Consider the following 227,198-nt stretch of genomic DNA (forward strand, 5'->3'; position numbering starts at 1 on the left):
GACGAGGCCGTTCCCGCCGACCAGGTCTTCGTCAAGGTGGGCTCGGGCATCGGCTGCGGCATCGTCTCGCGCGGCGAGCTGTACACGGGCAGCAACGGCTGGGCAGGCGACATCAGCCACGTCACCGTGCCAGGCGCGACCGCCGTGCCCTGCTCGTGCGGCCGCACCGGCTGCCTCGACGCGCTCGCCTCGGGCAACGCGCTCGTCCGCGAGATGCAGCTGGCCGGGCACGACGTCTCGACCGTCGAGGCGATGATCGACCTCGCCCGGGACGCGCACCCCCTCGCCACCGGCCTGCTGCGCGGAGCCGGCGTGATGACGGGCGGCGTGCTCGCGACCATCGTCAACTTCTTCAACCCCGACCGGCTCGTGCTCGGCGGCGTGCTGGCCGACTCGGACGTCTTCGTCGCCGGCGTCCGCTCGACCCTCTGGGCCGACTGCCTGCCGATGGCCACCGACCAGCTGCTCGTCGAGGTGACGCGGCACCAGGGCACGGGCGGGCTGCGCGGGGCGGGACGGGTGTTCCTCGACCAGGTGTTCTCGGTGCGCGGCCTGGCCTGAGCGCTGCGGGCTCGAGCTACACCCCCTGAACGGCGCTACGCCCTCCGTTCACGGGGTGCAGCGCCGGTTCGGGGGCGTAGCTCAGCGCGCGGGCCGCTCTCACCCGCCTGATCCGCGCGCACCCCCGCTCGCGCACGAGGGCGTGCGCGGGTTCCAGGGGTGCGCGTGCGGTCGGCCGATGTCCGTCGCCACCGTGTCGCATCGTGCAGGAAACGTCGCGCGAGGGTTCCTGCATCGTGCACGAGTCAGGACGATCGGTCCCCCCGCCGCGCGACTCAGGACAGATGTTCCTGAATGGGGAGAGAAGAGCGGGGCAGACGGACGCCCGTCGCCTAACGCCGGGACGCGGGACGCCGATAGTCCCCCGTGCAGAGGACATCACCGCTCCGCTGCACCACCCGACGATCCCCTCCGAGGAGGCCCCATGGGCGCGAACGAGCTGTCCGCGCTGCTCTGGCGTGAGCGAGAGCTGCTGGAGCTGCTGACCTTCAAGCTGGAGGAGGAGCAGCTGCTGCTCACCGCCGGCCGCACCCGCTGGATCGAGCACGCGACCCGCGAGGTCGAGCAGGTGCTCGAGCGCCTCCGCGAGGCCGGCCTGGCCCGTGCCGTCGAGGTCTCGTCGGTCGCCCAGGAGTGGGGCACGGACGAGGAGGCGCCCCTCCGCGAGATCATCGCCGCGGCTCCCGCAGGCCCCTGGGGAGAGATCTTCACGGCGCACCTGAGGTCGATGACCGACCTCACCGCCCGCATCGCGCAGCTGCGCGACGAGAACGAGCGCTTCCTCCGCGCCGCCGCCAGGGCGACGCAGGAGACCCTCGCCACGGCCGCCGACGCGGCAGCCGGCAGCATCTACGACGCCAGCGGCTCGGTCGGGGGCGCCTCGGCGTCGCGCGCCGGACGTGCCGGCGCGGGCGCCGCCTCCGGCAGCCAGGTCTCCGGCGGTCAGCTGTTCGACGGGCGGCTGTGATGGTCAGCACCTTCGGCAGCCTGCACACCGCCTACACCGGCCTCGTCGCCGCCCGCACGGGCATCGACGTGACCGGCCAGAACATCGCCAACGTCAACACCGAGGGCTACACGCGCCAGCGCGTCACGCAGGGCTCGGTCGGGGCCCCCGCCCGCGTCGGCCTCTTCAGCGCGGGCGTCGTGCCGGGACAGGGCGTCACGGTCGACGCGATCGCCCGCCTCGGCAACGCCGTCGTCGACGGCCAGGTCCGCGGCGCCGCGGCCGCCGCCGGCTACCAGTCGGTCCGTGCCGACGCGCTCTCGACCCTCGAGCAGGGACTCGGCGAGCCGCGCAGCACGGGCATCGCCGCCCAGCTCGGCGCCTTCTGGAACTCGTGGAGCGACGTCGGGAGCCACCCCGCCGAGACCGGCCCCGCCTCGGTGCTGCTCGGCCAGGCCAAGACCCTCGCCGCGAGCATCGCCTCCGGCCACCAGGCCGTCGAGGACCAGTGGAGCGCCACCCGCGGCACCGCCCAGACCCTCGGCGTCCAGCTGAACGACGCCGCCCGCCAGGTCGCCGACCTCAACGGCCGCATCCGCTCGGCCGTGCAGGACGGCACCAGCGCCAACGAGCTGGTCGACGCCCGCGCCCGCCTCACCGAGCAGATCGCCTCGATCGCCGGCGGCACCGTCCGCGACGCCGGCGACGGCACGGTCGACGTCCTGATCGGCGGCAACGCCCTCGTCAGCGGCACGACCGCGCGGAGCGTCGTCGTCAAGGGCGAGTTCGCGATGAGCGCCTCGACCGGAGTCACGGTCGAGTGGGCACACCGCCCCGGCGACGCCGTCGTGATGGACGGCGGCAGCCTCGCCGGAGCCGTCTCGCTGCTCGGCCCCGCGGCCGGCGGCCAGGGCGGCGCCCTCGCCGAGGCCGCCGCGTCGTACGACGCCCTCGCCACGCAGCTCGCGACGCAGGTCAACGCCGTGCACGCCGGCGGCGTCCGCGCCGACGGCCAGCCCGCCGGGCAGTTCTTCGCCCTGGCGCCCGGCGTCTCGGCGGCACGCGGCCTCACGGTCGTGCCGACCGGCGCCTCCTCGATCGCGTCGGGCGGCGGCGCGGGTGCCCTCGACGGCTCCGTCGCGCAGCGCATCGCGCAGATCGGCGTCGGCTCCGGCTCGCCCGACCGCGCCTGGTCGTCGATCGTCGCCGGCATCGGCGCCTCCGCCAAGAGCGAGATGGCGCAGTCGTCGCTCGCCGACCTCGCCGCGTCGTCGGCGAAGAACCGGCAGCTCTCGGGCTCGGGCGTGAGCCTCGACGAGGAGAACGTCTCGCTGCTCAGCTACCAGCACGCCTACCAGGGCGCCGCGCGCGTGATGACGGCCATCGACGAGATGCTCGACACGCTGATCAACGGCATGGGCCGGGTCGGGAGGTAGGGACGATGCTGACACGGGTGACGAACCAGATGACGGCGCTGCAGTCGCAGCAGCACCTGCAGGCGGGCTCCGTGCGCCTCGCCCAGGCGCAGGAGCGGGCCACCAGCCTCGACAAGCTGACCCGTCCCTCCGACGACCCCACCGCCACGGCCGAGGCCCTGCGTGTCAAGAGCCTGCAGTCGGCCCTCGCCCAGCACACCCGCAACGTCGCCGACGGCGACGGCTGGCTGAGCACGACCGACTCCGCCCTGATCTCGGCCGACTCGCTGATGGCAAAGGTGCGCGAGCTGACGCTCCAGGGCGCCAACGGCTCGCTGTCCCCGAACGCGAAGGAGGCGGTGGCCGTCGAGCTGGAGGGCCTCAAGGCCGACCTGCTGGGCGTCGCCAACACGAGCATCAACGGCCGCAGCGTCTTCGCCGGCACCTCGGACGCCGGGGTCGCCTTCCGGCCCGACTACAGCTGGACCGGCACCGCCGGCTCCAGCGTCACCCGCCGCATCGGGCCGGAGACGACCGTCGCGGTCGACTCGGACGGCTCCGCCGCGTTCGGCACCGGCGCCTCCTCCGTCTTCGCCCTGATCGACGACATCGCGACCAGCCTCCGCACCGGAGGCGACGTCGCGTCCCACCTGACCACCGTCGACGCCCGCGTGTCCGGCCTGCGCAGCGTGCAGTCCGACATGGGCGCGCGACACGCCCAGCTGCTGAGAGCCGAGGACACCCTGATGGACACGAAGGTCACGCTGGAGGCACAGCGCGCCGGGCTCGAGGACCTCGACCTCGGCCAGGCCGTGCTCGACCTGCAGCTGCAGAACAACTCGTACCAGGCCGCCCTGCAGGTCACCGCGAAGGTGCTCCAGGTCTCGCTGATGGACTTCCTCCGATGAGCGCCGTGACCGCCCCCGTGGCGTTCGTCGCGCCTCCCTTCGGGCTCGAGCCGCTGGTCGACTTCGTGCTCGACGAGGTCGAGGGCGCGACCGGCCTGTTCGCGCTGCGGGCGACGGACACGTCGTCCGAGGTCCGGCTCTACGTGCTCGACGCCGCCGTCCACCTGCCCGACTACTCGCCGGTGCTGACCGACGAGCAGACGACCGGGCTCGACCTGCACGACGCCGCGGAGGCGCTGCTGCTCGTCGTCGCGACCCCCGCGGCCAGCGGCATGACGGTGAACCTGCTCGCGCCGGTCGTCGTCAACACGCGCACCGGGGCCGCCGCGCAGCTCATCCTCGAGGGCCAGGACTGGCCGCTCCGCGCGGAGCTCGCCGCCCGCGCCTGAGCGCTGCTCACACGTCACGGTCCGGTGACGGACTCGTCACGGTCGTGCAACGATGCGCCGCACCCGTCGCTCGACCCGCTCCTCCTCGTGTCTGATTGAGGCACGAGGAGGCGCACGACATGACACGAGACCGGCCCCGACACCGGCCCGCCCGGCGCACGCACGCCGTGGTCGCCGCCGCGAGCGCCGCCGCCCTCGCCCTGCTGCTGGCCGGCTGCACCGGCGGGGACTCCTCGTCCACGAGCACGTCGTCCTCCCGTGCCGCGAGCGACGCCGCCGCGCCCGTCGAGTCGACGCCGGGCCCCGGCCCCGTCGCGCCGACCACCGACACCGCGGCCGTCCGCGTCGCCGACGACGCCGAGCCGACCGACGTCGCCACCGGCCTCGAGGCTCCCTGGTCGGTCGTGCGGCTCGACACCGGATCGTCGTTCGTGAGCCTGCGGGACAGCGGCCGCATCGTCGAGCTCACCGGCGACGGGTCGCTCCGCGACGTCGCGACCCTCGACGGGGTCGTCCACCAAGGCGAGTCCGGGCTGCTCGGCCTCGCGGTGCTCGCGGGGTCGCCCTCGTACCTCTACGCCTACCTGACGACCGCCGACGACAACCGGATCGTGCGGGCGCCCATCACCGGCGACCCGGGCTCGTACGGGCTCGGCCCCGTGGAGGACGTCTTCACCGGCATCCCCGCCGCCTCGAACCACGACGGCGGCCGCATCGCCTTCGGCCCCGACGGCATGCTCTGGGCGACCACCGGCGACGCCTCGGACGACACCGCCTCGCAGGACGAGACCTCGCTCGGCGGCAAGGTGCTGCGGCTGTCGCCGACCGGCGCCGTGCCGAGCGACAACCCGATGCCCGGGTCTCCCGTCTGGAGCCTCGGCCATCGCAACCCGCAGGGCATCACCTGGGACGCGTGGGGCGGCGGCTGGGCCGCCGAGTTCGGCCAGGACACCTGGGACGAGCTGAACTCGCTGGCCCCCGGCGCGAACTACGGCTGGCCCGAGGTGGAGGGGCGCAGCTCGGCCGGGTCGTCGGGCTCGGCCGGGTCGTCGGGCTCGGCTGAGTCGTCGGGGTCGGCCGGGTCGTCGGGGTCGTCGGGTTCGTCGGGGCAGTTCCTCGATCCGGTGCTGCAGTGGCGCACCGACCAGGCGAGCCCGAGCGGGCTCACGGCGGTCGGCTCGACCCTGTTCATGGCGGGGCTCGGCGGCGAGGTGCTCTTCGAGATCCAGGTGCCAGAGTCCGGCGAGGCGACGTCGACCGAGCGGTTCTCGGGCGACGAGTCCCTCGGGCGGATCCGTGACGTGCTGCCGGGGCCCGACGGCACGCTCTGGCTGCTGACGAACAACACCGACGGACGCGGAGACGCCCGCCAGGGCGACGACCGCATCGTCAGCGTGCCGCTGCAGCCGCTCGGCTGATCGCCGCGGGCGTCCTGCTCACGGGCCTGAGGACCACGACCGAATCCGAGAGGACGGTCGCAGAGCGCGCGCCGGACGGTCCGATCGGGGGCACTGCGGTTACCCTCGTACTCGATGAGCCAGCACGACTCGAACCCCGGATCAGCCACCGGCAGCACCCGCCCCCGCAGCGTGCCGCCGGGCTCCGACGCGCCCTCGGGCCGCACCTCCCGTCCGGTCCCCGGCGTCGAGCCGATCAGCCTCCGTGCCGCGGTCGACGTGCGGACCGCCGAGGCCCGTCTCGCGGCCCTCGGCCAGAGCCGCAGCACCTCCGCCCTGGGAGAGCGAGCCGACCTGCTCCGCACCCTCGGCCGCCTCGACGAGGCCCTGGCCATCGCAGAGGAGGCGTTCCGCCTCGCCCACTTCACCGGCGACCGTGCCGACTCCACGGCGGCGCGCATCCGTCGCGCCCACGTCCTCCGCGAGCAGGGCAAGCTCGAGCGGGCGCTCGGCGACCTGCACACCAGCCGCATCACCGCCTCCACCGAGGAGTGGCGCGTGCTCGAGGCCACCGCCGCCGAGCTCGAGGGCTACACGCTCTTCGACCTGGGCCGCCACGACGAGAGCGACGAGGTGCTCGCCGTAGCGCTGACGGCCTACGAGCAGGCCGGCGCCGCCCGCGACCGGCTCGACGCGCTCCGCACCGTGATCGACGGGCTGATGCGCGCCGCCCACGACGCGCCCGCGCACGCTCGAGAGACCGGCTCGATCACGCCGATCGGCCTGGCCCCGACGGGTGCCCACGCGGCCGTGGCCTCGCCGCCGGAGGAGGGCGACACGAACCCGACCGGTCTGCCCCGCGTCGACGGCGGGTCGGGCGCGTCGTCCGCGTCAGCAGGTCACGGCGAGCAGGGCGAAGGAGGCGGGCAGCAGTCCCCGACGGCCGCCGACTCGTTCGCCGGCCGGGCCCCCGCAGCTGCGCCTGCCGCCTCCTCGGAGCGCCCGGCTCCTCACGCCCAGGCTGCTCCCGCGGCGCAGGCGCAGGCGCAGGCTCCTGCCCCGATCGAGCCGGCCCTCGCCGCGGCGATGCGGATCGATCCTGGTGACGCGCCCGCCGCCTCCTCGGCGCCTGCCGCCCCGTCTGAGCCGGTGCTCGACAAGCCGTCGACCCGTGCCGACACGAGCCTCTGGGGCAAGATCTCGAGCCTCGCCGCGAACGCCGCCGGTCACCGTGACCGCGACGGCGAGCGTGCCGTCGTCGTCGACGCACCCGCGGTCGACGACGAGGGCGACGAGCCCCGTCGCGGCACGACCGGCGTCACCGGGGTCACGGGCGCCGTCGACGGACTCCCGCGCGACGACGAGCCGACCACCTGGCCGTTCCCGGCTCGTTGACCTGCGCGTCCTTGCTGCACGGCGCCTCCTCGTGACGCCTCTGCTGTGCCTGCGGCCGCTGCCCTCCGCGGGGCCCGTCGGGCGGCGAACCTCCGTGGATGCGACAAGACGACGGGGAACATCACGTCGTTTCGTCGCTCTCGCGTCGCCTCCCGGCAGCACAGCGTCCGTGACGACGCGCGCCGCGACCACGGCCGGGGACCGCTGACCGTGGCCGACCTCGAGCGGGTCCGGCGCTGGGCCGACGCCCTGATCGCCCTGCACCTCGACCCTGCCGTCTGGAGCTTCGGCTTCGACGCGGCCAAGACCCGTGCCGGGCTCTGCGACTACGGCAAGAAGCGGATCACCGTCTCGCGGCACCTCGCGGGGAGGTACGACGACGACGAGATCCACCAGGTGCTGCTGCACGAGGTCGCGCACGCCGTCGCCGGGTCGCGGGCGGGCCACGGTCCGCGCTGGAAGAGCGTCGCCACCGAGCTCGGCTACGTCGGCGGGCGCCTGCACGACGGGGCGATCGCGTCCGAGCTGGCCCCGTGGGTCGGAGTCTGCGCCGCCGGGCACGAGCACTTCCGCTACCGGGAGCCGAAGCGGCCCCTCGCCTGCGGCCGCTGCTCGCGCCGGTACGACCCGGCGCACCTCATCACCTGGACCAAGCGCGCGGTCTGAGCGGGCCCGCTCCCGCTGACTGCCCGCGGGCGGATCTGTCTCAAATTTGAGAGGGATCAGCGCCGGGGCGACCCAGGATCAACGCCTCTGGGTCACTGCCAGACCCGATCTGTCTCGCTTTGCTGCCGTGCGCCCGCCAAGGCCGCAGATGCCGACCGCAGCGCCACGCCACGCCCGGGATGCGGGTCCGCACGCGGCATGTCGCGCCTTCTCGGTCGGCATTTGCCGACCAGCCGAGACGAGGAGGCGCGGGCTGAGCCTCGTAACTAGCTAAGGTGGTCAGATGATGACTGGGCAGTGGCTGCGCTCCGACACCGGCACGCGCTGGTTCTTCGACTCGGGGGCGCTCTCGCTCGACTTCGCGTACCTCGGCGGCTTCCGCGCCGGCTCGCGCCTCGGCCCCGAGTCGGGTCTCGCGCAGCCGGCCGACGGCTCGTCCCCCTGGGACGGCCTCCTGCTGCCCGCCGACCTCGACGACTGGCTGGCCGAGCGCTTCCCCGGGCTCACCGGCGGAGCCTCCGACCGCGAGCTCGCCGACGCCCGCGGCCTGCGCGACGCGACGGCCCGACTCGCCGTCGCCGCCGTGGACGGAGCCGCGCCCGACCCCGACGACGTCGACATGCTCAACCTCTTCGCCGCCACGCCCGACGTGCCTCCTGCACTCGCCGGGGGACGCCGCCAGGCCGGCGCGGGACGGCTGCGGCTGGGCCAGGCGCTGGCCTCCGTCGCCCGCGACGGGGTGCGACTCTTCGACGAGGTGGGGTTCGGCGGCGGGGACGAGTCGCGCCTCCGTCGCTGTGCCAACCCGCTGTGCGGCCTCGTCTACCGTGACGAATCCCGCGCCCGGAGCCGCCGCTGGTGCTCGATGCAGCGCTGCGGCAACCGCGCGAAGGTGCGTGCGCACCGCGCGCGTCTCGCCGGCGACACGAGCACCGGCGGGGGCTCCGGCGCGAGCTCCGGCTCCGGTGCCGGAGCCGGCTCCGGCGCCTGACTGCCACCCGACCGCCCGACCGCCCACTCCCCGACGCCCACCTCCGTCGAGGGCGGGTCAGAACGCGCGAGGGCGGGTCCGCACGGACCCGCCCTCGACCACTTCGACCCGCCCTCGACACAGAGAGCGCGCGCCGCAGTCGCTACTCGACGACCTGCACGTCCTTCCAGAACGCGACGTAGCCGGTGTAGTCCTTGCCGACGCGGTCGAACGACGCGGGGATCGGCGTCGGGTAGCTCCACGCACGGTCCTGCAGCAGGGTGTCGCCGTCCTTAACGCTGAAGTACTGCGTGTCGCCCTTCCACGGGCAGTGGTACTGCGTGGGGCTCTTCTCGAAGAGCTCGTCGTTGACGCTCGCGGGCGGGAAGTACCAGTTGCCCTCGATCGAGATCAGCTCGTCCTTCGGGGCCTCGGCCACCACGGTGCCGTCGCTCAGAACTGCCTTCATCGTCCACTCCTCTGATCGGGGGCTCGGTCGGCCCGCGTGCTCAGCAGAACGCTACGCTCGCTCGCTCTGTTCCCCGTGCGAGCTGTGCGAGCCGTGCGAGCCGTGGGAGCCGTCCGCGGCGTGCGAGCCGTGCGAGTCCCCGCGAGGGCGGAGGGGCGCACGGTGCACCGTCGCGACGGCGACCGGTGTGCGGGCGGCGGCCAGCGCCTCCTCGTGCCCAGTCGCCACGACCTCGGCAGCGGACGAGGAGGCGGTCAGCAGATGGGACTGCGCGCCCCGCAACGAGACGGCGGCGGCGCACGCCACGGCGGCCTCGGGCGACGAGAAGTCGATGCCGGAGGCGGCGAGCGCGTCGACCACGGCGCCGGCGGCGAGGAAGTCCTCGACGGCGGACCGGAACCCGTCGTCGTCGAGCGCTCCCGCGGCGACGACGGCCACCACGGCGCGGTCGCCCCGCTCGGCCTGGCGCGCGAGCACCCGGCGGGCGACGTCGGCCGAGGAGGCGGCGGTCGCGTGCAGCACGAGGGCCGCGTCGTCCGCGACGGCGGCGACCGCGTCGAGCACGTCGGCCGTCGAGAGCAGGCCGTGCCCGTCGAGGACGTCGGCCACGACCACCACGTGCGCGCCGGGCGCGATGCGGGCCGCACCGGCCACGCCCTGGTCGAGCCGGACCTGGTACTTCGACTGCTGGGGGGCGGTCGTCTGCTGCGATGTCGTCTGCGGGGCTGTCACCTCCTCAGGGTAGGTCGGGGCGCCTCCTCGGCTGAGCGGATTGCGCTGCGTTACGCACGGCGTCGCCACCTCTGGCCTCTCACGATCCAGGACATCGCGACCCGCGCCTCCTGAACCGTGCAGGACTCAGGACCGCGAGTCCCCCCGCTGCGCGACTCAGGACCGAAGTTCCTGAATGAGGAGAGCCGAGCAGCAACGGCATCCGGCACGCGGCGCCCCCCGCCCAGCCCACGGGAGCAGACTCGTCCGCATGCACGTGCAGCTCAAGATCCGACTCGCCTGTCCCGTCGACGCCGCCTCCGACGCCCTGCGCGACCCGGCCGTCATGGTCGCCGTGACGAAGCCGCTGGTGCGGTACCGCTCGCTCGCGCCCGACGGCTTCCCCGACCGCTGGACGGAGGAGGCGCACCCCGTGACCGCGCACATCCTCGGCCTGCTGCCCCTCGGCGACACGCACGTCGACCTCGACTGGCACGAGCGCGACGGCGCGTGGATCCAGCGCGACACCGGCAAGGGCACCGCCGGCCAGTTCTCGCGGATGCGCATCGACCACCGCATGGCCGTGTCGCCCCTCGGCCCCGACGAGACCCTGCTGCGCGACCGGCTCGTCTTCCACGCCGGCCCGATCGGCGTCGCGCTCTGGCCGGGCCTCTGGCTCGTCTGGCAGTGGCGGGCGCTGCGGATGCGCGCCCTCGCGCCGGGCTGGCGGGCACCCGAGGCGCACCCGCGCCACGCGGGCTGAGCGCGACGGGCTGTCTGCCAGGGGCTGAGTGCTCCGGGCTGACTGCCGAGCGCCGAGGAGGCGCCTCCCGGTCCCCGAGGAGGCGTCCCGACTACCGTCGCCCGCGTGACCGACCCGACCCCCACCTCCTCGTCCGCCCCTGCCGCAGCCGCCTCACCCGACGCCGACGCCGACGCGACCGCGCCCCTCGTGCCCGACACCGACTCGGGCCTGGCGCTGGCCGCGTGGCGCCGGACGATCCACGGGCTGTACCGGCAGGTGCGCGAGGCGACCGACCTCGAGGCGGCGCACGACCTGTGGCGACGCACACGCGACGAGCTCTTCACGACGAACCCGGTCACGCCGCTGCTCCCCGAGGACAGGCCGCACTTCACCGGCCTCCCGACGAAGCCGTACGACGCCGCGTGGCGCTTCGAGGTGCCGATCCTGCCCGCCGAGCCGCGCCGCATGGTGGTCGAGACGGGCACCGACGGCGACGTGCCCTTCGACCGGGTCGGCCGCGTCGAGGTGCCGGGCGTCGGCTCGCTCGACGTGTGGCGGCTGCGCTCGTACGGGGGCGGCCTCTTCGTCCCCGTCGGGGACGCGCTGGCCGGCAAGTCGGGCGGTACCTACGGAGGCGGTCGGTACCTGATCGACTCCGTCAAGGGAGCCGACCTCGGGCCCGGCTCCGAGCCCGGCACGATCGTGCTCGACTTCAACTTCGCCTACAACCCGAGCTGCGCCTACGACCCCGCCTGGGCCTGCCCGCTCGCGCAGCCGGGCAACCGCGTGGCCGTCGAGATCCCCGTCGGCGAGCGCTACTCGGGGGCGCACTGACACACAGCCGGACGCGCGGCCGGACGCGCAGACCGACCTGTCCGATAGCGTGGCCGCATGACCGCGACGACGCCTCCTGACGGGCCCTCGGCCGCTGGCCCGCAGCCGTCCCCCTCCTCGCCCGAGGCCGTGACGGAGGCGCTGCTCGCCTTGGGCCGCGACGGCTCGCACCCGTTCACGGTCGCCGTCGAGGACGGCCGCGTCGTCGCCACCTGGGTCTACCGCGACGCCCGGGGGGCGCTCGGCCACAGCCGGATGGACTACCGCCTCCGCATCACGTTGCTGCCCGAGACGCACGAGTACACGCGGTCCGAGATCAAGACCGAGCGGAGCGGCGGCTCGGTCAGCGGCACCTGGTCGTTCAACTCGGCGAAGGTCGTCGGCCCGGTGAAGCAGACGCTCGAGGCGCACGGCTGGCAGCGGCGCCGCTCGGCCCTCGGCAAGGCCCTCGGGCGGCTCTTCTCCTAGGCCGGCGGGGCTGCCCGGCCCGCGCCTCCTCGGGTGCGCAGCCCGCGCCTCCTCGGGTGCCCGGCCCGCACCTCCTCGCGTTCTGCGACGAGTGCCGCTAAGCTGGTGTCACTTGCGAGTCGGCCCGACCGGCTCCCTGCGTCGTAGCACGCCCCTCCTCGCCTCTCGCCCTGGCACACACCCAGGCACCAACAGGCGCGCGAAGCTCACTCTGCGGCGAAACGATCGTGCACACCTGCACCGTCGCCACACCTCGAGCCCGGCTACGACAGCCGCTCACCGGCTCTGCACCGCCGTTCCCCGGAGCGCCCACGACGACATCGTCCAGGCGACCGAGACGCGTGGCCCGCAGCCTCGGCCCGGCTCGACACCTGCCCCTGAAAGGCACGCATGTCACTCACCACCGACTCCCCCGTCGTCCCGGCCGCCGACGCGACCGACGCCCCCGCCGTCTCGTTCGCCTCCCTCGGGGTCCCCGCCCCGATCGTCTCCGCCCTCGCGAAGGACGGCAAGGAGAACGCGTTCCCGATCCAGGTCGACACGCTCCCCGACACCCTCGGCGGACGCGACGTCCTCGGCCGCGGCAAGACCGGCTCGGGCAAGACCCTCGCCTTCTCGATCCCGATGGCCGCGCGCCTCGGCGGCAAGCTCGCCGGCGGCAAGCGCCGCCCGGGCCGTCCCCTCGGCCTCGTGCTCGCCCCCACCCGCGAGCTCGCCACGCAGATCGACGCCGTCCTCGCGCCGATGGCCGCCGCGTACGGCATGAACACCACCACGATCTTCGGCGGCGTCTCCCAGAACCGCCAGGTCCAGGCCCTCAAGTCGGGCGTCGACATCGTCATCGCCTGCCCCGGTCGCCTCGAAGACCTCATGAAGCAGGGCTTCATCAAGCTCGACGCCGTCGAGATCACCGTGCTCGACGAGGCCGACCACATGGCCGACCTGGGCTTCCTGCCCGGCGTCACCCGCATCATGAAGGCCACCCCGAACGACGGCCAGCGCCTGCTCTTCAGCGCGACCCTCGACAACGGCGTGGACAAGCTGGTCAAGCAGTTCCTCCACAACGAGGTGCTGCACTCGGTCGACGAGGCCAACTCGCCCGTCGCCGCCATGACCCACCACGTCTTCGAGACGCCCGACCTCGACAGCAAGAACGCCCTCGTGCAGAAGCTGGCCTCGGGCAAGGGCCGCCGCATCCTCTTCATGCGCACCAAGCACCACGCCAAGAAGCTCGCCAAGAAGCTGACCGAGGCCGGCATCCCCTCGGTCGACCTGCACGGCAACCTGTCGCAGCCGCAGCGCGACCGCAACCTCGCTGCGTTCCAGGACGGAACCGCCCGCGTGCTCGTCGCCACCGACGTCGCCGCCCGCGGCGTGCACGTCGACGACATCGAGCTCGTGATCCACGTCGACCCGCCCACCGAGCACAAGGCGTACCTGCACCGCTCGGGCCGCACCGCCCGTGCCGGAGCCGAGGGCGACGTCGTCACCCTCGTCATCCCCAGCCAGAAGCGCGACGTCGCCCAGCTGATGAAGAAGGCCGACATCAAGCCGACCACCACGGCCGTCACCACCTCCTCCCCCGAGGTCGCGGCGCTCGTCGGCGAGGTCGCCGCGTACGTGAAGCCCCTGCCGAAGTCCGCTGTGCAGCAGCAGGGCGGCGGCAACGGCGGAGGCGGCGGCGGTCGCTCGCAGGGCGCCAACGCCCAGCGCAAGCGCGCCGCCCGCCAGGACAGCACCGGCGCCCCCATCGCCCGTGCCGACCGCTCGGGTCGTCCCGCAGCCGGCGGCGGCCGTGCAGGAGGCGCGGGTCGCGACGGCGGACCCGCCCGCTCTGGCGGCCGTGACGGAGCACCCCGTGGCGGACGCGACGGTCGCGACGGTCGCGACGGCGGTCGCTCGCGCGACGCTGCTCCCCGCGGCGGCGCGTCGACGTTCTACTCGACCGAGTCGGGCCGTGGCGCGGTGACGCCTGCTCGTGACGGCGGCGCTCGTGACGCGGGCGGCCGCGACGGCGGCGCTCGCGACTCCGAGGCTCGCGGCACCCGCCAGCCCGGACGCCGCGCCCAGAGCGACGGCGGCCAGAGCCGCACGAACGCCGTGCGCAACGACCAGGCCGACTTCGCGGCGTCGCAGGGCGAGCGTTCGCAGGGCGGTCGCTCCGGCGGCGGCTCGCGTCGCGCCTCCTCGGACGGCGGTCGCCCCGGCGGCCTCAAGGTCGGCGGACTCGTCGGCGGCAAGCCGCGCAGCGGCGGCGGCCAGCGCGGCGGCCGCTAGGCCCCGCAGCACCACCTGCACCACCCACGCCCCCGGGCGGCGCCCACCGCGCCGCCCGGGGGCGCCGTGCTGCGCCCGCGCGTCCGAACCCGCGCGCCCGCGCGCTGCGCCCCGCCGCACCCGCGCGCCCGCACCCACCGAACCCGCGCGCCCGCCGCCCCGCCTCCGCGCGCCAGCCACCGCACCCGCCGAACCCGCGCGCACCCCCGAGCGCGCCCAGGGGTGTGCGCGGGTTCGAGGGGTCCGCGCGCGATCTCTTCCCCACTGGCCCTGGCGGTGAGCGCGCAGGCGCGCTTTGCTGGGCCAGGGCGCCCGTCCGGGCACCCGTGACGCCCGCCCGACCGGAGGCCACCATGCCCACGAAGATCACGATCATCTACGACAACCCCGTCGACCCTGACGCGTTCGAGGCCGGTTGGCCCGAATCGCTCGAGCTCGCCAAGGCCCTCCCCGGGCTCGAGCGACTCGAGTCCGGCAAGGTCTGGCCCAAGGAGGACGGCACCGCGACCCCGAAGTACCGCACCCTCGACCTGTACTTCGCCGACTACGACGCGGCGAGCGCTGCCGTGGCCGGCCCCGAGGCGGGCGCCTTCTTCCCGACGGTGTTCGGCCTGGGCGAGGCGGGCGTGACAGCCCTCTTCACGGACGTCGAGCCCGCCTAGCCGCCCCGCCCGGCCCGCCGGCCCGAGCTACACCCCTATCCGGCGCTACACCCCCAGAACCGAGGGGGTAGCGCCGATCCGGGGGTGTAGCTCGGGTTCAGCACACGTGCGCGGCCGCGAGCTTGCGCAGCAGCGGGGCGCCGCGGAACGCGTCGGACCAGTTCCAGCGCACGAAGGCCCGCACGCCCGGCATCGCCCGCAGCGCGTCCTCGCGGAGCTTCTCGTCGATGACGACCTGCTCCGGGCTGCGTCCGCCGCGCATCGCCGCGTCGCGGTACTTCACTTCGCCGTCGAACTCGCCGATCACTCCGCAGCAGGGCCACCAGAAGTCGACGATGCCCACGAGCGGCCCGATCGCCGGGAAGCGCTTCTGGAGCTCTGGCGGTCTCAGGCCCGCCGAGTGGATGACGACGCGACTCAAGGACTCGCCGGGCGACTCCGCTCCCGCCTGCGAGAAGGCGATGGAGGCGGCGGCCCGGCGGCTGCCCTGCACGCGTCCGCCCTCGGCGAGGACCCGTTCGAGGTCGGGCCGGCTGAACGCGCCGGTCGCGAGCCCGTGGTCGAGGACCACGACGCCGCCTCGAAGGTCGAGCAAGCGCGCCACGTCGACCGCAGCCCGCCGGGGGACGGCCACCCGCAGGCCCTGCACGGTGCTCACCTCGTCATCGTGGAGCTCCCCGGCGTGCTGATGCAGGTGTGCGCTCACCCGGTCGCGCGGACGTCGGGACGTGACGACGTGGACACGCGTCGGCCAGGCGCCCAGCAGCGGGAAGCCCGACACCGCCAGGGCCGACTCGCGCGAGACGACGACCTCGGGATCGAGTCGGGGCACGACGGCGTGCACGCGGGCCGCGTGCTGCTCGGAGGGTCTCAGCTCAGCCCAGTCATCAGACCTGACGTACGACCCCGGAGCCAGACGAAGCACCCGGCCCCGTCGAGCGTCGCGCTCCAGGGCAGAGCTGTCGCCCCCGTCAGCCACCACGTCTCGACGACGGATCAGCACCTCGGACATGTCACGCACGGCCCGAGCATGACGGAGGTCGCCCCGGGGCGCGACCCGCGCCTCCTCGGCTGTGGACAAGCAGCGAGCTACACCCGCGAACCCGCACTACACCCGCTGTTCTGGGGGTGTAGCGCTGGATCAGGGGCGTAGCTCGCGGGTGCTGCGCGCAGCGCGCTAGTGCAGCGCTACTGCAGCGCGCCGACCGAGGCGAGCGCGCTCCGCAGCAGCGCCCCGCGCCCGCCCTCCATCTCGCCGGCGACGTCGTCCGACGCGGCCTGGTGCGGCGTCAGCCAGGTGAGCTCGAGCGCGTCCTGGCGGGGGTCGCAGGTGCCGGTCACGGGCACGACGTAGGCGAGCGACACGGCGTGCTGGCGGGCGTCCGTGTAGACCGACGAGCCCGGCAGCGGGAAGTACTCGGCCACCTGGAACGGCACCGGCGACGGCGGCAGCTGCGGGAAGGCCATCGGCCCGAGGTCCTTCTCCAGGTGGCGGAACAGCGCCGTGCGCAGGCTCTCGCCGTACATCACGCGGCCCGAGACGAGCATCCGCGAGATCGACCCCTCCTCGGAGGCGCGCAGCAGCACCCCGACCTCGGTCACGACGCCCATGCCGTCGGTCCGCACCGGCACGGCCTCGACGTAGAGGATCGGCATGCGCTGCCGGATCGTGTACAGCTCCTCCTCGGACAGCCAGCCCGGGTTGGGGTCGCCGGGCGTGGGGTCGGGGGTCTGGACGGAGCTCATTGCCCCTGTCTACTAGGCCTTCGTCACGGTCGGGTGACGAAACGCGCTCCGGGCCCCGAGGAGGCGCGCGCCCGGTCGGCCCGTCTGGCAGGGTCGAGGCATGGTCACGATCGATCCCGCCCTCGTCCGCTGGTCCGTCGAGGAGCCCGACCGGGCCGGGCGGCCGCTCGTCGTGCTGCTGCACGGCGTCGGCTCGCACGAGGGCGACCTGATCGGCCTCGCCCCCTACCTGCCGCAGAACGTCGTGCTCGCCTCGCTCCGCGCCCCGCTGCCGCACGGCGACGGCTTCTCCTGGTACCCGCTCAGCACACCCGGCGCCCCGTCGGCCGGTGCGGTGGACGACGCCGCGGAGGCGGTCCTCACCTGGCTGGACTCGCTCGGCGACGAGCACCCCACGGTCAGCCTGCTCGGCTTCTCGCAGGGCGGCTCGTTGTCGCTGCAGCTGCTGCGGCACGCTCCGCGACGCTTCGAGTTCGCCGCGGTGCTGGCGGGCTTCGTCGTGCCGACCGCTCCGGACGCCGACCCCGACACGGCCGCAGCGGCCGAGGCTCGCGACGAGGCCCTCGCCGAGGTGCGTCCGCCCGTGTTCTACGGTCGCGGCGACGTCGACTCGATCATCCCGGTCGACGCGGTCGAGCGCACCTCGGCCTGGCTCGAGGAGCACGCCGACGCCGAGCAGACCGTCTACCCGGGCCTCGCGCACGGCGTCTCGCAGGAGGAGCTCGCCGACCTCGTCGCGTTCATGTCGCGCGTGACCGCCCCCGCCGTGCTCGACGGCGCGGACGAGGCACCCGTAGCCTGAGGTCCTCGCGAGAGACCCTCGCCCGAGGAGGCACCATGACCACGCTCGCCGTCACCGGGTCCGTCGTCCACCGGCACCGCGCCGAGCGAGGGGTCGTGCACCTGTCGCTGGTCGCCGAGGGCACCGACCGCGAGGCCGTCGTCGCCGAGGCCGAGGCGCTGCACGCACAGGTCGCCGAGCAGGCCACGGGGCACCGACGGCAGGGCGCCGCGACCTGGTGGAGCGCGCAGGACGTGACCGTGGGCCCCGTCGTCGAGCCCGTGCGCTGGGAGGCGGACGGCACCTCCTCGGCTCCCGACCCCGACCGCCCGACCCGGTTCAGGGCACGGTCGGTCGTCGTCGTGCGGTTCAGCGACTTCGCGGCCCTCTCGACCTGGGTGTCGGAGCTGGCCCGGCTCGACGGCGTGTCGATCGACGCGCTCGAGTGGTCGCTCAGCCACGACTCTCGCGCCGAGGCCGAGCGCTCCGCCCGCGTGGCCGCCGTGGCCGACGCGGTGACCCGGGCGGGCGACTACGCCGAGGCGCTCGGACTGCCCGAGCCCGTGCTCGTCGCCGTCTTCGAGCCGGGCCTCCGCCCCGGGGCGTCCGGCGGCGCCGCGACGCTCGGCCTGGCCCGTGCCGCGATGTCGCCCGCAGGAGGCGGCGGCGGCTTCGACCTCGCCCCCGCCGACATCGAGGTGCACGCCGAGATCAGCGCCGACTTCACGGCGTAGGTCCGCGGTCTCCTCACCTCCCCTGCGCCTCCTCATTCAGGAACTCCGGTCCTGAGTCACGCAGCGGGGGGACCGATGGTCCTGAGTCGTGCACGGATCAGGACGCGCGACCGCGGGTTTCCTGAATGTTGCCAAGGCCAAGGCCAAGGCCGTTGCCGAGACCGAGACCGAGACCGAGGCGCCGCTACAGCTTCTTGCTCCACACGCCCTCGTGCTCGAACGGCACGAAGCCCACGGCCTCGTTGACGTCGAGCATGGGCCGGTTCTCCTCGGCGTTGAAGGTGAACACGGCGGGGTGGCCGGGGCGCTCGGCCTGCAGCAGGTCGGTGGTGGCGACCTTGAGCAGCCAGCCGAGCCGGTGCCCGCGGTGCTCGCGCAGCACGAGGGTGTCCTGCTGGAAAGCCGGTCGCGACCGGTCCGCCGGCGCCTCCACCTGGCTGAACCCGGCGAGACGGCCGGAGGCGACGTGCTCGACGACCGCCGTGAAGGGGGTCCGCGGCCCGGACAGCGAGCGCTCCTCGGCGTCACGCCACCGCTCGGCGGTCCAGACGTCCTCCGGCTCGTCGATGCCGCCGGCGGGCGCGTCCGTGCTCATCCGCGTCTCGAGCGCGGCGAGGTCGTCGACCCAGCGCTCGGGCGAGCGGCCGACCCAGGTGTGCAGGCGGTAGGCGTCGCCCGCGGCCGACCGGGCGCGCTCGCGGATCGTGCCCAGCGCCTCCTCGTCCGGGGGCAGCGGCAGCCTGCTGCAGCGCATCACCTGGCCGAGCGCCCAGCCGCGCGCGAGCAGGAACCGCACCTCTCCGTTGTCGCGCGGCACCGACCCGGCGCCGGTGGGGGGAAGGAGGCGCGGCTCGGCCTCGCCCCGGGAGCGCACGTAGGCGATGGCCTGCGTCCGCCCCTCGGCGCGGGCGAGCTGCTCGAGGTGCTCGACCAGCAGCGTGCCGTGGCCGCGGCGGCGCGCCTCGGGCAGCACCGACACGTCGAACCAGGCGGTCGTGGCCGCGTCGCCCTCGCGCCGCGTCTCGTACCAGCCGACCGCGACGAGGCGGCCCTGCTCGCGCACCCCGAAGAGGCGGTGGTCGCTGTGCACGTCGTCGAGGAGGTGCGGGAGCTGCTCGTCGGGCTCCCAGGCGAGCTCGTCGGAGCCGATCGCCGCGCGCCGGACGGCGTTCTCGAGGTCGACCGCGGCGACGTAGTCGGCGGCGTGGGGCGCGTCGGGCGACACGGACGCGGGGAAGGGGAGCTGCTCGACTGTGGAGGTCATGACGGTCTCTCGGGCCGCGGAGGCGTGCGGCGGGGACGCGCCGCCCGGTCAGGGCAGCCGACCAGACTAGCTCGTGCGGACTCGAGTGCACCACCCCTCGCCCCTGGCCCTGTCGACAGGCGTAGACCAGGACCATGACCGACGACGACCTGCTCTCCCGTCACGACCTCGACCGCTTCGTCGACGCCCAGGAGGCGGACGGCACGTACGACCACGCGCTGCGGGAGCTGCGCGCCGGCCGCAAGCGGGGCCACTGGATGTGGTTCGTGTTCCCGCAGGTGGCCGGGCTGGGCACGAGCGAGACCTCCCGGCGCTACGCGCTCGAGACGGTCGGGGCCGCACGGGCGTTCCTCGCGCACCCGGTTCTCGGCCCGCGCCTCCTCGACTGCGTCGACGCCCTGCTCGAGCTGCCCGACGGGACCGTGGACGGTGCCGGCGCACCCTCGGCCGCGGACGTGGTCGGCGACGTCGACGCGATGAAGCTGCACTCGTCGCTGACGCTGTTCGCCCAGGCGGACCCGTCCGAGCAGCGCTTCGCACGCGCGCTCGAGCGGTTCTTCGCCGGGACGCTCGACCCGGCGACGCTCGAGCGCCTCTGACCGGTCCGACGGGTCCGACGGTTCCGACGGGTCCGTCAGGTCCGCAGATGCAGGGATGGAGCTCGCGGTGCGAGCGGCCGGCAGGAGGTGCGGTGCAGCCTGCCCAGGTCGCGCCGCGCCTCCGTCGGTACGCTCGATCGATGAGCATCGTCATCGCCGGCTGCGGCGACCTCGGCACCGAGACCGGCCTGCGGTTCGCCGCCGAGGGGCACCGCGTGGTGGGCCTGCGTCGCCGCTCGGAGGTCCTGCCCGGGCAGCTCGAGGGCCGCGCCGTCGACCTCCGCGCCGAGGTGCCCGTGATCGATGACGACGCGACCGTCGTCGTGGTCGCCCTCGCCGCGGGCAGCCGCGACCCCGACGAGTACCGGGCGACGTACGTCGACGGGCTGGCCCACGTGCTCGACGGGATCGAGCGGTCGGCGGCCGACCCGCGCCTCCTCGTCGTCTCGTCGACGGCGGTGTACGACGTCGAGGACGGCGGCCTCGTCACCGAGGAGTCCCCTGCGACGGGCGGCACCCCCACCGCCGCGGTGCTGGTCGAGGCGGAGGAGCTGCTGCGTGAGCGCGCGCCGCACGCGACGCTGGTGCGGCTCTCCGGCATCTACGGGCCGGGGCGCGAACGCCTGATCGAGCAGGTGCGGAGCGGGTCCGCGACGCTCGCCGAGACCCCCGGCACGTCGCCGCACACCAACAGGATCCACCGGGACGACGCCGCCGCAGCCCTCGTGCACCTCGCCGGGCTCGCGATGGTCGGGCCGATCTACCTCGGCACCGACGACGAGCCGGCGCGGCTCGACGACGTCCTGGAGTTCCTGGCCGCGGAGCTGGGCGTGCCTGCTCCTCGGCCCGCGCCTCCTGCGGGGCGACAGGCGGGCGGGGACAAGCGGCTCTCGAACTCGCTGCTGCGCGGGACGGGGTTCACGTTCGCCTACCCGACCTTCCGCGAGGGGTACCGGGCCGTGCTCGCCGGCGAGGGCACGCGCTGGGCGTAGGGCCGCGCTGGGCGTAGGGCCGCGCTGGGCCTCGAACGCGAACGCGGATCACTCTCGAATTCGAGAGCGATCTGGGCGCCGGGGCTCGTAGGAGGCGGCAGAACGGCCCCCCCGGGGCGGGATCTGTCTCCGATTGCGACAGCGACGTGAACGACGACGTCGGCACCTCCGTCGCGGACGCTGGCGGTCACGCCCTGCAGCCCGCGCGCGACGAACGGCCCGCCCCGCAGCAGCGGGACGGGCCGGCGACGACCGCAGGAGGTGCGGATCAGTGGATCGGCGTGCCGCCGGTCACGGCGATGGTCTCGCCGCTGATGTAGCTCGACTCCTGGCTCGCCAGGAACACGAACGACGGGGCCAGCTCGACGGGCTGACCGGGGCGGCCGTAGGCGGCCTCCGACCCGAAGGTCTCGATCTTCTCGTTCGGCACGAACGCAGGCTGCAGCGGGGTCCAGACGGGGCCCGGGGCGACGCCGTTGACGCGGATGCCGCGCTCGGCGAGCTGCTGGGCCATGGCGCGCGTCCAGTTGGCGATGCCGGCCTTCGACACGGCGTACTCGGCGAGCGAGGGCGACGGCTGGAAGCCCTGGATCGACGAGCAGGTGAGGATCGACGCACCCGGCTTCAGGTGCGGCGATGCCGCCTTCGTCAGCCAGAACAGCGGGTAGATGTTCGCCTTCAGCACGTGGTCGAGCGTCTTCGTCTCGAAGTCGTCGATGCTGTCGACGGTCGGCATGACCCCGGCGATGATCGCGAGGATGTCGAGGCCGCCGAGCTCGGCGACGGTCTTCTCGACCACGTCGACGTTCGTCTGCTCGTCCTGCAGGTCGCCGGGCAGCAGCACGGCGGTGCGGCCGGCGTCGCGGACGAGCTGGGCGACCTCCTCGGCCTGGGCCTGCTCCTCGGGGAGGTAGCTGAGCGCGACGTCGGCCCCCTCACGGGCGTAGGCGATGGCGGTGGCGCGGCCGATGCCGCTGTCGGCACCGGTGACGAGGGCCTTGCGGCCGGCCAGGCGGCCGCTGCCGACGTAGCTGGTCTCGCCGTGGTCGGGCTCGGGCTTCATCGCGTGGACGTCGCCGGGCGCGGACTGCTGCTGCGGCTCGAAGGGAGGCTGGGGGTACTGCTCGATGGGGTTCTGGGGCGTGTACATGTTGTCGGCCATGTTCCCGGTCTACGCCAGCGCGGCTGCCCGGCTGGTCAGGTCGCTGTACCCCGGCGCGAGCACGACCGGGCCCGCACGAGCTCGACGGCGACCCGGCGGCGGTCCGGTGCGAGCGCGACCGCGGCCCGACCGGGCACACGAGAGGCCCGAGATCGACGTCGGCATGCGCGCCGGGGTCGATCTCCGGCCTCTCGCGAGGTCACCAGCGGGGGTGCACCGCCGCGCGGAAGTACTCGTCGTAGATGCGGACGACCTCGGAGTCGAGGCCCTCCTCGAGCTCGACGTCGCCGGCCGCCGCGTTGGCCTTCGCCTGCTCGACGTTGCGCGCCCCCGGGATGACGGTGCTGACGCCCGGCTGCTCGGCGATCCACGCGAGGGCCGCCTGCGGCACGGTCACGCCGTCGGGCACGGCCGCCGCGAACTCCTGGGCAGCGCGGACGCCCTGCTCGAAGTCGACGCCGCTGAACGTCTCGCCCTGGTCGAACGCCTCGCCCTGGCGGTTGTAGGTGCGGTGGTCGTTCTCGGCGAAGGTCGTGTCGGTCGTGTACTTGCCCGAGAGCAGCCCGCTGGCGAGGGGCACGCGGGCGATGATGCCGACCCCGGCACGCTGAGCCGCCGGGAGGACCTCGTCGAGCGGCTTGAGCCGGAACGCGTTGAGGATGATCTGGACCGTCGCGACGCCGGGACGGGCGATCGCGGTCAGCGCCTGCTGCGCCTCCTCGACGGACACCCCGTAGGAGGCGATGGCCCCGTTCTGCACGAGCTCGTCGAGCGCGTCGTACACGGCGTCGTCGTCGTACACGGCGGACGGCGGGCAATGCAGCTGGACGAGGTCGAGGGTGTCGACGCCGAGGTTGCGACGCGAGCGGTCGGTCCAGGCGATGAAGTTCTCGCGCACGTAGTTGGACGGCACCTGGTCGAGGCGGCGACCCATCTTGGTGGCGACGGTCAGCGGGACGTCGGGGTTCGCCGCACGGAAGGTGCTGATGATCTTCTCGCTGCGGCCGTCACCGTAGACGTCGGCGGTGTCGAAGAAGGTGACGCCCGACTCGACGGAGGCGCCGAGCACGTCGAGCGCGTCGCTCTCGCTGACGTCACCCCAGTCGGCGCCGAGCTGCCAGGTGCCGAGGCCGATGACGGAGACTGTGCGGCCGGTGCGGCCGAGAGTGCGACTGTGCATGCTGCGAGCCTAGGCGCTGCCCCCGACAACGGGGCCGGTCAACGGCGGGGCTGGTCAACGGCGGGGCTGGTCAGCGGTGCGGGCGGCTGGCGCGGCGGTTCACGCTGCGGACGAAGGCGTACGCGATCGCGACCAGCACGAAGGCGCCGAGCAGCAGCAGGCCGCCGACGCCGGGGCTGCCCTTGGCGAGCGTCACGACGCCGACGACGGCGAGCACGGCCGAGAGGTAGCCGAGCACCCGTGCCGCGACGATCTGCGCACGGCGACCGAGACGGCCGGCACGACCAGCGCGACCACCACGGCCCGCACGGCTGCTCACCCGAGTCGGCGCGCGGCGTCGGCGGCAGCCGACAGCGCCTCGGCCAGCTCGCGCTCGGCTCGCTCGCGTGCCCCGTCGGGCATCGGGATCTGCCCGCTCAGCGTGAGGTTCACGGCGATCACCTCGACGACCATGCCGAGCGTCGCGCCCAGGATCTGCTCGAGCACCGGCACCGCGTGGTCCCAGCCCTCGGTCGGCGATCCGACGTCGTACGACCCGCCCCGGCTGGTGGCGATCAGCAGCGGGCGGCCGAGCATCGGCTGCTGGTCGTCGCCGTCGAACGGGGCGGTGACGCCGGGCAGGTGCACGTTGTCGAGCCACGCCTTGAGCGTCGACGGCACCGTGTAGTTGTAGAGCGGGGCGCCGACGACCACGACGTCGGCGGCCGTCAGCTCGGCGATCAGCTCGGCCTGCAGCGCCTCGGCGGCAGGGTCGGGAGCGGCCCCCGGGAGGCGCAGCCGCGCGGGCCAGTGCAGCGCGGGGTCGCTGAGGTGCGGCAGCTGGTCGACGTGCAGGTCGCGGCGCGTGACCGTGTGGTCGTCGCCGAGCGACCGCCAGGCGTCGGCGAAGGAGGCGGTGATCGCGCGCGACCGGCTGGTCGCCGTGTCGGCGGACGAGTCGAGGTGCAGCAGGTTCGGCATGCGCCCACCGTAGCGGCGGCCCCCGACGCCCGGGGCTGCACCTGGCGCACGGCACGTCGGCGGGTCCGTCGCACCGGGCTCTCGGCGCAGTGTCGGTGGTCCGGAGCAGGATGGTGCTCACGATGACCGACATCCTCGAGCGCTTCTCCCCCGCCACCCGCGAGTGGTTCCGCGGTGCGTTCGCGGCGCCCACGCTCGCGCAGCTGGGGGCGTGGCAGGCGATCAGCGAGGGCGACGACGCCCTCGTCATCGCCCCGACCGGCTCCGGCAAGACCCTCGCCTCGTTCCTCTGGTCGATCGACACGCTCGCGAGCGGGCCGCCGCCCGAGGTGAAAGAGCACCGCACTCGGGTCCTCTACATCTCGCCGCTGAAGGCGCTCGGCGTCGACGTCGAGCGCAACCTGCGGTCGCCCCTCGTCGGCATCACCCAGACCGCCCGCCGCCTCGGCATCGACGCACCCGAACTGACCGTGGGGGTGCGGTCGGGCGACACCTCGTCGGGTGACCGCCGCCTCCTGCAGCGCACCCCGCCCGACATCCTCATCACGACGCCCGAGTCGCTCTACCTGATGCTCACGTCTGCGGCACGCGAGAACCTCAAGGGCGTGCACACCGTCATCGTCGACGAGGTGCACGCGGTCGCCGCCACCAAGCGCGGCGCCCACCTGGCCCTCTCGCTCGAGCGGCTCGACGCCCTGCTCGAGAAGCCCGCGCAGCGCATCGGCCTGTCCGCGACCGTGCGACCGCCGACCGAGGTCGCCCGGTTCCTCTCGGGCCGCAAGCCCGTCACGATCGTCAACCCGCGGTCGGAGAAGACCTTCGACCTGCGCGTCGTCGTGCCCGTCGACGACATGACCGAGCTGGGCACGGCCGCGCCGCTCGAGGGCTCCGCCGCAGGCAGCGCACCGCAGGGCTCGATCTGGCCACACGTCGAGGAGGGCATCGTCGACCTCATCCTCGACCACCGCTCGACGATCGTCTTCTCGAACTCACGCCGCCTCGCCGAGCGTCTCACCGCCCGCCTCAACGACATCTACCTCGAGCGCACCGGCGCCGACGTCGAGACCAGGGCCGCCGCGCTGCAGGCCGCCGAGGAGGCGCGGGGCGAGCTGGTGCCCGCCGGCGCCGTCCCCGAGGGCGCGGCCGACGCCGCCGGCAGCTCGGGCTCCGCCCACGATGCCGACACCTCGGCTGCCGTCGACCCCTTCGCGCCGTCCGCACCGACGTCGACGCCGCGCAACCCGATGGTGGGCGGCGGCGCACCGGCCCAGCTGATCGGCGGCAGCGGGCAGACCCAGGGCAGCGAGCCCCTGCTCGCCCGGGCGCACCACGGCTCGGTCTCGAAAGACCAGCGCGCCATCATCGAGGACGACCTGAAGAGCGGGCGCCTGCGCTGCGTCGTCGCCACGAGCTCGCTCGAGCTCGGCATCGACATGGGCGCGGTCGACCTCGTCGTCCAGGTCGAGTCGCCGCCGTCGGTCGCGAGCGGGCTGCAGCGGGTCGGACGGGCCGGGCACCAGGTCGGCGAGATCAGCCGGGGCGTGATGTTCCCCAAGCACCGGGCCGACCTGATCCACTCCGCGGTCGCCGCCGAGCGCATGGTCGCGGGCCTCATCGAAGAGCTGCGCGTGCCGACGAACCCGCTCGACGTGCTCGCCCAGCAGACCGTCGCGGCCGTCGCCCTAGACGAGATCGACGCCGACGAGTGGTTCGAGACCGTGCGTCGCAGCGCTCCGTTCGCGACCCTGCCGCGTTCGGCGTACGACGCGACGCTCGACCTGCTGAGCGGCAAGTACCCCTCCGACGAGTTCGCCGAGCTGCGCCCGCGCATCGTCTGGGACCGCGTGCACGGCACGCTCACTGGTCGCCCCGGTGCCCAGCGTCTCGCCGTCACCAGTGGCGGCACCATCCCCGACCGCGGCCTGTTCGGCGTCTTCATGGTCGGCGAGAAGGCCGCCCGCGTCGGCGAGCTCGACGAGGAGATGGTCTACGAGTCGCGGGTCGGCGACGTCTTCGCCCTCGGCGCGACGAGCTGGCGCATCGAGGACATCACGCACGATCGCGTGCTCGTCTCTCCTGCCTACGGGCAGCCGGGGCGCGTGCCGTTCTGGAAGGGCGACGGCATCGGCCGCCCGGCCGAGCTGGGCCGCGCCATCGGCGGCTACATCCGCGAGCTGGCCAGCTCGTCAGTCGACGACGCCACCGAACGGGTCACGCAGGGCGGGCTCGACGAGCGCGCAGCCCGCAACCTGCTGGCGTTCGTCACCGAGCAACGCGAGGCGACCGGGCACGTGCCCTCCGACACGACCCTCGTGGTCGAGCGCTTCCGTGACGAGCTCGGCGACTGGCGGCTCGTCCTGCACTCGCCCTACGGCATGCAGGTGCACGCGCCGTGGGCCCTCGCGATCTCGGCCCGCATCCGCGACCAGCTCGGCGTCGACGGCGGGGCGATGGCGGCCGACGACGGGATCGTCGTGCGCATCCCCGACACCGACGCCGAGCCTCCCGGGTCCGAGCTCTTCCGGTTCGAGAGCGACGACCTCGACGCGATCGTCACGGAGGAGGTGGGCGGCTCCGCCCTGTTCTCCTCCCGCTTCCGCGAGTGCGCGGCCCGCGCGTTGCTGCTGCCCCGGTACAACCCGGGGCGCCGCTCGCCGCTCTGGCAGCAGCGCCAGCGGGCGTCGCAGCTGCTCGACGTCGCCCGCAAGTACCCGCAGTTCCCGATCGTGCTCGAGGCCGTGCGCGAGGTCCTCCAGGACGTGTACGACCTGCCCGCGCTGATGAGCCTCACCCGCGAGCTCGAGACCCGAGCCGTCCGCGTCGTCGAGGTCGAGACCGAGGTGCCCTCGCCGTTCGCCCGGTCGCTGCTGTTCGGCTACGTGGCCGCGTTCATGTACGAGGGCGACTCGCCGCTGGCCGAGCGCCGGGCAGCCGCGCTCTCGCTCGACTCGACGCTGCTGCAAGAACTGCTCGGCCGCGCCGAGCTCCGTGAGCTGCTCGACGCCGACGTCATCGACCAGCACGAGCTCGAGCTGCAGCGCCTCGCCCCCGACCGGCGAGCCCGCGACATCGAGGGCGTCGTCGACCTGCTGCGCCTGCTCGGGCCGCTGACCACCTCCGAGATCGTCGACCGGAGCTGGCTCGCGACGACCGCGGGCAGTGCCGCGACGGCCGAGGTCGAGAGCGCGGCTGGCGATGATCCCGGCACGGCCGAGGCCGAAGCTGGCGGCGGTGCCGCTGCGGGCGCCTCGGACGAGGTCACAGAGGGCCGAACGAAGCTCGAGGCTGCGCTGGCCGACCTGGTCCGCTCGAACCGCGTGCTGCGGTTCACCCACGGCGGCACGGAGCGCTGGGCCGGAATAGAAGATGCCTCGCGGCTGCGCGACGCGCTCGGCGTCGCCCTGCCGATCGGCGTCCCGACCGCGTTCGTCGAGCCCGTCGACGACCCGCTCGGCGACCTCGTCGGCCGCTTCGCGCGCACCCACGCGCCGTTCACCCCTCAGATGGTCGCCGACCGGCTCGGGCTCGGCACGGCGGTCGTGCTCGACACGCTGCGCAAGCTCGGGGTGCAGCGACGCGTCGTCGAGGGCGAGTTCCGTCCGCAGCAGCAGGGCAGCGAGTGGTGTGACTCCGAGGTGCTCAAGCGGCTGCGCAGTCGCTCGCTGGCGGCGCTGCGGCACGAGGTGGAGCCGGTCGCGCCCGACACGCTCGGCCGGTTCCTGCCGGCCTGGCAGCACGTCGCCACCGGCACGAAGGGCTCCGGCCTGCGGGGCCTCGACGGCGTGGTGCAGGTCGTCGACCAGCTCAGCGGCGTCGCGCTGCCCGCCTCCGCGTGGGAGACGCTCATCCTCCCCGCCCGGGTCACCGACTACGGCCCCGGCATGCTCGACGAGCTGACGGCGACCGGCGAGGTGATCTGGTCGGGCTCGGGCAGCCTGGCGGGCAACGACGGCTGGGTCAGCCTGCACCTCGCCGACGGCGCCCAGGTGACGCTGCCCGAGCCGCTCGGCACCGACACCGACGAGCTGCAGCGCGAGGTGCTCGGCGCGCTGGCCGGCGGGGGCGCGTACTTCTTCCGGCAGCTCTCCGACGCCGTGGGCAGCACCGACGACACGGCCCTCGTCACCGCCATCTGGGACCTCGTCTGGGCTGGCCAGATCACCAACGACACGTTCGCCCCGCTGCGCACCCAGGTGAGCGGCAAGGCGTCCCGCCCCCGCACCCCGACCAGGTCGCGGTCGTCGTACCGCAGCCGGGGTCGTGTGACGATGCCGCGCCAGGCCGGGCCGCCGACGGTCGGCGGACGCTGGTCGCTGCTGCCCCTGGCCGAGCCCGACGCCACCGTTCGCGCGGCGGCACAGGCCGAGATCCTGCTCGAGCGCCACGGGGTCGTGACGCGCGGCGCCGTGATGAACGAGGGCGTGCGAGGCGGCTTCTCGACGGTCTACAAGGTCCTGAGCGGCTTCGAGGAGACAGGACGGGCCCGCCGTGGCTACTTCGTCGAGGGGCTGGGGGCGGCACAGTTCGCGACCGGGCCGACGGTCGACCGGCTGCGGTCGTTCGTCCGTGACGAGACCGACCGCCGCGACGACGACGCCCTCGCGTCGGCCGGACGCGGACGCGAGATCCCCGTCGTGACCCTGGCCGCGACCGACCCCGCGAACCCGTACGGTGCCGCGTTGCCCTGGCCGGGACAACCTGCTGCGGCCGAGGGCGGCACGGCAGATGTCTCCGTCGTGGCGACGGCTGCCGGACTGGCTCGTCCCGACGGAGCGGGCAGCACCCCAGACCGTCCCACCTCCGGCTCCGGCTCGGGCGCCGGCACAGGCACCAGCACCGGCACGTCGAAGAAGACCGGGCACCGGCCGGGGCGCAAGGCGGGCTCGCTGGTCGTGCTCGTCGACGGGCGACTCACCGTCTACGTCGAGCGGGGCGGCAAGACGCTGCTCACGTTCGGCGAGCCCGACGACCGCGAGCTCGCGCTGGCCGCCGGCTCGCTCGCGTCGGTGGTGCGCACCAGGCTCGGCAAGCTCGCGGTCGAGCGCGTCGACGGCGAGTTCGTCCTCGGCACACGACTCGGCGACGCCCTGCGCGACGCCGGCTTCGCCCCGACCCCGAGCGGGATCCGGCTGCGCTCGTAGACCGAGCCGCACCGCCGCGGCCCGCACCACACCGCACCGCACCGCACCACACCGCACCGCACCGCACCGCACCGCACCGCACCGCACCGACCAGGAGGAGCCCCCACCGTGCCCGAGGGAGACACCGTCTACCGCTCCGCCAAGAACCTCGACGCCGTGCTGCACGGTCAGGTGCTGACGGCGACCGACTTCCGCGTCCCCGCGTTCGCCACGGTCGACCTCAGCGGCGAGGTGGTCGACGACGTGATCGCCCGCGGCAAGCACCTCCTGCACCACATCGGCGACCACACGCTGCACACGCACCTCAAGATGGAGGGCTCGTGGCACGTCTACAAGCACGGCACGAAGTGGCGGAGGCCCGCGTACCAGGCCCGGGTCGTGCTCGAGACGGAGGAGTGGGTCACGGTCGGCTTCGACCTCGGCATCGTCGAGCTCGTCGCCCGCGACCCCGAGGACAGCGTCACGGCCTACCTCGGGCCCGACCTGCTCGGCTCCGACTGGGACGCGGCGCTCGCGCTGAGCAACCTCGAGGCCGACCCCGAGCGCGAGGTCGGACTCGCCCTGCTCGACCAGCGGGTGCTCGCCGGCCTGGGCAACGTCTACCGGGCCGAGGTCTGCTTCCTCCGCGGGGTGCTGCCGACCCGACCGGTCGGCGAGGTCGAGAACCGGCCGAAGATGATCGACCTCGCCCACCGGCTGATCGTCGCGAACAAGGACAGGATCGAGCGCACCACCACGGGCAACCTCCGCGGCACGACCGACTGGGTCTACGGGCGGGCCGGCAAGCCGTGCCTGCGCTGCGGCACGAAGATCGTCCGGGGCGAGCTCGGCGAGTCGGAGCTCGAGCTGCGCGACACGTACTGGTGCCCCCACTGCCAGGGCTGACGCGCCTCCTCCCCTCTCGCCTGCCCCGCTCCTCATTCAGGAACATCTGTCCTGAGCTGCGCGAGGGAGGGACCCGGAGTCCTGAACCGTGCACCGTTCAGGAGGGCCGGGCCGCCCGATCCTGAATCGTGCGCGCCTCCCGCGAGGCTGCCCTTCGTGACGAATCGTGACGCACCTGGGAACGACCCCGAGGAGGTGCCCCTACAGTCGCACGCACCCGGCCCGCACCCGACGCGCGGCCTCACCGAGGAGCACGCCATGACGACCGACATCGCCACGCAGGTCAGCACGTTCAACGAGGGCTTCACCGCTCAGATCGGTCCCGAGCTCAGCGCGGTGTTCGACGCCGAGCAGCGCGAGCTCCGCGAGGCGGGGGTCCCCGAGGACGCGATCGCCGTCGGCGACCAGGTCGTCGACGCGACCCTGCTCAGCCCGGCCGGCGACGAGGTCTCCCTCGCCGAGACGATCGGCGAGGCGGCGGCGGTGCTCGTCTTCTACCGCGGCGCCTGGTGCCCGTACTGCAACCTGACGCTCAAGACCTACCAGGAGGAGCTGCTCCCGACCCTGCGCGACCGCGGCGTCGCCCTGGTCGCCATCAGCCCACAGACCCCCGAGGGCAGCGACCTCGCCACGACGAACGGCTCGCTGGAGTTCCCCGTGCTGTCCGACCCGGGCAACGTCCTCAGCCGGGCGCTCGGCATCGTGACCGAGCCCACCGCCGACGCGCGTGCCGCCCACACTCAGCTCGGCTTCGACGTCGCGGACAGCAACGCGGACGCGACGGGCGACATCCCGTTCCCGACGGTGCTCGTGGTCGACCGCGACGGACGCGTGGTGTTCGCCGACGTCCACGTCGACTACACGACCCGCACGGAGGTCGCCGACATCGTCTCGGCCCTCGACGAGCTGAGCTGACCCGTCGGGCGCTCCGGCGCTCTCGGCCCGGCAGACCTCCGCGAAAGCGACGAACCGACGCGATCCATCGCGTCGGTTCGTCGCTTTCGCGTCGCTACGTGCTCACGCAGCCGCAGCCGCAAGCCGCAGCCGCGCACGCAGCCGCAGCAGCGGCCGCAGCCGGCCCCGGCTACGCGCGGGGCGCCTCCTGCAGCTCGGCCGCCTGCTCGCGCCCGACGCGCGAGTGCCGCCGCCCGTAAGCGAAGTACACGACCACGCCGATCACGAGCCACACGGCGAACCGCGCCCACGTCAGCGTCGTGAGGTTCAGCATCAGCCAGATGCAGAGCACCGCGGACAGGATCGGCAGGAACGGCACGAGCGGCACGCGGAACGCCCGAGGCAGGTCCGAGCGGGTGCGGCGCAGCACGATCACGCCGATGCTCACCAGGACGAAGGCCGACAGGGTGCCGATGTTGATCATCTCCTCGAGCACGCCGACGTCGGTGAGCCCGGCGATCAGCGCGACGACGACGCCCGCGAGCACCTGCACGCGCACGGGGGTGCCGCGCTTCGCGGAGGTCTTCGAGAGGCCGCGGGGCAGCAGCCCGTCGCGGCTCATCGAGAAGACGATGCGGGCGAGGCCGAGCAGCAGCACCATGATCACGGTGGTGAGGCCGATCAGGGCCCCGACGGCGATGACCTTCGCGGCCCAGTCGATCCCGACGAGCTCGAACGCCGTGGCGAGGTTCGGCGTCTCGCTGGCGGCGAGGTCGCGGTACGAGACCATCCCGGTGAGCACGACGGCGACGAGCACGTAGAGCAGGGTCACGATGCCGAGCCCGAGGAAGATGCCGCGCGGCATGGTCTTCTGCGGGTCCTTGACCTCTTCGGCGCTGGTGGCGACGATGTCGAACCCGATGAAGGCGAAGAAGACGAGGGAGGCGCCGGCCAGCAGGCCGAAGACGCCGTACTGGGCCGGGGCGGCCCCGCTGAGGAACGAGAACAGCGACTGGGTCCAGGCGTCGGTCGAGCCCTCGCCGGTGCGCGGCTGCGACTCGGGGATGAACGGAGTGTAGTTCGACGCCTTGACGAAGAAGAAGCCGACGACGATCACGAACAGCACGATGCCGACCTTGATCACGGTGAAGACGCTGCCGACGCGCGAGCTCAGCTGCGTGCCGAGCACGAGCAGCACCGTGAAGACGGCGACGATCAGGAACGGCCCCCAGCTCAGCTCGACCGGGCCGAGCGCGATCGTGTCGGGCAGCGGCACGCCGAACTGCTCGAACACGGTGCTGAGGTAGATGCCCCAGTACTTCGCGAGGACGGCCGCGCCCGTGAGGGTCTCGAGGATGAGGTCCCACCCGATGATCCAGGCGAGGAACTCGCCCATGGTCGCGTAGGTGAAGGTGTACGCGCTGCCGGCCACGGGGATCGTCGAGGCGAACTCGGCGTAGCACATGATCGCCAGGCCGCAGGTGACGGCCGCCAGGATGAACGAGATGATCACGCCGGGCCCGGCGAAGTTCGCGGCGGCGTTCGCGCCGACCGAGAAGATGCCCGCGCCGACGGCGACGGCGATGCCCATCAGCGTGAGGTCGGCGGTGCCGAGCGAGCGCTTGAGCTTGCTCTCGCCCTCGAGCGAGTCGGCGATCGACGACTCGACGGACTTGGTGCGCATCAGGCCGCGGCGGGCGCTCGGGGGCGGGGTGGTCGCCATGGGTGACTCCTCGGTGGGCGGACGCGGCCCCCGGCCGGGGGCGACGCGCCAGCATACTGCGGGCTGTGCACGCGCGGCGAGGCAGCCTCGAGGAGGCGCGGGCCGGGCCGGACGACCGGTCCCGACCTAGCATGGAGCGGTGCGGGACGACGACGATCAGCCCTGGCGCCCGGCGACTCCCGCCAGGGCGACGGCCGTGTGGGAGGGCACGTCGGCGCGGAGCCCGGGCGGCGACCGCCCCGGCACGCGCACCGGGAGCGACGCGCGCGACCCCGACCACGACCCCGGCGCCGCTGCCCACCCCGGCCCCGGCCCCGGCCCCGGCCCCGCTACAGCGGGCCCGACCGTCTCGACGGCCGGCCCGCGGCGCACGCCGACCCGCGCCTCCTCGGCCCTGCGCCGCGGCGCTCGTGCCGCAGCCGTCCGGTGGCGACGGCTGTCCCCGCCGCGTCGGGTGCTCGGCCTGCTCGGCGCGACCGCCCTCGTCGGCGCGCTGGTGGCGATCGGCGGCGTCGCGACGGGCCCCGTCTACGCCCCCGTGGCCCGCGCCTCCTTCGAGGTCGACGACCTGCGGACCGCGCCGACCACCACGGCGTGGAGCACCGACCTGCGGTCGGCCCTCTCCCCGGGCGCCCAGGCGGACTGCGTCGGCTTCGACGGCAGCACCCGGCTCGGTGACGACGACGTCCTCGTGACGACGTCCTCGCAGGGCTACGTGGCCGACTCCGGCTGCGAGGGCGCACCGGGGCGGCTGGCACGCCTCGACGCCCGCACCGGAGAGGTCCTCTGGGTCGCCGACCTGGCCGAGGCGGTCGGCGTCGACGCGATCGGGCTCCAGGTGAGCGTCGACCCGGCGACCGGGGACGCGCTCGTCGCGGTGCAGTCGATCGTCGGCTCGGGCCTCGCCCGCATCGACACGGCGACCGGGGAGGTACAGGAGGTGCTGCGCGGCCCGCCCGACGACGGTGCGACGGCACCGGTGGACGAGGCCGACGGGTCCGACGGGTCGGACGACAGCGACCCCGGCTACGACCCCGAGGGCTCGGGCCCGTCCCCGGAAGCCGACGCCGACACCGACACCGACACCGTCCTGCAGGTGGAGGGCCTCAGCGCCACGGCCGTGGTCGTCTCCGAGCAGCCCGCCGACCGCTTCTCGGAGGAGGGGGCCGTCTCCGCCCAGGGCGGACGCTCGCTCTACCGCCTCTACCGGGCCGACGACCTCTCCGCGCCGACCTGGACCGGCAACGCGGGAGCCGGCCTCAGCGTGCGGCTCGTCGGGGACCTGCTCGTGATCGACGTGGGCGACGAGCCGCTCCTCGTCGACGCGCGGAACGGGGCGGTCGAGCCGCTGCCGGGCGGCATCCGCAACGTCGAGTCGTGGGCAGAGTCGCTCGGCGGGGTCGTGCTCAGCGGGCGTGCCGACGGCGACCCGACGATGGTCTCGCTCGACGGCGACGGCGTCCTGCGCTGGTCGACGACGCTGCCGTCGACGAGCTACCCGTCGGTGACGGACGCGTGCATCTCGATCACCGTCCCCGGCGGCGAGGTCACCTGCCTCGACCCCCGCACCGGCGACGAGCTCTGGAGCCGCACGCTCAGGACCCCGGGCGGCGACGACGGCGGTCGCGACGGGGAGGGCGACGGCACCGGGCGGCGCGGCAGCGCGGAGGCCGAGCAGGTGCAGGCGTACTTCGGCACGGCGACCGACGACGTGCTGGCGGCCGTCGTCGACGCGGACGAGCAGGGCGACCCGAGCGGCCTGGACCGAGGCAAGGAGGTGCACGCCCTGGCCGCGCTCTCCGGCGACGAGAGGTGGGTGACGGAGCTGCCGGTCGCCTCCTACGTCATCGCCACCTCGCGGACGACCGGCTACGCGGCGACCTTCTTCCCGAGCGGCCGGGACACCCCCACGCTGATCGCGTTCGACCTGGCCGACGGCCGCACCCTGTGGACGATCGAGCTCTCGTCGGGCTCGTTCACGTCGGCGTTCTGGGGGCCGACGCTCGTCCGCGTCGACCCGGACGGGGTCGTGCACGGCCTCACGACGGGCGTCGAGCTCGCCGCCTGAGCCCGTGCCCGAGCCCTAGGCCCCGACGAGTTGCCCCGAACGGCTGCTCGGACCGGGTCCAGTCAGCACTTCGAGGCAACTCGACGGCCGCAGGAGGCGCGGGTCAGTTCCCGCGGACGAGCAAGGGGAAGACGAAGACCGCGAAGAGGAAGAAGGCCGCCGTCACGGCGAAGACCACGTAGGTGCCGCGCCCGACCGGGTCCTGGCCGGCGGCCTGACGGCGGCGCATCACCCGTCGTCGGTACATGACCTGCATCACGATGAGGACGACCGCCGCGAGGGCGAGGATCGAGATGACCAGGGCTTCGATGAGGGAGTCCTTCGGGCTGGGGCGGCGGTGATCCCGACGATGATCGGGCCGGGCCAGCCTAAGGGCGGGCACGTCCGGGCAAGCCGAGAGGGATCCGCGCGGGAGGGCAGCGGCCGTACCATCGGCGGAGGCGCGCGAGAGGGGACGAGCACCGTGACGGACCACGACGACCCGCGTCCCGACGGCGGCGCCCGGGCCGGCGCTCTGCGGCCGGGCAGTCGAGGAGGCGGCCTACGGGATCGCTGGCACCGCGCCTCCTCGGGTCGTCGAGCGGGCACGGCCGCCGCGGCGGGCGTCGTCGCGGCCGTCCTCGTCGTCGGTGCGGGGCTCGCCTCTCAGCCTGAGTACCCCGACGAGCTGCGGAGCTCCCCCGTGGCCGAGGGCTGGCGGATCGAGCCAGCCGACCTCGGGGTGCCCGACGTCCAGCCCGGCTGCCTCGACCTGCGCGTGCTGGCGCGGGCGGGCGACGACGTGCTCGTCGTGACGACCACGCAGCTCGGCACCTCGACGACGGGCTGCTTCGATCCTGCAGCCCGCGGCGACCGCATCGCCCTCGTCGACCCGCGCTCGGGCGCGGTGCGGTGGAGCACGCCGACCTCCGACGTGAGCGACGCCTCCGCCCCCGGCCAGCTCGGTGCCTGGGTCGACGCAGACGCGTCCACGGCCGTCGTCGGCACCACGGCGTCGGAGCTCGGCTCGGACAACGACCTCGTGGCGCTGCTCGACCTGGCGACGGGCCTCGTCCTCGACCGCCGGGTGTCGCCCGAGGGCTCGACGGCCGTGCTCGAGGCCGACGACGACTGGGTGCTCGTCACGACCCGCGCGGGCGGCGGGGGCGACCGCGGGACGGGCTTCGTCGACGGCCCGGCGCGGACCCGCGTCGCGGCCCTGCCCCGCGACGAGATCGGCAGGTCGACGTGGGAGGCGGACCTCGGCACCGTGGGACGCGCCCAGCTCGTCGACGGCCAGGTGCTCGTGACCAACGCCGGGGCGGCGTCCCTCGTCGACCCGGCCACCGGCTCCTCACGGGCCTGGGGCGAGGCGTGGCGGCGCGGCACGTCGAGCGTCGTCGACGGCGACCTCGTCCTCGTCGACCTGCAGGCCGACGACGACGAGCAGTTCCCGGTCGAGCGCATCGCCTACGCGGCCGGGGGACGTGAGCTGTGGAGGCAGGGGTTCGAGCCCGATCGCCCACCTGCGGTGGTGGGGAGCTGCATGGTCTTCTCGGACGAGGAGGCCGTGACCTGCGTCGAGCGCGACACCGGCGTGGAGCGCTGGTCGGTGCCGTCCGGGAGCGTCGACGGGTCTGCGCCTGTCGTGCTCGCGTCAGCCCCAGGGCAGCGCGACGGCGACGTGCTGCTGCGCACCAGCGTCTCCGTCGGACGGCCGGACGCCTCGGGCGGGTCAGGGCCGCGACGGGAGCTGCTCGTGCTCGACGCCTCGACCGGCGCCGTCAGGAGCCGCCTGGCCGCACCTCTGGAGTCCACCGCCGCCGCCGCGTCCCGCACCGTGCTCTACCTCACGACGCCCGACCGGTTCGGCCTCGTCGGCGAGTCGGTCGGCGGGGCCGTCGTGGCGTTCGACCTCGCGGACGGCCGCGAGCTGTGGCGGCTCACACCGGGCGAGGGCCCGGGCGACCGCGACGCCGCGAGCGACGCCACCCGCGACCTGCAGTTCTGGGGCGGCACCCTCGTCGCGGTCGGCGACGACGGAGTCGTCAGGCAGCTCGTCGACGACACCCGCGTCGTCGGCTGACGCCGCCTCGTACGCGAAGAACCGCGTTCCGAACCATGAACCGCGAAAGAACGCAGTTCATGGTTCGGAACGCGGTTCGAGCCGGGCGCAGTGGCCGTCGCCGCACCCGAACGCCCTACTGCCCGCGCGCCTGCGCCGCCAGGATCCACGCCATCGCGTACGACCGCGAGTTGCCGTCGTCGATCCCCGTGGCGGGCAGCGCGGCGAGCGTGGTGAGCGCCGACGCGGCCGCGTCCTTCCCGGCCAGCGCCGAGTACATCAGGACGTAGTCGGCGAGCGGCCCGTCGAAGCCGTCAGGCGCCGCCTCCGCGACGAACGCGTCGACCTGCTCCGCGCCTCCTGCGGCCTCGGACGTGAGGTAGTCGACCGAGGTCGGGCTGAGCGGGATCAGCTGGATGCCCGCGATGGCCGACGGCTCGGCCGAGAACCACGTGGCGTAGTCGCGCTTCCCGCCCCAGTTGAGCGACACGACCCGGTGGTCGAAGGTCGTCGTCCCGGCAGCGCCGGCGAAGACCGGGTCGCTGAGGTCGGGCGCGACGAAGTAGGCGAGTGCCGCCTGCGACTCGGCGCTCAGCATCCAGCTCGCCTCGCCGCCGAGAGCCTCGTCACCGGTGGCCGACGCCCAGAGCGAGAGGCCCGCGTAGGCGCCCACCGCCTCCGAGGACGACTCCTGGTTGTTGCCGTCGGCGAACGGCGAGTAGCCGCTGGCCCAGCTGTGCGACCAGAACGGGTCGAACGCGCGGCGGTCGGGGAACGAGCCGTTCTGCGAGCCCGACGCGATGTCGGCGGCGAGCAGGTCCATCACGGGCTGCCAGCCCCCGGCGAGCGAGGGGTCGTCGGCGGCCATGACGCCGGCCGCGTAGAGGAAGTAGCCGTAGTGGAAGTAGTGGTCGTTGAACTCGTCCGAGCCGAACGACGCCGCCTTGCCGACGACGCCCTTCACCGCGGGGTCGTAGACGAAGCACTCCTGGTCGCGCGAGTCGCAGCCGTCGGGCTCTGTCCAGAGGTCGAGCTGGTCGACGATGCGCTTCTTCAGGTCGGCGGCCACCTCCTGGTCGTCGAGCTGCACGGCGAGCTGGTAGAGCATCGACGCCCGGTAGAGCGCCTTGCCGCCGTAGTACGTGTCGGCCGCGAAGGTCGGCGTCAGGCTGACGTCGATCTCGAGCTGGTCACGCACTGAGGCGCGCTCGGCGTCGCTCAGCCCGGTGAGGTCGAGCGCCGCCGAGGCCGTCGTGGTGGGCGCCCCGAACGACAGGCCGGTGCCGATCGAGAGGGGCACGGTGCCGTAGACGGTCGGGTACGTGAGACCGGTGTCGGCGCCGCCGGCCGCGGGGCCGGAGTCGCCCTGGTGCGGCGCCGCGACGACGAGGGCGTCGCCGCCCGCCGCCGTGACGTAGCCGAGCTCGGTGGTCTGCTGCTGCTGGTCGCCGCTGCCGCTCGTGCCGTACGTGGTGGTCACGCCGGTCAGCGGCGAGGCTGCCGCGTCGAGCACCTGCGAGGTCTGGTCGGAGGAGGCGCCGGCCGGCACCGAGACGAGCACGACCGAGCCGCCCTCGTCCAGCGACACGGACGAGGCGTCGGCGTCGAGGGTGCCGCCGGTGACGACGACCCCCCACGTGGCGTCGCCGACCTCGACCGTCGCGCGGCCGTCGCCGGCTGCCCGGAAGGAGCCGTCTCCGAGCACCGAGAGGGCGTCGGTCTGTGCCGTCGCCGCGGTGTACGAGACCGTGGGCGAGCCCTCGGCGATCGTCGTGTGGCCGAGCACGGCGTCGCCGTCGCGGTGCTCGAGGGTCACCGACACGTCGTCGTAGCCGCTGACGACGAAGTCGGACGAGCCGAGGTCGACCGAGACGTCGGTCAGGGCGGGCCCGACGATCGCGGTGGCCGAGGGCACCGGGGCGGGCTGGCCGGCGGCGAAGCCGTCGTCGGTCAGCTGGAACGAGATCGGGAAGGGGAAGACGGGCATCGGCTCGTCACCGAAGACCAGGCCGGAGAACCAGCGGTTGGTCGGAGGCAGGACGCCGTCGGCGAGGCGCATCGTCGGGACCTCGGCCACCGACTCCTCGGGCAGCGCGGCCACGAGCGGGTCGATCTGCGAGGCCGGGAGCACATCGCCCGCGGCCGTCGTGCGGCCCTCGGTGCTGCCGCCGTCGGGGCCGGCCGAGCCGTCGTCGCTGGTGCAGCCGGCCAGCACGAGGCCGCCGGCGGTCGCGAGCGCGAGGGCCGCGACGAGGCGGCCGGCAGGGCCGCGACGGGCGAGGCGGCCCGAGGGGCCGTGCCCTGCGGGGCGGGGGGTGCCGAGGAGGCGCGGCGCGCGTCGGGTGTCGACCCGCGCCTCCTCGGCGTGACGGGTGGTCGCGGCGTCGGTCGAGGGTCCCGAACGACCCAGCCCACGACGACGACCCGCCGTCTTGTCTCCTGCGTCAACGATGATCAGACTCCGATCTGGCGCAGGAAGTCGGTGAGGGAGTCGACGGGGCCGGCGAGCACCCCGTCGTCCCGGAGGTGCAGCTTCGCCTCGATGGGCGTGCCGGGGGTCACGAGCCCGTTGTAGGCGCCCTCGACCAGCTGGTCGCTCGAGACCTGCAGCGTCGTCTCGGCGTCGCCGTCCTTGGTCTCGACGTTCACCACGCCGACCTTGCCCGTGATGGTGGTCTGGTTCGGCAGCATGAGGTCGACCTCGGCGCCGGACTCGATCCGCTCGTAGTCACGAGGCGTCAGCACGAAGTCGGCGGCGACGAACAGGGTGTCCGCCTTGTCGATCGTGCCGAGTGAGCCGCCGGCCTGGACGAAGCTGCCCTCCTTGAGCACCACGTCGGCCACGGTGCCGTCGACGGCTGCCTTCAGGGTGAGTGTGCCGTCGGGGGCCACCGAGTAGGTCGCGGTGTCGTAGGTGACGAGACCGCGGGAGATGTCCTGCAGCAGCGAGAGGCTCTGCACCTCGAAGAGCGTGTCGCCCTCCTTCACCTCGTCGCCGTTCTCGACGTACGAACGGGTGATGGTGCCGCTGTAGTCGGTGCCGACCGAGTACTCCTGGGCGGCGATCTCGGCGCTCGTGCTGTTCACCTGCTGCTGGCGCTGCGTGAAGATCATCGTGAAGGCGGCGACGAGCACGAGCACGACGAGCATGCCGGCGGTCATCTTGAGTCGGTTGATCCAGGTCATGACGTGACCCTCTCCTGCTGGTCGGCGCTGGCGCCGAGGTCGTCGGCGCTCGCGCCGTGGTCGGGGGTCGCGTCGGCGGCGCGACGGCCGCGCGGCCGCCCGCCCTGACGCGTGGCGCTCGCACTGGCACTGGCACTGGCACTGGAGTCGGGGGCGTGCTCGGCGTGCGCCAGCAGTTCCCTCTCGTGGGCGTGGGCGAAGGCACGCGACGCGGCGAGCTCGGCCTGACGGACCTGGTCGCGGGCCGTCTGCTCGGGGTCGTCGGACGGCGTGCGGTCGGCGAGCCGGTACGCGGTCGCGAGGTCCGCCTCCTTCGCTGCGGCCTGCTCGGCCTCGTCGGCCTGCTGCAGGGCGAGGATCTCCTCGCCGGTGCGCGGTGCGGGCCGCGAGATCTGCGTGCGGGGCGACGCGGGCACCGAGCCGGGAGGCGCCGTGAGCACCACGGGGGCGTCGGTCACCTCGCCGCGCTGCTCCGCCTTCGCGAAGCGCTTGAGCGTGCGGCCCTCGCGCCAGGCGGCGACGAGGAAAGCGGACAGGATGAAGGTGTTGAGCAGGTTCCAGACGGTGGCCAGCGTCAGCACGCCGTTGTCGGCGTCGCGGACGAGCGCCACGCACGAGGTCAACGTGAGGAACAGCCAGAACAGCACCTGCGGGATGATGAAGTTGAACGGCGACGACACCTTGCCCTTGCGGCCGGTGACGCTCCACGCCTCGTCCTTGCCGCTGATGACGTTCCACAGCGCCTTGACGTAGATCGGGAACGACACGGTGGCGAGCATCAGCACCTCCCAGCGGAACGAGCCGAGCGTGTAGAACGCCAGCACGATCTGCATCAGGTAGAAGCCGGCGTAGAAGAGGAACCACTGCAGCACGGAGATGTGCAGGTTCATCGGGCGCAGGTCGAAGAAGATCTCCATCGGCGGCACCATGAGCAGCAGCAGGGGCGCGATGCCGGTGAGGTAGTTCGTCGCGGTGACGAAGTACTGCAGGCGCTGGTCCATCGTCAGGGTGCGACGGGGGCTCAGCGGGTTGTGGCGGAACAGGATCTCGAAGCCGCCCGTCGCCCAGCGGAGCTGCTGCTTGCTGTACGCCTCGATCGTCTCGGGGGCGTCGCCGACCGCGAGCGTCATCGGGATGTAGATCGACTTCCAGCCGGCCTCGTGCAGGTGCAGGCTCGTCCAGACGTCCTCCGACTTCGAGTCGGTGTCGATGCCGCCGATCTCGTCGATCGCGCTGCGGCGGAAGATCACGTTGGTGCCGACGCAGAAGGCCGCGTTGAAGCGGTTCCGGCCCGGCTGGATGAACCTGTAGAACACGGTCTGCATGTAGCCCGCGCCGCGGCTGACGAGGCTCGTCAGGTTGCCGTACGTCTGAGGGGTCTGCACGAAGGCGACCTTCTCGTCGACGAAGAACGGCACGGTCTCGAACAGGAAGTCCGTCCCGGGCACGAAGTCGGCGTCGAAGATGGCGAAGTAGTCGCCCTTGGCGATGGCCAGCGCGTGGTTCACGTTGCCGGCCTTCGCGCCGTTGCTGCTCAGGCGGCGGATGTAGCGGGCGCCGAGCTGAGCGGCGAGGTCCTTGACCTCGTCGCTCCGGCCGTCGTCGAGCACCCAGGTGCGGTGCTCGCCCTTCAGCGCCAGAGCGGCCTGGACGGTCGTCGCGATCTTGGCGAGCTCCTCGCCGTAGACCGTGATGAAGACGTCGGCGACGATCTTCTCGCCGGCGACGCGCATCGGCCAGAGGTGCGGCGTGCCGCGCAGGCCGAGGCGGTCGATCTCGTCCTCGTCGTACAGGGTGTCCTGCGTCGCGTGGAAGTCGAAGTCGCGGGGGTCCTGGCCGCCCGAGAGGATCGTCCACATGGCGAAGAGCGTCTGCACGACGAGGATCGCCTCGGCGACGATGATCATCGCGTAGGGCAGGATGTCGCCCCGGTTGCTCGGGTTCAGCAGGAACTGCGCGTACAGCAGGATGCCGAGCGTGGCGATGAGCACGAGCAGCACCATGACGGGGCTGTGCGCCCGGCCGCCCTCGGGGCGGGCCGCCACGGTGACGTGGTCGGCCCGCGGCCGAGGAGCAGGCACCGGCTCGCGACGCTGGCCGACGGACCCGGAGGGTGCTAGGTGCCTCAGGTCGACGGGCGTCGCGGTGTCGGGCCGCTCGTCGTGGACGAGCGCGGCAGTGGTGCCGGTGCGGGGTGTGGTTGCGGTGGTGCCGGCCGCGAGGCGGTCGGCGGAGGACGACGTGGTGGCCGACCCCGTTTCCGGGGACAGCGGAGCGCCGCGCATGGTTCGGGACATGCGAGTACTTCTCTCCTGGTTCGGGACTACGGAGATCCCGGACGGCAGAGAGCAGCGGGTGTCGCCTGCAGACGTCCGGGGAGGGCGTCGGCAGCTGTGGCGACGGGTGCGTGCAGTCGACGGCCTGGGTGTGAGCCGGCGACGGCGGTGATCGGAGGAGGGTGCCTCCGCGGCTCGTCCTCGCGGACGGGCCTGTCGGGTGCGCCCGGTGGGTGGCCGGGCGGCGGGTGGTGCTGCTTGCGGGTGTTTCTGGTGGTGCTGATGGTGCTGGTGGGGCCGTCGCCGTGTGGGCCTTTCGGGGGACCTCGCGGCGACTGCTCAGAACAGTACAGGCTGGTCTGGAACCGGGTTGTCACCCTTTCGGGGGGTCGTACCCCTCCTGTGCGGCACACCCCCGTCGGGACCCGCGCCGTTGCTGGCCTCATACCCGACGGTATCGCCCGTCGTGTCACCCGGGCGAGGGACAGACTCACCCGGGGTGCCCAGGCTCAGGCCCCGACGTCGCGGACCCAGCGCGCCAGGAACTCCGCCCCGGCCTCGTCGTGGATGAGTCCCGACGCGCTGGTGAGCACCGGGTACTCGGTGGCGGGCACGCCGTCCGCCGGGCGGACGTCGACGTGCGCGACGTCGTGGCCGTTCGCGTGCAGCCAGTCGGCCATGGCGTAGTCGCTGCGCGAGTCGCCCACGGTGCGCCAGGCGACGGGCAGCTCGCCGTCCTCGGCGAGCAGCTCGAGGGCGCGCTCGGCGCCGAGGTCCTTGCCGAGGCGCACCGACTCGATGTCGGTCGAGATGATCGTCGGGTCGACGCGCCACTGCACCTCGCCGTGGGCGTCGCGACGGTCGTCGTCGAGGCGCCGGACGCCGAATCCTCGCCGGACCAGCGCCTCCATCGCCTTCTCGTCGAACTCGCGCTGCCGGGCCAGGTAGGTCGCCGACTCGACGGTCGTGAGCTGCTCGATCGAGACCATCGCGCGCTTGGTGTGGTCGAAGAAGACCAGGTCGGCGAACTCGTGCGTGACGAGCTCGTCCATCTCGGCGGCGAAGTCGGCGGGCATCGCCAGGTCGGAGTCGACCTGCACCTCGCTCATCCCGCCGGGGCCGTGCTCGGGGCCGATCGAGAACCAGGAGGCGCCCTTCTCGCAGATGCCGTGCACCCGGGCGCCGGCGGGCAGGCCCGCCGCGATCATGGGGCCGACGACCTCGTCGCGGATGAACGCGTCAGACCGCCCCGTGTTGAAGACGACCGGGATGCCCGCCGCCGCGAGCGCGACCAGGTCACGCGTGATCTGCGGCAGGGCGATGCTGCGGCTGACCGGGCTGGCGATCGGCCCGTCGACGTCGAGGAGCAGGCCGAGGGGCGGGGGCGTCCGGGGCGTCGAGGGGGCGGTGGTCGAGGAGGCGGTGGTCACCGGCCCATCCTCGCAGTCGCTGCGCTCGCGCGCGCTCCCGGGCGCCTCGACCGCACGGAGGAGCCGCCCGCCCGCCCCGGGTGGGAGGATGGGGGGTCCAGACCCCGAAGGAGATCCCCGTGCCGCAGCTGCCCGCACCCGTGATCGCGGCACTCGAGGCCTTCGCTGCGCCCGACGCACGCGACGCCGTCCAGAGCCTGACCGCCGACGGCGACGACGCCCCCCGCGAGCGCCTCGCCGCCCTGCTCGACTCGGTCGAGTGGGTCGACATGGGCGTCGTCCACCCGATGGCGCCCGAGCTGCGCGACCCGGAGGGCGTGCGCCGGCTGCTGACCGCGATGGGCGCGGAGGGGCGCTGCGCCGTGCTCTCGGGCAGCGGCTCAGAAGACGACCGCGACCTCGGCGGCGCGCTCGACCAGGTGCTGCAGCAGCAGTCCGGAGGTGCGCTCGTGGTCTGTCGGCCGGGGCCGCTCGCCTTCCTGGTGACCGCCTCCGGCGAGCGCTGGCTGCTCAGCGACCGTGAGCTGCCGCAGCTCACCGGCCCGCTGCCCGTCATCCGCGACTAGGCGCGGTCAGGCAGGCGTCGGCAGACTGGGGCGATGACCACCGACGCACCTCGCCCCACCGCCCTCGTCACCGGGGCCACCCGCGGCATCGGCCTCGCGATCGCCCGTGACCTGTCGCGCACCCACCACGTCGTCGTGCACGGCCGAGACGAGGAGGCGCTGGTCGCCCTCGCCGGCTCCCTCCCGTCGGCCTCGCCCTGGGTCGCCGACCTCGCGGGGCCGTCCTTCGAGGCGCCGTCGCTCGACCGTCTCGACGTCGTCGTGCACGCCGCGGGAGTGATCGGCGGCGACGCCGTCGAGGGCACGAGCCGCGACGACTGGCGCCGCGTCTTCGAGGTCAACGTCTTCGCCGTCGCCGAGCTGACCCGTCAGCTGCTGCCTGCCCTGCGTGCAGCGCAGGGCACCGTCGTGGCGATCAACAGCGGCTCGGGGTTCACGGCGGGCCCCGGGGGCGGCACCTACGCGGCGAGCAAGTTCGCGCTGCGCGCCCTCACCGACTCTCTGCGCGAGGAGGAGCGACCGCACGGCGTACGCGTCAGCTCGGTCCACCCGGGCCGCGTCGACACCGACATGCAGCACGAACTGGTCGAGAGCGAGGGCGGCGTCTACGACACCGCGCTGTACCTCGAGCCGCAGTCGGTGGCCGACGCGGTGCGCCTCGTCGTCGACCTGCCCCACGGCGCCACGGCCGAGGTCGTCTCGGTGCGGCCGACGCGACGCGCCTGACCGCCGAGCGCCGCATCGGCCCGCGGTCTAGCGTCGGTCGCATGACGACCGCGACGCGACAGACGGCCACCGACCCCGCCACGGAGGCGACCATCGGCGACGAGGGCGGGCCGAGCTCCGAGCCGGCGACGCTCCTGATCCTGGGCGCGTCCGGCGACCTGGCCGCCCGCCTCCTGATGCCCGGCCTCGGGGGGCTGCTCGCCCACGAGCCCGTGCGACGCGTGCAGCTGATCGGCGCAGGCGTCGAGGAGTACACGGACGAGCAGTGGCACCAGCGTGTCGAGGACTCGTTCGCCAGCGTCGAGGCGACCGGGCCCGCGGTCGACGCCCTCCTCAGCTCGACCCGCTACATCACCGCGGACGTGACCTCGGTCGACGCCCTGACCACGCTGCTCGACGCGTGCGAGGCGCCCCCGGCGATCTACTTCGCCCTGCCGCCCGCGATCACCGAGAAGGCCTGCGAGGCCCTGAAGCAGGTGCAGCTGCCCGAGGGCACCGCACTCGCGCTCGAGAAGCCGTTCGGCACCGACGTGGCGTCGGCCGAGCACCTCAACCGGCTCGTCCTGCAGCTCGTCCCCGAGGAGCGGGTGCACCGCGTCGACCACTTCCTCGGCCGCGCGACCGTGCTCAACCTGCTCGGCCTGCGCTTCGCGAACCGCCTGATCGAGCCGATGCTCAACAACCAGCACGTCGAGAGCATCGACATCGTCTACGACGAGACGCTCGGCCTCGAGGGCCGGGCCCGCTACTACGACCACGCCGGCGCCCTGGTCGACATGATCCAGAGCCACCTGCTGCAGGTGATGGCCGTCCTCACGATGAACGCCCCGTCGACGCTCAAGGCCGTCGACCTGCGCGACGAGAAGCAGCTCGTGCTGCGCGCCACGCGCCTCCTCGACGGCGATCCCGTCGCCAACAGCCGTCGCGCCCGCTACACGGCCGGCACGATCGAGGGCCGCGACCTGCCCGCCTACACCGCCGAGGAGGGGGTGGACGCGTCGATCGAGACCGAGACGCTCGCCGAGATGGTCGTCGAGGTGCAGAACTGGCGCTGGGCCGGCGTGCCGATCCGGCTGCGCTCGGGCAAGGCCCTGGCCTCGAGGAGGCGCGAGATCGTCATCACCTTCCGCCCGCCGACGCACGTGCCGCGCGAGTTCGTCGGCGGTGGCACCCCTGACCGCCTCCGCATCGCGATCGCCCCCGACGAGATGTCGCTCGAGCTCAACGTCAACGGCCCCGGCGACTCGTACGACCTGTCGCGGGCGACCCTGCACGCCGAGTTCGGCCTCGGCGACCTGACGGCCTACGGCGAGGTGCTCGCGGGGATCCTCGACGGCGACCCGACCCTGTCGGTGCGCGGCGACTCGGCGGTCGAGGGGTGGCGCATCGTCGCCCCCGTGCTCGAGGCGTGGCGGGCGGGCGACGTGCCGATCGACGAGTACCCGGCAGGCACGGCGGGGCCGTCGTCGTGGCCCGCGGTCGAGGACGACTGAGCGGGCTGCTCAGCCGAGGCTGACGAACTGCGTCACGTCGTCGCGCGGCAGCTCGTCGGCCACGGCCCTGACCTGCATCGAGGCGACCGTGACGGCCGCGCCGTGGCTGGTGAGGAACGCGGTGTCGCTCGCGTCACGGCCCGTCGCGATGCGCAGCAGGGTGCTGCGGGGGGCGAGCGTGGTGGCGTCGACGACGTGCCACTCGTCGTCGACGAAGGCCTCGGCGACGGCGTGGAAGTCCATCGGCGAGAGGCCGGGCGCGTAGACCGACACCAGCCGGGCGGGCACGTCGAGGGCGCGCAGCAGCGCGATCACGAGGTGCGCGTAGTCGCGGCACACGCCCTGCCGGTCGAGCAGCGTCTGCACGGCGCCGTCGGTGGGGGCGCTCGCCCCGGGGACGTAGGCGAGGTGCGAGCCCACCCACGAGCTGACGGCGGCGAGCAGGTCGCGGCCCGTCAGCCCGCCGAACTCCGCCCGCGCCGTCGGGGCGAGGGTGTCCGACTCGCAGTAGCGGCTCGGGCGACGGGACCGCACGAGGTCGAGCTCGTCGACAGGAGGCGCGGCGAGCCTCCCGTCCACGACCACTCGGTAGTCGACGAGCACCCTCCCCGCCCCCACGTCGCAGAGGTGCAGGCGGGTGCCGTGCTGGTCGACGAGCTCGCGGACGGCGACGGGAGCTCCGTCCTGGGTGACGACCAGCGCCTCCTCGGCTCGCTGCTCGTACAGGGCCGAGGCGGCCACGGACAGGACGAACTCGGCCGGGCCGGCGACGTCGAACTCGAGGCGGGCGGAGGCGGTGCGCTTCATGCCCCCGAGCCTGGCAGGTGCGCGGGTCGGCGCCGAGTCGGGCGTGGGTCGCGCGTGTGAACTCGCCGGCGTCGAGTGGTCAGCAGATGCTCTGCGCAGGCCTCTCGACGACGCCAGGTGACCACTCGAGGGTCATAACCTCCGAGCACAGGAGGCGCGGCCCGACACGGCAGGATGAGGGCATGCCCTCGTATCGCGTCCTGCTCGCCGTCGGCTCGCTGCGCCCCGGGGCGCGGCCCGACTCGCTGCTGCCGACGGCCGCCGCATCCGCCGCCGAGCACACCACCGTCGAGGCGAACGACATCATGATGGTGCGGGGCGAGCCTCAGCTCGTGGTGCGCTTCACCGGGGCCGACGACCCGTTCGCGCTCGGTGTCGGCGCCGCGGTCGAGTCGACGATCGCCCAGCTGGCCGACGTGCGGAGCGCCCGCGTCACCCGCCGTGATGGCGGCGCCTGGACCCTCGTCGGCGCGGTCTGACCCCGACTGCGCTAGAGATGACCCTGGGGCGCAGCCGAGTGGCCAACAACTGTTCACGCCCGAGCGGTCAGGAGCCGTTCCTGACCACTCGGCCGACGCACCGCGTGCGTAGGCTCGGCAGATGACGACGAGCGCGACCACGGGCCGGGCAGGCAGGGCGACCAGGGCCGCACGCGCTGTGACGACGGTGGCCGCGACCGCGCTCATGATCGGGGCACTGGCGGGCTGCGGCGAGCGCGACGACCCCGTGGTCACTCCGACCCCGTCGCCGGTGAGCCCGACCGCGACGCCCGAACCCGCCACCCCCGAGCCCTCGGTGGAGGTGCCGGTCACGACCGACAAGCCCACCGACCGCCAGACGATCCCGCCCCAGAACTAGCGCCCCTCGTCGGCCCCGGCCAGCTGGCCGACTGGCCGACCAGCTGGCTGAACCGACAGAGAAGGTCCTCCCCGAGTTCGGGAAGGACCTTCTCTGACGGTTCAGCGCGCCCGTCACCCCCGTGACGGACCGCGGACGAGACCGGTGGCCGGGCTCAGTACCAGTTGACCGACTGGCTGTGGCCCCACGCGCTGCACGGGGTGCCGTAGGCGCGCTTGATGTAGTCGAGGCCCCAGGAGACCTGCGTGGTGGCGTTCGTCGCCCAGTCGGAGCCGGCGGTCGCCATCTTGCTGCCGGGCAGCGCCTGCGGGATGCCGGTCGCGCCGCTCGGGTTGTAGGCCTCGTAGTTCCAGCCCGACTCCTTCTGCCACAGGTTCACGAGGCAGCCGTACTGGTCGCTTCCCCAGCCGTACTTCGACGAGGCGAGCTGCTGGGCGGCGGCCTTGGCGGCGGCCGGCGTGTTCGCGGCGGCCTGGGCGGCAGCGGCTGCGGCGGCGGCGGCCTCGGCCGCAGCCTGGGCCTCGGCGGCGGCCTGCGCCTCGGCGGCGGCCTGGGCGGCAGCTGCGGCGGCCGCGGCCTGACGGTCGGCCTCGGAAGCGGCGGCCTGGACCGTCTGTGCCGTCGACGCCGTCTCGGCCACGCGGGTGGCGAGCGTGTCGGAGTCGAGGTTCTCGTAGTCGGCGAGCGACGCGACAGAGGTCTCGAGCGCGCTGGCGTCGACCTTGTCCTTCGTCGAGGTCACGACCTGCGAGGCGATGTCGATCGTGGACTTCGCTTGGGCCTCGGCGAGCGAGTCGGCGATCGCCTCCTCGTTCTGCTTCACGCTCTGCGCGTGGGCGGCGGCGACGGCCTCGGCCGACGGGGCGCGGTTGACGAAGGCGAAACCGGTGCCCGCGACGATCGCGACGGCGGCGACCGCGGTCACGCCGACGAGGCGGCGGCGGGTCGCGCGGCGACGGCTTGCGGCGATGGCCCGGCGCGTCAGGGGCGCGGGGGTGATGCCGGTGGAGTCGTCGGTGGTGCTGGTGGTGCTGGTGCTGGTGCCCTCGGGGGCGGGGGTGTTCTCGGAGGTCATGTCGTCCCATTGCTCGGCCGGCCTGCTCGGCGCGCCTCGATCGGAGGCACGTCTGCCCACCTCTGCGCCTCGGGTGCGCAGCACCGCAGGAGGAGCGGTGCACGACGGCACGGCCGGGGAGTCGGTCCCGGAGGCGGCACGCCGCTCCGCCCACGGGCGGACCGGACGACCGGCAGGTGCTGTCGAGGTGACGGGTCGGTGTCGGTTCCAGCGGGGCCTGGGGGCCCGGCGCGTCCCCCCGGCGCTCCCGAGGGGTACGGGCGGGCGCGGGCGAAGCGACGAGCATGCACCACGAGCCTGAGTGTCCCCGCAGAATCGAGGGTCGCTGCTCGGTCTGGACCCCTCGCGAGTTGCCGGTTGGCAGGGTCTGGCACGACTCAGACGCCCGCCAGGCGGCAAGTCGAGGGTCATCGCCCCCCGCAGGAGGCGCCTCCTCAGTCCTCCGTCACGGTGCGGCGGCGACGGCTCGGGCGACGGGAGACGACCATGGCCGCGCCTCCGGCGACGAGCAGCGACAGCCCCATCAGCAGCACGCCGCCGAGGTCGGAGCCGGTGAAGGCGAGGCGCTGCACGGTCAGGCCGGTGAGCACCTGCTCGGAGCCGCCCGGCGCGAGCGTGAACGTCGTGCGCACACCCGTGCTCGGCCGCGTCCCCGCGGGTACGCCGTCCATCGACACCGTCACCGTGTAGTCGCCCGCGGGCAGCCCGCCGACCGACCAGCTGCCGTCGGGAGCCGTCGTCACCACGATCGTGACCAGGCCCTCGGGTCCGCTCCAGACGATCGTGACGCCGACGCCTCCGACGCCCTTCTCGCCCGGGTCGCGCATTCCGTCGCCGTCCGCGTCGTCGAACACGACGCCTCCGACGCTGGCCGTGCCGCGCACCACGAAGTCGACGTCGAGCTGCTGCTCGCCGGCCTCCAGCTGCACGGTGGTCGCCGTCGGGGTGCCGCCGTCGAGGTCGGAGGCCGGCGCGGTGCCCGCGGGCAGGGTCGACGGGTCATAGCTGACCCGCACCGACCCGGCCGGGAGGCCGTCGACGGTCCAGGCGCCCGACGCGTCGGTCGTCCGTGTCAGCACGAGGTCGTCCGCGGTGTCGAGGGCCCCGTCGGCACCGGCCAGGCGCACGGTGACGACCACGCCGCCCACACCGGGCTCGTGCGGGTCGCGCACGCCGTCGCCGTCGACGTCGAGCCAGACCGAGTCGCCGAGCGACGCGTCGGCACGGAACCCGAAGTCCTGGTCGAGGTCGACCTCGCCGGCCGCCAGCGTCGTCGTGCTCGTCGGCACGGAGCCGGAGCCGCTGCCTGCACCAGGGCCGGAGCCCGAGCCCGAGCCCGAGCCCGACCCCGCCCCGGCCCGCGTAGCCGTCAGCCCGGCGGGCACGCCGCCCGTCAGCTCGACCCGGAACTCGCCTGCGGCGAGGTGCTCGACCAGCCAGCGCCCCTGCTCATCGGTGACGGCCGTCTCGACCCGGTCGTCGGGCGAGCCGAGCACGCCGTCGACGCCGGCCCAGGTCAGGGTCACCGTGACGCCGGGGATCCCGACCTCGTCGGCCCCCTGACGACCGTCGCCGTCCTCGTCGAGCCAGACCGTGTCGCCGATCGAGCCGGCCCCGGCGAAGCCGAAGTCCTGGTCGATGTCGACCACGCCGCCGACCAGCTCGACCGCGCTGCGGCCGTCGGCCGAGGTGCCGTCAGCACCGGACGTGCCGTCCGCGTCGCTGCTCGGCGCGAGCCCGGCGGGCACGCCGCCGACCACCGCGACCGTCCAGCGGCCGTCCGGCAGCCCGTCGACCCGCCACGAGCCCGCGGAGTCGGTCGTCGTCGTCAGCACGACGTCGTCGCCGCCGCCGGCCACGCCGTCGGGGCCGAGCCAGGTCAGCTCGAGCTGCACACCGGGCAGGCGCGGGTCGCCGGTCGAGTCGGCGCCGTCGGCGTCGCGGTCCCAGAAGACCGTGTCGCCGAGGGCGTTCGTGCCTCGGTAGCCGAAGTCCTGCGCGAGGTTCGACGCACCTCCGGCGATGGCGATCTGCGAGACGCTCGGGGCGCCTCCGTCGGGGTCGCCGGTGTTGACGGCGGCCGAGGCGATCCCGCCGTCGACCGACACCCGGTAGGCGCCGTCGGGCAGCAGGGTGAACAGGTACGAGCCGTCGGCCGCGGTCACGGTGGAGAAGAGCTGGTCGTCCGCGGTGTCGAGCAGGCCGTCGGGGCCTGCCCAGCGCAGCGAGACGGGCTGGCCGGGCACGGGCTGCTCGGCGGCCGAGCGCACTCCGTCGCCGTCCGCGTCGAGCCAGACCGAGCTGCCGACGGAGGCGCCGCCCGCGTAGGCGAAGTCGGCCGTCTCGTGCGCCGTGGCGACGGGCAGCTCGAGGGTCGTGACGCCGTCGGGGCTCGGGTCCTCGTCGCGCACCAGGCCGAGCCCGGCGGGCACGGAGGCGCTGTCGACGCTCACGCGGTAGCTGCCCGCGGGCAGCCCGTCGACCAGGTAGCTGCCGTCCGTCGCGGTGACGGCGCTGAACACGGCGTCGTCGGCCGTGTCGAACCGGCCGTCGGGGCCGGCCCAGAGCACGTCGACCCGCACGCCGCCGAGGCCGCGCTCGTCGTCGTCGAGCACGCCGTCGCGGTCACGGTCGAGCCAGACGACCCGGCCGACGCTGCTGTCGCCGCGCAGGCCGAGGTCGGCGTCGTCGACGGTCGTCCCGGTCCGGGCGACGACGACGGTCGTGGCCAGGTCGAGCTCGGCGTCGCGTTCGTGCACCGACGACAGGCCGGGCAGCAGCGTCGCGCGGTCGACCACGACCGAGAACGAGCCGAGCGGCAGCGAGCCGACCGACCAGGCCCCGGAGGCGTCCGTCAGCACCGAGGGCAGCGTCACGTCGTCGGCGGTGCCGGTCGTGCCGTCGGGCCCGGCCCAGGTCACCGTGACGCGCACGCCGGGCAGGCCGGGCTCGTCGCTCGTCTGCACGCCGTCGCCGTCGCGGTCGAGCCAGACCCGGTCGCCGACGGTCGAGTCGCCGCGGTAGCCGAAGTCCTGGTCGAGGTCGGCGGAGCGCTCGCTCGAGAGGGAGGTGCGCGAGACACCGTCGGCCGGGCCGGCGGCGTCGTGCGTCGGCACGAGGCCGGGGGCGACTCCCGAGGTCACGGCGACCGTGTGGTCGCCGTTCGGCAAGTCGCGGACGAGCCAGTCGCCCTCGGAGTCGGTGCCGGCCGTGAAGACGAGGTCGTCGGCCGTGCCGAGCACGCCGTCCGTGCCGAGCCAGGTGACCGTCACGCCCACGCCGCGCAGGCCGGGCTCGCCGGGCTGCTGCACGCCGTCGCCGTCGACGTCCCACCAGACGCGGTCGCCGATGCTCGAGGTGACCTCGTAGCCGAAGTCGGCGGTCAGGTGCGGGGCGTCGCCGGCGGTGAGCACGACGCGCGTCGTGCTGTCGCCTCCTGCAGGGCCGGGGGCGGGGCCGTTGCCGGTGCCGTCCGCGGCGCCGTCCTCGTCGAAGCTCGAGGTCGCGCCCTCGGGCAGCGCGCCCGTGACGGTGACCCGGTGCTCGCCGGGCAGCAGGTGGTCGACGAGCCACGAGCCGTCGGCGCCGGTGACCGCGGGGACGACCGCGTCGTCGGCCGTGTCGAGCTCGCCGTCGGCGCCGGCCCAGGTGACCGTGAGCTGGACGCCCACGAGGCCCTGCTCGCCGTCGTCCTGCACGCCGTCGCCGTCGCGGTCGAGCCACACGCGGTCGCCGATGACGCCGGTGCCGCGCCAGCCGGTGTCCTGGTCGACGACATGCTGGCCCGCGCCGAGCACGAGCGTGCTGGTCGCGGTGCGGCCGCCGAGGCCCGAGACGCCGGCGGGTCCGGACGCGAGGAGGTAGCCGGCCGGCAGGCTGCCGACCTTCACCGAGTAGTTCCCGGCGGGCAGGGCGCCGACCGACCACGCGCCGGTCTCGGCGTCGCTGTCGCGCTCCCACTCGACGTTGTCGTCCTCGGTCGCGAGGTCTCCGTCCTGGCCCGCCCACGTCACGAGCACCTCGGCGCCGCCGATGCCGGGCTCGCCCGCGCCCTGGCGGCCGTCGCCGTCGCGGTCGGCCCAGACGAGGTCGCCGATCGAGCCGCTGCCGGCCCAGCCGAAGGAGGCGTCGGTGCGGTCGGCGCCCTCGGCCAGCGTCAGCACGGCCGAGTTCGCCGAGGCCACGCCGTCGAGGTCGGTGCTCGGCACGAGGCCGGCGGGCAGGGTCGCGGGGTCGACGTCGACCCGGTAGCTGCCGCCGGGCAGGTGGTCCACCCCCCACGAGCCGTCGGGGCCCGACGTCGTCGGGTGGCGCTCGTCGTCGGCCGTGCCGAGCACGCCGTCGACGCCCGCGAAGACGACGGTCACGCCGACGCCCGAGAGCCCGGGGTCGCCCGCCGTGCGGACGCCGTCGCCGTTCGCGTCGAACCAGGTCGAGCCCGCGAGCGAGGCCAGGTCGACCTCGATGCCGACCGTGTCCGCGTCGACGTCGTGGTAGGTCTCGTAGTCGCGGCCGTCGGTCGGCCGGCCGGCCACGCCCGCGTACGACGCGACGTCGGCCGTGTTCGAGAGCTCGGGGCCGGCGACCTCGTCGGCCGAGCCGAGGCCGGCGGGGACGGTCAGCCGGTAGACGATCGTCCGGGTCTCGCCCGGGGCGACGGGGCCGTCGATCGTCCAGCTGCGGACGGCTCCGGTGACGGTGCCCGCGCCTCCCTCGACCGGGGTGAAGCCCGTGAAGCGCGTGTCCGGCGCGTCCGTGACCTGCACGTCGTACGCGGGGCCCGTGCCGACGTTGGTCACGGCGACGCGGTACGTGAGGGTCTCACCGGGCACGGCGCGGCGGGTGTCGGCGTCGCCGACCTGGCCGTCGACGCGCTTGTCGAGAACGAGGCGCGGCTCGACGACGGTGACGGCGGCGGTCGACGCGAGGCTCGTGTAGTCGTACGAGGCCGCGAGCGGGCGTGAGGCCGGCTTGCCGTCGATCTTGTCGGTCTTGTCGAACGCGACCTGCGCGACGTTGGTGAGGACCTGGCCCGACGTCGTCGACTTCTGCGCGTAGGCGGTGTACTCGAGGTGCACGACGCGCTCGGCCGTGGCGGCCGTGACGTCGCCGAGCCAGAAGCCGATCGTGCCCGTGCTCGGGGTGCCGAGCATCGACGCGGTGAGCGACGGGTCGCAGGAGGCGCAGCTCACGGCCGTGAGGGAGCCGAAGGCCTGGCCGGCCGGCAGCGTGTCGTGCACGGTGACGTCGTAGGCGGAGACTCCGGCGGGCACGCGCACGTCGAGCGTGTAGGTCGTGAGCTCGCCGGTCGTGCGGCTCGTGGCCGCCGGGTCGCCGAGCGCCTTGACCACCGACAGGGAGGGGCCGGTCACGGTGTCCTCGGCGGTCGCCGAGTAGGTGCGCTCGCCCTCGACGGGGCCGTCGAGCGAGCTGCCGACCGCCGTGGCGACGTTGCGGATGCGGGTGTCGCCCACCGTCTCGTCCACGGTCGCGCGGAAGGTGGAGTCGGCCGGCGAGGCGCCGGGCGCGACGTCGATCTCGGGGAACGTGATCGTGCGGCTCGACGGGTCGTAGGTGCCGCCGTCGACCCAGGTGAGGCCCTGCGGCAGCACGTCCGAGACGACGACGTCGTGCGCCGTGGACACGTTCGCCCCGGCGGGGTTCCGCACCCGGAGCGAATACGTGACCGCCTGGCCGACGACGACCTTGCCGGCGGTGGCGTCGTCGGTCTTGGTGAGCGTGAGGGCGGGCTCGACGACGGTGGTGGTGACCTGGGGGCTGGTCGCCGCGCGCGAGGCGGGCGCCGGGGCGGCGGACGTGCCCCGCGGCCACCAGGTGAGCACGCCGCGGTTGGCGAAGACGGTGCCGCGAACGGTCGCCGGGTCCGTCGCCGAGTCGACGACCGTCGCGGTGATCGTGAGCACGACCACGTCGGCGTCGCCCCGCTCGCTGACGTAGACGCCCTGCGCGTTCGTCGGGAGGTCGAAGGACACGCGCTGGCGGAGGCGGTTCGCCGAGGCGACCGTCGCGGGGGCGGCGGGCCCGCCGTTGATGCTGGCCGTGGGCACGCCGACGACCTGGAGCCCCTGGGGGAGCTGATCGGTCACCGAGGGCGCGAGCCCCTCCGCCGAGCTGTAGAGCGAGACGCCGCCCGGGATCGTCGTCGTCACGCGGTAGGTGATCTGCGACCCCACGGGCGCCGTGGCCACGGAGCGTGTCTTGGCCACGGAGGGCACGCCGGCACGGACCCGGGAGGTCGCGTCGGCACGCGCGGCGTTGGTCGTCGTCAGCGCGGGGTCGACGTTGTTCGCGGGCGTGTAGGTGAACGGCGTGCCCGTGTTCGTGGCGCCCTGGTACTGCCGGACGCCGGCGGTGTTGTCGAAGGTGTCCGAGGCGGCGATGCCGGCCGGCACGGCGACCGAGTAGGTGAGCACGAGCGTCCCGTTCGTCGTCCCCGATCTCGCCGGCACGGTCAGGCCGGCCCAGTCGATGCGCGAGCGCGGGCTCTCGTCCGTCACCGCGCCTCCTGCGGTGACGGCGCTGACCTGGCCGGCGGTCCAGCCGGTCGGCAGCAGGTCGCGCACGCTGACCTCGGTCGCGGGCGCACGACCGGAGTTCGCGACCGTGACCGTGTAGTCGACCGTGTCGCCGCCCTGGACCGTGGTCGGCGTGGCCGTCTTGGTCGTGGTGAGCTGCGGCTCGGTCCAGACCGCGTCGGCCTGGTCGCGCAGCTGGAACACGGCACCGGCCGTGTTCGTGAAGGTGAGCTTGGCGAGGTTCGCCGTGATGTCGCCGTCGGCGGCCGCCGTCGGGTCGCTGATGGTCGAGGTGACGATCGCCTGGAACACGTTGCCCGACGCCTCGTCGGGCAGCGTCCAGCTGATGACGCCGCCGTCGGACACGGCGTCCGGACGAGCGGCCGTGTGGCCCTCGCCGTACGCGGCACCCACGAAGGCGAAGCCGGCAGGCAGGAAGTCCGTGACCGTGGTCGACACCGTGTTCAGGCCGACCGGGAACGTCGCCTCGATCTTCCAGCAGACCGTGTCGCCGGGGCCGTACGAGGGGGCTGCGCCGCCCTCGGGCACCCAGGAGGCGGTGGTGCAGTCGGCGGTCGTCTGCGGCACCGCGACCTGCTTGGTCAGCACGACGGCGGCTGCCTCCTGGCCGGCGGACGACTCGTCCGGGGTCGCCAGGACGTGCGTGCGCAGGGCGTCGGGCGTGCTGCGGGCGTCGACGAGGGTCGAGGTGGAGGTGAGGTCGACCGTGTTGGTCCACGAGTCCTCGGCGGCCACCGGCCCGACGCCGCTGCGGTACGAGCCGAGCGTGGTCGTCGTGAAGTCGATGGTGAAGGCGCCGTTCGCCGCCGTGACGGCCGGCACCGTCCAAGTGATCGCCTGGGTCCAGGGGCTGGACGTGCCGGCGGTGGTCGAGACCGGGGCGAACGCCCGGCCCGACTGGCGGTGCGTCGCCGAGCCCTCGTCGAACGAGAGGCCGTCGGGGATCGTGTCGACGACCGTGAGGTCGCTCGTGCCCTGCGCGTACTCCGAGGTCGCGATCGCGAGGTGCCAGTTCGTGGTGGCGCCCTGGCGGATCGAGGCCTGGTCGTCGCCGCTCACGCCGCGGCTCTTGACGATCCGCACGTCCTCGGCGGTGACCGTCGCGGTCGCGGACGACGTGTACACGGCGCCGGCCCAGGTGCCCGAGGTGGTCGCGCTGTTCGTCAGCGGCTGCTCGTCACGGGTCTCGCTGCCGGTGTTGTTGTCGAGGTTCGCCGTCGAGAGGCCGGTGGCTCCGGCGGCGGGCGCGCCGGCGGGGAACAACTCGTTCTCGCGCAGCGGCACGGCCGCGGCGTAGCGCAGGGTGGTCGTCGCGCTGGCGGCGAGGTCGCCGAGACCGGTCCACTCGACCCGCGTGTAGACGCCGAGGGCGAGCGGGCCGGTCGCGCCGTCCGGGTCGACCCGGACGGTGCTGACGCTCGCCGGCTCACGGCAGAGCCCGGCCGTGTCGGGCAGCGGCCGGGAGTCGAGGCGAGGAGCACCCGGGTACTCGACCGTGCCGGCGGCGCTGTTGTCGACGCTCGTGCAGCCGAGGAACTCGAGACCGGCAGGCAGGAAGTCGACGATCGAGAAGCCCGTCGAGCGACCGACCCTGTTGTTCGTCACCGTGAGCGTGTACGCCGTGGGGTGGTCGTGCACGCCGCGGAGCAGCTCGCCCTCGGGGCTCGAGTCCTCCTTCTTGTCCAGCTTGAACGGCACGAGGGTGGTGGTCGAGCCGGCGGCCGCGCTCACGACGGCCGGGTCGACGACGGGCGCTCCGGCGGCGTCGAACTTGGGCAGCGTCCGGGCGGCGGAGCTGACGAAGGCAGCGCCCGAGGTCGTCACGACGGCCCCGACGGCCGCCGTGGTCGTGTACGAGTACGTGTAGGCCACGGTGACCCCGGCCTGCAGGTCGGCGACGTTCGACCAGATCAGCTTGGTCGTGCCGTCCTTCAGCGTCACGACGCGGCTGGGCGCGCCGAGGCCGGCGTCCGCCGAGGCGAACGTCGCGCCGACCGGGATGACGTCGGTGAGGGTCAGGTTGTAGCCGGGCGTCGACGTCCGGTTCGACGCCGTGAGCGTCACCGCGACGGCGTCGCCGACGAGCGTGCTGGCCGGCGCCGACTCGGTGAGGGTCACCGCGAGCGCGTCCGCCGCACGGGCGGCCGTCGGGGCGACCAGGGCCGGGACGGCGAGCCCCGCCAGCACCACGGCGACCGCGAGCAGGAGGCGCCAGAGCGCGCGCGGCAGAGCAGGGGCGACAGCGCGCGGGAGGGCAGGGGCGACGGGTCGGGGCACGGGTGACTCCAGGAGCTCGCCCGGGCAGCCGGGCGCGAGACGCCTCGTGCGCGGGTTCAGTCGCGGGCAGCGCCGCCGCGGGTCGGGACGCGGCAGTCCTCATTGTGGAGGACCCCCCGGAGCCGGGCAACGAGTCGCGGTCCCCCACTTCGGGGACCGGAGGCACCCCGTTCCGGGGGACGCCGACCGTCGGCAGACACGCCCACGACGACGGTGCTCCCGAGGGCTACGAGTGCGGCCGAGGCTCCCGCTCGGGCTGCGGCTCCTCGCGGACGAACCGCGGCCCGTCCCACCCGTCGCGCGTCACTTGCTCGACGAACTGCGCCACGGGGCGCACCCAGTGGGAGCGGTCGCCGTAGAGCGTGCGGTAGAAGACCAGCGCCTCCTCGGTGTCGACGTGGCGGCCGGTGCCGATCACCTCGTAGCGACCGCCCTTGAAGTGTCGGTAGGTGCCGGGCGCAGGAGGCGCGGGCTCGGCAGGGCGGTCAGGGCCGGCGGCGGAGGGGGTCGCGGTCACCGCACCAGGCTAGGCCCGTGTCGGCGGACGAGGCACGTGACGACGCCCCCTACGATCGCGGCATGGCACTGATCCACCAGGCACAGCTCGTCCCGTCGAAGCTCGAGGCCCTCGCGGCCTGGGCGCCGAGCCAGCCGTGGTTCGAGGGCGACCCCGGGCCGCTCGAGAAGGTCGCGGCGTTCCGCCTCGACGACCCCGACGGCGAGGTCGGCGTCGAGGTGCTGCTCGTCCGCTCCGGCGACGGCCCGGTGCTGCAGGTGCCGCTGACCTATCGGGGCGCACCCCTCGAGGGTGCCGACGACCTCCTCGTCGGCACGATGCAGCACTCGGTGCTCGGCGAGCGCTGGGTCTACGACGGGTGCGGCGACCCTGTCTTCGTCGCGGCCACGATCGCGGCCGCGCTCACCGGCGACGGCCAGGCCGACGAGGTGCTGCAGCGGGCCGACGGCGAGCGCGTGCCGCACGAGTCGACGATGGTCGTCGTCGGCAGCGGCACGCCCGACGCCGTCGTCCCTGCGACCTCGGTGCGGGGCACTCGCCAGGTCGCCGGCGCGACCGTCGTCGACGCGGGCTCGTGCACGCTCGTGGTCGCCCGCACTCCCGACGTGGGCGGCTCGCCTGCCTCCCTCGCCGAGGCCGCAGGCGGCGCGCACGACGACACGACACAGGTCCTGTCCGCGACGTGGCCGGGCCACGACGCCCCGACGACGCTCGCCGTCGTGCTCGTGCACTAGCCCCGCGCCCGCTCGCCCGCCGCCTTCTAGCGCCCGGCCCGCGCCTGTCCGCCTGCCTGCCTCTGGCACACGCCGAGGGCGGGTCAACTGGCTCGAGGGCGAGTCGCTGACGACCCGCCCTCGGCACAGTTGAACCGCCCTCGGCGGATTGCGCGACCGCAGCAGCAGCAGATGCAGCAGCAGCAGCCGCGGCGGATTGCGCGCTACTTGATCGCGGCGCGGATCTCGCGTGCGGCGTCCGCGACGTCGTCGGCGCCGTAGATCGCGGCACCCGCGACGGCGACCTGCGCGCCGGCGTCCTGCACGGAGCCGACCGTGGCGGCCTTGACCCCGCCGGCGACCGAGAACGGCACGCCGCTGGCCTTGCCTGCCTCGAGCAGCGCCTCGAACGTGAAGCCGTCCTCGGCCTGCTCGTCGAGGCCCGCGTGCATCTCGACGAACTCGGCGCCGAGGGCGACGACCTCCTTGGCGCGAGCGGCCTTGTCGTGCACGCCGATCAGGTCGACGACGATGCCCTTGCCGTGCTCCTTGGCGGCCTTGACGGCACCGGCGATGGTGCTGTCGCCCGCGACGCCGAGCACGGTGACCAGGTCGGCACCGGCCTTGAAGGCCTCGCCGGCCTCGAGCTCGCCCGCGTCCATCGTCTTGAGGTCGGCGAACACGACCTTGTCGGGGTGCGCCTCCTTGATGGCGGTGATGGCGCGGAAGCCCTCGGCCTTGATCAGCGGCGTGCCGAGCTCGATGATGTCGACGCTGGGCGCGGCGGCGGCGGCGAGCTCGAGGGCGGCCTCGGTGGTCAGGGTGTCCATGGCGAACTGCAGCTTCATGTGGTGCTCCTTCTTTCGGGGTGGGACGTGTCGGACGAGCAGCCGGGGCTACTCGAGGTTGGCGTGGCGGGGCCACATGTCGTCGGCGCTCTGGCCGGAGCGCTGCCACAGGGCGTGGAACAGCGCGTCCCCGACGAGCACGACGACCTGCTCGAACAGGCCACCGGCGTACTGCGCCGAGGCGGAGCCCGAGCGGTCGAGCTTCTCCGCGGCCGGGACGATCACGACGGCAGCCGCAGCCTGGGCGAGAGGCGAGTCGGCGGCGGTGGTCACGGCGGCGACCTGTGCGCCGGCGTCGACGGCTGCCTCCGCCGCGCTGACGATCCCGCTCGTCGTGCCCGAGCCGCTCGCGGTCAGCAGCACGTCGCCCTCGCCGATCGCGGGGGACGTCACCTCGCCGACCACGTGCACCGCGAGGCCGAGGTGCATCAGCCGCATCGCCGTCATCCGCAGGGCGAGGCCCGAGCGGCCCGCTCCGTGCACGAAGACGCGGTCGACGCCGGACACGAGGTCGGCCACGGCGGCGAGGCCGTCCGGGTCGGTCTCGGCGACCGCGCGCACGGCACGGTCCACCTCGGACCGGACGAGCTCGAGGGCGTCGGCGGGCGAGGAGGCGGTGGCCGAGGAGGCGGTGGAGCTGTTGTCTGCATCGGGCATGCGTCCCAGCTTGCTCCGGCCCACCTCCTCGTGCGCTGTCCGTCGGACCGGGGCGACCTGCCCGAACGGGTAGGCCGAGGTGATCGGGTAGGGGCCGGGTAGGGTGGCGTCGTGCCCGACCTGCCCGTGCCCGACCTGCCCGCGCCCGACCTGCCTGTGCCCGACCTGCCGTCGGCCGCGAGCCGCGCCGTCGTCGCCCGGCATGCGCGGACCGTGTCGGAGCTGCTCGACCGGCACGCACTGACCCTGGAGTCGCTGCTCGCGACGCTCCGCTCGGCCCGCCTGGACGACCGCGCCGCCCGCACCGTCGCCATCGAGGTCGCCGCGGCGGCCGTGGTCGAGCTCAGGTCCGAGACGGACGAGCAGCGCTCCCTGCTGCTCGAGCCGGTCGTCGGGGCCTTCGCGCGCCTCCGGGACGACCTGCGCCCCCTCGTCCGGTTCGGCGAGCTCGACGTCCAGTTCGTCGAGCCGCCGGCGACCGGGCGCGCCCTGCCGGGCGAGGTCGCCCACGCCGCCCGCACGATCGTCCGCAGCACCGTGCTCGCCCTCGTCGACGACGGCCGCGCCCGCCGGGTTCGCATCCAGTGGGACTGCGACGGCCTCAACCTGCTCATGGCCGTCCGTGACGACGGAGCCGGGGAGCTGACCGCGCACGACGACTCGCTGCGCCCGGTCGCCGAGCGCGTCTCGGCCCTCGACGGGACGCTGTCCGTGTCGTCGACGCCCGGCTGGGGATCGGACCTGACGGTGAGCCTGCCGCTCGACCCGCCGCCCGAGCCGGGGTCGCTCGACGAGGCGGTGTCGCTCAGCCCGCGCGAGCGCGACGTGCTGCGGCTCGTCGCCTCCGGGGCCCGCAACCGCGCCGTCGCCGAGTCGCTCGGCATCAGCGAGAACACGGTGAAGTTCCACGTCTCGAACCTGCTCCGCAAGGCCGGGGCCGCGACGCGGGCCGAGCTCACGGCGCTCGCCCGCTAGCCCGCGCGTCCGCGCCTCCGCGCGTCCGCGCCTCCACGCCTCCACGCCTCCACGCCTCCTGCATGCCGCGCCCGCGCCTCACACCGCCAGTGCTCGAGGGCGGGTCTTCTGCGTCGAGGGCGGGTACCTGCCGACCCGCCCTCGACGCAGAAGACCCGCCCTCGGCGACGCACGCCGAACTTTCTCGACGATTTCTGTCAGACCTGAGCGATCTGCGACATTCCTGTAGTGAGGGGGGCAGACATGGACATGACGACGGAGAACGACTCCGACCTCGTCCGACGCACGTCGGGCGGGGACGAGCGGGCGTTGTCGGAGATCTTCGACCGCTGGGCGCCGACGCTGACGCGCTACGCGTGGGCGCTGGCCGACAGCAAGATGGACGTGGAGGAGATCGTGCAGGACACGCTCGTCACCCTCTGGCGCCGATCCGCCGAGATCACGCTGCACGACGGCTCGCTGCTGCCGTGGCTCCTCGTGGCCTGCCGCAACCACGCGCTGAACCTGAGGCGCAAGCGGCAGCGCGCCGAGGCGGACGAGCTGCCCGCCGAGCTGATCGCCCCTGCCGACGACGACGCCCAGGAGGCGCGCGAACGGCTCCGCTGGGTCCGCGCCGAGATCGAGGCGCTCAGCCCCGTCGACCAGCAGATCTGCGAGCTGTGCCTGATCGAGGGCCGCAGCTACGCCGAGGCCGCGAAGCTGCTCGGGCTGAGCGTCGGCGCCCTGACACAACGGGTCTCCCGCACCCGGACACGACTGAGGAAGGCGGTGATCCGCGATGGACGTTGAGCCCCCCACCGGAGACGACCTGAACCGCATGCTCGTCTCGATGAAGCAGGACGTGCTGCGCCGCGCCGCTGCCGAGCCCCCCGCACGACGACGCCCCTGGGCCCGTCGCCACCTCGGCCTCACCCTCGGCCTCGTCGCCCTGCTCGGCATCGGGGGCGCAGGAGGTGCGCTCGCGCTGGTCCTGCCGTCGCCGTTCCAGGCAGCGCCGGCCGCCACGCCGTCGAGCACGCCGTCGACCACGCCGACCGTGCGCCCGACCCCGACCCCGACGGCGACGGCCGCCCCGGTCGAGCCGGCACAGCCCGCGGTGCCGTCCGCGGCCCTCGGCATCGACTGCGCGACCCTGGGAGAGCGCATCGGCGTGACGTCGATCGGGCTCTCGGCGACGCCGGACGGCCCCGGGACCCTGTACTTCACTGCCGAGCAGGCTGCCGAGCGCCAAGCCGGCGTCAGCACCTGCGGCTGGTCGGGACCGGGGACCGGCCAGGGGCGAGCGGCCCGACTCGAGCTGACCATCGCTCCGGCCGGCGAGCGCGGCAGGGAGTGGATCTCCGGGCTGCGGCAGTCAGGCCTCGAGGACTACGGGATCGGGGACGCGTCGGCCTTCACGTGCGACCTGTCGCTGGTCTCCGGGTGCAACACGACGTTCGTCGTCGGTTCGTGGTGGGTGGAGACGACCAACTGGGATCTCCAGACGGCCGATTCGTACGAGACCGACCCCGAGCTCCTCGTCCCCGTGGCGGACGCGCTCGCGGACCTGCTCGCCGGGACGCCCCCCGGAGCGGCATGGTCTCCTCCTGCGACCTCGTGGTCGGAGACGACCTGCGAGGACCTCGCGGCCGCGGACGTCGGGGCTGCGGTAGGGACCCCGGAGATGGGGTCCGCCGGCGACCAGACCTATCGCGACTCGGGCCGGGGCATCAGGCAGACGCAGCTCGACGACCTGGTCTGCGACTGGAGCGCCCGCACCGAGGCCGGGCTGCCCGACACCGTGGGCCCCGACCAGATCCAGCTCGTGTACCTCCACGTCGCCCCAGGGAGCGGCTGGGCGTACGGCGCCGAGACCGAGGACGGCGACGCGGTCGCGGTCCGCGGTGCGGAGTCGGCGACCTGGGCCTGCGCGGTGGACACCTATGACCAGGACTCCTGTCAGCTCGACCTGCTCGTCGACGGGACCTGGTTGCGGATCTCGGGCGTGACCGGGTACGGCGACGTCGGACGCGAACGGGTCGGATCCCTCGTCTCGGCGGCCGAGGCGGTCCTGGCCGCCCAGGCCGCCGCCTCCGGACGGGGCTAGTCCGAGTCTGAGCAGCCTCCGTCGGGGGCAGCCCCTGCGGGGGCACGGAGACCATCCGGGGCGGGGGCGCCGGACGGGCCGGTCGTCGGGGAGGGGCGACCGGCAGAGGGGGGAACACGCGGGAGCGCCGGGTCGAGCACGAGGGGCATCGACCCGCCGCTCCCGTCGCGGCGTCTGCGGCGCGCCGGGCCGCGCTCAGCCGCGGTCGAGCACCAGCGTCGGCGACAGCCCGGCGGCGGCGTCCGCGGCGACGGTCCCGGTCCGCGCGAAGTCCGCCCAGATCTGCCGGACCCGGCGCCCGAGGCGGTCGACCTCCGCCCAGTCGGACGTGCCCAGCAGGGCCGACGTGCCCCACGCCTCCTTCGTGCCCAGCAGCAGCGGCAGATCGGTGATGTGCGCGGCGCCGTAGCGGCTGTCGCGCGGCGCCCAGCTCAGCTCGTACCGCACGGCCCGCCCCCCGGAGGCGCGGTGCCGGGCGACGAAGCGGCGTGCGTCGCGTCCGTACACGGCCCCGGTCGTCGCCCGGACGAGCACACGGCGCACGAGCCCGCCCACGACCGGCAGGCTCGTCAGCACGTCGAGCGGACGGACGAGCGGCACGTAGAGCCCGGTCTCCTCCGACGTCGCGCCCATCAGCAGGTCGACGTGCGGGGCGACGTCGCGCCAGGCGGCGTCGCGGTCCTCCTCGGCGGGCAGCGGCGCCCGGCCGTACTGCGGACCGAAGGGCATCCCGCCGCGCAGCCCGAACCGGAGGGCGACCCGCTCGGCGAGGGGCTGTCCGGCGAGCAGCTCCTCGACGGTCGCGTCGGGGGCGGGCGCGCCGGTGACGCGCAGCATCGCCTTCGTCATCGCCGACCGGCCCCGGTCGAGCCCGAGCGGAGCGCTCTGCACGATCGCCCGGCGGAACAGCCCGCGAGCACCGTCGCTGATCATCAGGTGCGCGATCGAGTCACCGCCCGACGACTGCCCGAAGAGGGTCACCGTGTCGGCGTCGCCCCCGAACGCGTCGATGGTGTCGTGCACCCACCTCACCGCCTCGAGCTGGTCGAGCAGCCCGAGGTTCGACGGCACCTGCTCGCCGTCGCCGAGGAACCCGAACACGCCCAGCCGGTAGGTCACCGTCACGACGACGACCCGCTGCTCGACCACGAGCGAGCGCGGGTCGTAGACGGCGAGGTCGCCGGCCCCGTTGACGTAGGCGCCTCCGTGGATCCACACCATCACGGGCAGCCGCTCCCCCGGGGCGAGGTCGGCGGGCAGCGTGATCGACAGGGCCTGGCAGTGCTCGGAGTCGACCATGCCGCGGGCGGCGTCGTCGAACAGCACCTGCATCGAGGGCGACGAGAGCTGGGGCGAGGCAGGCGCCCGGTCGAACGCGAGCAACGGCACGGGCTGCCCGTCGTCGTCGACCGCAGGAGGTGCGGGCCGGGGAGCCTCGAACCGCTCGGCCACCGCGTACGGCACGCCGAGCACCCGCACCACGTCGCCGTCGACGCGCCCGACGACGGTGCCGACCCGCGTCTCGAAGGTGCGCGTCGCGGCTGCGCCGGCCGTGCCGGCCGCAGTCGCGCCGACCTCGCCGGCCGCTGCGGACGCTGCGGCCGCTGCGGACGCGGACGCGGGTGTCTCGGGGGTGCGGGTCTCGGGTGCGCTGCTCACCGGCTCACGCTACGCGCGCCTCCTGCGCCCACGGGCGCCGGCCCCGACGAGCTCCGACTGCGAGACCCCGCGAACCCGCGCAGACCCCTCGGCGCGCACGAGGGTCCGCGCGGGTTCGCCGGGTCTCGACGTCAGCGCAGGCGGAGACGAGGAGGCGCCCCTCACGCCGGCAGCAGCACCTCCGCCGCCGACCGCCGCACCGACTCGGTCAGCGTGTCGAGCAGCCGCGACGACAGCGCCCAGCGCTGCCAGTACAGCGCGAGATCGACGTGCTCGCCGGGCGCGAGCTCGACGAGCGACCCGTCGGCGAGCAGGTCGAGGCACTGCGCCTCGGGCAGCAGTCCCCAGCCGAGGCCGAGCCGGGCGGCCCGGGCGAAGTCGGCCGACGACGGGACGAACGTGCGGGGCGGCCGTGGGTCGTAGCCGAGCGACGCCCGGAGGAACCCGCGCTGCAGCTGGTCCGACCGGTCGAAGTCGAGCATCGGGGCGGCGTCGACGCGGCCCATGGTCGGCACTCCCCCGAGCCAGCGGTCGACGAAGCCCGGGCTCGCGACGGCGCGGTACCGCATCAGCCCGAGCGGCTCGGACGAGCAGCCCTGCAGCGGCTCCCTGGTCGACGTGACCGCGGCGAGGACGGTCCCCGAGCGCAGCAGCGAGGTCGTGTTCTCCTGGTCCTCGCGGTGCAGGTCGAAGACGGCGCCCACCCCCGGCGGCAGTGCGGCGAGCGCCTCCAGGAACCACGTCGCGAGCGAGTCGGCGTTGACCGCCACGGCGATCGACGTGCTCGGCCCACCGGCACCGCCGAGCCCTCCGGCACCCCCGGCACCTGCTCCGCCGCCGGCGCCCAGCTCGACCGCGGCGTCGTCGGCGAGCAGCTGCACCTGCCGGGCGTAGCGGAGCACGACGTCCCCGGCTGCGGTCGTCACGACGGGCGTGGTGCGCTGCACGAGCACCTGCCCCGCCGTGCGCTCGAGCTGCTTGATGCGCTGCGACACGGCCGACTGGGTCATGTGCAGCCGCTGGGCCGCCGCCTCGAAGGTCCCCTCGTCGACGAGGGCGCGGAGGGTGACGAGGTGGTCCGAGGCGAAGGTGATCATCAGCAGAGCTTATGCAGCATCACGAACATGAGCTAGAGAGATGCTGCACCTCGTCCCTAGCGTCGTGACGTGACCTTTTCCTCCCTCCTGCTGCCCGCCCTGTTCGGCATGGGCACCGGCCTCGCCCTCATCGTCGCGATCGGCGCCCAGAACGCCTACGTGCTCAAGGTCGGCCTGCAGGGCGTCAACCGGGTGATCCTCCCCGTCATCGCCGTCTGCGCAGCGAGCGACGCCGTGCTGATAATCGCCGGGGTGGCCGGCGTCGGGGCCCTGATCGCCGCCGCGCCCCAGGCCCTCCTGGTGGTCCGGATCGTCGGGGCCGCGTTCCTCCTCGTCTACGCGGGGTTCGCCGCGAAGCGCGCGATCCGGCCGTCCGGTGCACTGCAGGCCGAGGGAGGCGCGGTGCAGCCGAGCAGGAAGACCGCCGTCGTCACCGTGCTCGCCCTCACCTGGCTGAACCCGCACACCTACCTCGACACGATCGTGTTCCTCGGCTCGGTGGCCAACCAGCAGCCGGGCGACCTCCGCTGGTGGTGGGCAGGCGGTGCCATCGCGGGCAGCTTCCTGTGGTTCGCGGTGCTGGGCCTCGGCTCCCGCCTCCTCAAGCCGTTCTTCGCGAAGCCGTCGTCGTGGCGCGTGCTCGACGGGCTGATCGCCGTGGTGATGACGGCGCTGGGGCTGCGGCTGCTGCTGGGCGCGTGACGGCTGGCCGCCGAACGAACGGCGCCCGACGCGTTGTTTTGAACTATTCAAGAAAGCGAGCTAGAGTGGTGCTCACGCCGACGGAGACGAGCACCTCGCCCTCATCCAACCGGCAGTCCTCGTCTCCCTGAACGAGGAGGCCCCCATGGACCGCACCGCATCGACCACCCCCGCCCAGCCGTTCCCGCTCGGCGGCCGCTACGTCAGCACCACCCGCCGCGACGAGCCGATCGGCTCGTACGTGTCGACCGCTCACCGTGACGCCGTCACGATCGGCGCCTACGTGTCGCCGTCGGTGCAGCGCACCTCGCTCGGCCGCTACGTCCGCGCCCAGCTGAGCGCCCTGAGCACTCGCACCTCGACCGTGCGCACGCACACCGGCTCGATCGTCCTCGGCCGCTAGGCCACCACGACGAACGACCCCGTCCCCGGATGACCGGCCCCCTCATGGGGCGATCGTCCGAAGGGCGGGGTCGTCCTGCATCCGGGCCGGAGCCCTCGAGTCGCGTCGTGCCTAGCGGACCGCGTCCGAGCCGGTCACGCCCGTGCCGCTCGTGCCGGTGCCGTCGGTCGGCGCAGGTCCGCCGCCCGCCCGGGGCACGCTCTCCGTGCCGTCCTGCTCAGAGGACTCGGCGTCGGCGTCGACGCCCTCCGCGTCGCGGAAGGCGCCCTGCTGCCCGAGCGGGGACCGGCCGTCGGACTCGACCCCCGAGCCTGCGTCGAGGTCCGTCTCGGTGGTCGCGTCGTCGTCGTGCGCGTGCGTGCTGTCGCTCATGTCTGGCCTCTCGCTCGTGTCGTCCCGTGCAGTCGCCCCGATGTCGGGGCTGTCGTGGTCGTTCCACTCTGCCCCGGAGGCGCGGACCGGGACCCAGGGAGGCGTCGCCCGCGCAGCAGCGCCGGTCTCCGCAGCGCCGTCCCCGCAGCCCGCCTGAGCGGGTGTCGCCCGCCGATCCGAGCAGCCGGTGCGGGCTAGTGCCGCGCGAGGAACGCCAGCGTCCGCTCCGTCAGGAGCGCTGCCGCCTCCGGCTGGTACGCGGCCAGCGACGAGTCGGCGAAGAGGTGCTCGCTGCCCGGGTAGACGAACAGCTCGGCGTCGGCGGCAGGGTCGTCCGCACGCAGCTGTGCGACGAGCTCGCGGGCGGCGTCGAGGTCGCCCTCGTCGGCGAAGAACGGGTCGTGCTCCATGCCGTGCACCTGCAGGGCAAGCCCGGCCGGCCAGGTGCCGAACTCAGCGGCGGGCACGCAGGCGTGGAAGAACAGGGCGCCGCGGGCGCCGGGACGCGACTGGGCGAGGTGCTGCGCGGGCAGCACGCCCAGCGAGAAGCCGGCGTAGACGACGTCGGCGTCGAAGTCGGCAGCCGAGCGGACGCCGCGGGCGGCGATCTCGCCGACGCCGATGCCGTGCACGAACTCGAGCCCCTCGTCGATCGAGTCGAAGGTGCGGCCCTCGTACAGGTCGGGCGTGTGCACGACGTGGCCGGCGGCCCGCAGCGCGTCGGCGAAGGCGACGACCCCGCGGGTCAGACCCTGGGCGTGGTGGAACAGGACGACCTCGGTCACGGCTGCGCGCCTCCTCGACTGCCGCCTGCCTGGTGCGCGACGGTCGTCACGACCCTAGCCCGAGCCCAGGACACTGCCGCCAGCGGCGCGGGAGGTCAGCGGTGCCGACGGCGACGGCGTGCCGGACGGTCCGCCGAGAAGAGCGGGACGACGGGAGCCAGCGGCCGGTCGTCGAGGGACGGAGCCGTCGCGTGCGCCTCGTCGGGCGGCACGTCGCCGGCCCCGACGCTCGTGTCGTCGTCGATCACGAGCCCGGCGATCTCCGCGCCGAGGGGGACCAGGTCCTCCAGCGACGCGAGCAGCCGGAGGCGGTCGTCGCCTTCGCGGTCGCGGCGCACGACGGGCGACTCGTCACGACGCCACAGCACGTAGCCCTTCACGATGTACCCCCTCGACCGTCCGCTCGTGCGGGGTCCTCTGATCCGGTGACGACGACCCTACGCCGCTGGCCGTCTCCCGGCCCGGGCGCACGGGCCGAGCTGCCCGTCCCGCCGCCACCTCGGTCGCTCGCGACAGCCCCTCGAGGGGTTCGACAACACCCGTTGCGCAGGCTGCAGAACGGTGTCCGACAGGCCCTCGCAGGCGAGTAGCCTGACACGGGCGGAGGAACCAGCCGCCTGCAGATCGGGGTCACCGGCGACCTCCGCCCAGTACCGAGCACCCCGCAGGAGCACCCTCATGTCCGACGACCGCACCTCCGACGAGCGCCCTGCCGGCACCTCCAGCGCCCCCGGCCCCTCCGGCGCCGCACAGCCCGCACGGCCCCACGTCGTCGTGGTCGGCGGCGGCTTCGCCGGCATCGCCACGATGCGCGCCCTCAAGGACGCCGACGTCGACATCACGCTGATCGACCGGCACGTCTACAACATGTTCCAGCCGCTCATGTACCAGGTCGCGACCGGCGGCCTGAACGCCGGCGACGTCACGTACTTCCTCCGCAGCCTCCGCTCGAAGCAGTCGAACGCCGACTTCCGGCACGGGCTCCTCACGACCGTCCGGGCCGACGAGCGCGTCATCACGCTCCGCGACGGCGAGGAGATCTCGTACGACGCGCTCGTGCTCGCGAACGGCGTCAACACGAGCTACTTCGGTACCAAGGGCGCCTACGAGTTCGCCTACTCGATGTACTCCCGCTCGCAGGCCCTCCGCATCCGCGACGAGCTCTTCACGCAGCTCGAGAACGCGGCGGCGTCGCAGGGCAGCGGCGAGGTGCGGGTCGTCATCGTCGGCGGCGGCGCGACCGGCGTCGAGATGGCCGGAGCGCTGGCCGAGCTGCGCGACCAGGCCCTCAAGGACGCCTACCCCGAGATCGACGCCTCGAGCATCACGATCACGCTGGTGCACCGCAGCGGCGAGCTCCTCAAGCCGTTCGCGCCGCGCCTCCGTCGCTACGCCGCCAAGGTGCTGCGCAAGCGCGGCGTCGACCTGCGGCTCGACACCGGCGTCGAGGAGGTCACGCCCGACGGCGTCCGCACCGCCTCCGGCGAGTTCATCCCCGCCGAGCTCGTCGTCTGGGCGACCGGCGTCGCCGCGCACGCGGAGGTCGCCGCCTGGGGCGTGCCGCAGACCCACGGAGGCCGCATCCAGGTCAACGACGACCTCACGGTCAAGGGCCTCGACCGCATCTGGGCCGCCGGAGACATCGCCGCGACCGACGACGCCCTCGCGCAGCTGGCCCAGCCGGCCATCCAGGGCGGCGAGCACATCGGCGAGCAGATCGAGCGCCTCCTCGCCGGCAAGCCGTCCACGAAGTTCAAGTACCACGACAAGGGCACGATGGCGACGGTCGGCACGAACGCGGCCGTGGTGCAGCTGCCGAACGGCTTCACGATGACCGGGCCCGTCGCCTGGCTGCTCTGGGTCTTCGTGCACATCACGAGCCTGCTCGGCAACGGCAACCGCCTGTCGACGCTGACCCACTTCTTCGTCCGCTACATGTGGGCGCTCCGCAAGCGCGCCATCCCGATCGTCGGCGACGTGCGCCCGGTCCGCCCGAACGGCGACCGCGCTCCCGAGAAGTGGCAGACCGAGAAGGCCGAGTAGCCCGCCGGCTCCCGGAGCGCAGGGAACCGCGAACCGGACCATGAACCGCGTTCTTCCGCGGTTCATGGTCCGGTTCGCGGTTCTTGAGGGGCAGGCAGCCCCGAGGAGGTGCGGTGCCCGCCCGGCGCACACCGCGCCTCCTGCAGGACACGGTTCTGCAGCGCGGGCGCGTCTCGCTGCCCGGACGAAACACCCCGGTGTGGACCATGCACCCCGAAACGACGGGGTGCATGGTCCACACCGGGGTGCGGGGCGCAGAGCGCGCAGGCGCGCAGGCGCGCAGGCTCAGCCCAGGTGCACCACGGGGCCGCTCGGGAGCAGCTCCTCCTTCGTGCCGCGGATCATGAAGAACGAGATCGGCGCGGCGATGAACGCGGCCACCGCGGCCGCGACGAACGCCGCCGAGTAGCCGTCGACGAGCGCTGCGAGCCCGCCGGCCGTGCTTCCGGCCACGGCCGACGCGTAGAGGTTCGTGTAGACCGCGAGCCCGATCGAGCCGCCGATCTGCATCATCGCGTTCGAGGTGGCGCTGGCCGCGCCGGCCTCGTGGGGATCGACTCCGGCGAGCGCGAGGTTCTGCATCGGCACGAAGATGCCGGCGAGGCCCACGCCCATGACGATCAGCGGCGGCAGCACGTGCGTCGCGTACCCGCCGTCGGCCGTGATGAACGACAGCCAGAACAGGCCGGCGGCGGCCACGATCGGCCCGACGATCATGAGGAGGCGCGGACCGATCACCGGCAGCAGCTTCGTCAGGATCGGCGCCATCACCATGATGACCAGCGTCATCGGCAGCGTCGCGAGGCCGGCCTCGAGCGGGCCGAAGCCGAGCACGATCTGCAGGTGGAACGTCAGGTAGAGCAGGGCGCCGATCATGACGCTGCCGACGATCAGCTGCACGAGGAAAGCCCCGCCGCGCACGCGGTTCGTCAGCACGCCGAGCGGCAGGAGGGGGTGGTCGCTGCGCTTCTGGACGAGGACGAACAGGGCGAGCAGGCCGGCGCCGAGGGCGATGAAGCCGATGACGACGGGGCTGCCCCAGCCGTCCTCGGCCTGGGTGAAGCCGTAGACGAGCGACGCGAGGCCGAGCGCCACGACGACCGTGCCGACGACGTCGAGGCGGTTGTCGCCCTCGGCCTTGCTCTCGCGCACGACGAGCGCGGCGGCGATGATCGCGACGATCACGATCGGCACGTTGACGAGGAGGCACCAGCGCCAGCTGACGAACTCCGTGAGCACGCCGCCGAGCACGAGGCCGACGGCTGCGCCCGCACCCGAGATGGCACCGAAGACGGCGAAGGCCGTGTTGCGCTCGCGTCCGCGCGAGAAGGTCGTGGTGAGCACGGCGAGGGCGGCCGGGGCGAGCAGCGCGGCGAAGACGCCCTGGAGGGCACGGGCGGTGACGAGCAGCTCGCCGGTCGAGACGAGGCCGCCGAAGGCCGACGCGGCGCCGAAGCCGACCATGCCGACGATGAAGGTGCGCTTGCGTCCCCAGAAGTCGGCGATGCGGCCGCCGAGCAGCAGCAGCGCGCCGAAGGCGAGGGCGTAGGCCGTGACGACCCACTGGCGGTTCTCGTCCGAGAGGCCGAGCTCGGCCTGGGCCTGCGGCAGGGCGATGTTGACGATGGTGCCGTCGAGCACGACGACGAGCTGCGCGAGCCCGACGATCACGAGCACCCACCAGCGGCGGGCGGACGCCGGTGCGTCGGACGGAGGTGCGGTCTGGTGCGACCCGGTGGCGGGCCGTGCTGCTGAGGTGGTCACTGTTCTCCTGGTTCTGGTGCCCTGAGTCTCGGGGCGCTCCACGACGGGCGGCCGTCGTGGACCCAGTGATACTACCTACTAGTTGGTTGGATTCGTAAGGGGGGCGCCACAGGGGCTAATCTCGCCGCATGGCCTACGACGCGGACGAGACGCGCCGCCGCATCCTCGTGGCAGCCACGGCGGAGTTCGCCGAGCACGGCCTCGCCGGCGCCCGCGTCGACCGGATCGCCGCAGCCGCCGCCTGCAGCAAGGAGCGGCTCTACGCCCACTACGGCGACAAGGAGTCCCTGTTCACGGCCGTGCTCAACGCCTCCTTCGCCCATCTGGGCGAGGCCGCGTCGGTCGACTTCAGCTCCGTCGAGGACTTCGCGGTCGCCGTCTTCGACCATCTCGTCGACAACCCCGCCAACCAGCGCCTCCTCGCCTGGGCCCGGCTCGAGCAGCGGCACGACTGGGCGGCGTCGTTCGGGGTCCTCGAGAGCGTGCGCGCCACCTCCGTCGGGCACCTCGAGCGCCTGATCGGCGAGGCCGGCGAGGCCGGCGAGGCCGACGCGACGGGCACACCGCAGCCCTGGTCGCCCGACGACCTCTTCGCCCTCGTGCTGGCGATCGCGTCGGCGTGGGTACAGCTGCCGGAGCTCCCGGACGACCAGCCGCGGACGCCCGACGTCGACGCCCAGCGCGCGATCGTGCGCGCGGCCGTCACGCGCCTCCTCGCCTGACGCCCTGGCCCTGGCCCTGGCCCTGGCCCTGGCCCTCGCCCCAGGAGGCGCCCGCCGAGTGGTCAGCTCCGGTCGGCCGGGACGCTCTGGACGACCGCACCTGACCACTCGAGGCAGCACGCAGCACGGCCGGTCGGCTGGGTCGGCGGGAAGCCGCTCAGCCGCCTCAGCGGCCGTCGACCACGGTCCGCACGAAGCCGGCCGTCCGCTCGCGCAGGCTGAGCACCCTCTGCTCGACGGCCGCCGCGACGTCGAAGCCGAGGTACGCGGGCGGCGGCGGTCGGTGGGCGTTCGCGCTGCACTCGAAGCCGGCGCAGACGAGCGTGCCGACCGTGTCGCCGTTGCGTCCGGCGGCACCGGCCCGCTTCGCGCTGAAGAAGGCGACAGGCGCGGGCAGGGTCACGTCCTGGCACCAGCTGCACTGGGCGCGGGACCGGGTCGTGGCCTCGGCCTGGCGCAGAACGAGGCCGACCGGCTCGCCGTCGACCGGCACGACGACGTAGGCGCGGCGGGGCAGCTTCGGGTCGCGCCAGCCGAGGAACTCGAGCGAGTCCCAGCCGCCGGTGTAGAGGGCGTCGAGGTCGGGCGGGAGAACGAGGTCGGAGGTCTCCTTGCGCGAGGCGTTCGCGAAGGAGGCGCGGAGGACGGAGGCGGTCAGGGGCAGCATCAGGGGTTCACCAGTCGGTAGGGATGCTCGGGCACCGGGCCGTGCGCACCTGCCCCGCCCTGCCAGGACGTGCCCGCACGACGAGTGGTCAGTTCCGATCGTCCCCGCGACGGGGAACGACAGGAAGCGACCACTCGACGGCCGGGCAGCCACAGGAGGGGGCGAGGAGGTGCGCGCACGACGGCGCACACGAGCGGTGATCAGGGGAGGAGAGATGGGGAGGGGTCGACTGTGCGACTACCTGCCGCCGGCGGAGAGCCCGCCGACGACCTCCTGACGCCCCGAGGGCTGCACGACTGCGGAGATGATCACGGGTCGACGATACGACCCGGACGGAGCGGCGTCCACCCCCGCCGTCAGCCCTCGACGCCGCCGACCCCCGCGTCCCCGACCCTCACGTCGCCGCCCCTCACGTCGGTGACCCTCTCGTCGTACTCGGCCCACGCGCCGGAGACCTGCCCGAAGTGCGCGATCGACCACTCCTCGAGGGCGCGCAGCGGTGTGCGGAGCGTCTCGCCCGCCTCCGTCAACTCGTAGACGACGCGTGGCGGCACCTCGGCGAAGACGGTCCGCGTGACGAGGCCGTCGCGTTCGAGCCCGCGCAGGGTCTGCGTCAGCATCTTCTGCGAGATGCCCTCGACGCGTCGGCGGATGTCGGAGAAACGGAGTGGACCCGTGCCGAGCGCACCGACGATCAGCACCGTCCAGCGGTCGCCGATCCGGTCGAGGAGGCGGCGCGACGGGCAGCCGGCTGCGTAGGGATCGAGCGCAGGAGGCGCGGCGTCGGGAGCCGGAGCCGTAACGGTTACCAAAAAGTGCCTACTTCCCATCGGTGACCAATGGACCTAGCGTAGCCGCGAAGCCCCACGAACAGAAGAACGAACAGAAGCAACGAGAAGGAGAACGCCATGACTCGCATCACCGTCGTCGGAGGGACCGGCTACGCCGGCAGCGCGATCGTCGCCGAGGCCGCACGCCGCGGACACGAGGTCGTCTCGGTCAGCCGCAGCGTCCCCGCCGAGGAGGCCCGCGTCGAGGGCGTCCGCTACGAGACCGGCTCGCTCGTCGACGCCGATGTGCGCGCCCGCGCCGTGGACGGTGCCGAGGTCGTCGTCTCGAGCCTCTCGCCCCGCGGCGAGCTCGACGGACGCATCGTCGAGGTCGACCGCGAGCTGGCCGCCCTGGCCGATCAGCACGGCGCCCGCTTCGTCGTCGTCGGCGGCTACAGCTCGCTGCGCCTCGAGGAGGGCGGGCCGCGCCAGGCCGAGACCGGCCAGATCCCGCCGGAGTACGCCGGCGAGGCGCTCCAGATGAACGAGGTGCTGGGCGAGCTGCTCGGCGGCTCCGAGTCGCTCGAGTTCCTCTTCGTGTCGCCCGCGATGCAGTTCGGCGCCTACGCACCGGGCGAGGCGCTCGGCCGCTACCGCGTCGGCGGCGAGGTCGCGTTCACCGACGACGCCGGCGTCTCCGCCGTCAGCGGCGCGGACTTCGCGCTGGCGATCGTCGACGAGATCGAGAAGCCCGCACACCGCCGCGAGCACATCTCCGTCGCGTACTGAGGTCGGTCGCGTACCGACGCACTAGACGCCGAGCCGTGAACGCGATGCACGAAGGAGGTGCGGGTCAGGATCACCTGGCCCGCACCTCCTTCGTCATGCCGGCCCTCGCTCGCCCGAACCGGTCCCCGCAGTTCAGGAACTTGCGGGTACGAACTCCTGACGCATGCACGAATCAGGCCTCTGACTCCTGAGCTCGCACGACTCAGGACTCTCGTTCCTGAATGGGGAGAGGCGACGAGCAGCCCAGCCCAGCCGGAGCCGCTCAGGCGAGCGGGTCGGAGGGGATGCCGAGCAGCGAGGCGCTCCGCTCCCAGAGGCCGCGCATCAGGTCGCGGTCGCCGGCCTGCGCCGCCACCCGACCCGGGGCCTTGAGGCGGTCGAAGTAGTTGCCGCTCGGGGCAGGCACCGTCGCCGCGGCGGCCAGTCGCACCAGCGGCTCGGCCCCCTGCTCGGTTGACACGGCCGCGCGCTTGGCGAAGGTCGCGACGGGCCCGTTGCCGCCGAAGCCCGACGCGACGAAGCCGGGGTGGAACGCGAACGCGTCGACTCCCGTGCTGCCGAGGCGGCGGGCGAGCTCGCGCGTGAAGAGGATGTTGAGCAGCTTCGAGGTGCCGTAGGCGCGGAATCCGCCGTACCAGCGCTCGTGGTCGCCGTCGAGGTCGGCCAGGTCGACCCGGCCGAACAGGTTGCCCGCGCTCGAGGTCTGGATCACGCGCACGGTCCCGGGCGCGTGATCGGCCGCGGTCTCGACCATCCGGGGCAGCAGCAGCGAGGTCAGCAGGAAAGGCGCCAGGTGGTTGCCCTGGAACGTCAGCTCGAACCCGTCGGAGGTGCGCTGACGCTCCGAGATCGTGGCGCCGGCGTTGTTGGCGAGCACGTGGATGCGCGGCAGGTCGGCGAGCAGCTGATCGGCGAGCGAGCGCACCGACGCCAGGTCGGCGAAGTCGGCGAGGTAGGCGGTGCCGCCGACCTCGTCGGCGACGGCGCGGGTGCGGTCGGCGTTGCGGCCGACGACCGCGACGGTGGCACCGAGGTCCGACAGCGCCCGGGCGGCCTCGCGGCCGATCCCGGAGCTCGCTCCGGTGACGACGACGGCACGGTCGTCGAGGCGGCCAGGGGCAGGGAGGGTGACGGACATGCCCTGAACGGTAGACCGTCACCGCCTGGGGACGTCGTGCACGTCGCCGGTGTGCGCCATGATGGTCCGGTGGCCGCCCGGGGGGGGTGCCGGCCGCTCGATCGTCCTGGGCGCCTCCCGCCGCCTGGAGGACCACCGTGAACCGTCGAGCCGCCCTCGTCTCCCTGATCGCCGCGGGCACCGCCCTCGTTCTCGCCGGGTGCGGTGCCGACCCCGACGCCAGCCTGGGCGAGCCGATCGAGACCGGGCTGTGGGCGGTGGGCGGCTTCGACGGGGCCGTCTCGATCACGGCGGACTCGTTCGAGGCCGTCAGCGACGAGACGATCGCCCGGTGGGAGCTGGACCCGGGCGACCAGGACCTCTACACGGCCTGGTTCACCGTCGAGGTCGTCGAGGGCGAGTGGACCGCCGAGGCCGGCGACGTCGGAGCGTTCCGCAACGTCAACTGGGTCGTCGGCACGGACGGCGACTTCGTGGCGGGGCCCGACCGGGCAGTCATCGACTTCGGCAGCCCCAGGATCGACGACGACGAGTGCCCGAACGACACCGACACCGTCCAGGAGGCGCTGGCGTCGACCGGCACGACCGAGGTCTGCGCCCTCCTCCTGGCGCCCGGCGGGTCGACCGTCTCTGAGATCGGCTATGCGAAGGCCTACAAGGAGCGGGGTCGCCGACAGATGGGCGGCGCGAAGATCGTGAGCTGGTCGGTGACCGACCCGAGCTGACGCTCGACGCTCGACGCTCGACGCTCGACGCTCGACGCTCGACGCTCGACGCTCGACGCTCGACGCTCGGTCCCCGTGGGCACGCCCCGGCCCGTGCGCGTACCGTCGGTCGGGTCGAAGGCGTCACCATGCGTCTTCACCGGCCGGTGTTGCACCGCTCCCCTGCCCGTGAAGCTCAGATGCGGACAACATCGACCCGGGCACGGCCACCCGCGTGGTGGCCGTGCCCTCTCTCTTCCCGGAGGCCCGGACCCTGCGGACCCGCAGGGACCCTGCGGCGCGCCGAGGGGGGCGCGCGGGTTCGGCGGGTCTCGACGCGGACGGCGGCACCGCGCGGCACCGCGCGGCACGGAACGGCGCGGCACGGCACGGAACGACGCGGCACGGCAGACTGGCTTCGTGCGCAAGGTGCTGGTGCTCGGCGGGACGGGGTGGCTCGGCCACGAGATCGCGCGGCAGGCGGTGGCCGACGGAGCCGACGTCACCTGCCTCGCCCGAGGCAGCGAAGGAGGCGCCCCCGAGGGAGCGACGCTGGTCGCGGCCGACCGCACCCGCCCCGGCGCCTACGACGAGGTGGTCGGCGTCGACCACGAGTGGGACGAGGTCGTCGAGCTCGCCACCCCGCCCGACCTGGTCGAGGGGGCGCTCGACGCCCTCGCCGCAAGCGCCCGCCATTGGACCCTGATCTCGTCCGTGTCGGTCTACGCCCGCGACGACGAGCCCGGCGCGGACGAGTCCGCCGAGCTCGTCGCCGTCGACGAGCGCCCCGATCCCGACGACGCCGCTCCCGACCTCTACGCGCAGCAGAAGGCGTGGGCAGAGCGCGCCTCCGCCGCCCGGCTAGGCGACCGCCTCCTCGTCGTGCGCCCCTCGCTCGTCGTGGGGCCCGGCGATCCGAGCGACCGCTTCGGCCACCGGCCGGCACGGATGCTGCGCGGTGGCCGCGTGCTCGTGCCCGCGACCGAGGGTCGCTGGGCGCAGCTGATCGACGTGGCCGACCTCGCGGCGTGGGTTGTCCTGGCGGGTCGCGAGCGCCTCCTCGGGGCGTTCACCGCTGCGGGTGAGCCCGCCCCCCTGGCCGAGGTGCTCGAGGAGGCGCGGGTCGCGGCCGGCACCGACCCCGAGCTCGTGCCGGTCGACGACGCCTGGCTGCTCGAGCGGGACGTCCGGTGGTGGGCGGGCCCCCGGTCGCTGCCGCTCTGGCTGCCGCTCGAGGCGTCCGGGTTCGCGCGGCGCAGCACCGCCGCGTTCCGTGCCGCGGGCGGCACGACCCGCCCGCTCGCCGAGACGACGGCTCGCGTGCGCGACGACGAGCTGGCCCGCGGCGTCGACCGTCCCCGCCGTGCCGGCCTCTCCCCCGACGAGGAGGCGGCGCTGCTGCAGGAGCTCGCCCGCTGACCCAGCCCGCCCGCTGCTGCAGCCGCCGCCGCCGCCCGCGCCGACACCCCTCGATCCCGCGCGCACCCCCCCCCCTTGCGCGCCGACGGGTCCGCGCGGGTTCGAGGGGTCTGCGCGACTCAGCGGCGGCGGCGGCGGCTCGCGCGGTCGCCGCGCACGCGCCAGACACGCTCGGCCGGGATCGACACGAGCAGGACGAGCAGCGCCCACGTGCCGACGCCGGGCACGGCCGCCGCGAGCACCAGCGCGACGGTCATCAGCACGACCGGCAGCCACCGTCGCCGCCGGAGGGTGGCCTCGCTCAGCTCACCGTCCTCCGGAGCACGGACGACGCCGGCCCGACGGCCGAGCTCCGTCGTCACCGCGAGCGACGACGTCGCGACCACCATCGTCCCGATGTAGAGCACCGTGCCGAGCCGGTCGTCCGAGTGCGTGCCGACGAGCAGGACGGTGGGCAGCGGCAGGAACACGATCGCGGCGAGCCAGACGAAGTTCGTGCGGAGCATCCCCCTCGTGATCCCCTGGACGCGTTCGAACACCGTGTGGTGGGCCTCCCAGAAGTTGGCGATGACGACGAAGCTCAGCGCCGCGGCCGCGAGCGCCGGTGCGTTGTCGGCGAGGAACTGCCCCACGCTCCGCAGGTCGGCGTCACGGGCCGTGTCGACCAGGGGCAGCACGACGAGGGTGATGGCGATCGCGACGACGCCGTCGCTGAAGGCGACGATCCGTTCGGGGCGCGGGGTCCGCTTCATGCTGCACATCAGACCACAGACCCCGCCGGAGGCGCGTGTCCCGACGTGAAGACGACGAACCGACCCAGCACATCGCGTCGCTTCGTCGCCATCACGTCGCCCAGCGCCGCGGCTGCCGAGCGTTCCCTGTCAGGGCGCGTCACGCCTCCTCGGGCCTCCGTAGGGTCGGGCCATGACCACACTCGCCATCATCGGCGCCGGCCAGGGCCTCGGCCTGGCCGTCGCCCGCCGCTTCGCCCTCGAGGGCCTCAGCATCGCGCTGATCGCCCGCGACCAGTCCAGGGTCGACGAGCTGGCCGCGACCCTCGTCGCCGAGGGCCACACGGCCGCCGGCTTCGTCGCCGACGTGCGCGACCGCCCGTCCCTCGTCGCAGCGCTCGAGCAGGCCGCCTCCCGCCTCGGCCCGATCGAGGTGCTGCAGTACAGCCCCCTCCCCGCCAAGGAGTTCATGCGCCCCGTGCTCGAGACGGTCGCCGACGACCTCGTCGGACCGGTCGAGTTCTCGATCTACGGCCCTGCGACGGCCGCCCACCAGGTGATCCCGGGGATGCGCAGCATCGGCGGCGGCACGCTCCTCTTCGTCAACGGCGCGAGCGCGGTCCGTCCGCGTGACGGCGTCACCGGCACGGCGGTCGCCTTCGCGGGCGAGAGCGCCTACGCCGAGCTGCTGCACGGCGCGCTGGCGTCCGAGGGCATCCACGTCGGCCAGCTGATCATCCCGCTCGGCATCGGCGGCGGCGACCCTGCCCACGAGCCGGACGTGCTCGCCGACACCCTCTGGACCATGCACGCCGGGAAGGGCGACTTCCGCGTCTACGCGGCGCCGCTGCCCGACTGAGTCCGGGCCACAGGTCGGCCAGGCCATGAACCGCGTTCCGAACCATGAACTGCGAAAAAACACGGTTCATCGTTCGGAACGCAGTTCATCGCACCTCAGCACGGCACAGGGGCACCAGCAGGGCACCCCTCGCGCCGAGGCGCCGACGTAGCGTCGAGGTGCGCCCGCGGCAGGCCCCGCGACGGCGCGAGCGCCGGCCGAGCGGCCGGCCGCTCCACCACGACCGAGGAGGAACCGTGCAGATCGTCCCGAAGCAGCCCACCGTCAAGAACCCGCCCGAGCAGTTCACCGGCGACGTCTGGCTCGACGCGATCGCGTCGCCGCAGCAGGACGGCGACCGGATGACCGTCGTCAAGGTCCGGTTCCTGCCGGGGGCCCGCACGGCCTGGCACTCCCACGCGAAGGGGCAGACCCTGCACGTCACCGAGGGCGTCGCGCTGCTCGGGTCGCGCGACGGCACCGTGATCGAGGCGCTGCCGGGCCAGACGATCTACACGCCGCCCGGCGAGGAGCACTGGCACGGCGCCACCCCCGACGACTACATGGAGCACCTCGCCATGATCGAGTCGGCGGACGACCCCGCGACGACGACCACGTGGCTCGAGCACGTGTCGGACGCCGAGTACCGGCGGCCCTAGGCAGCCCAGGCCGGGCGTCAGGCCTCGTCGACCACCTCGTCGAGCGCCTCGCCGGTCGGGTCGTTCGGGGCGGCGACGCCGACGGGCGCGCCCTGCCAGCTCACGACCGTCCAGCCGTCGGCGGGCGAGCCCGAGATCACGATGACGCCCGTGTTCTCCATCTCGGTGCTGACGGTGAACTCGGGGTCGACGTTGAGCGCCCGGCCGCCGAGCCAGACGCGCGTGGCGGCGCCGTGGCCGACGACGACGACCGTGGCGTCGTCCTCGTGCAGCGCGGCGACGTCGGCGATCGCGGCGTCGAAGCGCTCGAAGAAGGCGTGGCCGTCGGGGGCCCCGGGGGCCGAGGCGGCGAGGTCTCCCCCTGCCCAGGCCACCAGCGGCAGGACGTAGCCGCGGAGCGCCTCCTCGTCCGTGCGGTCCTCGAGGTCACCGGCCTCGATCTCGTGCAGCCCGTCGCGGACCACGACGTCGAGGCCCAGGCGTGAGGCGAGCGGGGCGGCGGTCTGCTGGGCACGGACCAGCACGGACGCGTAGACGGCGTCGATCCGCTCGGCGACGAGGTCGGCGGCGAGCGCCTCCGCCTGCTCGCGACCGAGGTCGGTGAGATCGGGCCCCGGGGCCGCGCTGGAGACTGCACCTGCGGCGTTGGCGGTGCTCTGGCCGTGTCTGACGAGGAGGATGCGCACGTCGTCGAGTCTTCCACGGGCCAGATGTGACGGAAGTCCTAGGAGCAGGGCCGACAGTGGGCTAGCTTCGGCGTGCCGGGACGACGGCTTCCGGCAGAACACGCTCGCCGGACTTGCCCCTCGCACCCACAGAGCCGTGATCGGGGGTGCAGGCGGCCCCTTCCAGGAGGGGCCGACCATCGCGCGGACGCCCGGCACCCCGACTGCCGGGCGTCCCCTTGGCCTGCGCGGCACAGGGGTCGTCGGGCTGACCAAGACGAGAGCAAGGCACGATAATGGGCACCCTCCTCGTCGCGGGTCGCTCGTTCCCCTTCGGCGACCGCACGCTCGCGCACATCCGTGTCGCGTTCGCCCTCGAGCTCCGCGACGGGCCCGGCTTCTTCTTCTCCTGGCAGCGCCACCCGCACGAGGGCGGCGGGCGCTTCACCCTCTGGGTGCCGACGACCGAGGCCGTGCTCTTCGAGTTCGAGGGCAGCCGCGAGCCGACGATCAACCGCGCCTGGGTCAGCGCGATCCTGAGCGCCCCCGGTCGAGGAGGCGGCCTCCGGCTCGTTCCCGAGCCGGACGGCCCCGTCGTGGTCGACGGAGCCGTCTGACCCGTGCCGCCCCCGCGCCGACGTCGGACGTCCGTGGTCGGGGGCCCGCCTCACGACTGCAGCGCCTCCGTCGGCGGGGTCCGTGCGGCGCGGATCGCCGGCCAGAGCCCGGCGACGGCCCCGATCGCCAGCGTGGCGCCGAGCCCGGCCGCGAGCACGGCGGGCGGCACGGCGACCGGCCAGCCCCGCGAGGCCGCGAACACCGCCGTCACGCCGAGACCGAGCACGATCCCGCCGATCCCGCCGAGCAGCGACAGCAACAGCGCCTCGGCCAGGAACTGGTCCCTGATGTGCGCCCTGGTCGCGCCGAGGGCTCGGCGCAGGCCGATCTCGCGACGACGCTCCAGCACGGAGATCACCATCGTGTTCGCGACGCCGATCCCCCCGACGAGCAGCGCCACCGAGCCCAGCCCGACGAGCAGCCCCGTGAACGCCTGGTCGGCCGCCTGCTTCGCGGCGAGGGCGTCGGAGGGGCGCGCCACCGACACCTCGGTCGGCGCGTCCGGACGCACGGTCGGCGCGATCAGGTCGCGCACGGCGTCGACCCTCTCTTCGTCGACCCGGAGCCAGATCGAGCTGGGATGCACGGCCGCACCGGTCAGCGACTCGGCGGAGGCCTCGCCGATCAGGGCCGCACGGTCGAGATCGGCCGCGAGCGGCGAGGGCCGGAGCACGCCGATGACCAGGTGCGGGGTCCGGCCGATCAGCACGTGGTGGCCGGGTCCGCCCACTCCGAGAGCCTCGGCGGCGGCCGAGCCGAGCACCACCGTCGGGTGCGCGGCCGTGCCGTCCGTGAACCAGGCCCCTGAGGCGAGCTCGGTGCCGAGGACGTCGAGCAGCCCCGAGGAGGCGGTCAGCACGGCGATCCCGCCGGTCTCGCCCTCGGGCACGGCAGCGCTCCGGTAGACCGCCTGATCGGCCACCGCCCCGGTCGAGGCCACCGCCTCGACGCCGTCGACGCGGGACACCGAGCCCAGGGTCGTCAGCGGCAGCTCGACCTTCTCGCCGAAGAAGTCCTCGCCCTGGCTCGCCTGGAGCAGGTTCGTGCCGAGCGAGTCGAGCTGCGCCGCGAGGCGGGCCTGGCTCGACGTGGAGATGCCGACGACGGCGATCATCGCCGCGATGCCGATGGCGATCCCCAGCGCGGACAGCAGCGCCCGGGTCGGGCGGGTCAGGAGCCCTGACGCACCGAGGCGGAACACGTCGGCGGGAAGGAGGCGCGAGGCCCTCGGGTCGGTCACGATCGGGCTCCTGTGGTCGGTTCGTGCGCGGCCGCGCTCGCCGGCGGCGACGCCGCCGCCGCCGCCGGGGACTGTGGCGAGCTGCTGTCGTCCACGATGCGGCCGTCCCGGATGGTGACCCGCCGCGGCAGGCTCGCAGCCAGGTCGACGTCGTGGGTGATGACGATCACGGAGGTCCCCTCGTCGTGGAGCTCGTGGAGGAGGTCCACGATCCCGGCGCCGGCCCGGCTGTCGAGGTTGCCGGTGGGCTCGTCCGCCAGCAGGAGCGGCGGACGGTGCACCACGGCGCGGGCGATCGCGACACGTTGGCGCTCGCCTCCCGAGAGCTGGTTCGGCTCGTGGCCGAGCCGGTGCCCGAGCCCGACCCGCTCGAGGGCGGTGACGGCGCGCGCCCGGCGGGCCCGCAGCGGGACGCCGGAGTAGAGGAGGCCGCCGGCGACGTTGTCGACGGCGGACACCCCCTCGCTCAGGTGGAACTGCTGGAACACGAAGCCGATCCGGTGCGCCCGCAGTCCCGAGAGCGCCCGGTCGCTCTGCGCGGCCACGTCGACGCCGTCGATCAGGACGTGCCCCGAGGTGGGCGCGTCCAGGGTGCCGAGCACGTTCAGGAGCGTGGACTTGCCCGACCCCGACGGGCCGACGACGGCGAGCAGCTCGCCGCGCTCGACGACGAGGGAGACGTCCACCAGGGCGACGGTGGGAGGGCGGCCGTAGGTGCGACCGACCCCCCGGAGCTCCACGACCGGCTCGGTGCCGGCGCTCATGCGGGCACCACGACCTCGTCGCCCTCGGAGACGTCGCCCGTGACCTCGACCCGGTCGCCGGCGAACAGGCCCACCTCCACCGCGACGAGGCGGGAGCCAGGACCCGCGCCATCGGTCGGGCCGCCTGCCCCCTCGGAGCCCGTCTTCCCCGCCGACGGGTCGACGACCTCGACGAGGAAGCCGCCGCCGCCGGCCGCGCCGAGTGCGGTGACCGGCACGGAGAGGACGCCCTGGCGGACCTCCGACACGAAGGCCACCTGCACCCCCGCGTTCGTCAGGTCGCCGGCCGCGGCGGGGTCGTCGAACGACACCGTGACGGCGACGACGGTCTTGCCGCCGTCGGTCGCGCGGGGAGCTCCGAGCCCGGTGACCCGGCCGACCGCGCTGCCCCCGGTGGGCAGGTCGATCGTCACGACGCCGTCGAGGCGAGCCAGGCTGGACCCGACCGGCAGGTCGACGGTCACGACCCGCTCTTCGCGGGCGGTCGTGTAGAGGGGCGCGCCGCCTCCGATCTCGTCGCCGACGCTCACGCTCACCTCGGCCACCTGCGCGGTGCCCGTGACGAACTGGACGCGGCCCTTCTCGAGCGCGCCCGTGCGGGGCAGGCCGAGTTCCTTCTGCCAGGCCCTGATCGCGGCCGCCGTCCGTGCGTCGAAGTGGCCGTCGGCCGCTCGACCCTGGAAGCCCCACGCGACCAGGCTGCGCTCGAGCTGCTCGACGTCGGGGCCGTCCGTCATGCCGGACTCGAAGCCGCGCCACTGGGGCAGGGTCCCCTCGACGGCCATGACCGGCGCGTCGTCCACCCGGTACAGGACGCTGCGAGAGGTCAGCAGCGTGCCGGGGGCAGGCAGCTCCGTGACGGTGCCGGCGACTCCGCCGACGACCGTCGGGCCCACGAGCAGGCTCAGCGTGCCGGCCTTGGGAGTGACGCCGGTCAGGTCGCCGAGCGTCACCGTCGCCGTCGTCGTGTCGGGCGCCCCCGCGTCGGCATCGGCGTCGGCGGTCGATCCGCCGGGCGAGCCGAGGAGCAGGGCACCCGTCACGGCCCCGGCGACGAGGGCGACCAGGGCGACCGAGAACCACACCCGGCGTCGACGTCGACCGCTCGGTGGGCCCGCGACCGCGTCGTCGGCCCCGGTCATCGCTCCACCGTGACCGAGCCGCCGACGGCTCCCCCGCACGCCTTCGCGACGTCGTCGGGGATCGTCTCGCCGTCGGAGGACCCGGCCCCGTCCGCGGACGGGTCGGAGACGTCGTAGCCCTTCTCCCTCAGGCACTCGGCGGTCTCTCGCATCGCGGCCTCCGCCTCCTCGTTGCTCTTCTCCTCCGCCGCCGACTGGGGGCGGGGGCCGAGATCGGCGTTCGTCTCCTCCTGGCACTTCTCCATCGCGGCCGACGTGACCTCGGGGTCGGCGCCCATCGGGATGGCGCCCTTCGTCAGGCCGTCGGCGGTCGGGTCCTGGACGTCGAGGCCCTCGCCGCGGAGGCAGCCGGCGTTCGCGACGTCCCACGCCAGGGCGTCGTCGGCCACCTGGGAGTCGCTCTTGACCTGGGGCGAGGCGCCGCCCTCGCCGCCGGAGCAGCCGGCCAGGCCGACGACGAGCAACGGCACGGCGGCCAGGGCGAACAGGGTCGGGCGGAGTCGTGTGGAGATGGTCATGGTCGTTCCTTGCTGCAGGAGGTGCGGGGCGGCCGCTCGGAGGCGCCCGGTCCGCTCGGAGAGGGACGGGGACGATCTCACCGCCCCTTCAGTTGCCACCCCGTAAGTCGACCGCTTTATGCTCGCGCGACAGATGACATGTGATACTCACAAGGCACACGGTCCGGTGTGCGTCCACTCACCGAGAGGCACCCGATGCGCGTGCTCGTCGTCGAGGACGAGGCCTACCTCGCCGAGGCCGTCCAGATCACCCTCGAGCGCGCGGCGATGTCCGTCGACGTCGCAGCCGACGGCGACGCCGCCCTCGAGCGCCTCGCCGTCGTCGACTACGACGTCGTCGTGCTCGACCGCGACCTGCCCGGCGTGCACGGCGACGACGTGTGCGCCGCGATCGTCGCCTCGCCGGGCGGCCCGGCCGTGCTGATGCTCACCGCCGCCGGCGCCCTGCGCGACCGCGTGGGCGGGCTCGAGCTGGGCGCGGACGACTACCTCGCCAAGCCCGTCGAGCTCCCCGAGCTGGTGGCCCGCCTCCGGTCACTGGCTCGTCGCCCGCGCCGGGCCGCGCCGCCCGTGCTCCGCTGCGGGTCGCTGCACTGGGACCCGTTCCGGCACGAGGTCGAGCGAGGTGGGCGACACGTCCGGCTGACCCGCAAGGAGTTCGCCGTGCTCGGGGTGCTCCTCGACGCCGACGGCGGGGTGGTCAGCGCCGAGCACCTGCTCGAGAAGGCCTGGGACGAGAACGCCGACCCGTTCACGAACGCCGTGAGGGTGACGATCTCCAACCTCCGCCAGCGTCTCGGCCAGCCGTGGATGATCCACACCGTCCCGGGCGTCGGGTACCGGATCCTGCCGGACACCATCAGCGAGCCCGGCTCGGCGGCCGCCGTCGCCGGCCCGTCGCGGCCCGGCCGGTGACTCGTCCCGGCCACGGCACGTACTGGCAGAGCCGCCGGCTGAGCGCACGGGCGAGGCTCACCGCCACCTTCACCGGGCTGCTCTTCGTGGTGGGGGCCGCCATCGTGACGAGCGTCTTCCTCGTGATGCGCTACCTCCCCCGCTACGACATCACCGCCCTCGCCAGCCCGGCGGACGTGACGCAGCCCGGCGAGGTCGCTACCGCCGCGCCCGCACCGACGACGGACGCCCTCCCCGAGGGCGCCTGGGCACCACACGCGAGCCCTTTCTCCGACGTGCTCGTCCGGGACACGCTCACGATCAACGGCGAGGGCGACCTGCTCCGAGTGCTGTCGACCACCTCGCTGGTGGTGTTCGCCGTGGTCCTCGTGCTGGGCGCCTGGCTCAGCTGGATCCTGGCCGGGCGCCTCCTGCGGCCCCTCGACCACCTGACGGACGCGGCGCGCACGGCCGAGCTCGGCCAGGCGACACGACGGCCGACGCTCGAGCGGGGGCGCGTCGCCCTGAGCGGCCCGCACGACGAGTTCCACCGTCTCGCGGCCGCCTTCGACGCCATGCTCGAGCGCCTGGACGTGGCGTACCGCGCCCAGCAGCACTTCGCCGCGAACGCGTCGCACGAGCTGAGGACCCCGCTCGCCACGACGCAGGCCATGCTCGACGTCGCGCTCGCCGAGCCGGCGAGCGTCGACGTCGAGCAGCTGGGACGGCGACTCCGCGAGACCAACACCCGCAGCCTGAAGACGGTGGAGGCGCTGCTCACGCTCGCCGACGCGACCGGCGGCCAGGTCGACGACGGCCCCGTCGACCTCCGCGCGCTGGTGGAGGAGGCCGTGGCCCGGGCGGTGCCCGCCGCCGCCACGGCGGGCACGACGTTCGAGCACGACCTCGACGACCTGGTCGTCGACGGCGACCACGTGCTCCTCACGGCGCTGGTGGCGAACCTGCTCGACAACGCCCTCCAGCACGGACGCCCGGGCGGCCATGTCGGCGTCACGCTCCGCGGACGGACGCTGACGGTCGTGAACGACGGGGACGTCCTCGACCCTGACGAGGTGGCGAAGCTCAGCGAGGCGTTCCGCCGAGGGGCCGGCCGCGTCGCGGGCGCCGGCGGCCACGGTCTCGGCCTGGCGATCGTCTCGGCGATCTGTGACCGGCACGAGGCCGGGCTCGAGCTCGTCGCCGTCCCCGGCGGCGGCCTCCGCGTCGACGTCGCGTTCTGAGCGACACGCACCTCGGACGGCACCCCGGCGGCCGGGCGTCAGTCGCCGACGGCCTCCGGCGTCTCGGCGGTCCAGAGGATGCCCAGCACCTCCGGCGCCGTGACGATCCTCGCGATCGCCGCCTCCATCGCGAGGTCGTCACGGCCGCCGGCCGACGCGGTGATCTCGATGCACACGCGCTCGTGGGCCTCGTCCTCCGCCGCGATCGACCGGAGCACGAACGGCGACCGGTGGACGGCGTCGAAGGCGAGCCGCCGGATCTCGGCCTCGTGGCGGGTGGCACAGGTGACCGTGAGCCGGTAGTCCGTCTCGGACGACTCACGAGCCGCCTCGGGCGCCCGGTCGAGGACGAGGCCCAGCGGCCGCAGCCCGACGTTGACCAGGATGACGAGGGCGGCGCCGGCGGCGGCGACCAGGGGCAGCCCTCCCCCGGCGAGCGCCCCCACGGCAGCCGCGACCCAGATGGTCGCGGCGGAGTTCAGCCCCGAGATGGAGGCGCCGTGCTTCATGATGACGCCGGCCCCGATGAACCCGACCCCCGAGGCGATCTGCGCCGCCACCCGGGTCGGGTCCACCTGCTCGCCCTCGAACGAGCGAGCGCCCATCACGACGAAGAGGGCCGCCCCGAGCGCGACGAGGGCGTTGGTCCGCAGACCGGCGCTCCGTGCCCTCACCTGACGCTCGGCCCCCACCGCCGCGCCGAGCAGGGCGGCGAGGGCCACGCCGCCGAGTTCGGGGGCGAGAACGGCGAGGTCCGTCACGGCCTCACACCAGCTTGTCGCTGAGGACGAGCGCGGCGATCGAGAAGTAGATCGTGACCCCGACGAGGTCCATGATCGACGTGATCAGGGGCGCCGAGAGCGTCGCGGGGTCGATCTTCACGGCGCGCGCCGCGAACGGCAGCACCGCCCCGAGCAGCCCGCCGATGACGGTCACGACCAGCATCGTGCCGCCGACGATGATCATGACGTCGAGGTCGACGCTCTTGACCACGAAGGCGAGCGCGACCTCGATGACGGCCACCGTGGCGCCGAGGCACGAGGCCACGACGAGCTCGCGGCGGACGATGGACCACACGTCGCGCCAGCCGATCCTGACCGTGCCGACGGCCATGGACCGGATGACCAGCGTCGCCGCCTGGCTGCCCGTGTTGCCCCCCATGTCGATGATCGGGGCGAGGAACGCCGCGAGGATGAGCGCCGACGTGAGGATGTCCTCCTGGGCGGCGACGAGGGTGCTCGTCACGACCCCGAAGAGGGTGAGGAGGATGAGCCAGGTGGCCCGGTTGAGGAACAGCTTGCGGAGGGACGAGTGCTTGGCGTCCAGGTCGCGCCGGACGGGGCTGGCGGCGAAGACGGGCGACGTCGTGTCGCAGCGCTCGCAGGTGGTGGTGGAGTCGGTCATGGTGGTGCCTCTCGGTCGTACGTGCCGTGCAGGAGGCGCGCTGAGCGCGCCGCGCCGGGGCGACCGTGGACAGCGTGCTGTCAGGCTCGCCCTCGACGGGGAGGGAGTGTCCGTCTGTGACCACTGCCCATGCAGCACCACCTCCTCCGGACCGGGCCCGCAGGCCGCCTTCGTCCTGACGACGGGACGGTCGTCAGCGCACCCGACAGAGAGCCGGACGACACCCCCACGTAAGAGCTTCAGCACTGCACGACGTGATCCCGACGACCGACGGTCGCGCGGGAAGCCACTTCGGATCACCCCTTGAGCCGGAGAGATCTGTCCTGACCCTGGGCGTCTCTCGACGTCGTCGGATCAGTGGCCTGTGTTCGTGCAGACGCCTCGCCTAACGAGATGCCGTACGCCGACGATACTGATGTATCACTCTCGCGTCAAGGCTCCGTGGGCCGAGGGGTGCGAGCGAGCCGGACGTGCACGACGAGACCGCCGCCGGGTCGCGGCGCGAGGGCGAGCCGGCCGCCGTGCGCCCGCACGATCGTCTCGACGATCGCGAGGCCGAGACCCGTGCCGCCGTGCTGGTCGTGCAGGCGCCCGGCGCTGCGCCGGAACGGCTGCGTGAGCGTCGGCACCAGGTCGGCGGGCACCTCCTCGCCGGTGTTCTCGACCACGAGCTCGACGTGGTCTCCGCTGACCACGGTCCGCACGTGCACCACCCGCGCGCACGCATCGGAGTCCACGCCGTCGGCTGAGCTCGAGGGCGGGTCGCCTGGCTCGAGGGCGGGTCGCCGCGGACCCGCCCTCGGCGCAGGCGACCCGCCCTCGAGCTCAGCAGGGCGTTCGGGCCGAGGCTCGGCCGCTCTGATCGGTAGGCTCCGGACGTGGCCACCACCCTCTACGAGCAGATCGCGGACGACCTGCGTCGTCGCATCCTCAGCGGCGACCTCGCGGTCGGCGACGACGTTCCCAGCGAGGGCGAGCTCGCGGAGCAGTGGCGCACCTCCCGCGGGCCGATCCGCAACGCCCTGGCGGCACTGCGCAGCGAGGGGCTCGTCGAGACCCGTCGCGGCCGGCCCGCCCGCGTGGTCGCGCGGAAGGCGCACCACCCCGTCGACGTGTCGATCCCGTTCACGAAGTGGGTGCGCGACGTGGGCGGCGAGCCGGGGGCCAGGACGCAGGAGGTGTCGCTCCGGCGCGCGGACGACGAGAAGGCGAGGGCGCTGGGCATCGAGCCGGGCGACCTCGTCGTCGACGTCGTGCGCCTGAGGCTCGTCGACGGGCGCCCCACGATGCTCGAGCGTCTCACCTTCATCGAGGAGGTCGGCCGGGTGCTCTTCGACGTCGACCTCGACACGGTCTCGATCACCGAGTACCTCGACTCCCGAGGCTTCGGCTACGACGACATCGACCACGAGATCGACGCCGTCGCGGCCGACGAGCTCGACGCCGAGCTGCTCGACGTCGAGCCGGGCACGCCGATCCTGCGCCTGCACCGCGTGACCCGCGGCCGCGACGGCCGCACCTTCGAGGCGTCGGACGACCGCTACCGGAGCGACATCGTGCGCTTCACGGTGGCGGCGTCGGGCCGCGCTCGCGAGGGCGGCCACTTCATCCGCGCCATCGGCGCCTGACCCGCTGCGCGATCGGCGCCTGACCCGAGGAGGCGCGCGGCGCCTCCTCAGGTCCGTACCTGCCGAGGGCGGGTCAACTCGGTCGAGGGCGGGTCGCCGCGGACCCGCCCTCGAGGCAAGTGACCCGCCCTCGACGAGAACGAGAAGGCGGCGGAGGCGGCGGCGCGAACGCGCAGGAGCGAGCCGTCAGGCCGGGCGGACTCCCACGCGCACCGAGCCGCCGGCGGCGGCAGCGGCGATGCCCGCGTCGAGGTCGGCCAGCGTCACGGTCTCGCCCACGAGCTCGGCGAGCGGCCAGGCCAGGTGCCGCTCCTCGACGAAGCGGGCCGCCGCGACCAGGTGCCGCGGCGCGTAGTTGTGCACGCCCCTGATCGTCGCGAGCCGTCGCACCACGCTCTCGGCGTCGAGCGGCACGGCGGGCGCCGGGAACACGCTGCCGACGAGCACGGCGACCCCGCCGGTGTCGAGCAGCGCGAGAGCGGACGCGACGGCGTGCGGCGATCCGGAGGCCTCCACGGCCACGCGGGGGGCGCCTCCTGCGGCGCCGAGCGCGTGCTCGACGCTGTCGTCGGACCCGGGCGTGGCCGTGGGCGAGGCTGTGGCGACGGCGCCGAAGCGGGCGGCGAGCGCACGACGCGACGCGTCCGGGTCGACGACGACGACGCGTGCGCCGGCGTCGGTCGCCATGGCCGTGACCGTCAGCCCGATGAGCCCGCCGCCGAGCACGAGCAGCACCGCCCCGGCGAGGTCGGTGATCTGCGCCGCCGAGTCGAGCGCCGCCCGGGCGGTGGCGGTGCCGCACGACACGGGTGCGAGCAGCGCCGGGTCCAGGTCGTCGGCGACCGGGACGACCGCCGTCCCTGCCCGCACGTGCACGTGCGTGGCGAAGCCGCCGCTCAGCTCCCAGCCGGTGACGAGTCGTTCGTGCCCGTACTTCAGCACCGCCTCGCACTTCTGCGGCAGCCCGCGTCGGCAGGTCGCGCAGCGGTCGCAGCTGACGGTGAGCGACCAGACGACGCGCTGTCCGACGGCCACCGACGAGCCGTCCACGGCGACCGCGCCCTCGCCGGCCGCGGCGACCCGGCCGACCTGCTCGTGCCCGAGCACGAGCGGCGCCGGGGCTCCGCGGTCGCCACGGGTGGTGTGCACGTCCGAGCCGCAGATCGTCGCGAGCTCCACGGCGACCAGCAGGTCGCCCGGTGCCAGGTGCACGCTCGGCACCGCGACCGCGTCATGCGGACGACCGGGCTGCGTCCAGACCATCGCCGTGGGCGCCGGGTCGAGACGCAGGTCGACGCGTCCGGACGGCGCTCCCGACGACGCGGCCCGCGCCTCCTCGCCGGTCGAGGGCGTCGAGCGCGTCGAGCGCGTCGAGGGCATCGAACGCGTCGAGCGCGAGGAGGTGGTCGTCACGAGGCCGGGACCAGGCTCGCGGTCGCGGTCGCGGTCGCGGTCGCGAGCAGACCCGCGAGCTGCGGCAGACGGGCCAGGTCGCGCACGCTGTCGAGCACGACGTCGGCGCCCGCGGCGAGCAGCTTCTCGCGCGTGTGCGCACCCGTCGTGACGCCGACGACGAGGCCGGCGCCCGCCGCACGGCCCGAGAGCACGTCGCTCGCCGTGTCGCCGACGACGACGACCGAGGCGACCGACGACGCGCCCGTGCGCAGCAGCGCCGTGAGCACCAGGTCGGGCGCGGGGCGACCACGGCCGGCGTCGACGGGCGACAGCGCCGCGTCGACCTGCCAGCCGAGGGCGTCGAGCAGGCGGTCGCGCGTCGCGGGTGCGAAGCCGGTGGTCAGCACGACCGAGATGCCGGAGGCGCGAAGCGCGTCGATCAGCTCGCCCGCTCCCTCGATCGGGTCGACCCCGAGCTCGTCGACGAGCTCCCCGTACGCGACCTCGAACTGCCCGGCGGCGCGCTGCGCGACCTGCTCGTCGCCGCCCGCCAGGTGCCGGAACACGTCGATCTTCGACTGGCCCATCGTGTCGCGGACGTGCTGCAGCGCCTCGTCACGGGTCAGCGTGGGGCCGAGGTCGACCCGGTCGGCGGTCCGGGCGAAGGCCTGCTCGACAATGCCGTCGTCGACGACGGTCGTGCCGGCCATGTCGAGAACGACGAGCTCGACCGCGGGCGCTGCGGAGGGGACGGAGGGGGTGGTGTCGGTGCTCATGAGCGGCTTCCTGTCAGGAGGGAGGGGAGAGGTGCGGAGGTGCCGGTGCCGGTGCCGGTGCCGGCAGACGAGCGAGCGGCGGCGGCCGGCGACAACGCGGCGTCGCGCCCGCCGTCGAGGTGGGCGCCGACGACGTGCTCGGCGAGCCCGAGGCCGGTGGTCATGCCGATGCCGGTGGCGACGACGGTGACGAGCACGCCGGGCTCGACCTCGTCCACGACGAACTCGTCGCGGCCCGAGGCGTAGACGCCCTGCCACCGCTCGGTGACGACGGGCTCCGCGCCGAACAACGCGCGGAACTCGTCGAGGAACGCCACGGCAGCCCGTTCGTCCTGGAACGGCGAGATCGCCGCGCCCTTCTGGTGGCTGTCGCCGACGATCACCGAGCCGTCCGGCAGCTGCGTGTACATCTGGTTGAGGTCGAGCGCCGCGAGGTCGGGCCTCTCGGCGTGCAGCCGGGCGCGCACCTGGTCGGCGGCCCCGGTGCCGGCGAACGCGCTGTAGCGGATCAGCGACCACCCGGTCAGCAGCGGTGCGACGAGCGGCCGCGCCAGCTCGGCCCGCACGCGCAGCATGTCGAGCCCGCAGCGCTGCAGCTCCGAGCGCTCGGCGAGGTCGGGCAGCAGCTGGTCGAGGTCGTGGTTCGTGGCGACGACCACGGTGCCGGCGTCGATCGGCCCGCGGCTCGTCTCGACCCGCCCGCTGCGGACCGACCCGACGGAGGTGCGGGTCAGGAAGCGCACCCCTCGCGACTCGAGGTGCCTGCGGATCGCGTCCGCCGCCTCCCTCGGGTCGACCTGCAGGTCGTACGGCAGCAGCGCCCCGCCGAGCGTCATGCCCGGCGCGACAGGGGCGAAGGCCCGGAGCTCGCGCTCGTCGAGCGGCTCGATCTCGGGCCGGTCGCCGAGCACCCGCTCGGTGCGGGCGGCGGCGAGCTCGTCGAGCAGGGCGAGCTCGTCGAGGTGCCGGGCGGCGACGAGCGTGCCCCGCTCGGAGGCCCAGAACCCGGCGTCGCGGGCGAGGCGCAGCCAGAGTCCCCGGGCGGTGATCGCGTGGCGCCGGGCCTCGCCGCTCTGGGGGGTGAGGCAGAGGTGGCCGAAGTTGCGGATCGTCGAGCCGCCGATGACGGCCGAGCGGTCGACCACCAGCACCGACAGCCCGCGGTCGACGGCGGCGAGCGCCGCCCCCAGGCCGACGATGCCGGAGCCGACGACGACCACGTCGTGGGCAGGTGCCGAGTGGGCAGGCACGGCGTGGGCGGGCCCGGCGTGGGCCGCAGCACGCGCGCTCATCGGAGCACCTTCCGCATCCACATCGCGAGCCCCTCGACGGCGAGCACGGTGACGAGGATCATCAGCACGATCGCGGTCACCGCGCCGTAGTTCGAGCCCTGGCTGGCGTTCAGCAGGTAGTAGCCCACTCCGCCGGCACCGACGATGCCGAGAAGCGTCGCCGCCCGGATGTTCGTGTCGAGCATGTAGAAGGTGTGGCCGACGAGCGCACGGGTGCCCTGCGGCAGCGTCGCGCCGGCGTAGACCTGCAGGCGGGTCGCGCCCGTGGCGGCGAGCGCGCGCTCCGGGCCGGCCGACACCTCCTCGAACGAGTCGGCGATCAGCTTGCCGAGCAGGCCGACGCCGCCGAGCGCGAGGGCGAGGGTTCCCGCCTGGGTGCCGAGGCCGGTGACGACGATCAGCACGATGGCGAGGATCACCTCGGGCACGCCGCGGATGCCGACGAGCAGCAGGCGCATGCCGCTGCGCATCCCCCGGCTCGGCGCGACGTTGCGGGCGGCCAGCGAGCCGATCACGACGGAGGCGACGAGGGTGAGCAGAGTCGCGGCGAGCGCGATGGCGATCGTCTCGCCCATCGCGGCGACCATGGTCGACGTCTCGTAGCTGCCGAACGACGGCGGCCAGAACTGCACGGCGACGGCGGGCACGCCGCTCCACACGGTGACGAGGTCGGACCAGGCGATGTCGCAGACGAGCACGCTCGCGACGACGACCGCCGCGGCGATCGCGCCCCACGACGTGTTCCGCACGCGGGTGCGGTCCCAGGGGCGGCGCAGCATGGCGTCGACGGAGACGGCCGTCTCGGGGACGACGGCGGCGGACGACGCGGCCGCGCGCCTCCTCGTGGCCCGTCGCACGACGCGGTCGCCGAGGCCGCGGCCGGTCGGCGCGATGCCGAGCATGGCGGCCCGCACCGAGCTGGACACGATCTCCATCACGACGCAGAGCACGAAGATGACGACCGCGTAGCCGAGCCCCAGGCCGTAGTCGAGCGACTTGAAGGCGAACGACATCTCCATTCCGAGGCCGACCACGCCGACGTAGCCGAGGATCACGCTGCCGCGCAGGTTGATGTCGTTGCGGTGCAGCACGGTCGCGACCCACGAGGGCAGCACCTGGGGCAGCACGCCCGCGGTGAACTGCTGCAGGCGGGTGCCTCCGGCGGCGCGGACCGCGGTGCGCGGGCCCTCGTCGATCTGCTCGATCGCGTCGGCGAAGAGCTTCGAGATCATGCCGACCGAGTGCAGGCCGATCGCCAGGATGCCCGGCAGCGTGCCGAGCGAGAACAGCAGCACGAACACCATCGCGAGCACGACGTCGGGCACGGCGCGGGCGAGCACCGTGACGAAGCGGGCGGCGGCGCGCCAGACGGGGCCGGGCGTCGTGTTCGAGGCGGCGAGCACGGCGACGGGCACCGAGAGCACGGCGGCGAGCAGGGTGCCGCAGATCACCAGGCCGAGGGTGAGCGCCGTGAGCTGCAGCAGCTCGCCGAGCGGCGGGAACTCGATCGCGCCGACCCGGCCGAAGAACCGCTCGGCGTTCGACCAGCTCTGCAGCATGCGGGCGGGGTCGATCTCGACGCTGCGGAGCGCGACGACGCTCGCGGCCAGCAGGGCGACGATCGTGAGGCCGGCCGCGACGCGCTCGGGCGAGACCCGGCGACGAGGAGGCGCGGCGACGGGCGCGATGACCTGGTCGGTCGTGCGCGGGCGCTCGGTCACGGCGGTCATCGGACGATGTCCCCGGCGGAGGCGGTGCCTGCGGTGCCTGCGGCGCTGCCGGCGCCTGCGGTGCTGCCGGCCCCGGCAAGCTCCAGCTCGATGGCCTCGAGCTGGCCGGTGCTGGTCGCGACGCGGCCGTAGATCTCCATCACCTGGGCCTTCGACAGGCCCTCGGTCTCGGTGTCGAGCACGACCGCGCCGTGCCGGAGGCCGACGATCCGGTCGGCCCACGAGAGCGCGAGGTCGACCTGGTGCAGGCTGCAGATCACGGTCAGGCCCTCGTCGACGGCGATCTCGCGGATCAGCGCCATCACCTGGTCGCTCGACTCGGGGTCGAGCGAGGCGACGGGCTCGTCGGCGAGCAGCACCTGGGGCCGCTGCATCAGCGCGCGGGCGATGGCCACGCGCTGCTGCTGACCGCCCGAGAGGGTGTCGGCGCGCTGGTAGGCGCGCTCGAGCAGCCCGACGCGCTCGAGCCGGGCGAGCGCCTCGGCCCGGGCCGCACGTCCGTACGACCAGAGGCCGAGGCGCGGGCCCCGCACGGCGGCGAGCGAGCCGGTGAGCACGTTCTCGAGCACCGTGAGCGACGGCACGAGCTCGAACTGCTGGAAGATGAAGCCGACCTCGCTCCGCAGCTCGCGGAGCGCACGGCCCGAGAGCGCCGTGACCTCGCGGCCGAGCACGGTGACCCGGCCCTCGGTCGGGCGCTCGAGGCCGTCGACGTGCCGCAGCAGCGTCGACTTGCCCGAGCCGGAGAGGCCGAGCAGCACGACGACCTCGCCGCGCCGGACGTCGAGCGAGGCGCCGTCGAGGGCCGTCGTCGTGCCGAAGCGCTTGGTGATGCCTTCGAGCGAGACGACGATCTCGGCGGGGGCGACGTGGTCGGCGTGCGGGTTCATGGGGTCTCCAGGGGGCTTCGGCGGTGCGGGAGGTGCGGTGCGACGGGGAGTTCGGGAGGCGCGTGCGCGGGGGGTGCGGATCGCGGGAGGCGCGGTGACGGTGGCGACCGTCACCGCGCCTCCTTCAGGCGGAGGCCGTCAGGCCTGGCACTGCGTGGCGTTCGTCTTCTCGCAGATGTCGCGGATCTGGTCGTAGTACGCGTCGTCGACCGGCGTGGTCTGGAAGAACACGGCGCGGAAGCCCTCGCTGTCGGCGCTCTCGATGCCCGCGGCGACCATGTCGTCGGCGGTGACGTCCGAGAGGATGTCCTTCAGCTGCTGCTTGACGTCGTCGGGCAGCGTGTCCGACTCGACGATCGGGGCGCCGGGCACCATCTGCTCGTCGATCACCTCGACGGCGTCGCTCTTGGCGACCTCGCTGTCCTCGGCGAAGCCGGCCTCGCACTCGGTGCCCTCGCCGACCTTCTGCACGCTGACGTCGTGCTTGCCCGCGAAGACGGGGGTGATGTCCTTCTCGGGGTCGATGCCGGCCTCGAGCAGCGCGTAGCTCGGGAACAGGTAGCCCGAGGTCGACGACGGGTCGACGAAGCAGATCTTCTTGCCTGCCATGTCGTCGATCGACGTGATGTCGCTGCCCTTCGGCACGATGGCCTGCGAGAAGTAGCCGGGCTCCTGGCCCTCTGCCGTGGTGATCGACGAGATCGGGGTCAGCTCGGCGCCGTTGTTCGTGGCGGTCACGTACGTGAAGCCCGAGAACGACGCGACGTCGATCTGGCCGGCGATCGACGCCTCGATCAGCGCGGCGTAGTCGGTCGACTCGTGGTACTCGACGGTCTTGCCGGTCTCCTGCGCGATGTAGTCCATCAGCGGCTGGTAGTTGGTCTCGGTGTCGACCGAGTCGGGCACGACGCCGAAGACGAGGGTGCTCGAGTCGACGGCGTAGCCGGCGGCGTCGTCGGGCGACCCGGTGCCCTCGGCTGAGGAGGCGGCGGTCGAGCAGCCGGCGAGGGCGGTGGCGAGCAGGGCGGTGCCGGCGAGGGCGATCGCGGCGCGGGAGCGGCGGAGGGACATGACGGCCTTTCGGAGGGGAGCGGGACGCCACGATGCTGACACGCGGTCGGCCGACATAGGAACCTATCTCGTGGCCCGTTCAGTCAGAGTTCACCTCTTGTATGCCGAACCCGGCCGCTGCCTGCTGGTCCAGTCTTCAGAAGGCGAGCAGCGCGATGCCGCCCAGCACGACGACCGACGCCGTGAGCCGCTTCGCCACGGACCCCTCGCGCAGCACCAGCGCCCCGAACACCGCGACCATCACGACGCTCGTCTCGCGCGCAGGGGCGACGAGCGCGACCGGCGTCGTCTGGATCGCGACGAGCACGAGGATGTACGACATCGGCGACAGCACCCCGAAGGCGAGCACGCGCGGCCAGTGCTGCCTGACCACGTCGAGCAGCTCACGGCGTCGGCGACCGAGCGTCGCCGTGTAGAACACGACCTCGACGGCGGTCACCCCGACCATGAACGACACCGGCGAGAGCTCCCAGGTGCGCAGGGCGTGGGCGTCCCAGATCGTGTAGGAGGCGATGGCCAGGCCGGTCAGGAGGCCCCAGGCGATGCCGGGGTCGAGCCGCCGCCTCCTGCGGGGTGCCTGCGTCGTGGACGGTGCTGGTGCCGGTCTCCGGTCGATCAGCCCCGTCGCGACGACCCCCGCGACGACGACCGCGATGCCGACCGCGGCGAGCGCCGAGAGCCGCTCGCCGAGCAGGAGGACGGCGAGCACGGCGCTCACCGCGGGCCCGGTGCCGCGGGCGGTCGCGTAGACGGTGGAGAGCGACCCGGCGGCGTACCCGCGCTGCAGCACCGTCATGTAGACCACGTGCAGCACCGCCGAGACTCCCGCGCCGAGGGCGAGGCCCGCGACGCTGCCGCCGAGCCCGCCGGTGAACGGGACGACCGGCAGCCAGAGCAGGGCGCTGGCGACGGCGCCCCACCAGAGGAAAGGCGTGCCGATGCGGCTGACGCCGTGGGCGACGACGTTCCACGACGCGTGGCAGACGGCCGCGGCGAGGACGAGGAGGAGAGCTGTGCCGGACATGAGATCGGACCCTTCGACCCGACGCAGGGCACGTCGGCAGGATCCTCCAGGCTTTTGTCCGTTCAGATGACGGCCGGGCGGTGGCGCCTGGCCGTGGCGCCGCTCGGACCAGTCGGATCGTGAGATCCCGGAACCCTAGGCGCTGTCGGTCGGGACCCTAGCAGGCCCGTGTGACGCGCTCGCGACGCTGCCGCCGTGCAGCCTCCTCGCGTTCCTGCCGCTGAGGGCGGGTCTTCCGGGCCGAGGGCGGGTCGCCACGGACCCGCCCTCGGCCCGGAACACCCGCCGTCGACGGCTGTTCTCCGCGGGTCGCTAGTCTCCCGGCATGAGCGGACTCGTGCCTGACCTCGTCGCCGTCCTCGCGCTGTTCGTGAACGGTCTCGTGGCGGGTCTCTTCTTCGCCTTCGTGGTCGCGGTGTCGCCGGGGCTGCGTCGGGTCGACGACGGTGCCTTCACCGGGGCGTTCCGCGCGATCAACGCGGCGATCCTGCGCCCGTCGTTCCTGGTCGTGTTCGCCGCGGCGCCTGCCTCAGCTGCCCTGCTCGCCGTGCTGCACGTCGTCGACGGCAGCTCGGCGAGCACCTGGGCGGTCGGCGCGGCGGCCGCCTCCGTCGCCACCTTCGTCATCACGGCGGCACGCAACGTGCCGCTGAACGAGGCGCTCGCGCGGGCCGACGTGTCCGGGCCGACCTCGGCGAGCGCGGCGCGCCGTGCGTTCGAGTCGCCGTGGACTCGGTGGAACACGGTCCGCACGCTCACGAGCACCGGCGCGGTCCTGGGCCTCGCGGCCTCCGCCGTCGCGGCAGCCTGACGCGCCCAGGCGACGGGCTGCGCTGCGCTGCTGGCTGATGACTGCTGGCTGCCTACCTCTCGGCCGGGACCGCACCGCCTTTCGTACAACGCACCGAGACTAGACACGGTGCGTTGTACGAAACGCGGTGCAGTGTCCGCCGGGTGCGCTCAGGCCTCGGAGGCGGCAGCTCCGGACGAGCCGAGCGCGATCGCCTCGCGCAGGTCGGCGGCGAACTCCGCGGGCCGCTCCCAGGCGGCGAAGTGCCCGCCCGACGAGTGCTGATGGAACGCGCGCACGCCGAAGAGCCGCTCCGCGAACGAGCGCGGGGCGTTCGCGAGGTCGCCGGGGAAGATCGACAGCACCGCCGGCACCGCCGCCTCGACGCGTTCGTTGGTCGAGGGCTCGCGCAGCGCGTAGGGGCCGAACGACGTGCCGATCGTGCCCGTGAACCAGTAGGCGGAGACCCAGGTGAGCACGTCGTCGTCGCTGAAGACCGCCTCCATGCCGCCCTCGACCGAGCGGTCGCTCCACGACCAGAGCTTCTCGCCGATCCAGGCGAGCAGCCCCGCCGGGGAGTCGCCGAGCGCCACGGCGAGCGTGCCCGGCTTGGTCGCGTGCTCGTGGGCGTAGCCGCCCTCGGCGGCCTGCCACTGCTCGCGTCGGTCGGCGTAGGCGAGTTCTTCGTCGGTGAGGTCGTCGGGCAGCTCGGCGGCCAAGTGCGTCTGCGGCACGTCGGTCAGGTGCACGGCCGAGACCGCCTGGCCGTGCCGACGCAGCAGCGCCTCGGCGACCCCCGCCCCGATGTCGCCGCCGCTGACGACGTACCGCTCGTGCCCCATGGCCGCGAGAGCCGCCGCGACGACGTCCGACATCTCGACCCCGGACATGCCGCCGGCCGCCGAGGAGGCGCTGAACGGGTACCCGGGGAGCGCCGGCACCACGACCGTCGCGTCGCCCAGCAGCGGCAGCACCTTCTCGAAGCGCAGCACCGAGTCGGGCCAGCCGTGCAGCAGCACGACCACCGGGGCGTCGGGCGCGCCGCGGCGGCGCACGACACGGAGCGGGGTCGGGCCGTCGACCAGCTCCCACGGCAGGTCGAGGATCCGCTGCTCGTGCAGCCGCCAGTCGTACCCGTCGGCCCAGCGCGCGAGCAGACGCTCGAGCCAGGCGGCGTCGACACCGTGCCGCGGCTCGAGCCCCGCGGGCAGGTCGACGCGCCGTCGGCGGGCGAGCCGTTCTCGGAGGTCGACCACCGCCTCCTCGGGGACGCGTGCCGGGGCCGGGGTCTGCGCGTACGTCTGCATGGCCGCACCCTACGGCGAGGGGCCGACACCGGGCGGCCCACGCCACCAGAACGGGGTCTGGTCTCGCTCGTCCCCACCTGGTGAAGTGGATCAGTGACCGATCTGCCCTCGCTGCCCCGCCCTGCCTCCCCCCTCGACGAGGACACCGAGCTCCGCGTCCGCGTCGTGGAGGCGGTCATCGTCGCGTTCCGCAGCCGCGCGTTCCACGAGACAGACTTCGACGTGGTGTCCGAGCTCGCCGGCCTGCCCGTCGAGACGGTGCGCGGGCTCTTCCCGAGCTGGAACGGCCTCGTGATGGCCGCCGTCGACCGCTGGAACGCCGAGCGGATGCGACCGGTCGTCCCGCTGATGCACGCGTACGGCACGGTCCGGTTCCTCCGCGGGATCGTGGAGCGGAACGTCCTCGACCCGTCGCTGATGCGCCTCCTCACCTCGCTGCTGAACGTCGCGGCGACGCCGGGACACCCCATGGCGCCGACCCTGCATCACGAGTGGCGCAAGTTCCACGCCCTCATCCTGGGAGGCCTCACCGCCGACGTGGACGCAGGGCGCGAGCCGCACACGATGGACCCGGTCCGAGGCTCCGAGCAGCTGATCGCCCTGTACGAAGGGCTGCAGATGCAGTCGATGGTGCGACCCGACATGGACCTGCTGGCCGCGTACGACCGGGCCGTGACGCGCCTCCGGGCGGGCTGGTCGCAGGACTACGTCGAGCACGTCTGGGACCTCGACAGCTAGCATCCGAGCATGACCACCTTCAGCCACGTCACCGTCGTCGGCGCCGGCGTCCTCGGCGCCCAGATCACCTTCCAGATCGCAGTCCACGGCGTCGCAGTCCGAGCCTGGGACGTCGACGACGACGCCGTCACGGCTGCCGAGGCTCGCCTCCGGTCGATCGTCGAGCAGTACGTCGCCGACCTGGGCGACGACCACCGGCAGGCAGCCGAGGAGGCGGTGGCCGGCATCGCCCTCACCACCGACCTCGCCGAGGCGGTCGCCGACGCCGACCTCGTGGTCGAGGCCGTCCCGGAGACGCTCGAGCTCAAGCAGGGCGTCTACGCGAAGCTCGCCGCCGCCGCGCCCGAGCACACGGTCTTCGCCACGAACTCGTCGACCCTGCTGCCGAGCCAGCTCGCCGACGCGACCGGCCGCCCCGGGAAGTTCCTGGCGCTGCACTTCGCCAACCACATCTGGCGGCAGAACACGGCCGAGATCATGGGCAGCCCCCGCACCGACCCCGCCGTCTTCGACCAGGTCGTGGCGTTCGCGGGCGAGATCGGCATGGTGCCGATCCCCCTCCACAAGGAGCAGCCCGGCTATGTGCTGAACTCCCTGCTCGTGCCGTTCCTCGGCGCCGCGTCCGAGCTGGTCCTCCGCGGCGTGGCCGAGCCGGAGACGATCGACGCCACCTGGCGCATCGGCACGGGTGCGCCGATGGGCCCGTTCCAGATCTTCGACATCGTCGGCCTGCGGACCGCCTACGCGATCTCGGCGGCCAGCGACGAGGAGGGGGCCAAGCTCTGGGCGGACCACCTCAAGACGAACTACCTCGACCAGGGCAAGCTCGGGGTCGAGTCGGGCGAGGGCTTCTACACGTACCGCTGAGTGCGGCGCTCGTGGCGACAACGGGTCCGCTATTGACACTTATCGGCAACAAGTGTCAACATCTGCAGAGTTGGCGACACTGAGGAGGCGCGATGACGGCTTGGCCGGAACACGCCACACGGTCGGTTCCGTGGCAGAGCTCCACGCGCCGCGGCAACCGAGACGATCGGATGCTCAGCGAGATCGTCGTGTCGCTGCCCCCCGCGATCGCCGAGCTCACCCCGCCTGACGCGCCGGACCGCGATCTCGCGAGAGCCCGATGGGAGGCTCGGGACCTCGAGCGGGTCGGGGACGGTGTGCTCGCCCCCCTCGCAGGCTTCCTGATCCGCATGGAGTCGGTCGCCTCCAGCCGCATCGAGCACGTCGAGGCGACGCCGGTCGCGTTCGCCCGCGCGATCGGCGGCCTCAGGGAGAACGAGTCCGCGATGTCGATGGTCGCGGCCGGCGCCGCGATCGTGACGCTCATCGAGGCCTCGAGCGAGAGGGTCGTGCTCGACGAGATCCTCGCCGCCCACGCCGCGCTGATGCTCAACGACCCCGACCCGGATGAACGCCGCAGTGCCGGCCAGGTCCGCGACGTGCAGAACTGGATCGGCGGGTCGCAGCACTCCCCGCGGAACGCGCTCTACGTCCCCCCGCCGCCGGAGGACGTCCCTGCGCTCCTCGACGACCTCGTCGCGTTCGTGAACCGTGACGACGTCGAGCCCGTCACGCAGGCCGCGATCGCCCACGCGCAGTTCGAGAGCATCCACCCGTTCACCGACGGGAACGGCCGCATCGGGAGGGCCCTCATCGGCGCGGTGCTGCGCCGTCGCGGCGTGACGCCCCACACGGTGCTGCCGGTCGCCAGCGCCCTGGCCGCGGACACGCCGCACTACTTCTCGCTGCTCACGGCGTACCGCTCGGGAGACCCGCTGCCGATCATCACGGACCTGTCGCTCAGCATCGAGGCCGCGGCCCGGGAGGCGCGCGGCACCGCCCGTTCGTTCGCGCGGTACGAAGAGACCTGGCGCGCGCAGGTCGGCCCTCGCGCGGGGAGCGCGACCGACCTGATCCTGTCGCACCTGCTGGCCCTGCCGGTCTTCACCGTCGAGCAGCTCGCCCGCGCCACCGGCATCCCCGAGCGCAGCGTCTACCGCTCGGTCGCGACACTCGAGGAGCACCATGTCGTCGACGCTGTGACGGAGCGCGTCCGCGGTCGTGCCTACGCCGCGATGGACGTCCTCGACGAGTTCGACGACCTGGACGCCCGCATCCGCGAGCGCGTCACGCTGCTGCGCGACACCTGACGCGACGCACGCGACGCACGCGACGCACGCGACGCACGCGACGCCCGCGACGCCCGCGACGGCCTGACGGTCACGTCGAGCCGCGCACGACCAGGCGGACCGGGCCGGCGACCGTCCCGGGTGACGGCGCTCCCCCGATGGCGTCGACGAGGTGCTGAGCGGCGGCGCGGCCGAGCTGCTCGAGGGACATGTCGATGCTCGTCAGAGGCGGGCGTGACTCCCTGACCAGCAGGTCCCAGTTGTCGAACCCGACCACGGAGATGTCGTCCGGGACGCTGACGCCTTCGTCGCGGAGCGCGTCGATGGCACCGCGGGCGATGTGGTCGCTGCCGCCGATGATCGCGTCGACGGGCTCGCCGCCCCTGACCAGGAGGCGGGCACAGTCCCGGCCCCACCCCTCGCCCCACTGCCCGAAGAGGGAGGCGCCGCCGACGAGTTCCAGCCCCGCCGCCGTCAGGGCCTGCTGGACCCCTGCAGCGCGGTCGCGAGCGGCCGCGTAGGAGGACTCGCCGTTGATCAGGGCGATGCGCGTCCGCCCCTTCTCGATCAGGTGCTCGGCCGCCAGGCGTCCGGCCTGGACGTTGTCGGGGGTGAAGGAGGCGTCCGCCGGGTCGCTGGACGGGGCGTAGACGTAGACGACCGGGACGTCCGCGAGCAGCGGGACGGGCGGGCGCGGGTTCGTGGTGCGACCGACGATGAGCAGGCCGTCGACGCGACGCGTCAGCAGCGTCTGCAGGTGCAGCTGCTCGCGGAGCGCGTCGTCGCGGGCGTCGGCGAGCAGCACGGACAGCGACCCCGAGCCGAAGGCGTCCTCGGCGCCGAGCAGCACCGGCAGCACGAACCGGTTGTCCAGGTCGCTCGTGACCATCCCGATGGTGCCGGTCCGCGCCGAGTTCAGCGCCTGCGCGAAGAAGTTGGGCGTGAACGAGAGCGCCGCAGCGGCCTCCTGCACCTTCACGCGCGTCGACTCCCGTACCTGCGCACGGCCGTTCAGGGCCTTGGAGGCGGTGGCGACCGACACCCCGGCGGCCCTGGCGACGTCGGCCAGCGTGACGGGCGTCGTCGGGGCCTTGCCGCCTCCTGCTGTGGTCATGTACCGAAAATAGTTCACAAACTCATTGACGGGCAAGTGATGCCCGTGTAACTTCACACCCGAAACCAGTTTCGGTCTCTTTGCTCTCGACGATGAGCGCCCTGTGCTGCACCTGCCGGGCTCTCTGACGGAGCACCCGCAGCAGTTCAGAGAGGAACCTCCTGTGATCTCCTTCATCCGCAGCAAGCGCACCGCCGTGGCCGTCGTCGGCCTGGCCGCCGCGACCCTCGCCCTGACCGGCTGTGCCGGCGGAGCGGGCGGCGGCTCGTCCGACGCCGCCTCCGGCACCTACACGTTCTGGGACCCGTACCCCCAGTTCGACGACTCCAGCGACTGGGCGAAGCTCATCGAGAAGTGCGGCACGGAGGCGGGCGTGACGGTCGAGCGCACCGGCTACGACACGTCCGACCTCACCAGCAAGGCCCTGCTCGCCGGCCAACAGGGCAACTCCCCCGACCTGCTGCTCGTCGACAACCCGGTCGTCTCGACCCTGGCCGAGGCGGGCCTGCTCACCGACACCGACGAGACCGGGGCCGACACCTCCGACATCGAGGCGAACATCCTGGCCGCCGGCCAGCTCGACGGGAAGACCTACGGCGTCCCCATCGGCGCCAACACGCTCGCGCTCTACTACAACAAGGCCGTCCTCGACGCCGCCGGCGTCGACCCGGCGTCGGTCACCGACTGGGACAGCCTCACCTCCGCGCTCGAGGCGGTCTCCGCCTCCGGCGGCAAGGGCATCACCTTCTCGGGCATCGGCACCGAGGAGGGCAGCTTCCAGTTCCTGCCCTGGTACTGGGGCTCGGGCGCCGACCTCACCGAGCTCGACTCGGACGACGCCGTCTCGGCCCTGGCCCTCTGGACCGACTGGGTCGAGAAGGGCTACGCCCCCAACTCGGTGATCAACAACACGCAGACGACGAGCTGGCAGGAGTTCCTCACCGGCGAGTACGCCTTCAGCGAGAACGGCACCTGGCAGCTCGCGGGCGTCAAGGAGTCGGGCATCGACTACGGCATCATCTCGATCCCCTCGAAGGACGGCGGCGCAGCCCCGGCCCCGACCGGCGGCGAGTTCCTCACCGTCCCCGTCCAGAGCGACGACGCCCGCTACGAGGTGAGCGAGAAGATCCAGTCGTGCCTGACGAGCACCGACAACCTCGTCGCGACCGACACCACGCTGTCCTACGTCGCACCCACGAAGGACGCCCAGGCCGAGCAGGTCGCCACCGACCCCGACCTCGAGCCGTGGGTCACCGCGGTCGCCGACGCCAAGGGCCGCACGAGCGACGACCTCGGCACCGACTACCCGAAGATCTCGGAGCAGCTCTGGAAGGCCGTGCAGAACAGCCTGAGCGGGTCGTCCGACCCCGAGGCCGCCCTGCAGGAGGCGCAGCAGGCCGCCGCGTCGGCCACGAAGTAGGGGGACGCGCACCGTGAGCACCGACACGATCGAACGTCGCGAGGCACCGTCCGTGGGGAGGCCGGCCCTGGACCCCGGCCTCCCCGGCACCGGACGCCGGCGACGACGCGGGCCGGGCGCCTCCCAGCTCACCGCCTGGGCGTTCCTCGCCCCGGTCGTCGTCTACCTCGCGGTCTTCTACGTCTGGCCGCTCGTCCGGAACGTCGACCTGTCGACGCACGACTACACGGTCCGGTCGTTCATCGACGGCACCGCGCCCTTCATCGGCATCGAGAACTTCGCCGACGTGTTCGCCAGCCCGACCTTCGGGCCGGCGCTGGTGAACACCCTGCTGTTCACGGGCATCTCGATCGCGTTCCAGTTCTCGATCGGCATGGCCCTCGCGGTGTTCTTCTTCCAGAAGTTCCCGCTGTCGTCGACGCTCCGGGCCCTGTTCCTCGTGCCGTGGCTGCTCCCGCTGATCGTGAGCGCGTCGACCTGGTCGTGGATGCTCAACAGCGAGAGCGGGGTCGTCAACTCCGTGATCCGCAGCCTCGGCGGCGACCAGGTCAACTGGCTGACGTCGCCGCAGTGGGCCCTGACCAGCGTGATCATCGCCAACATCTGGATCGGCATCCCGTTCAACCTGGTCATCCTCTACAGCGGCCTGCAGAACATCCCCGGCGACATCTACGAGGCGGCCGCGCTCGACGGCGCGAACGCGTGGCAGGTCTTCTGGCGCATCACGTTCCCGCTGCTGCGCCCCGTCTCGGCCATCACGATCCTGCTCGGCCTCGTCTACACGTTGAAGGTCTTCGACATCATCTGGATCATGACGCGCGGCGGGCCCGGCGACGCCTCGACCACCTTCGCCATCTGGTCCTACCAGCTCGGCTTCGGCTCGACCCTCCCCTCCTTCGGCCCCGCCGCCGCGGTCGGCAACCTGCTGATCGTCATGGCGCTCGTCTGCGGATTCGTCTACCTGCGCGTGCAGAGGAAGCAGGACCAGTCATGAGCGCCACCATCCGGCCCGCCGCCGCCCCGACGTCCGCCGCCCGCCGCGCCTCCTCGAGTCGTGCCGGCCGCCGCAGCCTCGCCACCACGGTGATCGGGGTCGTGCTCACCGCGATCATGCTGTTCCCGATCTACTGGATGATCAACGTGTCGCTGACCCCGACCGCGCAGATGCGGCAGAGCCCGCCGTCGTGGTTCCCCTCGGCCCCCACGCTCGACGGCTACCGGGCCGTCGTCGCCGATCAGCTGCCGTTCCTCGGCACCAGCCTGCTGGTCGGCCTCGGCACCGTCGTCGTCACCGTCGCCCTGTCGGCGCCGGCCGCGTACTCGCTGGCCAAGCTGCGACCCGTCGGGGGAGGCGCGCTGAGCTTCGTGATGATCGTCGCGCAGATGATCCCCCAGGTCATCATGGCCATGGGCTTCTACGCGATCTACCTCAACCTCGGCATCCTGAACCAGTGGTGGGGCCTCGTCATCGCCGACTCGACCCTGGCGGTGCCGTTCGGGGTGCTCATCTTCACGGCCTTCATGCGAGGGATCCCCGACGAGCTGATGAGCGCCGCGAAGCTCGACGGAGCCGGCGCGTGGCGCACGTTCCGATCGGTCGTCCTGCCCGTCAGCCGCAACTCGGCCGTGACCGTGGGGCTCTTCGCGTTCCTCTGGGCCTGGTCGGACTTCGTGTTCTCGTCGACCCTGAACAGCGGCGGCGACGCCCAGACCATCACGCTCGGCATCTACCGCTACATCGGGAACAACAACCAGGAGTGGAACTCGATCATGGCGACCGCCGTCGTCGCGTCGATCCCCGCCACGGTGCTCCTCGTCGTCGCCCAGCGCTACGTCGCCGCGGGCGTCACCGCGGGTGCCGTCAAGGACTGACGCCGCCGACGCCGTCAGCTGTCTCCTCCCTCGCCTCGCTCCCCTCCCCCACCACCCGGAGAACCCACGTGACCACCACCGCCCCCCGCACCCGCTCCTCCTCCGCCGCCGCCCGCGCCGACCGCGCTGACGGCACCGACGGCATCGACGGCACCGACCGCGCCCGCCGGTTCGCCGGCGCCGTCTCGCCGTCCACCTCGACCCTCACCCCGCTCGACGCGACCGAGATCCGGCTCACCGACGGCTTCTGGGCCGAGAAGCAGGCCCTGAACGCCGACGTCGTGCTGCGGCACTGCGAGGACTGGATGGAGCGCATCGGCTGGACGGGCAACTTCGACCGCGCCGCCGCTGGCCTCGGCGACCCTGGCACCCCCTGGGAGCACGCGGGCATCGAGTTCGTCGACTCCGAGGTCTACAAGCTCCTCGAGGGCATGGCCTGGGAGCTGGGACGCGAGCACGACCCGGCCCTGCAGGCCCGCTACGACGCCCTCGTCGACCGCGTCGCCGCGGCCCAGGAGGACGACGGCTACCTGCACACGAGCTTCGGCCGCGCCTGGCAGCGACCGCGGTGGAGCGACCTCGAGTGGGGCCACGAGCTGTACTCGATGGGCCACCTGCTGCAGGCCGTGGTCGCCGCCGAGCGCACCGGCGCCTCGCCCCGCCTGGTCGAGGTCGGCCGCCGTCTCGCCGAGCACCTGTGGTCCGTCTTCGGCCCCGAGGGCCGGGTCGCGATCTGCGGGCACCCCGAGATCGAGGTCGCCCTCGCCGAGCTCGGCCGCGCGCTCGACGAGCCGCGCTGGATCGAGCTCGCCCGCCTCTTCGTCGACCGCCGCGGACGGGGCCTGCTCGGCCAGATCGAGTACGGGGCCGAGTACTTCCAGGACGACGTGCCGGTGCGCGACGCCGAGGTGCTGCGCGGGCACGCCGTGCGGGCCCTGTACCTGGCCGCCGGAGCCCTCGACGTCGCCGTCGAGACGCGCGACGACGAGCTCGCCGACGCGGTCCGGCGACAGTGGGAGGCGACGGTCGCCCACCGGACGTACGTCACGGGCGGCATGGGCTCCCACCACCAGGACGAGGCCTTCGGCGCCGACCACGAGCTGCCGCCCGACCGGGCGTACTCCGAGACCTGCGCGGGCATCGCCTCGACGATGCTCTCGTGGCGGCTGCTCCTCGCCGAGGGCGATCCCCGGTACGCCGACCTGATCGAGCGCACCCTGCTCAACGTCGTGCTCGCCTCGCCCCGCGACGACGGGCGCGCGTTCTTCTACACGAACACGCTGCACCAGAGGAGCCTCGGCACCGAGCCCGACGAGGACGAGCTGAACGCCCGTGCCCTCTCGAGCCTGCGGGCGCCGTGGTTCGAGGTGTCGTGCTGCCCCACGAACGTGGCCCGCACCCTGGCCAGCGTCGAGCAGTACTTCGCGACCCGCACGCCCGACGGGGTGCAGCTGCACCAGTACGGCAGCTACGACGTCGACACCGTGCTCGACGACGGCACGTCGGTGGCGCTGTCGGTCGCGAGCGGATACCCCCTCGACGGGCGCGTCGAGGTGACGTGGCGAGAGGACGCCGGCCGCGAGTTGGAGCTCAAGCTCCGTGTCCCCTCGTGGGCTGACGGCTCGACGGTCACGGTAGCCCTGCCCGACGGGGAGGTCAGGCAGGAGCAGGGCTCGACGGTCGTCGTCCGCCGCCGCTTCTCGGCGGGCGACGTCGTCGTGCTCGAGCTGCCGACCAGCGCCGAGTGGGTGCGGCCCGACCCGCGGATCGACGCGGTCCGCGGCCAGGTGGCCGTGCAGCGGGGACCGCTCGTGCTCGCGCTCGAGTCGGTCGACCTGCCCTCCGGCAGCGTCAACGACGTGCTCGTCGACACGACCGTCGACCCGGTCACCACGCCTGCCGGCGCCAGGGTCGAGCTCTCCCGCAGCCGCACGCCGGCCAGCGGGTGGCCCTACGGCCGCGCCGTGTCGGACGCCTCGTCGCTCGGCAGCGTGGCGCTCGTACCCTACGCGACGTGGGGCAACCGCGGGCCGTCCACGATGCGCGTCTGGCTGCCCGTGGACGACCTGGAGGCCTGACCAGCTAGTCCGCCGCGCGGGAAGTGACCGTCGGGCGGAAACCACTTCATGTGCGCTTGTTGCTTAATCCTCAGGCCGATGAGAGGCTGAGCGAAAGCGGTTTCGGACAATGCCGTCCCACGCGGCGCCGCTCGTCCACGCAAAGGAGCACAGGATGAGAACGAAGAAGAAGTCGACAGGGGCCGTCCTCGGCCTCGGCCTGAGCGCAGCCGTCGTGGCTGCCCTCCTCACCCCAGGAGCCACCGCCGCCGCAGCCGGCAACACGCTCGTCGTCGACGCGGCGACCAGCATCCGGCCGGTCACCCACGTCGGCGCCGGCGGCCTGTACGCCGTCGCGAGCGACACCGACCCGGCTCCTGGCCTCCTGACGCCGCTGAGGCTGAAGCAGCACACGCAGCCGGCGCCCGGGGTCCAGCAGCTGGGCAACGGCGCGACGGTCCCCACGGGCGACGTCCTCAAGACCGCTCCCGCGTTCACCCGGGACGGCGCCCAGTCCTACGCCCGCATGCCCGACGTGTACCCGAACTTCCCGTACCGCTGGATCAGCTGGGAGGACTGGACGCAGAAGATCGACACGATGGTCAAGGCCCGCGTCGACGCGAAGGCGACCACGAACATCAACGGCTGGGAGCTCTGGAACGAGCCGGACGGCACCTGGGACACCGCCAAGGCGGGCCCCTTCCTCGACGGCTGGACCCGCACCTACCGCCAGGTGAAGCTGCAGGACACGACCACCCCGATCGTCGGCCCGAGCTACAGCCGGTACTACCCCGACCTGATGCGCGACTTCATGGCCCGTGCGAAGGCCGACGGCACCCTCCCCGACGTCGTCGTCTGGCACGAGCTCGACGACGGCGGATGGAACGACGTCGACGAGCACGTCGCCGACTACCGGGCCATCGAGCGCTCGCTTGGCATCAGCCCGCGGCCGATCTCGATCAACGAGTACGGCTCCCCGAGCCAGGTCGACACCCCCAGCGTCTCCGCCCACTTCATCGCCCAGTTCGAGCGCACCGGCATCAAGGACGCCGAGCGCGCCTACTGGTACGAGTCGGGCACCGTCGGCGGCCTGGTCTGGGACAACCGTCCCACCGGGTCGTACTGGCTCTACAAGTGGTACGGCGAGATGGCCGGCAACATGGTCGGCGTCACTCCGTCCGGAGACCTCGACGGCTTCGCCGCGTACGACTCCACCCGGAAGATCGTCAACGTCGCCCTCGGCGGGACCTTCGGCGACAACTCCGTCCAGGTCAAGGGCCTGGCGAGCTTCGGGTCACAGGCCAAGGTGACGGTGAACTACACGCCTCGCTCCGGGCGCATGACCACCGTGTCCGCACCCACGCAGGTGTCGAGCGCGACCGTCCCGATCGTGAACGGCGCCGTCACCGTGCCGATCACGAACCAGGACTACCTGGGCGCCTACCAGGTGGTCGTGACGCCCGCGGCGGGCCCGACCACGTCGTACCAGCAGGTCTACGAGGCCGAGAACGCCACGGTGGTCAACGCTCAGCGGCTCACCTCCGGCGGCGCGTCCAACGGAGGGTACGTGGGCCGGATCGACGGACTCGGCGACGGCCGCTCCAACAGCTTCGTCGACTTCGTCGTCGAGGTCCCTGCTGCGGGCAGCTACTCCCTCACCACCCGGTACGCGAACGGAGGCGCGGCGACGTCCACCCAGGGACTCGCCACGAACGGGAGCGGCTTCCAGAGCGTCTCGTACGCGCCCACCGGCGCCTGGGGGCGCTTCGCCGACAGCACCGCGACGCCGATCACCCTCAAGGCCGGCTACAACGTGATCCGTCTCGCGAAGGGCTCGCCGAACTACGCCGGCGGCTCGGGCTTCGCCGAGATCGACTCGATCACGGTGCGGCCCCGCTGACGCAGGGCGCTGCGCCCGCCCTGCGGTGCCCGGCGCCTGGACGAGAGGAAGCCCCCCGAGATGCTCGGGGGGCTTCCTCTCGTTCGGTCGTCGCGCAGACCCGCGTCAGACGTGGGTGTGGTGCTCGTGTGCGGCGTGCTGAGCAGGTTCGATCTGGAAGGTCGAGTGCTCGACCTTGATGGAGAAGTGCTCGGCGACGCACTTCTGGAGGTCGTCGAGGATCTGCGGCGCGTGCCCGTCCTGGAAACAGGAGTCCTCGACCGTGACGTGCGCGCTGAGGATCGGCAGCCCGGTCCCCACCAGCGACGCGTGCAGGTCGTGGACCTCGGTGACGTGCGGCAGCTCGAGCATGTGCGCCCGGACGTCGTCGAGGTCGAGGCCGACCGGCGTCGACTCCATCAGGACCCCCGTCGTCTCCCGCAGCAGCGTGACGGTGCGGGGGATGATGAGGACGGCGATGAGCATCCCCGCCAGCGGGTCCGCCTGTCCCCAGCCCGTGGTCATGATGACGACGGCGCTGGCGATCACCGCGACGGAGCCGAGGGCGTCGTTGACCACCTCGAGGAACGCGGCCCGCATGTTCATGTTCGCCGATCTGCCCCCGGTGAGCACGGCGATCGAGACGATGTTCCCGACGAGCCCGATGATGCCGAACACCAGCAGCTCCGAGGAGGGGACGGCCGGGGGCTCGAAGAGGCGCCGGATGCCCTCGACCAGCGCGAAGAGCCCCACGGCGAGCAGCACGGCCGCCTGGGCCGTCGCCGCGAGGACCTCGGCTCGCTGGAATCCCCAGGTCCGCCTGGAGGTCGCCGCCCTCCCCATCAGCGTCGCGGCCAGCAGCGCCATGAACAGGCCGCCGGCGTCGGTGAGCATGTGGGCGGCGTCGACGAGCAGCGAGAGGCTCCCCGTGATGACGGCCCCGACGACCTCGACGACGAGGATCGTGGTCGTGATGCCGAAGGCGACGGCGAGCCGGCGGCGGTGGTCCGTCCCGACCGCGACGGCGTGGTCGTGTCCTGCGCCCATGTCACTGCCCTTCGTGGTGGTGCCGGTAGGCGGCGCCGACGGAGTGCTCGGCCTGGAAGATCGCGTCCTGGACGAGCTTGCTTGCGTGGTCGTTCACCAGCCGGTAGAAGACGCGGTTGCCCGCCTGACGCGTCGAGACCATCCGCGCCATCCGGAGCTTGGCGAGGTGTTGAGAGACCGCGGTGGGCGACTTGTCGACGATGTCGGCGAGGTGGTTCACCGACAGCTCCTCGTCTCGGAGCGCGAGGATCATGCGCACCCGAGTGGCGTCGGCGAGCATGGAGAACACCTCGACGGCGAGCTCGACGAAGGCGTCATCCGGATGCAGCTCTTCTTGATGCGTATCTTCGTGCATGCGAAGATGGTCACACGACGGCGCCTCGATGTCCAGGGTCGCGGGGCGGTTCTCCAGCGGCGTGCCGACGGCGGTGATTACCCTGTGATCGGACCTGACCCGAGAAGGAGGTGCGATGTCCCTGACGCTGTCGGGCACCTCCCGCTCGCGCTCGCCCCTCGGGATCTGGGCGCTGTTGTTGTCCGTCACGGCAGCGACGCTCGCCGCCGTCCTCGGCATCCACGCTCTCGGCGACGACGCCTTCTCCGGCGGCGTGCAGGCGGCGTCGAGCGTGACGCAGGCCGTGTCGGTCGACGACCCGGCCCCTCGAGACCTGCCCCTCGTTCCGCTGTCGGCGGGCGACGAGGCCGTGACCGGGCTTACCGAGCTGACCGGGACGACTGGTCACGGTGGAGCCCTGGCCTGCGCACTCCTCGCCCTCCTGTGCGTCGCGACCCTCGCCCTCGCCCTGTTGCGCACCAGGTCAGCAGCAGCTCGGACGCTCGATCCTCTCGTCGGCCCACGACCCACGGCGCCGTCCGCCTCGGCTGCGCGGCCGCACGGGGCTGTGGACCTGACCGCGCTGGGCATCTCCCGCATCTAGGCGGTCCTCGATCGCGACCTGCGCGTCGACGGACGATGGCGACGAGTCATCGAGCGTCCGGCGTGCTCTCGCGACACCGACCCCATCGCCTACCTCAGAAACAAGGGAGTCTGACCATGGTCAGGAATCAGTTCATCGTCGCCGTCATCGCACTCGTCCTCACAGCCGCCGTGGTCGTCGCGGTCATCATCTACAACGGCACCCGCACCGACACCGCCCAGCCCCTCGCCGCCGACCCCACGATCGCACCGACCAGTGCCGAGGTCGTTCGTGACGACACCCGCTACCTCGACCAGGTCGAGGGCGACGCCGTCACCGTCGTGGAGTTCTTGGACTTCGAGTGCGAGTCGTGCGCGGCGATGTACCCGTACGTCGAGCAGGTCAGGGAGAAGTACGCCGGCCAGATCAACGTCGCGGTCCGCTACTTCCCCATCCCGTCGCACCGGAACTCCGAGAACGCGGCCCTCGCCGTCGAGGCCGCTGCCGAGCAGGGCCAGCTCGAGGCGATGTACGCGCGCATGTACGAGACCCAGGCCGCGTGGGGCGAGAAGCAGGAGTCAGAAGCGGCCCAGTTCCGCACCTTCGCCGATGACCTCGGGCTCGACCTGGCAGCGTTCGACGAGGCTGTGGCCGACCCGGCGACCCTCGAGCGCGTGGTCGCCGACCGGGCGGAGGGCACCGCCCTCGGCGTCACCGGCACCCCGACGTTCTTCGTCGACGGCCGGATGATCGAGCTCACCTCCGTCGACGACCTCGACGAGGCCGTGCAGAGCGCAGTCGCCCGTGGCTAGGAACCGAGGGCGCGCCCGGGGCGCACAGCCTGTCGCCGCTCAGCCGCCGAACCCCCGCAGCCTTGCCGTGCTCGGGCTTCTCCTGGCCTGCGTCGCGGGCCCGGTCGGTCTCGTCGTCAGCCTCGTCGCGTTCATCCGCTCGCGTCGTGCGGGAGAGAAGAACACCGTCGCCCTGGTCGGGATGATCGTCGGCCTGGCCACGACTGCGGCGTTCGTCGCCGGGGTCCTCTACTTCCAAGCCGTCTTCGCCGGGCAGACCGGCGTCTGTGCCGAACTCGGACCCGGCGTCCACGACGGCGCCTTCGGCACCTTCACTTGCCCTGCGGGCTGACGCAGCTCGCCCGGCCCCGCAACGGAAGAAAGCCCCCGAGGTTCTCGGGGGCTTTCTTCTCGGGCTGACCTCCCCGAACGAATCCGGGATGAACGACCCTCTGGCGGTACCGGTGGGATTTGAACCCACGGTGGAGTCAACCCCCACACATGTTTTCGAGACATGATCCTTCGGCCGCTCGGACACGGTACCGGGAGAGAGCTTAGTACATCCGCGCCCCCCTGTCGAAACCCACCTCCGACCGGCGTGAACCGGCGCGAAGCGCTGCCCCGAGGCCAGCCGGGAGCGCTTCGTGACGGTTCACCGCACCTCCTCGAGGGGCCCAGATCGACCACGGAGACCCGAGGCAGGTCGAGACAGGGACTCTCGCGGCTCCGGCCAGAGCGGCGGGCGTACGCTCCCCGCATGCCCACCCGCCACCCCCTCGCCTTCCTCTCCGGAGTCGGCGTCACCCTCGCCACGGGCGGGGCCCTCTTCGCCGTCTGGCGCCGCGCGCTCCGCAGCCAGCGCTCGGCCGCCGCGACCCTCAACGACCTGCTGCCGGTGCACTCCGCCTGGTGGCGCGACCGGTTCGACCGCAAGGGCGCCCTGCTCTACGTGGCGCTCGGCGACTCGACCGCGCAGGGAATCGGGGCGTCGAGCCCGGCGCGCAGCTACGTGGGCAGGTTGTCGGTGCGGATCCGGCACGCGACCCGCTCCTCCGTCCGGGTCGTCAACCTCAGCGTCAGCGGAGCCACGACGTGGCTCTGCCGCAAGGACCAGCTGCCCAAGCTCGAGAAGTACCGGCCCGACATCGTGACGGTCGCGATCGGGGCGAACGACGTCATCGACTTCGACGCCGAGACCTTCGAGCGCAACCTGCGGCACATCTACGAGGCGCTGCCGAGCCACGCGATCGTGGCCGACCTGCCGACGATGTGGATCCCCGAGCGCGAGCACCGCATCGCCGAGGCCAACGCGATCGTGCGCCGCCTCGCCGACGAGTTCGGCCTCACCGTCGCTCCCCTCTACGACACGACGCGCAAGCAGGGCCTCGTCCGCACGTTCCGCAACTCGGCCGGCGACCTGTTCCACCCGAACGACCGTGGCTACCGTGTCTGGGCCAGCGCCTTCGAGCCGGCCATCGCCGCCCGCGTGGCACGGATCGCCGCCGACCACGCCGTCACGGACGCCGACGCCAGCGTGCACGACGCCGCGACCGCGGGATCGACGGCCCGCACCGCCGAGCGTGCGGCGTCGCGCGCCTCGGCCCGCGGCACGGACGCGCTGCCCCGCAGCTGACCCCGGCACCCGACTGCACGGCACGGCACCGGACGGCACCGGACCGGCAGCCCTCGCGACCGGTCCCGTCAGCCGAGGAGGCGCCTCCTACTTGACCGTGAAGGTCACCGATGACGAGGTGCTCGCCCCGATGCTGCCGTTGCCCGAGTACGTGACGACGAGCGGGTAGCTGCCTGCCTTGCGGAACCCGGCCACTCCCACGGTGATCTTGCCCTTGGCCGCTGCCGAGAGGGTGGCGGTGCCGACGACGGTCTTGCCGTACCTGATGGTCACGGTGCCCGTGGGTCCGGCGACGCCAGGGGCCGCCACGCTCACCGCGACGTAGGCGGCCTTGCCCTTCGGGAGGGACGAGCGGGGCGAGAGCACGGTCCTCGACGTCGCCTTCGAGACGGAGAACGACACCGCCGCGCTCGAGGAGGGCAGCGCAGTCGAGACGGACGGCGTGAACGTCGTCGTGATCGCGTGCGAGCCGGCGGCGGTGCCCGCGGGGACGACCCACGAGGCCTTCCCCCCTGTGACGGCGACCTGTGCCGCCACCTTTCCGTCCAGGCGGAAGGCGACGGTGCCCGTGCCCGTCGCGGCGGCCCCGGCGACCGAGGTCAGGGAGGCGGTGGCCGTGATGCGCGAGGTCGCGCCGTGCACCTGCGAGCCAGCGCTGAGGCGGAGCGTCGACACGGTCGGGGCCTTGTCCACGGTGACCGTCGTGGTCGCGGACGTGGAGGTCGACTGGTCGGCCGCGGTCGGGCTGAACACGGCGCGCAGGGAGTGCGCACCGGGTGCGAGCCACGCCCCGAGGGGGAACGCGGCCGTGCCGCCCGTCGCCACCGGCACAGTGGCGAGCGTCGTGGTCCCGTCGACGAACGCGACGGACCCCGCAGGGGTGGCACCTCCTGCGACCGCGACCGTCGCGGTGAGGGCCGCCGTCGGCATCGTGCCCCAGGTCTGACGTGCCCGGTCGGTGCCGAGCGTCGTCGTGGTCTCCGCCGCGACCTGCTTCGGCGCGGGCCGCCCGGCGGTGTCGCCTGCGGGCGCGACGCCGGTCGGCGTGCCGCCGGCGAGGCTGACGTCGAGCACGGCTCCGGCAGAGGGCGAGGTCGAGCGGACCGCGACGGTGAAGCCGCCGTCGGCGCTCGTGAAGCTCTCGCCGGCGTCGAGGTGCGTGTCGCGGCGCGTCAGGTCGCCCGCCTTCACGGGGCCGGCCGCCACGACGGCGGTCGAGACCGCGGTGCCGGACAGGGGCATCGCCCGCAGGACGCGCACCTCGCCGAGGGCCCGGTCGCCGTTCAGGGTGCAGCGCACGAGCACCTTGTCGAGCGACGAGCACCGCGGCGTCGCGCCCCGGAACTCGGCGCTGGTCGCGTCACGGCCGCTCGCGGTGCGGTACTCGACCCAGTAGGTGTCGCCGCTCAGCGGGTCGACGACCTGCACGGCCCGGCCGCCCGGCGTGGTCGGCGCGCCGTCGAGCGCGCCGACGGTCACCTGCTGACGGGTGCCCGGCTCGCGGAGCGTCGTCGCGTCGACCTGGAAGCCGGCCCGGAGGCGCTGGGGCGTCGACAGGTGCGGTCGCGCACCCGAGACCGAGTAGCCCATGATGTCGAGGAAGTCGCCGTACTCCTCCACCGGGCAGGCGACCGACGTGTCGGTGTCCGCCGTGTGCGCGTAGTCGGAGAGGGGAGCGTCGACAGCGTCCGCGGTGCGGCACATCCCGGCGCCGGCGTGGCCGAGGCCGAGGTTGTGGCCGAACTCGTGCAGCAGCACGGGGACGCCGAGGCCGGTGTCCGTGCCGACCGAGCTGAAGATCTCGCCGCCGCCGCCGCCGACGGTCGCGAAGGCGGCCGAGCCGCAGGTCTCGCGGGTCAGGACGAGGAGGTGCTGGTCGGTGCCGGCCCAGCGGTACGACGCGAAGGCGCCCCCGAAGGCGGTCGTGTGCACCGAGTCGAGCACGGCCGACGGGTCGCAGGTGGTCTTCGCGAGCGAGGTGCGCTCGATGCCGCCGAGCTGGACGTCGACGGTGCCGCCCGACTCCTCCCACCAGAAGTCGTGCAGCTGCCGGATCGCCGTCGTGACGGACGCGTCGTCGGGCGGGGTGGCGGCGTCGTCGGCCGTGGTCGCCGTGACGGTCGCGATGCTGACGGAGACCTCGTGCACGACGGCGACGGAGGCCGTCGCGGCCGCCTGGGTCGGCGGCTGCGCGCCCTTCTCGTCGACGGACGTCTGGTCTGCGACGTCCGCCTCGCGGGCCGCGACCTCGGCAGCCTCGGCGTGCAGGTGCGGAGCCGTGACGGGCGTCGACGGGACGGCGATCATGTCGTCGGTCAGGTCGGGCGCTGCCGGGGTGCCGGCCTGTGCGGTCGTCGAGACGGGCGCGGTCGCGATCGTCGGGTCGGGCGCGGCGGCGTTGGCCGCCTGTCCGTCGACGAGGCCGCCGACCACGATCACGGCCGCGACGAGCACGGCGGACGCACGGATGAAACGGGGGGTGGGCACAGCGAACTCCAGTCGTGCGGGAGGCTGCGGGGTCGTCGGGACCGCACGCTCGACAGCGCGTGGTCGTCGGGACCACGCGCTGGACAACACGTGGCCGTCGGGACCACGTGCACGTGGCACGGCCGTCGGGACCGCGCACGTCGCGTGGCCGTCGGGGGGCCACGCGTTCACCGCAATATCGATGCAAACACAACGACTTCGGCCCCGAGCCCCCCACAACGGGTCAGCCTCACTCAGCGGCCAGGGCTGCCCGCCAGTCCACAGCCGACACGAGGACGCGCCTCCGCTGTCGGACGTCCCGCCTAGGCTCGCAGCATGCCTCGCCCCACCACCCCGCCCTTCCGCTGCACCGAGTGCGGCTGGACCAGCCTGAAGTGGGCCGGCCGCTGCGGCGAGTGCCAGCGGTGGGGCACCGTGGTCGACGTCACGTCGGCTCTCGTGAGCGCGCGGGGCACCGCGCCCGTGTCGGTCGGCGGCGACCGGGTGGCCCGTCCCATCACCCAGGTCCAGGCCGGCGCCGTGGCCTCCTGGCCGAGCGGCATCGCCGAGTTCGACCGGGTGCTCGGCGGCGGCATCGTGCCGGGCGCGGCGATCCTGCTCAGCGGCGAGCCCGGCGTCGGCAAGTCGACGCTGCTGCTCGAGGTCGCCTCGCGCGCCGCCGCGACCGGCGCCCGGGTGCTCTACGTCACCGCAGAAGAAAGCGCGCAGCAGGTGCGGATGCGGGCGGAGCGCACCGGGGCGATGCACGACAACCTGTTCCTCGCGGCCGAGGTCGACCTCGCCGTGATCCTCGGGCAGATCGAGCAGGTCGACCCGCAGCTCGTCATCGTCGACTCGGTGCAGACGGTCTCGTCGTCGTCGATCGACGGCATCGCGGGCGGCACGTCACAGGTCCGCGAGGTCGCGTCGACGCTGATCCGCGTCAGCAAAGACAGGAACCTGCCGGTGCTGCTGGTGGGGCACGTGACCAAGGACGGCACGATCGCCGGCCCGCGCCTCCTCGAGCACCTGGTCGACGTCGTGTGCCAGTTCGAGGGCGACCGGCAGACGGCGCTGCGGTTCATCCGCGCGCACAAGAACCGCTTCGGGCCGACCGACGAGGTCGGCTGCTTCGAGATGACGGGCGACGGCATCGCCGAGGTCGCCGACCCCAGCGGGCTGTTCATGTCGCGCAACGGCGCACCGGTCAGCGGCACCTGCATCACGATCGCGATGGAGGGGCGGCGTGCGCTGCCCGTCGAGGTCCAGGCGCTGATCGTCGCCAGCAGCACCCCTCAGCCCCGACGCGTCGTCAACGGCGTCGACTCGTCGCGCGTCGCGATGCTGCTCGCCGTGCTCGAGCGGCGGGCGGGCATCCGTCTCGGCGACGCCGACGTCTACGTGTCGACGGTCGGCGGCATCAAGATCACCGAGCCGGGGGCCGACCTGGCGATCGCCCTGGCCCTGGCGAGCGCCAGCCGCGACGTCAGCTACCCGCACACCATGGCAGCTGTCGGCGAGATCAGCCTCGCGGGCGAGATCCGGCCGGTGTCGTCGCCCAAGCAGCGAGCGAGCGAGGCCCGCCGACTCGGGTTCAACCAGCTCGTCGACGCTGAGTCGGGCAACCTGCGCGAGGCGCTGCGACGCGCCTTCAGCGCGGCCAGCACGCCCCGCGAGCGCGAGCTCGACGGCGCCTTCTAGCCCGCACGTCGATCACGGGCGAGTTCGTCCGCCACGGGCCGTCGCGACAGCCCGCCTGAGATGAACCCGCCCGCCTGCCGCGCGCCGGGCAGCCCACCGCGGCAGCGCCGGGCTCCCGCTACTTGAGGGCCTTGAGCAGGTCCTCGGGGGCGGCGGCCATCGTGTGCGGGCCGGCGATGTCGAAGAACACCTGCTCGAGCACGTCGAGGTGCACCTCCATGAAGGCACGCAGCGCGTCCGAGTCGTAGAGCATCACCTCGAGGTCGGGGTCGTCCGGCACCATCGCGGCGTACGCCTCCGCCGAGGAGAAGAGCAGCAGGATGCGCTTGTCGGTGTTCTCGCGGCCGAAGACGCGCACCTGCTCGGCGGCGACGGAGACGGGCTCGGCCGAGTCGCGGTCGGCGACAGCGCCGTCAGCCTCTGCGGCGGACGCGGCCTCGGCCGGTGGCACCACGAGCTTCGGCACCACGACCACGTCGTGACGCAGGGCGAACGCGACGGCGGCGACGTCCTGGCTGGCGAGCGCCAGCTCCAGCGCCTCGGAACGGGGGGAAGCAGCTTCGGTCATCGCTCAGTTCAGGATCATGGGGGCGGTGTCGGCTGACGTGATGTCGCCGACGCTGACGGTCAGTCGGTAGGTCGCGCCTCCTGCGGGCACCGCCTGGCGGGAGTCGGCGTCGCAGGTGTCGGGCGTCGAGCGCGTCCTGTCCCAGGAGATGGCCGGGGTCGAGAGGGTCTGGCCCGCGGTGAGGGTGACGTCCTGGTCGGTGGGGTCGACCTGGCAGTCGGCGGACGACCACCACTGCTCCTCGCCGCTCGTGACGACGAGCTTCTGCTGCCCCGACCCGAGGTTGACCACGCAGTCGGACGAGCCGGTGTTGGTCACCGACATCGAGATCTGCGGCAGCTCGGTGGGGGCGAACACCTGCTTGTCGACGACGGGGACGAGCTCGATCGACCCGGCAGCGCAGCGTTCGCCGTCCTCGGTCGTGGGCTCCGTCGACGCGGGGTCAGGGGTCGCGTCGGCAGCAGGCGCCGTCGCGGTCGAGGTCGCGGCGGGGGCCGGGTCGGCGGCGGGCGTGCTCGTCGCGGCGGCTCCCGGCTCGTCCCCGGACGCGCCGGGCCGCACGACGATGAGCACGACGACCACGATCGCGACGATCAGGCCGAGCAGCACGAGGGCTCGTCGACGCCAGTAGACCGAGGGCGGCTGCGGGCCGGTCGGATTCGTGAACGTCGACATGCGCACAGGTTAAGTGCTGGCCATCGTCCCGTCCCGGATGCTGGCGGCGTGTGCGCCTGAGAACTTGCGTGGAGGGCCCTGGCCGACCAGCGCCTCCTGCGGCCTGGCCCTCGCTCAGCCCTCGAGACGGGGCAGGGCCTTCAGCATGCGCGAGTTGCCGAGCGTGTTCGGCTTGACCCGGGCGAGGTCGAGGAACTCGGCGACGCCCTCGTCGGTCGAGCGCACGAGCTCGGCGTAGGCCTCCGGCGGCACCAGCCCCTCGTCGCCCACCTCGAGGTAGTCGTGCTTCACGAAGAAGTCGACCTCGAAGGTGAGGCAGAAGAGGCGCCCGATCTCGAGCCGACGGGCGGCGCCCTCCAGCGAGTCGAGGAGGCGGTGGCCGACTCCCCGACGGATCCAGGCCGGGTCGAGGGCGAGCGTCCGGATCTCGGCGAGGTCGTCCCACATGACGTGCAGCGCGCCGCACCCGACGGGCACCCCGTCGGGGCCGACGGCGATCTGGAACTCCTGCACGTCGCCGTAGAGGGTGACGAGGTCCTTGCCGAGCAGGATGCGCTTCTGCACGAAGGGCTCGCAGAGGCGCTGGATGTGCGGCACGTCGCTGACGACGGCGTCGCGGACGGTGATGCCGTGCAGGTCCGCGGAGGTCATCCCCCGAGCCTACCCAGCCCTCTGCCCTCGCTGCCCGCGCATGCGAGAGGGCGGCCCGGCCGGAGCCGGACCGCCCTCTCGGCGGATCACGCGGAGCTGACGCTCCTCTCGAGCTGGCTCGCGCCTAGCTCTCGATCTCGGGGACGTCGCCCACGAGCACCTCGTCGCGGCCCGGCTGGCGGGTCGTCGTGAAGACGAACTCGCCGTCGACCCAGTCGACCAGCACGTGGTCGCCGGCCGTCAGGTCGCCGGTGAGGATGCGCTCGGACAGGCGGTCCTCCACCTCGTGCTGGATCGCACGACGCAGCGGACGGGCACCCAGGGCCGGGTCGAACCCGATCTTGATGAGCTGCTCCTTGGCGGGCACCGTCAGCATGGCCGTCATGTCGCGGTCGAGCAGACGGTCGCTCAGGCGCTTGATGAACAGGTCGACGATCTGCAGCAGCTCGGGGTTCGACAGCTGCGGGAACACGATGGTGTCGTCCACGCGGTTGAGGAACTCGGGCTTGAAGTGCTTCTTCAGCTCTTCGTTGACCTTGGCGCGCATGCGGTCGTAGCCGGTCGCGGTGTCGCCCTCGATCTGGAAGCCGACGGGACCGCCGGCGATGCCCTTCGATCCCAGGTTGGTCGTCATGATGATGACCGTGTTCTTGAAGTCGACCACGCGGCCCTGGCCGTCGGTGAGACGTCCTTCTTCGAGCACCTGCAGCAGCGAGTTGAAGATGTCCGGGTGGGCCTTCTCGATCTCGTCGAAGAGCACGACGGAGAACGGCTTGCGACGCACCTTCTCGGTGAGCTGGCCGCCCTCCTCGAAGCCGACGAACCCGGGAGGGGCACCGAAGAGCCGCGAGACGGTGTGCTTCTCGCCGAACTCCGACATGTCGAGGCTGATCAGCGCGCCCTCGTCGTCGAAGAGGAACTCGGCGAGCGCCTTGGCCAGCTCGGTCTTGCCGACGCCCGTGGGGCCGGCGAAGATGAACGACCCGGAGGGGCGGTTCGGGTCCTTGAGGCCGGCACGCGTGCGTCGGATGGTCTTGGAGAGGGCCGCGATGGCCTCCTCCTGGCCGATGACGCGCTGGTGCAGGGCCTGCTCCATGAAGACGAGACGCGAGGTCTCCTCCTCGGTGAGCTTGAAGACGGGGATGCCCGTCGCCTGGGCCAGCACCTCGGCGATGATGCCCTCGTCGACGGTTCCCCCGGCTCCGGCCTCGCCCGAGCGCCACTGCTTCTCGAGACGGAGACGCTCGCCGAGCAGCTTCTTCTCCTCGTCGCGCAGCGAGGCGGCCTTCTCGAAGTCCTGGTCCTCGATCGCGCCCTCCTTCTGGGCACGGACGCCGGCGATGCGCTCGTCGAACTCGCGCAGCTCGGGCGGCGCCGAGAGGATCGAGAGGCGCAGACGCGCGCCGGCCTCGTCGATCAGGTCGATCGCCTTGTCGGGCAGGAACCGGTCGCTGACGTAGCGGTCGGCCAGGTTCGCCGCCGACACGATGGCGCCGTCGGTGATCGAGACCTTGTGGAACGCCTCGTACTTGTCGCGCAGGCCCTTGAGGATGTTGATGGTGTGGGGCAGCGACGGCTCGTTGACCTGCACCGACTGGAAGCGTCGCTCGAGGGCGGCGTCCTTCTCGAAGTGCTTGCGGTACTCGTCGAGCGTCGTGGCGCCGATGGTCTGGAGCTCGCCTCGGGCCAGCAGGGGCTTGAGGATCGACGCGGCGTCGATGGCGCCCTCGGCGGCACCGGCACCCACGAGGGTGTGGATCTCGTCGATGAAGACGATGATGTCGCCGCGGGTGCGGATCTCCTTGGTGACCTTCTTCAGGCGCTCCTCGAAGTCTCCGCGGTAGCGGCTGCCGGCGATCAGCGAGCCGAGGTCGAGCGAGTAGAGCTGCTTGTCCTTCAGCGTCTCGGGGACCTCGCCCTTGACGATGGCCTGCGCGAGGCCCTCGACGACGGCGGTCTTGCCGACGCCGGGCTCGCCGATCAGCACGGGGTTGTTCTTCGAGCGGCGGGAGAGGATCTGCATGACCCGCTCCATCTCCTTCTCGCGGCCGATGACCGGGTCGAGCTTGTTGTCGCGCGCGGCCTGCGTGAGGTTGCGGCCGAACTGGTCGAGGACCTGGCTGCCGCCCTGCGCGCTCTGCTGCTGCTCGCCTCCGACGGCCACCGCCTCCTTGCCCTGGTAACCCGAGAGGAGCTGGATGACCTGCTGGCGGACGCGGTTGAGGTCGGCGCCGAGCTTCACGAGCACCTGGGCGGCGACGCCCTCGCCCTCGCGGATCAGGCCGAGCAGGATGTGCTCGGTGCCGATGTAGTTGTGGCCGAGCTGCAGCGCCTCGCGGAGGCTCAGCTCGAGGACCTTCTTCGCACGCGGCGTGAAGGGGATGTGGCCCGTGGGCTGCTGCTGGCCCTGGCCGATGATGTCCTGGACCTGCTCGCGCACGGCGTCGAGCGAGATGCCCAGCGACTCGAGGGCCTTGGCGGCGACGCCCTCGCCCTCGTGGATCAGCCCGAGCAGGATGTGCTCGGTGCCGATGTAGTTGTGGTTCAGCATCTTCGCCTCTTCTTGGGCGAGGACGACGACGCGACGGGCACGGTCGGTGAATCTCTCGAACATCTCTTGACTCCCTCGGTGGCGGGGTGGTCGTCGCCACCAGTACGCGGTCGACACCTGCATTCGGTGCCGGTCTACGGAGAGCGTAACCAGCGCCTCCCCCGCAGGTCATCCCTGTTCGCTGGGGGCGTGACACCCTGTGAACCAGGGGGACAGCCGAGGAGGCGCGGGTCACGTCGACCGGGTCAGCCGGGCGGCAGGGGCGCGGGCTAGCCTCGCCTCATGGGCAACCTCGTCGTCGGTCTCGTGCCGCACCCCACCAAGTCGGTCCGCGACTCCGTCGACATCCTCTGCGGGTGGAAAGCGCGCGGCGACGCCGCCGGCGGCCACGTCCGCCTCGTCGCGCAGGTCGCCGACGAGTCGCGCATGCAGGGCGGAGTCGAGCTGATCGACGAGCAGGAGTTCCGCGACACGGTCGACGTCGTCGTGGCCCTCGGCGGCGACGGCACGATGCTCGGGGCGATGCGACTCGTCTCCGAGCGACCGGTGCCCGTGCTCGGCGTGAACTACGGCAACGTGGGGTTCCTGGTCGAGGTCGAGCCGCACGAGCTGCCCGCCGCCCTCGAACGGCTCGCCGCCGAGGACTTCTCGCTCGAGCCGCACCACGCCGTCGAGGTCGTGCACACCGCGTCGGGCACCGAGAACCGGTTCCTCGCGTTCAACGACGTGTCGATGGCGCGTCGCCCCGGCGAGGGCGTGGTCACGGCCGATCTCGTGCTCGACGGCACGCCCTACGGCTACTACAAGGCGGATGCGATCGTCGTCGCGACGAGCGCCGGCTCGACGGCCTACAACTACGCAGCCGGCGGGCCGATCCTGTCGCCCGCGGTCGCCGCGACGCTCATCACGCCGGTCGCGCCGATGTCGGGCATCGACCGCTCGGTGGTGCTCGGGCCGCTCGAGCAGCTGCGCTTCCAGATCGGCCGCGGCACGCACTCGGCGGCGCTCGAGGTCGACGGCCGCGTCGTCGCCGACGTGAGCGACGGCTGCGTGGTGTCGATGTCGCTGCGGCCGGAGGCCGGCCAGGTGATCCGCCTCGACGCCGGCCGGCACGCCACCAAGGGGCGGCTCAAGCTCAGCCTGCTCGACCTGCCGCTGCGCGAGGACCAGCTGCTCGAGCTCGTGCCGAGCGACGTCCGCGCCAAGTTCAAGGCGCGCACCGCGCACCGCCGCGGCGCCGCCGGTGCCGAGGCCACCGAGGTGCTCTCGCCCACCCCGCCGGCCTGACCCGCGCCTCCTGGCCGCTCCGCGCCTCCTGGGCTCGGCGCGGTGAACCGTCGAGAAGTGTCGGCCGGCGGGGCTGCGACAGCACTTCTCGACGGTTCACGACGGCGATGGCGGCGACCGCCGCCTAGCCGAAGACCTCCCCGAGGGCCTCGGCGAAGAGGTGGTCGTGCGAGCGGTCGAAGCCCCGGCGGCTGAACCACTCGCAGATGTTCCGACAGTCGCGCTCGAGCAGCTCGGCGCCCTGCGGGTTGCTCGCGACGTCCACGAGCTGCGGGACGTCGATGACGACGACGCGCCCCTCGTGCACCAGCAGGTTGTAGGCGCAGAGGTCGCCGTGGGCGAAGCCGGCACGAGCCAGGACCAGCACGATCTCGGCGACCTGCTCGAACAACGGCCACAGGTCGGCGCCGTCGGCACGCGTCTGCGCAAGACGGGGCGCGGCGGCCGTGCCGGCGCCGATGAACTCCATCAGCACCTCCGTGCCCGAGATCTGCACCGGGTAGGGCACCGGCAGGCCGAGTGCGTGCATCCGCCCGAGCGCGTCGAACTCCGCGGCGGCCCCTCCTCCTCCTCCTCCCGGCGTTCGCGGTTCCCCTGGCCCGTCTCCCGACGATGAGAGGCCATGAATCGATCTTGCGCAGGGCGAACAGGTCGATCAGGGGCCTCTCGCCCACCTCAGACGTCGGCCCTCCCCGAGAGCGGGCTGGAGCGTCACTCCACCGTGGACTCGGGAGGCACCTCACGGGGCGCTGTGCTCCTGTCAGCATCGGAGCGTGCCTCTCGATCCACTCCCTGCCCGGTTCCGCTCCGGCGCCTTCGTCGTCGCAGACGCGCGGAGAGCCGATGTGAGCGAGGGGCGTCTCCGCGGTCGCGATCTCGACGCCCCGCACCACGGTCTCCGTGTCCCCGTCCATCTGCCTGCGACGACGGTCGTCGACCGCGCACGCGCCTTCGGACCGCTGATGAGGCCTGCCTGGTCCTTCTCGCATCTCACGGCCCTCGGCGTCTGGGGGCTTCCGCTCCCGCTCTGGGCCCAGCGACACTATGCCCCCGTGCACGTCGCGAGCGACCGCGGACACGGCCCGCGGAGGCCAGGTGTGATCGGGCACCGCTGGGGCGGGCCGTCTCGCCGGTCAGAGGTCCTCAACGTCACTGGTCTGAGGGTGGTCGATCCCGTCACGGCGTGGATGCAGTCGGCTCCTTGGCTGACCGAGGAAGAGATCGTCTCGGTGGCCGATGCCCTGGCCGGACGGTGGTCGCCGTACGCGGATGCACGGGAACTGCCGGTCAGCGCACTCGTCACGGCAGTTGAGCACTCAGAGCCTGCGCGTGGCACATGGGCCCTCCGTCGCGCACTGCCCCTCGTCCGTCCGGACGTCGAGTCGCCGAAGGAGACCGAGCTGCGCCTGCTCCTGGGCCGGGCGGGACTGCCCGAGCCGGAGGTGAACGTCCGCACCTACGACGAGAACGACCTGTACCTGGGCAAGCCCGATCTCAGGTGGCTGCTGTTCAACACGTGCGCCGAGTACGAGGGCGACGAACACAGGACCGACAAGCACCGTCACCGGAGTGACATCGCTCGCCGAGAACGCTTCGCCGACGCAGGGTGGCGAATGGTCCGCGTGACCGAGGACGATCTCCACGGGGTCGCGAGCAAGCGCCTGATCGCACGGTTCTGCCGCCTCCTCGGTGTCTGAGAGGCCTCGAATCGACCTCAAGACGCCTGCGCGGTTCGATTCGAGGCCTCTCAACCGGCCGGGGCAGAGTCGGACACAGAGAGAGGGCCGCCTTCCCGGGTGAGCGGGGAGGCGGCCCTCAGGCAGAGCAGACCGGCTTACTGCAGGTAGAGCTGCAGGTCCTGGCTGACGGCCTTCGCGAACATGCGGAGACGGGCGCGGCTCTCGACGCGCGAGACGGCCTGACGCGAGCTGTGCACGCGCTTCGAGATCTCGTCGAGGGTCATCGGCTGGTCGTCGTCCAGGCCGAAGCGCATGCGGATGACGCGGGCCTCGTCCTCGGGCAGCGTCGCGACCAGGGCGTGCATGTCGCGATTCAGCAGAGCGTTCTCGGTCGCGGCCGTGGGAGACGGGGTCTCCTCGTCCTCGATGAAGTCGCCGAGCTCGCTGTCCTCGGCGTCGCCGACGACGGTGTGGATCGAGACGGGCTCGTGCGAACGCGACTTGAGCTCGACGAGGTCGGCGACCTCCATGGCGACCTCCTCGGCCACCTCCTCGACGGTGGGCGCACGGCCCAGGTCGACGGTGAGGTCGCGCTCGGCACGCGAGATGCGGTTGATGCGCTCGACCGTGTGCACGGGGATGCGGATGGCGCGCGCCTTGTCGGCGAGGCCGCGGGCGATGGCCTGACGGATCCACCAGGTGGCGTAGGTGGAGAACTTGTAGCCCTGCGTGTAGTCGAACTTCTCGACCGCGCGCACCAGGCCGAGGTTGCCCTCCTGGATGACGTCCATGAAGGGGAGGCCTCGCTGCGTGTAGCGCTTCGCGATGCTGACGACGAGGCGGAGGTTCGCCGTGATCATGCGGTCCTTGGCACGCTCGCCGTCGTGCTGCAGCCAGCGGAGGTCACGCATCATCTCGGCGTGCGCCTTGGTGCGGTTCTTCTTGACGGCGTCGGCGGCCTGGAGCTCCTTGAGCTTCTCGCCGGCGAACAGGCCGACCTCGATGCGACGCGCGATCTCGGTCTCCTCCGCCGCGTCCAGCAGCGGCATGCGGCCGATGTGGCGGAGGTAGTCGCCGACCTGGTCGGTGGATGCGCCGCGGACCTGCGACAGGACCTCGACCTCGGGCTCATCGGTGGTGTCTGTGGTGGTGTTGCGCGTGGTGACGGATGTGATCGTCATCGTTCTCTCCCTGCTCGAGATCTGACCTGTGTCATGTCGAATAGTTCGTGAAGCTCTTCGGCGTTGATAGAAGTCTGGCGCGTGGCAGGGTCCCGATAAAAGTCGCTCCGGTCCTTCGTTAGGCAGTTCTGTGCGCGCGTACAGGGTTTCGAGCCTTTCGGGGGACGCGAGGGACCAGGCTTTGACGTGCGCGGCGTCCGGGTGTATTACGCAGAACTGGTCAGCGGGGTACAGTGCGTGCCGCTCGTCCCAGCCCGGGGCGCCGGACGGGGTACAGGTCGCTCCTCCCGGGCCTCGACTGCGATGCACCGGGGTACAGCGAACGCCCGCCGACAGGGTCGACGGGCGTGGGGCGCAGGGCCCAGGTCAGGAGGTGCGGGTCAGGAGGCGCGGGTCGCGCCGGCCTCGCCGCGCTCGAGCGCCTCGGCCCGCTCGCGCTCCTCGGCCTCGATCTTCGCGTAGGCGGATCGCTCGGTCCGGTCGGCCCGCAGCAGCGAGCGAACGACGAACCAGAAGATCAGGCCCACGACGATCGTCGGCGTCACGGCGAAGATCGCGGCTCCCAAGAAGGTCTCTGGCATGCGTCGAGGATAAGCCAGGCCGGCCGCCCGTGCCTGAGGATGCGTCGAGGCCGAACCACCTCGCCCGCGGGGCCGGCTCGCAGGAGGCGCCGGGCGCCTCCTGCAGGATCCCCTACTTGACGAGCGGGAAGAGGATCGTCTCGCGGATGCCGAGCCCGGTGATCGCCATCAGGAGGCGGTCGATGCCCATGCCCATGCCGCCGCTCGGCGGCATGCCGTGCTCGAGCGCGCGGAGGAAGTCCTCGTCGAGGCGCATCGCCTCGGCGTCGCCGCGGGCCGAGAGCGCCGCCTGCTCGACGAAGCGCTCGCGCTGCACCACCGGGTCGACGAGCTCGGAGTAGGCGGTCGCGAGCTCGAAGCCGCGGACGTAGAGGTCCCACTTCTCGACGACGCCGGGCTTCGAGCGGTGCTGGCGGACGAGAGGGCTCGTGTCGACGGGGAAGTCGACGACGAACGTCGGGCGGTCGAGCGACGGCTTGACGAAGTGCTCCCAGAGTTCTTCGACGAGCTTGCCGTGCGTCTCGTGCGGCACGACCAGGTCGGCGGTCTCGGCCAGGCGCTGCAGCTCGGACACGGTCGTCAGCGGCGTCACCTCGACGCCGGCGGCCTCGCTGAGCGACTCGTACATGGGCACACGGGCCCACTCGCCGCCGAGGTCGTACTCGGTGCCGTCGGCGAGCGTGACGAGGTGGGTCCCCGCGACCGCGAGCGCCGCCTCCTGCACGAGCTGCTGGGTGAGCCGGGCCATCTGCTCGTAGTCGCCGTAGGCCTGGTACGCCTCGACCATCGCGAACTCGGGCGAGTGCGTGGAGTCGGCGCCCTCGTTGCGGAAGTTGCGGTTGATCTCGAAGACGCGGTCGATGCCGCCGACGACGGCGCGCTTGAGGAACAGCTCGGGCGCGATGCGGAGGAACAGCTCGGTGTCGAACGCGTTGCTGTGCGTCTGGAACGGACGCGCCGCGGCGCCGCCGTGCATCGTCTGGAGCATCGGGGTCTCGACCTCGAGGTACTCGTGCTGGTCGAAGGTGCGACGCAGCGACGAGACCGCGGCCGCACGGGCACGCACGGTGGCACGGGCCTGGTCGCGCACGATCAGGTCGAGGTAGCGCTGCCGCACCCGGGTCTCTTCGCTGAGCTCGCCGTGCAGGTTCGGCAGCGGCAGGATCGCCTTCGAGGCGATCGCCCACTCGCTCACCATGATCGACAGCTCGCCGCGGCGCGACGAGATGACCTGGCCCTTGACGAAGACGTGGTCGCCGAGGTCGACGAGGTCCTTCCAGTCGGCGAGCGACTCGTCGCCCACCTCGGCGAGCGACACCATCGCCTGGATCCGCGAGCCGTCGCCGGCCTGCAGCGCCGCGAAGCAGAGCTTGCCCGTGTTGCGCGCGTGCACGACGCGGCCGGCCAGGCCGACCACCTCGCCCGTCTCGGCACCCGCCTCGAGCTCGGCGTGCCGCGCCCGCACGGCAGGGATCGTGTCGGTGATCGGGACGCCGACCGGGTACGCGTCCCGCCCCGTCTCGAGCAGCCGGGCACGCTTCTCGAGCCGCACCTGCTTCTGCTCTGAGGCCTCGCGAGCCGCCTCGGCCGCGGCCGCCGCCACGGCTGCCGCGTCGTCGGAGGGGGTGGTGGTCTCGGGCGCGTCGGTCATGTGCAGGGGGCTCCAGCGGGGGTGGTGGTGGTGGTGGTCAGGGCTGACAGAGGAGGAGGGGCGACGAGGAGGCGCGTGGCCGTCAGGCGCCGAGGCCCCCGCCGAACGGGGACGGCGGGTCGTCGAACGCGGCCATGTCGATGGTACCGGGGCCGCTCGAGCCGCCGGCGACCCCCAGGGCCCGGTCCATGGCCGAGCGGACCAGGGGCGCGATGAGACGGCCCGGCTCGGGGACGCCGAGCTCGGCGAGCATCGACACGGACTGCGTGACGATCGCGGCGGAGAACTCGGTGGCGGTCGCGACGGCCTCGGCGTAGCGCGGCCGGTCGGCCTCGCTCACGAGCACGGGCTCGGCGCCCATCTCGACGACCAGTGCCTGACCGATCGGCTGCACCGGACCGGGAGCGGTCACGGCACACCAGGCCTCACGGAGCCTGACGAGGTCGATCGTCGTGCCCGTGAACGTCAGCGCAGGGTGGATCGCGAGCGGGATCGCCCCCGCGGCCAGCGCCGGCCGCAGCACCTCGAGGCCGTGGGCAGCCGATGTGTGCACGACGAGCTGACCCGGCTGCCAGACACCCGTCGCGGCGAGGCCCTGCACGAGGTCGGCGAGCTGGTCGTCGGGCACCGCGATCAGCACGAGCTCGCTGCGCTCGACGATCTCGGGGACCGTCAGCACGGGCACGCCCGGCAGGATCGCCTCCGCCCGGTCCAGGCTCCGCTCGGACACGGCCGAGATGCCGACGATCGCGTGCCCCGCCGAGGCCAGGGCGGCGCCGAGCACCGGCCCGACGTGGCCGGCTCCGATGATGCCGACGCCGAGGCGGCCGCTCTGCTGCGGGCTCACGGGCGGGGCTCGTCTCGGGGGGCGTCCGCAATCCGAGACAGATCCTGCTCGCCAGCGTTCGGCGGCGGGGTCGCAGCGCTGCCCGAGGACGGATCACTCTCAAATTTGAGAACAGGGGCGACGGGAGCGGAGGAGGCGGGGGCCGGATCTGCCGGGTCGACAGCAGGGGCAGGGGCAGGGGCAGGGGTCGAGGAGGCGGCCCAGCGATGGGTGCGGTCGGCCCGGGCCGAGGTCACCGCGTCCCGCGCGGCACCCTCGAAGAAGGCCATCGCGTCGTCCTGGTCGAGCGCGCCGATCGTCGCGATGATGGGCCCCTGGACGGTGTGCAGGTGCACGGCGGCGAGGCGGAGGCGACGCAGCAGAGGACCCTGCGAGAGGCCGACGCTCTGCATCCGCGGCAGGGGCACGACGACGAGTTCGCGCCAGATCGCGCCCTTGCGGAGCAGCAGGGCGCCGGGAGCCGTGCGGAACCCGTTGCGGCGCCACGAGAACCAGCGCAGCACGGCGGCCCGACGCGGCGACGTGGTGAAGCCGCCCTCGCTGCCCCGCGAGGTCAGGCCGTCCTCGACGAGCGAGAGGGTGTGCGAGGCGTGCTCGTCCACGACGGCACGGGCGGGCTCGGCAGGCGAGCCGGGCCCGGCGGGCTCGGCGGACTCGGCCGCCTCGGCCGCCTCGGCGAACGTGGCCTGCGAGGACGACGGGACCGACGCCTCCTCAGCTCGCTCCTCAGCTCGCTCCTCGGCCTGCACCTCGGCGGCGGCCACGCCGACCAGCTCGGGCAGCACGAGCTCGAGCACGCGACGGACGTCGGCTTCGTCGCCGACCGGCAGCAGCGTCGAGTTGCCCTGGTGCCCCGAGCCGTCGGTCGACGACCGCGATGCCCGGTTGATGCTGATCTGCCACCAGCCGAACGGTCGCCAGAGCAGCGGCTGGCTCACCTTGACCGAGTGGATGCGGCCGGGCGGCAGCGTCTCGTTCGTCGTCGAGAACAGCCCGTAGCCGATGCGGATGCCGTCCCGGGACGACGAGATGCTGTAGCGCAGCGACTTCGTGACCCGGTTGACGTAGTACCCGCTCGAGCCGAGCACGGCGGGCAGCAGGGCGAAGAGGAGGAAGAACTCCCCCGTCACCCGCACGCTGACGACCACGGCGATCGCCGCCGCGACGAGGAACAGCGTGTACCCGCTGAGCAGGACGGAGCCGATCAGGCGACCGGCGTCCACCTTCACGACCGACTCGGGGGGCGCCTCCTGCGGGTCGAGGCCGTCGGAGAGGAAGTCCTGGGCGCGCTGCTCGACGAGGCCGACGAAGCGCTGCGCGGGCGCCGCCTGCTCCGACGCCGCCTGCGCGGGCGCGGCCTGCGACGGCACCGCCCGGACCCCGTCGACGGCCGACCGCTGCACGCCCGACGCGCGCCGCAGGATCTCGCGCCGGAGGTCGTCCGCGGCCGCCGAGCGCAGGTACGCGAGCGACACGTTGGCGTCGTCGCCCGCCTGGCTCACCTCGAGCTTGGCGGCGCCGAAGACACGGGCCAGCACCGGCCGCTGGATGTTGATCCCCTGCACCCGGTCGAGCCTGGCGCGCCGGTTCGTGCGGAAGACGACGCCGCTGCGGACCTCGACGATCTCCTCGGTGACGCGGAACGTGTTCATCCGCCACGACAGCCAGAAGACGAGCACGAGGACCGCGATGACGACGAGCACCCCGAGCAGCACGAACCCGAGGAACCCGTGCTCGACGACGTAGCCGAACGGATCGCCCTCGCCGTCGCCGTCGGGACGTCGACCGCCCGGGACGAAGAAGCCGACGACCCACTCTCGGGCGTTGTTGACGATGATGCCCAGCACGACGATCAGGGCGATGCCACCCTTGAGCAGCGGAGTCGCGGGGTGCAGGCGGTGCCACTCGCCGTCGGTGAGCTCGGCGACCGCGGCAGGCGCCGAGGGGCCTGGCAGGCCGGCGGAGCCGGGTCCGTCCGCAGGAGGCGGTGCCCCCTCCCCCGGCAGCGGCCCGCTCACAGCCCCGCCCGGCGCGACTCGGCGAGCTCGACGAGGCGGTCGCGCAGGGAGTCCGCCTCCGCCTCCGGCAGGCCGGGGATCGTCACGCCCGACGACGCCGCGGCCGTGACGAACTTGAGGTCGCTGAGCCCGAGGGCGCGGACGACCGGGCCGCGGTTGATGTCGATCAGCTGCATGCGGCCGTAGGGCACCGCGACGAAGCGCAGGTACAGGATGCCGCGGCGGACGAGCAGGTCGTCCTCGCGCAGCTGGTACCGGATCGAGCGGACGCGTCGAGGCACGAAGGCCATGACGACGATCATGACGACCACCACGGCGGCGGTGATCGCGTAGCACCACCAGGCGCCGATGAACCAGAGCGGCGTCGTGGCCGCGGCGGCGATCAGCCCGGTGACCAGCCAGCCCACGAGCTCGGGCCAGACGTACTTGGGCGAGATGCCGGTCCAGGCGGGCTCCGCCACGTCGAGTCGGTCCATGGCGCGTACCTCCGGGTCGGCTGCGGGTCGCCCTGCAGCAGTGCTGTCGGCGGGGCCGTCGGCCTGCGGCGGGACTGCCGGCCTGCGGTCAGGCCGCCTGGGCTCCTGGTCCGCCCTCGTCGTCCCCAGGCGGCACCGTGCACATGTGCTCGGCGACGATCCCGGCCGCGAGGAGGCCGAGGCCCCCCACGACGGCGACGATCGTGGGCACCACGGAGCCTATCGCCACGTCCACGCCGCGTGTCGTCATGAACGCGAGCACCCCTCCGCTGGCCCCGGCGAAGAGCGCGCCGGCCAGGCTGCTGGCCTTGGCGAGCAGCAGCACCCGGGTCGCGTAGTACGCGTCGATGCGCTCCTTCTGCGTGCCCTTCGCGACCCGTCGCACCGGCAGCGCCATCGTGACGACGATCCCCCCGATCACGAGCAGCACGAGGCCGAGCACGATCGACGGCGTGATCGAGGGCTGCCCGGACGAGACGAGCGCGGCGTCGATCACGAAGCCGCCGACGAGCGCCACGAGCGCGAGGCCGATCAGCGTCGCGGGGCGGGTGTGCCTCACGAGGCGCCTCCCGCCGGGTCCGCGGCGGTGCCGGTGCCGGTCCTGGCAGCGGTGCCGGTGGCCGAGGAGGCGCGTGACGGGTCGAGCAGGCTGGTCGCCCCGGGCACGGGCCGGGTGCGGTCGGGCAGCGCGGCCAGCAGGTCCGCGACGCGTCCTCGGCTGCCGAGCCGCGCCTCCTCGTCGACCTGGAGCCACGGCTCGAGCACGAACGCGCGCTCGTGGGCACGGGGGTGCGGCAGCGTCAGGCGCTCGGTGTCGCACTCGAGGTCGCCGAGCACGACGACGTCGAGGTCGAGGGTCCGGTCGCCCCAGCGCTCGTCGCGCACGCGGCCGTGGTCGTGCTCGATCGCCTGCAGCGCGTCGAGCAGCGCCAGGGGCTCGAGAGTCGTCTCGACGAGGGCGACGGCGTTGAGGTAGGTCGGCTTGCTCTCGTCCGGGCCGGCGAGCGTCACGGCGACCGACGACACCGGCGAGGAGGCGGCGGTCACGGTCACTCCCGGGGTCGCCGCCAGCGCGGCGACGGCGTCGCGCAGCAGCTCGTCGCGTTCGCCCAGGTTCGAGCCCAGCGCGACCACGCCTCGACGCGTGACGGGCGTGCCCCCGGCCGCGCCGCTCACGCCGGTCACGCGCGCTCCCGCACGACGGTGATCGACACGTCGCCGAAGGGCACCGTGATCGGGGCGCTCGGCTTGTGCACGGTCAGCTCGACGCGGGCCGCGGCCGGCCAGCCCAGCACGACGGCGGCGAGGCGCTCGGCCAGGGTCTCGATCAGGTCGACGGGGTCGCGCTCGACCGCCGCGACCAGCTGCTCGGCGAGCACGCCGTAGTGCACCGTCTGCTCGAGGTCGTCGCTGTCGGCCGCCGAGGTCGTGTCGAGGTGCACGACGGCGTCGATCACGAACTCCTGCCCGTCGCGCCGCTCGTGGTCGAAGACGCCGTGGTGGCCGGTGGCGCGCACGCCGGTCAGCCGCAGCACGTCGAGCCCGACGGGTGCCGTGCGGACCGACGCCGCCTCGTCGGGCCCGCGCCCGTCGTCCGCCGCGTTCACGCGTGCCTCGCCGAGCGCGCCGGGCCCGACCCGCGCTGCCACGCCTGCCAGACGTCGAGGGCGGCACGCGTCGACGCGGCGTCGTGCACCCGCACGGCCCAGACGCCCGCCTGGGCCGCCAGCACGCTGATGACCGCCGTGGCCGCGTCGCGGTCGCGAGGCTCGGCGCCGTCCGGCAGCAGGTCGCCGAGGAAGCGCTTGCGCGACGCCCCGACCACCATCGGGTGGCCCAGCCGGCCGAGCTCGTGGAGGCTGGCGAGCACCTCCCAGTTCTGGTCGGCGTCCTTCGAGAAGCCGAGACCGGGGTCGAGCACGACCTGCTCACGCGCGACGCCGGCCTCGACGAGGTCGTCGACCCGGCGGCGGAGCTCGTCCCGCACCTGGCCGGGCACGTCGTCGCCCCGCATGCCCGCGGTCGCGTCGGCGAGGTGGCCGCGCCAGTGCATCGCGACGAACGTCCGGCCGGTGTCGGCGGCGACCTGGGCCATGTAACGGTCGGCGAGGCCGCCCGACACGTCGTTGATCACGTCGGCGCCCGCGTCGACTGCCGCGAAGGCAGTGGCGGCGTTCATCGTGTCGATGCTCAGCCGGACGCCCTCGGAGGCGAGCTCACGGATCACCGGCAGCACCCGGCGCTGCTCCTCGACCGGGTCGACGCGACGCGCCCCCGGCCGGGTGGACTCCCCGCCGACGTCGACGATGTCCGCCCCGGCGGACACCAGCTCGCGGGCGTGGCGCAGGGCGTCGTCGAGGCCGACGTAGCGTCCGCCGTCGCTGAACGAGTCGGGCGTGACGTTGAGGATGCCCATGACGAGCGTGCGCGAGACGGTGATCGCGCCGCCGCCGCCATCGCCCTCGTCGCGTCGCGCCCGGGCAGGGCGCACGGAGGCGGCGGGCCGCTGGACGGGGATCGCCCGCGTCGCGACGTCGCGCGGGTCGGCCTCGTCCGCGCGTCCACGCGCGCGGCGACGCGACCGCGGGCCGGAGGCGGTCGTCGCCGAGCGTGCGCCCGCACCCTCGGCGGCCGCCGCGGCGGCGTCGTCGGCCTCCAGCCTCAGCAGCTCCGCCCGGTCCTCGGGAGGCGCGGCGTGCGAGGCCACGCGGGTGCGCTCCCGAGGCGGCCGGCCGGGCTCGTCGTGCTCGCGGGCCGGTGCGTCGACGAGGCCGGGCGCGGCGTGCGAACCCGCACGGGTGCGGTTCGTGTCGTCGACGGGCAGCGGGCCGTCGTAGCGACCGCCGACGACGAGCCGACGACCGGAGACGTGCCCGGCGGCAGCCGCAGGGGCCGGGGTCGGTGCTGGGGCCGTGGACGCTCGGGGGGCGACGGCCGCCGGGACCCCGGGCCGCGCGCCCGTGGGCGGTGTCGGGACGGGAGGGTGCTCGTGCGAGGCGACCTGCGCGGTCGGCGTCTGCGCGAGCGGCGTCGGCGTCTGCGTGATCGGCGTCTGGGTCGCCGGGGTGTGCGTCGCCGGGGTGTGGGTCACGGGCGGCAGCTGTGCGGGCGGGCGGACCGCAGCCCGCTCGTCGAGCGACAGCGCCAGACGGCGCTCGGCGCCGGCGGCCGGGGCGCTGGCGGGAGGAGGTGCGTCGACGACGACCGGGTCCGGGTACCGCTCGCGACCCCGCGGCCGCTTCCAGGCGCGTGGCTCGGACGCGGCGGACGAAGGCGAGCGGTGGGCACCGTCGGACGGCGAGTCGGTCACGGGGCGGTTCCTCCGATCAGGGCCACGGGTCGAGAGGCAAGGCTACCGATCCGGGCGGGCGACGTGCGCCGCCCGGATCGGCCTGCGTGCCTAGGCCGTGGCGATGCCGGGGGTGGTGCGCGGCGGACGCTTCCGCGAGGGCGCCTCCTCGGGCTCCGAGCCCACTCCGCCGTCGACCGCCTCCGCGTCCACGGGGGCCTTGGTCGGCATCGGGATCGCGGGTCGGTCGGACACGGGACGCTTGTCGCTCGAGAGCCACTGCGGGCGCTCTGGCAGCTTCTTGACGTCCTTGAAGATCACCGCGAGCTCGTCGTGGTCGAGCGTCTCCTTCTCGAGGAGCTCGGCGGCGAGGTGGTCGAGGATGTCGCGGTTGTCGTTGATGACGGCCCAGGCCTCGTCGTGCGCCTGCTCGAGCAGCACGCGCACCTCGGCGTCGACCGTCTCGGCGATCGTCTCGGAGTAGTCGCGCTGGCCCATGTCACGGCCCATGAACTGCTCGCCCGAGCCCTGGCCGAGCTTGACGGAGCCGACCTTGTTGCTCATGCCGAACTCGGTCACCATCTTGCGGGCGGTGCCGGTGGCCTTCTCGATGTCGTTCGAGGCGCCGGTGGTGGGGTCGTGGAACACGAGCTCTTCTGCGACCCGGCCGCCCATGGCGTAGGCCAGCTGGTCGAGCAGCTCGTTGCGCGTGACGGAGTACTTGTCCTCGAGGGGCAGCACCATCGTGTAGCCGAGCGCACGGCCGCGCGGCAGGATCGTGATCTTCGTCACGGGGTCCGTGTGGCGCATCGCCGCCGCCGCCAGGGCGTGGCCGCCCTCGTGGTACGCCGTGATGAGCTTCTCGTGGTCGTTCATGATGCGGCTGCGGCGCTGGGGGCCGGCCATCACGCGGTCGACCGCCTCGTCGAGGGCACGGTTGTCGATCAGCTGCGCGTTCGAGCGGGCCGTGAGCAGCGCAGCCTCGTTGAGCACGTTCGCGAGGTCGGCACCGGTGAAGCCGGGCGTCTTGCGGGCCAGCACCTCGAGGTTGACCGATGCGGCGAGGGGCTTGCCCTTGCCGTGCACCTCGAGGATCTGACGACGGCCGTCGAGGCCGGGGGCGTCGACGCCGATCTGACGGTCGAAGCGTCCCGGACGCAGCAGCGCGGGGTCGAGCACGTCGGGACGGTTGGTCGCGGCGATCAGGATGACGTTCGTCTTGACGTCGAAGCCGTCCATCTCGACGAGCAGCTGGTTCAGGGTCTGCTCGCGCTCGTCGTTGCCGCCGCCGACGCCGGCGCCACGGTGGCGGCCGACGGCGTCGATCTCGTCGACGAAGATGATCGCCGGGGAGTTCTGCTTGGCCTGCTCGAAGAGGTCACGGACGCGGCTGGCGCCGACGCCGACGAACATCTCGACGAAGTCGGAGCCCGAGATGGAGAAGAAGGGCACGCCTGCCTCGCCGGCGACGGCGCGGGCGAGCAGGGTCTTGCCGGTGCCGGGAGGGCCGTAGAGCAGCACGCCCTTGGGGATGCGGGCGCCCACGGCCTGGAACTTCGCGGGCTCCTTGAGGAACTCCTTGATCTCCTCGAGCTCCTCGATGGCCTCGTCCGCGCCGGCGACGTCGGTGAACATCACCTGCGGCGTCTCCTTCGAGGCGAGCTTCGCCTTGGACTTGCCGAACTGCATGACCTTGCTGCCGCCTCCCTGCATGGACGACAGGAGGAACCAGAAGATGACACCGATGATGAGGAACGGCAGGAGGACGCTCAGCAGCGAGACGAACCAGCTGGTCTGCGTGACGGTGTCGTCGAAGTCCTTGAGGTCCGCGTCGTTGATCGCGGTGACGACCTCGTCGCCGCGGGGAGTCGAGTAGTAGAACTGCTGCTGCGCGTCGCCGTCCTTGAGGACGAGGTCGACCCGCTGCTCGTTGCTGAAGATCGTGGCCGACGAGACCTTGTCGTCGTTCAGGGCCTTGAGCCCCTCCTGCGTCGACACCTGGGTCGTGCCGGAGGCGCTGATGACGCTCCAGCCGATGCCGATGCCGATCACCGCGATCACGATGTAGATGATCGGTCCGCGGAACAGTTTCTTGAAGTCCATGTCAGTACGGGCGACGCCCGACACCTTTCTGCAGGAAGAACGTGAGCGAAAGGCTACAACGGGCCGCCTAGGGGCCCGATGGGTGTTCGCTCATAGCGGGCTGCCCGCACCCGTACTGGGGTGGTGGACGGGCGTCAGCTGTAGACGTGGGGCGCGAGAACGCCGACGCCGCGCAGGTTGCGGTATCGCTCGGCAAAGTCGAGGCCGTAGCCGACGACGAACTCGTTGGGGATCTCGAAGCCGACGTACTTGACGTCGACGTGCACCTTGGCGGCCTCGGGCTTGCGCAGCAGCGCGAAGATCTCGACGGAGGCGGCGCCGCGGCTCTTGAGGTTCTCGAGCAGCCACGAGAGCGTGAGGCCCGAGTCGATGATGTCCTCGACGATGATGACGTCGCGGCCGTGCAGGTCGGTGTCCAGGTCCTTCAGGATGCGGACCACGCCCGACGACTTGGTGCCCGAGCCGTACGACGAGACGGCCATCCAGTCCATCTGCGCGTTCAGCTTGAGCTCGCGCGCGAAGTCGGCCATGACCATGACGGCGCCCTTGAGCACGCCCACGAGCAGCGGCTCGCGCCCGGCGTAGTCGACCTCGACCGCACGGGCGACCTCGGCGATCACGGCCTGGATCTGCTCCTCGGTGTACAGGACGCTGGTCAGGTCGCTCTCGATGTCGCTGAGTTCCATGGTCGGGCGTTCTCCAGTCGTGAGGGGGAGGGAGTGAGCAGGTGCGTCGAGCAGGGCCGAGGGGCCGACCTCAGGAGGCGGCGGTCGCGGCGAAGTGCAGCGCGCCTCCGGTGCGGACAACTGTAACGCCCGGCAGGGAAACTGCTCCCTGGCCGTGCCAGTCGGTGACGAGCCGGGCGACCTCGAGGGTCTGTGCGCGGCTCAGGGTCAGCGCGAACTCGCTCTCGACGGCGAGGCGGATCAGCCGCTGCCGGAGCGCCGCGGGGTTCGCCGCCAGCGACCGGACGTCGAGCGAGATGCCGGCCTCGGCGTGGTCGGCCACCTCCTCCGCCTGCTCCTCGGCGAAGTGGTCGAGCGCCTCCGAGTCCTCGCGCAGCTGCGCCGCGGTGCGCACGAGCGCCTCGGCGACCCCCGGCCCCAGCTCGCGCTCGAGCACGGGCAGCACGGTCGTGCGGACCCGCACCCTGGCGAACGCGGGGTCGTCGTTGTGCGGGTCGTCCCACGGCTGCAGGCCGAGATCCGCGCAGGAGGCGCGGGTCGCCTCCCGCCGGATCGCCAGCAGCGGCCGCCGCCACCGCCCCGACACGGCGTCCATGCCCTGCAGGCTCGTGGGTCCGCTGCCGCGGGCCAGGCCGAGCAGCACCGTCTCCGCCTGGTCGTCGAGGGTGTGGCCGAGCAGCACGGCGACCGCGCCCGTCTCGGCGGCGACCGTGGCGAGCGCGGCGTACCGGGCGTCGCGGGCCGCGGCCTCGGGCCCGCCCCCGGCGCCGACGTCGACCCGCCGGACCACCACGGGCGCGAGCCCCAGCGCCGTGGCCCTGGCGGCCGCCTCCTCGGCGACCTCGGCAGAACGCGGCTGCAGGCCGTGGTCGACGACGACAGCACCGGCCGTGAGCCCGGCGCGAGGGGCCTCGAAGGCGGTCGCCGCGGCGAGCGCGAGCGAGTCGGCGCCCCCGCTCAGCGCGACGAGCACGAGGTCGCCCGGCGCGAGGTCGTCGAGGGAGGCGCGGACGGCACGTCGGACGTCGGCCACGGCAGGGGTCAGGCGCGGTCTCTCGGGCATCTTGTAACGTTACCGGCAGCCGCCGACCGGCCTGGTCGGCGTGCCCCCGAGACTGAACCAGGAGCACCCATGGCCGCGTACGACGCCGTGATCGAGATCCCCAAGGGAAGCCGCAACAAGTACGAGGTCGACCACGAGACGGGTCGCGTCTACCTCGACCGCGTGCTCTTCACCGGCTTCGTCTACCCGACCGACTACGGGTTCTTCGAGAACACGCTCGGCCTCGACGGCGACCCCGTCGACGTGCTCGTGCTGCTCGACTACCCGCTGTTCCCGGGGGTGGGCGTCAAGGTCCGTCCCGTCGGCGTCTTCAACATGACCGACGACGGCGGCAGCGACGCCAAGGTCATCGCGGTCCCCGCGAAGGACCCGCGCTGGGAGCACATCCAGGACGTCACCGACGTGCCCGAGTTCCTCCGCAAGGAGATCGAGCACTTCTTCGAGCACTACAAGGACCTCGAGCCCGGCAAGTGGGTCAAGACCGAGGGCTGGGGCGACGCCGCCGAGGCCGAGGCCATCGTCGAGGCCGGCATCGTGAAGCTGGCGGCCGAGGGCCACTGACCTTCGCCTCCTGCACCCGACGAAGGGCCCGACGCACGAGCGTCGGGCCCTTCGTCGTCCCCCGTCGGGCTAGAGGCGGATGCCGCGGGCCGACATGAACGGCACGGGGTCGGCCGCGACGCCGCCCTGACGCGTCTCGAAGTGCAGGTGGCAGCCGGTCGAGTTGCCGGTCGAGCCGACGGTGCCGATCCTCTGGCCGACCTCGACGCGCTGGCCGACCGAGACCTTGATGCCGCCGTTGACCTGGTGGCCGTAGCCGGTGGTGATGCCCCCGCCGTGGTCCACCTGGACGAAGTTGCCGTAGCCGCCCATCCAGCCGGCGTAGGTGACCGTGCCCGCCGTCGCGGCGAAGATCGGCGTGCCGCAGGCCGCGGCGAGGTCGGTGCCGGCGTGCAGCACGTAGGCGTGGGTCACCGGGTTGACGCGCATGCCGAAGCCGCTGACGACGTTGCCGCCGGAGGGGCGGGTCCAGCCCGAGCTGGAGATCACGCCCGCCGGGGTGCCGTTGGTCGGGCTGCCGTACTTGGCCGCCTCGGCTGCCGCGGCGGCCTCGGCTGCCTTGCGCGCCTCCTCGCCGGCCTGGAACTCGGCCTCGGTGGTCTGCAGGTCCTGCTGCAGGATCGCGAGCTGCGCCTCCAGCCGGGTCTTGTTGTCCTCCTGCTCGGCGAGCGCGTCGGCGGCGGCCTGTGCTGCCTCGTTCGCCGCGGCGAGGGCGACACGGGCCTCGTCGGCCAGCTCCTCGAGGGCGGCGGCGGCGACCGCGGCCTGGTCGCTGAGCGACTGGGCGGTGTTGCGGTCCTGCGTGGCCTGGGAGTAGATGCCGTCGGCCTGCTCGGTGAGCTTGCTCATCGCGCCCAGCTTGTAGAGCAGCTGGCCCGCGTCGCCCGGGTCGGCGATGAGGCTGCTGCTGATGCCGTCGTTGCCGCCGGACCGTCCGAGCTGGGCGGCGAGCTGGCCGGCCCGCTCCTCGCTGGCGGCGGCGACCTTCGCGGCGTCGTCGGCCTGGGCCTGCAGCTGCGCGGTGCGGAACTGCGCGTCGTCGTAGGCGGTCTGCGCCGCCTGGAGTGCGTCGCCCTTCTGGCGGGCGTCCTCGTTCTTCGCGTCGAGATCGGCGTCGAGCTGGGTGAGCAGGGCCTGGAGCGTGTCGATCTCGCCCTGCTTCGCGGCCGTGTCGCCGCGGGCGGCCTGCACGTCGGCCCACGACGGGTAGTCCGCCGCGTGGGCGGCCTGCGGCGACGCGACGCCTGCACCGGCGAGCAGGGCGACGGCCGCGAGGGCGGCGGCGACGCGCGCGCCGTGCGTGCCGCGGTGGACGGCGAGGGCCGAGGAGGCGCGGTGGCGGAGGGTGCGGCTGGAGGTCATCGAGGTTCCGATTTCGTCGTGCACGAGGTCGAGCTCGCCCGGGAGGCCCGAGCCGTCCGATCGGCCCGTCGATCTCACGACCGACGAACTGTGGAGTACAGGTCGAAGGTAGACGGCCCCGTGCCGACCCGCCAGCAGGTCGTGCCCGGCGGCGAGTCGTGTCGTGCGGCGGTCGTCGCCGGGCCGGCGGAGACCGTTTTGCGCGATGCACCTCGGATCTGTATGCTTGCTCCTCGGTTGCCTGTGGTTCCTCGCGGATCACTCGGCCCCATCGTTTAGTGGCCTAGGACACCGCCCTTTCACGGCGGCAGCACGGGTTCGAATCCCGTTGGGGTCACGGTACGACCGAGAAGCGCTGGTTTCTCCTTCGGACCAGGTCCGGGTAGCATCACCGGGTAGCATCAACACCAGGCAGTTCCACGGCATCACCAGCATCACTAGTTTGGCCCTGTAGCGCAGTTGGTTAGCGCGCCGCCCTGTCACGGCGGAGGTCGCCGGTTCAAGTCCGGTCAGGGTCGCCAAGGCGAGTCACTCGTCTGGAGGGCACGTCCCTCAGAGAGACCAGCTCACGAGCTGGAATCCACGGCTGGGTAGCTCAGTTGGTAGAGCGTTCGACTGAAAATCGAAAGGTCCGCGGATCGACGCCGCGTCCAGCCACATCATGAAGCCCTCGGCGAAGCCGGGGGCTTCTTGCGTGATGCCGAGCGCGACCCGTCGACGTCGACACCGTCGCAGCCAGCCGTCGTGACCCCCGGGGCGATACGCTCGAGACCGATGCTCGACAGCACGCACTCCTCCGCCGCACCGACTGACACTCGAGAGGTCCACGGATCGATGCCGCGTCCGGCCACGCAGTTCTCCACGACGGAGGGCCCCGCACAGGAGGGGCCCGTGTCGTTCGAGGGCACGGCCTCGCTCGACGGCACGGCGTCGGCAGGGGCCGCGTGAGCATCGGCCACGACCCGGCCGTCGTCCCCTCGCGCAGCCGCTGGCTCGACCCGCTGCTCGCCGGCGTCGCAGCGCTGGTGGTCGGCTTCGCCGCCGCCTGGGTCCCGTCCTACTGGAGCGACGAGGCCACGACGCTCCAGGCCGCACGCCTCCCCCTGCCTGCCCTGCTCGCGTTCCTCGACCAGCGCGACCTCGTGCACGGCGCCTACTACGTCTTCATGCACTTCTGGACGGGCCTGCTCGGCGAGAGCACGCTCGTCACCCGACTGCCGAGCGCGGTCGCGGTCGGCGTCGTCGCGGCCGGCGTCCTCGTCCTCACGCGCATGCTCACCGACCGCCGCACGGCACTGCTCGCGGCGGGCATCTCGGCGGTGCTGCCCCGCCTCACGCTCGAGGCGACCGAGGCCCGCCCCTACGCGCTGACCGCCGCCGTGGCCGTCTGGCTGACCGTGCTGGTGCTCGTCGCCTCTCGTCGGCACCAGAGGAGGTGGTGGGTCGGCTACGGGGCCGCCCTCGCCGGCGCGATCGTCACCTTCGTCCCGATCGGGCTGATCGTCGTCGTGCACGGGGTGTTCCTCGTGCTGGCGCCGGCCCAGCGCCGGCGTCGGGGAGCCCGCCACCGCCTCCTCGGCTGGTCGATCTCGACCGGCTCGGCCCTGCTCGCCTCGGCGCCGGTGATCGGCACGGTGCTGTCGGAGCGCACCAGGCTGCTGACGACCGACGACCCGTCGACGGGCTCCGACATCACCTGGTACAGCGTGCTCGTCGAGCCGTGGTTCGCGACGTCCGTGGCGTGGGCCGCGATCGCGGTCGTGCTGCTGATCCTGCTCGGCACCCGCCTCCGCGACCGCTCGCGCACCCCCGGCAGCGTCGTGCTCCTCGGCGCGCTCTGGGCGGCGCTGCCGGCGGGCCTCCTGCTCGTCCTCGGGGTGGTGCTCTCGCCCGTGTACCAGGCCCGGATCGTGACGTGGTCGTCGCCCGGCATGGCCCTGCTGCTCGCGGTCGCGATCACGGGGTTCCGGCGTCGGCGCATCAGCATCGCGCTGATCGCCCTGCTCGTCGTCGCCTCCGCCCCGACCTGGGTGGCACAGCGGCTGCCTGCGGCCAAGGGCGGCGGTGCCGACCTCGCACAGCTCTCGTCGTACATCGAGAGCCAGGCGCGGCCCGGCGACGCGTTCCTGCTCGACGCCACCGGGACGGTCTCGACGAGGCCGCGCCAGGCCCTGTACGCCTACCCCGAGCGGTTCGACGAGCTCGACGACCTCGCCTTCGTCCGCAGCGGCATCCCCGACGGGCTCTTCACCGACGACACGCTCGACCTCGAGGACGCGGACGACGCCGTCGACCTCCGCCAGCGCCTCGACGGCGTCGACCGCCTCTGGATCGCCCGGCTGCAGACCGACGCGCTCGACGACGCCGACCGGCGCACGCTCGGCGGGCTCGGCTTCACGAACGCCCAGGAGCACCGCACGGCACGCAGCGTCGTCTACCTCTTCGTCACGCCGACCGGCCGCGGCTGAGGCTCGGCCGCGGCTGAGGCACCGTCGCCGGCGACCGCGGTCAGCCGTGGCCCAGTCCCGGCTCAGCCGTGGCGCAGGTCGCGCAGCACCGCGCCGAGCGTCGAGACGAGCTCGTCGACCTCGTCCTCGGTGATCACGATGGGCGGCGCGAGACGGATGGTCGAGCCGTGGGTGTCCTTGGCGAGCACGCCGCGGCGCATCAGCTCCTCGCAGACCTCGCGGCCCGTGCCGACCGCCGGGTCGATGTCGATCCCCATCCACAGGCCTGCCCCGCGGACGGTCACGACGCCCGAGCCGACGAGCGCCTCGAGGCCGTCGCGGAGGCGTGCTCCGAGTCGGCTCGCCCGCTCCTGCCACTCTCCGGTCGCGAGCATCCGCACCACGGCGAGGCCGACCGCGGCGGCCAGCGGGTTGCCGCCGAAGGTCGAGCCGTGCTCGCCCGGCCGCAGCACCCCGAGCACGTCCCGGTCGCCGACCACCGCGCTGACGGGGACGATGCCGCCGCCGAGGGCCTTGCCCAGCAGGTACAGGTCGGGCACCACGTCGACGAGGTCGCAGCTGACGGTGGCGCCGGTGCGGCCGAGGCCCGACTGGATCTCGTCCGCGATGAACAGGACGTTCCGCTCGCGGGTGATCCGGCGCACCTCCGGCAGGTAGGAGGCGGGCGGCACGACCACGCCCGCCTCGCCCTGGATCGGCTCGATCAGCACGGCGACGGTGTCGTCGTCGATCGCGGCCTCGAGGGCGGCGGAGTCGCCGTAGGGCACCGTGACGAATCCGGGGGTGTACGGACCGAAGTCGGCCCGCGCCTCCTCGTCGTCAGAGAAGCTGATGATCGTGGTCGTGCGTCCGTGGAAGTTGCCGGCCGCGACGACGATCTTCGCAGCGCCGGGCCGGACGCCCTTGACGCGGTAGCCCCAGGCGCGGGCGACCTTGATGCCCGACTCGACGGCCTCGGCACCCGTGTTCATCGGGAGGACCATCTGCTTGCCCAGCAGAGCCGCGAGCTCGGCGGCGAACGGGCCGAGCTGGTCGTTGTGGAACGCCCGGCTCGTGAGGGTGACGCGGTCGAGCTGCTCCCTGGCTGCCGCGACGAGCGCCGGGTGGCCGTGGCCGAAGTTCACCGCGGAGTAGGCCGCGAGGCAGTCGAGGTACCGGCGACCGTCGACGTCGGTGACCCAGGCGCCCTCGGCCGTCGACACGACGACGGGCAGCGGGTGGTAGTTGTGCGCCAGCGAGGCATCCTCGACGGCGATCGCCGCGGTGGTCGCGCTCGAGGTCGCGGCGGTGGTCGCGCTCGTGGTCGCGTTCATGATCGAGGAGGTGCGGGTCGTCTCGGTCGTCATCGTCGCAGCTCCAGGGTGCAGCACTTCACGCCGCCCCCGCCGAGCAGCAGCTCGGACAGGTCGACGCCGATCGGGTTGTAGCCGAGCTCGCGCAGCTGGCGCTCGAAGCCGGTGGCGGCCGCGGCGATCACGACGTTGTAGCCGTCGCTGTAGGAGTTGAGCCCGAGGATCGAGGCGTCGTCCTGGCCCACGAGCACGGCGTCCGGGAACCGCTCGCGCAGCACGGCGAGCGACGGCTCGTCGAAGGCGCTCTCGAGGTAGGCGATGTTGTGCACGCCGTCGACGGGCTCGGGGTCGAGCACGGCGATCGCCGTGTCGAGGTGGTAGAAGCTCGGGTCGACCAGGGTGAGGCCGACGACCTCACGGCCGAAGACCCTGGCGACCTCGGCGTGCGAGTCGGACGCGCTGCGGAAGCCGGTGCCTGCCAGGACGACGTCGCCGACGAGGAGGAAGTCGCCCTCGCCCTCGTTGACCTCCTCGGGCACGACCACCTCGAAGCCTGCGGCGGCGAACCAGTCCATGTAGGCGGGACCCTCCGGCTGGCGCTCGGGGTAGGTGAAGCTCGCGCCGTAGGCCTTGCCGTCGAGCACGAAGCCGCCGTTGGCCGAGTAGACCATGTCGGGCAGGCCGGGCAGGGGGTCGATCAGCTGGACGTCGAAGCCGAGCCCGAGGTAGGTCTCGTAGAGTGTCTGCCACTGTGCGACGGCGCGCGAGGTGTCGGTCGGCACCTGCGGGTCCATCCACGGGTTGATGCGGTAGCTGACCGTGAAGTGCTCGGGTCGGCACATCAGCACGGTGCGGTGCGACGCATGTCTGGTCGGCGGCTGCGGGGCCTCGGGAGAGGGCTGGACGGTCTCGGCGGCGATGCTCACGCTGACCAGTGTCACACCCACGATGCGCACATTGGATGCCCGCTACGCAACTATCATGCGTTTTATCTCTGTCTCACGCAATAAAATAGCGTAGAATGCCCGATGTGGACAACCTCGACTACGGCATCATCGATCTGCTCCGGCAGAACGCCCGCGCGGGCTACGGCGACATCGGGTCGTCGGTGGGCCTCAGCGCATCGGCCGTCAAGCGCCGTGTCGACCGCCTGGTGGCGGACGGCGTCATCAGGGGCTTCACCGTCCAGGTCGACCCTGCCGTCGAGGGGCTCGGCACCGAGGCGTTCGTCGAGCTGTTCTGCCGGGGCACCGTCTCGCCCGCCGAGCTGCAGCGCATCCTCAGCACCGTGCCCGAGGTCGTCGACGCCGGCACCGTCACGGGCAGCGCCGACGCGATCGTGCACATGCGCAGCCGTGACATCCCGTCGCTCGAGGAGGCGCTCGAGCGAGTGCGCAACGCCCCGAACGTCGACCACACCCGCAGCGCCATCGTGCTGTCCAAGCTGATCAGCCGCCGCACCGCCTGAGGCTGTGCGATGCCCGCCGCCAGCCGCCCGCCGCTGCGCCCGCCGCCTCCGCCCGCCGCCTCCGCCTCCGCCTCCGCCTCCGCAAATGCCGACCGCACCGCCCCCAACAGCGTGAGATCCGGGTACTGAGGGCGCTGAGCGGGCTCGCCGGTCGGCATTTGCCGAGCCAGGCGGGCGCTGGCGGCAAAGCGAGAGAGATCCGTGGCCGCGAGGCCGATCTGCAGGGCAGGCCGCGCTCGACGGGGCGGATCACTCTCAAATTACGGGGGTGGTGGTCGCGGGCAGGGGGACGGGTCGCCAAGGCACCGTCCAGGACCGCAGGCTGCTCAGATCGGCAGCCGGGCAGGCCGGAGCCCCGGACCCCCGGCCCGGCCCGGCCGGGCCCGGGACGCTCAGATCTTGAGGTCGCGCAGCTCGGGGTCGACGAGGCCTGACCGGTGGGCCGTGACGGACACGCTCTGCTCTCGCACGAACGTCAGCAGCTCGACCCGCCCCTCGTCGGTGACGTCCCCGCCGTGCACCACGACGTCGACGCTGCCGCCGACCGCACGCGCGAGGGCCCTGGGGTCGCCGCCGATCAGCCTGACGTGCAGATCGCGGTACGCGGCGACCGCCGCCTCGTCGGGCTCGGGCACGTCGCCCTCGCCGTCGCCCTCCGGCTCTGCTGCGGGGTCGCTCGACCCCGTCGCGCGCGCGAGCAGGCTGAGGTCGTCCAGCTCGTGGCCGGCCTCGCGGACCTGGAGCAGACCGGCGGAGGCGCGGGCCAGGAAGGCCTGGTCGCTCTCGACGATAACGGCGCCGACGCGCATCGGCGACGCCGGCGAGTGCAGCAGCCGGACGAGCGACGCCGGGACGGGCACCGCCGAGCTGACGGTGATCGGGGCACGGACGCGGGCGGCGGCCACGAGGAGGCGCACGAGCTCGGAGAGGTCGGCGTCGGACGAGAGACGGAGCAGGACGGGCCGCGGCCGGTAGCGCAGCACGTTCCGCTCGACCCCGAGTTCGGAGGCGTCGTGCGCCACGCCGACGTGGGCCTGCCAGGCGCGCTCGTCGCTGACCGCCCCTGACCGGACACGGTCGAACTGCTCGAACGACAGCGACGACCGGGCCGCCTCGATCACGGGGACGACCTCGTCGGGGACGCCGGTGAGGCGCAACGACGGATGGGGCTCGCGCGACGGTCGCCACCACGAGCCCTGCGCGAGCAGCTCGTCGGGACCGCCCGGCGCGACGGCGGGGCCGACGACGGAGCTGCCCCACGAGGCCGACGGCCGGCGACGCACGACCATCGGCGAGGTGGGCCGGCCGACCACGAGCGTGCCTGCCCGGACCCGACGCAGCCACGTGTCGACCTCGTCGACGTCGAGGCTGTGCAGGGCGGCAGAGCCGCCGGCGCTGAGCCGCTCCTGCTGGTCGATCGCGGTGTCGAGGTCGTCCACCTCGACCAGGGAGAGCACGGGCGCCGCGGCGGCGGCCGTGCGGGCGGCGGACTCGGGCGTGACGCCCGTCTTGACGCCGGGAGACCAGAGCCCGCCGTCGTCGTCGAGCTGCCGGGGCTCGACGAGCCAGCTCTCGCCGGGCGCCAGGATCGTGAGGGCCTCGAGCACTGCGCCCTCGGCCGGGTCGATGAGCGGGCCGACCTGCGTCGTCGCGTCGTCGGGCCAGCCGGCCCGCAGGCTCGTCACCGCGTCGACGAGCTGGCGGCGGAAGCGCTCGGCATGCGCCGCCGAGCCGACGAGCACGGCCGTCCGCGAGGCGGACGGGGCCTGGCCGGCGAAGCGGAAGGCACCGGCGACGAGGTCGGCGGCCGCGAGGTCGGCGTCCGCACTCGGGGTCACGACCGCGACGGCGGCCACGGGCACCTCGGCGACGAGGTCGAGGTCCGGTCGCCACGAGCGGAGCTGCCGCGCCTGCTCGAGCGAGCCGGTCAGGCGCACCCGATCGACGGCCGGGTGCCCCATGAGCCGGCGGCCGGCCTCGGAGTCGAGCTCGAGGTCGGCGAGGACGAGCAGCGCGCGCGGCACCCCCGCGCCCCAGAGGACCTCAGCCAGGACGGCCGCGGTGCGGCGCGACTCCCGCGCCGGGCAGAGGAGGACAGCGCTTCCCGCGGCGAGCGCGGCGAGGACGGGCTCCGCCGCCGAGACGAGGGGCGTGCGCCACGAGGACACGACGACCGTCAGCCGAGGAGGCGCGTGCCGGGCCCCGACGACGCTCGCCTCGCCGCGGGCGAGACCGGCGTGGTGCCGCGCCGAGTCGACCGCGGCGCTGACCTCGGGGTCGGCCCCGTCGAGCACCGAGCCGGTCTCGCTGACGAGCACCTCGACCAGCGCGGCGCGCTGACGCGCGATGCCGTCGGCCGCGAGCTCGAGCAGCTCGGCCCGCGTCGCGGGCGCTTCCCGGCCCCAGGCGGCGCCGGCCTGGGCCGCATCGGTGACGAGCTCGTCCACCAGGGCCGCGCCGTCGGCGCCGTCGACCTGGGCAGCCTCGATCGTGTCGAGCCCGGCGTCCGAGCGGCGCGAGGCGGCGAGCACGCGCCGGGCCCACGCCCGGTTGCCCTCGAGCCCGGGGTCCGTGTCGGGCTCGTTGCGGAACGACGACGAACCGTCGAGGTCGAGGTCGGCGACGGCGAGGTGGGGGCGCGAGCGGTCCTGGCGACGGGCGGGCGGCGGCACGTCGTCGTCGTCGGCCTCCTCCGCCGCGGCGACCGCCTCGCGGTACCGGACGGCCTCTCGGTCGAACACGGGACCCTGCGGCGCGAGGTCGGCGGTCGCGGCGAGGGAGGACCCCGGAGCCGCGACCTCGGCGAGACGCCGGACGACGTGGTCGGCGGCGGCCTCGAGGTCGCCGTGCTGCACGACCGGAGCGCGGACGACCAGGTCGCCGACCTCGGCCCTGACCGCCCGGAGGAGCCCGCGCGACGTGCCGAGGGGCATCTCGATCGTGAGGTGCTGGGTCACCTCGCGCCGCTTGGCCAGCGTCCAGGCGTGGGCCACGACGAAGGGGTCGTCGGTCACGAGTCCGAGGTGGGCGAACTCGGCCGACACGGGGCGCAGGGCGTGGTCGAGCACCCGGAGGAGCGCGGCGTCGGCCTCGGCCCTCGAGGTGTGGGTCGCGACGGGCCAGTCGTGCAGCGCGGCGTCGACGGCCTCGAGCGCGACGCCGCCCACGGTCAGCCGGACGCGGATGGGCGCACCGCCGCGGGCGACGCGCCCGCGCGCCCAGTCGGTCAGCAGCTGCAGGGACGCCAGGGCGTCGGGCACGTGGGCCTGGATCTCGATGCCGGCCTCGAGGTCGGCGAGCTGTGGCTGGTCGAGCAGCCGGGTGAAGACGTCGATGGCGAGGTCGAGGTGCCGGTGCTCGTCGACCTCGAGGTCGACGGTCTTGGGCGGGTCGGAGGCGAGCGCCAGCTCGTAGAGGGGCGTGAGCGCCTCGACCGCCGCGGACGCGCGCTCGTCGGCGCCCCAGGCCGCGCCCGTCCCGACCACGGAGGCGACGGGTACGGAGACGTGCTGCACGTCGTCCCGCTCGAGCAGGGTCCGTGTCGCGTCGACCCTGCGGCGGGCGGCCGCCTCGCCGAGCACCGGCTCGCCGAGCAGGACGAGGTCGAGGCGGGCGCCGTCGGCCGCGGCCGCGAGGACCGGCCCGAGCTTGTCGGGGGCCGCCTCGACGACGAGGTGCTGCACGAGGCGACGGAGCGCCTTCCGAGCGACGGGCACGACGGTGCGCGGCGCCAGCGGGCCGAAGCCGCCGCCCGCGGCGACCGCGGCCTTGAGCTGCCAGGGCAGCGAGGCGGGCATGTCGCGGCTCAGGCGATCGAGCTGTCGCGCGGCCACCGCGGGGTCGTCGGGACGGACCACGCGATCGGCGAAGGCCACTGCGAAGGCGAGCCCGTCGGGGTCGCGGAGCAGCGCCGAGAAGCGCTCGGCCGCCGCGTCGGCGGGGACCGAGGACGCGACGATGAGCCACCGTCGCACCGTGTCGACGACCTGGGAGGTGAGATCGGCGGCGCGCACATCGGACATGGGTCGAGGATAGGCCGGACCCCCGTCCCTACACTGGGCGAATGGCCGAGCGACTCTCCGACGACGAGTGGGCCGTCTGGGACGCCTTCTACTCGATGCGCCGGCGGCTCGACCGTGCCCTCGAGCTGAGGCTGCACGACGACTCCGGCGTCTCGGCGCCCGAGTACGAGATCCTCGTGGGCCTCGGCCGCAGCGACGACCGCCGGCTCCGGGTGCGCGACATCGCCGAGCAGATCGGCTGGGAGAAGAGCAGGGTCAGCCACCAGGTCACCCGCATGGAGAAGCGCGGCCTCGTGCGCCGCACCGACTGCGCGTCCGACGCCAGGGGCACCTGGGTCGAGCTCACGGCCGACGGCCGCCGGTCGATGCTCTCGGCGACCCGGGGTCACACCGCCGCGATCCGGCGCTACTTCGTCGAGGCGCTGCACGACGACGCCGCGACGCTGGAGTCGTTCTCCCGACGCGTGCTCGAGGCCATCGGCGACGACGCGTCGCCCGATCAGCACGCCTCGCCCGACCACGCCGGGTCGCGGGACGACCCCGGCGTGGTGGCCCGCGCCTCCTAGGCCCGACGTCGCGCCCCGGGCGCAGGTCAGTGCCGGCGGTGGTCCTGGATGGTCATGCGCGGGCCGAACCTCGGCTTCGCGAACCCGCTGGCCGAGATGAGCCGCACGACCCGCTCGCGGTGGCCCCGCCACGGCTCGAGCAGCTCGAGCATGCCGTCGTCGTCGACGGGCCTGCCGATCAGCGCCCACCCCACGAGGGCAGGGAGGTGGTAGTCGCCGACGCTCGGCGAGTCGGCGTCGCCGAGGGCCCGCTGGGTCGTCTCGGCTGACGTCCAGACGCCCACGCCCGGGATCGAGCGCAGCCGGGCCTCGGCCTCCTGACCGCCCCGGCCCAGGTCGACCACGCGCTCCAACGAGGAGGCGACGGCGCAGACCCGCATGACGGTCGCGGACCGCTGCGGCCCGACCCCCGCACGGTGCCACTCCCAGCTCGGCACCCGACGCCACGTCTCGGCCGAGGGCGGCACGACCATGCCCTCGGGAGCCGGCCCCGGCGCAGGGTCGCCGTGCGCCCGCACGAGCTGGCGCCAGGCACGCCACGCCTCGGCGCTCGTCACCTTCTGCTCGAGCACCGCGGGCACGAGGACCTGCACCACCTGGCGGCCCCTGGTGAGCCGGAGGCCGGGCGACCGCCGTCTGGCCTCGCGGAGGAACGCGTTCCCCGAGACGTCGAGGCCGCTCCAGTCGTCGCCGTGGCCGAGCAGCTCGGGGACGCCCTCGATCAGCCACTCGGCACCGGGGCCCCACGCCGACGCACGCACCTCGGAGCGGCCGCCGGCGAGGCAGAGGGTGCCGGGGCCGTGGGGCGTCCGCACCGCGCGCCAGACGCGCTCGCCCTCCACGCGCCAGGCAGGGTCGCCCGCTCCCCTCGCGAGCGTGCGCAGGGTCGCCCGGACGTCGACGGGCTCGGCCGGACGGTAGACCGTCTCGACCGGTCGGAACAGGGCGGCGTCGACGGACGCCTCGGGGACCAGGACCACCGGGTGATGCTAACCCGCACCTCCGTCGTCCCTGGCGCTCTCGCGCCCACGTGTGATATTTTGCGTACTTCACATCGGAGGAACATGCCTGTGCCGACCTACGCCACCCGCCACCCGCGACGCCTGCTGCGGGACCTGACGTTCGAGACGATCCGCGACGCCATCGTCGACGGCACCCTGACCCCTGGCGAGCGGCTCTTCGAGGACGACCTCGCCGCGTGGCTCGGCGTCTCCAAGACGCCCGTGAAGGAGGCGCTGGCCCGGCTCTCAGCACAGGACCTGGTGCAGATAGAGGCCAACCGGTACACCCGGGTCGCGACCGCGGACGACCTCGACCTGCTCGACACGCTCGAGCTGATCGGCGTCCTGCACGGCGAGGCGGTCCGGTCGCTGCCGCAGGGCGCCGCAGACGGTGCCGCCCGGCGTGCGGACCGGGTGCTGGCCGTCCTCGACGCCGGCCCGACCTGCCTCGACCTCGTCGAGGCCAGCGGGGCGTTCCTCGAGCTGGCCCGCAACCCGCTCGTGCGGCGGGCCGCCGAGCCCCTCGACATCCGGGCCGCGTTCCTCTGCCGCCACCTCGCCGTCGACTGGTCTCGCCCCTCCGTCGCGGGCCACCTCGCCGACCTGCGCCGGTCGCTCGGCAGCCGCGACTGGCCGGGCACCGCCGACGCCCTCCAGCGCGTCTTCCGTCGATCGTCGCTGCACGACGCGATCATCACGCTCCCGACGACGACGCTCGTCGACGACTCGGCCCACGCCCGCCCCCGCACCGCGGCGGTGGACCGATGACCGCCACCCTGACCACGACGAGCCGTCCACCGGCGAGCGCCGGCCCCGGCGACCGTCCTCTCGCGATGCCGCCACACGCGATGCCGCCGCACGCGACGTCGACGTCGACGTCTCGACGGCACAGCGGGGACGCTCACCCGCCACGCCCGCGCGAGGCCCCGGCGCGGCGCGGCGCGGCCCGGCGCGCCAAGCGCGTCGCCGACGTGGGAGCTGCCCTCGTCTGCCTGGTGCTCCTCCTCCCCCTGCTCCTCGTCACGGCACTCGCGATCCGCCTCGACAGCGGCGGCCCCGTCCTCTTCCGACAGCAGCGCGCGGGTCTCGACGGGCTCGAGTTCTCGATGCTGAAGTTCCGCTCGATGCGTGCCGACCGGCACGAGCTCCCCGAGGGGCCACACGACGGGGCCGGCCCCCTGTTCAAGCTGCACGCCGACCCGCGCGTCACCAGGGTCGGCCGCGTCATCCGCAGGTACTCGATCGACGAGCTGCCCCAGCTCGTCAACGTGCTGCGCGGCGAGATGAGCCTGGTCGGCCCGCGCCCGGCCCTGCCGTGCGAGGTCGCGGTCTACGACGACCGGGCTCGTGAGCGGCTCCTCGTGCTGCCCGGCCTCACGGGCCCGTGGCAGGTCGGCGGCCGGTCGGATCTCGACTGGGACTCGAGCCTGGCCCTCGACCTCGGCTACGTGCACCAGTGGACGGCGACGACCGACCCCGTCCTGGTGCTCAAGACCGTCGGCGCCGTGCTGCGGCCGGTCGGCGCCTACTGAGTCGGCGCGGCACGGCTCGGCACGACAGGTCGACCCGGGCCGGGACGCCCCGCTCGAGCCGTCGCCACCACCCGACTCGTCAACCGCGAGACGGCGTCGCCCCACGCGCAGGCGTCCCGCTCGGCCAGGGCCGCCCCCGCCGACGCCGCGAAGTCGTCCCACACCGTCAGCTCGACGACACAGCGCCGTGACCGCAGGCCGTGGGCCAGACGCAGCTCGGCCACGTCGAGGGCCGACGCGACGACGTCGCCGGGCGACCTCGCCGCGAGCCCGCCGACGGCCAGGCCGAGACAGCACAGCAGCGCGACGGTGACGGGCCGGCCGGAGGCGCGCCGCACCACGGGCCGGACCGCACCCAGCGCCGAGACGGTGGCCTCGAGGCAACGAGGCCCGAGCCCCGGCAGGACCCCCTCGGCCGCGGCCCTGTGCAGCGACGAGACCGCCGACGCGCTCTCCGCCAACCACGAGCCGTCGGGGTCTCGGACCCTCGTGAAGCGGTTCGCCGAGAGCTCGACGAGACCCGTGCAGCGCAGCCTGTCGAGGGCACTGCGGATCGGCGTGCGGGAGACGCCCAGCCAGGCCACGAGCTCGTCGTCGTGGAGACGCTCGCCGGGCTCGAGGGTGCCGTCGAGCACCGCGTCGCGGAGCACGCGGAACGCGTCCTCGCTGAGCAGCCGCCGCTCGTCGACGACGGGTGCGAGGACGGGGGCGGGGCCCGGCGCGGGCTCGTTCATCGGCGCCACCACGAGGGCCGCGGCACCTCGAGGGCGGGGCGCGCCCTCGCAGTCCGTCGGGCGAGGCGGTCGAGGGCGGACCTCAGGAGGAGCGGATCGGCGGCGACCACCGCCGCGTCGACCTCGGCGAGGCACTCCGTCAGCGGGCCGACGTCGAGGCCCCGCCCGAGGGCCGCAGCCTGGTGGCGCAGCCGTGCGCCGAGGTCGCCGAGGAGCTGCCCCGTGACCTCGGACGGCCCGGAGCCCTCGAGCTGCGCCACGCAGGCGAACGCGGCGTCGACCACGGCGCGGGACTCGCGTGCTCCCGGCCTGGGCGATGCTCGGAACGCCTCGACCGCGACGGCGCAGCGCTCGAGCGCCAGCCGGCCGTCGCCCGCCGCCGTCGGCGCGAGGAGCCCGTGCCCGGCGCGGGGCAGGTCGCGCCAGAGCCCGCAGAGCGCCACGACGAGATCGGGGACCACCGACGGGCGCAGCCTGGCCACGCGCGTCCAGCGCTGCGGGGCGGCCTCCACCAGGCCGATCTGCTCGAGGCGGACGAGCGCCGTGCGGATGGGCGTGCGCGACACGCCCAGCCAGGTCTCGAGGTCGACGTCACGCAGGCGGGCGCCGGCCGGCAGGTCTCCCGAGACGATCGCGGCGAGCAGCCGGTCGTGGACCTCGTCCTTGTGCAGGCGACGGGCGATGACCCGTCGTCGTTCATCCGGTACGGGCACGGCGCCTCCTCGTGTGTGGTGTGTAGCGTGTGTCACACTAGGGCATAGATGCCCTGGGATCGCCTGGGTCGACTACGATCCAGCGGTGCCCGTGTCGAAGATCGTCCTGTTCTACGCGTTCGTGCCGCTGGCCGACCCCGACGCCGTCCGGCTCTGGCAACGCGACCTGGCCGAGTCGCTCGGGCTCCGCGGCCGGGTGCTGCTCTCGCCGCACGGCGTCAACGGCACGCTCGGCGGCGACGTGGACGACCTGCGTCGCTGGGTCCGCAAGACCAAGGACTACGCCGCCTTCCGCGACCTCGACGTCAAGTGGAGCGACGGCGGCGCCGACGACTTCCCGCGGCTGTCGGTCAAGGTGCGCGACGAGATCGTCACGTTCGGCGCCGTGGACGAGCTCGTCGTCGACGAGACCGGCGTCGTGGGAGGCGGCACGCGCCTCTCCCCCGACGAGCTGCACGAGCTCGTCGCCCGCGAGGACGTCGTGTTCCTCGACGGCCGCAACGAGTTCGAGTCGCGCATCGGTCGGTTCCGCGACGCCGTCGTGCCGGACGTCGCGACGACGCGGGAGTTCGTGGCCGAGCTGGACAGCGGGCGCTGGGACCACCTCAAGGACGAGCCGGTCGTGACCTACTGCACCGGCGGCGTGCGGTGCGAGGTCCTGAGCTCCCTGATGGTGGCTCGGGGGTTCGGCCGCGTCTACCAGCTCGACGGCGGCGTGGCCCGCTACGGCGAGCGCTTCGGCGACGACGGCCTGTGGGAGGGGTCGCTCTACGTCTTCGACCGACGCGGGTCGGTCGAGTTCAGCGACCACGCCGCCGTCGTCGGCCGCTGCGCCGTCTGCGGCGAGCCGACCAGCCGGATGCAGAACTGCTCCGACCTGCAGTGCCGCGAGCAGCTGGTGGTGTGCGAGCCGTGCGCGGCAGGCGACGTCGTCCTCTGCGACCCGCACCGCGCCTCCGGCGACCGGACCCCTCCCCGGGCCCCCGGCGTAGCGTCTCCTGCATGACTGAGACCAACGACATCTCCCGCGTCGCCGAGGTGCTCGACGCCGGGCGCATCGGCATCCTGACCACCCGCAGCGGCCACGGCCGTCTCGTGAGCCGCCCCCTCGCGATCGTCGACCGCGACTTCGACGGCAAGGTGTACTTCTTCACGCGCGACCCCTCTCCCAAGGTCGACGACATCAAGGCCCACTCGCAGGTCAACGTCGCCGTCGAGACCGGCAAGGGCTGGCTCTCGCTCGCCGGCGACGCCTCGGTGACCAAGGACGCCGCGCTGATCGACGAGTTCTGGACCGCCGGTGCGGAGGCCTGGTTCGACGAGGGCCGCGACGACCCGACCGTCGCCCTGATCGAGGTCGACGTCGACACGGCCGAGTACTGGGTCAGCAACGAGCCGAAGGCCGTGACGCTCCTCAAGTACGCGAAGGCGGCGCTGACCGGCGGCCACCCGAAGAACGTCGCCGACACGGGCACCGTCCAGCTCTAGCCGACGGGCCGCGCCGGCACGGGTCGGCACCCAGCGCACGCCTACGGGCGCACGGTCACCCGCAGGTGACCGTGCGCCCGTCGGCGTCGACGTAGTCGCCCGGCCCGAGCTGGGCGCAGGTCGACGAGAGCCGGGTGGCGTAGTCGACGGCGGAGATGCCCCAGATCAAGCTCGCCACGATCACCACGCCCGACAGGACCATGCCGACGAGCGCGAGGGTCGGGGCCTGGCCGGCCCGGCGCGACCTCCGCGCCGAGATCAGCCCGAACACGAGGCCGAGGGGCGCCGCGAAGACGCCGAAGACGACGGACGCGATCGCGAGGCCGCGTCCCGGGTCGTCGTCGCGCGGCGGGCGGCTGTCCCAGAAGTCGTCGTCGTCGAACGACGTGAAGTACGAGCCCTGGCCGCCGGGGGCCCCGGCCGGGGACGAGGAGGCGCGGTCGGGCGAGCCCGTCGGCTGCGGCGCCCAGAGGGTCGCCTCGTCCGACGAGGCAGGGGCCGGCGCCGGGGGCCAAGCCGCCTCGGGGGCCGCGGCGGCCCCGTGACGTGCCCGCGCCTCCTGGTGCAGGGTCGGAGGGGGGCCCACGACGGCCTGCCCGCGCTGCTCGCCCGGCACCGGACGGGCGAACCGCGCCCACGGCGACGGGGGCCGCGACGCGGGCTGATCGGTCATGGGTCGAGGGTAGTACGCACGCTCGGGCAGCCGACCGTGCGCCCGGTCCGGCACCCGCCCGCGCGCACGCAGCCGCGTGCGCCATGATGGGACGCACCTCGGCCCGACCCCGGGCCCGACATGCGACGGAGCGACGAGATGCGGATAGGGATCCTCACCAGCGGCGGCGACTGCCCGGGACTGAACGCGGTCATCCGAGGGGCGGTGCTCAAGGGGACGCAGATCCACGGCCAGGAGTTCGTCGGGTTCCGGGACGGCTGGCGGGGCGTGGTCGACGGCGACGTGATGCCGCTCACCCGCAAGGAGATCCAGGGCATCGCCAAGCAGGGCGGCACGATCCTCGGCACCAGCCGCACCAACCCCTTCGAGGGCGCGGGCGGGGTCGAGCGCATCACCGAGAACCTCGAGCGCTTCGGCATCGACGCGATCATGGCCATCGGCGGCGAAGGCACGCTGGCGGCCGCGAAGCGCCTCACCGACGCCGGCCTGAAGATCGTCGGCGTCCCCAAGACCGTCGACAACGACCTGGGCGCCACCGACTACACCTTCGGCTTCGACACGGCCGTGCAGATCGCGACCGACGCCATGGACCGCCTCCGCACGACCGGCGACTCCCACAGCCGCTGCATGGTCGCCGAGGTGATGGGCCGGCACGTCGGGTGGATCGCCCTGCACTCGGGCATGGCCGCCGGCGCGCACGCGATCCTCATCCCCGAGCAGGCGACGAGCATGGACCAGATCGTCGAGTGGGTGCAGTCCGCCTACGACCGCGGCCGCGCGCCGCTCGTCGTGGTGGCCGAGGGCTTCGTCCCCGACCACGAGAGCGACGCCCACTCGGAGCGCGGCCTCGACGCGTTCGGCCGGCCGCGCCTCGGCGGCATCGGGGAGGCGCTGGCACCGATCATCGAGGAGCGCACGGGCATCGAGACCCGAGCGACCACCCTCGGCCACATCCAGCGCGGCGGCACCCCCACCTCCTACGACCGGGTGCTGGCGACGCGGCTCGGCATGGCGGCCAGCGACTCGGTCGTCGAGGGCCGCTGGGGGCGCATGGTCGCCCTGCGCGGCACGGACATCGTGCACGTCTCGTTCGAGGAGGCGCTGGACAGCCTCAAGACCGTGCCGCAGCACCGCTACGACGAGGCCGCGATCCTCTTCGGCTAGGGCGCCGGTCGCTCCTCCCCCGCCTCGTCCACACGCTCCTGCGGACCCGCTCCGTCGCGCAGGCGATGCGCGGCGCCTCGGGAACTGACAGTCTCGACGCATGATCACGTTCATCGTCGTGGGGGCGGTCGGGCTCGTCGTCCTCCTCGCCAGCATCGTCGTCGGCGACCTGCTCGACCTGTTCGACGTCGGCGACGGCCTCGTCTCGGGCGTCGCGCTGGGCGCGGCCCTCTCGATCTTCGGGCTCGCCGGGCTCGTGACCACCCAGGCCGGTCTCGACACCGTGTGGACGTACGTCGTCGCCGTGCTCGTCGCGGCAGCCGTGCTCGTGCTCGTGCAGCTGTTCGTCCGCCGGGTGACCCGGCGCGAGAGCGGGGGCCACTGGTCGCCCGTCGGCTTCACCGGCACCACGACCGAGGCGACCACGCCGAGCGGCGGCGAGGTCCGCCTCGACGACGTCCGCGAGCTCGAGCGGCGCCTCGCCTACAGCGACGCCCCGATCGCCAGGGGCGTCCGCGTGCGGGTCGTCGCCGAGGCCGGGCCGCGCGTGCAGGTCGAGCCCGTGGAGCCCGTCGAGCCTGTCGAGCCCTGAGGCGCCGGCCTCCCCTGACCAGCACCAGCACCAGCACCAGCCCTGCAGCACCCCGCCCCTTGGAAGGAAGCCCTGTGGACTTCATCACCGGAAACACCAGCGTCGTCGCAGTAGTCGTCGCCGTCGTCATCGTGCTCGCCCTGCTGTCGTTCGTCGCCAGCCGCGTGCGCCGCGTCCCGCCGAACGAGGCGCTGATCGTCGTCGGCCGCGGCGCCGAGCGTTCAGAGGGCGGCGGCATCTCGAGCCCGCAGAAGGTCATCATCGGCGGCCGCACGTTCGTCTGGCCGATCTTCCAGGAGGGCTTCACGCTCTCGCTCGAGCAGTACCAGACGCCGGTCGAGGTGCAGGCGATCGACGCCAACTACATCCGCACCGCGGTCAAGGCGACCGTCAACTTCAAGGTGACCGGCACCGAGGACGGCGTCCGCCGCGCCGCCCAGCGCTACCTGCTGCAGCAACAGCAGCTGCCCGTGATCGTCCAGCAGTCGCTCGAGGGCTCGATCCGCGGCCTGATCGGCGGCCAGCCGGTCGACGACCTCGTCAAGAACTTCTCCCGCCTCGCTGCGGACGCCGTGAACGAGACGAAGGGCGAGCTCGCCGAGCTCGGCCTGCAGATCGAGACCATGAACATCCGCGAGATCGAGACGCCCGGCAGCACGTACCTCGCCGACCGCGGGCGTGCGGAGGCGGCCGTCGCCAAGCAGAACGCCGACGTGGCCGAGGCGGAGGCGGAGCGCATCGCGGCCCTGGCCCGCATCGGCAACACGCAGCAGACGGCCGAGCGCCAGCTGCAGCTCGACGTGCGCCAGGCGCAGATCAAGGCCGAGACCGACCGGGCCAACGCCGAGGCGTCGGCGGCCGGCGAGCTGGCGCGTGCAACGCAGGACAAGCTCGTCGCCGAGCAGGAGAGCATCGCCGTCGCCGAGCAGGCGAAGGTCAACCAGGAGCGCCTGAACATCGACGTGCGCCAGCCCGCCGAGGCGGCCGCGTACGCGTCGGTGCAGAACGCCGAGGCCGAGCGCGACGCCGCCAACGCGGCGGTCGAGGCCGAGGCGTTCCGCCGCACCCAGCTGGCCGACGCCGCCCGTGCGGCCGCCGAGAACGAGGCCGCCGCCGTCGAGGCCGCCGGTCGGGCCGAGGCCGCCGCGATCCGCGCCAAGGGCCTGGCAGAGGCCGAGGCCGTCGACGCGCTGGCCGAGGCCCAGGGCAAGTTCGGCCAGGCGGCGCTCGCGTCGCAGGTCATCTCCCGCCTGCCCGAGATCGCTCGTGAGATGGCCGCGCCGATGGGCAACATCGACGCCCTGACGGTGGTCTCCACCGACGGCGCCAACCAGCTCACGAAGTCGGTCGCGAACAACATGACCCAGCTGCAGGACGTCGTGAAGGCGACGACCGGGCTCGACCTCGTCGGCGCCCTCGGCGGGTTCCTCGGGGCCCAGTCCGGCGCGTCCACGGCCGCCGCCCCGCGGACGACGGCACCGGTCGACCAGCCCTAGGGCAGCGGGGCCGCGTAGCGTGACGGCATGCGTGCCGTCGTCGTCGAGAAGGGTCGACCTGCTGCCCTGCAGCAGGTCGACCGGGCCTTCCTCGGCCAGGGGGACGTCGTCGTCGACGTCGCCTGGTCGAGCCTGAACTACAAGGACGGCATGGCCCTCTCGGGCGATCCGGGCGTCGTGCGGACGAGCCCGCTCGTGCCGGGCATCGACCTGGTGGGCACGGTCGCCGAGTCGTCCTCCGACACCTGGTCGCCCGGCGACCTGGTGCTGCTGAACGGAGCGGGCGTCGGCGAGAGCCGCCACGGCGGCTGGGCCGAGCAGGCCGTGGTCGACGGCGCCTCGCTCGTCGCGGTGCCGGAGGGGATCTCGCCCCGACAGGCCGCGGCCGTCGGCACGGCGGGCTTCACCGCGATGCTCAGCGTCCTGCGCCTCGAGCGCGACGTGCGCCCTGGTGACGGCGAGGTCGTCGTGACCGGCGCCGCCGGCGGCGTCGGGTCGGTGGCGATCGCGTTGCTGAGCGGACTCGGGTACTCGGTCACCGCCTCCTCGGGGCGTGCTGACGAGCAGCGCGAGTACCTGGCGCGTCTCGGAGCCGCGACCGTCGTCGACCGGGGCGAGCTCGACCAGCCCGGCCGGCCGGTGCAGTCGCCGCGCTGGGCCGGCGGCGTCGACTCCGTCGGCAGCCACACGCTCGCCAACGTCCTCGCTCAGACCTCCTGGGGCGGCACGGTCACCGCGTGCGGACTCGCTCAGGGCAGCGACCTGCCGACCACGGTGCTGCCGTTCATCCTGCGGGGGGTCTCGCTCGTCGGCATCAACTCCGTCGACGCGCCCGTCGAGCTCCGCCGAGAGGCGTGGCGTCGGCTCGCCGCCGACCTCGACCTGGAGCTGCTCGACGAGCTGACGACCGTGATCTCGCTGGCGGACGTGGTCGACCACGGGCCGCGCATCGTCGCGGGCTCGGTGCGCGGCCGGGTCGTCGTCGACGTGCGCGGCTGACCTCTGCGGCTGCCCGTCGACCAGCTGGCGGACCGAGTCGTTCCGGCCCGATCCAGCCCACGACGGTAGGCTCACATGATGTATCGGATGTCCGATGCGTCCCTCGCACACCACGGCAGACCGCGACCGGCACAGGGAGCCCCGCAGTCCGCCCCTCTCTCGACATGGAGCAACCCGGATGCCGATCCCCCAGCTGACAGACCAGCCGCCCGCACCCCGTCGCCTCCTGCGCGACGTCGTCTACGACAAGATGTTCGCCGCGATCATCGACGGCACGCTCGAGTTCGGCGAGCGCCTGAACGACGAGCAGCTGGTCGCCTGGCTCGGCGTCTCCCGCACGCCCGTCCGCGAGGCCATCGCCAAGCTTGCGGACCAGGCTCTCGTCGACATCGAGGCGAACCGCTACACGCGCATCGTCGACCCCACCTACGACGAGTTCGTCGACACGATCGACGTCGGCTACGGAGTGTGGGCGATGGTCGTCGAGCGCGCCGTGCCGAAGCTCTCCGACGCGCAGCGCGCCGAGGTGGTGCGGCTCCTCGACGCCCGTGCGAAGGCCTTCGCCGCCGGCGAGGCCGACGACGTGACCACGCTGGTGCGGGTGAACGAGCTGTTCCTCGAAGCCGCCCGCAGCTCGTCGCTCGCACGCCTCTGGTCGAACAACGCGCCCCGCCTGGCGCTCCTCGCCCAGCGACCGATCTTCAGCGGCGTCGTCCACCACGACGAGGCACGCGCCTTCAACGAGGCGCTCCGCGACGCGGTCCGCGACGGCGACGCGGCTGCGGCCGCCGAGTCGATCCGCCTGCAGCCGGGCCGCCTCCAGGGCTGGTTCGACGCCGTCCGCGAGGCCGGCATCTACCGAGCGTGACCTCCGCGGCGTCGGCACCGGTGCTCGACGTCCAGGCCGTCCGGGTCACGCGACAGGGGCGCGACCTGCTCCGTGACGTGTCCCTGCGCGTCGCTGCCGGCGAGCACTGGGCCCTGCTCGGCCCGAACGGCGCGGGCAAGACCACGCTGCTCGCCCTCTGCGGCGCCCAGGGCCACCCGTCCGAGGGCACCGTCCACGTGCTGGGGCGACGCCTCGGCCGGGTCGACCTCCGCGAGCTCCGCACTCACGTCGGCCACGTCGACCCCCGCCACCGGATGCTCGGGGACAACACTGTCCGGGAGGTCGTGCTCACCGGCGCGACGGGCAGCAGCGACCCCGCGATGCGGTGGTCCCCCACTTCCCGTCAGCAGGCGCGGGCCGATCTCCTGACCGCCTCCGTCGGCCTGGAGGCGCGGCGCGACAGCCGCTGGAGCGTGCTCTCGCAGGGCGAGCGCGGCCGGGCGCTCATCGCCCGGGCGCTGCTCGGGGAGCCGGCCCTGCTGCTGCTCGACGAGCCCGCCACCGGCCTGGACGTCGCGGCACGCGAGCACCTGCTCGACACGGTCGACGCGCTCCGCTCCGCACACCCCGAGACGGCGTCCGTCACGGTCACGCACCACCTGGAGGACCTGCCGGCCAGCACCACCCACGCGCTGCTGCTGCGCGAGGGACGCGTCACCGCGTCGGGCCCGGCCGAGGCCGTGCTGACGTCCGAGCTCGTCTCCGCGGCCTTCGACCACCCGCTCACGATCGACCGCGTCGACGGACGCTGGCTGGCCCGCACGCGTCGCCGCCCCCGCCCCCGATCCCGCTGAGCGGCCCCTCGAAGACACCGCGCCGCGTTTCATGCACTGCACCCGGACTAGACGCGGTGCAGTGCACGAAACCCGGTGCCGTGTGCCGCGGCGCGGGGCGCGGGGGCCGGCACGGCGCGGCGCGGCTACGCGCCGGGGGCCGTCGCTGCGGCTGCCGCGCGCGCCGCGGCCGGCACGGCGTCGAGGATCCGCGACACCGTCGCGTCGTCGTGCGCGGCCGTGACGAACCACGCCTCGTACACCGAGGGGGGCAGGGCCACCCCCGAGTCGAGCATCGAGTGGAAGAACGCGGGGTAGCGCCAGGTCTGCTGGGCCCGGACGTCGTCGTAGTTCCGGGGCGGCGTCGCCGTGAAGGCGAACGAGAACAGCGAGCCGGCGTGCTGCACGCTGTGCTCGACACCCTCGGCCGACAGGGCCGCGGAGACCTCGCGCGACAGGGTGTCGGCGACGGCGTCGAGCCGGGCGTACATCTCGGGGGTCGCGAGCCGCAGGGTGGCGATGCCCGCAGCGACGGCGACGGGGTTCCCGCTCAGCGTGCCGGCCTGGTACACGGGGCCGGTCGGGGCCAGGAAGTCCATCACCTCGGCGCGGCCGCCGAGCGCCGCGAGGGGCATGCCGCCGCCGATGACCTTGCCGAAGGTGACGAGGTCGGGCTGCCAGCCGGCGCCGTCCGGCACGACCTCGGACGCCTCGAGACCCCACCAGCCGGCGCGGCCGACACGGAAGCCCGTGAGCACCTCGTCGACGATCAGCAGGGCGCCGTGGCGGCTGGTGATCTCGGACAGGCTGCGGTTGAAGCCACGGTCGGGCGCGACCACTCCCATGTTCGCGGCTGCCGCCTCCACGATGACCGCCGCGATGCGCGGGCCGTGCTCGTCGAACACCGCACGGACGGCGTCGAGGTCGTTGTAGGGCAGCACCAGCGTCTGGGCCGCGGTCTCGGCGGTGATGCCGGCCGAGCCGGGCATCGAGAGCGTCGCGACGCCCGACCCGGCCTCGGCCAGGAGCGAGTCCGAGTGGCCGTGGTAGTGCCCGGCGAACTTCACGAGCAGGTCGCGGCCCGTGTAGCCGCGGGCCAGGCGGATCGCCGTCATCGTGGCCTCGGTGCCGGTCGAGACCATGCGGATCTTGCCGATCGGGCGGGCGTCGCCGACGGCCACGCGCTCGCGCACCAGCTCGGCGAGCTCGGTCTCGGCCGGCGTGGACGCGCCGAACGAGAGGCCGCGGGCCGCCGCCTCCTGCACCGCGCGCACCACCTCGGGGTGCGCGTGCCCGAGGATCGCGGGGCCCCACGAGGCGACCAGGTCGACGTACTCGCGCCCTTCAGCGTCGGTGACGTGCGGGCCCTTCGCCCCCACCAGGAACCGCGGCGTCCCGCCGACGCTGCCGTAGGCGCGCACGGGCGAGTTGACCCCGCCGGGGATCGACTGCTTGGCGCGGGTGAAGAAGTGCTCGTTGGCGTGGTCGCCCATCAGATGTCTCCCTTGCGCAGGCGGGTGGCGAGCTCGGTGGCCCAGTAGGTGAGGATCGCGTCGGCCCCGGCGCGCTTGATCGACAGCACGCTCTCGTACGAGGCGGCGTCGAGGTCGATCCAGCCGTTCGCGGCGGCGGCGTGCATCATCGAGTACTCGCCGCTGATCTGGTACGCCCAGACGGGCACCGGGCTCATCGCCGCGGTCTCGGCCAGCACGTCGAGGTAGCTCATCGCGGGCTTCACCATGACGATGTCGGCCCCCTCGGCGATGTCGAGCTCGACCTCGCGGATGCCCTCACGACCGTTGGCCGCGTCCTGCTGGTAGGTGCGGCGGTCGCCGACGAGGGTCGACTGCACTGCCTCGCGGAACGGGCCGTAGAACGCCGACGCGTACTTCGCGGCGTAGGCGAGGAGTGCGGTGCCGCCGAAGCCGGCGTCGTCGAGGGCCTCGCGGGCCGAGCCGATCTGGCCGTCCATCATGCCGCTCATGCCGATCAGCTGCGAGCCGGCCTCGGCCTGCACGATCGCCATCTCGTCGTAGCGGACCAGCGTCGCGTCGTTGTCGACCGAGCCGTCGGCGGCGAGCACGCCGCAGTGGCCGTGGTCGGTGAACTCGTCGAGGCAGAGATCGGTCTGCACGACCAGGGCGCCCTGGGCGGCGTCGACCGCGACGCGCGTGCCCACGTTGAGGATGCCCTGGGGGTCGGTGGCTCCCGACCCGACCGCGTCCTTCTCGAGCGGCACGCCGAACAGCATGACGCCTCCCACCCCGGCCTCTGCCGCCTCCTCGACCGCACGCGGCAGGCTCGACAGGCTGTGGTGCACGACGCCCGGCATCGAGCTGATCGCGACGGGCTCGTCGATGCCCTCGCGCACGAACATCGGCAGCACCAGGTCAGCCGGGTGCAGGCGCGTCTCGGCGGTCAGGCGGCGGAGGGCAGGGGTGGCGCGCAGCCGGCGGGGGCGCACGCGGGGGAACTGGGACATGGTCCTTCTCGGGTCGTCGACGGTGGTCGATGTCGGTGGGTGTCGGGGCCCCGGCACGATCGAGCCGAGGAGGCGCGGTGCAGGCACCGCGGGAGGGTCGCGTCAGCGACCCCCTCCGTACGCGTCGTCGGCCTCGACCGAGCCGCCCGCGACGGCGTGCTCGACCACCGCCTCCACCAGGGCCGCGGCGGAGCGGGTCTCGGCGATCAGGTGGACGGGCAGGCCGGCCGCTCGGGCGTCGAACGCGGTGCGCGGGCCGATGCAGGCGACGACCGTGCTCGCGGGCAGGGGCGCCAGCTGCGCGGCGATCTGCCGTGCGACGCTGCCCGAGGTCACGAGCAGCACGCTGATGTCACCGGAGGCGACGTCGCGCACGACGTCGTCGGTGACGGGCACGCCGACGGTGCGGTACGCCGAGACGAACTCGGCGTCGAAGCCCCGGGCGGACAGGCCGGCGACCAGTGTCGGCTCGGCGATGTCGGACTGGGGCACGAGCACGCGCCCGGCGACGAGCTCGGACGGCCACTCCTTGACGAGGCCGCGGGCGGAGTTGTCGCCCTCGGGGACGAAGTCGACGTGGTAGCCGGCGAGCGTCAGCGCTGCAGCGGTCGTCTCGCCGACTGCCGCGATGCGCGTCGCGGGGATGGGCCGGATCCCGTTGCCGACGAGCACGTCGACGGTCGTGGCGCTGGTGACGACGAGCCACTCGTAGACGCCCGCCTGCAGTCGCGCCAAGGCGGCGGCGAGCAGCTCGGGCGTCTCGGCGGGCGCGAAGTTGATCAGCGGGGCGATGACGGGCGCGGCGCCGTAGGACCTGAGGGACGCCGAGACGCCGTCGCCCCACTTGCCGCCGCGCGGCACCAGGACACGCACGCCCTTGAGCGGCTTGACCGCGGTCACGAGGCGCTCCCCAGGGGGTCTCCGCCCGAGGGGCCCCCGCCGACAGGGGCGAGCTCGGCCGCGCCGAGCTCGAGCAGCTCGTCGACGACCCGGCCGGCCACCGCGTGGACGTCGGCGAGCTGGGCCGTGACGGGCCCCTCCTCGAGCGACACCGCGTGCGACGAGCTGATGCGGCGCGAGCCGTCGGGGCTGTAGACCGTGGCGCTGAGCAACAGCAGGCCGGCGTCGACGACGGCGGTCGCGCCGATGGGCGCAGAGCAGCCGGCCTCGAGCCCGGCGAGGACCTCGCGCTCGGCGGTGACGACGAGCCGGGTCTCGACGTGCTCGATCGCGCGCAGGCCGCGGGTCAAGTCGTCGCTCGGGTCGCCCTCGCGCACCTCGACCGCCAGTGCTCCCTGACCGGGGGCGCTGGGCCACGGGCCGAGGCCCAGCAGGTCGGTCACCGAGGAGGAGCGGCCGAGGCGGCCGAGACCGGCGGCGGCGAGCACGACCGCGTCCAGGTCGTCCTCGAGGCGACGGAGGCGCGTGTCGACGTTGCCGCGGATCGGCACGACCTCGAGGTCGGGGCGCTTCGCCAGCAGCTGCGCGACGCGACGCGGCGAGCCCGTGCCGACCTTCGCGCCCTGCGGCAGCGTCTCGAGGGTGAGGCCGTCGCGGGCGCAGAGCGCGTCACGGGCGTCGGCGCGGCCCGGGATCGCCCCGATGTGCAGACCAGGGTGGGAGGCGGTGGGCAGGTCTTTGAGGGAGTGCACGAGCACGTCGCACTCGTCGGCCAGCAGCGCCTCGCGCAGCGCGCTCGCGAACACGCCGGTGCCGCCGAGCGAGAGGGACTCGCCCGTCGCCTGGGTGCGGTCGCCCTCGGTGTGCACGCGGACGAGCTCGACGTCGTGGCCGGTCGCGGCCGCCAGTCGCTCGGCGACCGTGGTCGACTGCGCGACGGCCAGCGCGCTGGCCCTGGTGCCTACTCGGAGTGTCGCCACGCGCCTACGGGACCAATCCCGAGACGGCGGGCTTGAACCCGAGGCGGACGTTCTCGCAGCAGCCCGGTCGACACACGTCGTACCAGGGGCCGATGTCGGTGAGGTGCGGACGGTCGTCGACGGGCGTGCCCTCGACGCGCTCGAGGACGAGGTCGACGAGGCCCGTCACGTAGTTCGGGTCGATGCCGGGGGTGGGCGTGCGCGTGGCCCAGAAGCCGTTCTTCTCGCTCGTCTCGAGCGCCTCCTCGTCGAGGTCCCACATGACCTCCATGTGGTCGCTGACGAAGCCGAGCGGCACGATGACGACTGCGCGCGTCGGGCCGCCGGCCAGCTCGTCGATCGCGTCGTTGATGTCGGGCTCGAGCCACGGCATCGAGGGCGGGCCGCTGCGCGACTGGTAGACGAGCTGCCACGGGACGGTCGTGCCGCCGCCAGCGGGGAGCTCGAGGCCGAGACCGGCCTCGGCCGCGGCCATGACGACCTCCGCGACGGCCTTGTGCTGGGCCGCGTAGGCGCCCTCGTCGTCGAAGCCGCGGGCCTCGGGGCCGCTGCGTGCGGCGTCGGTCGACGGGATCGAGTGCGTGGCGAAGAGCACCTGCACCTCGGTCGCCAGGTCGAGGTCGGCGTTCTCGGCACGCGCCTTCTCCAGGCCCTCGCGGACGCCGTCGATGAACGGCTGCACGAAGCCGGGGTGGTCGAAGAACTGACGCACCTTGTCGATCATGATCTTGCCCTCGAGCCCGGTCGCCTCGAGCGCCATCGCGAAGTCCTCGCGGTACTGGCGGCACGAGCTGTAGGACGAGTAGGCGCTGGTCGCGACGGCGATCAGCTTGGTGAAGCCGCGCTCGTCGGCCTCGCGCACGGCGTCGGCCATGTACGGGTCCCAGTTGCGGTTGCCCCAGATCACGGGCAGGTCGACGCCGCGTCGCGCAAGCTCGCCCTCGAGCGCGACCTTGAGCTCGCGGTTGTGCTGGTTGATGGGGCTGACGCCGCCGAAGTGGCGGTAGTGCGTCGCCACCTCCTCCAGGCGCTCCTCGGGGATGCCGCGGCCGCGCGTCACGTTGCGGAGGAACGGGATGACGTCGTCTTGGCCCTCCGGCCCGCCGAAGCCGGCGAGGAGGATCGCGTCGTAGTCGGTGGGCACGCTCACGTGCTCGGGCCCCTGCGCCGCCGCGGGGGTCGCGGCACGGACGAGCTGGCCGTTGGTGATGCCGGTGGTGTCAGTCACGACAGGACCTCGATGATCTCGGTGGTGGTGATGCGACGGCCCGTGTAGAACGGGATCTCCTCGCGGACGTGGCGACGCGCCTCTGTGTACCGGAGGTCGCGCATGAGGTCGACGAGCTGCACGAGCTCCGGCGCCTCGAGGGCCAGGATCCACTCGTAGTCGCCGAGGGAGAAGCTGGCCACCGTGTTGGTGAGCACGGCGCGGTGCTCGGAGCCCTGCTTGCCGTGGTCGGCGAGCATCTGACGACGCTCGGCCTCGGGCAGCAGGTACCACTCGTAGCTGCGGACGAAGGGGTAGACCGTCAGCCACGCCTCCGGATCTTTGCCACGCATGAAGGCCGGGCTGTGGTTGCGCGAGAACTCGGCGTCGCGGTGCATGCCCATGGCGTTCCAGGTCGGCAGCAGGCCGCCGAGCACGTCGGTGCGCAGGAGGCGGCGGTACGCCGACTGGATCGCCTCGGGGACCTCGCCGTGCAGCCAGATCATCACGTCGGCGTCGGCCCGCAGGGCGCTGACGTCGTAGAAGCCGCGGACGACGACGCCCTCGGCGGCGAGCGTGTCGACGAGCTCGTCGAGCTGCGCCACGTCCTCCTGCTCGGGGGCGTACGGGTTCTGGGGGTCACGCCGCAGCACTGCCCACAGGGTGTAGCCGAGGCGCTCGGCGCCGGGGCGCTCGGCAGGAGGGGAATCGGACGTCGGCAGCTCGGGGACTGGCGAGTCGGCGCTGTGACTCATGCGGCCATTCTCCACCTGTGGGGGCTGGGAGCCCAACCAGGTTGCGACGTCGTCGAGCGATCTCCCGCCCCCGGCGAGGCGCTGCCGGGCGAGCCTGAGGCCGAGCCGCCGGGCGACCTGCCGATCAGCGCGAGCGGACGGTCGCGGCGACCACGCCCACGAGCGCCAGCGCGGCGACGCCGGCACCTGCGACCCAGGGCAGCGGGTCGCGCGAGAACGACGACTTCGCCCGGTGGCCGGCGATGCCCAGCTGCTTCGGGACGTTGAGCTTGTCCTCGAGCTCGTTCAGCGTCGCGGCGAGCTCCGCACGGGTGCGGTCGATGTGGGCCTGGATCTCGCTGCCGTCGGCCTTGTCGGCCTTGCCGGGCTTGTCGCTGCTGTTGTTCTTGGCGGTGCTGTCGCTCACGGGGTCTCCGATCGGTGCGGGCGGGGAGGAGGGGTCGAGCGGGGCTCGCAGGGAGTCGCGGAGGCGGCGGCTCAGAACTCGGTGACGTCGTGCCCCGGGATGGTCCCGACGCCCTTGACGGCCTTGAGGTCGCGCTTGAGGCTCGCGATCGTCTTCTCCGGTACGGCCGGGAGGCCCTTCTTGATGCTCCGGTAGCCGAGGAACGCGAGCAGGGCGGCGACGAGGAGGAGCACGAACGCCACGATCAGCGCCGACAGCCAGCCGGGCAGCCAGATCGCGATCAGCAGGACGATGCCCGTGAGCAGCACCCCGAGCATGGCGAAGACGAAGACGAGCGCGCCGACGAGGAACCCCGCGCCGATGCCGAAGGCCTTGAGAGTGCCGATGATCTCGTACTTGAGCAGGGCGAGCTCGCCCTTGACGAGGTCGGTGACCAGGCTCGGGACGTCCTGGACCAGGGCGAAGAACGAGCGCGACTTCGAGCCGCGACGTACTTTGTCGCTCCGGGTGGAGTCGGTCACTTCTTCTTCTTCCCGCCTCCGACGGCCTTGACGGCCACCGTCTTCACGCCGTTGACGACCGCGTCGACCGCGTCGGCGGCCTTGGCGCCTGCGAAGTCCTCTGCCTTGACGACCTGCCGCTGCACGGCGCGGCTGTTCCACAGCTTCGACGAGTTCGCGGCGATCTGATCGTAGCGCTCGTGGCCGGCGCGAGCGCCCAGCACGAATCCGACGGCTGCTCCGGCGACGAAGATCAGTTTGCCTCGCATGTCGCTCCATTCATGTGTGGGGGCGCACGGACCGGTGCCCGACGCGCTGTCCCAATGTAGCCCGGTGCCGCCCGGCGCCGCCCGGACGCGCGGAGCTCGCTGGCGCTCCGCGCCGGTCGAGTTGCCCCGAACGGTCGCCCAGGGCCCCCGCACCCGACCGTTCGGGGCAACTCGAGCTCGAGCACGGGCACGGGCACGGGCACGGGCGTCAGCGGGCGACGAGGTGCGCGGCGACCCGACGCGCGTGGGCGATCACGGCGGCGAGCCCCCGGCCGGCCACGGCGCCGCCGACGCGGACGACGCCCTCGGGCAGAGTCGAGGAGGTGCCCGCCGCCTCCTGCGGGAGGGGCGCGGACCACTCGACCCGCGCCGCGTCCTCGACGGTGGCGGGGTCGAGCGGCAGCCCGAGCAGCACCGAGGCGTCGGCGAGCGCCGTGGAGCGCAGCTCGTCGTCGGTCGTGGCCGCCGTCACGACCGGGGAGTCGTAGCTGAGACGGAGCACGTGCCGGCCGCCGGCCCGCTCGGCCAGCCACGGCCACTTGGCCGTCGCGTGCGTGAGCGCCTTCGCACGGACGCCGTCGGCACCGGGCGCCACGAGCACCCCGGTGCCGCGCGGCGCCGCGTCGAGCCGCTCGTCGCGCAGCACGAGCGTGGCCAGAGTGATGAGTCCCGCTGCGTGGGCGGGTCGCCCGCCGAGCACCCGACCTGCGCCGTCGCCGACCGCGAGCACGACGACGTCTGCCTCGAGGCGCTCGGGCGCGGTGCTGTGCTCGACGCCGGTCAGCGTCGGCGAGCCGGTCAGCGTCACCGAGCGGGCGTCGAGCACCGCGACGTGGGCTCCCAGCCGCACCTCGACGCCGAGCCGGTCCAGCTCGGCGACCAGCGCCTCCGCCAGGCTGGCCATGCCGCCGCGGAGGCCGGCGACGGCCGAGCCGGCAGGCGCGAGCGCGCGGACGCTGAGCACGGCCGCGGCCAGCGACCCCTCACGCCGCAGCGCCGCCCGGAGGCCGGGGGCGACCCGGTCGACGGAGAGCAGGTCGGGGTGCACGGAGTGGACGCCGCCGATGATCGGGGTGACGAGCCGGTCGAGCACGGCGTCGCCCATGCGGACGCGGACGAGGCCGCCGACCGAGGTCTCGTCGGCACCGACCTCGCCGGGGGCCGCGTCGAGCCGTGCCGCCTCGGCCGTGCCTGCCGCACCGACGACCGCGACGACGTCGTCGGCCGCGAGGTCGCCGGGGATGCCGAGCAGGCCGGTGCGGGGCAGGGGGAAGGCCTGTCCGGCGCCGTGCTGCACCCACGCGCCGCGGGGGTCGGGCAGCACGACGTCGCCGCCGAGCCCGAGCTCGTCGAGGTACGCCTGCACCGTGCCGCCGCGCGTCGCGAAGCTCTCGGCGCCGGCGTCGAGGGGCAGGCCGCCGACGACGTGGCGGCCGACCTCGCCGCCGAGCCGGTCCGACGCCTCGACGAGCGTGACGGCGACGCCGGCCGCCGCGAGGTCGCGCGCGACGACGAGGCCGGCGACGCCGCCGCCCACCACGAGGGCGCTCTGCGCGGCCGCCCCGGAGGAGCGGGTCGCCTCGGTCACGGTCGCGCGCCTCCTACAGGGTGTGGGCCAGGGCGACGATGCGGGTCAGCACGTCGGGGTCGGTGTCGGGACCGACGCCGTGCCCGAGGTTGAGGACGTGCGCGGGGGCGGCGCGGCCGCGACGGACGACGTCCCTGACGTGTGCCTCGAGCACCGGCCACGGCGCCTGCAGCATCGCCGGGTCGATGTTGCCCTGGACGGGCACGCTGCCTCCGAGCCTCCGCGACGCCTCGTCGAGCGGGATGCGCCAGTCGACGCCGACCGCGTCGACCCCGACGCCGTGCATGGCGCTCAGCACCTCGCCGCTGCCGACGCCGAAGTGGATGGTGGGCACGTCGAGGTCGGCGACGTGCGACAGCGCCCGTGCCGAGAACGGCGCGACGTGCTGCTCGTAGTCGGACAGCGACAGGCTGCCGACCCACGAGTCGAAGAGCTGGGCGGCGCTGGCCCCGGCGAGCACCTGGGCACGGAGGAACGCGCCGGTGACGTCGGCGGCCCAGCCGAGCAGCGCCTGCCAGGTCTCGGGGTCGCTGTGCATGAGGGCGCGGGCGCGGATGTGGTCCTTCGACGGGCCGCCCTCGACGAGGTAGGCCGCCAGCGTGAAGGGGGCACCGGCGAAACCGATCAGGGGGGTGTCGCCCAGCTCGGCGACGGTGCGGGCGACGCCCTCGGCGATCGGGGCCAGCGCCTCCTGCTCGAGGGGACGCAGCGCGGCGACGTCGTCGGGCGTGCGGATCGGATGGTCGAGCACCGGGCCGCGCCCGGCGACGATGTCGACGCCGACCCCCGCGAGCTTGATCGGCACGACGATGTCGCTGAAGAAGATGCCGGCGTCGACGCCGTGCCGGCGGACGGGCTGCAGCGTGATCTCGCTCGACAGCGCCGGGTCGAGGCAGGCGTCGAGCATCGCGGTGCCGACGCGCAGGGCGCGGTACTCGGGCAGCGAGCGACCGGCCTGGCGCATGAACCAGACGGGCAGCGCCTCTGGCCGGTCGCCGCGCAGGGCACGGACGAGAGACGAGGAGGCGGTGCGGCCGGAGAGGAGCGGGTGCGTGTCGGGCAGGGTCACGTGCCCCATTGTCCCACCCGGCCGCTGGGCGCCCCCGGCACCGCCAGGGACGCCCTCGTGGGATCGGGTCAGCCGACCTTGACGACCATCTTGCCGACGTTCTCGCCGCGCATCAGGCCGGTGAACGCGCCGAAGGCCGAGTGGATGCCCTCGACGACGGTCTCGTCGTGCACGACCTCGCCCGCCGCCAGCCACGGGCCCATCTCGGCCTGGAACGCAGGAGCGACGTGGCGGTAGTTCCCGAGCGTGAAGCCCTTGAGCATCAGCCCGCGGGTCACGATGTTCGTCGTGCCCGTGATGCCGACGGGTGCGCCCGTCGCGTTGTAGCCGGCGATGGAGCCGCAGAGCGCCGCCCGGCCGCCGTCCCTGAAGCTGGCCAGCGCGGCCGACAGGTGGTCGCCTCCCACGTTGTCGAAGTAGAGGTCGATGCCGTCGGGCGCGGCCTCGGCGAGCAGCTCGGCGACGTCGCCGTCCTTGTAGTTGAAGGCCGCGTCGAAGCCGTACTTCGTGGTGAGGAGCTCGACCTTCTCGGCGCTGCCGGCGCTGCCGATCACCCGCGACGCGCCCTTGAGGCGAGCGATCTGGCCGACCATCGTGCCGACGGCCCCGGCCGCGCCCGACACGAAGACGATGTCGCCCTCGCGGATCCCCGCGATCTCGGTCAGGCCGACGTAGGCCGTCAGGCCGGTGAGGCCGAGCACGCCGAGGTAGGCCGAGAGCTCGACGCCGGGCGCCGGCTCGACGGCCCGGAACGACGAGGAGGCGCCCTGCGCGACGTCGCGCCAGCCCAGGTCGTGCTGCACCACAGTGCCGACGGGCAGGTCGTCGGAGGCGGACTCGACGACCCGGCCGATCGCGCCGCCGGTCATCGTCTCGCCGAGGGCGAAGGGCGGCACGTACGACTTCACGTCGTTCATCCGGCCGCGCATGTACGGGTCGACCGAGAGGAACTCGTTGGCCACGCGGACCTCGCCGGGCTGCAGCGCGGGAAGCTGGACCTCGACCTCGCGGACGTCGTCCGTCGTCGGCTCGCCGTGCGGGCGGGCGACGAGCTGCCACTGGGTGCTCGTGGTGCGGGTGGTGCCTTCGGTCATGGTGGTGCTCCTCTGGTCGTGCGGGGCCTCGGTGATGCGAGGCCGTCTGCCAGGCTGACAGGCACCTCCTGAACGCGCGCTGCAGAGTGTGCAGCCTGTGCACGGATCGCCTGTGCACAGCCTCGACATCGAGGCAACCCCCGGGTTCGACCGGCGCATGAGAGTTATCATCGACGGGTGCTCATCTGCCTCACGGCGTCCCACCGGAACGCCAGCTTCGACCTCCTCGAGAAGTTGAGCATCGGCGCACCCTCCGCGGCGAGCACCCTGGTCGACGCGAACGACTTCGTGGGCGGGGCCGTCGTGCTCGCGACCTGCAACCGGTTCGAGGCCTACGTCGACGTGGAGGAGCCCCTCACGGCCGCTGCCTCCGTCGCGGTCGAGGCCACCATCAGCACCATGAGCGAGGCCAGCGGCATCGAGGCCGACGAGATGCGCGACAACGTGCGCGTCATCACCGGCGACGAGGTCGTCGAGCACCTGTTCGCCGTGAGCTCCGGCCTCGAGTCGGTCGTCATCGGCGAGGACGAGATCTCGGGCCAGGTCCGCCGCGCCCTCGAGGCCGCGCGCACGCGCGGCACGACGTCGCGTGACCTCGAGCGGCTGTTCCAGAAGGCCTCCCAGACCTCCCGCGGCGTCAAGAACCGCACCAACGTCGGCGGGGCCGGCCGCTCGCTCGTGCGCCTCGCGCTCGAGCTCGCCTCGTCGCGGGTGACCGACTGGTCGCAGGCGCGGGTGCTCATCGTCGGCACCGGCCAGTACGCCGCGACCACCGTGGCCGCCCTGCGCGACCGGGGCGCGGGCGACCTGGCCGTGTTCTCGGCCTCGGGCCGCGCCTCCTGGTTCGGGCTCAAGCACGACCTGCGCCCCTTCGACGACCTGGCCGAGGCCATCTCGTGGAGCGACGTGCTCATCACCTGCACCTCGACCACCGAGCCCGTCGTCGTGCCCGAGGTCGTCGATGCGTCCCGCCGCCTCGTGATCGACCTCGGCCTGCCCCGCAACGTGGACCCCCTCGTCGCCCGCGTGCCCGGAGTCGAGCTGCTCGACCTCGAGACGATCAGCCTGCACGCCCCCCTCGCCGAGCTGACCGCCGCCGACGACGCCCGTGCGCTCGTCTCGAGCGCCGCGGCCGAGTTCCACGCCGTCGCCGCCGAGCAGTCGCTCACGCCGGCCGTGGTCGCGCTGCGCCGCCACGTCTTCGACCTGCTCGACGCCGAGATCGAGCGCGCCCGGTCGCGCGGCGACTCGTCCGAGCGCACGGAGTCGGCGCTGCGGCACCTCGCCGGCGTGCTGCTGCACACCCCGTCGGTGCGGGCCCGCGAACTCGCCCGTGAAGGTCGCGGCGAGGAGTTCCGCGACGGCCTCGAGTCGCTGTTCGGCCTGACGGACACCCGCACGGCCGCGGTCGAGCCTGCTGTGCTGCGGCCGGTCGCCGACGAGCGCCTCCGCGGCCGCGACGCCGGCTGACGCGCCCCCGGCTCCGCCGCCCGATCCCGCTTCCGCCCCTCCCCGCTCTCGGCCCTCCGCGCTTGCCCACCCGTAATCCGCGCGTGATCCTGTGTTGCGGACCTCGGGACAGCAGCAAGTGCGGGTGCGCCAGCGCGGATCACTCGCGTCTTGAGGTCCGGATCACGAGCGCCGCGCGGTGATGCCGCAGGATGGGGGGATGGACCCGATCGTCGTCAGTGCGCTCGTGCTGGTGCGTGACCGACGCCTCCTCATGGTCACCGCTCGCGGGCGGGACGTGCTCTACCTCCCGGGCGGCAAGCAGGAGACTGGCGAGACCGGCGAGGACGCCCTCGTCCGCGAGACGCGCGAGGAGGTCGGTCTCGAGCTCGACCCCACGTCGCTGCGCGAGCTCGGCAGCGTCCGCACCCAGGCCCACGGCGAGCCCGAGGGGCGCGAGGTGCACATGCGCCTGTGGACGGCGGCGCCGACGGACCCGCGAGCCGAGCCGACACCGTCGGGCGAGATCGGCGCGCTGCACTGGGCCACGTCGGGCGACGCGCACCGGTGCCCTCCCGCCGGCGTGGAGACGCTGCGTCTCGCAGTCGAACTCGACCTCGTCGACTGACCCGTCGCCTCTGCTGCCTGCTGCCTGCTGCCGCCGCAGAACCCGACCTCGAGGGCTGCAACGCCGGGAATTCCCCGTGTTGCGGGGCCCGCGAGGGCAGAACGGTCGGCATCTGCGGGTCGGCACCTGCCGGACCCGAGCGACTCGAGCAGACCAGGGCGGACCCTCCGCTAGCGGACGCGCGCGAGCAGGTCGGCGCCGACCGCGCGAGCAGCGTCGAGCACACGGAGGCGGTGCTCGAGCGTCAGGTCGTCGAACGCCACGGTCACGGCGTAGGCCACCCCGCCCCGCGGCCCGCGCAGCACCCCGAGCTCGGACCGCGCCCCGCGGTCGCTGCCCACGGCGTTGACGAGCTGGAGGCCGTGGTCGGTCCGCCGGTGCGACACCGGGTCGAGCCCGAGAGGCGCCGCCACGAACGACAGGTCGACGCCGAGCGAGAGCCAGCCGAGCACGCGACTGCTGACCGCCGACCCGACCACCTGCCCCTGGGCGAGCAGGGCCGTCAGCTGGGCCAGCTCACGGGTCGAGCCGACGGAGGCGGCAGGCGCGTCGTCGGGACCACGCTCGGACCGGATCTCGTCGAGCAGGGCGGTCTGCCGCAGGCCCAGGTCGTCGGCACGCGTGCGGACCGCGTCGAGGCCGACCCGTCCGAGCAGCGCGTTGACGGCCGCCGGGTCGCGCACGGCGCCGACGAGGGCGGCGGCATCGGTCACGGCGAGTCGGCGACGCTGCAGGTACGACCAGACGCCGCCCCCGCCGAGGGCCGAGCGGCTGCCGGGGCCGGCGGTGCGCTCCAGCTCGTCCAGCGCGCCGAGCCGACCTGCCTCGATCTGCGCGCTGACCTCGATCAGCAACAACACGGCCCCGAGCTGGCCGACGGGCAGGACGACACGGTCGTCGACGGCGAGCAGTTCACTGCCGTCGTCGAGGTCCCAGACCGAGGCTGACACCCGCACGCCCTCGGCTGCGAGATCGCCCAGGGCCGTCAGCGCACCGCCGAGGCCCGCCGGCGGCGTGGGCGGCGCGTGCCGACCGGCCTCGACGCCCTCGTCCGACCGGCTGCTGTGCCGGCCGGGACGGCCCCCCTCGGGCGGCACGGCTACCAGATCGTCACGCGCTGCTCGGCGGGGAGCCAGAGCGCGTCGGACTCCGTCAGCTCGAACGCGTCGTAGAAGTCGTCGATGTTGCGGACGATCTGGTTGCAGCGGAACTCGTTCGGCGAGTGCGGGTCGATCGAGAGCAGCCGGATCGCCTCCTCGTCGCGGAGCTTGATCTGCCAGGCTTGTGCCCAGCTGAGGAAGAACCGCTGGGCACCGGTCATGCCGTCGATCACCGGCGCCTCGGCGCCGTCGAGCGAGATCAGGTACGCGTCGTACGCGATCGACAGCCCGCCCAGGTCGCCGATGTTCTCGCCGATCGTGAGCGCACCGTTGACGTGGTGCTCGGGCACCTGCGCCGGGGCGAGGGCGTCGTACTGAGAGATGAGCGAGGTCGTCAGGCGCTCGAACGCCTCGCGGTCGGCAGGCGTCCACCAGTCGGTGAGCTTGCCGTCGCCGTCGTACTTCGAGCCCTGGTCGTCGAAGCCGTGGCCGATCTCGTGGCCGATCACGGCACCGATCGCGCCGTAGTTCGCGGCGGCGTCGCGACCCGCGTCGAAGAAGGGGAACTGCAGGATGGCCGCCGGGAACACGATCTCGTTGAAGCCGGGGTTGTAGTACGCGTTGATGGTCTGCGGCGTCATGAACCACTCGTCGCGGTCGATCGGCTGACCGATCTTTCCCAGCTCACGGTCGAAGCCGACGGCGGCCGAGGCGCGCACGTTGCCGACGAGGTCCGCAGGGTCGACCTCGAGCGCCGAGTAGTCGCGCCACTTCACGGGGAAGCCGATCTTGGGCGTGAACTTCTCGAGCTTGTCGAGCGCGCGAGCTCGCGTCTCGTCGGTCATCCACGACAGGTCGGCGATGCTGCGACGGTACGCCTCGACCAGGTTCTCGACCAGGACGTCCATCGCCTCCTTCGCCTCGGGTGCGAAGTGCCGCTCGACGTAGATGCGGCCGACGGCCTCGCCCATGGCGCCCTCGACGAGCGAGATGCCGCGCTTCCAGCGGGCCCGCTGCACGGGAGTGCCGGTCAGGGTGCGCCCGTAGAAGTCGAAGGACGCCTCGACGAACGCCGACGAGAGGTAGGCGGCGAACGAGCGGACGACCTGCCAGCGCAGCCAGTCCTGCCAGGCGGGCAGGCGGTCGTCGGTCATCAGCCCGGCCAGGCCGGTCACGAAGGAGGGCTCGCGCACGACGACCTCGTCGAAGACGCCCGCGGGCGCGCCCACGGCGTCGCGCCACGCGTCGAGGTCGACGCCCTCGGCGAGCGCGGCAGCCTCGTCCCACGACAGCAGGTTGTACGTCGCGTCGCTGTCGCGCGTGGCGACGTTGTCCCAGTGGTGCGACGCGATCGCGGTCTCGAGCTCCATCACGCGGGCGGCGCGCTCGTCGGCGTCGTCGAGGCCCGCGAGCCCCAGCATTCGCGAGACGAAGGCCACGTAGGAGGTGCGGATCGCCGCCGACTTCTCGTCACGGTAGTAGGACTCGTCGGGCAGCCCGAGGCCGCCCTGCTCGACCTGCACGACGTAGCGGGTGGGGTCGCCGGGGTCGTTGTCGACGAAGAGCTGCACGAAGCTCGTGACGCCCTGCTTCTCGAAGGCGCCGACGAGGCGGAGCAAGGCGGGCACGTCGTCGACGGTCGCGACCGTCTCGAGGAGCGGGCGGAGCGGCTCGGCGCCCAGCGCCTCCACCCGGTCCTCGTCGGTGAAGCTGGTGAAGAGGTCGCCGACCTTGCGGGCCTCGGTGCCCGGCTCGGCCGACTGCGACTCGTGCACGATGTCGCGGACCGCCGCCTCCGCCTCCTCGGCGAGGACGTAGAAGGAGCCGTAGCGCGCCTTGTCGTCAGGGATGGCGGTCCGCTCGATCCACCGCCCGTTGACGTGGCGGAACAGGTCGTCCTGCGGACGCACCGCAGGGTCGAGCTCGTCGGTGGTGATGCCGGAGGACAGCGCGTCGTTCGTCATGCTCGCCAGCCTAGGCGGGGCCACCGACGCCCTGCCCGACGCGCCGGGGCCCGCCCGACGCGTCAGGCGACGATCAGGGAGGTGATCCTGTCGAACTCGTCACGGTGCCTCTCGAGCTCGACGTCGAGGTCGTAGCGCGACTGCAGGTTCAGCCAGAAGCGCTCCGACGTGCCCAGGGCGCGCGCGAGCCTCAACGCCGTGTCGGGCGTGATCGCCCGTTTGCCGTGGACGATCTCGTTGATGCGCCGCGCGGGCACCGCGATCGCCTGGGCCAGTCGGTACTGCGAGATCTCGAGGGGCACGAGGAACTCCTCGAGGAGGATCTCTCCCGGGTGTACCGGGGGGTGTGCGGTGTCCACGGGGTTCTCCTGTCGTGATCAGTGGTAGTCGGCGAGATGGACGTCAGCCGGGCCTGCCGGCCCCCAGGCGAAGCAGATCCGCCACTGGTCGTTCACCCGCACGCTGTGCTGTCCCGATCGGTCGCCCCTGAGCAGTTCGAGGCGGTTGCCCGGCGGCACCCTCAGGTCGTCGAGGACCTCGGCCGCGTCGAGCATGAGGAGCTTGCGGTGCGCCGCGCGCTGGAGATCGAGACCCAGCCGCTTGCTGTGCACACGCCGCCAGACCTTCTCCGTCTCGGTGTCGGAGAAGGACTGGATCACGGGGCGAGCATAACGCGGGGCGTTACTAGTCGCAAGCGTGTGGCAGGGCCCGAGCAGGAAACGAGCAGGAAACAGGTCGCCGCTAATGTTCTGCCCATGGCACTTCCCTGGGCACTGCACGGCGACGGCAAGACGGTCGACTCCACCGAGATCGTCGCCCCGGAGGAGCGGCTCACCTGGCCGCGCACCATCGGCCTGGGTGGTCAGCACGTCGTCGCCATGTTCGGCGCCACGTTCCTCGTGCCGATCATCACGGGCTTCCCGCCGAGCACGACCCTGCTCTTCTCGGGCATCGGGACGCTGCTGTTCCTGATCATCACGAAGAACAAGCTGCCGAGCTACCTCGGCTCGTCGTTCGCGTTCCTCGCGCCGATCGGGGCCGCGACGGCCGTCGGCGGCATCCCGCTCGCGCTCAGCGGCATCATCGTCGTGGGCGCGCTGCTCGCGATCGTCGGGGTCGTCGTGCACCTGGCCGGCACCCGGTGGATCAACGCGCTGCTGCCCCCGGTCGTGAGCGGCGCCATCGTCGCCCTGATCGGCTTCAACCTGGCGCCCGCGGCGCGCGACAACTTCGCCCAGGCGCCGCTCACCGCCGTGATCACCCTGGCGGCCGTCGTGCTGAGCGCCGTCCTGTTCAAGGGCCTGCTCGGCCGTCTCTCGATCTTCGTCGGCGTCGTCGTCGGCTACGTCGCCGCGGTGCTGCTCGGCGAGGTCTCGTTCGATGCGGTCGGCGACGCCGCCTGGGTCGGGCTGCCCACCTTCACAGCCCCCGCGTTCGACCTCGCGCAGCTGCCGATCTACCTCGGGTTCCTGCCGGTCGTGCTCGCCCTCATCGCCGAGAACGTCGGGCACGTCAAGGGCGTCGGCCAGCTCACGAAGCGCGACCTCGACCCGCTGACCGGCCGCGCCCTCTTCGCCGACGGCCTCAGCACCGTGCTCGCGGGTCTCGGCGGCGGCTCGGCCACCACGACCTACGGCGAGAACATCGGCGTGATGAGCGCCACCCGCGTCTTCTCCACCGCCGCCTACTGGGTCGCGGGGATAGTAGCGATCCTGCTCGGCCTGTCGCCCAAGATCGGCGCCGTCATCTTCACCATCCCGCCGGGGGTGCTGGGCGGCGTGACCACGGCCCTCTACGGTCTCATCGGCGTGATCGGCATCCGCATCTGGGTCGAGAACAAGGTCGACTTCAGCCGCCCGAAGAACCAGCTGACGGCCGGCGTCGCCCTCATCATGGGCATCGCCGACTTCACCTTCGCGCTCGGCGGCGCGAGCTTCGGCGGCATCATCCTCGGCACCGTCGCCGCCATCGTCGTCTACCACCTGATGACCGTGGTCGGCCGCCTCCGCGGCACCGACTAGACGTGCGCCTCCGGTCGCCGCTCGACCGCGAGATCCTCCGCCTGGCCCTGCCCGCGCTGGGCGCGCTCGTGGCCGAGCCGCTGTTCCTCCTCACCGACACGGCCCTCGTCGGGCACCTCGGCTCCGTCCCGCTCGCCGGGCTGGGCATCGCCAGCGTCATCCTGCAGACGGCCCTCGGCCTGCTGATCTTCCTCGCCTACGCGACGACGCCGACCGTCGCGCGGCGTCTCGGAGCCGGCGATCGTCGCGGGGCGATCCGCGCCGGCGTCGACGGCCTCTGGTTCGCCCTGTTCGTCGGCGTCGTGATCGCCGTCGCGGGGGCGTTCGTGGCCGAGCCGCTCGTCGGCCTCTTCGGCGTCGGCGGCGAGGTGGCCGCCGCGGCGACGACCTACCTCTCCGTCTCGCTGATCGGCCTGCCGGGGATGCTGATCGTGATCGCCGCGACGGGGCTGCTCCGCGGCCTGCAGGACACGCGCACCCCACTCGTCGTCGCCGGCGTCGGGTTCGCGGCGAACGCCGCGCTCAACGCGCTGTTCTTCTACGGCCTCGGCTGGGGCATCGCCGGCTCGGCCGCGGGCACCGTCGTCGCGCAGTGGGGCATGGCCGCCGTCTACGTCGTCATCGCCGTCCGGGCCGCCCGCGCGGTCGGGGCCGACCTCCGGCCGGGCCTCGGCGGGGTGGGCCGGACCGCCCGCTCCGGCGCGTGGCTGCTGGTGCGGAACGCGGGCCTGCGGGCCGCGCTCGTCGCGACCGTCGTGGCCGCCGCCTCCTCGGGGGTCGCCGGCCTGGCAGTGATCCAGATCGCGCTGACGCTCTTCAGCACCCTCGCGTTCGCCCTCGACGCCCTCGCGATCGCCGGGCAGGCGATGGTCGGGCACGCGCTCGGCCAAGGCGACCGTGAGCGGGTGCGGGCGATCACCCGCCGGCTGATGCTGTTCGGCGTGGGCGGAGGAGTGCTGCTCGGCGCCCTGCTCGCCGCGCTCGCCCCGGTGCTCGCGCCCGTCTTCAGCAGCGACGAGGGCGTCAGGGCCCTCCTGCCGTCGGTGGTGGTCGCGATGGCCGTCGGGATCCCGCTCGCCGGCTTCGTCTTCGTGCTCGACGGGGTGCTGCTCGGCGCCGGAGACGCGCGCTACCTCGCGATCGCGAGCGTCGTCAGCGTGCTGGCCTACCTCGCGCTGCTGCTCCCGGTGGAGGCGCGGGTCGGCCCCGGCACGACCGGTGCGGTCGCGCTCTGGCTCACGTTCGGCCTCGGCTACATCGGGGCCCGCGCGGTCACGCTCGGCCTGCGCGCGCGCACCGACCGCTGGATGGTCGTCGGCGCCGGCTGACCACCGGCCTCATCCGCGCCGCACCGGCCTCGGCGTCGGGCGCGCGCCACTCGGCACACTCGGGGTCGACTTGCCCCGAACTGTCGCCCGGCGGCCTCGCGAGCAGCAGTTCGGGGCAACTCGAGATGCCGGTGCTCGGAACGAGCCGGGGACGGGCGCGCTCAGGCGCGCGGCGGCGCCGTCGTCGAGCCCGCGCGGAACACGCTCGTGAAGATCGTGCCCGTGGCGGCCTCGCCGGCGAGCAGGGCGAGCACGGCGCGACCGGCCGCGCGGCCCTTCTCGACGGCGGGCTGCACCACGGTGGTGAGGTCGGCGGCCCGGGGGTCGTCGAGCCGCACCCCGTCGTAGCCCACGACGCTGAGGTCGCCCGGCACGGAGAGGCCGAGGTCGGCAGCGGCGGCGATGACGCCCGAGGCCAGCAGGTCGCTCTGGGCGATGATCGCCGTCGGGCGCTCGGACGCCGGCACGTCGAGCAGCTGCGTGCCGGCCCGGTGCCCCTCGGACGTCCAGCTGCCGCGGGTGACCAGCCCGCCGACGTCGGGGTAGACGAGGCGCGTGCCGCGAAGTCGCTCGAGGGCCGGCCAGGTCGTGCCCGCGGCGACCCGTGCGTCGGTGATCGCGCCGGTCTCGCGGCCGGGCCCCAGCTCGAGGGCGACGACGGCGACACGGCGGTGACCGAGGTCGTGGAGGTGCTGGGCGAGCAGCCGGGACGCGCCCACGTTGTCCTCTCCGATGTCGAGCACGCCCTCCATCGGCGGCGCCTCGATCGAGACCAGCGGGATGCCGCGGCGGCGCACCGTCGACACCGACGAGTCGAGACGGGTGCTGCACCCGAACAGCACCAGGGCGTCGACCGGTGCGTCGAGCAGGCGGGTGTGCTCGCCCTCGGTCTCGGTGAGCAGCAGCAGGCTGTTGTCGGCAGGGCCCGTGACGTCGGCGATGCCGTCGAGCATGGCGACGTTGATCGGGTCGCGGAAGGCGTTGCTCAGGGTGTCCTCGAGGACGGCGCCGACGATGCCCGAGCGGCCGCGGCGCAGCGACCGCGCACGAGGGTCGGGCCCGCCGTAGCCGAGGTCGGCGGCGACGGCCAGCACCCGGCTGCGCGTCTCGTCCGAGACGGGGCCGGCGCCGCTGAACGCCAAGGAGGCGGTGCTCGCGCTGACCCCGGCCGCTCGCGCGACCGCGGCGAGGGTCGGCCTCGCGGCGACGTCGCCCTCTGCCCGGCTCATGGTGCCGCAGCCTATCCGACGGCGTCGGGACCGCGGCTGGGCCGGGACCACCGCCTCCTGCGTGGCGGCGGCTCAGGAACTGACGGGTCCGAGTTCCTGATCCGTGCACGACTCAGGACTCACGCTCCTCTCCTCGCGCAGCTCAGGACCCATGTTCCTGAACGAGGAGAGAGCGAGCAGGGGCGTCAGCGCTCGTCGGGGCCGAGCGCCACCGCGTAGTCGGCGACGAGCACGGGCACGTCGTCCCACTCGCCGTAGTGGGCCGCGACCTCGACGAGGTCGACGATCGCTCCCCGCACGTCGTCGGAGATGGCGGGGACGACGCCGTGCACCCGCATCGCCGTCGTCGTGCCCAGGACGGACAGCGGCGTGACGATCTCGGTGAGCACCTGTCGACGGCTCGCCTCTGGCAGGACGAGCACGAGGAGCCGCACCAGGTCGAGCAGGTGGGCGAGGTCGGCCGGCAGCAGGAGGCCGCGACGGGCGACGGCCTAGGAGGCGCGAGCCGGCTCGGGCAGGTCCTCCAGCGACGGCCGGCGCCCCGCGACCACGGCGACGACGCCGACGAGCCGCCGCATCAGGACCTCGTTGTGGCGGCGGTGCCAGACGATCACCGACCCTCCCGTGAACGGGTTCGTGCTGGTGAGGCCCGCGCGACGCAGGTCGTGCAGGGCGAGCCGGACGACCGCCTCCGTGACCTCGTGCTCGGCGGCGGCCGCCGGCACGTCGATCTCGTCGCCGGGCATCCAGCGGCCGACGGCGACATCGACCAGCAGCAGCTCGGCGACCTCGTCGGCAGACGGGAGCGTCCCGGGGCGCAGAACCGCGGCGTGCGCGCCCGGTCCGGTGGTCGTGGCGTGTGTCGTGCCGGTCATCATGTGGTCCCCTCGTGGTCGCCCGGCGGGTCCGGACGACCTGAACGTATTTCATATATCGAATCTTGTCAAGATATACGAGGGGTCCTCGACGGCCCGGCCCGCGCCTCCTGCGCCGTAGGATCGTCGGGTGCGTCTCGTCATTGCCCGCTGCTCGGTCGACTACGCCGGCCGGCTCAGCGCCCACCTCCCCCTCGCCACCCGCCTGCTCATGGTCAAGAGCGACGGCAGCCTGCTCGTGCACTCCGACGGCGGCAGCTACAAGCCGCTGAACTGGATGAGCCCGCCGTGCACGCTCAGCGTGCTCGAGCCCGACGCCGACCAGCAGGAGGCGGGGGTCGTCGAGCTCTGGAAGGTCACGCAGGCGAAGACCGCCGACATCCTCGTCGTGTCGATCCACGAGGTGCTGCACGACTCGTCGCACGAGATGGGCGTCGACCCCGGCCTCACGAAGGACGGCGTGGAGGCCGACCTGCAGAAGCTGCTCGCCGAGCAGATCGACCTGCTGGGCGAGGGCCACGTGCTCGTCCGGCGTGAGTACATGACCGCGATCGGCCCGGTCGACATCCTCGCCCGTGACGCCTCGGGAGCCGCCGTGGCCGTCGAGCTCAAGCGCCGCGGCGACATCGACGGGGTCGAGCAGCTGACGCGCTACCTCGAGCTGATGAACCGCGACCCGCACCTCGCGCCGGTCACGGGCGTGTTCGCCGCCCAGGAGATCAAGCCGCAGGCCCGCACCCTCGCGCACGACCGCGGCATCCGGACGCTGCTGCTCGACTACGACGCGATGCGCGGGCTCGACGACTCGCACTCGCGGCTGTTCTAGCCGCACGTCCGTCCCGGCAGCGGCCGGAGCTCCGCGGCGCTCGTAAGCTGGAGCCGATGATCCCCACCTACACGGCCGTCCTGTTCGACCTCGACGGCACGATCGCCGACTCGGCGCCCGCGATCACGGCCAGCCTCGCGCACACCATCGACTCGCTCGGCCTGCCCGTGCCCGATCAGTCCGAGCTGATGGCCTGGGTCGGCCCGCCCCTGCCGCAGAGCTTCGAGGTGCGCCTCGGCCTGACCGGCGACCGCCTCGCCGAGGCGATGCGCACCTACCGCGCCCACTACCTCGCGAACGGCGCGCTCGAGGGCGAGATCTTCCCCGGGGTGCGCGACCTGCTGGCCAGCGTGCACGCGGCGGGGCTGCCCACGTCGACCGCCACCTCGAAGCCCGAGACGCCGGCCACCAAGATCCTCGAGGCGCACGACCTCGTGCAGTACCTCGACCTGATCACCGGTGCGTCCGACGACGAGGTGCGCAACACGAAGGCGGACGTGGTCGCCGAGGCGCTCCGCCGGCTCCGCGAGCGCGGCGCCGACGTCACCCGTCCGGTGCTCATCGGCGACCGCCACCACGACGTCGAGGGCGCGGCCGAGCACGACGTGCCGACCATCCTCGTGACCTGGGGCTACGGCGAGCCCGCCGAGCACGTCGGCGCCGTCGCCGTCGCCTCCGACGTGCGCGAGGTCGCCGACCTGCTCGGCGTCGAGCTCGTCACGGCGCCCCTGCGCGGCGCGGCGTGAGGCAGGCCGGCTCGGCCGCGGTCCGCTCGCCCGCCGCCTGGCTGCTCACCCTCGCGATCGTCCTCATCGCGCTGAACCTGCGGGGCCCCATCGTCGCCACGGCGCCGGTGCTCGGCCAGATGAGCGCCGACCTGGGCCTCACCGCCGTGGTCGCCGGGCTGCTGACCAGCATCCCCGTGCTCTGCTTCGCCCTCGCGAGCCCGCTCGCCTCGAGCCTGATCGTCAAGGTCGGCGCCGAGCGCGCCGTCAGCATCGGCCTGGCCGGGGTGCTGCTCGGCACCGTGCTGCGCGCGCTCGGCACCTCGTCCTGGCTGTACGTCGGCACGATCGTCATCGGCATCGCCATCACCGTCGGCAACGTCGTGCTGCCGGTCATCATCCGCCGCGACTACACCCCGGAGCGCGCGGGCTTCGTCACGGGCATCTACACGTCGGCCCTCAACGTGGGCTCGATGATCACGTCGCTCGCGACCGCGCCGATCGCCTCGGTCGTCGGCTGGCCGGCCGCGCTGGTCGGCTGGGGGCTGCTCGCCGTGCTGGCCGTCGCCGTGTGGGCCGTCGCCGTCGGGCCGCGGGTGGCGCTCGGCGTGGGCGCACGCACCGGTGCCGACGCGGTCGACCGAGGACGCGCCTCCTCGGCCGACGTCATGACCGGCGGCATCGACGTGGTCGAGACCGCCGCCCACGAGGCCGACGCGGAGGCGCGGCGCCGGCCGCTGCTGCGGCGCTGGACCACCTGGGGCCTCACGCTCGCCTTCGCCGGCCAGGCCTTCGCCTACTACGGGCTCACCGCGTGGATGCCCACGCTGCTCGGCGACGAGATCGGCCTGACCCGCGAGGCCGCCGGGGCCAGCTCGTCGGTGTTCCAGATCATGGCGGTCGTCGGAGCTCTCGGCGTGCCGTTGCTCGCGCTCCGCTGGCGCCCGTCGGCCGTGATCGCGCTGATCGGCGTGCTCTGGACCGCGATGCCCCTCGGCCTCTTCTTCGCGCCGGAGCACTGGCTGATCTGGTCGATCTTCGGCGGCGCGGCCCAGGGCGGCGGCATCACGATCATCTTCATCGTGATCGTGCGGATGGCCACGACCGGCGACGACGCCCGACGTCTGTCGGCCCTCGTGCAGGGCGGCGGCTACGCCATCGCCTCGCTCGGGCCCCTGGCGATCGGCGGGCTGCACGACGCCTCGGGCGGCTGGGAGCTGCCCATGGTCGGCGTCTTCGTGTCGGTGCTGGTGCTCGGGGTCAGCGGAGTGCTCTCCGCGCGACGCGTGCACTGAGCCGCGACAGAGCGGCAGCGGCAGCGCGGGTCAGGCGGCGCGGGTCAGGCGCCGCGCGGCCCGAAGAGGGTCTCGATCGTGAGCGGGTCGTGGCCGGTGAGGTCGCGCACGGCGGTCGTCACGCCGGACACCTCGCCCGACGCGATCGACGTGTACGTGCTCACCCACGCGTCGGCCTGCCACGGCTCGGGCTGCCAGCGCTGCCGCGATGCGTAGGCCTCGTCGAGCGTCTCGTCGACGAACGAGAACGGCCGGCCGAGCGTCGCCGCCAGGCGGGTCGCCGCCTCCTCGAGGCCGACCGCCTCCGAGCCGGTCAGCTCGTAGGTCGCACCGGCGTGGGCCGCCGGGTCCTGCAGCACGGCGGCGGCCACGTCGGCGACGTCCGCCCGCGCGACGGCCGCGACTCGTCCTGACCCGGCCGGCCCGCGGAGCACGCCCTGCTCGTCCGCGAACTCGGGCAGCACGTCGAGGTAGAAGGAGTCGCGCAGCAGCGTGACCTGCATGCCCGACGTGCGCAGCGCCTCCTCGGTGGCCCAGTGGTCCCTGGCGAGGGTGAAGACCGCGTCGGGCGCCGCGCCCTGGAACGACGTGTAGACGACGTGTCCCACGCCGGCCTCCGCGGCGGCGGCGACGAAGTCGAGGTGCTGGGCGCGCCGGTCGGGCGCCTCGGCGGCCGAGACCATGAACAGCACGTCGACGCCGCGCAGCGCCGCGACGGACGCCGCGTGGTCGCCGTAGGTCGCCTCGGTCACCTCGGCCCCCGCGAGCTGCGGCGCCCGCGAGGCGTCGCGCACGACGAGGCGCTGGGCGACGCCGGCCTCCGCGAGCGCCGCGGCGACGCGGCCTCCCACGGCACCGGTCGCGCCGGTCACGCCGACGAGCGGCCCCGACGAGGAGGAGCGGTGGACGGTGGAGGAGGCGGTGTCGGTCATGACACAGGCAACGATCGAGGCGCGTCCTCTGTTCCCCCGGCCGCGCCGGGCACGACGCAGCGCCCCGATCCGACAGCCCGCCGAGGGGGCGCCCCTACAGCTCGTCCTCCCACGGCAGCGCCTGCGTCCGCGACACGGGTGCGAGCGGCACGACGACCACCGGTCGCGTCTGCCGGTGGCTGAGATGCAGCGCCACGGAGCCGGCGAAGAACTCGCGCAGGCTGCCCCTGAGCCCTGCCTCGCGGCTCCCCACCACGATCATCGGCGCGTCGATCGTCCGGGCGAACGACGCGAGCCCGGTCGCGGGGTCGCCGGTCAGGGCGACGAACGCGACCGGCCCGGCGTGGTCGACCAGCACCGTGAGCAGGCGTTCGCGCAGCTCGGGCTCGAAGACGATCTCGTCGGCCCAGCTCTCCGGGGCGATCGGGTACGAGAGGACCGTCCCGTCGATGCTCTCGGCGAAGGCCATCCGGTCGGACTCGACGGCCACGCAGGCGAGCCCCGTGCCGAACCGGCGGGCGAACTCCGCCGCCCGGGCGACGACGGCCTCGGCGGTGGCGGGGACGACGCCCACGACCACCCAGCCGCGCAGCTCCTCGGCCGGGTCGGGGATCTCTCCTGAGCGAGCCACGGCGACCACCTCTCCTGCTCCCGAGCGGCGGCGCCGCCGCGCGTGGCCACAGTGAACCACGCGGGAGGGCCAGAGGGGAACCGTTCGGCGGCCCCCGACGACGATGGTCCGCGACCTCTTCCCCCGGCGCCCCGACGGGAGCAGACTGGCGCCATGTGCGGCCGCTACGTCATCGCGAAGGCGACGTCCGACCTGATGCCCGACCTGCTCGCCGGCCTCGGGCCCCTGCCGGACGACTTCAACGTCGCCCCGACCACGACAGTGCCCGTGGTGCGCACGCGCCACGGCGAGCGCGAGCTCGCGCAGGCCCGCTGGGGCCTGACGCCGTCGTGGTACCCCGACCTCAAGAAGCGGCCGCAGCCGATCAACGCCCGGGTCGAGACCGTCGCGACGAGCGGGATGTTCCGGCGGCCGTTCGCGCAGGCGCGCTGCATCGTGCCCGCGCTCGGCTACTACGAGTGGGTCGTGACCGAGACGGGCAAGCAGCCGCACTTCGTGCACCAGCCGGACGCCGGCCTCGCGATGGCGGGCGTGATGAGCGCCTGGCCCGACCCCGCGAAGGAGGAGGACGACCCGTCCCGCTGGGTGCTCTCGATGTCGATCATCACCAGGGACGCGCACGTCGCGCCCGGCGAGGTGCACGACCGGATGCCGTCGTGCCTCACGCCCGACGCCTACGACGACTGGCTGGGCGACCACCTCGACACCGGCGAGCTGCTCGCGCTGCTCGACCGCACCTCCTTCGAGGTGGCCCACGACCTCGTGCACCACGAGGTCACCCGCGACGTCGGCTCGGTGCGGAACACCGGCCCGCACCTGATCGAGCCGATCGCCTGACGCCGCAGGGGCGTCGGCGCGACCGAAGACACCGGGAACGGGAAAGGCCCTCCGTGAGGAGGGCCTTTCCGTTCGCGTGCGCGAGGGGGGACTTGAACCCCCACGCCCTTTCGAGCACTGGCACCTGAAGCCAGCGCGTCTGCCAATTCCGCCACTCGCGCGAACTCGAGAACATTATCATGTCCGAGCCCCTCGTCAGAGCACCGTGACGGCTCCGGCGGGGGCCGTCCGCGCCGTCCGGCTAAGATCGGGCGACCAGTGACCCCCGAACCTGGAGACCCATGGGACTGCTCGACAACTTCGAACGCGGGCTGGAGCGCGCCGTGAACGGCGCCTTCGCCAAGACGTTCCGTTCGAGCGTGCAGCCCCTCGAGATCACGAGCGCGCTGCGGCGCGAGCTCGACACGAAGGCGGCCGTGGTCTCCCGCGACCGCATCCTCGTGCCGAACGAGCTGCTGGTCCGCCTCTCGCCCGCCGACCACGAGGCGATGGCCGCGGTCGGCCCTGCGCTGATCGACGAGCTGACGCAGCTCACGCAGCGGCACGCGACGGCGCAGGGCTACCAGTTCGCCGGCCCGCTGCGCGTCCGGCTCCGTGAGGACGACTCCCTGAGCGTCGGCATCATGGTGGTCGACTCGCGCAACGTGCAGGGCGACGTGAAGTGGCGCCCGTTCGTCGACGTCGACGGTACGCGCCACGCGATCACCGGTCAGCGCACCGTGATCGGCCGGGGCAGCGACGCCGACATCACCGTGCAGGACACGGGCACGAGCCGCAAGCACGTCGAGATCCTGTGGGACGGCCAGCGTGCCCAGGCCCGCGACCTCGGCTCCACGAACGGCTCGAAGCTGAACGGCGCGCCGCTCTCGAAGGCCGCCCTGCAGCCGGACTCGGTCATCGAGATCGGTCGTACGCGTATCGTGTTCCGGGTGCTCCCCCAGTCTTCGACGCCCGACCCCTTCGACGGGCCCGACGTCCGAGGGGGATCCTGGTGACCAGTGAGCTGACCCTCTTCGCCCTGCGCTTCGCCTTCCTGGCCGTGCTGTGGCTCTTCGTCTTCGCCGTCGTCTTCGCCCTGCGCTCCGATCTGTTCGGGCAGCGGGCGCGCAAGATGCCCACCGACCAGCAGCCGGGACGAGCCTCGTCGTCGGCCGCCGCGCCTCCTGCGCCCCGGCCAGTCGCCACGCCCGCGCCCGTCCCCGCGCCGCAGCGTCCCGCCGGCGCCTCGGCGCCCTCCGGCGACGGCGCCGCCACCCGGCTCGTCATCACCAAGGGCGCGAAGGCGGGCCTCGAGATGCCGCTCGGCGACGGCCCCCTCACGATCGGCCGTTCACAGGAGAGCAACCTGGTCATCCGTGACGACTACACGTCGACGCACCACGCCCGGCTCATGCTGTGGAACGGGCGCTGGGTCGTGCAAGATCTGGACAGCACGAACGGGACGTTCCTCTCCGACGAGCGCGTCACCGTCCCCACTCCGGTGCCGACCGGCGCCACGGTGACGATCGGGCAGACGAGCTTCGAGCTGCGACGGTAGCCGCCAGATGACGACGCCCAAGAGTGCCGCCCTGTCCAACGTGGGCAAGATCCGGTCCAACAACCAGGACAGCGGCTATGCCGGTCAGCAGCTGTTCGTGGTCGCGGACGGCATGGGCGGGCACGCCGGCGGCGACGTCGCCTCGGCCATCGCCATCCGGCGCATCCGCGAGACCGACAAGCAGTACACGTCGCCAGGCGACGCCGAGTTCGCCCTGCAGTCGTCGCTGATCGCCGCCAACCAGCTGCTCGCCGAGACCGTGTTCGAGCACCAGGAACTAACGGGCATGGGCACGACCGTGAGCGCCCTGCTCCGGGTCGGCGACAGCATGACGATCGCCCACATCGGCGACTCGCGCATCTACCTGTGGCGCGACGGCGAGCTCAGCCAGATCACCGCCGACCACACGTTCGTGCAGCGCCTCGTCGACAGCGGCCGGATCACGGCCGAGGAGGCGGCGGTCCACCCCCGCAGGAGCGTCCTGATGCGCGTCCTGGGCGACGTCGACGCAGCCCCCGAGATCGACACGGCCATCATCGGCACCCAGCCGGGCGACCGCTGGCTGATCTGCTCGGACGGCCTCAGCAGCTACCTCGCCGAGGACCGCATCAAGAAGGCCCTGGCCGCCGGGCTCGACGCCGACGAGACGACGCGTCGCCTGGTGAAGGAGACCCTCGACCACGGCGCCCCCGACAACGTCACCGTGGTGGTCGTCGACGTCGACGACAGCGGCGACTCGGCGGTCGAGCCCCCCGTGACGGTCGGCTCCGCGGCGGCCCCCCTGACGTTCGAGGGCGAGACGGGTCGCAAGTCCCTGCGCCTGCCCACGATCCTGCTGCACCCGCTCAAGGTCGCCTCGACCCCGGAGGACAGCCACTTCGAGCCCGAGTCGGACGAGTACCTCGCCGAGCTCATCGCAGAGGACAGGCGTCGGCGTCGACGGCGCCGCGTCACCTGGCTGGTCGCGCTCGTCGTCGCCGTCGGCGCACTCGTGGCCGGCCTCCTCCTCGCCTACCAGTGGACCCAGGACCACTACTACGTGGGCGAGCGGAACGGCACGGTCGTGATCTACAAGGGCGTGCAGCAGACCCTCGGCCCGATCACGCTGAGCGAGGTGCACGAGGTCACCGACGTCCGGGTGGACGACCTGCCGAACTACACGCAGCAGACCGTCGAGGACACGATCAACGCGGACTCGCTAGGGGACGCGCGCGCCATCGTCGAGAGGCTGTCCGATGCCGTCGCTCGATGACCAGAGGTCCTCGGACGAGGCGTCGACCGAGCTGATCGGCCGTCCTACAGGAGGCGCAGGAGCGTCCCGCGGACCCGCTCGCGCCTCCGGCGACTCGTCCCGAGACCCCGCCCAGGCGCAGAACCTGACGCAGGCGATCACGTTGCGGCTGCGCCAGCCCGCGAAGCTCCGCAACCTCGAGCTCCTGCTGCTGATCGTCGCGGCCGGGATCTGCGCCGGTGCGATCGTCCTCGTCCAGCTCGGCGCGACCGGGGCGATCGACGCCTCCGTGCTGGTGGCCGGCTCCGCGGTGCTCGGCCTCGGGCTGATCTTCCACCTGGTGCTCCGCGTCGTGGCCCGCGAGGCCGACCCGTTCCTGCTGCCGATCGCCCTGACGCTCAACGGCATCGGCATCTCGATGATCTACCGCATCGACCTCGCCTACGGGCGTGAGGGCTGGGCGGCCTTCGGCATCAAGCAGATCGCCTGGACGGTCATGGCGATGACGATCGCGCTGGTCGCCCTGATCGTGATCCGCAACTACCGGGTGCTCTCGCGCTACCGGTACATCGCCATGTTCGTGTCGATCGCGCTGCTGCTGCTGCCGTTGATCCCCGGGCTCGGCCGTGAGGGCCTCAACGCCCGCGTCTGGATCGACATCGGGCCGTTCTCGTTCCAGCCGGGCGAGATCGCGAAGATCACGCTGGCGATCTTCTTCGCCGGCTACCTGGTGACCGCACGGGACAACCTGTCGCTGATGGGGCCGAAGATCCTCGGCATGCGGTTCCCCCGGGCCCGCGACCTGGGTCCGATCCTGATCGTGTGGGTCGTCGCGATGGGCGTGCTCATCTTCCAGCGCGACCTCGGCACCTCGCTGCTCTACTTCGGCCTGTTCCTGGTCATGATCTACATCGGCACCGGGCGCGGCAGCTGGATCGTGCTCGGCCTCACGATGTTCCTCGGCGGCGCCATCGTCGCCAGCACGTTCCTCGGCTACGTCCAGGGCCGGTTCCGTGCCTGGCTGAACCCGTTCGACCCGACCGAGTACTCGGCCGACGGCGGCTCGTACCAGCTCGTCACCGGGCTGTTCGGCTTCGCGAACGGCGGCCTCGTCGGCACCGGGCTCGGTCAGGGCCGCCCCCAGACGACGCCCCTCGCCGAGAGCGACTACATCTTCGCGTCGCTCGGGGAGGAACTCGGCCTGGCCGGCATCTTCGCGATCCTGGCCCTCTACCTGCTGCTCGTCTCCCGCGGCTTCCGCATCGGATTCGTCGGGCAGGACGACTTCGGGCGGATGCTCGGCGTCGGGATCGCGTTCGTCATCGCCCTGCAGGTGTTCGTCGTCATGGGCGGCGTCACGCGCGTGATCCCGCTGACCGGGCTGACGGCTCCCTTCATGGCCGCGGGCGGCTCCTCGCTCGTGGCGAACTGGATCATCGTGGCCCTCCTGCTGCGGCTGTCCGACTCCGTCCGCGACCAACCCAGGCTGGTGATCGGCTGATGAACAAAGAACTGAAGCGCGTGAGCCTCGTCGTGCTCGCCATGTTCGTGGCGCTCTTCATCTCGAGCTCGTACATCACGACCGTGCAGGCAGACTCCCTCCGGGCGGACGGGCGGAACTACCGTTCGCTGCTCGCCAGCTACTCGGCCCAGCGAGGCCCGATCCTCGTCGGCGGCCAGCCCGTGGCGCAGTCGGTGCCGGTCGACGACGTCTACGAGTTCCAGCGGACCTATCCCCAGCCCGAGCTCTACGCCCCCGTCACGGGCTACTACACGCTCGGCCAGGGCTCGCGCGGCGTCGAGGACGCCATGAACCAGCAGCTGACCGGCAACGCGAACTCGCAGTTCTTCGACCAGATCAACTCCCTGCTCACCGGCCAGGACCCCGAGGGCGCCACGGTGAACCTCACGCTCGACCCCACGGTGCAGCAGGCGGCGTACGACGCCCTGGGCGACAACTCGGGCTCGGTCGTCGCGATGGACCCGGCGACCGGCAAGATCCTCGCGATGGTGTCCAAGCAGAGCTACGACCCGAACCCGCTGGCGTCCCACGACCCCGCCGCGGTCAAGAGCTCGTACGACGCCCTGGTCGCCGACCCGTCGGACCCCCTGCAGAACAGGGCGATCCAGGGCGACCTGTACGCCCCGGGCTCCACCTTCAAGCTCGTCACGGTCGCGGCCGCGCTCGAGAGCGGCGACTACACGCCCGACAGCGCCTTCCCGAACCCGGCCACCCTGCAGCTGCCCGGCTCCACCTTCAGCATCAACAACGCCGAGGGCGGCAGCTGCGGAGGCGGCGAGACGGCCACCATCGCGACCGCCCTGCGCCTGTCGTGCAACATCCCCATGGCTCAGCTCGGCCAGGCCCTGGGCGCCGACGCGATGGCCGACCAGGCCGCCGCGTTCGGCTTCGGCGACGACTCGATCGCCATCCCCCAGGCCGTGACGCCGAGCCGCTTCCCGATCGAGCGCGAGGGCGAGCCGATCGACGACGCGACGCTCATGCTGCAGTCGTTCGGCCAGGGCTCGGACCGGGTCACGCCCCTCCAGATGGCCATGGTGTCGTCCGCGATCGCCAACGGCGGCACGTTGATGGACCCCACGCTGATCGAGAGCGTCCTGAACCCGGATCTCAGCCCTGTGGAGGACTTCTCGCCCAGCGAGTACGGGAAGCCCGTCAGCACGGCGACGGCCCAGACGATGACCGACATGATGGTGCAGGACGTCGCCGACGGCGCCGCCAGCGGTGCGAGAATCTCTGGCGTCGACGTCGCGGGCAAGACGGGAACGGCCGAGAACGGCCCTGGCGACCCCTACACGTTGTGGTTCACCGGCTTCGCGCCGGCGGCGAACCCAGAAGTGGCCATCTCGGTGGTCGTCGAGAACGGCGGCGGACTCGGACAGTCCGCGTTCGGGAACAGTGTCGCGTCACCAATCGCGAAGAAAGTACTAGAGGCGGTGCTGAACAAATGAGACCTTCCGGCGGAATCACCTTCGGTGGGCGATACCAGTTGTCGACCCGCGTCGCCATCGGCGGCATGGGCGAGGTCTGGGAAGCCACGGACCTGGTCATCGGCCGAACGGTCGCGATCAAGATCCTCAAGGACGAGTACCTGGGCGACCCCGGGTTCCTCGAGCGCTTCCGCGCCGAGGCGCGGCACGCCGCGCTCGTCAACCACGAGGGCATCGCGAACGTCTTCGACTACGGCGAGGAGGAAGGCAGCGCCTACCTCGTCATGGAGCTCGTCCCCGGCGAGGCCATGTCGACCGTGCTCGAGCGCGACCGGGTGCTGCCCACCGACAAGGTGCTCGACATCGTCGCGCAGACCGCGTCCGCCCTGCAGGCCGCCCACGCCGCGGGCCTCGTGCACCGCGACATCAAGCCCGGCAACCTGCTCGTGACTCCCGACGGCCGCGTCAAGATCACCGACTTCGGCATCGCCCGCATCGCCGACCAGGTGCCGCTCACCGCCACCGGCCAGGTGATGGGCACCGTCCAGTACCTCTCGCCCGAGCAGGCGAGCGGGCACCCGGCCTCGCCGAGCACCGACATCTACTCGCTCGGCATCGTGGCCTACGAGGCCCTGGCCGGACGACGTCCGTTCACGGGCGAGTCGCAGGTCGCCATCGCCATGGCCCAGATCAACGAGCAGCCGCCGGACCTCCCCTCGACGGTCTCCGAGCCCGTGCGACGTCTCGTGCTGTCGTGCATCGCCAAGAAGCCGGCCGACCGGCCCGCGAGCGCCTCGGCGCTGGCCCAGGCAGCCCGGGCGCTGCGCCGAGGCGACGTGGCGGCCGCGACCGTGGCCGTCCCGATGATCGGCATGGCGGCCGCCGGAGCCGCCGACGCCGCCACCCGGGCGTTCAGCGCCCAGGACGCCACCACGCAGCTGTACGACCCCACCGGCAGCACCCGCCAGCAGCCGGGTGCCGCGGCCTGGACGCCCGGCGCCGCCGACCCCGAGGCCCAGCGCGGCGGGGGCGACGAGCCGGACGACGAGAAGAAGCCCCGGAGCCCCTGGTTCTGGCCCCTGATCGTCCTCGGCGTCATCGTGCTGGCCGGCGTGGGCGCCCTGATCGCCTTCGCCGTCGGCTCGGACGACCCGGCCCCGGCGCCGACCACGCCGTCCTCCTCCGCCCCGGCGCCGTCCCCGTCGTCGTCGTCCCCCGAGCCCGAGCCGAGCCCGACCACGGTCGCGGTCGACGAGAGCGTCTACATCGGCCTCGCCGAGGACGACGCACGCGGGCGCCTCGGCGACCTCGGCCTCGACGTCACGTCGGTCGACGCGACGACCCCGGCTCCCGACCAGGCCGCGGTCGGGACGGTCGCGGGTCTCGACCGCAGCGGCAACGTGCCCATCGGCGCCTCGGTCACGATGTACATCTACCGGGCGGCGCCCACGCCCCCGCAGCCGACGGCACCGACCGCCTCCGCCCCCAGCGTGCTCGGGGACGGCGTCCAGACCGTGGACATCTCGTGGCAGGCCTTCGGCAACTGCCCCGTCGGCTACACGCTGACCGGGTACACGTACTCGATCACGGGCGGCACCGACATGGGCGGCCAGACGAGCGGACAGCTCGGCACCAACGTGACGAGCGTCGCCGTGAAGTCGGCGACGCCCGGCAACATGACGGTGCAGTACGTGGCCGTGTGCGGGCAGCTGAGCTCGGCCCCGTCGGCGGGCGTGACCGTCACCGTGACCGCGCCCGTCGAGACGCCGAGCCCCGTCCCGACCGACGGGAACGGCGACGAGGGGTAGCGGCGCTCCCCTCCTCGACCGAGGCCACGATCGTCCCCCGACGGTCGTGGCCTCGGTCGTTCCGGGGTGTCACGAACCGCTGACAATCATCCCTCTGGCGTAGGCGACGGCCCCGTCCGGGGGCCGACGCCCGGATACACTGGGTCCGGTTCGGAAGGGTCGCGCAGGCAGCGGGGTCCCAGAGGGGAGACTGGCGCGTGGCTGAAGGCGTGAGAGAGGGCATCCACCTCCTCGCCAACCGGTACCAGATCGGCGAGCTGATCGGCCGGGGCGGGATGGCCGACGTCCACGTCGGGACCGACGCGCGGCTCGGCCGCCGCGTCGCGATCAAGCTGATGAAGCCGTCGCTCGCCACCGATCCGGCGTTCCGCACCCGTTTCCGACAGGAGGCGCAGGCCGCGGCCCGCATGGCGCACCCCACCATCGTCCGCGTCTTCGACGCCGGCGAGGAATCGACCAGGGACCGCAGCGGTCACGAGGTGCAGGTCCCCTTCATCGTCATGGAGTACGTCGAGGGCCGCCTCCTCAAGGACATCGTCCGCGAGGGCCCGATGGACCCGGCCGAGGCCGTGCGCATCACCGAGGGCGTCCTCACCGCTCTCGAGTACTCGCACCGCGCGGGCGTCGTGCACCGCGACATCAAGCCGGGCAACGTCATGATCACGCACTCCGGCCAGGTCAAGGTGATGGACTTCGGCATCGCCCGTGCCATCTCCGACTCGTCCGCGACGGTCGCGCAGACCACCACGATCCTCGGCACCGCCCAGTACTTCAGTCCCGAGCAGGCCCGCGGCGAGACCGTCGACGCCCGCTCCGACCTGTACTCGACCGGGGTGCTGCTCTTCGAGCTCCTCACGGGTCGTGCGCCGTTCCGCGGCGACTCTCCCGTCGCGGTCGCGTACCAGCACGTCAGCGAGGCACCGGTGCCCCCGAGCACCGTCGCCCCTGCGGTCTCCCCGGCCCTCGACGCCGTCGTGCTGCGGGCCCTCGCGAAGGACCGCTTCGAGCGCTTCCAGACGGCCGCCGACTTCCGGACCGACGTCCACGCCGCAGGCGAGGGGCGCGCGCCCGAGCGCCGCCGCCCGGCACCGGAGGCAGGCTCGACGCTCTTCGGCGTCGACCCCCACAGCCGCGTCGGCAGCGAGGCCGCCCTCAAAGAGCTCTCCTCCGACGACAACGACCGTCCGCAGCGCACGCAGACGCGGCCTCCGGTCGCCTGGATCTGGGCCGGCATCGTGCTCGTCGGCATCGTCATCGTGGCCGTCGTGTTCTGGGTGGTGAACCTCCAGCCGCCCGAGATCGACAACGCCCAGACCTCGACGATCCCCGTCGTCGTCGGCAGCACCTACGACGACGTCGCGGCCCAGCTGGGCGACCTCGACCTGACGGTGACCCGTACCGACGAGCCGAGCGACACGGTCGACGAGGGCCGGGTCATCTCGACGAACCCCGAGGCCGGGACGTCGGTGCTCAAGAACTCGCCCGTCGCCGTCACCGTGTCGTCGGGTCCCGTGCAGATCGCGATGCCGTCGGTGGACGGTCAGCAACTGGACGCCGCCTGGGCCGCGATCACGGCGGCGGGGCTCGCCCAGGGGCAGCAGACCTCCGACTACTCGCCTGACGTCCCGGAGAACGCCGTCCTGGAGTCGACCCCTGCCGCCGGCAGCGAGGTGGCCGAGGGGACGACGGTCGACCTCGTCGTCAGCAACGGCAAGGTCAGCGTCCCCGACGTGACGCGGCAGTCGTTCGAGCAGGCCGTGTCGGTCCTCGGCGACCAGCTCGGCCTGACGGTCAAGTCGTACGTCGACCCCGGCTGCTCCGGCGGCAGCGTGTCCAACCAGTCCCTCCCGCCGGGAGACCAGCCGCAGGGTTCCGAGATCACCCTCGGCGTGTGCAGCGCGGGCTGACCCGCGGCCGCTGACGCCGACGGGCTCCGACCGCCGACGCGGTGGGGGGCCGACGTCAGCTCAGGTCGACCAGCGGGCTCAGCGAGCGCGCCGTGACCGCCGCCTCCGGCAGCCCGGCCACGCCGAGCCAGTTGCCGATCATCTGGTAGCCGCCCTGGGTGAGCACCGACTCCGGGTGGAACTGCACCCCGTAGAGCGGTGCAGAGCGGTGCTGGAGTCCCATGATCACCCCGCCCGAGGTGCGGGACGTGACCTCGAGGTCGGCGGGCACCGTCTCGTCGACGACGGCAAGAGAGTGGTACCGCGTGGCCGTGAAGGGCTGCGGCACGTCGGCGTAGAAGGCGCTGTCGTCGTGCTCGACGCGCGAGGTCTTGCCGTGCATCAGCTCTTCGGCGTGCGTGACGGTGGCGCCCAGGGCCTCGGCGATCGCCTGGTGCCCGAGGCAGACGCCGAGCAGCGGCTTGTCGACCGCAAGGGCAGCGTGCACGACGTCGACCGAGACGCCCGCGGCTGCCGGTGTGCCCGGGCCGGGCGAGAGCAGGACGGCGTCGTACTCTGCGATGCGACCGGCGATCTCGTCGGGGCCGAAGGCGTCGTTGCGCACGACGTCGGTCTCGGCCCCGAGCTGCTGCAGGTAGCCGTTCAGCGTGTAGACGAAGCTGTCGTAGTTGTCGACGACCAGGATGCGCGTCATTGTTCCTCCACGGTGACGTCAGGGGCAGGGACGAGCTCGTTCACGAGCGGGAAGACCCACTCGACCAGGACGAACAGGACGGCGGCGAGGAGCACGAGCAGCAGCAGGAGCCGCAGCCACCAGGGGCCCGGGAGCACGCGCCAGAGGGCGCCGTACACGGTCAGCCCCCGATCCCGGCCGCGGCCAGGGCGGCGGGCGGGCCGTCCGAGAGCGGCTGCCACGAGTCGAAGACGCCGTAGGCGACGATGCGCTCCTGGGCGGTGAACATGGGGTTGCAGCTGGTGAGGGTGATGAGGCGCTCCCCGGAGGCGGCGGACACGTCGGGCGAGTCGGGCACGGGCTGCAGCACCGAGACCTGGGTCGCCTGCACGTACTGGAGGTTGCGGAAGGTGTAGGTGTACCAGCCGTCGGCCGTCTGGACGTAGAGCTCGTCGCCCGGGCGCAGGTCGGCGATCTTGTTGAACGGGGCGCCGTAGGTCGTCCGGTGCGCCGCGACCCCGAAGTTGCCGACCTCGCCGGGCATCTGCGTGTCGTCGTAGTGGCCGATGCCGATCTTGTTGAGGGTCCGGACGGTGCTCGTGCCGCCCGCGATCGGCACGGCGTAGTCCGCCCCGAAGCGCGGCACGTAGAGGTTCGCGAACGTCTCCGCCTCTGCTGGTGCGGCGGTGACCGGCGGGTCGCCGGCCTCGTCCGCGGTCGCGGGAGGCGCCTCCTCGGCCTGGCGTTCGAGCTGCTGCGACAGCTGCGAGGCCTGGTCGCGGTGCTCGCCCGCGACGACCAGGTCGTTGAACCACTGCTGCCACGCGATGAACAGCAGCACCAGGACGCCGGCGGTGATGAGGAGCTCGCCCAGGACGCCCACGAACGTCACGCGAGGACGCCGTCGCCGGGAACGCCGACCGTCGGCTGGAGCGAGGCGCGCGTCGACGGTCATGAGGTCGATCCTAACCGGGGCGCCTGGGGCGTCGGCGGCTGTGTCCGCTGCCCTGTGGACGAGCTCCTGGCGGGCTCCGGGGCCCGCCAGGGGCGCCACGCTAGGATGTGCGCCATGGCTGCAGACAAGAACCCCACCTCGAAGCCCGCCCGCGCCCGCGCGGACCGCTCCGCCGAGGCGCGCCCCGCGGCCGACGCCCCGAACCCGGTGTGGTTCAAGCCGGTCATGTTCGGCTTCATGCTGATCGGCCTCGCCTGGATCGTCGTCTTCTACGTCAGCCAGAGCGCCCTGCCGATCGGCTCGCTCGGCTCGTGGAACATCCTCATCGGCTTCGGGATCATGTTCATCGGGTTCCTGATGACCACCCGCTGGCGCTGAGGACGGCCCTGCTCCGCCAGGTCCCTGCGGCTCGAACAGGCGTTCGCACTTACACGGCTGTAACTATCCCCACTGTGGACAACCCTGTGGACAACTCGGTGGAGAACATCGGCCGCTGAGAACCGCCAGCTGCGACGACGAAGGAGGCGGCACCCAGGTGGGTGCCGCCTCCTTCGTCGTGCCTGACCAGCGTCAGGAACCCGCTGGCCGTGTCAGAGGAAGCCGAGGTACATCGCCGACCGTCCGAGAACGATCAGCAGGCAGATCGCGCCGATGGCCACGAGGCCCGCGGTCTGCACCCGTGCCTTGGAGCGGTGCCGTGTCTTCGTGAACAGGAACGCCACGAGGGCACCCACGACCAGCCCGCCGAGGTGCGCCTGCCACGAGATGTTCGGCGAGACGAAGCCGATGGCGAGGTTGATGCCCAGCAGCACGAGCAGCTGCACGCCGTTCGAGCCGCCGAGGCTGCGGGCGATCACGAAGAAAGCCGCCATCAGGCCGAAGATCGCCCCCGAGGCACCCACCACGGGAGTGGTCGGCGACAGGAGCGTCACCGCCGCCGCGCCGCCCAGGCCGCTGATGAAGTAGAGCGCCGCGTAGCGAGCCCTGCCCAGCGTCCGTTCGAGCTGCGCCCCGAAGATGTACAGCGCGTACATGTTGAAGAGGATGTGCAGCACGCTGCCGTGGGTGAACATCGAGGTGACGATGCGCCACGGCTCGGTCAGCGCGATCGGCGCGAAGTACGAGAACGCCGAGCTGACGACACCGCCAGTGAGCACCTGCGCGAGGTACACGAGCACGCTCACGCCGATGAGGCCGTAGGTCACGACCGGGGCCCCGCCGCGCGACGCGCTCCGGATGCTGCCCATGACCCGCGGCTGCACGCGCGGTGCCGAGGCCTGGGCCTCACGCACGCACTCGGGGCAGTGCACCCCCACCGCGGCCGGGGTCTGGCACTGGCCGCAGATGGTGCGGCCACAGCGCTGGCAGAGCACGAAGCTCTGCCTGTCGGGGTGCCGGTAGCAGTAGTTCGCTGCGTCGGCGGGGACCTGTGTCACCTAGACCTCGTCGATGGTGACGCTCTCGATCACGACGTCCTCGAGGGGCTTGTCGCGCGCGTCGGTGGGGACGCCCTCGATGGCGTCGACGACCTTCTTGGACTCGTCGTCGGCGACGACGCCGAAGATGGTGTGCTTGCCCTGGAGCCAGGGAGTCGCGACCGTCGTGATGAAGAACTGCGAGCCGTTGGTGCCGCGGCCGCCCTGCTTGCCGGCGTTCGCCATGGCGAGCACGTAGGGCTCGCCGAAGGTGAGCTCGGGGTGGATCTCGTCGTCGAACTGGTAGCCGGGGCCGCCGATGCCCTGGCCGAGCGGGTCGCCGCCCTGGAGCATGAAGTCCTTGATGATGCGGTGGAACACGACGCCGTCGTAGAGGCGATCGGTGCTGACCTTGCCCGTGGAGGGGTGGGTCCACTCGATGGTGCCGGTCGCGAGACCGGTGAAGTTGGCGACGGTCTTGGGTGCGTGGTCGCCGAAGAGGTTCACGGTGATGGTGCCGTGGTTGGTCTTGATGGTGGCGACAGCAGTGTGCGTAGACATGCGGCCATTCTCCCACAGGGGCATCCTCACCTCAGCGGGTGCCCAGCGAGCGCGGTGTTACCTGCCAGGAAGCCTCGTGCCAGACTGGGAGGCCAGCATCGAACCGAGCCGTTGCCTACTAGTCGTTGGAGGAACACTGTGGCCCTGTCACGCAAGCAGAAGAAAGAACTGAAGAAGTTCAAGAAGCACGCGTTCGACGTGTGGTCGGAGCAGCGTGAGGTCGTCAGCCACGCAGGCAAGGTCATCGGCGACGCCCGCGACCACGGCGTCCGCTACGCCAACAAGAACGTCACGCCGCGCATCAAGCACGCCGTCGACCAGAACGTCCGTCCGGCCGTCTCCCAGGGCCTCTCGGCCGGCAGCCACGCCGCGACCGTCGCCCAGGACCGACTGAAGCACGACGTCTACCCGGCCCTCTCCTCTTACTTCGGCGGTCTCGACCTGGTCAACGACCCCAAGGTGAAGAAGGCCGTCAAGAAGGCCAAGAAGCAGGGCGGCAAGTTCGCCTCGCAGGCGTCGAATTACGCCCCCACCAAGAAGAAGTCGGGCCCCGGCGTCGGCGGCGTGCTGCTGATCGGCCTCGGCCTGGTCGCGCTCGGCGGCCTGGTCTTCGCGGCGGTGCAGACGCTCCGCGCCGACGACGAGCTCTGGGTCGCCGACGACGACGCCGACACCAAGGCCTAGTCACACCCGCACCTCGCACCTCGCACCACCTCGCAGGGCCCGTCTCCACCCGGAGACGGGCCCTTCGCGCATCCCCCGCCCGCGCCTCCTTGCCTGCCGCGTCTCGTGCTGCGCAAGCGGCCAGCTGCTCGAGGGCGGGTGATCCGGGTCGAGGGCGGGTCGCCCACGACCCGCCCTCGAGCCGAAAGACCCGCCCTCGACGATCGTCACGCTCCGCGCCCGCCCGATACGACGGGTACGACGGCAGCCCGGTCCATCGACGGTCTCGCGCGGTTCGTGGTTCCGGGGGCGCGCCTGCGGAACTCGCGCGCTCGCTCGGATTCGATGGGCGCATCTCAGGGACGTTCCCTCGCCCCGCACTGTTCAGGAGGCGCGAGTCACGAAGTCCTGATCGGTGCACGACTCAGGACTGAGACTCCTGCCCCCGCGCAGTTCAGGCCTCACACTCCTGAACGGGGAGCTCCGCAAGCCCCAACAGGTCGGCTCGTCGCCCCTGACGCCCCGCGCCCACACTCGCACAGCGCAGGCCGGCCGGCCGGGCTCGTGATTCAGGACGCGCGCCTGCGGAAGTCCTGATTCGTGCACGACTCAGGACTCAGACTCCTGCCCCCGCGCAACTCAGGCCCGAACCTCCTGAATGAGGAGCCGCTCCCACGGCAACGAGCGAAGCGACGTTGCGCCCCACGGCAACGAGCGAAGCGACGTTGCGCGCGGCGACGAGCGAAGCGACGTCGCCTGCTCCGCAGGCGGCTGTACCGTGGCGGTCGGCGGAGCCGACACGCTGCGCCGCAGCAGCGGCGGCGCAGCCAGACGAGCACGACGAGATGTCCGCGCGAGCGAACGAAGTGCGCGAACAGGAGAAGCCGATATCGAGTGGAGCCTAGGAGAATCGAACTCCTGACATCCTGCTTGCAAAGCAGGCGCTCTACCAACTGAGCTAAGGCCCCGAGGTGCCGGGTGGACCCGTCGGACGACCTACGGGAGTGGGGCTAACAGGACTTGAACCTGTGACCTCTTCGTTATCAGCGAAGCGCTCTAACCGCCTGAGCTATAGCCCCCGGACCGTCGTAAAGCCTACAGCACCACGACGGAGATGACGAATCGGCCGCGGGGGCCGATCCGACCCGGATCAGTTGTTCGTGAAGCCGACCAGGAGGCCGCCGGTGACGCGGACGCTCAGGTTGTAGAGCACGGCGACGACGGCGCCGAGCACGGTGCCCACCACGACGTTCAGCACGGCGACGACGATCGAGAACAGCATGACCTGGCCGACGTTGAAGCTGTCCTGGATGGTGAAGTTCTGGTCGCCCAGGATGTCGCGGAGCACCTGGTCGAGGTCGTTGAAGATGCCGGTCTGGTTGAGGATCAGCCAGATCAGGAACGTCGCCACGACCGTGACGATCCCGAGCGCGACGGCGATCAGGAACGACAGCTTCACCACGGACCAGAAGTCGATGTAGACGAGCTTGAGGCGCACCTGCTTGGTGCCGGACGGGCGAGCGGTCTTGCGCTGAAGCTTCTCGGCGACGCTACTCATTGATCGGTTCCTCTCCGGTGCTGCTGTCGTCGGCCGTGGCCTCGTCGGCGCCCGTGGCGGGCTCGACGGCGTCGATCACGTCTCCGGGGCTGACTGCGGGCACGGCGTCGTTGTCGCCGACGGCGTCGATGACGGCCTCGTCGGACGGTGCCACGAGGTTGCGCTCAGTGTTGCGCGCCAGTGCGATGATGCGGTCGTCGGCGGCGAACCGGGCGAAGACGACACCCATGGTGTCACGCCCCTTCGCCGGTACCTCGGCCACGGCAGAACGTACCACCTTGCCGCTCGAGAGCACGACGAGCACCTCGTCGTCGTCGCCGACGATGAGGGCGCCGGCCAGGTCTCCCCTGGCCTCGGCGAGCTTCGCGACCTTGATGCCGAGCCCGCCGCGGTTCTGGACGCGGTACTGGTCGGCGCCGGTGCGCTTGGCGTAGCCGCCCTCGGTGACGACGAAGACGTAGCCCGCGTCGTCGGCCACGGAGGCGGACAGCAGCGTGTCGCCCTCGCGGAAGGTCATGCCCTTGACACCCGACGTCGAGCGGCCCATCGGGCGCAGCGAGTCGTTGGTGGCCGTGAACCGCAGCGACATGCCGTGCCGCGACACCAGCAGCAGGTCGTCGCTCTCGTCGACGAGCAGGGCCGAGACGAGCTCGTCGTCGTCGCGGAGGTTGATCGCGATGATGCCGCCCGTGCGGTTCGTGTCGTACTCGGTCAGGGCCGTCTTCTTGATGAGGCCGTCGCGGGTCGCGAGCACGAGGTACTGCGCGACCTCGTAGTCGCGGATGTCGAGCACCTGCGAGATCGACTCGTCCGGCTGCATGGCGAGCAGGTTCGCGACGTGCTGTCCCTTGGCGTCGCGTCCCGCCTCCTGCAGCTCGTAGGTCTTGGCCCGGTAGACCCGGCCCTTGTCCGTGAGGAACAGGAGCCAGTGGTGCGTCGTGGTGACGAAGAAGTGGTCGACGACGTCGTCGGCCCGGAGCTGCGCGCCGCGCACGCCCTTGCCGCCTCGGTGCTGGCTGCGGTAGTTGTCGCTGCGCGTGCGCTTCACGTAGCCGCCGCGGGTGATGGTGACGACCATCTCCTCCTCGGGGATCAGGTCCTCGACGCTCATGTCGCCGTCGAAGCCGAACATGATCTCCGTGCGCCGGTCGTCGCCGAACTTGTCGGTGATCTCGCGCAGCTCGTCGCTGACGATCGTGCGCTGGCGCTCGGGCTTGGCGAGGATGTCCTTGTAGTCGGCGATCTCGCGCTCGAGCTTGTCCGCGTCGTCCTGGATCTTCTGGCGCTCGAGGGCGGCGAGGCGGCGCAGCTGGAGGTTGAGGATCGCGGAGGCCTGGACCTCGTCGACGTCCAGCAGGTCCATCAGGCCCGTGCGCGCCTCCTCGACCGTGGGCGAACGACGGATGAGCGCGATGACCTCGTCGAGGGCGTCGAGCGCCTTCAGGTAGCCGCGGAGGATGTGCGCGTCCGCCTCGGCCTTGCGCAGGCGGAACTGCGTGCGCCGCACGATGACGTCGATCTGGTGCGCGACCCAGGCGGAGATGAAGCCGTCGAGCGCGAGCGTGCGGGGCACGCCGTCGACGATGGCGAGCATGTTCGCGCCGAAGTTCTCCTGCAGGGAGGTGTGCTTGTACAGGTTGTTCAGGACGACCTTGGCGACGGCGTCGCGCTTCAGCACGATGACGAGTCGCTGGCCGGTGCGGCCAGAGGTCTCGTCGCGGATGTCGGCGATCCCGCCGATGCGGCCGTCCTTGACGAGCTCGGCGATCTTGATCGCGAGGTTGTCGGGGTTGACCTGGTAGGGCAGCTCGGTGACGACGAGGCAGGTGCGGCCCTGGATCTCCTCCACGTTGACGACCGCGCGCATCGTGATCGAGCCACGGCCCGTGCGGTAGGCGTCCTGGATGCCGCGGACGCCGAGGATCTGCGCGCCGGTGGGGAAGTCGGGCCCCTTGATGCGCTCCATCAGCGCCTCGAGCAGCTCTTCGCGGGAGGCCTCGGGGTGGGCCAGCGACCACTGGGCGCCCTCGGCGACCTCGCGGAGGTTGTGCGGCGGGATGTTCGTAGCCATGCCGACGGCGATGCCGACGGAGCCGTTGACGAGGAGGTTCGGGAAACGTGCCGGGAGGATGGCCGGCTCCTGGGTGCGACCGTCGTAGTTGTCCTGGAAGTCGACGGTGTCCTCGTCGATGTCGCGGACCATCTCGAGGGCGAGCGGCGCCATCTTCGTCTCGGTGTACCGGGGGGCGGCGGCGCCGTCGTTGCCGGGCGAGCCGAAATTGCCCTGCCCGAGGGCCAGCGGGTAGCGGAGGCTCCACGGCTGGACCAGCCGCACGAGGGCGTCGTAGATCGCCGTGTCGCCGTGGGGGTGGAACTGGCCCATGACGTCGCCGACGACGCGCGAGCACTTCGAGAACGCCCGGTCGGGCCGGTAGCCGCCGTCGTACATCGCGTAGATCACGCGACGGTGGACCGGCTTCAGGCCGTCTCGCACCTCGGGGAGCGCACGGCCGACGATGACGCTCATCGCGTAGTCGAGGTACGAGCGCTGCATCTCGAGCTGGAGGTCGACCTGCTCGATGCTGTCGCGCTTGACCGCCGCGGGGAACGCGGTGGTGCCCTCGGCGTCGGTGCCCTCGGGGGTGTCGTTCGGCTCGTCGGCCATGATTCTCCGTCTGTCGTGGTCTGCCCCGGTGTCCTCCGCGGGGCGCGGGCGTGCCCCGGCTCAGCCGGGGTCACGCGTCAGATGTCGAGGAAGCGGACGTCTTTCGCGTTCTGCTGGATGAAGTTGCGTCGCGACTCGACGTTCTCGCCCATGAGCGTGTCGAAGGTCGTGTCGGCCGCCGCGGCGTCCTCGAGGGTCACCTGGAGCAGGGTCCGCGTGTCCGGGTCCATCGTGGTCTCCCACAGCTCCTTGTAGTCCATCTCGCCGAGGCCCTTGTAGCGCTGGATCGCGTTGTCCTTGGGGATGCGCTTGCCGGCGGCCTTGCCCGAGACGAGCACGGCGTCGCGCTCGGCGTCGCTGTAGACGTACTCGTGCGCGGCGTTGCTCCACTTGAGCTTGTACAGCGGCGGCTGCGCGAGGTAGACGTAGCCGAGGTCGATCAGCGGCCGCATGTAGCGGAACAGCAGCGTCAGCAGCAGGGTCGTGATGTGCTGCCCGTCGACGTCGGCATCGGCCATCAGCACGATCTTGTGGTACCTGGCCTTGTCGGGGTCGAAGTCCTCACCGATGTCGGCGCCGAAGGCCTTGATCATCGCCTGGACCTCGTTGTTGCCGAGGGCGCGGTCGAGACGGGCCTTCTCGACGTTGAGGATCTTGCCACGGAGGGGCAGGATCGCCTGGGTCTCGGGGTTGCGGCCCTGCACGGCCGAGCCGCCGGCCGAGTCGCCCTCGACGATGAAGATCTCGCTGCGCGACGGGTCTTTGCTCTGGCAGTCCTTCAGCTTGCCGGGCATGCCGTTCGACTCGAGCACGCCCTTGCGACGCGTCTGCTCGCGCGCCTTGCGGGCGGCCATGCGCGCCTGCCCGGCGAGGATGCCCTTGCGGACGATCTCGGCGGCCTGCTTGGGGTTGCGGTCGAACCAGTCGGTGATCTGGTCGAAGGTGACCTTCTGCACGAACGACTTGGCCTCGGTGTTGCCGAGCTTCGTCTTGGTCTGGCCCTCGAACTGAGGCTCGCCGAGCTTGATCGAGATGACGGCCGTCAGGCCCTCGCGGACGTCGTCGCCCGTGAGGTTGTCGTCCTTCTCCTTGAGCAGGTTCTTCTCGCGGGCGTAGCGGTTGATCAGCGTCGTCAGCGCGGCACGGAAGCCCTCTTCGTGGGTGCCGCCCTCGTGGGTGTTGATCGTGTTCGCGTAGGTGTGGACGCTCTCCTGGTAGGAGGTGTTCCACTGCATGGCGACCTCGAGCGAGATCTTCTTCTCCGTGTCCTCCTGCTCGAAGGCGAGGATGTCGTCGTGGACCGTCTCGACCTTCTTGACCGCGTTGAGGTACTGGACGTAGTCGACGAGGCCCTTCTCGTAGTGGAAGACGTCGTGACGCGGCTCGGCGTCGTCGGGCTGCGGACGCTCGTCGCTGAGCTCGATCCGCAGGCCCTTGTTGAGGAAGGCCATCTGCTGGAACCGGGTGCGGAGGGTCTCGTAGTCGAACTCGACCGTCTCGAAGATCTCGGCGTTCGGCCAGAACGTGATCGTCGTGCCGGTGGTGTCGTCCTCCTCGCCCTTGGCGAGGGGCGCGACCGGGACGCCGTCGGTGAAGCTCTGGCGGTAGACGTTCCCCTGTCGGCGGACCTCGACGTCGAGCTCGCTCGAGAGCGCGTTGACGACCGAGCTGCCGACGCCGTGCAGGCCGCCCGAGACGGCGTAGCCGCCGCCGCCGAACTTGCCGCCGGCGTGCAGGACCGTCAGGACGACCTCGACGGTCGACCGCCCCTCGACGGGGTGCACGTCGACCGGGATGCCGCGACCGTTGTCGACGACGCGCACGCCGCCGTCTTCGCGCATGGTGATCTCGATGTGGTCGCACCAGCCGGCCAGCGCCTCGTCGACCGAGTTGTCGACGATCTCGTAGACGAGGTGGTGCAGGCCGCGCGGACCCGTCGAGCCGATGTACATGCCCGGTCGCTTGCGAACCGCCTCGAGGCCCTCGAGCACCTGGATCGCGCTGGCGCCGTAGGAGTCGTCGGGCTGGGCGTCGGCGGGGTTCGGTGTCATGTTCGCGGGGGCTCCTGGCGTCTGGGACGAGGGTCGTCGCCCGGCCACGACCTCGCTGAGGACGGCTCGCGGACGACCTTGCGAGTCTACCGCAGGGCTGTCCCCCACGGGGCAGATTCCGCCCTCAGAGGGATTTTCCCGAGCCGGGTGGACGATTCACCCTCCCTAGCCGTAGGTATCGCGAGGGCCACGCCCTGGGACCGATCTGGGGCCGCGTTTCCAGGACGGGGCGTTGGGTGCCAAGAAACGCACCGACTGGATGCCCGCGTCGGGGTACCGCTGGACGATGGTCGTCGTCACCGTCCCGCGCATCAGCCGGAGCTGCGTCGCCCAGGCCGTCGAGTCGCACTGCACCGTCAGGGTGCCGTCGTCGATCGACACCGGGTGCGAGTGCGCGGAGAGCTCGTCGCCGACCATGTCGGGCCACGCCGCCATCAGGTCGGACTGCGCCAGGGGCGACTTCCAGCCCATCTCGGTCGTGACGCTCGCGAGCACGTCGGCGATCCCCCGCGGCTCGCGGCCTGTGCCGAACGGCTGGCTCGGCGAGCCGAGCTTGATCGCTTTGCGCCGACGGCCGTCGCGCGACCGCCCGTTCGGGTCGCCGAAGACGCGACGGAACCTCAGGTAGACCCGCTGCGCCTCGTCGTCGGGCAGGGGCTCGGGGGGCGCAGGAGGCGGCGGTCCCGTCGTCGAGGAGGGCGCCTCCTCCGCGGGTCGGTCGTCGTCACCGCTCACGACTCGACGTCCTCGACGTCCTCGACGATGGTGCCCGCCGAGATGCGCACCGTGTGCGCCGCCAGCCGGTCGGGCACGTCCTCCTCGACGGCGGCGGTGATGAGCACCTGCTCGTAGTCGGCCACCGCGTCGGCGAGCCGCTCGCGTCGAGATCCGTCGAGCTCGGCGAAGACGTCGTCGAGCACGATGACGGGGTCGCCCGTGCTGGCGCCGGCGCGGACGACCGCTGCGGAGGCCAGCTTCAGGGCGAGGGCGAACGACCAGGACTCGCCGTGGCTCGCGTAGCCGCGGGCGGGGAGGCCGTTGAGCGAGAGGAAGAGGTCGTCGCGGTGCGGCCCGACCAGGGTGAGGCCGCGATCGAGCTCGCTGGGCCGGACCCGGCCGAGCGCCTCGCGGAACACGTCGGCGACCTCGGCCGGCGCCACCTGCTCGGTGGGCGCCTCCGGTGCCGGAGCGTCGTCGTCGACCGTCGCGCCCCGGATGCTCAGGACGGTCGAGAGACGTGCCGCGTGGTCCTCGCCCGCGACGGCGGCGTACGACCGTGCCACCTCGGGGGCGAGATCTGCGACGAGCCTCTCGCGCGCGACGACGATCTCCGTGCCCAGCGCCACGAGGCGCTCGTCCCAGATGTCGAGGGTGCCGAGCTGACCTGCCTTGACGCCGGAGGCGCGGGCCGACTTGAGGAGGGTGTTGCGCTGACGGAGCACCCGGTCGTAGTCCGCCTGCACCCCGGCGAAGCGGGGCGCCCGGGTCACGAGCAGCTCGTCGAGGAACCGACGGCGACCCGAGGGCTCGCCGCGCACGAGCGCCAGGTCCTCTGGGGCGAAGAGCACGCTGGTGAAGTAGCGCGGCAGCTCGCGGGGCTTGATCGCGCTGCGGTTGACCTGGGCGCGGTTGGCGCCGGTGCGGTTGATCTGCACCTCGGCCAGGAGCTCGCGCCCCTCGGACTCGAGACGGGCCCTCACGATCGCCGAGTCGGTGCCCTGCCGGATCATCGCCGCGTCGGACGACACCCGGTGCGACCCGAGGGTCGCGAGGTAGCCGAGCGACTCGACCAGGTTCGTCTTGCCCTGGCCGTTGCGGCCGACGAAGAGGTTGGGCCCGCGCGCGAGTGCGACTTCGGCGGAAGCGTAGTTCCGGAAGTCGGTCAGGCTCAGATGGAGTACTCGCACGCGGGCCGGAGGCGACTAGGCCTTCTTGACCGCGTGGCCGCCGAACTGGTTGCGCAGCGCGGCGACGGCCTTCATGGTGGGCGAGCCCTCGCCCTGACGCGACACGAAGCGCGCGAAGATCGACGCGCTCAGCGCCGGCATCGGCACGGCGTGGGCGATGCCCTCCTCGAGCGTCCAGCGGCCCTCGCCGCTGTCGTCGACGTATCCCGAGAGCGCGTCGAGCTTGGGGTCGGCGTCGAGCGCGAGGACCATGAGCTCGAGCAGCCAGGAACGGACGACCGTGCCGCGCTGCCACGCCTTGAAGACAGCGGGGACGTCCTCGACGAGGCCCTTGGCCTCGAGGAGCTCGTAGCCCTCGCCGTACGCCTGCATGATGGCGTACTCGATGCCGTTGTGGACCATCTTCGCGTAGTGGCCGGCGCCGACGGGGCCCGCGTGGCTGAAGCCCTCCTCGCGGGGGCCCTCGGGGCGCAGCGCGTCGAAGACGGGCATCGCGCGCTCGACGTCGGCGGAGTCGCCGCCGACCATCAGGCCGTAGCCGTTCTCGAGGCCCCAGACGCCGCCGGAGACGCCGGCGTCCATGTAGCGGATGCCCTTGGCGTCGAGGAGGGTCGCGTGGACCTCGTCGTCGAGCCACTTCGAGTTGCCGCCGTCGATGACGAGGTCGCCCGGCTCGAGGACCTCGCCGAGGTCCTTGATGACGGCGTCCGTGATCTGGCCGTGCGGGACCATGACCCAGACGAGGCGCGGCGACGGGAGCGCCTGGGCGAGGGCGCCCAGGTCGGCGACGTCGGAGACGGCGGGGTTGGCGTCGTAGCCGGTCACCTCGATGCCCGCGTTGCGCAGGCGAGCGCGCATGTTGTTGCCCATTTTGCCGAGACCGACGAGGCCGATGTGCATGAGGATCCTTCGTTCTGTGGGGACGTCGAGTGCGGCGTCTCCGTCGTGTGGCGCTGTCAGCGCAGGAGGAGGTTGGGCTGCAGCAGGTAGCGGTAGCTGTCAGCCCCCGCCTGGTCCTTGGACGACTGACTGGTGATCAGCACGGGACCGGGCTTGTTCGGGTTCTCCGTCTTGGTGAAGGAGATCCGCACGAACTCGGAGTGGACAGCTCCGAGGCCGTCGAGGAGGAACTGGGGCTTCAACGAGACCACCGTGTCCTCTCCCGTCAACAACGCGTCGATCGACTCTGATGCCTGCGCTTGTTCGCTGCCGACCGCCTCGAGGGTGAGGCCGTCGATCGTGAACGTGAACCTGAGGGCCGCCTCGCGCTCGAGCACGAGCGAGACGCGGCGGATGGACTCGACGAGCTCGGCGGTGTTGATCACCGCGTAGTTCTCGACGGTCTCGGGGAAGAGCCGCTTGACCGGGGGGAAGTTGCCCTTGATGAGCAACGACGTGACCGTCTTGTCGCCGGCCTGGAAGGCGATCAGCTCGCGGTCGTCGCTGCCGGTGATCGACACGGACACCGTGCTCGCGCTGCCGAAGGTCTTGCCGACCTCCTGCAGGGTGCGGGCAGGGACGAGAGCCGTGGTCGTCTCGGTGCTGGCTGCGGTGCCGGGATCGAACTCGATCCCCCGGACGGCGACCCGGTAGCGGTCCGTCGCGACGAGGGAGAGGGCGTTCTCGGTGACCTCGAGCTGGACGCCCGTGATGACGGGAGTCACGTCGTCGCGGGAGGCGGCGACGGCGACCTGGGAGATGGCCAACGAGAACGCGTCGCCGGGCACGACGCCCGACCGCTCGCCCACCGTCGGCAGCGTCGGGTACTCCTCGACGGGCATGCTCAGCAGCGAGAAGTTCGCCGAGCCGCAGCTCACGGCGATGCGGTTCTCGTCGGTCGAGAACGTGACGGGCGCATTCGGAAGGCGGTTCGCGATGTCGGCGAGGAGGCGGCCCGAGACCAGGATCGTGCCCGGCTCGTCGACCTCGGCCGCGATGCTCGTCTGGGCCGAGACCTCGTAGTCGAACGACGAGAGCGTGAGCCCGTCGGCGTCGGCCTCGATCAGCACTCCGCTGAGGATCGGCAGGGTCGTCCGCTGCGGGAGGAGCTTCACGGCGAAGGAGACGGCATCGCTGAAGACGTCGCGGTTGACCTGGAACTTCACGCGGGGACCCCTGTTCGACTACTCGCTCGTGGATGGCCCGCCAATACTGCCACAGCGAGGAGGCGGGCGGTCCCGGGCCCGAGGACGGCCGCCAGCTGTCCACAAGGTTGTCTCTCCAACAATTTCTTGTAATCAGGATTAACAGTCTTAACCGTTGTGCACAGTGTGGATAACCTGTTTAAAACCCCGAGGCCAGAGGGAACTACACCTTTGTGACTTGTGCACGGCATGTGGACTCGACGGGGTGGACCAGCGGTGAGCGACCCGGTGGTCGAGTCCGGTTCCCACAGGTCCGATCGATCCGTGAACACATCGGGCCGAGTTGTCCACGTCTTTCCACAAGTTATCCACACTGTGGGATCGATGGCTGTCCCCAGGGGCGGCAGACCGCCTCCTGCAGGCTCGTGGACGCACGAACGGGCGCCGACCCGAGGTCGACGCCCGTCAGGGGCCTGCTGCGAGGAGGCGCCCCCAGGGGGCCTCGACTCGCCTACTTGTAGCGGGTGTCCTGCTTGATCCGGCTCGTCAGCTCGGTCACCTGGTTGTAGATCGAGCGGCGTTCCTTCATGAGCTCGCTGATCTTCTTGTTCGCGTACATGACCGTGGTGTGGTCGCGGTTGCCGAAGAGCTGGCCGATCTTGGGGAGGGACAGGCTCGTCAGCTCGCGGCAGAGGTACATCGCGATCTGGCGGGCGGTCGCGATCGCCTGCGAGCGGGACGACCCGTAGAGGTCGTCGACCGAGAGCTTGAAGTAGTCGGCGGTGTGGTTGATGATGTCGACCGGCGCGACGATGTTGTCCTCGTCGAGGGTGATCAGGTCCTTCAGGACTGTCTGGACGAGGGCCATGTCGACCGCGGTGCGGTTCAGGCTGGCGAACGCCGTGACCCTGATCAGCGTGCCCTCGAGCTCGCGGATGTTGCTCGACACCTTCGTGGCGATGAACTCGAGCACCTCGTCGCGGACCTGCAGCTTCTCGCTCTGGGCCTTCTTGCGGAGGATCGCGATGCGGGTCTCGAGGTCGGGCGCCTGCACGTCGGTGATCAGGCCCCACTCGAAGCGCGAGCGCATCCTGTCCTCGAAGCCGGTCAGGTGCTTGGGCGGCAGGTCGCTCGTGATCACGAGCTGCTTGTCGTGGTCGTGCAGGGTGTTGAAGGTGTGGAAGAAGGCCTCCTGCGTCGAGTCCTTGCCCTGCAGGAACTGGATGTCGTCGATCAGGAGGATGTCGATCTCGCGGTAGCGCTGCTGGAACAGGTTCGAGCGGTTGTTGGCGATCGAGTTGATGAAGTCGTTCGTGAACTCCTCGCTGCTGACGTAGCGGACGCGGATGCCCGGGTACATCGTCTCGGCGTAGTGGCCGATCGCGTGGAGGAGGTGCGTCTTGCCCAGCCCGGACGAGCCGTAGATGAAGAGAGGGTTGTACGCCTTGGCCGGTGCCTCGGCGACGGCCACCGCCGCCGCGTGGGCGAAACGGTTCGAGGCGCCGATGACGAAGTTGTCGAAGCTGTACTTGGGGTTCAGCCGCGAGTCGTTCCGCTTGCCCGTGGAGGGCGACTCGACCGGCGCCGGCACGAACGGCGCCTCGATGTAGTGGGCGGGCTCGGACTCCTCGGGCTGCTGGGTGAGGGTGTCCGGCGTGATGTCGGGGTTGACGGTGATGGCGAAGCTCGCGACCGAGGTGTCCCCCAGAGCGGCGATCGACTCGAGCAGGGGCGTCCGGATGCGCTGCTCGAGCATGCCGCGGGTGAGGTCGTTGGGCACCTCGAGGTAGAGGGTGCCGCCGAGCACGCCCTTCGGCTCGACCAGGCTGATGAAGCCGTGCAGCTGAGGAGTGATGCGGTCGTCGGTCGTCAGGGTCGCGAGCACGGATCGCCAGAGGTCCTGGACCGGATCGACGGTGTTCGCCACGGGGCTCTTCCTACCTACTTATGCACAGGTTTCTCCACCGGCCGACGATCGCCGTCAGGGCCAGGAACACTGCTACTTCCCCAGAACTACGCGGATGCGGAGCGGGAGGTGCCCACTTTAGTTCGTCCGCCCACACCCTCCGCAACCGAAGTTGTCAACACTGTGGAGAACCTCGGCGAGGGGCGCCGTTTGACCCGGGGACAGAACCCGCGTACTTTTAATCAGTTGAATCCCAGCCGACTCGGCTGTCGAAGACTTCTCGGATCACGGCACCAGGCCAGGTCCGCATCCCCCTGGAGAGAACACCATGAGCAAGAGAACGTTCCAGCCGAACAACCGTCGTCGCGCCAAGAAGCACGGCTTCCGTGCTCGCATGCGCACCCGTGCAGGCCGCGCCATCCTGGCGCACCGCCGCGGCAAGGGCCGCGTCGAGCTCTCCGCGTAGCAGCTTCCGTGTTGGCCCGGGCCAACCGGATCGTCCGCGCAGACGACTACCGCAACACAGTGCGCCGTGGCCGCAAGTCGGGCACGGCGCACTCGGTCGTCTACGTGCGTCGTCGTGACGACGACCTGGTCCGGTTCGGCTTCATCGTGGCCAAGACGGTCGGCAACGCGGTGGCTCGCAACACCGTCCGTCGTCGGCTGAAGCACGTCTGCCACGACATCCTCCCGACGGTTCCGCCCGGCACCGACGTGGTGGTCCGCGCACTGCCAGGCAGCCTCGACGTTCCGTGGTCTACCCTGCTCAGGGACATCTCGGGGGTCGTCGACAAGGTCGTGGGACAGTGAAGAATGCGGTGCAGTTCGTGACGTTGCTGCCGCGCAACGTCTGCGTGGTGCTTCTCCGTGCCTACCGGGCCGTCATCTCGCCTCTCTACGGCGAGGTCTGCCGGTACCACCCGTCGTGCTCGCGCTACGCGCTCGAGGCCATCCAGCAGCACGGTGTCGTGCGGGGGTCGGCCATGGGCGCCTGGCGGATCGGCCGCTGCAACCCCTGGGCGGCCGGCGGAATCGACGACGTCACCCCGCCCCGGCGTCAGAACTACACCACCACGGCCTTCGGCTTCGTGGTCCCTCGATCCGACGTGGTCGCGCCTGCCCCCGGCAGCGTGCCCCGTCTCCTCGTCCAGAGCCACGGAAAGGGCTGACCCGAACACCATGGACTTCATCGGAACCATCCTCTGGCCCCTCAGGTGGGTCGTCGAGGCGATCCTCGTGGGCTTCCACAACGTGCTCACCGCCCTCGGCATGGACACGGCCGCCGGCAGCACCTGGGTCCTGTCGATCGTCGGCCTGGTCCTCGTGGTCCGCGCCGCCCTGATCCCGATCTTCGTCCGCCAGATCAAGAGCCAGCGACGCATGATGGAGATCGCGCCCCGGCTCAAGAAGATCCAGGACAAGTACAAGGGCAAGCGCGACCAGTTCAGTCGCGAGGCCATGTCCCGCGAGACCATGGCGCTCTACAAGGACACGGGCACGAACCCGCTCAGCTCCTGCCTGCCGCTGCTGATCCAGATGCCCATCTTCTTCAGCCTCTACACGGTGCTGCACAACGCCCAGCAGGACAAGGTCGGCATCGGCCTCCTCAGCCAGGCTCTCTCCACCTCCTTCGGCGAGTCCTCGCTCTTCGGCGCACCGCTCAAGGAGACCTTCCTCGGCGCCACGACCTGGGAGGTCCGGCTGATGGCCGGCATCATGGTCGTCGTCATGACCGCGTCGCAGTTCATCACCCAGCTGCAGATCGTCTCCAAGAACATGTCGCCCGAGACCAAGGCGAGCCCGATGTTCAAGCAGCAGCGCATGCTGCTCTACTTCCTGCCCCTGGTGTTCGTCTTCTCGGGACTCTCGTTCCCCCTCGGCGTCATGTTCTACTGGCTGACCTCCAACATCTGGACGATGGCCCAGCAGTTCATCGTCATCCGGAACATGCCCACCCCCGGCAGCGAGGCGGCCCTGGCCCGCGAGGAACGACTCGCGAAGAAGGCCCAGCGCAAGGGCCTCGGCCTCGGGGACATCACGGTCACCGAGATCGAGTCCGCCCCTGCCGTGCCCAAGGCGACGCAGCGCGCGCAGCCCGTCGGCAAGAACCGCGCCAAGAAGCAGAACGGCGCCAAGAAGTGAGAGAGAACGACATCGACGCCACCGGCAGCGACCTTCCCGAGCTGAGCACCGACGGGCCCGAGGAGGCGGCGGTCACGGACGACCGGCAGCGCACTTTCGGCGCAGCTGACTCTGTCGACGGCGCCGAGCCCGCGTCGGCCTCCGTGATCGACGAGGGCGAGATCGCCGCGGACTACATCGAAGAGCTCCTCGACATCTGCGACTTCGACGGTGACATCGACATCGAGGTGCGCGGCGGCCGCTCGTACATCTCGGTCGACGCCTCCGGCGAGGGCTCGCTGCGGGTGCTGTCGAAGCCCGACACGGTCACGGCCCTGCAAGAACTGACGCGCATCGCCGTGCAGACCAAGACGGGCGAGTTCTCCCGGCTGATCCTCGACATCGGCGGCTCGCGGCAGACCCGCGAGGCCGAGCTCGGGGCGATGGTCGACAAGGCCGTCGAGCGCCTCGAGGAGGGGGCAGAGGCTGCGTCCCTGCCGCCCATGTCGTCCTACGAGCGCAAGCTCGTGCACGACATCGTCGCCGCGCGCGGTTTCGTCTCGGAGTCCGAGGGCGAGGGCCGCGACCGGCACACCGTCATCAAGCGCGGCTGAGCTCGATCATGAGCACCGAGCAGGGCACTGCCGAGCAGACCGGCGATCTCGAGGCCGAGCCCGCCATTGCGCGCGAGATCTTCGGTGATCGCCTGGAGGTCGTGCGCCAGTTCACTGCCGACCTCGCCCAGCACGGCGAAGAACTCGGCCTGATCGGGCCTCTCGAGCTCCCGCGTCTGTGGACGCGCCACGTGATCAACTCCGGGCTGGTGGCTCCGCTGCTCCGGTCGGGTGCTCGGGTCGGCGACATCGGCTCGGGCGCAGGCCTGCCGGGCCTGGTGCTCGCGGCTGCCCGACCCGACACCACCCTGCTGCTGATCGAGCCGATGGAACGGCGGACCGACTGGCTGTCCGCCGAGGCCGAGCGCCTGGGCCTGACGAACGTCGAGGTGATCCGTGCCCGCGCGGAGGACGTCGAGCTCGACACCTGGCTCGACCAGGCGACCGCGCGTGCCGTGTCCGCACTGACGAAGCTGATCCCCCTGACGGCTCGGCTGGTCAAGACCGGTGGCGAGCTGATCCTGATGAAGGGTGCCCGCGTCGACCAGGAGGTCGACGCCGCCCGCAAGGTGATCGCTCGCACCCACCTCGTCGACGTCGAGGTGCTCGAGCTCGGCGTCGGCGTCGTCGACCCTGCCGAGACCACCAGGGTCTTCCGCGCCACACTGGACTGATCGTCGCCCGGGAGGCGCAGGCCGGCTCCACAGGAAGCGATCTGAGCGACTGGGTCTGGCTTGCACCGTCCGGAGGCTCGCTCTCCGTCCTGAGTCTCATTCGTGGTTCACGGGGGCGCAATAGTGTCTCTCAACAGGGTATTTGCTCTTGACTGCGGGTATCGTGGCAGACCCGGATCCATGAGGTTCGGTGACCGCCGAGGCTTGTCACGTGTAGGCCCGCGAGCTGCTCGGACCGCGGCGGAACCTCGCCTCGACGTAGTTATGCACATGTTGGCGGGGCTGTGTACAAACGGTGATGTGCGCTGCTGACAGTGCCACCTCCGGTGGGTCTCTGATCGTGTTTCACGTGAAACGCGACCTTGTCGCGGCGGTCGAGATGCCTGCCGCAGCGACGCGGCGAGATAGAGTGGAGGCTCGGCCCAGGAGCGACGACGACTGTCGATCTCAGCTCTCAATCAAGGTCGTTTCACGTGAAACACAGCGATGCGGAGATCCCCGGTGAGTTCATCCACGGAGTACGACGACAGCACTCCCCTGGCACGCGAGCTCGCTGATCTCCGACGCCGGCGCGAGGCTCTCTCGAAGGACCCGCTGCCGGCCCCCGCCAAGACCCGCATCCTCACGGTGTCGAACCAGAAGGGCGGCGTGGGCAAGACCACCACGACCGTCAACCTCGCTGCGGCACTGGCTCGGAGCGGTGCCAGGGTGCTGGTGATCGACCTCGACCCCCAGGGGAACGCCTCGACGGCTCTCGGGGTTGAGCACCGCGCGGAGACACCGAGCGTGTACGACGTCATCGTCAACGAAGGCGACATCGCCGATGTCGTGCAGCAGAGCCCCGAGTTCCCCGACCTGTTCTGTGTGCCGGCGACGATCCACCTCGCCGGCGCCGAGATCGAGCTCGTCAGCCTGGTCGCCCGTGAACAGCGCCTCCGCACCCAGCTCGACGCCTACCTCTCGGCGACCGAAGCTGCCGGCGAGCGTTTCGACTACGTCTTCATCGACTGCCCGCCCTCGCTCGGGCTCCTCACCATCAATGCATTCGTCGCGGCAGGCGAGGTGCTCATCCCGATCCAGTGCGAGTACTACGCGCTGGAGGGGCTCAGCCAGCTGCTCCGCAACATCCAGCTGATCGAGAAGCACCTGAACCCGAGTCTGCAGGTCTCCAGCATCCTGTTGACCATGTACGACGGGCGGACGAACCTCGCTCGTCAGGTCGTGGCCGACGTGCGTGAGCACTTCCCGGTCGAGGCCCTGCAGACGCTCATCCCCCGCAGCGTCCGCATCAGTGAGGCGCCGGGCTACGGCCAGACCGTCATCAGCTACGACACGAACTCACCCGGCTCGATCTCGTACCTCGAGGCCGCAGCAGAACTAGCACGACGAGGAGCACCCCAGTAGTGGCAACCAAGAGAACCGGCCTCGGACGCGGCATCGGCGCGCTCATCCCCGTGACGGAGGAGGGTGCCGACAGGCCCGTCGACGTCTTCTTCCCGACGGGCCAGCAGACGGCCGACGAACTGGTGGCTGTGCCCGGAGCGCGCCTGGCGAACCTCAACCCCCTCGACGTCGTGCCCAACGCGCAACAGCCCCGGGCCGAGTTCCGCGAGGAGGAGCTGGCCGAGCTGGTCACCAGCATCCGTGAGGTGGGCGTCCTGCAGCCCATCGTGGTCCGGCCTCTCCCCCGCGATGCGTCCGCGAAGGGCGCGACGGCTGCTCCGCAGTACGAACTGGTCATGGGCGAACGTCGTCTGCGGGCCACGAAGCAGCTCGGGCTCGCGACGATCCCCGCCATCGTCAAGGAGACCGCGGACGAGTCGATGCTGCGGGACGCCCTGCTCGAGAACCTGCACCGGGCAGAGCTGAACCCGCTCGAGGAAGCGTCGGCCTATCAGCAACTTCTCGCCGACTTCGGCATCACGCAGGACGAGCTGTCGAGCCGGATCGGTCGCAGCCGACCGCAGATCTCGAACACGCTGAGGCTGCTGCGCCTGCCCGCGAGCGTGCAGCGGCGGGTGGCGTCGGGCGTGCTGTCGGCCGGGCACGCGCGGGCGATCCTGTCGACTGGGGACTCCCTGCTGATGGAGCGCCTCGCGGACAAGATCGTCAACGAAGACCTGTCCGTCCGTGCCGCGGAGGCTGCTGCCGCAGGGACGAGCATCAAGCCCAGGACCACACGAGGCGCTGTCGGGCGCCACCAGGCACACCTGGACGAGGTCGCGGAGAATCTCGGTGACAAGCTCGAGACCAAGGTGAAGGTGAGGATGGGCGCGCGGAAGGGCTCGATCGCCATCGACTTCGCCTCGATGCAGGACCTGAATCGCATCCTCGCCGCCCTGGGCCAGGACCCGTACTCCCAGTAGCACCACTGCCCCGGCTGGCTCAGCGAGCCGGTCCGGGCAGTACGTGTTTCACGTGAAACGCCCGCCTTCTCGACCGAGAGGGCGGGCGTTTCACGTGAAACAACGTCAGGCGTGGTCGAGCACGGCCTTCTCTGCCAGGGCGGCGTAGACCAGGCCGAGCTCGAACCCTGCTGCGTCGAGGGCCATCGGCACGAGGGAGGTCTCGGTGAGCCCGGGCAGCACATTGACCTCGAGGAACCACGGGGTGCCCGCTGCGTCCACGATGAGGTCGACCCGCGAGAGGTGACGCAGGCCGAGCGCCCGGTGCACAGTGACGGCTGTCTCGGCCACCGCCTCCTGCGCTCGGGCATCGAGGCGGGCCGGGGTGAAGAACGTGGTCTCGCCGGCGTTGTAGCGCGCCTCGAAGCCGTAGACGCCGTTGCGCGGCACGATCTCGACGGCCGGCAGCGCGGACGGACCGTCACCAGTGTCGATGACGCCGACAGCGACCTCGGTGCCCGTGATCTTCTGCTCGACGATCACGTCGTCGCAATAGGTGTAGGCGTCGACCATCGCGCGAGGCAGCTGATCAGCAGATTCCACGACGGTGACGCCCTGGGCCGACCCGCCGCGGGCGGGCTTGACCACGACGGGCGCGGGGTGCTCCTCCGAGATCGCAGCCAGCACGCCCGCGGCACCGAGCTCGCGGAAGGCGTCGTGCGAGAGCGTGATGCCCCGGGGCGTGCGGACCCCGGCGCGGTGCGCCAGCTCCTTGGCGGTGGGCTTGTCCCACGCGAGGCGGGCTGCCGCCGAGCTGCTCCCCACGAAAGGGATGTCCAGGGCCTCGAGAAGCCCACGCAGCGCACCGTCCTCGCCGCTGGCTCCGTGCAGGGCCGGCCAGACGACGTCGGGTCGGGTGGCCGTCAGGTGTCCGAGCAGCGAGGCGTCGGGATCGCGCAGGTCCACCTCGATGCCGTTCGCGACGAGGCTGTCGACAACGCGCCTCCCCGACCTCAACGACACGTCTCGCTCGTGGGAGATGCCCCCGGCCAGGACGGTGACCTTCTTGACGGCACTCTGAGTCATCGGGGCTCTCTCTCGCGGGTCTGCCACGTGATCGTTCCGTGGCGGCATCTCGGGTTAAATGCTGATCAGTTGGTGTTCGGCGGCGGCGTCGACACTCCGCTGCGCATGGTGAGCGGCGAGCCCAGCCTGGCACCGGAGAACGTCGCCAGCAGGTCGAGCTCGCCGTTGACCACGGTCGCGAGCCGGGCGATGCCGGTCCGGATCGACTCGGGCGTCGGGTAGCAGAACGACAGCCGGATGTTCTGGCGGCCGCCGCCGTCGGCGAAGAAGGCGGTGCCGGGCGTGTACGCGACGAGCTCCTTGACGGCGCGGGGGAGCATCGCCTTCGAGTCGAGCTCGTCGGGCAGGGTGACCCAGACGAAGAAGCCGCCGTCGGGCACGGTCCAGCTGAGCGACGGGAGGTACTCCCCCAGCGCCGAGATCATCGAGTCGCGACGCTCACGGTAGAGACCGCGGAACGACTCGATCTGCCCGCGCCAGTCGGCCTGGTCGAGGTACTCGGTGATGACGAACTGACCGAACGAGTTCGGCGAGAGCGTCGCGGACTCGTTGGCGAGGATGAGCTTCTCGCGGATCGCGTGCGGGGCCAGGGCCCAGCCGACCCGGAAGCCGGGAGCGAGCGTCTTGGAGAACGACCCGAGGTAGATGACGCCCTCGTCGTCGACCGAGCGCATGGCCTGCGGGGCCGGCTGGTCGAAGTACAGGAGGCCGTAGGGGTTGTCCTCGAGGACGAGGATGCCCGCGTCGCGGCAGATCTCGAGGATCTCGAGTCGCCGGGCCCTTGTCAGCGTCACGCCGGCCGGGTTGTGGAAGTTGGGGATCGTGTAGAGGAACTTGATCGT

The 227,198-nt window shown here is 72.8% G+C and carries 213 protein-coding genes, 7 tRNA genes and 1 riboswitch (1 of these 221 running past the window's edge); of the genes, 103 read left to right on the forward strand and 117 right to left on the reverse strand.

What is annotated here, in order from left to right; genetic code table 11:
* The 9 genes from JOE35_RS00005 to JOE35_RS00045 all read left to right on the forward strand — a co-directional run.
* A partial coding sequence (locus JOE35_RS00005; protein ID WP_209559274.1) for an ROK family protein occupies positions 1-561 on the forward strand: 561 nt, incomplete at its 5' end.
* 424 nt (positions 562-985) lie between these two features.
* Positions 986-1,528 (forward strand): flagellar protein FlgN, encoded by a 543-nt coding sequence (locus tag JOE35_RS00010; RefSeq protein ID WP_209559275.1) that lies wholly within the window; start codon positions 986-988, stop codon positions 1,526-1,528.
* On the forward strand, positions 1,528-2,943 hold the full coding sequence (flgK, locus tag JOE35_RS00015) for a flagellar hook-associated protein FlgK (RefSeq protein ID WP_209559276.1): 1,416 nt from the start codon (positions 1,528-1,530) through the stop codon (positions 2,941-2,943). Before JOE35_RS00010 ends, flgK begins: the two co-directional genes overlap by 1 nt.
* Positions 2,944-2,960: 17 nt before the next feature.
* Positions 2,961-3,830 (forward strand): flagellar hook-associated protein FlgL, encoded by an 870-nt coding sequence (flgL, locus tag JOE35_RS00020; protein ID WP_307802862.1) that lies wholly within the window; start codon positions 2,961-2,963, stop codon positions 3,828-3,830.
* Entirely contained in the window at positions 3,827-4,219 is a 393-nt protein-coding gene (gene fliW, locus JOE35_RS00025) for a flagellar assembly protein FliW (protein WP_209559278.1), read from the forward strand. The genes flgL and fliW overlap by 4 nt, the downstream gene beginning before the upstream one ends.
* 119 nt (positions 4,220-4,338) lie before the next feature.
* The gene (locus tag JOE35_RS00030) at positions 4,339-5,637 is read left to right on the forward strand and encodes a sorbosone dehydrogenase family protein (RefSeq protein WP_209559279.1); all 1,299 of its coding nucleotides are present in this window, start codon (positions 4,339-4,341) and stop codon (positions 5,635-5,637) included.
* 114 nt (positions 5,638-5,751) lie between these two features.
* Positions 5,752-7,011, forward strand: a complete 1,260-nt coding sequence (locus JOE35_RS00035; RefSeq protein WP_209559280.1) for a tetratricopeptide repeat protein — start codon at positions 5,752-5,754, stop codon at positions 7,009-7,011.
* A gap of 210 nt (positions 7,012-7,221) precedes the next feature.
* The gene (locus tag JOE35_RS00040; protein WP_209559281.1) at positions 7,222-7,677 is read left to right on the forward strand and encodes a SprT-like domain-containing protein; all 456 of its coding nucleotides are present in this window, start codon (positions 7,222-7,224) and stop codon (positions 7,675-7,677) included.
* Between the two features lie 283 nt (positions 7,678-7,960).
* The gene (locus JOE35_RS00045) at positions 7,961-8,668 is read left to right on the forward strand and encodes a CGNR zinc finger domain-containing protein (protein WP_245186007.1); all 708 of its coding nucleotides are present in this window, start codon (positions 7,961-7,963) and stop codon (positions 8,666-8,668) included.
* Positions 8,669-8,810: 142 nt separating this feature from the next.
* Here the strand turns inward: JOE35_RS00045 and JOE35_RS00050 are convergent, their stop codons facing one another.
* On the reverse strand, positions 8,811-9,116 hold the full coding sequence (locus JOE35_RS00050) for a DUF427 domain-containing protein (RefSeq protein WP_209559282.1): 306 nt from the start codon (positions 9,114-9,116) through the stop codon (positions 8,811-8,813).
* Between the two features lie 51 nt (positions 9,117-9,167).
* Positions 9,168-9,848 carry a hypothetical protein gene (locus JOE35_RS00055; RefSeq protein WP_209559283.1) on the reverse strand — a complete coding sequence of 227 codons (681 nt, stop codon included), beginning with the start codon at positions 9,846-9,848 and terminating at the stop codon, positions 9,168-9,170.
* Positions 9,849-10,098: 250 nt separating this feature from the next.
* Here JOE35_RS00055 and JOE35_RS00060 point away from each other — a divergent pair, with 250 nt between their 5' ends.
* The 5 genes from JOE35_RS00060 (at position 10,099) to JOE35_RS00080 (ending at position 14,813) form a co-directional block, all read left to right on the forward strand.
* Positions 10,099-10,590 (forward strand): hypothetical protein, encoded by a 492-nt coding sequence (locus JOE35_RS00060; protein ID WP_209559284.1) that lies wholly within the window; start codon positions 10,099-10,101, stop codon positions 10,588-10,590.
* Positions 10,591-10,800: 210 nt separating this feature from the next.
* Positions 10,801-11,406 (forward strand): DUF1684 domain-containing protein, encoded by a 606-nt coding sequence (locus JOE35_RS00065; protein WP_209561767.1) that lies wholly within the window; start codon positions 10,801-10,803, stop codon positions 11,404-11,406.
* 57 nt (positions 11,407-11,463) lie between these two features.
* On the forward strand, positions 11,464-11,874 hold the full coding sequence (locus JOE35_RS00070) for a hypothetical protein (RefSeq protein WP_209559285.1): 411 nt from the start codon (positions 11,464-11,466) through the stop codon (positions 11,872-11,874).
* Between the two features lie 390 nt (positions 11,875-12,264).
* Positions 12,265-14,151 carry a DEAD/DEAH box helicase gene (locus JOE35_RS00075; protein ID WP_209559286.1) on the forward strand — a complete coding sequence of 629 codons (1,887 nt, stop codon included), beginning with the start codon at positions 12,265-12,267 and terminating at the stop codon, positions 14,149-14,151.
* A gap of 353 nt (positions 14,152-14,504) precedes the next feature.
* On the forward strand, positions 14,505-14,813 hold the full coding sequence (locus JOE35_RS00080; RefSeq protein WP_209559287.1) for an EthD family reductase: 309 nt from the start codon (positions 14,505-14,507) through the stop codon (positions 14,811-14,813).
* Between the two features lie 97 nt (positions 14,814-14,910).
* Here JOE35_RS00080 and JOE35_RS00085 read toward each other — a convergent pair whose 3' ends face one another.
* Positions 14,911-15,645, reverse strand: a complete 735-nt coding sequence (locus JOE35_RS00085; RefSeq protein WP_209559288.1) for a hypothetical protein — start codon at positions 15,643-15,645, stop codon at positions 14,911-14,913.
* A 356-nt stretch (positions 15,646-16,001) separates the two neighbouring features.
* Entirely contained in the window at positions 16,002-16,559 is a 558-nt protein-coding gene (locus JOE35_RS00090) for an NUDIX hydrolase family protein (RefSeq protein ID WP_123547605.1), read from the reverse strand.
* Between the two features lie 100 nt (positions 16,560-16,659).
* On the opposite strand from JOE35_RS00090, the gene JOE35_RS00095 reads away from it, so the two are divergent.
* Both JOE35_RS00095 and JOE35_RS00100 read left to right on the forward strand, forming a co-directional pair.
* On the forward strand, positions 16,660-17,361 hold the full coding sequence (locus JOE35_RS00095) for an alpha/beta hydrolase (RefSeq protein WP_209559289.1): 702 nt from the start codon (positions 16,660-16,662) through the stop codon (positions 17,359-17,361).
* A gap of 35 nt (positions 17,362-17,396) precedes the next feature.
* On the forward strand, positions 17,397-18,074 hold the full coding sequence (locus tag JOE35_RS00100) for an SIMPL domain-containing protein (RefSeq protein WP_209559290.1): 678 nt from the start codon (positions 17,397-17,399) through the stop codon (positions 18,072-18,074).
* Positions 18,075-18,258: 184 nt separating this feature from the next.
* Here the strand turns inward: JOE35_RS00100 and JOE35_RS00105 are convergent, their stop codons facing one another.
* Positions 18,259-19,338 (reverse strand): GNAT family N-acetyltransferase, encoded by a 1,080-nt coding sequence (locus JOE35_RS00105; protein ID WP_209559291.1) that lies wholly within the window; start codon positions 19,336-19,338, stop codon positions 18,259-18,261.
* A gap of 134 nt (positions 19,339-19,472) precedes the next feature.
* Between JOE35_RS00105 and JOE35_RS00110 the strand changes: the two genes are divergently transcribed.
* Positions 19,473-19,937 carry a DUF1810 domain-containing protein gene (locus JOE35_RS00110; protein ID WP_209559292.1) on the forward strand — a complete coding sequence of 155 codons (465 nt, stop codon included), beginning with the start codon at positions 19,473-19,475 and terminating at the stop codon, positions 19,935-19,937.
* Positions 19,938-20,077: 140 nt separating this feature from the next.
* Positions 20,078-20,929 (forward strand): NAD-dependent epimerase/dehydratase family protein, encoded by an 852-nt coding sequence (locus JOE35_RS00115; RefSeq protein WP_209559293.1) that lies wholly within the window; start codon positions 20,078-20,080, stop codon positions 20,927-20,929.
* 268 nt (positions 20,930-21,197) lie between these two features.
* Here the strand turns inward: JOE35_RS00115 and JOE35_RS00120 are convergent, their stop codons facing one another.
* From JOE35_RS00120 to JOE35_RS00135, 4 genes are all read right to left on the reverse strand, one after another.
* A complete protein-coding gene (locus JOE35_RS00120; RefSeq protein WP_209559294.1) occupies positions 21,198-22,091 on the reverse strand; it encodes an SDR family oxidoreductase in 894 nt (297 codons plus the stop codon).
* 199 nt (positions 22,092-22,290) lie between these two features.
* Complete coding sequence (locus tag JOE35_RS00125; RefSeq protein WP_209559295.1) at positions 22,291-23,271, reverse strand: aldo/keto reductase; 981 nt, start codon at positions 23,269-23,271, stop codon at positions 22,291-22,293.
* 70 nt (positions 23,272-23,341) lie between these two features.
* Entirely contained in the window at positions 23,342-23,590 is a 249-nt protein-coding gene (locus tag JOE35_RS00130) for a hypothetical protein (protein WP_209559296.1), read from the reverse strand.
* A complete protein-coding gene (locus JOE35_RS00135) occupies positions 23,587-24,231 on the reverse strand; it encodes an FMN-dependent NADH-azoreductase (protein WP_209559297.1) in 645 nt (214 codons plus the stop codon). The genes JOE35_RS00130 and JOE35_RS00135 overlap by 4 nt, the downstream gene beginning before the upstream one ends.
* Before the next feature lie 122 nt (positions 24,232-24,353).
* Here JOE35_RS00135 and JOE35_RS00140 point away from each other — a divergent pair, with 122 nt between their 5' ends.
* The 3 genes from JOE35_RS00140 (at position 24,354) to JOE35_RS00150 (ending at position 31,172) form a co-directional block, all read left to right on the forward strand.
* The gene (locus JOE35_RS00140; protein ID WP_209559298.1) at positions 24,354-29,372 is read left to right on the forward strand and encodes a DEAD/DEAH box helicase; all 5,019 of its coding nucleotides are present in this window, start codon (positions 24,354-24,356) and stop codon (positions 29,370-29,372) included.
* A 108-nt stretch (positions 29,373-29,480) separates the two neighbouring features.
* Entirely contained in the window at positions 29,481-30,257 is a 777-nt protein-coding gene (locus JOE35_RS00145) for an Fpg/Nei family DNA glycosylase (RefSeq protein WP_209559299.1), read from the forward strand.
* Between the two features lie 258 nt (positions 30,258-30,515).
* Entirely contained in the window at positions 30,516-31,172 is a 657-nt protein-coding gene (locus tag JOE35_RS00150) for a peroxiredoxin-like family protein (RefSeq protein WP_209559300.1), read from the forward strand.
* Positions 31,173-31,341: 169 nt separating this feature from the next.
* On the opposite strand, the gene JOE35_RS00155 is transcribed toward JOE35_RS00150, so the two are convergent.
* Positions 31,342-32,874 carry an APC family permease gene (locus JOE35_RS00155; protein WP_209559301.1) on the reverse strand — a complete coding sequence of 511 codons (1,533 nt, stop codon included), beginning with the start codon at positions 32,872-32,874 and terminating at the stop codon, positions 31,342-31,344.
* A 139-nt stretch (positions 32,875-33,013) separates the two neighbouring features.
* On the opposite strand from JOE35_RS00155, the gene JOE35_RS00160 reads away from it, so the two are divergent.
* The gene (locus tag JOE35_RS00160) at positions 33,014-34,942 is read left to right on the forward strand and encodes a PQQ-binding-like beta-propeller repeat protein (protein WP_209559302.1); all 1,929 of its coding nucleotides are present in this window, start codon (positions 33,014-33,016) and stop codon (positions 34,940-34,942) included.
* A 103-nt stretch (positions 34,943-35,045) separates the two neighbouring features.
* Here the strand turns inward: JOE35_RS00160 and JOE35_RS00165 are convergent, their stop codons facing one another.
* A complete protein-coding gene (locus JOE35_RS00165) occupies positions 35,046-35,324 on the reverse strand; it encodes a hypothetical protein (RefSeq protein ID WP_209559303.1) in 279 nt (92 codons plus the stop codon).
* 81 nt (positions 35,325-35,405) lie between these two features.
* On the opposite strand from JOE35_RS00165, the gene JOE35_RS00170 reads away from it, so the two are divergent.
* On the forward strand, positions 35,406-37,007 hold the full coding sequence (locus JOE35_RS00170; RefSeq protein WP_209559304.1) for a PQQ-binding-like beta-propeller repeat protein: 1,602 nt from the start codon (positions 35,406-35,408) through the stop codon (positions 37,005-37,007).
* A 115-nt stretch (positions 37,008-37,122) separates the two neighbouring features.
* On the opposite strand, the gene JOE35_RS00175 is transcribed toward JOE35_RS00170, so the two are convergent.
* From JOE35_RS00175 to JOE35_RS00190, 4 genes are all read right to left on the reverse strand, one after another.
* The gene (locus JOE35_RS00175) at positions 37,123-39,201 is read right to left on the reverse strand and encodes a glycosyl hydrolase (protein WP_209559305.1); all 2,079 of its coding nucleotides are present in this window, start codon (positions 39,199-39,201) and stop codon (positions 37,123-37,125) included.
* A gap of 239 nt (positions 39,202-39,440) precedes the next feature.
* Positions 39,441-40,172, reverse strand: coding sequence for an HlyD family efflux transporter periplasmic adaptor subunit (locus tag JOE35_RS00180; RefSeq protein WP_209559306.1), 732 nt, complete (start codon positions 40,170-40,172; stop codon positions 39,441-39,443).
* Positions 40,169-42,469 (reverse strand): glycosyltransferase family 2 protein, encoded by a 2,301-nt coding sequence (locus JOE35_RS00185; RefSeq protein WP_245186008.1) that lies wholly within the window; start codon positions 42,467-42,469, stop codon positions 40,169-40,171. The genes JOE35_RS00180 and JOE35_RS00185 overlap by 4 nt, the downstream gene beginning before the upstream one ends.
* Before the next feature lie 488 nt (positions 42,470-42,957).
* On the reverse strand, positions 42,958-43,878 hold the full coding sequence (locus JOE35_RS00190) for a hypothetical protein (protein WP_209559307.1): 921 nt from the start codon (positions 43,876-43,878) through the stop codon (positions 42,958-42,960).
* Between the two features lie 119 nt (positions 43,879-43,997).
* Between JOE35_RS00190 and JOE35_RS00195 the strand changes: the two genes are divergently transcribed.
* From JOE35_RS00195 to JOE35_RS00205, 3 genes are read left to right on the forward strand one after another with little or no spacing between them, the layout of a single operon-like run.
* Entirely contained in the window at positions 43,998-44,444 is a 447-nt protein-coding gene (locus JOE35_RS00195) for a hypothetical protein (protein ID WP_209559308.1), read from the forward strand.
* A gap of 33 nt (positions 44,445-44,477) precedes the next feature.
* The gene (locus tag JOE35_RS00200) at positions 44,478-45,170 is read left to right on the forward strand and encodes an SDR family oxidoreductase (protein WP_209559309.1); all 693 of its coding nucleotides are present in this window, start codon (positions 44,478-44,480) and stop codon (positions 45,168-45,170) included.
* Positions 45,171-45,211: 41 nt separating this feature from the next.
* Positions 45,212-46,663, forward strand: a complete 1,452-nt coding sequence (locus JOE35_RS00205; protein ID WP_209559310.1) for a glucose-6-phosphate dehydrogenase — start codon at positions 45,212-45,214, stop codon at positions 46,661-46,663.
* A 9-nt stretch (positions 46,664-46,672) separates the two neighbouring features.
* On the opposite strand, the gene JOE35_RS00210 is transcribed toward JOE35_RS00205, so the two are convergent.
* Positions 46,673-47,470: a transglutaminase family protein gene (locus tag JOE35_RS00210; RefSeq protein ID WP_209559311.1), complete on the reverse strand. Its 798-nt coding sequence runs from the start codon at positions 47,468-47,470 to the stop codon at positions 46,673-46,675.
* A 182-nt stretch (positions 47,471-47,652) separates the two neighbouring features.
* On the opposite strand from JOE35_RS00210, the gene JOE35_RS00215 reads away from it, so the two are divergent.
* Together JOE35_RS00215 and JOE35_RS00220 are read left to right on the forward strand one after the other, a co-directional pair.
* Complete coding sequence (locus JOE35_RS00215; protein ID WP_209559312.1) at positions 47,653-47,949, forward strand: hypothetical protein; 297 nt, start codon at positions 47,653-47,655, stop codon at positions 47,947-47,949.
* 121 nt (positions 47,950-48,070) lie between these two features.
* Positions 48,071-48,328 (forward strand): hypothetical protein, encoded by a 258-nt coding sequence (locus JOE35_RS00220; RefSeq protein ID WP_209559313.1) that lies wholly within the window; start codon positions 48,071-48,073, stop codon positions 48,326-48,328.
* Between the two features lie 154 nt (positions 48,329-48,482).
* Here JOE35_RS00220 and JOE35_RS00225 read toward each other — a convergent pair whose 3' ends face one another.
* The 3 genes from JOE35_RS00225 to JOE35_RS15385 all read right to left on the reverse strand — a co-directional run bounded on the left by JOE35_RS00225 (position 48,483) and on the right by JOE35_RS15385 (position 58,754).
* Positions 48,483-49,403 (reverse strand): phospholipase, encoded by a 921-nt coding sequence (locus JOE35_RS00225; protein ID WP_280869260.1) that lies wholly within the window; start codon positions 49,401-49,403, stop codon positions 48,483-48,485.
* A gap of 434 nt (positions 49,404-49,837) precedes the next feature.
* Entirely contained in the window at positions 49,838-58,237 is an 8,400-nt protein-coding gene (locus tag JOE35_RS00230; protein WP_209559314.1) for an SdrD B-like domain-containing protein, read from the reverse strand.
* Positions 58,238-58,463: 226 nt separating this feature from the next.
* Entirely contained in the window at positions 58,464-58,754 is a 291-nt protein-coding gene (locus JOE35_RS15385) for a DUF1653 domain-containing protein (protein WP_209559315.1), read from the reverse strand.
* A 62-nt stretch (positions 58,755-58,816) separates the two neighbouring features.
* On the opposite strand from JOE35_RS15385, the gene JOE35_RS00240 reads away from it, so the two are divergent.
* Positions 58,817-59,488, forward strand: a complete 672-nt coding sequence (locus JOE35_RS00240; protein WP_209559316.1) for a hypothetical protein — start codon at positions 58,817-58,819, stop codon at positions 59,486-59,488.
* 203 nt (positions 59,489-59,691) lie between these two features.
* Here JOE35_RS00240 and hxlA read toward each other — a convergent pair whose 3' ends face one another.
* Together hxlA and hxlB are read right to left on the reverse strand one after the other, a co-directional pair.
* Positions 59,692-60,315, reverse strand: coding sequence for a 3-hexulose-6-phosphate synthase (gene hxlA, locus JOE35_RS00245; RefSeq protein WP_123547560.1), 624 nt, complete (start codon positions 60,313-60,315; stop codon positions 59,692-59,694).
* A gap of 48 nt (positions 60,316-60,363) precedes the next feature.
* Complete coding sequence (hxlB, locus tag JOE35_RS00250; protein ID WP_209559317.1) at positions 60,364-60,972, reverse strand: 6-phospho-3-hexuloisomerase; 609 nt, start codon at positions 60,970-60,972, stop codon at positions 60,364-60,366.
* Positions 60,973-61,083: 111 nt separating this feature from the next.
* Here hxlB and JOE35_RS00255 point away from each other — a divergent pair, with 111 nt between their 5' ends.
* The 3 genes from JOE35_RS00255 (at position 61,084) to JOE35_RS00265 (ending at position 64,033) form a co-directional block, all read left to right on the forward strand.
* Complete coding sequence (locus tag JOE35_RS00255; RefSeq protein WP_307802863.1) at positions 61,084-61,947, forward strand: LuxR C-terminal-related transcriptional regulator; 864 nt, start codon at positions 61,084-61,086, stop codon at positions 61,945-61,947.
* Between the two features lie 243 nt (positions 61,948-62,190).
* Positions 62,191-62,736, forward strand: a complete 546-nt coding sequence (locus JOE35_RS00260) for an RNA polymerase sigma factor (RefSeq protein WP_245186009.1) — start codon at positions 62,191-62,193, stop codon at positions 62,734-62,736.
* Positions 62,726-64,033, forward strand: a complete 1,308-nt coding sequence (locus JOE35_RS00265) for a hypothetical protein (RefSeq protein WP_209559318.1) — start codon at positions 62,726-62,728, stop codon at positions 64,031-64,033. Before JOE35_RS00260 ends, JOE35_RS00265 begins: the two co-directional genes overlap by 11 nt.
* Positions 64,034-64,228: 195 nt before the next feature.
* On the opposite strand, the gene JOE35_RS00270 is transcribed toward JOE35_RS00265, so the two are convergent.
* Positions 64,229-65,692 carry a carboxylesterase family protein gene (locus tag JOE35_RS00270; protein ID WP_209559319.1) on the reverse strand — a complete coding sequence of 488 codons (1,464 nt, stop codon included), beginning with the start codon at positions 65,690-65,692 and terminating at the stop codon, positions 64,229-64,231.
* 161 nt (positions 65,693-65,853) lie between these two features.
* Complete coding sequence (locus JOE35_RS00275; RefSeq protein WP_209559320.1) at positions 65,854-66,789, reverse strand: LysR family transcriptional regulator ArgP; 936 nt, start codon at positions 66,787-66,789, stop codon at positions 65,854-65,856.
* Between the two features lie 69 nt (positions 66,790-66,858).
* Here JOE35_RS00275 and JOE35_RS00280 point away from each other — a divergent pair, with 69 nt between their 5' ends.
* Both JOE35_RS00280 and JOE35_RS00285 read left to right on the forward strand, forming a co-directional pair.
* Positions 66,859-67,491: a LysE/ArgO family amino acid transporter gene (locus tag JOE35_RS00280; protein ID WP_374099685.1), complete on the forward strand. Its 633-nt coding sequence runs from the start codon at positions 66,859-66,861 to the stop codon at positions 67,489-67,491.
* 145 nt (positions 67,492-67,636) lie between these two features.
* Complete coding sequence (locus JOE35_RS00285) at positions 67,637-67,894, forward strand: hypothetical protein (RefSeq protein WP_209559321.1); 258 nt, start codon at positions 67,637-67,639, stop codon at positions 67,892-67,894.
* Positions 67,895-68,005: 111 nt separating this feature from the next.
* Here JOE35_RS00285 and JOE35_RS00290 read toward each other — a convergent pair whose 3' ends face one another.
* The 3 genes from JOE35_RS00290 to JOE35_RS00300 all read right to left on the reverse strand — a co-directional run bounded on the left by JOE35_RS00290 (position 68,006) and on the right by JOE35_RS00300 (position 69,431).
* Complete coding sequence (locus JOE35_RS00290) at positions 68,006-68,266, reverse strand: hypothetical protein (RefSeq protein WP_209559322.1); 261 nt, start codon at positions 68,264-68,266, stop codon at positions 68,006-68,008.
* Positions 68,267-68,460: 194 nt separating this feature from the next.
* Positions 68,461-69,051, reverse strand: coding sequence for a dienelactone hydrolase family protein (locus tag JOE35_RS00295; protein WP_209559323.1), 591 nt, complete (start codon positions 69,049-69,051; stop codon positions 68,461-68,463).
* 95 nt (positions 69,052-69,146) lie between these two features.
* Entirely contained in the window at positions 69,147-69,431 is a 285-nt protein-coding gene (locus JOE35_RS00300) for a hypothetical protein (RefSeq protein WP_209559324.1), read from the reverse strand.
* Positions 69,432-69,729: 298 nt separating this feature from the next.
* Here JOE35_RS00300 and JOE35_RS00305 point away from each other — a divergent pair, with 298 nt between their 5' ends.
* Positions 69,730-71,094: an NAD(P)/FAD-dependent oxidoreductase gene (locus tag JOE35_RS00305; RefSeq protein WP_209559325.1), complete on the forward strand. Its 1,365-nt coding sequence runs from the start codon at positions 69,730-69,732 to the stop codon at positions 71,092-71,094.
* Positions 71,095-71,379: 285 nt separating this feature from the next.
* On the opposite strand, the gene JOE35_RS00310 is transcribed toward JOE35_RS00305, so the two are convergent.
* Positions 71,380-72,858, reverse strand: coding sequence for an MFS transporter (locus JOE35_RS00310; RefSeq protein ID WP_209559326.1), 1,479 nt, complete (start codon positions 72,856-72,858; stop codon positions 71,380-71,382).
* Positions 72,859-72,986: 128 nt separating this feature from the next.
* On the opposite strand from JOE35_RS00310, the gene JOE35_RS00315 reads away from it, so the two are divergent.
* Positions 72,987-73,580 carry a TetR family transcriptional regulator gene (locus JOE35_RS00315; protein ID WP_209559327.1) on the forward strand — a complete coding sequence of 198 codons (594 nt, stop codon included), beginning with the start codon at positions 72,987-72,989 and terminating at the stop codon, positions 73,578-73,580.
* A gap of 166 nt (positions 73,581-73,746) precedes the next feature.
* Here the strand turns inward: JOE35_RS00315 and JOE35_RS00320 are convergent, their stop codons facing one another.
* Together JOE35_RS00320 and JOE35_RS00325 are read right to left on the reverse strand one after the other, a co-directional pair.
* Positions 73,747-74,247 (reverse strand): FBP domain-containing protein, encoded by a 501-nt coding sequence (locus tag JOE35_RS00320; RefSeq protein WP_209559328.1) that lies wholly within the window; start codon positions 74,245-74,247, stop codon positions 73,747-73,749.
* Between the two features lie 356 nt (positions 74,248-74,603).
* Entirely contained in the window at positions 74,604-75,059 is a 456-nt protein-coding gene (locus JOE35_RS00325) for a helix-turn-helix domain-containing protein (RefSeq protein WP_307802864.1), read from the reverse strand.
* A 96-nt stretch (positions 75,060-75,155) separates the two neighbouring features.
* Here JOE35_RS00325 and JOE35_RS00330 point away from each other — a divergent pair, with 96 nt between their 5' ends.
* On the forward strand, positions 75,156-75,806 hold the full coding sequence (locus JOE35_RS00330; RefSeq protein WP_209559330.1) for an NAD(P)-dependent oxidoreductase: 651 nt from the start codon (positions 75,156-75,158) through the stop codon (positions 75,804-75,806).
* 262 nt (positions 75,807-76,068) lie between these two features.
* On the opposite strand, the gene JOE35_RS00335 is transcribed toward JOE35_RS00330, so the two are convergent.
* On the reverse strand, positions 76,069-76,944 hold the full coding sequence (locus JOE35_RS00335; RefSeq protein ID WP_209559331.1) for an SDR family NAD(P)-dependent oxidoreductase: 876 nt from the start codon (positions 76,942-76,944) through the stop codon (positions 76,069-76,071).
* Positions 76,945-77,081: 137 nt separating this feature from the next.
* Between JOE35_RS00335 and JOE35_RS00340 the strand changes: the two genes are divergently transcribed.
* Entirely contained in the window at positions 77,082-77,669 is a 588-nt protein-coding gene (locus JOE35_RS00340; protein WP_209559332.1) for a hypothetical protein, read from the forward strand.
* Between the two features lie 399 nt (positions 77,670-78,068).
* Entirely contained in the window at positions 78,069-79,067 is a 999-nt protein-coding gene (locus JOE35_RS00345; protein WP_209559333.1) for an NAD-dependent epimerase/dehydratase family protein, read from the forward strand.
* A gap of 119 nt (positions 79,068-79,186) precedes the next feature.
* Here JOE35_RS00345 and JOE35_RS00350 read toward each other — a convergent pair whose 3' ends face one another.
* Positions 79,187-79,819, reverse strand: a complete 633-nt coding sequence (locus tag JOE35_RS00350) for a TMEM175 family protein (RefSeq protein ID WP_209559334.1) — start codon at positions 79,817-79,819, stop codon at positions 79,187-79,189.
* Between the two features lie 172 nt (positions 79,820-79,991).
* On the opposite strand from JOE35_RS00350, the gene JOE35_RS00355 reads away from it, so the two are divergent.
* Both JOE35_RS00355 and JOE35_RS00360 read left to right on the forward strand, forming a co-directional pair.
* Entirely contained in the window at positions 79,992-80,657 is a 666-nt protein-coding gene (locus JOE35_RS00355) for an SDR family NAD(P)-dependent oxidoreductase (protein WP_209559335.1), read from the forward strand.
* Positions 80,658-80,893: 236 nt separating this feature from the next.
* A complete protein-coding gene (locus JOE35_RS00360; RefSeq protein WP_209559336.1) occupies positions 80,894-81,295 on the forward strand; it encodes a cupin domain-containing protein in 402 nt (133 codons plus the stop codon).
* Positions 81,296-81,312: 17 nt separating this feature from the next.
* Here JOE35_RS00360 and JOE35_RS00365 read toward each other — a convergent pair whose 3' ends face one another.
* Positions 81,313-81,981 (reverse strand): histidine phosphatase family protein, encoded by a 669-nt coding sequence (locus tag JOE35_RS00365; protein WP_209559337.1) that lies wholly within the window; start codon positions 81,979-81,981, stop codon positions 81,313-81,315.
* 275 nt (positions 81,982-82,256) lie between these two features.
* On the opposite strand from JOE35_RS00365, the gene JOE35_RS00370 reads away from it, so the two are divergent.
* Positions 82,257-82,577 (forward strand): ATP-dependent DNA ligase, encoded by a 321-nt coding sequence (locus JOE35_RS00370; protein WP_209559338.1) that lies wholly within the window; start codon positions 82,257-82,259, stop codon positions 82,575-82,577.
* 50 nt (positions 82,578-82,627) lie between these two features.
* Here JOE35_RS00370 and JOE35_RS00375 read toward each other — a convergent pair whose 3' ends face one another.
* Genes JOE35_RS00375 through JOE35_RS00390 form a run of 4 tightly spaced genes read right to left on the reverse strand, consistent with a single transcriptional unit; the run spans position 82,628 to position 86,242 of the window.
* Positions 82,628-83,818 carry an ABC transporter permease gene (locus JOE35_RS00375; RefSeq protein ID WP_307802865.1) on the reverse strand — a complete coding sequence of 397 codons (1,191 nt, stop codon included), beginning with the start codon at positions 83,816-83,818 and terminating at the stop codon, positions 82,628-82,630.
* Positions 83,815-84,582: an ABC transporter ATP-binding protein gene (locus JOE35_RS00380; protein ID WP_209559339.1), complete on the reverse strand. Its 768-nt coding sequence runs from the start codon at positions 84,580-84,582 to the stop codon at positions 83,815-83,817. Before JOE35_RS00380 ends, JOE35_RS00375 begins: the two co-directional genes overlap by 4 nt.
* Positions 84,579-85,724, reverse strand: coding sequence for a peptidoglycan-binding protein (locus JOE35_RS00385; RefSeq protein WP_209559340.1), 1,146 nt, complete (start codon positions 85,722-85,724; stop codon positions 84,579-84,581). The genes JOE35_RS00380 and JOE35_RS00385 overlap by 4 nt, the downstream gene beginning before the upstream one ends.
* On the reverse strand, positions 85,721-86,242 hold the full coding sequence (locus tag JOE35_RS00390) for a hypothetical protein (protein WP_209559341.1): 522 nt from the start codon (positions 86,240-86,242) through the stop codon (positions 85,721-85,723). The genes JOE35_RS00385 and JOE35_RS00390 overlap by 4 nt, the downstream gene beginning before the upstream one ends.
* Positions 86,243-86,437: 195 nt before the next feature.
* On the opposite strand from JOE35_RS00390, the gene JOE35_RS00395 reads away from it, so the two are divergent.
* Both JOE35_RS00395 and JOE35_RS00400 read left to right on the forward strand, forming a co-directional pair.
* Positions 86,438-87,157 (forward strand): response regulator transcription factor, encoded by a 720-nt coding sequence (locus tag JOE35_RS00395; RefSeq protein WP_209559342.1) that lies wholly within the window; start codon positions 86,438-86,440, stop codon positions 87,155-87,157.
* The gene (locus JOE35_RS00400; protein WP_209559343.1) at positions 87,154-88,377 is read left to right on the forward strand and encodes a HAMP domain-containing sensor histidine kinase; all 1,224 of its coding nucleotides are present in this window, start codon (positions 87,154-87,156) and stop codon (positions 88,375-88,377) included. The genes JOE35_RS00395 and JOE35_RS00400 overlap by 4 nt, the downstream gene beginning before the upstream one ends.
* A 38-nt stretch (positions 88,378-88,415) precedes the next feature.
* Here JOE35_RS00400 and JOE35_RS00405 read toward each other — a convergent pair whose 3' ends face one another.
* From JOE35_RS00405 to JOE35_RS15945, 3 genes are all read right to left on the reverse strand, one after another.
* On the reverse strand, positions 88,416-89,138 hold the full coding sequence (locus JOE35_RS00405) for an MgtC/SapB family protein (RefSeq protein ID WP_307802866.1): 723 nt from the start codon (positions 89,136-89,138) through the stop codon (positions 88,416-88,418).
* A gap of 4 nt (positions 89,139-89,142) precedes the next feature.
* Positions 89,143-89,781 carry a magnesium transporter gene (locus tag JOE35_RS00410; RefSeq protein WP_209559344.1) on the reverse strand — a complete coding sequence of 213 codons (639 nt, stop codon included), beginning with the start codon at positions 89,779-89,781 and terminating at the stop codon, positions 89,143-89,145.
* 217 nt (positions 89,782-89,998) lie between these two features.
* Positions 89,999-90,181, reverse strand: a riboswitch (M-box (ykoK) riboswitch).
* A 31-nt stretch (positions 90,182-90,212) separates the two neighbouring features.
* Positions 90,213-90,518: an ATP-binding protein gene (locus JOE35_RS15945; RefSeq protein WP_307802867.1), complete on the reverse strand. Its 306-nt coding sequence runs from the start codon at positions 90,516-90,518 to the stop codon at positions 90,213-90,215.
* A gap of 141 nt (positions 90,519-90,659) precedes the next feature.
* Between JOE35_RS15945 and JOE35_RS00420 the strand changes: the two genes are divergently transcribed.
* A complete protein-coding gene (locus tag JOE35_RS00420; RefSeq protein WP_209559345.1) occupies positions 90,660-91,409 on the forward strand; it encodes a GntR family transcriptional regulator in 750 nt (249 codons plus the stop codon).
* 186 nt (positions 91,410-91,595) lie between these two features.
* Here the strand turns inward: JOE35_RS00420 and JOE35_RS00425 are convergent, their stop codons facing one another.
* From JOE35_RS00425 to JOE35_RS00455, 7 genes are all read right to left on the reverse strand, one after another.
* Positions 91,596-92,822: an alcohol dehydrogenase catalytic domain-containing protein gene (locus JOE35_RS00425; RefSeq protein ID WP_307802868.1), complete on the reverse strand. Its 1,227-nt coding sequence runs from the start codon at positions 92,820-92,822 to the stop codon at positions 91,596-91,598.
* On the reverse strand, positions 92,819-93,580 hold the full coding sequence (locus JOE35_RS00430) for a phosphonatase-like hydrolase (RefSeq protein ID WP_209559346.1): 762 nt from the start codon (positions 93,578-93,580) through the stop codon (positions 92,819-92,821). Before JOE35_RS00430 ends, JOE35_RS00425 begins: the two co-directional genes overlap by 4 nt.
* The gene (locus JOE35_RS00435; protein ID WP_245186010.1) at positions 93,577-94,872 is read right to left on the reverse strand and encodes a TIGR03364 family FAD-dependent oxidoreductase; all 1,296 of its coding nucleotides are present in this window, start codon (positions 94,870-94,872) and stop codon (positions 93,577-93,579) included. Before JOE35_RS00435 ends, JOE35_RS00430 begins: the two co-directional genes overlap by 4 nt.
* Positions 94,869-96,602: an ABC transporter permease gene (locus JOE35_RS00440; RefSeq protein ID WP_209559347.1), complete on the reverse strand. Its 1,734-nt coding sequence runs from the start codon at positions 96,600-96,602 to the stop codon at positions 94,869-94,871. Before JOE35_RS00440 ends, JOE35_RS00435 begins: the two co-directional genes overlap by 4 nt.
* Positions 96,599-97,492: a phosphonate ABC transporter ATP-binding protein gene (gene phnC / locus JOE35_RS00445; RefSeq protein WP_209561776.1), complete on the reverse strand. Its 894-nt coding sequence runs from the start codon at positions 97,490-97,492 to the stop codon at positions 96,599-96,601. The genes JOE35_RS00440 and phnC overlap by 4 nt, the downstream gene beginning before the upstream one ends.
* Positions 97,493-97,630: 138 nt before the next feature.
* Positions 97,631-98,563, reverse strand: a complete 933-nt coding sequence (locus tag JOE35_RS00450) for a phosphate/phosphite/phosphonate ABC transporter substrate-binding protein (RefSeq protein ID WP_209559348.1) — start codon at positions 98,561-98,563, stop codon at positions 97,631-97,633.
* Positions 98,564-98,699: 136 nt separating this feature from the next.
* Positions 98,700-99,587: an EamA family transporter gene (locus JOE35_RS00455; RefSeq protein WP_209559349.1), complete on the reverse strand. Its 888-nt coding sequence runs from the start codon at positions 99,585-99,587 to the stop codon at positions 98,700-98,702.
* A 325-nt stretch (positions 99,588-99,912) separates the two neighbouring features.
* On the opposite strand from JOE35_RS00455, the gene JOE35_RS00460 reads away from it, so the two are divergent.
* Positions 99,913-100,398: a DUF1772 domain-containing protein gene (locus JOE35_RS00460; RefSeq protein ID WP_209559350.1), complete on the forward strand. Its 486-nt coding sequence runs from the start codon at positions 99,913-99,915 to the stop codon at positions 100,396-100,398.
* Positions 100,399-100,547: 149 nt separating this feature from the next.
* Here the strand turns inward: JOE35_RS00460 and JOE35_RS00465 are convergent, their stop codons facing one another.
* Positions 100,548-101,684 (reverse strand): alpha/beta fold hydrolase, encoded by a 1,137-nt coding sequence (locus tag JOE35_RS00465; RefSeq protein ID WP_209559351.1) that lies wholly within the window; start codon positions 101,682-101,684, stop codon positions 100,548-100,550.
* 93 nt (positions 101,685-101,777) lie between these two features.
* Here JOE35_RS00465 and JOE35_RS00470 point away from each other — a divergent pair, with 93 nt between their 5' ends.
* The 3 genes from JOE35_RS00470 to JOE35_RS00480 all read left to right on the forward strand — a co-directional run bounded on the left by JOE35_RS00470 (position 101,778) and on the right by JOE35_RS00480 (position 104,578).
* On the forward strand, positions 101,778-102,422 hold the full coding sequence (locus JOE35_RS00470) for a TetR/AcrR family transcriptional regulator (protein ID WP_209559352.1): 645 nt from the start codon (positions 101,778-101,780) through the stop codon (positions 102,420-102,422).
* Positions 102,423-102,431: 9 nt separating this feature from the next.
* Positions 102,432-103,289: a 3-hydroxyacyl-CoA dehydrogenase gene (locus JOE35_RS00475; RefSeq protein WP_209559353.1), complete on the forward strand. Its 858-nt coding sequence runs from the start codon at positions 102,432-102,434 to the stop codon at positions 103,287-103,289.
* Between the two features lie 170 nt (positions 103,290-103,459).
* Positions 103,460-104,578 (forward strand): Fic family protein, encoded by a 1,119-nt coding sequence (locus tag JOE35_RS00480; protein ID WP_209559354.1) that lies wholly within the window; start codon positions 103,460-103,462, stop codon positions 104,576-104,578.
* A gap of 70 nt (positions 104,579-104,648) precedes the next feature.
* Here the strand turns inward: JOE35_RS00480 and JOE35_RS00485 are convergent, their stop codons facing one another.
* Entirely contained in the window at positions 104,649-105,671 is a 1,023-nt protein-coding gene (locus tag JOE35_RS00485) for a LacI family DNA-binding transcriptional regulator (RefSeq protein WP_209559355.1), read from the reverse strand.
* A gap of 163 nt (positions 105,672-105,834) precedes the next feature.
* On the opposite strand from JOE35_RS00485, the gene JOE35_RS00490 reads away from it, so the two are divergent.
* From JOE35_RS00490 to JOE35_RS00510, 5 genes are all read left to right on the forward strand, one after another.
* Positions 105,835-107,091 carry an extracellular solute-binding protein gene (locus JOE35_RS00490; protein WP_307802869.1) on the forward strand — a complete coding sequence of 419 codons (1,257 nt, stop codon included), beginning with the start codon at positions 105,835-105,837 and terminating at the stop codon, positions 107,089-107,091.
* A gap of 13 nt (positions 107,092-107,104) precedes the next feature.
* The gene (locus tag JOE35_RS00495; RefSeq protein ID WP_307802870.1) at positions 107,105-108,085 is read left to right on the forward strand and encodes a sugar ABC transporter permease; all 981 of its coding nucleotides are present in this window, start codon (positions 107,105-107,107) and stop codon (positions 108,083-108,085) included.
* A 116-nt stretch (positions 108,086-108,201) separates the two neighbouring features.
* Entirely contained in the window at positions 108,202-108,963 is a 762-nt protein-coding gene (locus JOE35_RS00500) for a carbohydrate ABC transporter permease (RefSeq protein WP_374099715.1), read from the forward strand.
* A 143-nt stretch (positions 108,964-109,106) separates the two neighbouring features.
* Positions 109,107-111,041 (forward strand): beta-L-arabinofuranosidase domain-containing protein, encoded by a 1,935-nt coding sequence (locus JOE35_RS00505; protein WP_209561779.1) that lies wholly within the window; start codon positions 109,107-109,109, stop codon positions 111,039-111,041.
* A 154-nt stretch (positions 111,042-111,195) separates the two neighbouring features.
* Positions 111,196-112,920, forward strand: a complete 1,725-nt coding sequence (locus tag JOE35_RS00510) for a CBM35 domain-containing protein (protein ID WP_209559357.1) — start codon at positions 111,196-111,198, stop codon at positions 112,918-112,920.
* Positions 112,921-113,025: 105 nt separating this feature from the next.
* Here the strand turns inward: JOE35_RS00510 and JOE35_RS00515 are convergent, their stop codons facing one another.
* Positions 113,026-113,946 (reverse strand): cation diffusion facilitator family transporter, encoded by a 921-nt coding sequence (locus tag JOE35_RS00515; RefSeq protein WP_209559358.1) that lies wholly within the window; start codon positions 113,944-113,946, stop codon positions 113,026-113,028.
* Position 113,947: 1 nt separating this feature from the next.
* Positions 113,948-114,301 (reverse strand): metalloregulator ArsR/SmtB family transcription factor, encoded by a 354-nt coding sequence (locus JOE35_RS00520; protein WP_209559359.1) that lies wholly within the window; start codon positions 114,299-114,301, stop codon positions 113,948-113,950.
* 115 nt (positions 114,302-114,416) lie between these two features.
* On the opposite strand from JOE35_RS00520, the gene JOE35_RS00525 reads away from it, so the two are divergent.
* The 3 genes from JOE35_RS00525 to JOE35_RS00535 all read left to right on the forward strand — a co-directional run bounded on the left by JOE35_RS00525 (position 114,417) and on the right by JOE35_RS00535 (position 116,006).
* Positions 114,417-114,884: a hypothetical protein gene (locus tag JOE35_RS00525; protein WP_209559360.1), complete on the forward strand. Its 468-nt coding sequence runs from the start codon at positions 114,417-114,419 to the stop codon at positions 114,882-114,884.
* A 116-nt stretch (positions 114,885-115,000) separates the two neighbouring features.
* A complete protein-coding gene (locus tag JOE35_RS00530; RefSeq protein WP_209559361.1) occupies positions 115,001-115,675 on the forward strand; it encodes a thioredoxin domain-containing protein in 675 nt (224 codons plus the stop codon).
* Between the two features lie 67 nt (positions 115,676-115,742).
* Positions 115,743-116,006, forward strand: coding sequence for a hypothetical protein (locus JOE35_RS00535; protein WP_209559362.1), 264 nt, complete (start codon positions 115,743-115,745; stop codon positions 116,004-116,006).
* A 101-nt stretch (positions 116,007-116,107) separates the two neighbouring features.
* On the opposite strand, the gene JOE35_RS00540 is transcribed toward JOE35_RS00535, so the two are convergent.
* A tRNA-Ser gene (locus JOE35_RS00540) sits at positions 116,108-116,198 on the reverse strand.
* 213 nt (positions 116,199-116,411) lie between these two features.
* On the opposite strand from JOE35_RS00540, the gene JOE35_RS00545 reads away from it, so the two are divergent.
* A complete protein-coding gene (locus JOE35_RS00545) occupies positions 116,412-117,287 on the forward strand; it encodes an SGNH/GDSL hydrolase family protein (RefSeq protein WP_209559363.1) in 876 nt (291 codons plus the stop codon).
* An 87-nt stretch (positions 117,288-117,374) separates the two neighbouring features.
* Here the strand turns inward: JOE35_RS00545 and JOE35_RS15950 are convergent, their stop codons facing one another.
* Positions 117,375-119,774 (reverse strand): Ig-like domain repeat protein, encoded by a 2,400-nt coding sequence (locus JOE35_RS15950; protein WP_209559364.1) that lies wholly within the window; start codon positions 119,772-119,774, stop codon positions 117,375-117,377.
* Positions 119,775-120,089: 315 nt separating this feature from the next.
* On the opposite strand from JOE35_RS15950, the gene radA reads away from it, so the two are divergent.
* Positions 120,090-121,454 carry a DNA repair protein RadA gene (gene radA / locus JOE35_RS00555; RefSeq protein WP_209559365.1) on the forward strand — a complete coding sequence of 455 codons (1,365 nt, stop codon included), beginning with the start codon at positions 120,090-120,092 and terminating at the stop codon, positions 121,452-121,454.
* Positions 121,455-121,572: 118 nt separating this feature from the next.
* On the opposite strand, the gene JOE35_RS00560 is transcribed toward radA, so the two are convergent.
* The 4 genes from JOE35_RS00560 to JOE35_RS00575 form a co-directional block, all read right to left on the reverse strand.
* Positions 121,573-122,022, reverse strand: a complete 450-nt coding sequence (locus tag JOE35_RS00560; protein ID WP_209559366.1) for a dehydrogenase — start codon at positions 122,020-122,022, stop codon at positions 121,573-121,575.
* 3 nt (positions 122,023-122,025) lie between these two features.
* A complete protein-coding gene (locus JOE35_RS00565; RefSeq protein WP_209559367.1) occupies positions 122,026-122,697 on the reverse strand; it encodes a hypothetical protein in 672 nt (223 codons plus the stop codon).
* 114 nt (positions 122,698-122,811) lie between these two features.
* Positions 122,812-123,348, reverse strand: coding sequence for an amino-acid N-acetyltransferase (locus JOE35_RS00570; protein WP_209559368.1), 537 nt, complete (start codon positions 123,346-123,348; stop codon positions 122,812-122,814).
* A gap of 124 nt (positions 123,349-123,472) precedes the next feature.
* The gene (locus tag JOE35_RS00575; RefSeq protein WP_146902288.1) at positions 123,473-125,962 is read right to left on the reverse strand and encodes an ATP-dependent Clp protease ATP-binding subunit; all 2,490 of its coding nucleotides are present in this window, start codon (positions 125,960-125,962) and stop codon (positions 123,473-123,475) included.
* Positions 125,963-126,181: 219 nt separating this feature from the next.
* Between JOE35_RS00575 and JOE35_RS00580 the strand changes: the two genes are divergently transcribed.
* Entirely contained in the window at positions 126,182-127,186 is a 1,005-nt protein-coding gene (locus JOE35_RS00580; RefSeq protein WP_209559369.1) for an NAD(+)/NADH kinase, read from the forward strand.
* Between the two features lie 124 nt (positions 127,187-127,310).
* Here JOE35_RS00580 and JOE35_RS00585 read toward each other — a convergent pair whose 3' ends face one another.
* Positions 127,311-127,814, reverse strand: coding sequence for an RIO1 family regulatory kinase/ATPase (locus tag JOE35_RS00585; protein ID WP_307803116.1), 504 nt, complete (start codon positions 127,812-127,814; stop codon positions 127,311-127,313).
* An 814-nt stretch (positions 127,815-128,628) separates the two neighbouring features.
* Here JOE35_RS00585 and JOE35_RS00590 point away from each other — a divergent pair.
* Positions 128,629-128,883, forward strand: a complete 255-nt coding sequence (locus JOE35_RS00590; RefSeq protein WP_209559371.1) for a hypothetical protein — start codon at positions 128,629-128,631, stop codon at positions 128,881-128,883.
* A 137-nt stretch (positions 128,884-129,020) separates the two neighbouring features.
* On the opposite strand, the gene JOE35_RS00595 is transcribed toward JOE35_RS00590, so the two are convergent.
* From JOE35_RS00595 to tilS, 13 genes are all read right to left on the reverse strand, one after another.
* Positions 129,021-130,046: a sigma-70 family RNA polymerase sigma factor gene (locus tag JOE35_RS00595; RefSeq protein WP_209559372.1), complete on the reverse strand. Its 1,026-nt coding sequence runs from the start codon at positions 130,044-130,046 to the stop codon at positions 129,021-129,023.
* A gap of 380 nt (positions 130,047-130,426) precedes the next feature.
* On the reverse strand, positions 130,427-130,627 hold the full coding sequence (locus tag JOE35_RS00600) for a hypothetical protein (RefSeq protein ID WP_123547471.1): 201 nt from the start codon (positions 130,625-130,627) through the stop codon (positions 130,427-130,429).
* Positions 130,628-130,739: 112 nt separating this feature from the next.
* On the reverse strand, positions 130,740-132,278 hold the full coding sequence (gene lysS, locus JOE35_RS00605; RefSeq protein ID WP_209559373.1) for a lysine--tRNA ligase: 1,539 nt from the start codon (positions 132,276-132,278) through the stop codon (positions 130,740-130,742).
* A gap of 82 nt (positions 132,279-132,360) precedes the next feature.
* Positions 132,361-133,125 carry a Rossmann-like and DUF2520 domain-containing protein gene (locus JOE35_RS00610; RefSeq protein WP_209559374.1) on the reverse strand — a complete coding sequence of 255 codons (765 nt, stop codon included), beginning with the start codon at positions 133,123-133,125 and terminating at the stop codon, positions 132,361-132,363.
* On the reverse strand, positions 133,122-135,143 hold the full coding sequence (locus JOE35_RS00615; RefSeq protein ID WP_209559375.1) for a PH domain-containing protein: 2,022 nt from the start codon (positions 135,141-135,143) through the stop codon (positions 133,122-133,124). The genes JOE35_RS00610 and JOE35_RS00615 overlap by 4 nt, the downstream gene beginning before the upstream one ends.
* Positions 135,140-135,619 carry a PH domain-containing protein gene (locus JOE35_RS00620; protein ID WP_209559376.1) on the reverse strand — a complete coding sequence of 160 codons (480 nt, stop codon included), beginning with the start codon at positions 135,617-135,619 and terminating at the stop codon, positions 135,140-135,142. Before JOE35_RS00620 ends, JOE35_RS00615 begins: the two co-directional genes overlap by 4 nt.
* Before the next feature lie 88 nt (positions 135,620-135,707).
* Positions 135,708-136,178: a DUF3180 domain-containing protein gene (locus tag JOE35_RS00625; protein ID WP_209559377.1), complete on the reverse strand. Its 471-nt coding sequence runs from the start codon at positions 136,176-136,178 to the stop codon at positions 135,708-135,710.
* Positions 136,175-136,804, reverse strand: coding sequence for a 2-amino-4-hydroxy-6-hydroxymethyldihydropteridine diphosphokinase (folK, locus tag JOE35_RS00630; RefSeq protein ID WP_307802872.1), 630 nt, complete (start codon positions 136,802-136,804; stop codon positions 136,175-136,177). The genes JOE35_RS00625 and folK overlap by 4 nt, the downstream gene beginning before the upstream one ends.
* Positions 136,801-137,226, reverse strand: coding sequence for a dihydroneopterin aldolase (gene folB, locus JOE35_RS00635; protein ID WP_209559378.1), 426 nt, complete (start codon positions 137,224-137,226; stop codon positions 136,801-136,803). The genes folK and folB overlap by 4 nt, the downstream gene beginning before the upstream one ends.
* Complete coding sequence (gene folP / locus JOE35_RS15955) at positions 137,223-138,929, reverse strand: dihydropteroate synthase (protein WP_307802873.1); 1,707 nt, start codon at positions 138,927-138,929, stop codon at positions 137,223-137,225. The genes folB and folP overlap by 4 nt, the downstream gene beginning before the upstream one ends.
* Positions 138,930-139,019: 90 nt before the next feature.
* A complete protein-coding gene (gene ftsH, locus JOE35_RS00645; protein WP_123547462.1) occupies positions 139,020-141,011 on the reverse strand; it encodes an ATP-dependent zinc metalloprotease FtsH in 1,992 nt (663 codons plus the stop codon).
* 134 nt (positions 141,012-141,145) lie between these two features.
* Complete coding sequence (gene hpt / locus JOE35_RS00650) at positions 141,146-141,697, reverse strand: hypoxanthine phosphoribosyltransferase (protein ID WP_209559379.1); 552 nt, start codon at positions 141,695-141,697, stop codon at positions 141,146-141,148.
* A 70-nt stretch (positions 141,698-141,767) separates the two neighbouring features.
* A complete protein-coding gene (gene tilS / locus JOE35_RS00655; RefSeq protein ID WP_209559380.1) occupies positions 141,768-142,760 on the reverse strand; it encodes a tRNA lysidine(34) synthetase TilS in 993 nt (330 codons plus the stop codon).
* 69 nt (positions 142,761-142,829) lie between these two features.
* Between tilS and ppa the strand changes: the two genes are divergently transcribed.
* Entirely contained in the window at positions 142,830-143,321 is a 492-nt protein-coding gene (gene ppa / locus JOE35_RS00660) for an inorganic diphosphatase (protein ID WP_056057947.1), read from the forward strand.
* 69 nt (positions 143,322-143,390) lie between these two features.
* On the opposite strand, the gene JOE35_RS00665 is transcribed toward ppa, so the two are convergent.
* Entirely contained in the window at positions 143,391-144,683 is a 1,293-nt protein-coding gene (locus JOE35_RS00665; RefSeq protein ID WP_209559381.1) for a peptidoglycan DD-metalloendopeptidase family protein, read from the reverse strand.
* A gap of 264 nt (positions 144,684-144,947) precedes the next feature.
* Between JOE35_RS00665 and JOE35_RS00670 the strand changes: the two genes are divergently transcribed.
* The 4 genes from JOE35_RS00670 (at position 144,948) to JOE35_RS00685 (ending at position 147,151) form a co-directional block, all read left to right on the forward strand.
* Positions 144,948-145,020 (forward strand) — tRNA-Glu (locus tag JOE35_RS00670).
* Positions 145,021-145,127: 107 nt separating this feature from the next.
* A tRNA-Asp gene (locus tag JOE35_RS00675) sits at positions 145,128-145,204 on the forward strand.
* Between the two features lie 63 nt (positions 145,205-145,267).
* A tRNA-Phe gene (locus JOE35_RS00680) sits at positions 145,268-145,340 on the forward strand.
* Positions 145,341-145,627: 287 nt separating this feature from the next.
* Positions 145,628-147,151 carry a glycosyltransferase family 39 protein gene (locus JOE35_RS00685; protein ID WP_209559382.1) on the forward strand — a complete coding sequence of 508 codons (1,524 nt, stop codon included), beginning with the start codon at positions 145,628-145,630 and terminating at the stop codon, positions 147,149-147,151.
* Between the two features lie 62 nt (positions 147,152-147,213).
* Here the strand turns inward: JOE35_RS00685 and rocD are convergent, their stop codons facing one another.
* Positions 147,214-148,464: an ornithine--oxo-acid transaminase gene (gene rocD, locus JOE35_RS00690; RefSeq protein WP_209561782.1), complete on the reverse strand. Its 1,251-nt coding sequence runs from the start codon at positions 148,462-148,464 to the stop codon at positions 147,214-147,216.
* Between the two features lie 29 nt (positions 148,465-148,493).
* Positions 148,494-149,363 carry a dimethylargininase gene (gene ddaH, locus JOE35_RS00695; RefSeq protein ID WP_374099716.1) on the reverse strand — a complete coding sequence of 290 codons (870 nt, stop codon included), beginning with the start codon at positions 149,361-149,363 and terminating at the stop codon, positions 148,494-148,496.
* A 110-nt stretch (positions 149,364-149,473) separates the two neighbouring features.
* On the opposite strand from ddaH, the gene JOE35_RS00700 reads away from it, so the two are divergent.
* Positions 149,474-149,911, forward strand: coding sequence for an Lrp/AsnC family transcriptional regulator (locus JOE35_RS00700; protein WP_166760401.1), 438 nt, complete (start codon positions 149,474-149,476; stop codon positions 149,909-149,911).
* A 392-nt stretch (positions 149,912-150,303) separates the two neighbouring features.
* On the opposite strand, the gene JOE35_RS00705 is transcribed toward JOE35_RS00700, so the two are convergent.
* On the reverse strand, positions 150,304-153,933 hold the full coding sequence (locus tag JOE35_RS00705) for a proline dehydrogenase family protein (RefSeq protein ID WP_209559383.1): 3,630 nt from the start codon (positions 153,931-153,933) through the stop codon (positions 150,304-150,306).
* A gap of 41 nt (positions 153,934-153,974) precedes the next feature.
* On the opposite strand from JOE35_RS00705, the gene JOE35_RS00710 reads away from it, so the two are divergent.
* Positions 153,975-154,499 carry a MarR family winged helix-turn-helix transcriptional regulator gene (locus JOE35_RS00710; RefSeq protein WP_209559384.1) on the forward strand — a complete coding sequence of 175 codons (525 nt, stop codon included), beginning with the start codon at positions 153,975-153,977 and terminating at the stop codon, positions 154,497-154,499.
* Between the two features lie 26 nt (positions 154,500-154,525).
* On the opposite strand, the gene JOE35_RS00715 is transcribed toward JOE35_RS00710, so the two are convergent.
* Positions 154,526-155,479, reverse strand: a complete 954-nt coding sequence (locus JOE35_RS00715; RefSeq protein WP_307802874.1) for a DNA-3-methyladenine glycosylase 2 family protein — start codon at positions 155,477-155,479, stop codon at positions 154,526-154,528.
* A 90-nt stretch (positions 155,480-155,569) separates the two neighbouring features.
* Here JOE35_RS00715 and JOE35_RS00720 point away from each other — a divergent pair, with 90 nt between their 5' ends.
* Both JOE35_RS00720 and JOE35_RS00725 read left to right on the forward strand, forming a co-directional pair.
* Positions 155,570-156,268, forward strand: coding sequence for a GntR family transcriptional regulator (locus tag JOE35_RS00720; protein WP_374099687.1), 699 nt, complete (start codon positions 155,570-155,572; stop codon positions 156,266-156,268).
* A gap of 80 nt (positions 156,269-156,348) precedes the next feature.
* A complete protein-coding gene (locus tag JOE35_RS00725) occupies positions 156,349-157,032 on the forward strand; it encodes a sugar transferase (RefSeq protein WP_209561785.1) in 684 nt (227 codons plus the stop codon).
* Here JOE35_RS00725 and JOE35_RS00730 read toward each other — a convergent pair.
* Together JOE35_RS00730 and JOE35_RS00735 are read right to left on the reverse strand one after the other, a co-directional pair.
* Entirely contained in the window at positions 157,026-157,766 is a 741-nt protein-coding gene (locus JOE35_RS00730) for a GntR family transcriptional regulator (protein ID WP_209559386.1), read from the reverse strand. The two genes, JOE35_RS00725 and JOE35_RS00730, sit on opposite strands and share 7 nt — an antisense overlap.
* On the reverse strand, positions 157,763-158,479 hold the full coding sequence (locus JOE35_RS00735) for a GntR family transcriptional regulator (RefSeq protein WP_307802875.1): 717 nt from the start codon (positions 158,477-158,479) through the stop codon (positions 157,763-157,765). Before JOE35_RS00735 ends, JOE35_RS00730 begins: the two co-directional genes overlap by 4 nt.
* Before the next feature lie 85 nt (positions 158,480-158,564).
* Between JOE35_RS00735 and JOE35_RS00740 the strand changes: the two genes are divergently transcribed.
* Complete coding sequence (locus tag JOE35_RS00740) at positions 158,565-159,485, forward strand: rhodanese-related sulfurtransferase (RefSeq protein WP_209559387.1); 921 nt, start codon at positions 158,565-158,567, stop codon at positions 159,483-159,485.
* The gene (locus JOE35_RS00745; RefSeq protein WP_209559388.1) at positions 159,482-159,967 is read left to right on the forward strand and encodes a pyridoxamine 5'-phosphate oxidase family protein; all 486 of its coding nucleotides are present in this window, start codon (positions 159,482-159,484) and stop codon (positions 159,965-159,967) included. The genes JOE35_RS00740 and JOE35_RS00745 overlap by 4 nt, the downstream gene beginning before the upstream one ends.
* A gap of 55 nt (positions 159,968-160,022) precedes the next feature.
* Here JOE35_RS00745 and JOE35_RS00750 read toward each other — a convergent pair whose 3' ends face one another.
* On the reverse strand, positions 160,023-160,640 hold the full coding sequence (locus JOE35_RS00750; protein ID WP_209559389.1) for a DUF4190 domain-containing protein: 618 nt from the start codon (positions 160,638-160,640) through the stop codon (positions 160,023-160,025).
* A gap of 138 nt (positions 160,641-160,778) precedes the next feature.
* Between JOE35_RS00750 and JOE35_RS00755 the strand changes: the two genes are divergently transcribed.
* The 6 genes from JOE35_RS00755 to JOE35_RS00780 all read left to right on the forward strand — a co-directional run bounded on the left by JOE35_RS00755 (position 160,779) and on the right by JOE35_RS00780 (position 166,574).
* Positions 160,779-161,804: a 6-phosphofructokinase gene (locus tag JOE35_RS00755; RefSeq protein WP_209559390.1), complete on the forward strand. Its 1,026-nt coding sequence runs from the start codon at positions 160,779-160,781 to the stop codon at positions 161,802-161,804.
* 100 nt (positions 161,805-161,904) lie between these two features.
* Positions 161,905-162,396 carry an NfeD family protein gene (locus JOE35_RS00760; protein ID WP_209559391.1) on the forward strand — a complete coding sequence of 164 codons (492 nt, stop codon included), beginning with the start codon at positions 161,905-161,907 and terminating at the stop codon, positions 162,394-162,396.
* A 74-nt stretch (positions 162,397-162,470) separates the two neighbouring features.
* Positions 162,471-163,892: an SPFH domain-containing protein gene (locus tag JOE35_RS00765; protein ID WP_209559392.1), complete on the forward strand. Its 1,422-nt coding sequence runs from the start codon at positions 162,471-162,473 to the stop codon at positions 163,890-163,892.
* A 27-nt stretch (positions 163,893-163,919) separates the two neighbouring features.
* Positions 163,920-164,891, forward strand: a complete 972-nt coding sequence (locus tag JOE35_RS00770; RefSeq protein WP_209559393.1) for an MDR family oxidoreductase — start codon at positions 163,920-163,922, stop codon at positions 164,889-164,891.
* Positions 164,892-165,069: 178 nt separating this feature from the next.
* Positions 165,070-165,759, forward strand: coding sequence for a GntR family transcriptional regulator (locus tag JOE35_RS00775; protein WP_209559394.1), 690 nt, complete (start codon positions 165,070-165,072; stop codon positions 165,757-165,759).
* On the forward strand, positions 165,756-166,574 hold the full coding sequence (locus JOE35_RS00780; protein WP_209559395.1) for an ABC transporter ATP-binding protein: 819 nt from the start codon (positions 165,756-165,758) through the stop codon (positions 166,572-166,574). Before JOE35_RS00775 ends, JOE35_RS00780 begins: the two co-directional genes overlap by 4 nt.
* Before the next feature lie 125 nt (positions 166,575-166,699).
* Here the strand turns inward: JOE35_RS00780 and hemL are convergent, their stop codons facing one another.
* The 12 genes from hemL to JOE35_RS00840 form a co-directional block, all read right to left on the reverse strand.
* Positions 166,700-168,046 carry a glutamate-1-semialdehyde 2,1-aminomutase gene (hemL, locus tag JOE35_RS00785; protein WP_209559396.1) on the reverse strand — a complete coding sequence of 449 codons (1,347 nt, stop codon included), beginning with the start codon at positions 168,044-168,046 and terminating at the stop codon, positions 166,700-166,702.
* Positions 168,046-169,035 (reverse strand): porphobilinogen synthase, encoded by a 990-nt coding sequence (gene hemB, locus JOE35_RS00790; protein WP_209559397.1) that lies wholly within the window; start codon positions 169,033-169,035, stop codon positions 168,046-168,048. The genes hemL and hemB overlap by 1 nt, the downstream gene beginning before the upstream one ends.
* Before the next feature lie 102 nt (positions 169,036-169,137).
* Positions 169,138-169,935, reverse strand: coding sequence for a uroporphyrinogen-III synthase (locus JOE35_RS00795; protein ID WP_209559398.1), 798 nt, complete (start codon positions 169,933-169,935; stop codon positions 169,138-169,140).
* A complete protein-coding gene (hemC, locus tag JOE35_RS00800; protein WP_209559399.1) occupies positions 169,932-170,915 on the reverse strand; it encodes a hydroxymethylbilane synthase in 984 nt (327 codons plus the stop codon). The genes JOE35_RS00795 and hemC overlap by 4 nt, the downstream gene beginning before the upstream one ends.
* A gap of 4 nt (positions 170,916-170,919) precedes the next feature.
* Positions 170,920-172,143 (reverse strand): ferrochelatase, encoded by a 1,224-nt coding sequence (locus JOE35_RS00805; protein WP_209559400.1) that lies wholly within the window; start codon positions 172,141-172,143, stop codon positions 170,920-170,922.
* Entirely contained in the window at positions 172,140-172,877 is a 738-nt protein-coding gene (hemQ, locus tag JOE35_RS00810) for a hydrogen peroxide-dependent heme synthase (RefSeq protein ID WP_209559401.1), read from the reverse strand. The genes JOE35_RS00805 and hemQ overlap by 4 nt, the downstream gene beginning before the upstream one ends.
* Before the next feature lie 124 nt (positions 172,878-173,001).
* Positions 173,002-173,283: a DUF3618 domain-containing protein gene (locus tag JOE35_RS00815; protein ID WP_209559402.1), complete on the reverse strand. Its 282-nt coding sequence runs from the start codon at positions 173,281-173,283 to the stop codon at positions 173,002-173,004.
* Between the two features lie 71 nt (positions 173,284-173,354).
* Complete coding sequence (locus JOE35_RS00820; RefSeq protein ID WP_223269453.1) at positions 173,355-173,804, reverse strand: phage holin family protein; 450 nt, start codon at positions 173,802-173,804, stop codon at positions 173,355-173,357.
* A complete protein-coding gene (locus JOE35_RS00825; RefSeq protein WP_209559403.1) occupies positions 173,801-174,052 on the reverse strand; it encodes a hypothetical protein in 252 nt (83 codons plus the stop codon). The genes JOE35_RS00820 and JOE35_RS00825 overlap by 4 nt, the downstream gene beginning before the upstream one ends.
* A 208-nt stretch (positions 174,053-174,260) precedes the next feature.
* Positions 174,261-175,640 carry an FAD-dependent oxidoreductase gene (locus tag JOE35_RS00830; RefSeq protein ID WP_307802876.1) on the reverse strand — a complete coding sequence of 460 codons (1,380 nt, stop codon included), beginning with the start codon at positions 175,638-175,640 and terminating at the stop codon, positions 174,261-174,263.
* 13 nt (positions 175,641-175,653) lie between these two features.
* The gene (gene hemE / locus JOE35_RS00835) at positions 175,654-176,718 is read right to left on the reverse strand and encodes a uroporphyrinogen decarboxylase (protein ID WP_209559404.1); all 1,065 of its coding nucleotides are present in this window, start codon (positions 176,716-176,718) and stop codon (positions 175,654-175,656) included.
* A 59-nt stretch (positions 176,719-176,777) separates the two neighbouring features.
* A complete protein-coding gene (locus JOE35_RS00840) occupies positions 176,778-177,803 on the reverse strand; it encodes an NADP-dependent oxidoreductase (RefSeq protein WP_209559405.1) in 1,026 nt (341 codons plus the stop codon).
* 177 nt (positions 177,804-177,980) lie between these two features.
* Between JOE35_RS00840 and JOE35_RS00845 the strand changes: the two genes are divergently transcribed.
* Entirely contained in the window at positions 177,981-179,273 is a 1,293-nt protein-coding gene (locus tag JOE35_RS00845) for a glutamyl-tRNA reductase (protein WP_209559406.1), read from the forward strand.
* 199 nt (positions 179,274-179,472) lie between these two features.
* Positions 179,473-179,880 carry an NUDIX domain-containing protein gene (locus JOE35_RS00850; protein ID WP_209559407.1) on the forward strand — a complete coding sequence of 136 codons (408 nt, stop codon included), beginning with the start codon at positions 179,473-179,475 and terminating at the stop codon, positions 179,878-179,880.
* Positions 179,881-180,050: 170 nt separating this feature from the next.
* Here the strand turns inward: JOE35_RS00850 and JOE35_RS00855 are convergent, their stop codons facing one another.
* From JOE35_RS00855 to JOE35_RS00870, 4 genes are all read right to left on the reverse strand, one after another.
* The gene (locus JOE35_RS00855; protein WP_307802878.1) at positions 180,051-180,977 is read right to left on the reverse strand and encodes a serine hydrolase; all 927 of its coding nucleotides are present in this window, start codon (positions 180,975-180,977) and stop codon (positions 180,051-180,053) included.
* Between the two features lie 2 nt (positions 180,978-180,979).
* Positions 180,980-182,944 carry a M13 family metallopeptidase gene (locus JOE35_RS00860; RefSeq protein ID WP_209559408.1) on the reverse strand — a complete coding sequence of 655 codons (1,965 nt, stop codon included), beginning with the start codon at positions 182,942-182,944 and terminating at the stop codon, positions 180,980-180,982.
* A 62-nt stretch (positions 182,945-183,006) separates the two neighbouring features.
* On the reverse strand, positions 183,007-183,303 hold the full coding sequence (locus JOE35_RS00865) for a HigA family addiction module antitoxin (RefSeq protein WP_209559409.1): 297 nt from the start codon (positions 183,301-183,303) through the stop codon (positions 183,007-183,009).
* An 18-nt stretch (positions 183,304-183,321) separates the two neighbouring features.
* Complete coding sequence (locus JOE35_RS00870) at positions 183,322-183,603, reverse strand: type II toxin-antitoxin system RelE/ParE family toxin (RefSeq protein WP_209559410.1); 282 nt, start codon at positions 183,601-183,603, stop codon at positions 183,322-183,324.
* Between the two features lie 96 nt (positions 183,604-183,699).
* On the opposite strand from JOE35_RS00870, the gene JOE35_RS00875 reads away from it, so the two are divergent.
* Positions 183,700-184,965, forward strand: a complete 1,266-nt coding sequence (locus tag JOE35_RS00875) for a uracil-xanthine permease family protein (RefSeq protein WP_209559411.1) — start codon at positions 183,700-183,702, stop codon at positions 184,963-184,965.
* Between the two features lie 2 nt (positions 184,966-184,967).
* A complete protein-coding gene (locus JOE35_RS00880; protein ID WP_307802879.1) occupies positions 184,968-186,293 on the forward strand; it encodes an MATE family efflux transporter in 1,326 nt (441 codons plus the stop codon).
* Between the two features lie 161 nt (positions 186,294-186,454).
* Here JOE35_RS00880 and JOE35_RS00885 read toward each other — a convergent pair whose 3' ends face one another.
* From JOE35_RS00885 to JOE35_RS00895, 3 genes are all read right to left on the reverse strand, one after another.
* Positions 186,455-187,522, reverse strand: coding sequence for a LacI family DNA-binding transcriptional regulator (locus JOE35_RS00885; RefSeq protein ID WP_209559412.1), 1,068 nt, complete (start codon positions 187,520-187,522; stop codon positions 186,455-186,457).
* Between the two features lie 185 nt (positions 187,523-187,707).
* Positions 187,708-187,956 carry a hypothetical protein gene (locus JOE35_RS00890; protein ID WP_209559413.1) on the reverse strand — a complete coding sequence of 83 codons (249 nt, stop codon included), beginning with the start codon at positions 187,954-187,956 and terminating at the stop codon, positions 187,708-187,710.
* A gap of 57 nt (positions 187,957-188,013) precedes the next feature.
* Entirely contained in the window at positions 188,014-188,397 is a 384-nt protein-coding gene (locus JOE35_RS00895) for a GntR family transcriptional regulator (RefSeq protein ID WP_209559414.1), read from the reverse strand.
* 130 nt (positions 188,398-188,527) lie between these two features.
* Here JOE35_RS00895 and nucS point away from each other — a divergent pair, with 130 nt between their 5' ends.
* From nucS to JOE35_RS00910, 3 genes are read left to right on the forward strand one after another with little or no spacing between them, the layout of a single operon-like run.
* Positions 188,528-189,223, forward strand: a complete 696-nt coding sequence (gene nucS, locus JOE35_RS00900; RefSeq protein ID WP_146902151.1) for an endonuclease NucS — start codon at positions 188,528-188,530, stop codon at positions 189,221-189,223.
* A gap of 56 nt (positions 189,224-189,279) precedes the next feature.
* Positions 189,280-189,969, forward strand: coding sequence for an HAD hydrolase-like protein (locus JOE35_RS00905; RefSeq protein ID WP_209559415.1), 690 nt, complete (start codon positions 189,280-189,282; stop codon positions 189,967-189,969).
* A complete protein-coding gene (locus JOE35_RS00910) occupies positions 189,966-191,243 on the forward strand; it encodes a CynX/NimT family MFS transporter (protein WP_209559416.1) in 1,278 nt (425 codons plus the stop codon). The genes JOE35_RS00905 and JOE35_RS00910 overlap by 4 nt, the downstream gene beginning before the upstream one ends.
* 44 nt (positions 191,244-191,287) lie before the next feature.
* Here the strand turns inward: JOE35_RS00910 and JOE35_RS00915 are convergent, their stop codons facing one another.
* Entirely contained in the window at positions 191,288-192,175 is an 888-nt protein-coding gene (locus tag JOE35_RS00915; protein WP_209559417.1) for an NAD(P)H-binding protein, read from the reverse strand.
* A gap of 94 nt (positions 192,176-192,269) precedes the next feature.
* Positions 192,270-192,806 carry a universal stress protein gene (locus JOE35_RS00920; RefSeq protein ID WP_209559418.1) on the reverse strand — a complete coding sequence of 179 codons (537 nt, stop codon included), beginning with the start codon at positions 192,804-192,806 and terminating at the stop codon, positions 192,270-192,272.
* A 153-nt stretch (positions 192,807-192,959) separates the two neighbouring features.
* Between JOE35_RS00920 and JOE35_RS00925 the strand changes: the two genes are divergently transcribed.
* Positions 192,960-193,643 carry an SOS response-associated peptidase gene (locus JOE35_RS00925; RefSeq protein WP_209559419.1) on the forward strand — a complete coding sequence of 228 codons (684 nt, stop codon included), beginning with the start codon at positions 192,960-192,962 and terminating at the stop codon, positions 193,641-193,643.
* 77 nt (positions 193,644-193,720) lie between these two features.
* Here the strand turns inward: JOE35_RS00925 and JOE35_RS00930 are convergent.
* Positions 193,721-193,804 (reverse strand) — tRNA-Leu (locus tag JOE35_RS00930).
* A 120-nt stretch (positions 193,805-193,924) separates the two neighbouring features.
* On the opposite strand from JOE35_RS00930, the gene JOE35_RS00935 reads away from it, so the two are divergent.
* From JOE35_RS00935 to pknB, 7 genes are all read left to right on the forward strand, one after another.
* The gene (locus tag JOE35_RS00935) at positions 193,925-194,638 is read left to right on the forward strand and encodes a DUF3662 and FHA domain-containing protein (protein WP_209559420.1); all 714 of its coding nucleotides are present in this window, start codon (positions 193,925-193,927) and stop codon (positions 194,636-194,638) included.
* On the forward strand, positions 194,632-195,180 hold the full coding sequence (locus tag JOE35_RS00940; protein WP_209561790.1) for an FHA domain-containing protein: 549 nt from the start codon (positions 194,632-194,634) through the stop codon (positions 195,178-195,180). The genes JOE35_RS00935 and JOE35_RS00940 overlap by 7 nt, the downstream gene beginning before the upstream one ends.
* Positions 195,181-195,187: 7 nt before the next feature.
* Complete coding sequence (locus tag JOE35_RS00945) at positions 195,188-196,432, forward strand: PP2C family serine/threonine-protein phosphatase (protein WP_209559421.1); 1,245 nt, start codon at positions 195,188-195,190, stop codon at positions 196,430-196,432.
* Positions 196,416-197,912: an FtsW/RodA/SpoVE family cell cycle protein gene (locus JOE35_RS00950; RefSeq protein ID WP_209559422.1), complete on the forward strand. Its 1,497-nt coding sequence runs from the start codon at positions 196,416-196,418 to the stop codon at positions 197,910-197,912. The genes JOE35_RS00945 and JOE35_RS00950 overlap by 17 nt, the downstream gene beginning before the upstream one ends.
* On the forward strand, positions 197,912-199,384 hold the full coding sequence (locus JOE35_RS00955; RefSeq protein WP_209559423.1) for a penicillin-binding protein 2: 1,473 nt from the start codon (positions 197,912-197,914) through the stop codon (positions 199,382-199,384). The genes JOE35_RS00950 and JOE35_RS00955 overlap by 1 nt, the downstream gene beginning before the upstream one ends.
* Entirely contained in the window at positions 199,381-201,171 is a 1,791-nt protein-coding gene (locus JOE35_RS00960; protein ID WP_209559424.1) for a protein kinase, read from the forward strand. Before JOE35_RS00955 ends, JOE35_RS00960 begins: the two co-directional genes overlap by 4 nt.
* Before the next feature lie 197 nt (positions 201,172-201,368).
* Positions 201,369-203,078, forward strand: a complete 1,710-nt coding sequence (pknB, locus tag JOE35_RS00965; RefSeq protein ID WP_307802880.1) for a Stk1 family PASTA domain-containing Ser/Thr kinase — start codon at positions 201,369-201,371, stop codon at positions 203,076-203,078.
* A gap of 55 nt (positions 203,079-203,133) precedes the next feature.
* On the opposite strand, the gene JOE35_RS00970 is transcribed toward pknB, so the two are convergent.
* Genes JOE35_RS00970 through JOE35_RS00980 form a run of 3 tightly spaced genes read right to left on the reverse strand, consistent with a single transcriptional unit; the run spans position 203,134 to position 204,706 of the window.
* Positions 203,134-203,772 carry an aminodeoxychorismate/anthranilate synthase component II gene (locus JOE35_RS00970; RefSeq protein WP_209559425.1) on the reverse strand — a complete coding sequence of 213 codons (639 nt, stop codon included), beginning with the start codon at positions 203,770-203,772 and terminating at the stop codon, positions 203,134-203,136.
* On the reverse strand, positions 203,769-203,930 hold the full coding sequence (locus JOE35_RS00975; protein WP_166644836.1) for a hypothetical protein: 162 nt from the start codon (positions 203,928-203,930) through the stop codon (positions 203,769-203,771). The genes JOE35_RS00970 and JOE35_RS00975 overlap by 4 nt, the downstream gene beginning before the upstream one ends.
* 2 nt (positions 203,931-203,932) lie before the next feature.
* Entirely contained in the window at positions 203,933-204,706 is a 774-nt protein-coding gene (locus JOE35_RS00980) for a class E sortase (protein WP_209559426.1), read from the reverse strand.
* A 114-nt stretch (positions 204,707-204,820) separates the two neighbouring features.
* Here JOE35_RS00980 and JOE35_RS00985 point away from each other — a divergent pair, with 114 nt between their 5' ends.
* A complete protein-coding gene (locus JOE35_RS00985) occupies positions 204,821-205,084 on the forward strand; it encodes a cell division protein CrgA (protein WP_123547410.1) in 264 nt (87 codons plus the stop codon).
* A 212-nt stretch (positions 205,085-205,296) separates the two neighbouring features.
* Here the strand turns inward: JOE35_RS00985 and JOE35_RS00990 are convergent, their stop codons facing one another.
* The gene (locus tag JOE35_RS00990) at positions 205,297-206,142 is read right to left on the reverse strand and encodes a rhomboid family intramembrane serine protease (RefSeq protein ID WP_209559427.1); all 846 of its coding nucleotides are present in this window, start codon (positions 206,140-206,142) and stop codon (positions 205,297-205,299) included.
* Positions 206,143-206,682 carry a peptidylprolyl isomerase gene (locus JOE35_RS00995; RefSeq protein ID WP_209559428.1) on the reverse strand — a complete coding sequence of 180 codons (540 nt, stop codon included), beginning with the start codon at positions 206,680-206,682 and terminating at the stop codon, positions 206,143-206,145.
* 138 nt (positions 206,683-206,820) lie between these two features.
* Here JOE35_RS00995 and JOE35_RS01000 point away from each other — a divergent pair, with 138 nt between their 5' ends.
* Positions 206,821-207,366 carry a hypothetical protein gene (locus JOE35_RS01000; RefSeq protein ID WP_209559429.1) on the forward strand — a complete coding sequence of 182 codons (546 nt, stop codon included), beginning with the start codon at positions 206,821-206,823 and terminating at the stop codon, positions 207,364-207,366.
* An 874-nt stretch (positions 207,367-208,240) separates the two neighbouring features.
* Here the strand turns inward: JOE35_RS01000 and JOE35_RS01005 are convergent.
* From JOE35_RS01005 to dnaA, 10 genes are all read right to left on the reverse strand, one after another.
* A tRNA-Ala gene (locus tag JOE35_RS01005) sits at positions 208,241-208,313 on the reverse strand.
* 37 nt (positions 208,314-208,350) lie between these two features.
* Positions 208,351-208,424, reverse strand: a tRNA-Ile gene (locus JOE35_RS01010).
* A gap of 71 nt (positions 208,425-208,495) precedes the next feature.
* On the reverse strand, positions 208,496-208,903 hold the full coding sequence (locus JOE35_RS01015) for a DUF3566 domain-containing protein (protein ID WP_123547406.1): 408 nt from the start codon (positions 208,901-208,903) through the stop codon (positions 208,496-208,498).
* On the reverse strand, positions 208,896-211,568 hold the full coding sequence (gene gyrA / locus JOE35_RS01020) for a DNA gyrase subunit A (protein WP_209559430.1): 2,673 nt from the start codon (positions 211,566-211,568) through the stop codon (positions 208,896-208,898). The genes JOE35_RS01015 and gyrA overlap by 8 nt, the downstream gene beginning before the upstream one ends.
* Before the next feature lie 77 nt (positions 211,569-211,645).
* Positions 211,646-213,619 (reverse strand): DNA topoisomerase (ATP-hydrolyzing) subunit B, encoded by a 1,974-nt coding sequence (gyrB, locus tag JOE35_RS01025; RefSeq protein WP_209559431.1) that lies wholly within the window; start codon positions 213,617-213,619, stop codon positions 211,646-211,648.
* A 165-nt stretch (positions 213,620-213,784) separates the two neighbouring features.
* On the reverse strand, positions 213,785-214,354 hold the full coding sequence (locus JOE35_RS01030) for a DciA family protein (RefSeq protein ID WP_307802881.1): 570 nt from the start codon (positions 214,352-214,354) through the stop codon (positions 213,785-213,787).
* On the reverse strand, positions 214,351-215,526 hold the full coding sequence (recF, locus tag JOE35_RS01035; protein WP_209559432.1) for a DNA replication/repair protein RecF: 1,176 nt from the start codon (positions 215,524-215,526) through the stop codon (positions 214,351-214,353). The genes JOE35_RS01030 and recF overlap by 4 nt, the downstream gene beginning before the upstream one ends.
* 15 nt (positions 215,527-215,541) lie before the next feature.
* On the reverse strand, positions 215,542-216,426 hold the full coding sequence (gene gnd / locus JOE35_RS01040) for a phosphogluconate dehydrogenase (NAD(+)-dependent, decarboxylating) (RefSeq protein ID WP_123547402.1): 885 nt from the start codon (positions 216,424-216,426) through the stop codon (positions 215,542-215,544).
* Positions 216,427-216,482: 56 nt separating this feature from the next.
* Positions 216,483-217,631, reverse strand: coding sequence for a DNA polymerase III subunit beta (gene dnaN, locus JOE35_RS01045; RefSeq protein WP_209559433.1), 1,149 nt, complete (start codon positions 217,629-217,631; stop codon positions 216,483-216,485).
* A 490-nt stretch (positions 217,632-218,121) separates the two neighbouring features.
* Positions 218,122-219,537 (reverse strand): chromosomal replication initiator protein DnaA, encoded by a 1,416-nt coding sequence (gene dnaA / locus JOE35_RS01050; protein ID WP_123547400.1) that lies wholly within the window; start codon positions 219,535-219,537, stop codon positions 218,122-218,124.
* A 307-nt stretch (positions 219,538-219,844) separates the two neighbouring features.
* Here dnaA and rpmH point away from each other — a divergent pair, with 307 nt between their 5' ends.
* The 8 genes from rpmH to JOE35_RS01090 all read left to right on the forward strand — a co-directional run bounded on the left by rpmH (position 219,845) and on the right by JOE35_RS01090 (position 225,291).
* Positions 219,845-219,982 (forward strand): 50S ribosomal protein L34, encoded by a 138-nt coding sequence (gene rpmH, locus JOE35_RS01055; RefSeq protein ID WP_209559434.1) that lies wholly within the window; start codon positions 219,845-219,847, stop codon positions 219,980-219,982.
* Between the two features lie 8 nt (positions 219,983-219,990).
* Positions 219,991-220,326, forward strand: coding sequence for a ribonuclease P protein component (rnpA, locus tag JOE35_RS01060; RefSeq protein WP_209559435.1), 336 nt, complete (start codon positions 219,991-219,993; stop codon positions 220,324-220,326).
* An 8-nt stretch (positions 220,327-220,334) separates the two neighbouring features.
* Complete coding sequence (gene yidD / locus JOE35_RS01065; RefSeq protein ID WP_307802882.1) at positions 220,335-220,685, forward strand: membrane protein insertion efficiency factor YidD; 351 nt, start codon at positions 220,335-220,337, stop codon at positions 220,683-220,685.
* 10 nt (positions 220,686-220,695) lie between these two features.
* Positions 220,696-221,658 (forward strand): membrane protein insertase YidC, encoded by a 963-nt coding sequence (yidC, locus tag JOE35_RS01070; protein WP_133739077.1) that lies wholly within the window; start codon positions 220,696-220,698, stop codon positions 221,656-221,658.
* A 143-nt stretch (positions 221,659-221,801) separates the two neighbouring features.
* Entirely contained in the window at positions 221,802-222,251 is a 450-nt protein-coding gene (locus tag JOE35_RS01075; RefSeq protein ID WP_307803117.1) for a R3H domain-containing nucleic acid-binding protein, read from the forward strand.
* A gap of 8 nt (positions 222,252-222,259) precedes the next feature.
* Positions 222,260-222,925 (forward strand): 16S rRNA (guanine(527)-N(7))-methyltransferase RsmG, encoded by a 666-nt coding sequence (gene rsmG, locus JOE35_RS01080; protein WP_209559436.1) that lies wholly within the window; start codon positions 222,260-222,262, stop codon positions 222,923-222,925.
* Between the two features lie 501 nt (positions 222,926-223,426).
* Positions 223,427-224,329, forward strand: a complete 903-nt coding sequence (locus tag JOE35_RS01085) for a ParA family protein (RefSeq protein ID WP_307802883.1) — start codon at positions 223,427-223,429, stop codon at positions 224,327-224,329.
* Positions 224,329-225,291: a ParB/RepB/Spo0J family partition protein gene (locus JOE35_RS01090; RefSeq protein WP_209559438.1), complete on the forward strand. Its 963-nt coding sequence runs from the start codon at positions 224,329-224,331 to the stop codon at positions 225,289-225,291. The genes JOE35_RS01085 and JOE35_RS01090 overlap by 1 nt, the downstream gene beginning before the upstream one ends.
* Before the next feature lie 105 nt (positions 225,292-225,396).
* Here JOE35_RS01090 and JOE35_RS01095 read toward each other — a convergent pair whose 3' ends face one another.
* A complete protein-coding gene (locus JOE35_RS01095; protein WP_209559439.1) occupies positions 225,397-226,356 on the reverse strand; it encodes a D-alanine--D-alanine ligase in 960 nt (319 codons plus the stop codon).
* A gap of 65 nt (positions 226,357-226,421) precedes the next feature.
* On the reverse strand, positions 226,422-227,198 hold the 3' portion of the coding sequence (locus tag JOE35_RS01100; protein ID WP_209559440.1) for a PLP-dependent aminotransferase family protein. 531 nt of this gene lie beyond the right edge of the window; 777 of the gene's 1,308 nt are visible here — the last part of the coding sequence; its start codon lies beyond the right edge, outside the window; its stop codon occupies positions 226,422-226,424.

It is taken from the genome of Frigoribacterium sp. PvP032 (assembly GCF_017833035.1).
In the GTDB taxonomy this organism is placed as follows: domain Bacteria; phylum Actinomycetota; class Actinomycetes; order Actinomycetales; family Microbacteriaceae; genus Frigoribacterium.

Excerpts from the sequence above, each read along its gene's own strand:
- JOE35_RS00580 (WP_209559369.1), top strand. The coding sequence starts at position 126,182 with ATGGGCAACCTCGTCGTCGGTCTCGTGCCGCACCCCACCAAGTCGGTC.
- JOE35_RS00320 (WP_209559328.1), bottom strand. The coding sequence starts at position 74,247 with ATGCTGCCCCTGACCGCCTCCGTCCTCCGCGCCTCCTTCGCGAACGCC.
- JOE35_RS00355 (WP_209559335.1), top strand. The coding sequence starts at position 79,992 with ATGACCACACTCGCCATCATCGGCGCCGGCCAGGGCCTCGGCCTGGCC.
- JOE35_RS00980 (WP_209559426.1), bottom strand. The coding sequence starts at position 204,706 with ATGACCGTCGACGCGCGCCTCGCTCCAGCCGACGGTCGGCGTTCCCGG.
- JOE35_RS01015 (WP_123547406.1), bottom strand. The coding sequence starts at position 208,903 with ATGAGTAGCGTCGCCGAGAAGCTTCAGCGCAAGACCGCTCGCCCGTCC.
- JOE35_RS00260 (WP_245186009.1), top strand. The coding sequence starts at position 62,191 with ATGGACATGACGACGGAGAACGACTCCGACCTCGTCCGACGCACGTCG.
- JOE35_RS00620 (WP_209559376.1), bottom strand. The coding sequence starts at position 135,619 with ATGGACCGACTCGACGTGGCGGAGCCCGCCTGGACCGGCATCTCGCCC.
- JOE35_RS00770 (WP_209559393.1), top strand. The coding sequence starts at position 163,920 with ATGCGTGCCGTCGTCGTCGAGAAGGGTCGACCTGCTGCCCTGCAGCAG.
- JOE35_RS00385 (WP_209559340.1), bottom strand. The coding sequence starts at position 85,724 with ATGACCGGGGCCGACGACGCGGTCGCGGGCCCACCGAGCGGTCGACGT.
- JOE35_RS00335 (WP_209559331.1), bottom strand. The coding sequence starts at position 76,944 with ATGTCCGTCACCCTCCCTGCCCCTGGCCGCCTCGACGACCGTGCCGTC.
- JOE35_RS00225 (WP_280869260.1), bottom strand. The coding sequence starts at position 49,403 with ATGACCTCCGAGAACACCCCCGCCCCCGAGGGCACCAGCACCAGCACC.
- JOE35_RS00595 (WP_209559372.1), bottom strand. The coding sequence starts at position 130,046 with ATGACGATCACATCCGTCACCACGCGCAACACCACCACAGACACCACC.
- JOE35_RS00240 (WP_209559316.1), top strand. The coding sequence starts at position 58,817 with ATGGCACTGATCCACCAGGCACAGCTCGTCCCGTCGAAGCTCGAGGCC.
- JOE35_RS00150 (WP_209559300.1), top strand. The coding sequence starts at position 30,516 with ATGACGACCGACATCGCCACGCAGGTCAGCACGTTCAACGAGGGCTTC.
- gyrB (WP_209559431.1), bottom strand. The coding sequence starts at position 213,619 with ATGACACCGAACCCCGCCGACGCCCAGCCCGACGACTCCTACGGCGCC.
- JOE35_RS00440 (WP_209559347.1), bottom strand. The coding sequence starts at position 96,602 with ATGACCGCCGTGACCGAGCGCCCGCGCACGACCGACCAGGTCATCGCG.
- JOE35_RS00525 (WP_209559360.1), top strand. The coding sequence starts at position 114,417 with ATGTCCCTGACGCTGTCGGGCACCTCCCGCTCGCGCTCGCCCCTCGGG.
- JOE35_RS00575 (WP_146902288.1), bottom strand. The coding sequence starts at position 125,962 with ATGTTCGAGAGATTCACCGACCGTGCCCGTCGCGTCGTCGTCCTCGCC.
- gyrA (WP_209559430.1), bottom strand. The coding sequence starts at position 211,568 with ATGGCCGACGAGCCGAACGACACCCCCGAGGGCACCGACGCCGAGGGC.
- JOE35_RS00530 (WP_209559361.1), top strand. The coding sequence starts at position 115,001 with ATGGTCAGGAATCAGTTCATCGTCGCCGTCATCGCACTCGTCCTCACA.
- JOE35_RS00275 (WP_209559320.1), bottom strand. The coding sequence starts at position 66,789 with ATGATCACCTTCGCCTCGGACCACCTCGTCACCCTCCGCGCCCTCGTC.
- hxlA (WP_123547560.1), bottom strand. The coding sequence starts at position 60,315 with ATGAAGCTGCAGTTCGCCATGGACACCCTGACCACCGAGGCCGCCCTC.
- JOE35_RS00290 (WP_209559322.1), bottom strand. The coding sequence starts at position 68,266 with ATGAGCGACAGCACGCACGCGCACGACGACGACGCGACCACCGAGACG.
- JOE35_RS00935 (WP_209559420.1), top strand. The coding sequence starts at position 193,925 with ATGGGACTGCTCGACAACTTCGAACGCGGGCTGGAGCGCGCCGTGAAC.
- JOE35_RS00060 (WP_209559284.1), top strand. The coding sequence starts at position 10,099 with ATGCACGTGCAGCTCAAGATCCGACTCGCCTGTCCCGTCGACGCCGCC.
- JOE35_RS00475 (WP_209559353.1), top strand. The coding sequence starts at position 102,432 with ATGACCACCTTCAGCCACGTCACCGTCGTCGGCGCCGGCGTCCTCGGC.
- rpmH (WP_209559434.1), top strand. The coding sequence starts at position 219,845 with ATGAGCAAGAGAACGTTCCAGCCGAACAACCGTCGTCGCGCCAAGAAG.
- JOE35_RS00180 (WP_209559306.1), bottom strand. The coding sequence starts at position 40,172 with ATGACCTGGATCAACCGACTCAAGATGACCGCCGGCATGCTCGTCGTG.
- JOE35_RS00115 (WP_209559293.1), top strand. The coding sequence starts at position 20,078 with ATGAGCATCGTCATCGCCGGCTGCGGCGACCTCGGCACCGAGACCGGC.
- JOE35_RS00305 (WP_209559325.1), top strand. The coding sequence starts at position 69,730 with ATGTCCGACGACCGCACCTCCGACGAGCGCCCTGCCGGCACCTCCAGC.
- JOE35_RS00070 (WP_209559285.1), top strand. The coding sequence starts at position 11,464 with ATGACCGCGACGACGCCTCCTGACGGGCCCTCGGCCGCTGGCCCGCAG.
- ppa (WP_056057947.1), top strand. The coding sequence starts at position 142,830 with ATGGCCGCGTACGACGCCGTGATCGAGATCCCCAAGGGAAGCCGCAAC.
- JOE35_RS00105 (WP_209559291.1), bottom strand. The coding sequence starts at position 19,338 with ATGACCTCCACAGTCGAGCAGCTCCCCTTCCCCGCGTCCGTGTCGCCC.
- JOE35_RS00710 (WP_209559384.1), top strand. The coding sequence starts at position 153,975 with ATGGCCGAGCGACTCTCCGACGACGAGTGGGCCGTCTGGGACGCCTTC.
- JOE35_RS00960 (WP_209559424.1), top strand. The coding sequence starts at position 199,381 with ATGAGACCTTCCGGCGGAATCACCTTCGGTGGGCGATACCAGTTGTCG.
- JOE35_RS00565 (WP_209559367.1), bottom strand. The coding sequence starts at position 122,697 with ATGTCGACGTTCACGAATCCGACCGGCCCGCAGCCGCCCTCGGTCTAC.
- JOE35_RS00970 (WP_209559425.1), bottom strand. The coding sequence starts at position 203,772 with ATGACGCGCATCCTGGTCGTCGACAACTACGACAGCTTCGTCTACACG.
- JOE35_RS00480 (WP_209559354.1), top strand. The coding sequence starts at position 103,460 with ATGCTCAGCGAGATCGTCGTGTCGCTGCCCCCCGCGATCGCCGAGCTC.
- JOE35_RS00510 (WP_209559357.1), top strand. The coding sequence starts at position 111,196 with ATGAGAACGAAGAAGAAGTCGACAGGGGCCGTCCTCGGCCTCGGCCTG.
- JOE35_RS00350 (WP_209559334.1), bottom strand. The coding sequence starts at position 79,819 with ATGAAGCGGACCCCGCGCCCCGAACGGATCGTCGCCTTCAGCGACGGC.
- JOE35_RS00435 (WP_245186010.1), bottom strand. The coding sequence starts at position 94,872 with ATGAGCGCGCGTGCTGCGGCCCACGCCGGGCCCGCCCACGCCGTGCCT.
- JOE35_RS00485 (WP_209559355.1), bottom strand. The coding sequence starts at position 105,671 with ATGACCACAGCAGGAGGCGGCAAGGCCCCGACGACGCCCGTCACGCTG.
- JOE35_RS00885 (WP_209559412.1), bottom strand. The coding sequence starts at position 187,522 with ATGAGCCGGGCAGAGGGCGACGTCGCCGCGAGGCCGACCCTCGCCGCG.
- JOE35_RS00500 (WP_374099715.1), top strand. The coding sequence starts at position 108,202 with ATGCTGTTCCCGATCTACTGGATGATCAACGTGTCGCTGACCCCGACC.
- JOE35_RS00030 (WP_209559279.1), top strand. The coding sequence starts at position 4,339 with ATGACACGAGACCGGCCCCGACACCGGCCCGCCCGGCGCACGCACGCC.
- JOE35_RS00210 (WP_209559311.1), bottom strand. The coding sequence starts at position 47,470 with ATGAAGCGCACCGCCTCCGCCCGCCTCGAGTTCGACGTCGCCGGCCCG.
- JOE35_RS00950 (WP_209559422.1), top strand. The coding sequence starts at position 196,416 with ATGCCGTCGCTCGATGACCAGAGGTCCTCGGACGAGGCGTCGACCGAG.
- JOE35_RS00840 (WP_209559405.1), bottom strand. The coding sequence starts at position 177,803 with ATGACCGAAGGCACCACCCGCACCACGAGCACCCAGTGGCAGCTCGTC.
- tilS (WP_209559380.1), bottom strand. The coding sequence starts at position 142,760 with ATGCCCGAGAGACCGCGCCTGACCCCTGCCGTGGCCGACGTCCGACGT.
- JOE35_RS00460 (WP_209559350.1), top strand. The coding sequence starts at position 99,913 with ATGAGCGGACTCGTGCCTGACCTCGTCGCCGTCCTCGCGCTGTTCGTG.
- JOE35_RS00035 (WP_209559280.1), top strand. The coding sequence starts at position 5,752 with ATGAGCCAGCACGACTCGAACCCCGGATCAGCCACCGGCAGCACCCGC.
- hxlB (WP_209559317.1), bottom strand. The coding sequence starts at position 60,972 with ATGCCCGATGCAGACAACAGCTCCACCGCCTCCTCGGCCACCGCCTCC.
- JOE35_RS00200 (WP_209559309.1), top strand. The coding sequence starts at position 44,478 with ATGACCACCGACGCACCTCGCCCCACCGCCCTCGTCACCGGGGCCACC.
- JOE35_RS00220 (WP_209559313.1), top strand. The coding sequence starts at position 48,071 with ATGACGACGAGCGCGACCACGGGCCGGGCAGGCAGGGCGACCAGGGCC.
- JOE35_RS00410 (WP_209559344.1), bottom strand. The coding sequence starts at position 89,781 with ATGACCGACTCCACCACCACCTGCGAGCGCTGCGACACGACGTCGCCC.
- phnC (WP_209561776.1), bottom strand. The coding sequence starts at position 97,492 with ATGAACCCGCACGCCGACCACGTCGCCCCCGCCGAGATCGTCGTCTCG.
- JOE35_RS00515 (WP_209559358.1), bottom strand. The coding sequence starts at position 113,946 with ATGGGCGCAGGACACGACCACGCCGTCGCGGTCGGGACGGACCACCGC.
- JOE35_RS00285 (WP_209559321.1), top strand. The coding sequence starts at position 67,637 with ATGGACCGCACCGCATCGACCACCCCCGCCCAGCCGTTCCCGCTCGGC.
- JOE35_RS00075 (WP_209559286.1), top strand. The coding sequence starts at position 12,265 with ATGTCACTCACCACCGACTCCCCCGTCGTCCCGGCCGCCGACGCGACC.
- JOE35_RS00330 (WP_209559330.1), top strand. The coding sequence starts at position 75,156 with ATGACTCGCATCACCGTCGTCGGAGGGACCGGCTACGCCGGCAGCGCG.
- JOE35_RS00895 (WP_209559414.1), bottom strand. The coding sequence starts at position 188,397 with ATGACCGGCACGACACACGCCACGACCACCGGACCGGGCGCGCACGCC.
- JOE35_RS00825 (WP_209559403.1), bottom strand. The coding sequence starts at position 174,052 with ATGCGAGGCAAACTGATCTTCGTCGCCGGAGCAGCCGTCGGATTCGTG.
- JOE35_RS00860 (WP_209559408.1), bottom strand. The coding sequence starts at position 182,944 with ATGACGAACGACGCGCTGTCCTCCGGCATCACCACCGACGAGCTCGAC.
- rocD (WP_209561782.1), bottom strand. The coding sequence starts at position 148,464 with ATGAACGCGACCACGAGCGCGACCACCGCCGCGACCTCGAGCGCGACC.
- JOE35_RS00430 (WP_209559346.1), bottom strand. The coding sequence starts at position 93,580 with ATGAGCACCGACACCACCCCCTCCGTCCCCTCCGCAGCGCCCGCGGTC.
- JOE35_RS00265 (WP_209559318.1), top strand. The coding sequence starts at position 62,726 with ATGGACGTTGAGCCCCCCACCGGAGACGACCTGAACCGCATGCTCGTC.
- JOE35_RS00725 (WP_209561785.1), top strand. The coding sequence starts at position 156,349 with ATGCCGCCGCACGCGACGTCGACGTCGACGTCTCGACGGCACAGCGGG.
- JOE35_RS00560 (WP_209559366.1), bottom strand. The coding sequence starts at position 122,022 with ATGACCGAAGCTGCTTCCCCCCGTTCCGAGGCGCTGGAGCTGGCGCTC.
- flgK (WP_209559276.1), top strand. The coding sequence starts at position 1,528 with ATGGTCAGCACCTTCGGCAGCCTGCACACCGCCTACACCGGCCTCGTC.
- yidC (WP_133739077.1), top strand. The coding sequence starts at position 220,696 with ATGGACTTCATCGGAACCATCCTCTGGCCCCTCAGGTGGGTCGTCGAG.
- JOE35_RS00140 (WP_209559298.1), top strand. The coding sequence starts at position 24,354 with ATGACCGACATCCTCGAGCGCTTCTCCCCCGCCACCCGCGAGTGGTTC.
- JOE35_RS00665 (WP_209559381.1), bottom strand. The coding sequence starts at position 144,683 with ATGACCTCCAGCCGCACCCTCCGCCACCGCGCCTCCTCGGCCCTCGCC.
- hemL (WP_209559396.1), bottom strand. The coding sequence starts at position 168,046 with ATGGGCGACCACGCCAACGAGCACTTCTTCACCCGCGCCAAGCAGTCG.
- JOE35_RS00545 (WP_209559363.1), top strand. The coding sequence starts at position 116,412 with ATGCCCACCCGCCACCCCCTCGCCTTCCTCTCCGGAGTCGGCGTCACC.
- JOE35_RS00455 (WP_209559349.1), bottom strand. The coding sequence starts at position 99,587 with ATGTCCGGCACAGCTCTCCTCCTCGTCCTCGCCGCGGCCGTCTGCCAC.
- JOE35_RS00370 (WP_209559338.1), top strand. The coding sequence starts at position 82,257 with ATGGGCACCCTCCTCGTCGCGGGTCGCTCGTTCCCCTTCGGCGACCGC.
- JOE35_RS00090 (WP_123547605.1), bottom strand. The coding sequence starts at position 16,559 with ATGAGCTCCGTCCAGACCCCCGACCCCACGCCCGGCGACCCCAACCCG.
- JOE35_RS00080 (WP_209559287.1), top strand. The coding sequence starts at position 14,505 with ATGCCCACGAAGATCACGATCATCTACGACAACCCCGTCGACCCTGAC.
- JOE35_RS01095 (WP_209559439.1), bottom strand. The coding sequence starts at position 226,356 with ATGACTCAGAGTGCCGTCAAGAAGGTCACCGTCCTGGCCGGGGGCATC.
- fliW (WP_209559278.1), top strand. The coding sequence starts at position 3,827 with ATGAGCGCCGTGACCGCCCCCGTGGCGTTCGTCGCGCCTCCCTTCGGG.
- lysS (WP_209559373.1), bottom strand. The coding sequence starts at position 132,278 with ATGACCGACGCGCCCGAGACCACCACCCCCTCCGACGACGCGGCAGCC.
- JOE35_RS00775 (WP_209559394.1), top strand. The coding sequence starts at position 165,070 with ATGCCGATCCCCCAGCTGACAGACCAGCCGCCCGCACCCCGTCGCCTC.
- ftsH (WP_123547462.1), bottom strand. The coding sequence starts at position 141,011 with ATGGACTTCAAGAAACTGTTCCGCGGACCGATCATCTACATCGTGATC.
- hemE (WP_209559404.1), bottom strand. The coding sequence starts at position 176,718 with ATGGGGCACGTGACCCTGCCCGACACGCACCCGCTCCTCTCCGGCCGC.
- JOE35_RS00050 (WP_209559282.1), bottom strand. The coding sequence starts at position 9,116 with ATGAAGGCAGTTCTGAGCGACGGCACCGTGGTGGCCGAGGCCCCGAAG.
- JOE35_RS00905 (WP_209559415.1), top strand. The coding sequence starts at position 189,280 with ATGATCCCCACCTACACGGCCGTCCTGTTCGACCTCGACGGCACGATC.
- JOE35_RS00100 (WP_209559290.1), top strand. The coding sequence starts at position 17,397 with ATGACCACGCTCGCCGTCACCGGGTCCGTCGTCCACCGGCACCGCGCC.
- hpt (WP_209559379.1), bottom strand. The coding sequence starts at position 141,697 with ATGGAACTCAGCGACATCGAGAGCGACCTGACCAGCGTCCTGTACACC.
- JOE35_RS00450 (WP_209559348.1), bottom strand. The coding sequence starts at position 98,563 with ATGTCCCTCCGCCGCTCCCGCGCCGCGATCGCCCTCGCCGGCACCGCC.
- JOE35_RS00095 (WP_209559289.1), top strand. The coding sequence starts at position 16,660 with ATGGTCACGATCGATCCCGCCCTCGTCCGCTGGTCCGTCGAGGAGCCC.
- JOE35_RS00380 (WP_209559339.1), bottom strand. The coding sequence starts at position 84,582 with ATGAGCGCCGGCACCGAGCCGGTCGTGGAGCTCCGGGGGGTCGGTCGC.
- JOE35_RS00945 (WP_209559421.1), top strand. The coding sequence starts at position 195,188 with ATGACGACGCCCAAGAGTGCCGCCCTGTCCAACGTGGGCAAGATCCGG.
- JOE35_RS00315 (WP_209559327.1), top strand. The coding sequence starts at position 72,987 with ATGGCCTACGACGCGGACGAGACGCGCCGCCGCATCCTCGTGGCAGCC.
- rsmG (WP_209559436.1), top strand. The coding sequence starts at position 222,260 with ATGAGCACCGAGCAGGGCACTGCCGAGCAGACCGGCGATCTCGAGGCC.
- JOE35_RS00730 (WP_209559386.1), bottom strand. The coding sequence starts at position 157,766 with ATGAACGAGCCCGCGCCGGGCCCCGCCCCCGTCCTCGCACCCGTCGTC.
- JOE35_RS00755 (WP_209559390.1), top strand. The coding sequence starts at position 160,779 with ATGCGGATAGGGATCCTCACCAGCGGCGGCGACTGCCCGGGACTGAAC.
- JOE35_RS00760 (WP_209559391.1), top strand. The coding sequence starts at position 161,905 with ATGATCACGTTCATCGTCGTGGGGGCGGTCGGGCTCGTCGTCCTCCTC.
- JOE35_RS00875 (WP_209559411.1), top strand. The coding sequence starts at position 183,700 with ATGGCACTTCCCTGGGCACTGCACGGCGACGGCAAGACGGTCGACTCC.
- JOE35_RS00850 (WP_209559407.1), top strand. The coding sequence starts at position 179,473 with ATGGACCCGATCGTCGTCAGTGCGCTCGTGCTGGTGCGTGACCGACGC.
- JOE35_RS00125 (WP_209559295.1), bottom strand. The coding sequence starts at position 23,271 with ATGCACAGTCGCACTCTCGGCCGCACCGGCCGCACAGTCTCCGTCATC.
- gnd (WP_123547402.1), bottom strand. The coding sequence starts at position 216,426 with ATGCACATCGGCCTCGTCGGTCTCGGCAAAATGGGCAACAACATGCGC.
- JOE35_RS00995 (WP_209559428.1), bottom strand. The coding sequence starts at position 206,682 with ATGTCTACGCACACTGCTGTCGCCACCATCAAGACCAACCACGGCACC.
- hemB (WP_209559397.1), bottom strand. The coding sequence starts at position 169,035 with ATGTCCCAGTTCCCCCGCGTGCGCCCCCGCCGGCTGCGCGCCACCCCT.
- JOE35_RS00135 (WP_209559297.1), bottom strand. The coding sequence starts at position 24,231 with ATGCCGAACCTGCTGCACCTCGACTCGTCCGCCGACACGGCGACCAGC.
- JOE35_RS00010 (WP_209559275.1), top strand. The coding sequence starts at position 986 with ATGGGCGCGAACGAGCTGTCCGCGCTGCTCTGGCGTGAGCGAGAGCTG.
- JOE35_RS00185 (WP_245186008.1), bottom strand. The coding sequence starts at position 42,469 with ATGTCCCGAACCATGCGCGGCGCTCCGCTGTCCCCGGAAACGGGGTCG.
- JOE35_RS00395 (WP_209559342.1), top strand. The coding sequence starts at position 86,438 with ATGCGCGTGCTCGTCGTCGAGGACGAGGCCTACCTCGCCGAGGCCGTC.
- JOE35_RS00110 (WP_209559292.1), top strand. The coding sequence starts at position 19,473 with ATGACCGACGACGACCTGCTCTCCCGTCACGACCTCGACCGCTTCGTC.
- JOE35_RS00520 (WP_209559359.1), bottom strand. The coding sequence starts at position 114,301 with ATGCACGAAGATACGCATCAAGAAGAGCTGCATCCGGATGACGCCTTC.
- radA (WP_209559365.1), top strand. The coding sequence starts at position 120,090 with ATGCCTCGCCCCACCACCCCGCCCTTCCGCTGCACCGAGTGCGGCTGG.
- JOE35_RS00215 (WP_209559312.1), top strand. The coding sequence starts at position 47,653 with ATGCCCTCGTATCGCGTCCTGCTCGCCGTCGGCTCGCTGCGCCCCGGG.
- JOE35_RS00570 (WP_209559368.1), bottom strand. The coding sequence starts at position 123,348 with ATGACCTCCGCGGACCTGCACGGCATCACCGTCCGCGACGCCGTCGTC.
- JOE35_RS00600 (WP_123547471.1), bottom strand. The coding sequence starts at position 130,627 with ATGCCAGAGACCTTCTTGGGAGCCGCGATCTTCGCCGTGACGCCGACG.
- JOE35_RS00120 (WP_209559294.1), bottom strand. The coding sequence starts at position 22,091 with ATGGCCGACAACATGTACACGCCCCAGAACCCCATCGAGCAGTACCCC.
- JOE35_RS00745 (WP_209559388.1), top strand. The coding sequence starts at position 159,482 with ATGACTGAGACCAACGACATCTCCCGCGTCGCCGAGGTGCTCGACGCC.
- JOE35_RS00925 (WP_209559419.1), top strand. The coding sequence starts at position 192,960 with ATGTGCGGCCGCTACGTCATCGCGAAGGCGACGTCCGACCTGATGCCC.
- JOE35_RS00205 (WP_209559310.1), top strand. The coding sequence starts at position 45,212 with ATGACGACCGCGACGCGACAGACGGCCACCGACCCCGCCACGGAGGCG.
- JOE35_RS00465 (WP_209559351.1), bottom strand. The coding sequence starts at position 101,684 with ATGCAGACGTACGCGCAGACCCCGGCCCCGGCACGCGTCCCCGAGGAG.
- JOE35_RS00155 (WP_209559301.1), bottom strand. The coding sequence starts at position 32,874 with ATGGCGACCACCCCGCCCCCGAGCGCCCGCCGCGGCCTGATGCGCACC.
- JOE35_RS00045 (WP_245186007.1), top strand. The coding sequence starts at position 7,961 with ATGATGACTGGGCAGTGGCTGCGCTCCGACACCGGCACGCGCTGGTTC.
- hemQ (WP_209559401.1), bottom strand. The coding sequence starts at position 172,877 with ATGAGTCACAGCGCCGACTCGCCAGTCCCCGAGCTGCCGACGTCCGAT.
- JOE35_RS00985 (WP_123547410.1), top strand. The coding sequence starts at position 204,821 with ATGGCTGCAGACAAGAACCCCACCTCGAAGCCCGCCCGCGCCCGCGCG.
- JOE35_RS00390 (WP_209559341.1), bottom strand. The coding sequence starts at position 86,242 with ATGACCATCTCCACACGACTCCGCCCGACCCTGTTCGCCCTGGCCGCC.
- JOE35_RS00750 (WP_209559389.1), bottom strand. The coding sequence starts at position 160,640 with ATGACCGATCAGCCCGCGTCGCGGCCCCCGTCGCCGTGGGCGCGGTTC.
- JOE35_RS00955 (WP_209559423.1), top strand. The coding sequence starts at position 197,912 with ATGAACAAAGAACTGAAGCGCGTGAGCCTCGTCGTGCTCGCCATGTTC.
- JOE35_RS00915 (WP_209559417.1), bottom strand. The coding sequence starts at position 192,175 with ATGACCGACACCGCCTCCTCCACCGTCCACCGCTCCTCCTCGTCGGGG.
- JOE35_RS00705 (WP_209559383.1), bottom strand. The coding sequence starts at position 153,933 with ATGTCCGATGTGCGCGCCGCCGATCTCACCTCCCAGGTCGTCGACACG.